The sequence below is a fragment of the Modestobacter marinus genome (assembly GCF_019799945.1).
Taxonomy (GTDB): Bacteria; Actinomycetota; Actinomycetes; order Mycobacteriales; family Geodermatophilaceae; genus Modestobacter; species Modestobacter marinus_B.
The window spans coordinates 1-220,808 of sequence record NZ_JABGCH010000005.1; the positions used below are offsets into that span (position 1 = coordinate 1).

General features: G+C 74.5%; 234 protein-coding genes, 1 tRNA gene, 2 pseudogenes and 2 riboswitches (1 of these 239 running past the window's edge). Of the genes and pseudogenes, 125 read left to right on the plus strand and 112 right to left on the minus strand.

What is annotated here, in order from left to right; translation table 11 throughout:
• Nucleotides 1-627, plus strand: a 627-nt coding sequence (locus HK417_RS06360) for a cytochrome c oxidase subunit I (RefSeq protein ID WP_222264548.1), incomplete at its 5' end; no start/stop codon positions are given.
• Between the two features lie 60 nt (nucleotides 628-687).
• Here HK417_RS06360 and HK417_RS06365 read toward each other — a convergent pair.
• A complete protein-coding gene (locus tag HK417_RS06365) occupies nucleotides 688-2,391 on the minus strand; it encodes a RecQ family ATP-dependent DNA helicase (protein WP_222264550.1) in 1,704 nt (567 codons plus the stop codon).
• Between the two features lie 152 nt (nucleotides 2,392-2,543).
• Between HK417_RS06365 and HK417_RS06370 the strand changes: the two genes are divergently transcribed.
• The 7 genes from HK417_RS06370 to HK417_RS06400 all read left to right on the plus strand — a co-directional run bounded on the left by HK417_RS06370 (nucleotide 2,544) and on the right by HK417_RS06400 (nucleotide 8,504).
• A complete protein-coding gene (locus tag HK417_RS06370) occupies nucleotides 2,544-2,936 on the plus strand; it encodes a TOBE domain-containing protein (protein ID WP_222264552.1) in 393 nt (130 codons plus the stop codon).
• A gap of 67 nt (nucleotides 2,937-3,003) precedes the next feature.
• Entirely contained in the window at nucleotides 3,004-3,783 is a 780-nt protein-coding gene (gene modA / locus HK417_RS06375) for a molybdate ABC transporter substrate-binding protein (protein ID WP_222264554.1), read from the plus strand.
• A gap of 20 nt (nucleotides 3,784-3,803) precedes the next feature.
• Entirely contained in the window at nucleotides 3,804-4,583 is a 780-nt protein-coding gene (locus tag HK417_RS06380) for an ABC transporter permease (RefSeq protein ID WP_222264556.1), read from the plus strand.
• Complete coding sequence (locus HK417_RS06385) at nucleotides 4,580-5,629, plus strand: ABC transporter ATP-binding protein (protein ID WP_222264558.1); 1,050 nt, start codon at nucleotides 4,580-4,582, stop codon at nucleotides 5,627-5,629. The genes HK417_RS06380 and HK417_RS06385 overlap by 4 nt, the downstream gene beginning before the upstream one ends.
• An 83-nt stretch (nucleotides 5,630-5,712) precedes the next feature.
• Nucleotides 5,713-6,288 (plus strand): nucleotidyltransferase family protein, encoded by a 576-nt coding sequence (locus HK417_RS06390; protein ID WP_222264560.1) that lies wholly within the window; start codon nucleotides 5,713-5,715, stop codon nucleotides 6,286-6,288.
• 39 nt (nucleotides 6,289-6,327) lie between these two features.
• Nucleotides 6,328-6,747 (plus strand): molybdenum cofactor biosynthesis protein MoaE, encoded by a 420-nt coding sequence (locus HK417_RS06395; protein ID WP_308123411.1) that lies wholly within the window; start codon nucleotides 6,328-6,330, stop codon nucleotides 6,745-6,747.
• Nucleotides 6,748-6,887: 140 nt separating this feature from the next.
• Complete coding sequence (locus HK417_RS06400) at nucleotides 6,888-8,504, plus strand: SpoIIE family protein phosphatase (RefSeq protein ID WP_222264987.1); 1,617 nt, start codon at nucleotides 6,888-6,890, stop codon at nucleotides 8,502-8,504.
• 3 nt (nucleotides 8,505-8,507) lie between these two features.
• On the opposite strand, the gene HK417_RS06405 is transcribed toward HK417_RS06400, so the two are convergent.
• The 3 genes from HK417_RS06405 to moaA all read right to left on the minus strand — a co-directional run bounded on the left by HK417_RS06405 (nucleotide 8,508) and on the right by moaA (nucleotide 10,117).
• Nucleotides 8,508-8,711, minus strand: a complete 204-nt coding sequence (locus HK417_RS06405) for a hypothetical protein (protein ID WP_222264562.1) — start codon at nucleotides 8,709-8,711, stop codon at nucleotides 8,508-8,510.
• A gap of 24 nt (nucleotides 8,712-8,735) precedes the next feature.
• Nucleotides 8,736-8,984, minus strand: a complete 249-nt coding sequence (locus HK417_RS26385) for a MoaD/ThiS family protein (RefSeq protein ID WP_222264564.1) — start codon at nucleotides 8,982-8,984, stop codon at nucleotides 8,736-8,738.
• 83 nt (nucleotides 8,985-9,067) lie between these two features.
• On the minus strand, nucleotides 9,068-10,117 hold the full coding sequence (moaA, locus tag HK417_RS06415; RefSeq protein ID WP_222264566.1) for a GTP 3',8-cyclase MoaA: 1,050 nt from the start codon (nucleotides 10,115-10,117) through the stop codon (nucleotides 9,068-9,070).
• A 162-nt stretch (nucleotides 10,118-10,279) separates the two neighbouring features.
• On the opposite strand from moaA, the gene HK417_RS06420 reads away from it, so the two are divergent.
• Nucleotides 10,280-11,509, plus strand: coding sequence for an MFS transporter (locus HK417_RS06420; protein ID WP_222264568.1), 1,230 nt, complete (start codon nucleotides 10,280-10,282; stop codon nucleotides 11,507-11,509).
• Nucleotides 11,510-11,519: 10 nt separating this feature from the next.
• Here the strand turns inward: HK417_RS06420 and HK417_RS06425 are convergent, their stop codons facing one another.
• Nucleotides 11,520-12,056, minus strand: coding sequence for a DinB family protein (locus tag HK417_RS06425; protein ID WP_308123412.1), 537 nt, complete (start codon nucleotides 12,054-12,056; stop codon nucleotides 11,520-11,522).
• Nucleotides 12,057-12,227: 171 nt separating this feature from the next.
• On the opposite strand from HK417_RS06425, the gene HK417_RS06430 reads away from it, so the two are divergent.
• Entirely contained in the window at nucleotides 12,228-13,067 is an 840-nt protein-coding gene (locus tag HK417_RS06430; RefSeq protein ID WP_222264570.1) for an aldo/keto reductase, read from the plus strand.
• Between the two features lie 24 nt (nucleotides 13,068-13,091).
• Here HK417_RS06430 and HK417_RS06435 read toward each other — a convergent pair whose 3' ends face one another.
• The 3 genes from HK417_RS06435 to HK417_RS06445 form a co-directional block, all read right to left on the minus strand.
• A complete protein-coding gene (locus HK417_RS06435; RefSeq protein ID WP_222264572.1) occupies nucleotides 13,092-13,472 on the minus strand; it encodes a GntR family transcriptional regulator in 381 nt (126 codons plus the stop codon).
• A gap of 5 nt (nucleotides 13,473-13,477) precedes the next feature.
• Nucleotides 13,478-14,356 carry a hypothetical protein gene (locus HK417_RS06440; RefSeq protein ID WP_222264574.1) on the minus strand — a complete coding sequence of 293 codons (879 nt, stop codon included), beginning with the start codon at nucleotides 14,354-14,356 and terminating at the stop codon, nucleotides 13,478-13,480.
• 136 nt (nucleotides 14,357-14,492) lie between these two features.
• The gene (locus HK417_RS06445) at nucleotides 14,493-15,302 is read right to left on the minus strand and encodes a DUF3097 domain-containing protein (protein WP_222264576.1); all 810 of its coding nucleotides are present in this window, start codon (nucleotides 15,300-15,302) and stop codon (nucleotides 14,493-14,495) included.
• Nucleotides 15,303-15,548: 246 nt separating this feature from the next.
• Between HK417_RS06445 and HK417_RS06450 the strand changes: the two genes are divergently transcribed.
• Entirely contained in the window at nucleotides 15,549-16,667 is a 1,119-nt protein-coding gene (locus tag HK417_RS06450) for a DUF2382 domain-containing protein (RefSeq protein WP_222264578.1), read from the plus strand.
• A 111-nt stretch (nucleotides 16,668-16,778) separates the two neighbouring features.
• The gene (locus HK417_RS06455; protein ID WP_222264580.1) at nucleotides 16,779-17,909 is read left to right on the plus strand and encodes an NAD(P)/FAD-dependent oxidoreductase; all 1,131 of its coding nucleotides are present in this window, start codon (nucleotides 16,779-16,781) and stop codon (nucleotides 17,907-17,909) included.
• A gap of 56 nt (nucleotides 17,910-17,965) precedes the next feature.
• Here HK417_RS06455 and ppk2 read toward each other — a convergent pair whose 3' ends face one another.
• The 6 genes from ppk2 to HK417_RS06485 form a co-directional block, all read right to left on the minus strand.
• Complete coding sequence (ppk2, locus tag HK417_RS06460) at nucleotides 17,966-18,961, minus strand: polyphosphate kinase 2 (RefSeq protein WP_222264582.1); 996 nt, start codon at nucleotides 18,959-18,961, stop codon at nucleotides 17,966-17,968.
• A 20-nt stretch (nucleotides 18,962-18,981) separates the two neighbouring features.
• Nucleotides 18,982-19,821 (minus strand): lysophospholipid acyltransferase family protein, encoded by an 840-nt coding sequence (locus HK417_RS06465; RefSeq protein ID WP_222264584.1) that lies wholly within the window; start codon nucleotides 19,819-19,821, stop codon nucleotides 18,982-18,984.
• A 147-nt stretch (nucleotides 19,822-19,968) separates the two neighbouring features.
• Nucleotides 19,969-20,613 carry a LysE family translocator gene (locus HK417_RS06470; RefSeq protein ID WP_222264586.1) on the minus strand — a complete coding sequence of 215 codons (645 nt, stop codon included), beginning with the start codon at nucleotides 20,611-20,613 and terminating at the stop codon, nucleotides 19,969-19,971.
• 54 nt (nucleotides 20,614-20,667) lie between these two features.
• The gene (locus HK417_RS06475; protein WP_222264588.1) at nucleotides 20,668-21,534 is read right to left on the minus strand and encodes a DUF881 domain-containing protein; all 867 of its coding nucleotides are present in this window, start codon (nucleotides 21,532-21,534) and stop codon (nucleotides 20,668-20,670) included.
• Between the two features lie 55 nt (nucleotides 21,535-21,589).
• Nucleotides 21,590-21,973 carry a YchJ family protein gene (locus tag HK417_RS06480; RefSeq protein ID WP_222264589.1) on the minus strand — a complete coding sequence of 128 codons (384 nt, stop codon included), beginning with the start codon at nucleotides 21,971-21,973 and terminating at the stop codon, nucleotides 21,590-21,592.
• A 41-nt stretch (nucleotides 21,974-22,014) separates the two neighbouring features.
• Nucleotides 22,015-22,347, minus strand: coding sequence for an STAS domain-containing protein (locus HK417_RS06485; RefSeq protein WP_222264591.1), 333 nt, complete (start codon nucleotides 22,345-22,347; stop codon nucleotides 22,015-22,017).
• A 184-nt stretch (nucleotides 22,348-22,531) separates the two neighbouring features.
• On the opposite strand from HK417_RS06485, the gene HK417_RS06490 reads away from it, so the two are divergent.
• Nucleotides 22,532-23,089, plus strand: coding sequence for a dihydrofolate reductase family protein (locus HK417_RS06490; RefSeq protein WP_222264593.1), 558 nt, complete (start codon nucleotides 22,532-22,534; stop codon nucleotides 23,087-23,089).
• Here HK417_RS06490 and HK417_RS06495 read toward each other — a convergent pair.
• Nucleotides 23,077-24,348, minus strand: a complete 1,272-nt coding sequence (locus tag HK417_RS06495) for a M18 family aminopeptidase (protein ID WP_222264595.1) — start codon at nucleotides 24,346-24,348, stop codon at nucleotides 23,077-23,079. The two genes, HK417_RS06490 and HK417_RS06495, sit on opposite strands and share 13 nt — an antisense overlap.
• Nucleotides 24,349-24,439: 91 nt before the next feature.
• Here HK417_RS06495 and HK417_RS06500 point away from each other — a divergent pair, with 91 nt between their 5' ends.
• The gene (locus tag HK417_RS06500; protein ID WP_306433776.1) at nucleotides 24,440-25,804 is read left to right on the plus strand and encodes a DUF222 domain-containing protein; all 1,365 of its coding nucleotides are present in this window, start codon (nucleotides 24,440-24,442) and stop codon (nucleotides 25,802-25,804) included.
• Between the two features lie 168 nt (nucleotides 25,805-25,972).
• Here the strand turns inward: HK417_RS06500 and HK417_RS06505 are convergent, their stop codons facing one another.
• Nucleotides 25,973-26,965 carry an aldo/keto reductase gene (locus tag HK417_RS06505; protein WP_308123413.1) on the minus strand — a complete coding sequence of 331 codons (993 nt, stop codon included), beginning with the start codon at nucleotides 26,963-26,965 and terminating at the stop codon, nucleotides 25,973-25,975.
• A 43-nt stretch (nucleotides 26,966-27,008) separates the two neighbouring features.
• Here HK417_RS06505 and HK417_RS06510 point away from each other — a divergent pair, with 43 nt between their 5' ends.
• From HK417_RS06510 to HK417_RS06535, 6 genes are read left to right on the plus strand one after another with little or no spacing between them, the layout of a single operon-like run.
• On the plus strand, nucleotides 27,009-27,275 hold the full coding sequence (locus tag HK417_RS06510) for a hypothetical protein (protein WP_222264599.1): 267 nt from the start codon (nucleotides 27,009-27,011) through the stop codon (nucleotides 27,273-27,275).
• A gap of 46 nt (nucleotides 27,276-27,321) precedes the next feature.
• The gene (locus HK417_RS06515) at nucleotides 27,322-28,212 is read left to right on the plus strand and encodes an AAA family ATPase (protein WP_222264601.1); all 891 of its coding nucleotides are present in this window, start codon (nucleotides 27,322-27,324) and stop codon (nucleotides 28,210-28,212) included.
• The gene (locus HK417_RS06520) at nucleotides 28,202-29,383 is read left to right on the plus strand and encodes a vWA domain-containing protein (protein WP_222264603.1); all 1,182 of its coding nucleotides are present in this window, start codon (nucleotides 28,202-28,204) and stop codon (nucleotides 29,381-29,383) included. Before HK417_RS06515 ends, HK417_RS06520 begins: the two co-directional genes overlap by 11 nt.
• Entirely contained in the window at nucleotides 29,367-30,488 is a 1,122-nt protein-coding gene (locus tag HK417_RS06525; protein ID WP_222264605.1) for an XdhC family protein, read from the plus strand. The genes HK417_RS06520 and HK417_RS06525 overlap by 17 nt, the downstream gene beginning before the upstream one ends.
• Before the next feature lie 41 nt (nucleotides 30,489-30,529).
• Entirely contained in the window at nucleotides 30,530-30,808 is a 279-nt protein-coding gene (locus HK417_RS06530) for a helix-turn-helix domain-containing protein (protein WP_222264607.1), read from the plus strand.
• Nucleotides 30,805-31,497 (plus strand): ATP-dependent Clp protease proteolytic subunit, encoded by a 693-nt coding sequence (locus HK417_RS06535; RefSeq protein WP_222264608.1) that lies wholly within the window; start codon nucleotides 30,805-30,807, stop codon nucleotides 31,495-31,497. The genes HK417_RS06530 and HK417_RS06535 overlap by 4 nt, the downstream gene beginning before the upstream one ends.
• A 7-nt stretch (nucleotides 31,498-31,504) precedes the next feature.
• Here HK417_RS06535 and HK417_RS06540 read toward each other — a convergent pair whose 3' ends face one another.
• Nucleotides 31,505-32,905, minus strand: coding sequence for a M20 family metallopeptidase (locus tag HK417_RS06540; RefSeq protein WP_222264610.1), 1,401 nt, complete (start codon nucleotides 32,903-32,905; stop codon nucleotides 31,505-31,507).
• Between the two features lie 66 nt (nucleotides 32,906-32,971).
• Here HK417_RS06540 and HK417_RS06545 point away from each other — a divergent pair, with 66 nt between their 5' ends.
• Nucleotides 32,972-33,550: an MOSC domain-containing protein gene (locus tag HK417_RS06545; RefSeq protein WP_308123414.1), complete on the plus strand. Its 579-nt coding sequence runs from the start codon at nucleotides 32,972-32,974 to the stop codon at nucleotides 33,548-33,550.
• A gap of 9 nt (nucleotides 33,551-33,559) precedes the next feature.
• Here the strand turns inward: HK417_RS06545 and HK417_RS06550 are convergent, their stop codons facing one another.
• Complete coding sequence (locus tag HK417_RS06550) at nucleotides 33,560-35,194, minus strand: GGDEF domain-containing protein (RefSeq protein WP_222264612.1); 1,635 nt, start codon at nucleotides 35,192-35,194, stop codon at nucleotides 33,560-33,562.
• A gap of 93 nt (nucleotides 35,195-35,287) precedes the next feature.
• Between HK417_RS06550 and HK417_RS06555 the strand changes: the two genes are divergently transcribed.
• Both HK417_RS06555 and HK417_RS06560 read left to right on the plus strand, forming a co-directional pair.
• A complete protein-coding gene (locus HK417_RS06555) occupies nucleotides 35,288-36,706 on the plus strand; it encodes a bifunctional 3-(3-hydroxy-phenyl)propionate/3-hydroxycinnamic acid hydroxylase (protein ID WP_222264614.1) in 1,419 nt (472 codons plus the stop codon).
• Nucleotides 36,707-36,749: 43 nt separating this feature from the next.
• Entirely contained in the window at nucleotides 36,750-37,967 is a 1,218-nt protein-coding gene (locus HK417_RS06560; RefSeq protein ID WP_222264616.1) for a cysteine desulfurase-like protein, read from the plus strand.
• Here HK417_RS06560 and HK417_RS06565 read toward each other — a convergent pair.
• On the minus strand, nucleotides 37,942-38,406 hold the full coding sequence (locus HK417_RS06565) for an SRPBCC family protein (protein WP_222264618.1): 465 nt from the start codon (nucleotides 38,404-38,406) through the stop codon (nucleotides 37,942-37,944). The two genes, HK417_RS06560 and HK417_RS06565, sit on opposite strands and share 26 nt — an antisense overlap.
• 99 nt (nucleotides 38,407-38,505) lie before the next feature.
• On the opposite strand from HK417_RS06565, the gene HK417_RS06570 reads away from it, so the two are divergent.
• A complete protein-coding gene (locus HK417_RS06570) occupies nucleotides 38,506-39,051 on the plus strand; it encodes a hypothetical protein (protein WP_222264620.1) in 546 nt (181 codons plus the stop codon).
• Between the two features lie 89 nt (nucleotides 39,052-39,140).
• The gene (locus tag HK417_RS06575) at nucleotides 39,141-40,994 is read left to right on the plus strand and encodes a putative bifunctional diguanylate cyclase/phosphodiesterase (RefSeq protein ID WP_222264622.1); all 1,854 of its coding nucleotides are present in this window, start codon (nucleotides 39,141-39,143) and stop codon (nucleotides 40,992-40,994) included.
• Between the two features lie 4 nt (nucleotides 40,995-40,998).
• Here the strand turns inward: HK417_RS06575 and HK417_RS06580 are convergent, their stop codons facing one another.
• The 4 genes from HK417_RS06580 to HK417_RS06595 all read right to left on the minus strand — a co-directional run bounded on the left by HK417_RS06580 (nucleotide 40,999) and on the right by HK417_RS06595 (nucleotide 43,502).
• Entirely contained in the window at nucleotides 40,999-41,478 is a 480-nt protein-coding gene (locus HK417_RS06580; protein WP_222264624.1) for a pyridoxamine 5'-phosphate oxidase family protein, read from the minus strand.
• Between the two features lie 73 nt (nucleotides 41,479-41,551).
• Nucleotides 41,552-42,547, minus strand: coding sequence for an ABC transporter substrate-binding protein (locus tag HK417_RS06585; protein ID WP_222264626.1), 996 nt, complete (start codon nucleotides 42,545-42,547; stop codon nucleotides 41,552-41,554).
• Between the two features lie 20 nt (nucleotides 42,548-42,567).
• On the minus strand, nucleotides 42,568-43,068 hold the full coding sequence (locus HK417_RS06590; RefSeq protein WP_222264628.1) for an ABC transporter substrate-binding protein: 501 nt from the start codon (nucleotides 43,066-43,068) through the stop codon (nucleotides 42,568-42,570).
• The gene (locus HK417_RS06595; protein WP_222264629.1) at nucleotides 43,065-43,502 is read right to left on the minus strand and encodes a hypothetical protein; all 438 of its coding nucleotides are present in this window, start codon (nucleotides 43,500-43,502) and stop codon (nucleotides 43,065-43,067) included. The genes HK417_RS06590 and HK417_RS06595 overlap by 4 nt, the downstream gene beginning before the upstream one ends.
• Nucleotides 43,503-43,594: 92 nt before the next feature.
• Between HK417_RS06595 and HK417_RS06600 the strand changes: the two genes are divergently transcribed.
• From HK417_RS06600 to HK417_RS06610, 3 genes are all read left to right on the plus strand, one after another.
• Entirely contained in the window at nucleotides 43,595-43,882 is a 288-nt protein-coding gene (locus tag HK417_RS06600) for an SDR family oxidoreductase (RefSeq protein ID WP_222264631.1), read from the plus strand.
• A gap of 63 nt (nucleotides 43,883-43,945) precedes the next feature.
• Nucleotides 43,946-44,491 carry a cysteine hydrolase family protein gene (locus HK417_RS06605; protein WP_308123415.1) on the plus strand — a complete coding sequence of 182 codons (546 nt, stop codon included), beginning with the start codon at nucleotides 43,946-43,948 and terminating at the stop codon, nucleotides 44,489-44,491.
• A 122-nt stretch (nucleotides 44,492-44,613) separates the two neighbouring features.
• Nucleotides 44,614-45,903: a multidrug effflux MFS transporter gene (locus tag HK417_RS06610; RefSeq protein ID WP_308123416.1), complete on the plus strand. Its 1,290-nt coding sequence runs from the start codon at nucleotides 44,614-44,616 to the stop codon at nucleotides 45,901-45,903.
• Nucleotides 45,904-45,911: 8 nt separating this feature from the next.
• On the opposite strand, the gene HK417_RS06615 is transcribed toward HK417_RS06610, so the two are convergent.
• Nucleotides 45,912-46,601 (minus strand): TetR/AcrR family transcriptional regulator C-terminal domain-containing protein, encoded by a 690-nt coding sequence (locus tag HK417_RS06615; RefSeq protein ID WP_222264635.1) that lies wholly within the window; start codon nucleotides 46,599-46,601, stop codon nucleotides 45,912-45,914.
• 38 nt (nucleotides 46,602-46,639) lie between these two features.
• Between HK417_RS06615 and HK417_RS06620 the strand changes: the two genes are divergently transcribed.
• Nucleotides 46,640-47,629 (plus strand): ATP-binding cassette domain-containing protein, encoded by a 990-nt coding sequence (locus tag HK417_RS06620; protein ID WP_222264637.1) that lies wholly within the window; start codon nucleotides 46,640-46,642, stop codon nucleotides 47,627-47,629.
• A gap of 4 nt (nucleotides 47,630-47,633) precedes the next feature.
• On the plus strand, nucleotides 47,634-48,503 hold the full coding sequence (locus HK417_RS06625; RefSeq protein ID WP_222264639.1) for an ABC transporter permease: 870 nt from the start codon (nucleotides 47,634-47,636) through the stop codon (nucleotides 48,501-48,503).
• A 4-nt stretch (nucleotides 48,504-48,507) separates the two neighbouring features.
• Here the strand turns inward: HK417_RS06625 and HK417_RS06630 are convergent, their stop codons facing one another.
• Nucleotides 48,508-49,308: a hypothetical protein gene (locus HK417_RS06630; RefSeq protein WP_222264641.1), complete on the minus strand. Its 801-nt coding sequence runs from the start codon at nucleotides 49,306-49,308 to the stop codon at nucleotides 48,508-48,510.
• Nucleotides 49,309-49,407: 99 nt separating this feature from the next.
• Here HK417_RS06630 and HK417_RS06635 point away from each other — a divergent pair, with 99 nt between their 5' ends.
• The 5 genes from HK417_RS06635 to HK417_RS06655 all read left to right on the plus strand — a co-directional run bounded on the left by HK417_RS06635 (nucleotide 49,408) and on the right by HK417_RS06655 (nucleotide 56,048).
• Complete coding sequence (locus tag HK417_RS06635) at nucleotides 49,408-50,637, plus strand: MFS transporter (protein ID WP_308123417.1); 1,230 nt, start codon at nucleotides 49,408-49,410, stop codon at nucleotides 50,635-50,637.
• Nucleotides 50,638-50,753: 116 nt separating this feature from the next.
• Nucleotides 50,754-51,302: a (2Fe-2S)-binding protein gene (locus HK417_RS06640; protein WP_222264643.1), complete on the plus strand. Its 549-nt coding sequence runs from the start codon at nucleotides 50,754-50,756 to the stop codon at nucleotides 51,300-51,302.
• Nucleotides 51,299-53,800, plus strand: a complete 2,502-nt coding sequence (locus tag HK417_RS06645) for a xanthine dehydrogenase family protein molybdopterin-binding subunit (RefSeq protein WP_222264645.1) — start codon at nucleotides 51,299-51,301, stop codon at nucleotides 53,798-53,800. The genes HK417_RS06640 and HK417_RS06645 overlap by 4 nt, the downstream gene beginning before the upstream one ends.
• Before the next feature lie 60 nt (nucleotides 53,801-53,860).
• Nucleotides 53,861-54,718 (plus strand): FAD binding domain-containing protein, encoded by an 858-nt coding sequence (locus tag HK417_RS26390; protein WP_222264647.1) that lies wholly within the window; start codon nucleotides 53,861-53,863, stop codon nucleotides 54,716-54,718.
• 151 nt (nucleotides 54,719-54,869) lie between these two features.
• Nucleotides 54,870-56,048: an SRPBCC family protein gene (locus HK417_RS06655; protein WP_222264649.1), complete on the plus strand. Its 1,179-nt coding sequence runs from the start codon at nucleotides 54,870-54,872 to the stop codon at nucleotides 56,046-56,048.
• 88 nt (nucleotides 56,049-56,136) lie between these two features.
• On the opposite strand, the gene HK417_RS06660 is transcribed toward HK417_RS06655, so the two are convergent.
• From HK417_RS06660 to HK417_RS06675, 4 genes are read right to left on the minus strand one after another with little or no spacing between them, the layout of a single operon-like run.
• On the minus strand, nucleotides 56,137-56,760 hold the full coding sequence (locus HK417_RS06660) for an alpha/beta hydrolase family protein (RefSeq protein WP_222264651.1): 624 nt from the start codon (nucleotides 56,758-56,760) through the stop codon (nucleotides 56,137-56,139).
• Nucleotides 56,757-57,428, minus strand: a complete 672-nt coding sequence (locus HK417_RS06665; RefSeq protein ID WP_222264653.1) for an HAD family hydrolase — start codon at nucleotides 57,426-57,428, stop codon at nucleotides 56,757-56,759. The genes HK417_RS06660 and HK417_RS06665 overlap by 4 nt, the downstream gene beginning before the upstream one ends.
• Complete coding sequence (locus tag HK417_RS06670) at nucleotides 57,425-58,111, minus strand: DedA family protein (protein ID WP_222264654.1); 687 nt, start codon at nucleotides 58,109-58,111, stop codon at nucleotides 57,425-57,427. The genes HK417_RS06665 and HK417_RS06670 overlap by 4 nt, the downstream gene beginning before the upstream one ends.
• Before the next feature lie 53 nt (nucleotides 58,112-58,164).
• Nucleotides 58,165-58,761 carry an O-methyltransferase gene (locus tag HK417_RS06675; protein ID WP_222264656.1) on the minus strand — a complete coding sequence of 199 codons (597 nt, stop codon included), beginning with the start codon at nucleotides 58,759-58,761 and terminating at the stop codon, nucleotides 58,165-58,167.
• 103 nt (nucleotides 58,762-58,864) lie between these two features.
• On the opposite strand from HK417_RS06675, the gene HK417_RS06680 reads away from it, so the two are divergent.
• Nucleotides 58,865-60,157 (plus strand): amidohydrolase family protein, encoded by a 1,293-nt coding sequence (locus tag HK417_RS06680; RefSeq protein ID WP_222264658.1) that lies wholly within the window; start codon nucleotides 58,865-58,867, stop codon nucleotides 60,155-60,157.
• Nucleotides 60,158-60,202: 45 nt separating this feature from the next.
• On the opposite strand, the gene HK417_RS06685 is transcribed toward HK417_RS06680, so the two are convergent.
• The gene (locus HK417_RS06685; RefSeq protein ID WP_222264660.1) at nucleotides 60,203-61,006 is read right to left on the minus strand and encodes an MBL fold metallo-hydrolase; all 804 of its coding nucleotides are present in this window, start codon (nucleotides 61,004-61,006) and stop codon (nucleotides 60,203-60,205) included.
• Nucleotides 61,007-61,127: 121 nt separating this feature from the next.
• On the opposite strand from HK417_RS06685, the gene HK417_RS06690 reads away from it, so the two are divergent.
• Together HK417_RS06690 and HK417_RS06695 are read left to right on the plus strand one after the other, a co-directional pair.
• Nucleotides 61,128-62,642: a TldD/PmbA family protein gene (locus HK417_RS06690; protein ID WP_222264662.1), complete on the plus strand. Its 1,515-nt coding sequence runs from the start codon at nucleotides 61,128-61,130 to the stop codon at nucleotides 62,640-62,642.
• Nucleotides 62,639-64,027, plus strand: a complete 1,389-nt coding sequence (locus tag HK417_RS06695; RefSeq protein ID WP_222264664.1) for a metallopeptidase TldD-related protein — start codon at nucleotides 62,639-62,641, stop codon at nucleotides 64,025-64,027. Before HK417_RS06690 ends, HK417_RS06695 begins: the two co-directional genes overlap by 4 nt.
• 12 nt (nucleotides 64,028-64,039) lie before the next feature.
• Here the strand turns inward: HK417_RS06695 and HK417_RS06700 are convergent, their stop codons facing one another.
• A complete protein-coding gene (locus HK417_RS06700) occupies nucleotides 64,040-64,225 on the minus strand; it encodes a hypothetical protein (protein ID WP_222264666.1) in 186 nt (61 codons plus the stop codon).
• Between the two features lie 76 nt (nucleotides 64,226-64,301).
• Nucleotides 64,302-64,384: riboswitch (ZMP/ZTP riboswitch) on the plus strand.
• 19 nt (nucleotides 64,385-64,403) lie between these two features.
• On the opposite strand from HK417_RS06700, the gene HK417_RS06705 reads away from it, so the two are divergent.
• The 4 genes from HK417_RS06705 (at nucleotide 64,404) to HK417_RS06720 (ending at nucleotide 68,124) form a co-directional block, all read left to right on the plus strand.
• On the plus strand, nucleotides 64,404-65,846 hold the full coding sequence (locus tag HK417_RS06705) for a glycine hydroxymethyltransferase (RefSeq protein WP_222264669.1): 1,443 nt from the start codon (nucleotides 64,404-64,406) through the stop codon (nucleotides 65,844-65,846).
• A 229-nt stretch (nucleotides 65,847-66,075) separates the two neighbouring features.
• Nucleotides 66,076-66,381 (plus strand): hypothetical protein, encoded by a 306-nt coding sequence (locus HK417_RS06710; RefSeq protein WP_222264671.1) that lies wholly within the window; start codon nucleotides 66,076-66,078, stop codon nucleotides 66,379-66,381.
• Between the two features lie 128 nt (nucleotides 66,382-66,509).
• Nucleotides 66,510-66,989, plus strand: a complete 480-nt coding sequence (locus HK417_RS06715; RefSeq protein ID WP_261326032.1) for a hypothetical protein — start codon at nucleotides 66,510-66,512, stop codon at nucleotides 66,987-66,989.
• A 130-nt stretch (nucleotides 66,990-67,119) separates the two neighbouring features.
• On the plus strand, nucleotides 67,120-68,124 hold the full coding sequence (locus tag HK417_RS06720; RefSeq protein ID WP_222264673.1) for a C40 family peptidase: 1,005 nt from the start codon (nucleotides 67,120-67,122) through the stop codon (nucleotides 68,122-68,124).
• 118 nt (nucleotides 68,125-68,242) lie between these two features.
• Here the strand turns inward: HK417_RS06720 and HK417_RS26105 are convergent, their stop codons facing one another.
• Nucleotides 68,243-68,821 carry a YdeI/OmpD-associated family protein gene (locus tag HK417_RS26105; RefSeq protein WP_308123418.1) on the minus strand — a complete coding sequence of 193 codons (579 nt, stop codon included), beginning with the start codon at nucleotides 68,819-68,821 and terminating at the stop codon, nucleotides 68,243-68,245.
• Between the two features lie 123 nt (nucleotides 68,822-68,944).
• Here HK417_RS26105 and HK417_RS06730 point away from each other — a divergent pair, with 123 nt between their 5' ends.
• From HK417_RS06730 to HK417_RS26395, 5 genes are all read left to right on the plus strand, one after another.
• Nucleotides 68,945-69,700: a histidine phosphatase family protein gene (locus HK417_RS06730; protein ID WP_222264677.1), complete on the plus strand. Its 756-nt coding sequence runs from the start codon at nucleotides 68,945-68,947 to the stop codon at nucleotides 69,698-69,700.
• The gene (locus HK417_RS06735) at nucleotides 69,681-70,571 is read left to right on the plus strand and encodes an NAD(P)H-hydrate dehydratase (RefSeq protein ID WP_222264679.1); all 891 of its coding nucleotides are present in this window, start codon (nucleotides 69,681-69,683) and stop codon (nucleotides 70,569-70,571) included. The genes HK417_RS06730 and HK417_RS06735 overlap by 20 nt, the downstream gene beginning before the upstream one ends.
• Nucleotides 70,572-70,688: 117 nt before the next feature.
• Nucleotides 70,689-70,871, plus strand: coding sequence for a hypothetical protein (locus HK417_RS06740; RefSeq protein ID WP_222264681.1), 183 nt, complete (start codon nucleotides 70,689-70,691; stop codon nucleotides 70,869-70,871).
• Between the two features lie 11 nt (nucleotides 70,872-70,882).
• Nucleotides 70,883-71,413, plus strand: a complete 531-nt coding sequence (locus tag HK417_RS06745; RefSeq protein WP_222264683.1) for a gamma carbonic anhydrase family protein — start codon at nucleotides 70,883-70,885, stop codon at nucleotides 71,411-71,413.
• Between the two features lie 3 nt (nucleotides 71,414-71,416).
• Nucleotides 71,417-72,034: a sigma factor-like helix-turn-helix DNA-binding protein gene (locus tag HK417_RS26395; RefSeq protein ID WP_222264685.1), complete on the plus strand. Its 618-nt coding sequence runs from the start codon at nucleotides 71,417-71,419 to the stop codon at nucleotides 72,032-72,034.
• Nucleotides 72,035-72,055: 21 nt separating this feature from the next.
• On the opposite strand, the gene HK417_RS06755 is transcribed toward HK417_RS26395, so the two are convergent.
• Complete coding sequence (locus HK417_RS06755; RefSeq protein ID WP_222264687.1) at nucleotides 72,056-73,147, minus strand: fatty acid desaturase family protein; 1,092 nt, start codon at nucleotides 73,145-73,147, stop codon at nucleotides 72,056-72,058.
• Nucleotides 73,148-73,338: 191 nt separating this feature from the next.
• On the opposite strand from HK417_RS06755, the gene HK417_RS06760 reads away from it, so the two are divergent.
• Complete coding sequence (locus HK417_RS06760) at nucleotides 73,339-74,370, plus strand: alcohol dehydrogenase catalytic domain-containing protein (RefSeq protein WP_222264689.1); 1,032 nt, start codon at nucleotides 73,339-73,341, stop codon at nucleotides 74,368-74,370.
• A gap of 30 nt (nucleotides 74,371-74,400) precedes the next feature.
• Here the strand turns inward: HK417_RS06760 and HK417_RS06765 are convergent, their stop codons facing one another.
• Both HK417_RS06765 and HK417_RS06770 read right to left on the minus strand, forming a co-directional pair.
• Nucleotides 74,401-74,904 (minus strand): SgcJ/EcaC family oxidoreductase, encoded by a 504-nt coding sequence (locus HK417_RS06765; RefSeq protein ID WP_222264691.1) that lies wholly within the window; start codon nucleotides 74,902-74,904, stop codon nucleotides 74,401-74,403.
• Complete coding sequence (locus HK417_RS06770) at nucleotides 74,904-75,437, minus strand: MarR family winged helix-turn-helix transcriptional regulator (protein ID WP_222264692.1); 534 nt, start codon at nucleotides 75,435-75,437, stop codon at nucleotides 74,904-74,906. The genes HK417_RS06765 and HK417_RS06770 overlap by 1 nt, the downstream gene beginning before the upstream one ends.
• 33 nt (nucleotides 75,438-75,470) lie before the next feature.
• Here HK417_RS06770 and HK417_RS06775 point away from each other — a divergent pair, with 33 nt between their 5' ends.
• Both HK417_RS06775 and HK417_RS06780 read left to right on the plus strand, forming a co-directional pair.
• On the plus strand, nucleotides 75,471-75,791 hold the full coding sequence (locus HK417_RS06775; RefSeq protein ID WP_261326033.1) for a hypothetical protein: 321 nt from the start codon (nucleotides 75,471-75,473) through the stop codon (nucleotides 75,789-75,791).
• A 62-nt stretch (nucleotides 75,792-75,853) separates the two neighbouring features.
• Nucleotides 75,854-76,903, plus strand: coding sequence for an adenylate/guanylate cyclase domain-containing protein (locus tag HK417_RS06780; RefSeq protein ID WP_222264694.1), 1,050 nt, complete (start codon nucleotides 75,854-75,856; stop codon nucleotides 76,901-76,903).
• 23 nt (nucleotides 76,904-76,926) lie between these two features.
• Here HK417_RS06780 and HK417_RS06785 read toward each other — a convergent pair whose 3' ends face one another.
• The gene (locus HK417_RS06785; RefSeq protein ID WP_222264696.1) at nucleotides 76,927-77,478 is read right to left on the minus strand and encodes a hypothetical protein; all 552 of its coding nucleotides are present in this window, start codon (nucleotides 77,476-77,478) and stop codon (nucleotides 76,927-76,929) included.
• Nucleotides 77,475-78,416 (minus strand): mechanosensitive ion channel family protein, encoded by a 942-nt coding sequence (locus HK417_RS06790; RefSeq protein WP_308123420.1) that lies wholly within the window; start codon nucleotides 78,414-78,416, stop codon nucleotides 77,475-77,477. Before HK417_RS06790 ends, HK417_RS06785 begins: the two co-directional genes overlap by 4 nt.
• A 275-nt stretch (nucleotides 78,417-78,691) precedes the next feature.
• Between HK417_RS06790 and HK417_RS06795 the strand changes: the two genes are divergently transcribed.
• The 3 genes from HK417_RS06795 (at nucleotide 78,692) to HK417_RS06805 (ending at nucleotide 80,582) form a co-directional block, all read left to right on the plus strand.
• A complete protein-coding gene (locus tag HK417_RS06795; RefSeq protein WP_308123421.1) occupies nucleotides 78,692-79,168 on the plus strand; it encodes a BCCT family transporter in 477 nt (158 codons plus the stop codon).
• Complete coding sequence (locus HK417_RS06800) at nucleotides 79,168-79,494, plus strand: BCCT family transporter (protein WP_222264698.1); 327 nt, start codon at nucleotides 79,168-79,170, stop codon at nucleotides 79,492-79,494. The genes HK417_RS06795 and HK417_RS06800 overlap by 1 nt, the downstream gene beginning before the upstream one ends.
• 104 nt (nucleotides 79,495-79,598) lie before the next feature.
• The gene (locus tag HK417_RS06805; protein ID WP_222264700.1) at nucleotides 79,599-80,582 is read left to right on the plus strand and encodes an acyl-CoA dehydrogenase family protein; all 984 of its coding nucleotides are present in this window, start codon (nucleotides 79,599-79,601) and stop codon (nucleotides 80,580-80,582) included.
• Between the two features lies 1 nt (nucleotide 80,583).
• Here HK417_RS06805 and HK417_RS06810 read toward each other — a convergent pair whose 3' ends face one another.
• From HK417_RS06810 to HK417_RS06825, 4 genes are all read right to left on the minus strand, one after another.
• Nucleotides 80,584-81,420, minus strand: coding sequence for an ABC transporter ATP-binding protein (locus HK417_RS06810; RefSeq protein ID WP_308123422.1), 837 nt, complete (start codon nucleotides 81,418-81,420; stop codon nucleotides 80,584-80,586).
• Nucleotides 81,417-82,508 carry a FecCD family ABC transporter permease gene (locus tag HK417_RS06815; RefSeq protein ID WP_222264702.1) on the minus strand — a complete coding sequence of 364 codons (1,092 nt, stop codon included), beginning with the start codon at nucleotides 82,506-82,508 and terminating at the stop codon, nucleotides 81,417-81,419. Before HK417_RS06815 ends, HK417_RS06810 begins: the two co-directional genes overlap by 4 nt.
• On the minus strand, nucleotides 82,505-83,569 hold the full coding sequence (locus HK417_RS06820; protein ID WP_222264704.1) for a FecCD family ABC transporter permease: 1,065 nt from the start codon (nucleotides 83,567-83,569) through the stop codon (nucleotides 82,505-82,507). Before HK417_RS06820 ends, HK417_RS06815 begins: the two co-directional genes overlap by 4 nt.
• Nucleotides 83,570-83,679: 110 nt before the next feature.
• Complete coding sequence (locus tag HK417_RS06825; protein WP_222264706.1) at nucleotides 83,680-84,267, minus strand: TetR/AcrR family transcriptional regulator; 588 nt, start codon at nucleotides 84,265-84,267, stop codon at nucleotides 83,680-83,682.
• A gap of 126 nt (nucleotides 84,268-84,393) precedes the next feature.
• Between HK417_RS06825 and HK417_RS26400 the strand changes: the two genes are divergently transcribed.
• Nucleotides 84,394-85,587, plus strand: a complete 1,194-nt coding sequence (locus tag HK417_RS26400; RefSeq protein ID WP_222264708.1) for an acyl-CoA dehydrogenase family protein — start codon at nucleotides 84,394-84,396, stop codon at nucleotides 85,585-85,587.
• A gap of 51 nt (nucleotides 85,588-85,638) precedes the next feature.
• The gene (locus tag HK417_RS06835) at nucleotides 85,639-85,905 is read left to right on the plus strand and encodes a DUF2277 domain-containing protein (RefSeq protein ID WP_222264710.1); all 267 of its coding nucleotides are present in this window, start codon (nucleotides 85,639-85,641) and stop codon (nucleotides 85,903-85,905) included.
• Nucleotides 85,906-85,911: 6 nt separating this feature from the next.
• Here HK417_RS06835 and ilvA read toward each other — a convergent pair whose 3' ends face one another.
• The gene (gene ilvA / locus HK417_RS06840) at nucleotides 85,912-87,216 is read right to left on the minus strand and encodes a threonine ammonia-lyase IlvA (protein WP_222264712.1); all 1,305 of its coding nucleotides are present in this window, start codon (nucleotides 87,214-87,216) and stop codon (nucleotides 85,912-85,914) included.
• 35 nt (nucleotides 87,217-87,251) lie between these two features.
• The gene (locus HK417_RS06845) at nucleotides 87,252-88,178 is read right to left on the minus strand and encodes an SDR family NAD(P)-dependent oxidoreductase (protein WP_222264714.1); all 927 of its coding nucleotides are present in this window, start codon (nucleotides 88,176-88,178) and stop codon (nucleotides 87,252-87,254) included.
• A gap of 162 nt (nucleotides 88,179-88,340) precedes the next feature.
• Between HK417_RS06845 and HK417_RS06850 the strand changes: the two genes are divergently transcribed.
• Nucleotides 88,341-91,715 carry a pyruvate carboxylase gene (locus HK417_RS06850; protein WP_222264716.1) on the plus strand — a complete coding sequence of 1,125 codons (3,375 nt, stop codon included), beginning with the start codon at nucleotides 88,341-88,343 and terminating at the stop codon, nucleotides 91,713-91,715.
• 61 nt (nucleotides 91,716-91,776) lie between these two features.
• Here HK417_RS06850 and HK417_RS06855 read toward each other — a convergent pair whose 3' ends face one another.
• Nucleotides 91,777-92,139 carry a globin domain-containing protein gene (locus HK417_RS06855; protein WP_222264717.1) on the minus strand — a complete coding sequence of 121 codons (363 nt, stop codon included), beginning with the start codon at nucleotides 92,137-92,139 and terminating at the stop codon, nucleotides 91,777-91,779.
• 200 nt (nucleotides 92,140-92,339) lie between these two features.
• Complete coding sequence (locus HK417_RS06860) at nucleotides 92,340-93,032, minus strand: maleylpyruvate isomerase family mycothiol-dependent enzyme (protein WP_222264719.1); 693 nt, start codon at nucleotides 93,030-93,032, stop codon at nucleotides 92,340-92,342.
• Between the two features lie 112 nt (nucleotides 93,033-93,144).
• Between HK417_RS06860 and HK417_RS06865 the strand changes: the two genes are divergently transcribed.
• Both HK417_RS06865 and nhaA read left to right on the plus strand, forming a co-directional pair.
• On the plus strand, nucleotides 93,145-94,059 hold the full coding sequence (locus HK417_RS06865; protein ID WP_222264720.1) for a GlxA family transcriptional regulator: 915 nt from the start codon (nucleotides 93,145-93,147) through the stop codon (nucleotides 94,057-94,059).
• Nucleotides 94,056-96,698, plus strand: coding sequence for a Na+/H+ antiporter NhaA (gene nhaA / locus HK417_RS06870; RefSeq protein ID WP_222264722.1), 2,643 nt, complete (start codon nucleotides 94,056-94,058; stop codon nucleotides 96,696-96,698). The genes HK417_RS06865 and nhaA overlap by 4 nt, the downstream gene beginning before the upstream one ends.
• A 33-nt stretch (nucleotides 96,699-96,731) precedes the next feature.
• On the opposite strand, the gene HK417_RS26110 is transcribed toward nhaA, so the two are convergent.
• From HK417_RS26110 to HK417_RS06890, 4 genes are all read right to left on the minus strand, one after another.
• Nucleotides 96,732-97,688, minus strand: a complete 957-nt coding sequence (locus HK417_RS26110) for a methyl-accepting chemotaxis protein (RefSeq protein WP_222264725.1) — start codon at nucleotides 97,686-97,688, stop codon at nucleotides 96,732-96,734.
• A 1-nt stretch (nucleotide 97,689) separates the two neighbouring features.
• Entirely contained in the window at nucleotides 97,690-98,268 is a 579-nt protein-coding gene (locus HK417_RS06880) for a PAS domain-containing protein (RefSeq protein WP_222264727.1), read from the minus strand.
• A gap of 65 nt (nucleotides 98,269-98,333) precedes the next feature.
• A complete protein-coding gene (locus HK417_RS06885) occupies nucleotides 98,334-99,593 on the minus strand; it encodes a glutathionylspermidine synthase family protein (RefSeq protein ID WP_222264729.1) in 1,260 nt (419 codons plus the stop codon).
• Nucleotides 99,590-100,006 carry a hypothetical protein gene (locus HK417_RS06890; protein ID WP_222264731.1) on the minus strand — a complete coding sequence of 139 codons (417 nt, stop codon included), beginning with the start codon at nucleotides 100,004-100,006 and terminating at the stop codon, nucleotides 99,590-99,592. Before HK417_RS06890 ends, HK417_RS06885 begins: the two co-directional genes overlap by 4 nt.
• Before the next feature lie 183 nt (nucleotides 100,007-100,189).
• On the opposite strand from HK417_RS06890, the gene HK417_RS06895 reads away from it, so the two are divergent.
• Nucleotides 100,190-100,585 (plus strand): VOC family protein, encoded by a 396-nt coding sequence (locus HK417_RS06895; protein ID WP_261326092.1) that lies wholly within the window; start codon nucleotides 100,190-100,192, stop codon nucleotides 100,583-100,585.
• 45 nt (nucleotides 100,586-100,630) lie between these two features.
• Nucleotides 100,631-101,581 carry an EamA family transporter gene (locus HK417_RS26405; RefSeq protein WP_222264735.1) on the plus strand — a complete coding sequence of 317 codons (951 nt, stop codon included), beginning with the start codon at nucleotides 100,631-100,633 and terminating at the stop codon, nucleotides 101,579-101,581.
• Here the strand turns inward: HK417_RS26405 and HK417_RS06905 are convergent, their stop codons facing one another.
• Both HK417_RS06905 and HK417_RS06910 read right to left on the minus strand, forming a co-directional pair.
• Nucleotides 101,582-102,076 carry a glutathione peroxidase gene (locus HK417_RS06905; RefSeq protein ID WP_222264737.1) on the minus strand — a complete coding sequence of 165 codons (495 nt, stop codon included), beginning with the start codon at nucleotides 102,074-102,076 and terminating at the stop codon, nucleotides 101,582-101,584. It abuts the gene before it with no gap.
• A 35-nt stretch (nucleotides 102,077-102,111) separates the two neighbouring features.
• Nucleotides 102,112-102,537, minus strand: a complete 426-nt coding sequence (locus HK417_RS06910; RefSeq protein ID WP_222264739.1) for a DUF2237 family protein — start codon at nucleotides 102,535-102,537, stop codon at nucleotides 102,112-102,114.
• A 78-nt stretch (nucleotides 102,538-102,615) separates the two neighbouring features.
• On the opposite strand from HK417_RS06910, the gene HK417_RS06915 reads away from it, so the two are divergent.
• From HK417_RS06915 to HK417_RS06925, 3 genes are all read left to right on the plus strand, one after another.
• Nucleotides 102,616-103,542 (plus strand): NAD(P)H-binding protein, encoded by a 927-nt coding sequence (locus HK417_RS06915; RefSeq protein WP_222264741.1) that lies wholly within the window; start codon nucleotides 102,616-102,618, stop codon nucleotides 103,540-103,542.
• A complete protein-coding gene (locus tag HK417_RS06920) occupies nucleotides 103,539-104,357 on the plus strand; it encodes a CPBP family intramembrane glutamic endopeptidase (protein WP_308123423.1) in 819 nt (272 codons plus the stop codon). The genes HK417_RS06915 and HK417_RS06920 overlap by 4 nt, the downstream gene beginning before the upstream one ends.
• 94 nt (nucleotides 104,358-104,451) lie before the next feature.
• Nucleotides 104,452-105,702, plus strand: a complete 1,251-nt coding sequence (locus HK417_RS06925; RefSeq protein ID WP_308123424.1) for an amidase — start codon at nucleotides 104,452-104,454, stop codon at nucleotides 105,700-105,702.
• 24 nt (nucleotides 105,703-105,726) lie between these two features.
• Here the strand turns inward: HK417_RS06925 and HK417_RS06930 are convergent, their stop codons facing one another.
• A complete protein-coding gene (locus tag HK417_RS06930; RefSeq protein ID WP_308123425.1) occupies nucleotides 105,727-108,393 on the minus strand; it encodes an ATP-binding protein in 2,667 nt (888 codons plus the stop codon).
• A gap of 220 nt (nucleotides 108,394-108,613) precedes the next feature.
• Here HK417_RS06930 and HK417_RS06935 point away from each other — a divergent pair, with 220 nt between their 5' ends.
• Complete coding sequence (locus HK417_RS06935; protein ID WP_308123426.1) at nucleotides 108,614-108,991, plus strand: FKBP-type peptidyl-prolyl cis-trans isomerase; 378 nt, start codon at nucleotides 108,614-108,616, stop codon at nucleotides 108,989-108,991.
• Between the two features lie 33 nt (nucleotides 108,992-109,024).
• Here HK417_RS06935 and HK417_RS06940 read toward each other — a convergent pair whose 3' ends face one another.
• Nucleotides 109,025-109,549, minus strand: coding sequence for an FBP domain-containing protein (locus HK417_RS06940; RefSeq protein ID WP_222264745.1), 525 nt, complete (start codon nucleotides 109,547-109,549; stop codon nucleotides 109,025-109,027).
• Nucleotides 109,550-109,687: 138 nt separating this feature from the next.
• On the minus strand, nucleotides 109,688-109,930 hold the full coding sequence (locus tag HK417_RS06945) for an acyl carrier protein (RefSeq protein WP_222264747.1): 243 nt from the start codon (nucleotides 109,928-109,930) through the stop codon (nucleotides 109,688-109,690).
• Between the two features lie 190 nt (nucleotides 109,931-110,120).
• Between HK417_RS06945 and HK417_RS06950 the strand changes: the two genes are divergently transcribed.
• Together HK417_RS06950 and HK417_RS06955 are read left to right on the plus strand one after the other, a co-directional pair.
• Nucleotides 110,121-110,456 carry an ArsR/SmtB family transcription factor gene (locus tag HK417_RS06950; protein ID WP_261326035.1) on the plus strand — a complete coding sequence of 112 codons (336 nt, stop codon included), beginning with the start codon at nucleotides 110,121-110,123 and terminating at the stop codon, nucleotides 110,454-110,456.
• Entirely contained in the window at nucleotides 110,453-110,962 is a 510-nt protein-coding gene (locus tag HK417_RS06955) for an SRPBCC family protein (RefSeq protein WP_222264751.1), read from the plus strand. Before HK417_RS06950 ends, HK417_RS06955 begins: the two co-directional genes overlap by 4 nt.
• Here the strand turns inward: HK417_RS06955 and HK417_RS06960 are convergent.
• On the minus strand, nucleotides 110,959-112,125 hold the full coding sequence (locus HK417_RS06960; protein ID WP_222264752.1) for an NADH:flavin oxidoreductase/NADH oxidase: 1,167 nt from the start codon (nucleotides 112,123-112,125) through the stop codon (nucleotides 110,959-110,961). The genes HK417_RS06955 and HK417_RS06960 overlap by 4 nt on opposite strands.
• 197 nt (nucleotides 112,126-112,322) lie before the next feature.
• Here HK417_RS06960 and HK417_RS06965 point away from each other — a divergent pair, with 197 nt between their 5' ends.
• From HK417_RS06965 to HK417_RS06980, 4 genes are all read left to right on the plus strand, one after another.
• Nucleotides 112,323-114,137: a phosphoenolpyruvate carboxykinase (GTP) gene (locus HK417_RS06965; RefSeq protein ID WP_222264755.1), complete on the plus strand. Its 1,815-nt coding sequence runs from the start codon at nucleotides 112,323-112,325 to the stop codon at nucleotides 114,135-114,137.
• 187 nt (nucleotides 114,138-114,324) lie between these two features.
• Nucleotides 114,325-115,539 carry an MFS transporter gene (locus HK417_RS06970; protein WP_222264757.1) on the plus strand — a complete coding sequence of 405 codons (1,215 nt, stop codon included), beginning with the start codon at nucleotides 114,325-114,327 and terminating at the stop codon, nucleotides 115,537-115,539.
• Nucleotides 115,540-115,763: 224 nt separating this feature from the next.
• On the plus strand, nucleotides 115,764-116,303 hold the full coding sequence (locus HK417_RS06975; RefSeq protein WP_222264759.1) for a cysteine dioxygenase: 540 nt from the start codon (nucleotides 115,764-115,766) through the stop codon (nucleotides 116,301-116,303).
• On the plus strand, nucleotides 116,300-116,701 hold the full coding sequence (locus HK417_RS06980; protein ID WP_308123427.1) for a rhodanese-like domain-containing protein: 402 nt from the start codon (nucleotides 116,300-116,302) through the stop codon (nucleotides 116,699-116,701). Before HK417_RS06975 ends, HK417_RS06980 begins: the two co-directional genes overlap by 4 nt.
• Before the next feature lie 270 nt (nucleotides 116,702-116,971).
• On the opposite strand, the gene HK417_RS06985 is transcribed toward HK417_RS06980, so the two are convergent.
• Complete coding sequence (locus HK417_RS06985; RefSeq protein WP_222264761.1) at nucleotides 116,972-117,745, minus strand: FadR/GntR family transcriptional regulator; 774 nt, start codon at nucleotides 117,743-117,745, stop codon at nucleotides 116,972-116,974.
• A 244-nt stretch (nucleotides 117,746-117,989) separates the two neighbouring features.
• Between HK417_RS06985 and HK417_RS06990 the strand changes: the two genes are divergently transcribed.
• Nucleotides 117,990-118,661 (plus strand): acVLRF1 family peptidyl-tRNA hydrolase, encoded by a 672-nt coding sequence (locus HK417_RS06990; protein ID WP_222264763.1) that lies wholly within the window; start codon nucleotides 117,990-117,992, stop codon nucleotides 118,659-118,661.
• Here the strand turns inward: HK417_RS06990 and HK417_RS06995 are convergent, their stop codons facing one another.
• Nucleotides 118,662-119,723 carry a nitronate monooxygenase gene (locus tag HK417_RS06995; protein WP_222264765.1) on the minus strand — a complete coding sequence of 354 codons (1,062 nt, stop codon included), beginning with the start codon at nucleotides 119,721-119,723 and terminating at the stop codon, nucleotides 118,662-118,664.
• A 72-nt stretch (nucleotides 119,724-119,795) separates the two neighbouring features.
• Between HK417_RS06995 and HK417_RS07000 the strand changes: the two genes are divergently transcribed.
• Nucleotides 119,796-120,491, plus strand: coding sequence for an alpha/beta hydrolase (locus HK417_RS07000; RefSeq protein WP_222264767.1), 696 nt, complete (start codon nucleotides 119,796-119,798; stop codon nucleotides 120,489-120,491).
• Between the two features lie 53 nt (nucleotides 120,492-120,544).
• Here HK417_RS07000 and HK417_RS07005 read toward each other — a convergent pair whose 3' ends face one another.
• Nucleotides 120,545-121,309: a DUF2382 domain-containing protein gene (locus HK417_RS07005; RefSeq protein WP_222264768.1), complete on the minus strand. Its 765-nt coding sequence runs from the start codon at nucleotides 121,307-121,309 to the stop codon at nucleotides 120,545-120,547.
• 88 nt (nucleotides 121,310-121,397) lie between these two features.
• Between HK417_RS07005 and HK417_RS07010 the strand changes: the two genes are divergently transcribed.
• The 3 genes and pseudogenes from HK417_RS07010 (at nucleotide 121,398) to HK417_RS07020 (ending at nucleotide 124,658) form a co-directional block, all read left to right on the plus strand.
• Entirely contained in the window at nucleotides 121,398-123,431 is a 2,034-nt protein-coding gene (locus HK417_RS07010; protein ID WP_222264770.1) for a HelD family protein, read from the plus strand.
• A gap of 102 nt (nucleotides 123,432-123,533) precedes the next feature.
• Nucleotides 123,534-123,784 (plus strand): annotated as a pseudogene (locus HK417_RS07015) (DUF2568 domain-containing protein).
• Nucleotides 123,785-123,803: 19 nt separating this feature from the next.
• Nucleotides 123,804-124,658 (plus strand): PPK2 family polyphosphate kinase, encoded by an 855-nt coding sequence (locus tag HK417_RS07020; RefSeq protein ID WP_222264775.1) that lies wholly within the window; start codon nucleotides 123,804-123,806, stop codon nucleotides 124,656-124,658.
• Here the strand turns inward: HK417_RS07020 and HK417_RS07025 are convergent.
• From HK417_RS07025 to HK417_RS07040, 4 genes are all read right to left on the minus strand, one after another.
• Nucleotides 124,648-125,484 carry a YhjD/YihY/BrkB family envelope integrity protein gene (locus tag HK417_RS07025; RefSeq protein ID WP_222264777.1) on the minus strand — a complete coding sequence of 279 codons (837 nt, stop codon included), beginning with the start codon at nucleotides 125,482-125,484 and terminating at the stop codon, nucleotides 124,648-124,650. The genes HK417_RS07020 and HK417_RS07025 overlap by 11 nt on opposite strands.
• Nucleotides 125,485-125,530: 46 nt before the next feature.
• Nucleotides 125,531-125,674: a hypothetical protein gene (locus HK417_RS07030; protein ID WP_222264779.1), complete on the minus strand. Its 144-nt coding sequence runs from the start codon at nucleotides 125,672-125,674 to the stop codon at nucleotides 125,531-125,533.
• A gap of 107 nt (nucleotides 125,675-125,781) precedes the next feature.
• On the minus strand, nucleotides 125,782-127,335 hold the full coding sequence (locus tag HK417_RS07035) for a phytoene desaturase family protein (RefSeq protein ID WP_222264781.1): 1,554 nt from the start codon (nucleotides 127,333-127,335) through the stop codon (nucleotides 125,782-125,784).
• Nucleotides 127,332-127,784, minus strand: coding sequence for a GNAT family N-acetyltransferase (locus tag HK417_RS07040; RefSeq protein ID WP_222264783.1), 453 nt, complete (start codon nucleotides 127,782-127,784; stop codon nucleotides 127,332-127,334). The genes HK417_RS07035 and HK417_RS07040 overlap by 4 nt, the downstream gene beginning before the upstream one ends.
• Nucleotides 127,785-128,134: 350 nt before the next feature.
• A riboswitch (cyclic di-AMP (ydaO/yuaA leader) is annotated at nucleotides 128,135-128,278 on the plus strand.
• A 16-nt stretch (nucleotides 128,279-128,294) separates the two neighbouring features.
• On the opposite strand from HK417_RS07040, the gene HK417_RS07045 reads away from it, so the two are divergent.
• The 3 genes from HK417_RS07045 to HK417_RS07055 all read left to right on the plus strand — a co-directional run bounded on the left by HK417_RS07045 (nucleotide 128,295) and on the right by HK417_RS07055 (nucleotide 131,210).
• Nucleotides 128,295-129,359: a C40 family peptidase gene (locus tag HK417_RS07045; RefSeq protein WP_222264785.1), complete on the plus strand. Its 1,065-nt coding sequence runs from the start codon at nucleotides 128,295-128,297 to the stop codon at nucleotides 129,357-129,359.
• Nucleotides 129,360-129,530: 171 nt separating this feature from the next.
• Nucleotides 129,531-129,875, plus strand: a complete 345-nt coding sequence (locus HK417_RS07050) for a DUF3817 domain-containing protein (RefSeq protein WP_222264787.1) — start codon at nucleotides 129,531-129,533, stop codon at nucleotides 129,873-129,875.
• A 9-nt stretch (nucleotides 129,876-129,884) separates the two neighbouring features.
• Nucleotides 129,885-131,210, plus strand: a complete 1,326-nt coding sequence (locus HK417_RS07055) for a serine hydrolase domain-containing protein (RefSeq protein ID WP_222264789.1) — start codon at nucleotides 129,885-129,887, stop codon at nucleotides 131,208-131,210.
• 7 nt (nucleotides 131,211-131,217) lie between these two features.
• Here the strand turns inward: HK417_RS07055 and HK417_RS07060 are convergent, their stop codons facing one another.
• Both HK417_RS07060 and HK417_RS07065 read right to left on the minus strand, forming a co-directional pair.
• Nucleotides 131,218-131,865, minus strand: coding sequence for a transposase (locus HK417_RS07060; RefSeq protein ID WP_222264791.1), 648 nt, complete (start codon nucleotides 131,863-131,865; stop codon nucleotides 131,218-131,220).
• Nucleotides 131,813-132,370, minus strand: coding sequence for a helix-turn-helix domain-containing protein (locus HK417_RS07065; RefSeq protein ID WP_222264793.1), 558 nt, complete (start codon nucleotides 132,368-132,370; stop codon nucleotides 131,813-131,815). Before HK417_RS07065 ends, HK417_RS07060 begins: the two co-directional genes overlap by 53 nt.
• Nucleotides 132,371-132,968: 598 nt before the next feature.
• On the opposite strand from HK417_RS07065, the gene pepN reads away from it, so the two are divergent.
• From pepN to HK417_RS07075, 3 genes are all read left to right on the plus strand, one after another.
• On the plus strand, nucleotides 132,969-135,569 hold the full coding sequence (gene pepN, locus HK417_RS07070; protein WP_222264795.1) for an aminopeptidase N: 2,601 nt from the start codon (nucleotides 132,969-132,971) through the stop codon (nucleotides 135,567-135,569).
• An 84-nt stretch (nucleotides 135,570-135,653) separates the two neighbouring features.
• Nucleotides 135,654-135,902, plus strand: a complete 249-nt coding sequence (locus tag HK417_RS26890) for a M14 family zinc carboxypeptidase (RefSeq protein ID WP_368858515.1) — start codon at nucleotides 135,654-135,656, stop codon at nucleotides 135,900-135,902.
• A complete protein-coding gene (locus tag HK417_RS07075) occupies nucleotides 135,842-136,444 on the plus strand; it encodes a hypothetical protein (RefSeq protein ID WP_222264797.1) in 603 nt (200 codons plus the stop codon). Before HK417_RS26890 ends, HK417_RS07075 begins: the two co-directional genes overlap by 61 nt.
• Before the next feature lie 277 nt (nucleotides 136,445-136,721).
• Here HK417_RS07075 and HK417_RS07080 read toward each other — a convergent pair whose 3' ends face one another.
• The 4 genes from HK417_RS07080 to HK417_RS07095 form a co-directional block, all read right to left on the minus strand.
• Complete coding sequence (locus HK417_RS07080; RefSeq protein ID WP_222264798.1) at nucleotides 136,722-137,066, minus strand: TfoX/Sxy family protein; 345 nt, start codon at nucleotides 137,064-137,066, stop codon at nucleotides 136,722-136,724.
• 109 nt (nucleotides 137,067-137,175) lie between these two features.
• Nucleotides 137,176-137,802 carry a maleylpyruvate isomerase family mycothiol-dependent enzyme gene (locus HK417_RS07085; RefSeq protein ID WP_222264800.1) on the minus strand — a complete coding sequence of 209 codons (627 nt, stop codon included), beginning with the start codon at nucleotides 137,800-137,802 and terminating at the stop codon, nucleotides 137,176-137,178.
• 166 nt (nucleotides 137,803-137,968) lie between these two features.
• Nucleotides 137,969-138,448, minus strand: a complete 480-nt coding sequence (locus HK417_RS07090; RefSeq protein WP_222264802.1) for a hypothetical protein — start codon at nucleotides 138,446-138,448, stop codon at nucleotides 137,969-137,971.
• A gap of 43 nt (nucleotides 138,449-138,491) precedes the next feature.
• On the minus strand, nucleotides 138,492-138,992 hold the full coding sequence (locus HK417_RS07095; protein ID WP_308123428.1) for an Lrp/AsnC family transcriptional regulator: 501 nt from the start codon (nucleotides 138,990-138,992) through the stop codon (nucleotides 138,492-138,494).
• Nucleotides 138,993-139,209: 217 nt separating this feature from the next.
• Between HK417_RS07095 and pdhA the strand changes: the two genes are divergently transcribed.
• From pdhA to HK417_RS07120, 5 genes are all read left to right on the plus strand, one after another.
• Nucleotides 139,210-140,352, plus strand: a complete 1,143-nt coding sequence (gene pdhA, locus HK417_RS07100) for a pyruvate dehydrogenase (acetyl-transferring) E1 component subunit alpha (RefSeq protein WP_222264806.1) — start codon at nucleotides 139,210-139,212, stop codon at nucleotides 140,350-140,352.
• A gap of 162 nt (nucleotides 140,353-140,514) precedes the next feature.
• Nucleotides 140,515-141,492 (plus strand): alpha-ketoacid dehydrogenase subunit beta, encoded by a 978-nt coding sequence (locus tag HK417_RS07105; protein WP_222264808.1) that lies wholly within the window; start codon nucleotides 140,515-140,517, stop codon nucleotides 141,490-141,492.
• Nucleotides 141,492-142,967 carry a dihydrolipoamide acetyltransferase family protein gene (locus tag HK417_RS07110; RefSeq protein WP_222264810.1) on the plus strand — a complete coding sequence of 492 codons (1,476 nt, stop codon included), beginning with the start codon at nucleotides 141,492-141,494 and terminating at the stop codon, nucleotides 142,965-142,967. The genes HK417_RS07105 and HK417_RS07110 overlap by 1 nt, the downstream gene beginning before the upstream one ends.
• Nucleotides 142,968-142,969: 2 nt before the next feature.
• Nucleotides 142,970-144,151 carry an AGE family epimerase/isomerase gene (locus tag HK417_RS07115; RefSeq protein ID WP_222264812.1) on the plus strand — a complete coding sequence of 394 codons (1,182 nt, stop codon included), beginning with the start codon at nucleotides 142,970-142,972 and terminating at the stop codon, nucleotides 144,149-144,151.
• 46 nt (nucleotides 144,152-144,197) lie between these two features.
• Complete coding sequence (locus HK417_RS07120; RefSeq protein ID WP_261326039.1) at nucleotides 144,198-144,356, plus strand: hypothetical protein; 159 nt, start codon at nucleotides 144,198-144,200, stop codon at nucleotides 144,354-144,356.
• A 170-nt stretch (nucleotides 144,357-144,526) separates the two neighbouring features.
• Here the strand turns inward: HK417_RS07120 and HK417_RS07125 are convergent, their stop codons facing one another.
• Genes HK417_RS07125 through HK417_RS07140 form a run of 4 tightly spaced genes read right to left on the minus strand, consistent with a single transcriptional unit; the run spans nucleotide 144,527 to nucleotide 148,786 of the window.
• On the minus strand, nucleotides 144,527-144,787 hold the full coding sequence (locus HK417_RS07125) for an HPr family phosphocarrier protein (RefSeq protein WP_222264813.1): 261 nt from the start codon (nucleotides 144,785-144,787) through the stop codon (nucleotides 144,527-144,529).
• Nucleotides 144,788-144,820: 33 nt separating this feature from the next.
• Nucleotides 144,821-146,983, minus strand: a complete 2,163-nt coding sequence (locus HK417_RS07130) for a PTS fructose transporter subunit IIABC (protein WP_222264815.1) — start codon at nucleotides 146,981-146,983, stop codon at nucleotides 144,821-144,823.
• A gap of 16 nt (nucleotides 146,984-146,999) precedes the next feature.
• Complete coding sequence (locus HK417_RS07135) at nucleotides 147,000-148,022, minus strand: 1-phosphofructokinase family hexose kinase (RefSeq protein WP_222264817.1); 1,023 nt, start codon at nucleotides 148,020-148,022, stop codon at nucleotides 147,000-147,002.
• Nucleotides 148,019-148,786 carry a DeoR/GlpR family DNA-binding transcription regulator gene (locus tag HK417_RS07140; protein ID WP_222265013.1) on the minus strand — a complete coding sequence of 256 codons (768 nt, stop codon included), beginning with the start codon at nucleotides 148,784-148,786 and terminating at the stop codon, nucleotides 148,019-148,021. Before HK417_RS07140 ends, HK417_RS07135 begins: the two co-directional genes overlap by 4 nt.
• Nucleotides 148,787-149,040: 254 nt before the next feature.
• Between HK417_RS07140 and HK417_RS07145 the strand changes: the two genes are divergently transcribed.
• Both HK417_RS07145 and HK417_RS07150 read left to right on the plus strand, forming a co-directional pair.
• Nucleotides 149,041-150,756: a phosphoenolpyruvate--protein phosphotransferase gene (locus tag HK417_RS07145; protein ID WP_222264819.1), complete on the plus strand. Its 1,716-nt coding sequence runs from the start codon at nucleotides 149,041-149,043 to the stop codon at nucleotides 150,754-150,756.
• Nucleotides 150,757-150,987: 231 nt separating this feature from the next.
• Nucleotides 150,988-151,140, plus strand: a complete 153-nt coding sequence (locus HK417_RS07150) for a hypothetical protein (protein ID WP_222264821.1) — start codon at nucleotides 150,988-150,990, stop codon at nucleotides 151,138-151,140.
• Nucleotides 151,141-151,232: 92 nt separating this feature from the next.
• Here HK417_RS07150 and HK417_RS07155 read toward each other — a convergent pair whose 3' ends face one another.
• The 8 genes from HK417_RS07155 to HK417_RS07190 all read right to left on the minus strand — a co-directional run bounded on the left by HK417_RS07155 (nucleotide 151,233) and on the right by HK417_RS07190 (nucleotide 157,660).
• A complete protein-coding gene (locus HK417_RS07155; RefSeq protein WP_222264823.1) occupies nucleotides 151,233-152,075 on the minus strand; it encodes a tyrosine-protein phosphatase in 843 nt (280 codons plus the stop codon).
• Entirely contained in the window at nucleotides 152,072-153,013 is a 942-nt protein-coding gene (locus HK417_RS07160) for a 3-methyladenine DNA glycosylase (protein WP_308123429.1), read from the minus strand. The genes HK417_RS07155 and HK417_RS07160 overlap by 4 nt, the downstream gene beginning before the upstream one ends.
• A 156-nt stretch (nucleotides 153,014-153,169) precedes the next feature.
• Nucleotides 153,170-153,925, minus strand: coding sequence for a 3-hydroxybutyrate dehydrogenase (locus tag HK417_RS07165; RefSeq protein ID WP_222264826.1), 756 nt, complete (start codon nucleotides 153,923-153,925; stop codon nucleotides 153,170-153,172).
• Nucleotides 153,926-154,084: 159 nt separating this feature from the next.
• On the minus strand, nucleotides 154,085-154,270 hold the full coding sequence (locus HK417_RS07170; RefSeq protein WP_222264827.1) for a hypothetical protein: 186 nt from the start codon (nucleotides 154,268-154,270) through the stop codon (nucleotides 154,085-154,087).
• 28 nt (nucleotides 154,271-154,298) lie between these two features.
• Nucleotides 154,299-154,514 (minus strand): hypothetical protein, encoded by a 216-nt coding sequence (locus tag HK417_RS07175; RefSeq protein ID WP_222264829.1) that lies wholly within the window; start codon nucleotides 154,512-154,514, stop codon nucleotides 154,299-154,301.
• A gap of 37 nt (nucleotides 154,515-154,551) precedes the next feature.
• Nucleotides 154,552-156,396 (minus strand): acyl-CoA dehydrogenase, encoded by a 1,845-nt coding sequence (locus HK417_RS07180; RefSeq protein WP_222264831.1) that lies wholly within the window; start codon nucleotides 156,394-156,396, stop codon nucleotides 154,552-154,554.
• 170 nt (nucleotides 156,397-156,566) lie between these two features.
• Nucleotides 156,567-156,989: a hypothetical protein gene (locus HK417_RS07185; RefSeq protein WP_222264833.1), complete on the minus strand. Its 423-nt coding sequence runs from the start codon at nucleotides 156,987-156,989 to the stop codon at nucleotides 156,567-156,569.
• Between the two features lie 50 nt (nucleotides 156,990-157,039).
• Nucleotides 157,040-157,660 carry a TetR/AcrR family transcriptional regulator gene (locus HK417_RS07190; RefSeq protein WP_222264835.1) on the minus strand — a complete coding sequence of 207 codons (621 nt, stop codon included), beginning with the start codon at nucleotides 157,658-157,660 and terminating at the stop codon, nucleotides 157,040-157,042.
• Nucleotides 157,661-157,829: 169 nt separating this feature from the next.
• Here HK417_RS07190 and HK417_RS07195 point away from each other — a divergent pair, with 169 nt between their 5' ends.
• The 5 genes from HK417_RS07195 (at nucleotide 157,830) to HK417_RS07215 (ending at nucleotide 160,905) form a co-directional block, all read left to right on the plus strand.
• The gene (locus HK417_RS07195; RefSeq protein ID WP_222264836.1) at nucleotides 157,830-157,994 is read left to right on the plus strand and encodes a hypothetical protein; all 165 of its coding nucleotides are present in this window, start codon (nucleotides 157,830-157,832) and stop codon (nucleotides 157,992-157,994) included.
• Nucleotides 157,995-158,062: 68 nt separating this feature from the next.
• Nucleotides 158,063-158,968, plus strand: a complete 906-nt coding sequence (locus HK417_RS07200) for a metal ABC transporter solute-binding protein, Zn/Mn family (RefSeq protein WP_222264838.1) — start codon at nucleotides 158,063-158,065, stop codon at nucleotides 158,966-158,968.
• A gap of 13 nt (nucleotides 158,969-158,981) precedes the next feature.
• Nucleotides 158,982-159,833, plus strand: a complete 852-nt coding sequence (locus tag HK417_RS07205; protein ID WP_222264840.1) for a metal ABC transporter ATP-binding protein — start codon at nucleotides 158,982-158,984, stop codon at nucleotides 159,831-159,833.
• A complete protein-coding gene (locus HK417_RS07210; protein ID WP_222264842.1) occupies nucleotides 159,826-160,707 on the plus strand; it encodes a metal ABC transporter permease in 882 nt (293 codons plus the stop codon). Before HK417_RS07205 ends, HK417_RS07210 begins: the two co-directional genes overlap by 8 nt.
• A 33-nt stretch (nucleotides 160,708-160,740) precedes the next feature.
• The gene (locus tag HK417_RS07215) at nucleotides 160,741-160,905 is read left to right on the plus strand and encodes a hypothetical protein (protein WP_222264844.1); all 165 of its coding nucleotides are present in this window, start codon (nucleotides 160,741-160,743) and stop codon (nucleotides 160,903-160,905) included.
• Nucleotides 160,906-160,909: 4 nt separating this feature from the next.
• On the opposite strand, the gene HK417_RS07220 is transcribed toward HK417_RS07215, so the two are convergent.
• Together HK417_RS07220 and HK417_RS07225 are read right to left on the minus strand one after the other, a co-directional pair.
• Complete coding sequence (locus tag HK417_RS07220; RefSeq protein WP_222264846.1) at nucleotides 160,910-161,083, minus strand: hypothetical protein; 174 nt, start codon at nucleotides 161,081-161,083, stop codon at nucleotides 160,910-160,912.
• A gap of 63 nt (nucleotides 161,084-161,146) precedes the next feature.
• A complete protein-coding gene (locus HK417_RS07225) occupies nucleotides 161,147-161,644 on the minus strand; it encodes a DUF6328 family protein (RefSeq protein WP_222264848.1) in 498 nt (165 codons plus the stop codon).
• A gap of 50 nt (nucleotides 161,645-161,694) precedes the next feature.
• Here HK417_RS07225 and HK417_RS07230 point away from each other — a divergent pair, with 50 nt between their 5' ends.
• Genes HK417_RS07230 through HK417_RS26410 form a run of 3 tightly spaced genes read left to right on the plus strand, consistent with a single transcriptional unit; the run spans nucleotide 161,695 to nucleotide 163,876 of the window.
• Nucleotides 161,695-162,039: a DUF3140 domain-containing protein gene (locus HK417_RS07230; protein ID WP_222264850.1), complete on the plus strand. Its 345-nt coding sequence runs from the start codon at nucleotides 161,695-161,697 to the stop codon at nucleotides 162,037-162,039.
• Between the two features lie 10 nt (nucleotides 162,040-162,049).
• Nucleotides 162,050-162,802 (plus strand): methyltransferase domain-containing protein, encoded by a 753-nt coding sequence (locus tag HK417_RS07235; RefSeq protein ID WP_222264852.1) that lies wholly within the window; start codon nucleotides 162,050-162,052, stop codon nucleotides 162,800-162,802.
• Between the two features lie 42 nt (nucleotides 162,803-162,844).
• On the plus strand, nucleotides 162,845-163,876 hold the full coding sequence (locus HK417_RS26410) for a type III polyketide synthase (protein ID WP_222264854.1): 1,032 nt from the start codon (nucleotides 162,845-162,847) through the stop codon (nucleotides 163,874-163,876).
• Between the two features lie 29 nt (nucleotides 163,877-163,905).
• Here the strand turns inward: HK417_RS26410 and dhaM are convergent, their stop codons facing one another.
• The 5 genes from dhaM to HK417_RS07265 all read right to left on the minus strand — a co-directional run bounded on the left by dhaM (nucleotide 163,906) and on the right by HK417_RS07265 (nucleotide 167,611).
• A complete protein-coding gene (gene dhaM, locus HK417_RS07245) occupies nucleotides 163,906-164,319 on the minus strand; it encodes a dihydroxyacetone kinase phosphoryl donor subunit DhaM (protein WP_222264856.1) in 414 nt (137 codons plus the stop codon).
• A gap of 5 nt (nucleotides 164,320-164,324) precedes the next feature.
• Nucleotides 164,325-164,969 carry a dihydroxyacetone kinase subunit DhaL gene (gene dhaL / locus HK417_RS07250; protein ID WP_222264858.1) on the minus strand — a complete coding sequence of 215 codons (645 nt, stop codon included), beginning with the start codon at nucleotides 164,967-164,969 and terminating at the stop codon, nucleotides 164,325-164,327.
• The gene (gene dhaK / locus HK417_RS07255; protein WP_222264860.1) at nucleotides 164,969-165,970 is read right to left on the minus strand and encodes a dihydroxyacetone kinase subunit DhaK; all 1,002 of its coding nucleotides are present in this window, start codon (nucleotides 165,968-165,970) and stop codon (nucleotides 164,969-164,971) included. Before dhaK ends, dhaL begins: the two co-directional genes overlap by 1 nt.
• A gap of 66 nt (nucleotides 165,971-166,036) precedes the next feature.
• Complete coding sequence (locus HK417_RS07260; RefSeq protein WP_222264862.1) at nucleotides 166,037-166,957, minus strand: MIP/aquaporin family protein; 921 nt, start codon at nucleotides 166,955-166,957, stop codon at nucleotides 166,037-166,039.
• Between the two features lie 105 nt (nucleotides 166,958-167,062).
• A complete protein-coding gene (locus HK417_RS07265) occupies nucleotides 167,063-167,611 on the minus strand; it encodes a GNAT family N-acetyltransferase (RefSeq protein ID WP_222264864.1) in 549 nt (182 codons plus the stop codon).
• A 77-nt stretch (nucleotides 167,612-167,688) separates the two neighbouring features.
• On the opposite strand from HK417_RS07265, the pseudogene HK417_RS07270 reads away from it, so the two are divergent.
• Together HK417_RS07270 and HK417_RS07275 are read left to right on the plus strand one after the other, a co-directional pair.
• Nucleotides 167,689-167,964: pseudogene (locus HK417_RS07270) on the plus strand (LysE family translocator); the annotation flags it as partial.
• Nucleotides 167,965-168,037: 73 nt separating this feature from the next.
• Nucleotides 168,038-168,928 carry an MOSC domain-containing protein gene (locus tag HK417_RS07275; protein ID WP_222264866.1) on the plus strand — a complete coding sequence of 297 codons (891 nt, stop codon included), beginning with the start codon at nucleotides 168,038-168,040 and terminating at the stop codon, nucleotides 168,926-168,928.
• Nucleotides 168,929-168,961: 33 nt separating this feature from the next.
• Here the strand turns inward: HK417_RS07275 and HK417_RS07280 are convergent.
• Together HK417_RS07280 and HK417_RS07285 are read right to left on the minus strand one after the other, a co-directional pair.
• A tRNA-Gly gene (locus tag HK417_RS07280) sits at nucleotides 168,962-169,032 on the minus strand.
• 186 nt (nucleotides 169,033-169,218) lie between these two features.
• Nucleotides 169,219-170,049 (minus strand): DUF899 domain-containing protein, encoded by an 831-nt coding sequence (locus tag HK417_RS07285; protein ID WP_222264868.1) that lies wholly within the window; start codon nucleotides 170,047-170,049, stop codon nucleotides 169,219-169,221.
• A gap of 171 nt (nucleotides 170,050-170,220) precedes the next feature.
• On the opposite strand from HK417_RS07285, the gene HK417_RS07290 reads away from it, so the two are divergent.
• The 3 genes from HK417_RS07290 (at nucleotide 170,221) to dcd (ending at nucleotide 172,657) form a co-directional block, all read left to right on the plus strand.
• The gene (locus HK417_RS07290) at nucleotides 170,221-170,628 is read left to right on the plus strand and encodes a YciI family protein (protein ID WP_222264870.1); all 408 of its coding nucleotides are present in this window, start codon (nucleotides 170,221-170,223) and stop codon (nucleotides 170,626-170,628) included.
• Between the two features lie 6 nt (nucleotides 170,629-170,634).
• On the plus strand, nucleotides 170,635-171,813 hold the full coding sequence (locus HK417_RS07295) for an RNA polymerase sigma factor (protein WP_222264872.1): 1,179 nt from the start codon (nucleotides 170,635-170,637) through the stop codon (nucleotides 171,811-171,813).
• A gap of 238 nt (nucleotides 171,814-172,051) precedes the next feature.
• Nucleotides 172,052-172,657 carry a dCTP deaminase gene (dcd, locus tag HK417_RS07300; protein ID WP_222264874.1) on the plus strand — a complete coding sequence of 202 codons (606 nt, stop codon included), beginning with the start codon at nucleotides 172,052-172,054 and terminating at the stop codon, nucleotides 172,655-172,657.
• Here the strand turns inward: dcd and HK417_RS26895 are convergent.
• The 3 genes from HK417_RS26895 to HK417_RS07315 are packed head-to-tail and all read right to left on the minus strand — an operon-like array spanning nucleotide 172,608 to nucleotide 173,834.
• Nucleotides 172,608-172,949 (minus strand): glycosyltransferase, encoded by a 342-nt coding sequence (locus tag HK417_RS26895; RefSeq protein ID WP_222264876.1) that lies wholly within the window; start codon nucleotides 172,947-172,949, stop codon nucleotides 172,608-172,610. The genes dcd and HK417_RS26895 overlap by 50 nt on opposite strands.
• Nucleotides 172,918-173,394: a glycosyltransferase gene (locus HK417_RS07310; protein WP_222264878.1), complete on the minus strand. Its 477-nt coding sequence runs from the start codon at nucleotides 173,392-173,394 to the stop codon at nucleotides 172,918-172,920. The genes HK417_RS26895 and HK417_RS07310 overlap by 32 nt, the downstream gene beginning before the upstream one ends.
• On the minus strand, nucleotides 173,379-173,834 hold the full coding sequence (locus HK417_RS07315; RefSeq protein ID WP_222264880.1) for a hypothetical protein: 456 nt from the start codon (nucleotides 173,832-173,834) through the stop codon (nucleotides 173,379-173,381). The genes HK417_RS07310 and HK417_RS07315 overlap by 16 nt, the downstream gene beginning before the upstream one ends.
• Nucleotides 173,835-174,019: 185 nt before the next feature.
• Between HK417_RS07315 and HK417_RS07320 the strand changes: the two genes are divergently transcribed.
• The gene (locus HK417_RS07320) at nucleotides 174,020-174,793 is read left to right on the plus strand and encodes a methylase (protein ID WP_222264882.1); all 774 of its coding nucleotides are present in this window, start codon (nucleotides 174,020-174,022) and stop codon (nucleotides 174,791-174,793) included.
• A 3-nt stretch (nucleotides 174,794-174,796) separates the two neighbouring features.
• On the opposite strand, the gene HK417_RS07325 is transcribed toward HK417_RS07320, so the two are convergent.
• From HK417_RS07325 to HK417_RS07350, 6 genes are all read right to left on the minus strand, one after another.
• A complete protein-coding gene (locus HK417_RS07325; RefSeq protein WP_222264884.1) occupies nucleotides 174,797-176,101 on the minus strand; it encodes an MFS transporter in 1,305 nt (434 codons plus the stop codon).
• A gap of 59 nt (nucleotides 176,102-176,160) precedes the next feature.
• Nucleotides 176,161-177,126 carry a DUF389 domain-containing protein gene (locus HK417_RS07330; protein ID WP_222264886.1) on the minus strand — a complete coding sequence of 322 codons (966 nt, stop codon included), beginning with the start codon at nucleotides 177,124-177,126 and terminating at the stop codon, nucleotides 176,161-176,163.
• 84 nt (nucleotides 177,127-177,210) lie between these two features.
• Nucleotides 177,211-177,774 (minus strand): hypothetical protein, encoded by a 564-nt coding sequence (locus HK417_RS07335; RefSeq protein ID WP_222264888.1) that lies wholly within the window; start codon nucleotides 177,772-177,774, stop codon nucleotides 177,211-177,213.
• Between the two features lie 74 nt (nucleotides 177,775-177,848).
• Nucleotides 177,849-180,134 (minus strand): (Fe-S)-binding protein, encoded by a 2,286-nt coding sequence (locus HK417_RS07340; protein ID WP_222264890.1) that lies wholly within the window; start codon nucleotides 180,132-180,134, stop codon nucleotides 177,849-177,851.
• Between the two features lie 72 nt (nucleotides 180,135-180,206).
• Nucleotides 180,207-180,740, minus strand: a complete 534-nt coding sequence (locus tag HK417_RS07345; protein ID WP_222264892.1) for a hypothetical protein — start codon at nucleotides 180,738-180,740, stop codon at nucleotides 180,207-180,209.
• Nucleotides 180,710-181,204, minus strand: coding sequence for a type IV toxin-antitoxin system AbiEi family antitoxin domain-containing protein (locus HK417_RS07350; RefSeq protein WP_222264894.1), 495 nt, complete (start codon nucleotides 181,202-181,204; stop codon nucleotides 180,710-180,712). The genes HK417_RS07345 and HK417_RS07350 overlap by 31 nt, the downstream gene beginning before the upstream one ends.
• A 245-nt stretch (nucleotides 181,205-181,449) precedes the next feature.
• Between HK417_RS07350 and dnaK the strand changes: the two genes are divergently transcribed.
• The 5 genes from dnaK (at nucleotide 181,450) to HK417_RS07375 (ending at nucleotide 186,398) form a co-directional block, all read left to right on the plus strand.
• Complete coding sequence (dnaK, locus tag HK417_RS07355; protein WP_222264896.1) at nucleotides 181,450-183,363, plus strand: molecular chaperone DnaK; 1,914 nt, start codon at nucleotides 181,450-181,452, stop codon at nucleotides 183,361-183,363.
• Between the two features lie 64 nt (nucleotides 183,364-183,427).
• Nucleotides 183,428-184,135: a nucleotide exchange factor GrpE gene (gene grpE, locus HK417_RS07360; RefSeq protein ID WP_222264898.1), complete on the plus strand. Its 708-nt coding sequence runs from the start codon at nucleotides 183,428-183,430 to the stop codon at nucleotides 184,133-184,135.
• A gap of 82 nt (nucleotides 184,136-184,217) precedes the next feature.
• Nucleotides 184,218-185,444 (plus strand): molecular chaperone DnaJ, encoded by a 1,227-nt coding sequence (gene dnaJ / locus HK417_RS07365; protein ID WP_222264900.1) that lies wholly within the window; start codon nucleotides 184,218-184,220, stop codon nucleotides 185,442-185,444.
• Complete coding sequence (locus HK417_RS07370; protein WP_222264902.1) at nucleotides 185,441-185,866, plus strand: heat shock protein transcriptional repressor HspR; 426 nt, start codon at nucleotides 185,441-185,443, stop codon at nucleotides 185,864-185,866. Before dnaJ ends, HK417_RS07370 begins: the two co-directional genes overlap by 4 nt.
• A gap of 43 nt (nucleotides 185,867-185,909) precedes the next feature.
• Nucleotides 185,910-186,398 carry a MarR family winged helix-turn-helix transcriptional regulator gene (locus HK417_RS07375; RefSeq protein WP_308123430.1) on the plus strand — a complete coding sequence of 163 codons (489 nt, stop codon included), beginning with the start codon at nucleotides 185,910-185,912 and terminating at the stop codon, nucleotides 186,396-186,398.
• A 74-nt stretch (nucleotides 186,399-186,472) separates the two neighbouring features.
• On the opposite strand, the gene HK417_RS07380 is transcribed toward HK417_RS07375, so the two are convergent.
• The 5 genes from HK417_RS07380 to HK417_RS07400 all read right to left on the minus strand — a co-directional run bounded on the left by HK417_RS07380 (nucleotide 186,473) and on the right by HK417_RS07400 (nucleotide 193,065).
• A complete protein-coding gene (locus HK417_RS07380; protein ID WP_222264904.1) occupies nucleotides 186,473-188,233 on the minus strand; it encodes an L-lactate permease in 1,761 nt (586 codons plus the stop codon).
• Between the two features lie 137 nt (nucleotides 188,234-188,370).
• On the minus strand, nucleotides 188,371-189,771 hold the full coding sequence (locus tag HK417_RS07385) for a (Fe-S)-binding protein (protein WP_222264906.1): 1,401 nt from the start codon (nucleotides 189,769-189,771) through the stop codon (nucleotides 188,371-188,373).
• A complete protein-coding gene (locus HK417_RS07390) occupies nucleotides 189,771-191,048 on the minus strand; it encodes an FAD-binding oxidoreductase (protein WP_222264908.1) in 1,278 nt (425 codons plus the stop codon). The genes HK417_RS07385 and HK417_RS07390 overlap by 1 nt, the downstream gene beginning before the upstream one ends.
• A gap of 10 nt (nucleotides 191,049-191,058) precedes the next feature.
• Nucleotides 191,059-192,627: an FAD-linked oxidase C-terminal domain-containing protein gene (locus HK417_RS07395; protein WP_222264910.1), complete on the minus strand. Its 1,569-nt coding sequence runs from the start codon at nucleotides 192,625-192,627 to the stop codon at nucleotides 191,059-191,061.
• Nucleotides 192,628-192,711: 84 nt separating this feature from the next.
• Complete coding sequence (locus HK417_RS07400) at nucleotides 192,712-193,065, minus strand: hypothetical protein (RefSeq protein WP_222264912.1); 354 nt, start codon at nucleotides 193,063-193,065, stop codon at nucleotides 192,712-192,714.
• A gap of 183 nt (nucleotides 193,066-193,248) precedes the next feature.
• Here HK417_RS07400 and HK417_RS07405 point away from each other — a divergent pair, with 183 nt between their 5' ends.
• Nucleotides 193,249-194,055 carry an IclR family transcriptional regulator gene (locus HK417_RS07405; protein WP_222264914.1) on the plus strand — a complete coding sequence of 269 codons (807 nt, stop codon included), beginning with the start codon at nucleotides 193,249-193,251 and terminating at the stop codon, nucleotides 194,053-194,055.
• Here HK417_RS07405 and HK417_RS07410 read toward each other — a convergent pair.
• From HK417_RS07410 to HK417_RS07420, 3 genes are all read right to left on the minus strand, one after another.
• The gene (locus HK417_RS07410; protein WP_222264916.1) at nucleotides 194,036-194,806 is read right to left on the minus strand and encodes an enoyl-CoA hydratase/isomerase family protein; all 771 of its coding nucleotides are present in this window, start codon (nucleotides 194,804-194,806) and stop codon (nucleotides 194,036-194,038) included. The two genes, HK417_RS07405 and HK417_RS07410, sit on opposite strands and share 20 nt — an antisense overlap.
• Nucleotides 194,803-196,080, minus strand: coding sequence for a CaiB/BaiF CoA transferase family protein (locus tag HK417_RS07415; protein ID WP_222264918.1), 1,278 nt, complete (start codon nucleotides 196,078-196,080; stop codon nucleotides 194,803-194,805). Before HK417_RS07415 ends, HK417_RS07410 begins: the two co-directional genes overlap by 4 nt.
• 120 nt (nucleotides 196,081-196,200) lie before the next feature.
• Nucleotides 196,201-197,706: an SLC13 family permease gene (locus HK417_RS07420; RefSeq protein ID WP_222264919.1), complete on the minus strand. Its 1,506-nt coding sequence runs from the start codon at nucleotides 197,704-197,706 to the stop codon at nucleotides 196,201-196,203.
• 230 nt (nucleotides 197,707-197,936) lie between these two features.
• On the opposite strand from HK417_RS07420, the gene HK417_RS07425 reads away from it, so the two are divergent.
• From HK417_RS07425 to HK417_RS25175, 6 genes are all read left to right on the plus strand, one after another.
• Complete coding sequence (locus HK417_RS07425; RefSeq protein WP_222264921.1) at nucleotides 197,937-199,112, plus strand: pyridoxal-phosphate-dependent aminotransferase family protein; 1,176 nt, start codon at nucleotides 197,937-197,939, stop codon at nucleotides 199,110-199,112.
• Entirely contained in the window at nucleotides 199,109-202,021 is a 2,913-nt protein-coding gene (locus HK417_RS07430) for an FAD-binding and (Fe-S)-binding domain-containing protein (protein WP_222264923.1), read from the plus strand. Before HK417_RS07425 ends, HK417_RS07430 begins: the two co-directional genes overlap by 4 nt.
• Before the next feature lie 169 nt (nucleotides 202,022-202,190).
• The gene (locus tag HK417_RS07435; RefSeq protein ID WP_222264925.1) at nucleotides 202,191-202,700 is read left to right on the plus strand and encodes a MarR family winged helix-turn-helix transcriptional regulator; all 510 of its coding nucleotides are present in this window, start codon (nucleotides 202,191-202,193) and stop codon (nucleotides 202,698-202,700) included.
• 51 nt (nucleotides 202,701-202,751) lie between these two features.
• Complete coding sequence (locus HK417_RS25165) at nucleotides 202,752-203,045, plus strand: hypothetical protein (RefSeq protein ID WP_261326043.1); 294 nt, start codon at nucleotides 202,752-202,754, stop codon at nucleotides 203,043-203,045.
• Between the two features lie 5 nt (nucleotides 203,046-203,050).
• On the plus strand, nucleotides 203,051-204,097 hold the full coding sequence (locus tag HK417_RS25170; protein WP_261326121.1) for an MFS transporter: 1,047 nt from the start codon (nucleotides 203,051-203,053) through the stop codon (nucleotides 204,095-204,097).
• The gene (locus HK417_RS25175) at nucleotides 204,058-204,402 is read left to right on the plus strand and encodes a hypothetical protein (protein ID WP_261326044.1); all 345 of its coding nucleotides are present in this window, start codon (nucleotides 204,058-204,060) and stop codon (nucleotides 204,400-204,402) included. Before HK417_RS25170 ends, HK417_RS25175 begins: the two co-directional genes overlap by 40 nt.
• A gap of 118 nt (nucleotides 204,403-204,520) precedes the next feature.
• Here the strand turns inward: HK417_RS25175 and HK417_RS07445 are convergent, their stop codons facing one another.
• A complete protein-coding gene (locus tag HK417_RS07445; protein WP_222264927.1) occupies nucleotides 204,521-204,946 on the minus strand; it encodes an OsmC family peroxiredoxin in 426 nt (141 codons plus the stop codon).
• Between the two features lie 182 nt (nucleotides 204,947-205,128).
• On the minus strand, nucleotides 205,129-205,590 hold the full coding sequence (locus HK417_RS07450) for a MarR family winged helix-turn-helix transcriptional regulator (protein ID WP_222264929.1): 462 nt from the start codon (nucleotides 205,588-205,590) through the stop codon (nucleotides 205,129-205,131).
• A gap of 212 nt (nucleotides 205,591-205,802) precedes the next feature.
• On the opposite strand from HK417_RS07450, the gene clpB reads away from it, so the two are divergent.
• The 3 genes from clpB (at nucleotide 205,803) to HK417_RS07465 (ending at nucleotide 209,973) form a co-directional block, all read left to right on the plus strand.
• Nucleotides 205,803-208,397 (plus strand): ATP-dependent chaperone ClpB, encoded by a 2,595-nt coding sequence (clpB, locus tag HK417_RS07455; protein WP_222264932.1) that lies wholly within the window; start codon nucleotides 205,803-205,805, stop codon nucleotides 208,395-208,397.
• Between the two features lie 148 nt (nucleotides 208,398-208,545).
• On the plus strand, nucleotides 208,546-209,379 hold the full coding sequence (locus tag HK417_RS07460; RefSeq protein ID WP_222264934.1) for a hypothetical protein: 834 nt from the start codon (nucleotides 208,546-208,548) through the stop codon (nucleotides 209,377-209,379).
• A gap of 84 nt (nucleotides 209,380-209,463) precedes the next feature.
• Nucleotides 209,464-209,973 carry a hypothetical protein gene (locus HK417_RS07465; RefSeq protein WP_222264936.1) on the plus strand — a complete coding sequence of 170 codons (510 nt, stop codon included), beginning with the start codon at nucleotides 209,464-209,466 and terminating at the stop codon, nucleotides 209,971-209,973.
• A 9-nt stretch (nucleotides 209,974-209,982) separates the two neighbouring features.
• Here the strand turns inward: HK417_RS07465 and HK417_RS07470 are convergent, their stop codons facing one another.
• Complete coding sequence (locus HK417_RS07470; protein ID WP_222264938.1) at nucleotides 209,983-211,560, minus strand: GMC oxidoreductase; 1,578 nt, start codon at nucleotides 211,558-211,560, stop codon at nucleotides 209,983-209,985.
• Between the two features lie 230 nt (nucleotides 211,561-211,790).
• Between HK417_RS07470 and HK417_RS07475 the strand changes: the two genes are divergently transcribed.
• The 7 genes from HK417_RS07475 (at nucleotide 211,791) to HK417_RS07505 (ending at nucleotide 216,660) form a co-directional block, all read left to right on the plus strand.
• Nucleotides 211,791-212,462 (plus strand): fasciclin domain-containing protein, encoded by a 672-nt coding sequence (locus HK417_RS07475; RefSeq protein ID WP_222264940.1) that lies wholly within the window; start codon nucleotides 211,791-211,793, stop codon nucleotides 212,460-212,462.
• Between the two features lie 43 nt (nucleotides 212,463-212,505).
• Nucleotides 212,506-213,108 carry an orotate phosphoribosyltransferase gene (gene pyrE / locus HK417_RS07480; protein WP_222264942.1) on the plus strand — a complete coding sequence of 201 codons (603 nt, stop codon included), beginning with the start codon at nucleotides 212,506-212,508 and terminating at the stop codon, nucleotides 213,106-213,108.
• A gap of 114 nt (nucleotides 213,109-213,222) precedes the next feature.
• A complete protein-coding gene (locus HK417_RS07485) occupies nucleotides 213,223-213,513 on the plus strand; it encodes a hypothetical protein (RefSeq protein WP_222264944.1) in 291 nt (96 codons plus the stop codon).
• A gap of 12 nt (nucleotides 213,514-213,525) precedes the next feature.
• Entirely contained in the window at nucleotides 213,526-214,884 is a 1,359-nt protein-coding gene (locus HK417_RS07490; RefSeq protein WP_222264946.1) for an FAD-dependent oxidoreductase, read from the plus strand.
• 90 nt (nucleotides 214,885-214,974) lie between these two features.
• Complete coding sequence (gene fbaA, locus HK417_RS07495; RefSeq protein WP_222264948.1) at nucleotides 214,975-216,009, plus strand: class II fructose-bisphosphate aldolase; 1,035 nt, start codon at nucleotides 214,975-214,977, stop codon at nucleotides 216,007-216,009.
• The gene (locus HK417_RS07500) at nucleotides 216,009-216,413 is read left to right on the plus strand and encodes a DUF3151 domain-containing protein (RefSeq protein WP_222264950.1); all 405 of its coding nucleotides are present in this window, start codon (nucleotides 216,009-216,011) and stop codon (nucleotides 216,411-216,413) included. Before fbaA ends, HK417_RS07500 begins: the two co-directional genes overlap by 1 nt.
• 103 nt (nucleotides 216,414-216,516) lie before the next feature.
• Nucleotides 216,517-216,660, plus strand: a complete 144-nt coding sequence (locus HK417_RS07505) for a GPGG-motif small membrane protein (RefSeq protein WP_222264952.1) — start codon at nucleotides 216,517-216,519, stop codon at nucleotides 216,658-216,660.
• A 47-nt stretch (nucleotides 216,661-216,707) separates the two neighbouring features.
• Here HK417_RS07505 and HK417_RS07510 read toward each other — a convergent pair whose 3' ends face one another.
• From HK417_RS07510 to HK417_RS07520, 3 genes are read right to left on the minus strand one after another with little or no spacing between them, the layout of a single operon-like run.
• Nucleotides 216,708-217,733 (minus strand): NAD(P)-dependent alcohol dehydrogenase, encoded by a 1,026-nt coding sequence (locus HK417_RS07510; protein ID WP_222264954.1) that lies wholly within the window; start codon nucleotides 217,731-217,733, stop codon nucleotides 216,708-216,710.
• Entirely contained in the window at nucleotides 217,730-218,518 is a 789-nt protein-coding gene (locus HK417_RS07515) for an iron-sulfur cluster assembly protein (RefSeq protein WP_222264956.1), read from the minus strand. The genes HK417_RS07510 and HK417_RS07515 overlap by 4 nt, the downstream gene beginning before the upstream one ends.
• Entirely contained in the window at nucleotides 218,515-219,561 is a 1,047-nt protein-coding gene (locus HK417_RS07520; RefSeq protein WP_222264958.1) for an amidohydrolase family protein, read from the minus strand. Before HK417_RS07520 ends, HK417_RS07515 begins: the two co-directional genes overlap by 4 nt.
• 182 nt (nucleotides 219,562-219,743) lie before the next feature.
• On the opposite strand from HK417_RS07520, the gene HK417_RS07525 reads away from it, so the two are divergent.
• Nucleotides 219,744-220,808, plus strand: partial view of a helix-turn-helix domain-containing protein gene (locus HK417_RS07525; protein ID WP_222264960.1) — the 5' portion only. It continues 414 nt past the right edge of the window; 1,065 of the gene's 1,479 nt are visible here — the first part of the coding sequence; the start codon lies at nucleotides 219,744-219,746; its stop codon lies off the right edge, out of view.

Below are 220,808 nucleotides of genomic sequence, written 5' to 3' on the forward strand. Positions count from 1 at the left end.
CCGCTGGACTGGCACGTCAACGACAGCTACTTCGTCGTCGCGCACTTCCACTACGTGGTCTTCGGCACCGTGGTGTTCTCCGCCTACGCCGGTCTGTACTTCTGGTTCCCGAAGATGTGCGGCCGGATGATGGACGAGAGGCTGGGCCGGCTGCACTTCTGGCTGACCTTCCTCGGGTTCCACGCCACGTTCCTCATCCAGCACTGGCTGGGCAACGAGGGCATGCCGCGCCGGTACGCCGACTACCTGCAGTCCGACGCCGGCGGCACCTTCACGCTCATGCACACGATCTCGACGATCGGCTCGTTCATCCTGGGCGCCTCGGTGATCCCGTTCGTCTACAACGTGGTGCACTCGTGGAAGCACGGCCGGCTCGCCCTGGTCGACGACCCGTGGGGTCACGGCAACTCGCTGGAGTGGGCGACGTCCTCGCCGCCGCCGCGGCACAACTTCACCGAGATCCCGCGGATCCGCTCCGAGCGCCCGGCGTTCGAGCTGCACCACCCGGAGCTGCTCGAGCGGCTGCAGATGGAGGCGCACGCCGGCAAGCGGCACGAGCCCTACACCGAGGAGGCCGGGCTGACCGGCGGCCAGCGGCAGGGTCCGAACGACCCCGACTTCACCTGAAGGGCCCCGCTGCCCGCCGTTCGCAGGCTCGCGGCGGGCCCTGCAGCGGGGCCGAGCCCGTCAGGCGGTGCGCTCGGTGAGCAGGTCGTTGGCGAGCACCGGCTCGATCGCCAGCGTCTTGTAGCCGACCTCCTCGAACAGCACCACCACCCGGTCCCCCTCGTGACGCATCACCACGCCCGGGCCCCACTCGGCGTGCTCGACCGCCGTGTCCACCGGGAAGGGGTGGTCCCGGTCGGCCGTGCTCTGCTGCTGGACGAGCCCGTCGCTGCAGTTGTCGCAGTTGCCGCAGGGCTCGTCGAGCTGCTCGCCGAAGTACCCGAGCAGGAACTGGCGGCGGCACCCGGTGGTCTCCGCGTAGCCGCGCATCATCTCGATCCGGCTCTCGTCGACCCGGATGCGGTGCTCGGCCAGCGCCCGGGCCGCGGCGGCTGCCTCGCCGGGGGAGGGCGCGCCCGGCGCCGGGGACGCCGTCCCGTCGTCGTCCAGGACGACGGCGCCCGCCTGCTCGAGCAGGTTGAGGTCGCGCACCAGCGGGGTGGCGGCGCGGCCGGTCTCCTCCCGCAGGTCCGTGACGTCGACCCCGTCCATGCCGGCCTCGACGCCGGCCCGCACCAGTCCGGCGACCTCCTGCAGCTCATCCTCGGCGGGCGCCCCGGCGGCGAAGAACTTCCGGATGCCGAGGTCCTCCTGGCGGTAGACCAGTAGCGCCGTGGCCGGCTCGCCGTCCCGGCCGGCCCGGCCGATCTCCTGGTAGTAGCTGTCGAGCGAGTCCGCGGGCTCCGCGTGCACCACGAAGCGGGTCTCCGGTCGGTCGATGCCCATGCCGAACGCGGTGGTGGCGACGACGACGTCCAACTCGCCGTCCATGAACGCCCGCTGCACCTCCTCGCGGTCGCCCTTCCGCAGCCCCGCGTGGTACGCCGCGGCCCGCAGGCCCCGCTCGACCAGCGCCTCGGCGAACTCCTCGGTGCCCCGCCGCGTCGCGCTGTAGAGGATCCCGGTGCCCTGCCCGGCGAGCTCGGTGACCCGGTCGAGGACGGCGGTGTGCTTGGCGTGCGCGTCGGCGTGCTGCTCGACCTCCAGCCGGATCTCCGGGCGGTCGAACCCGGCGACCACGATCTCCGGCTCCCGCATCTCCAGCCGCTCCACGATCTCCGCGCGCACCGGCGGCGCGGCGGTGGCGGTCAGCGCGAGGACCGTCGGGTGGCCCAGCTGCTCGACGACGCCGCCCAGGCGCAGGTAGTCGGGCCGGAAGTCGTGGCCCCACGCGGACACGCAGTGCGCCTCGTCGACGACGAACAGCGCCGGCCCGGCCTCGCGGATCGCCTCGACGACCTCGGGCTTGGCCAGCTGCTCGGGGGCGAGGAAGCAGAAGCGGACCGTTCCGTTCCGGAGCTCGTCGAGCACCGCCTGCTGGGCGCCGTCGGACAGGCCCGAGTTGAGGACCGCCGCGCGACCCACCTGCTCCTGGCCCAGGTCCTCGAGCCGCTGCACCTGGTCCCGCTGCAGGGCGATGAGCGGGGAGACGACGAGCACCGGGCCGTCGAGCAGCGTGCCGACCACGGTGTAGACGGCAGACTTGCCCGCGCCCGAGGGCAGGACGGCGAGGGTGTCCCGGCCCGCGGCGACCGCCTGCATGGCGGCCTCCTGACCGGGCCGGAACTCGGTGTACCCGAGCACCGCCTCGGCGGTCTGCCGGATGCGCCGGGTGCGCGCCGACGGGGAGGCGCCGACGGGGTTGTCCTGGGAGGTGCTCGTCACCGGCCGTGTCTCCCCGCCGTCCCCGATCGCCAAACGACCCGCCGCCGTCCGACCCCCGACCGGCCATGTCGGCCACCATGGCCGGACGGGGACCGCATCTGCGGGAGATGGCGTGCCTTTGCATCCGCAGGTGCGGAGGTAGGGTGTGCCGCGTGCCGACCACCTACCGGATCGCCGAGGCCGCTGCGCTGCTCGGCGTGAGCGATGACACCGTCCGCCGCTGGATCGACAGCGACCGGCTGGCCGCGAGCCGGGAGGCGGGCCCGGCGCAGGTCGACGGTGCCGACCTGGCCCGGGTCGCCACCGAGCTGCACGCGGCGCCCGCGCCGGGCGCCACGCGCTCCTCCTCGGCGCGCAACCGGTTCACCGGCATCGTCACCCGCGTCGTCCGGGACACCGTGATGGCCCAGGTCGAGATCCAGGCCGGGCCGTTCCGGATCGTCTCGCTGATGTCGCGGGAGGCAGCCGACGAGCTCGGGCTGGAGACCGGCGTCCGCGCGGTGGCGACGGTGAAGGCCACCCAGGTCAGCGTGGACGTGCCGTGAGTGGGCATCGCAGCGAGCGCCAGCGAGCGAGGAGCGGAGCGAACGTGCACTGCCAGGACATGGTGCCGTGAGGCGGCTCCTGGCCGCCGGACTCGCCGTCCTCGTCCTGGCGGGGTGCGGCACGGCCGGCGGGACGACGGCGCCCTCGACCGCGACGGCGGACGGCGGCCCCACGGGCACGGTCACCGTGTTCGCCGCCGCCTCGCTGACCGACGTCTTCACCGACCTCGGCGCGGCGCTGGAGGACCAGCAGCCGGGCCTGCGCGTCCAGTTCAGCTTCGCCGGCAGCTCCGCGCTGGCCGCCCAGCTCGCCCAGGGCGCGCCCGCGGACGTCTTCGCCTCGGCCGACCAGGCGCAGATGGCCGTGGTCACCGGCGCGGGACTGACCGAGGGGGAGCCGGCGGTGTTCGCCCGGAACGAGCTGGAGATCGCCGTCCCGGCGGGCAACCCCGGCGGGGTGACCGGCCTGGCCGACTTCGCCGACCCCGACCTCACCCTCGCCGTCTGCGCCCCCAGCGTGCCCTGCGGCGCGGCCGCCGGGGCGGTGTTCGCCGCCGCCGGGATCACCGCCCGGCCGGACACCGAGGAGGAGGACGTCCGGGCGGCGCTGACCAAGGTCCAGCTGGGCGAGGTCGACGCCGCGCTGGTCTACGCCACCGACGTCCGGGCCGCCGGGGACGCGGTCGAGGGCATCCCGTTCCCCGAGTCGGCGCGCAAGCTCAACGAGTACCCGATCTGCACCCTCGCGGCCGCGCCGAACCCGGCGGGTGCGCAGGCGTTCGTGGACCTGGTGCGGTCCGCGGCCGGGCAGCGGGCGCTGGCCGACGCGGGCTTCCGCACCCCGTGAGGAGGCCGGGCGACGGCGGTGTGCCCGCGCCGCTGCTCGTGCCCGCCGTCCTCGCGGTCGCGTTCCTGGTGCTGCCGCTGGTCGGGCTGGTCGTGCGGGCGCCGTGGTCGGACCTCGGCAGCCGGCTCGTCGAGCCCGCGGTGGGCCAGGCGCTGCGGCTGTCCCTGGTCGCCGCGACCCTCGCCACGCTGCTCTCCCTGGTGCTCGGCGTGCCGCTGGCGTGGGTGCTCGCCCGCTCCCGGATGCCCGGCCGGTCGGTGCTGCGGGCGCTGGTCACCGTGCCGCTCGTGCTGCCGCCCGTCGTCGGCGGCGTCGCGCTGTTCCTGGTGCTCGGCCGGCAGGGGATCGTCGGGAGCTGGCTGTACGAGACCACCGGGTACGCGCTGCCCTTCACCACCGCCGCCGTCGTCGTCGCCGAGACGTTCGTGGCCATGCCGTTCCTCGTCATCAGCGTCGAGGGCGCGCTGCGCGCCGCCGACGCCCGGTTCGAGGACGCCGCCGCCACGCTCGGCGCCGACCGCTGGACGACGTTCCGCCGGGTCACCCTGCCGCTGGTGGCCCCCGGCATCGCCGCTGGCGCGGTGCTGAGCTGGGCCCGGGCGCTCGGCGAGTTCGGCGCGACGATCACCTTCGCCGGCAACTTCCCGGGGACGACGCAGACCATGCCGCTGGCGGTCTACCTGGCGCTGCAGTCCGACCCCGAGGCGGCGATCGTGCTGTCCCTGGTGCTGCTCGCCGTCTCGCTGGCCACGCTGCTGCTGCTCCGCGATCGCTGGCTGGGCCGGGCGGTGACGACGTGACCCTGGACGCGCGGCTCACGGTGCAGCGGGGCGGGCTGACCGTCGCGGTGGAGCTGGCGGTGGCCGACGGGGAGGTGCTCGCCGTCCTCGGGCCGAACGGCGCCGGCAAGTCCACCGTGCTGCGGGTGCTCGCCGGCCTGCTCCGGCCCGACGCCGGCCGGGTCGTCGTGGACGGCGACCAGCTCTGGGACGCGGCCGGGGTGCACGTGCCCGCCCACCGGCGCTCGCTGGGCATGGTCTTCCAGGACCACCTGCTCTTCCCGCACCTGTCGGCGACCGAGAACGTGGCCTTCGGGCTGCGGGCCCGCGGCATGCCCCGGGCGCGGGCCCGGGCCGCGGCGGCCGGCTGGCTGGACCGGGTGGGGCTCGGCGACCTGGGCGAGCGCCGTCCCGGCCAGCTCTCCGGCGGCCAGGCGCAGCGGGCCGCGCTCGCCCGCGCGCTGGTGGGCGACCCGCGCGTGCTCCTCCTGGACGAGCCGCTGTCCTCGCTGGACGCCCGCACCCGGCTCACCGTCCGCGCCGAGCTGCACCGCCACCTCGCCGAGTACCGCGGCAGCGCCGTCCTGGTCACCCACGACCCGGTCGACGCGATGGCCCTCGCCGGGCGGGTGCTCGTCGTCGAGGACGGCCGCATCGTGCAGGCCGGCACGCCGGCGGAGGTGGCCCGCCGGCCCCGGACCGACTACGTCGCCCGGCTGGTCGGGTTGGTGCTGCTGCCGGGGACCGGGTCCGGGACGAGCGTCGCGCTCGAGGGCGGCGGCACCGTAGCGGTCGCCGAGGAGGTGACCGGGCCGGTGTTCGCGGTCATCCGCCCCGAGTCGGTGGCCCTCTACCTGGAGCGCCCGGCCGGCAGCCCGCGGAACGTCTGGCCGCTGCGGCTGGTCAGCGCCACCCCGCACGGGTCGGTCGTGCGCTGCGACCTGGCGGGGGAGGTGCCGCTGACCGCGGACGTCACGGCCACCTCCTTCGCCGAGCTGGGCCTGGCTCCGGGGGCGGCGGTCTGGGCGTCGGTGAAGGCCAGCGAGGTCGCCGTCCACACCCGCTGACCCGCGTCCCGCACTTCTTCGGGCTCAAGTACCGGTACTTGAGCCCGAAGAAGTCCGCCGCGGGGGTCTGGGAGGGTGGGGGAGTGACGTCGGACCGGCCGGTGGCGGGACTGGTGCTGGCCGCCGGGGGCGGCCGGCGGTACGGCATGCCGAAGGCTCTGGTCGAGTACGAGGGCAGCCTGCTGGTCGAGCGGGCGGTGCGGACGGCGTCGGCGGTGTGCGACCCGGTGCTCGTCGTCCTCGGCGCCGCGGCCGTCGAGGTCTGGCAGCGCGCCGACCTCACCGGCGCGACGGTGCTGGCCAACCGCGACTGGGAGAGCGGGATGGCGTCCAGCCTGCGCACCGGGCTGGACGGGCTGCGCGGCTGGCCCGGCCGGGTCGACGCCGCGCTCGTCACGCTGGTGGACATGCCGGGCATCACGCCGGCGGCCCTGGCCCGGCTGGCCGGGCACGCCGCGCCGGACGCCCTGGCCGTGGCCACCTACGACGGGGTCCGCGGGCATCCGGTGCTGCTCGGCCGGGAGCACTGGGCGGGGGTGGCCGAGACCGCGACCGGCGACGAGGGTGCGCGGCGGTACCTGGCCGCCGCCGACGTCGTCGAGGTCGACTGCACCGGCCTGGCCGATCCGACCGACCTCGACGTCCCGCCGCAGGGCTGAGCGCCCGCCCGAGCCCGGCCAACTAGTACCTTCGCGCCCGTGGAGACGCTGTACGCGCGGGTCACCGAGGAACCCCTGTCGGTCGCCGAGCACGAGGCCGCGGTCGGCGACAAGGCGGCCGGCGCGGTGGTCTCGTTCGCCGGCGTCGTCCGGGACCACGACGGCGGCCGGTCGGTCACCGAGCTCGAGTACGTCGGGCACCCGACGGCGACGGACCTGATCGCCGAGATCGCCGCCGAGTTCGCGGCCCGTCCCGAGGTGCACGGGGTCGCGGTGTCGCACCGGGTCGGCCTGCTGGGGATCGGCGACGTCGCGCTGGCGTGCGCGGTCAGCGCTGCCCACCGCGGGCAGGCGTTCGCCGCGTGCGCGGAACTGGTCGACGAGGTGAAGGCCCGGCTGCCGATCTGGAAACGGCAGGTCTTCACCGACGGCGCCGAGGAGTGGGTCGCGTGTCCGTGACCGGAGCCCGGGGTGTCCCGCGCGCGTCCTTGCGTCGCCTGCCCGCGACATGACATAACAAGGGCAATCCGACCCCAGCGCAGGGGCGGGGCTGCTCCGGCGTGGCCGCGGAGGCGGCCGACCGGGGAAGGGCCGTGACCATGGAGGACGTGCTCAGCGCCGACACCCAGCTCGAGTTGATGCCGCTGGGCTACCTGCACGTCGACTCCGACTGGCGGGTGACCTACCTGAACGCGGCCGGCGCGGCCGTCGTCGGGTACACGGCCGAGGAGCTCGTCGGGCGGGACTACTGGGAGGCCTTCCCGGCCAACGTCGACAACGAGTTCGGGCGCGCCTACCGCGAGGCGGTCGCGGCCGGCCGGCCGGCCACCGTCGAGGCGTTCTACCCGCACCCCCTCAACGCCTGGTTCGAGGTGCAGGCGATCCCGACGGCCGACGGGCTGGCGATGTACTTCGCCGAGGTCACCGCACGGCGGTTCGCCCAGGACCGGCTGGCGATGCTGGCCCGGGTGACCGCGGAGCTCGCCTCCACCCTCGACGTCGACCTCGCCGCCGCCCGGATCCCGAGGCTGATCGTGCCGGTGATGGCCGACTGGTGCGTGCTCTCGGTGCTGGAGGACGACGGCCGCCCGCGGGACGTCGGCTGGTGGCACCCCGACCCGGCCCGGCGCGCGCTGGTGGAGCGCTACGCCGAGGTGCGACTGACGGCGATGCCGATCACCAGCCCGGTCATCCGGTCCCTGCTGGGCGAGACCGTCCTCGCCGAGGCCAGGGACGTGGCCGCCGGGATGCCCCAGGGCGAGGCGCGTCGCCTGCTGGAGACCCTGGCCCCCTCGTGCGGGGTGACCATGCCGCTGCGGGCGCGCGGGCGGACGCTCGGCGCGCTCACCCTGTACTTCGAGGGAGGGCGCCGGCCGAGCGAGGCGGAGCTGGTCACGGCCCAGGAGATCGCGGACCGGGCCGGGCTCGCACTGGACAACGCCCGGTTGTTCGACCAGCAGCGGCAGCTGGCCGAGGAGCTGCAGCGCAGCCTGCTCACCGACGTCCTGCAGAGCGACCGCACCGAGGTCGTCGTCCGCTACACCCCCGCCGCGGAGGCGGCCCGGGTCGGCGGCGACTGGTACGACGCCTTCGTCCAGCCCTCGGGCGCGACGATGCTGGTCATCGGCGACGTCGTCGGTCACGACACGGCCGCCGCCGCGGCCATGGGCCAGCTGCGGGCGATGCTGCGCGGCATCGCCGCCTACAGCGACGCCGGGCCGGGCGAGGTGCTGCGCGGCGTGGACGCCGCGATGGCCCAGCTGCACGTGGACACCTACGCGACCGCGGCGGTCGCGCGGTTCGAGCAGACCCCCGACGAGCGGGCCCGCGGACTCACCCGGATGCGGTGGAGCAACGCCGGGCACCTGCCGCCGCTGGTGATCAACGGCGACGGCTCCCTCGCGGAGCTGGCCGACTGGCGGGGCGAGCTGCTGCTCGGGGTCGACGCCGGGTTCCGCCGCGGGGAGTCGGTGGTCACGCTGGACTGCGGGACGACGGTGCTGCTGTACACCGACGGTCTCATCGAGCGGCGGGGTGCCGACCTCGACGAGGGCATGGCACGGCTGCGCGCGGCCGCGACCGAGCTGGCCGCCCTGCCGCTGGACGAGCTCTGCGACCAGCTGCTCGACCAGCTCGTGCACGGCAAGCCGGAGGACGACGTCGCGCTGGTCGCGATCCGGCTGCGTCCCGCCGGCCAGGTCGCGCCCGCGCGCTGAGGGTCAGCGCGCGCCTGCGCCGGCCAGCCCGTCGTCGTCCGGCCGGTCGGTGGCGCGCCGTGTCTGCTCCTCCTCGGCCTCCGCCTCCAGCCGGTGCGCCTCGCCGTCGAGGGTCGCCGCGGCGTCGCCGTGCGACTCGCCGTAGAGCTGCTCCGCGCGGCCGAACAGCGCTTCCGCCTTGGCCTTCGCCTTCCCGAACACGCCCATCGGTCTCTCCCTCGCGCGCTGCCGTCAGCCTCCGGCGAACGGCGGCAGGACGTCCACCACCGCCCCGGGTGCCAGCACCAACGCCCGGTCCCGGGTCTGGGTTCCGTCGACCAGGAACGAGCAGGCGGTGAGCACCCGCTCCAGCCGTTCGCCGTGGTCGTCGACGATCTGGCCGACGAGCTCCGCGAGGCTGCCGGCCTCCCGGGTCTCGGTGTCCACCCCGGCCGCGGCCCGGGCGCCGGCGAAGTAGCGGACCGTCACCGTCGATGTCACGGCTCGCCTCCGCGCTCGTTCCGCTCCTCGCTCGCCGAGCTCGCTGCGATGCTCGCTCGCTGCCGGCTCACGGTGGTCACGGGTCAGCCTCCGATGGCCGACATCGGCCGGGAGGGCTGCAGGAACGACGGGTCGTCGATGCCGTGGCCGGGGAGCTTGGACAGCGTCGCGATCCGCCAGCGGTCGGCCAGCTCGGCGTCGTCCGCGCCGGCGCGCATCGCGGTGCGCAGGTCGGACTCCTCGCGGGCGAACAGGCAGTTGCGCACCTGCCCGTCGGCGGTCAGCCGGGTGCGGTCGCAGGCGCCGCAGAACGAGCGGGTGACCGAGGCGATGACGCCGACCGTCGCGGGGCCGCCGTCCACCAGCCACCGCTCGGCGGGGGCCGACCCGCGCTCCTCGGCGTCCGGGGTGAGCGCGTGGGCCGCCGAGAGCCGGGCCAGGATGTCCTCGGCGGTGACCATCCGGCCGCGGGTCCAGGCGTGGTGGGCGTCCAGCGGCATCTGCTCGATGAACCGCAGCTCGTAGCCGTGCTCGAGGCAGAAGTCCAGCAGCGGGACGGCGTCGACGTCGTTGAGCCCGTGCAGCAGGACGGCGTTCACCTTGACCGGCGTCAACCCGGCGTCCTGCGCGGCCCGCAACCCGGCGAGCACGTCGTCGAGCCGGTCGCGGTAGGTGAGCTGCTTGAACCGCTCGCGGTCGAGGGTGTCCAGGCTGACGTTGATCCGGTCCAACCCCGCCGCGGCGAGCGCCGGGGCCATCCGGGACAGCCCGATCGCGTTGGTGGTGAGGCTGACCTCCGGGCGCGGGGTGAGCGCCGTGGCCGCCGCGACGATGCCCGGCAGGCCGGGGCGCAGCAGCGGCTCGCCGCCGGTGAAGCGCACCTCCCGGATGCCCAGCTGCTCGACCCCGATCCGCACCAGCCGGGCGACCTCGTCGTCGGTGAGCTGCTCCACCTTGGGCAGCCACTGCAGCCCCTCCGGGGGCATGCAGTAGGTGCAGCGCAGGTTGCAGCGGTCGGTCAGGGAGACGCGCAGGTCGGTGGCGACCCGGCCGTGCCGGTCGACCAGCCCGCCGGCGCCCGCGACCAGCTGCGGCCGCACCCGCGGGTCGGGCAGGGACTGGGACGTCGTCACGCAACCGAATGTAGTGGGCGATCGACCCGTTGGGTCCAGGAACGGTGGCCGGCGGCGAGCTCGACCGCGCGAACAGCCGGCCGCTGCTAGGTTCGGGCCGCCACCCGAGCGTCCGGCGGGCATCCCCGCACTCGCCTGTGGCCAGGAAGCGCGAGAACGACTGTGTCACCCCGCACCCTCTTCTCCCCGTACGCACGCCTGTTCGCCGTTCCGGGTGCCCGGGCCTTCTCCCTGGCAGGCTGGCTCGGCCGGGTGCCGATGGCCACGGTCGGCCTCGGCTCCGTCCTGCTGGTCGCCGGTGAGACCGGCAGCTACGGCCTCGCCGGGCTGGTGTCCGGCACCCTCGCCCTCTCCTTCGCGCTGGTCAGCCCGCAGTGGGCGCGCGTCATGGACCGGGTCGGTCAGGGCCCCGTGCTGCGCTGGACGGCCGTGGCCTCGCTCGTGCTGGGCCTGGCCTTCGTCGGCGTCGTGATCGCCGACGCGCCGCTGTGGACCTGGTTCGTCCTCGCCGCGGCCGCCGGCGGCAGCGGCGCGAACGTGGGCTCGGTCGTGCGCAGCCGATGGGCGCACGCGCTGCCCGACGCCGCGCAGCGGCAGACGGCCTTCGCCTTCGAGTCGGTCGCCGACGAGGTCGTGTTCGTGACGATGCCGCCGCTGGTCACCTTCCTGGCCGCGGCGATCAGCCCGCCCGCCGGCTTCCTCACCGGGCTGGTGGTGGGTGTGGCCGGCGGGCTGTGGCTGTCCCGTCAGCAGGCCACCGCGCCGGAGGTCGCCGACCGCTCCGCCGGGCAGGCGCACGTCCGCGCCCGGGTCCTGGGGCCCGGCCTGCTCGCCATCGCGGTCACCTACGTGGCGATCGGGCTGGTGTTCGGTGCCGTGGACGTCGTGGTGGTGGGCTTCGCGGACGAGCAGGGCCGGCCCGCGGTGGCCGGCGCCGCGCTGGCCTTCTTCGCCGGGGGTAGCCTGGTCGCCGGGCTGGTCTACGGCGTGCTCCGGCTGCCCGGCTCGCTGACCGCCCGGTTCCTGGGGTGCGCCCTGCTGTTCGCCGCCGCCGTCCAGACGCTGTTCCTGGTCGACTCGCTGCCGGTGCTGATGGTGCTGGCCTTCCTCGCCGGGCTGACGATCGCGCCGGTGCTGGTGGCGGGGATGTCGCTGGTGGAGTCGCGGGTCCCGCGGTCGGCGCTGACCGAGGGGCTCACCTGGGTCACCACCGGGCTGACCGTGGGCGTCACGGTCGGCTCCGCGCTGGCCGGGCGGGCGATCGACGTGTGGGGCGCGGAGGACGCGTTCGCCGTCCCGGCGTTCGGGGCCCTGGCGGCGGGGGTGCTGGCGGTGGGGGCGTGGGCCGTGCTGCGCCGCCGGGCCCCGGTGGCCGAGCTGACCTCCGCCTGAGTCCGGCCGGCTACCGCTGGACCGCGTGCCCCACCCGGCGCACGTCGGCGAGGTGGTGCCGGCCCTCGTGGGCGGTCTGGCGGACCAGCCACCGCGCGGTGCGCGCCTCGCCGGGCTGCCGGACGACGGGACGGTCCCAGCCGTCGGGAGCCACCCGGCGGACCTCGTCGGCGAACCCGGCCGCGGCGGCGGCCAGCTCGCCGAGCACCGCCGGCACGTCGCACTCGGCGTAGCGGAAGCGGCGGGCCCGCAGGTCGTTGAGCATCGGCTCGAGCACCGGCCGGTCCTCGGTGCGGGCCCGGTGCAGCCGGATCGTGTAGGCGACGTGGACGTCGCGGAGGTGGCACAGGTACTCGGCGACCGACCAGCGGTCCGCCGACGGGCGCCGGCGCAGCGCCGCGTCGGGCAGCTCGGCGACCGCCTCCCGGGTCAGCGCCGGCAGCGCGGCGACCATCGCGACCGCGTCGGGCACCGGCAGGTCGGGATAGGACAGCGCGCAGTCCGAGCAGGCGAAGTCCTCGCCCGGCCAGGGCAGGAGGGCGGACACCGCACCATGCTGCGTCGGCCCGCCGGTCCGGTCCAGCGCCCATTCCCGGCGGCCGGGTGAGATCTCTCGCGGGTAGCCCCGGAGGAGCCCGGGTAGGCGCAGAGCCGGGCCGGTCGCGAGCCGGATGCCGCGGCCCCTGCCCTTCTGACCGGACGCCCCTGGAGGCAACCCATGGCCACCGTGCCCACGATCACCCTGAACAACGGTGTCGAGATCCCGCAGCTCGGTTTCGGCGTCTTCCAGATCCCGCCGGAGGACACCGTCGAGGCGACCCTGACCGCCCTCGAGGTCGGCTATCGGCACATCGACACCGCCGAGATGTACGGCAACGAGGCCGAGGTCGGCGAGGCCGTCCGCCAGTCCGGCATCCCGCGCGAGGAGGTATTCGTGACCTCCAAGCTGAACAACGGCTTCCACGCCCGCGAGGACGCCCTCCGCGCGTTCGACGGGACCCTGGACGCGCTGAAGTTCGACCACCTGGACCTCTTCCTCGTCCACTGGCCGCTGCCGGGCATCGACGTCGACTACGTCGAGACGTGGAAGGCGATGGAGGAGATCCACCGGTCCGGCCGGGTGAAGGCGATCGGCGTCTCCAACTTCCAGCCGCACCACCTGCGCAGGCTGTTCAGCGACACCGAGGTGACCCCGGTCGTCAACCAGATCGAGGTGCACCCGTACCTGTCCCAGGACGACGTCCGGGCGTTCAACGCCGACCACGAGATCGTCACCGAGGCCTGGGCGCCGATCGCCAAGGGCAAGGTCGCCGGCGACGCGACGATCAACCGGATCGCCGAGAAGCACGGCAGGACGGCGGCCCAGGTCACCCTGCGCTGGCACGTGCAGCGCGGTGACGTCGTCTTCCCGAAGTCGGTGACCCGGAGCCGGGTCGAGGAGAACTTCGCCATCTTCGACTTCGAGCTCGACGGCGCCGACATGGGCGCCATCGGCGGCCTTGACCGCGGCGAGCGCACCGGCCCGGACCCGGACACGTTCAACTACATCCCCGGCTGAGCTGAGCCGGGAGGGGCGGCTGGATCAGCCGGTGGGCACCCCGGCCAGGGCGGCGCGGACGACGGCCAGCACGGCGTCGTCGTCCACGCCGTCCTCGCGCGCGGTCCGGACCAGCGCGTCCGCGGCGGCCCGCACCCGGTCCCCGGCCGGCGGCCGGGCCGGCTGCCCGGTCACCACCGTGCCGGTCCGCCGCCGGCTGGTGACCAGGCCGCCGGCCTCCAGCTCGCCGTACGCCCGGGCCACCGTCCCGACGGCCACGCCGAGGTCGGCGGCGAGCGCCCGCATGGTCGGCAGCCGGTCACCGGGGGCCAGCAGCCCGCCGCGCACGTAGCCGGCGATCTGGCTGCGGATCTGCTCGAAGGGCGGCGTCGGGCTGGCGACGTCGACCGTGATGTCCAGTGCCATGCCGCTCAGGCGGGCACCGGCTGGTCGGCGGGGACGCCGGGGGCGCGGCGGCAGAGGACCACCAGGCCGGCCGCGACGCAGGCCAGCCCGAGCACGGCGACCGCCGCGCCCACCGGCCCCAGCGGCGACGGCGTCGGGCCGCTGCCCAGCGAGTGGGCCGCCGTGCCGGCGACGCCCAGCAGCCCTCCGGCGAGCAGCAGGACCGCGGCGGTCGCGCCGCGGAGCACGCGGTGCGCGGAGGCGCTGCGCAGCGCCGCCTCGATCCGGTCGTCCGCGGTGAGCACGGCAGCGCGGGTGGCCACCACCCACAGGGCCGCGCCGACCAGCGCCACCAGCAGGGCCAGCCCGGCGAGGGCGGGCCCGCCGTAGAACCAGCCGGGGAACGGCCCCGACGAGCGGGCCCAGAGCTCCCCGGAGCGCGAGATGCCGCGCCCGTCGCCGTCCGCGACGAGCGCCCCGACGACGACGGTCAGCACCGCCAGGACGACGGCCGCCCCCGCTGACCGGACCAGCCCGGCCGGTGCCGCGTCCAGCGGCCCCCGGCGGACCAGCCGTGCCCGGCGCACCTGCCCGGCGGGGCGGGGCCAGGTGAGCTCGCCGACGGTGAGGACGACGGTGTGCGCGATCCCGAAGGCGAGCGGCACGAGCATGAGCTCCCGGCCGCCGCTGGCCGGCTCCCCGGTACCCCAGGACCCGTCGCTGAACGGGACGACGAGCGCCGCCAGCACACCCGCCGCCACGGCTCCCACCGACGCGGTGGTGGCGTGCCGGCGGGCGGCGGCGACCGACCCCTCCCTGCTCGGCGGCGAGCGGCGGACCACGGCCACCCCGATGCCGACCAGGGCGGTCACCGCCAACACGAGGAGCAGCGGCAACCCGGCCATGGTGTCCGTCCCGTCACTGAGTCATTAAACCAAGTGATTGACACAATGACGGACGACGAACGTCGGCGCAAGCCCCCGACGGCCCTCCTGGAGGGTCCCGCCGCGAGCTCGCGAGCGACGGGGGGCAGGAGGGTCCTTACTCCGTGGTGACGAAGTCGATGAGCTCCTCGACCCGGCCGATCAGGGCCGGCTCCAGGTCGGTCCAGGTACGCACCCGGGCGAGGATGCGCTGCGCCCACACGTAGCCGGTGTCGTCCTCCCACCCCAGCCGGCGGCAGACGCCGTCCTTCCAGGACTCCCCCTTGGGAACCGTCGGCCACTCCCGGATGCCGACGACCTGCGGCTTGACCGCCTGCCAGATGTCGATGAACGGGTGCCCGACGACGAGGGCGTGGTCGCCGGTCACCTGTGCGGCGATCCGGGTCTCCTTGGAGCCGGTCACCAGGTGGTCGACCAGCACGCCCAGCCGGCGTCCCGACGACGGGCGGAACTCGCGCACGATGCCGGGCAGGTCGTCCACGCCGTGCAGCGGCTCGACGACGACGCCCTCGATGCGCAGGTCGTGGCCCCACACCTTCTCGACGAGCTCGGCGTCGTGCTTGCCCTCGACGTAGATGCGCCCCTCGCGGGCCACCCGCGCCCGGGCGCCGGCCACGTACGTCGACCCGGACGCGCTGCGGGTGGGGGCCACCGGCCCCTTGGGCTTCGGCCGGACGAGGACGACGGGCCGGCCGTCGACCCAGAACCCCGGGCCCAGCGGATAGGCGCGGACGCGCCCGTTGCGGTTCTCGAGGTGGACGACGTCCTTCTCGCAGCGCACCACGGCGCCGACGAACCCGCTGCTGGGGTCCTCGACCACCAGGTCGGGCTCGGCCTCGACCTGCGGTGTCGGCTTCTTCTGGGTGCGCGGGTGGACCAGGTCGTCGTACGGCGAGCGGGGAGGCACCCGTCCATGCTCGGCTCGACCGCGCCGGAGACCGGTCTACGACACGCCCGAACGGACCGTTCCGCCCGGCGCCCGGCGCGTCGACGGGGTCGGATCGCGCGGCCGACGAGCCGCTGACCTGCCCCAACCGTCGGCGTCGCCGACAACGGGGAGTGAGGTCGATCATGAACTCCCCGTTTCCTGATCTTCACTCCGGGCAGTGGGTCAGTAGACAGAGCACGTCCCCGAGCAGAGGAGAGCGGCCCCATGATCGGCACCGACACCCTCGACCGCGTGATCGGCGCAGACGTCTACGACGCCGACGGCGACAAGATCGGCACGGCTTCGGAGGTCTACCTCGACGACCAGTCCGGCAACCCGGAGTGGGTCACCGTGAAGACCGGGCTCTTCGGCACCAAGCAGTCCTTCGTCCCCATCCGGGACGCCGACCTGACCGGCGACGGACTGCGCGTCCCGGTGAGCAAGGCGCAGGTCAAGGACGCTCCCAAGATCGACACCGACGGCCACCTGTCGCCCGACGAGGAGCAGGAGCTCTACCGCTACTACGGCATGGGCAGTGGCGGCACGGACACGATCACCTCCGGCCAGGCGGGGACCGCCGGGACCGCCGGGACGGCCGGCCTGGCCGGGACCCGCGAGACGGAGGGCGCGCCGACCGGGCGGTCGACGGACACCGACTTCACCCGGGCCGGGGCCGCGCAGACCTCCGCCAACACCGGCATGGGCGCGGGCATGACCGACCCGGTGGGTGACACGCAGGCGACCACCAACGCCGGGTACGACGACACCACGAGCACCACCGGCACGGCGGGCCTGGGCACGTCCGGCTCCGGCACGACCACCGCCGGCACGGCAGGCGCCGACCTCGACGACCGCAACCGGCACGGCACCCGGGGCCACGACACCTCCGGCCCGACGACCGACGACGCCATGACCCTCTCCGAGGAGCGGGTGAACGTCGGCACCGAGCAGGTGGAGGCCGGCCGCGCGCGGCTGCGCAAGTACGTCGTCACCGAGAACGTGACCAGGACCGTCCCCGTCTCGCACGAGGAGGTCCGCGTCGAGCGCGAGCCCATCACCGAGGCCAACATCGGCAACGCGACGGACGGGCCCGCGATCAGCGAGGAGGAGCACGAGGTGACGCTGACCGCGGAGCGTCCCGTCGTGGAGAAGGAGGCCGTACCGGTCGAGCGCGTCCGCCTCGACACCGACACGGTCACCGAGCAGCAGCAGGTGAGCGAGACCGTCCGCAAGGAGCACGTCGACACCGACGGCGTCCGTGGCGACGCCACCACCAGGGACGACCGCAGCCTGAAGGACAAGGCCAAGGACGTGCTCGACCGCGACCGGGACGGCCGCCGGTAAAGAGGGACCTCCCTCGAGAGGTCGCCAGGCCCGCCAGCGCCCGTCCCGGCTGTTCGGGGCGGGCGCTGTGCTGTCCGGGGCCGGGCGGCGCGGCCGTGGCAGATTGACGCCATGGGTGCCGCAGCGCGCGTGGTCGTCGTGGGCGCCGGGATCGTCGGGGCGACCGCGGCCTGGCAGCTGGCCCGGCGCAGGGTGGACGTCGTCCTCGTGGAGGCCGGTGAGACCGGGCCGGCGACCTCGGCCGGCGCCGGCATCGTGCAGCCGTGGCGGCCGGCCGCGACCGGCGCGTGGGGCGCCTACAGCGACCTGGCCGGGCAGAGCTGGCCGCAGCTGGCCGCCGACCTGGCGGCCGACGCGGGCCAGGACCCGAGCTACGCCACGGTGGGCGGGCTCACCGTCAGCCGCGACCGGGCGGCCCTGCAGGCGATGGCCGAGGACCTGGAGTCAGCCCGCGGCACCCGCGGCTGGACCGGCCTCGGCGACGTGGAGCTGCTGGAGCCGGGCCGGGCGCGCGCCCGCTTCCCGGTCCTGCACGAGCAGCTCGCCGCACTGTGGACCGGCGGCGTGGGCCGGGTCGACGGGCGGCTGTTCCGCGACGCCGCCGTGGCCGCCACCGGTCACACCGGCGGTTCCTGGCGGGCCGGGCGAGCCACGCTGGTCGCGTCGGGCGGCCGGGTGCGCGGCGTCCGGGTGGACGGCGAGGAGCTGGCCGCCGATGTCGTCGTCCTCGCCGCCGGCGCATGGTCGGCGCAGCTGCTCGCACCGCTCGGCGTCGCGCTCGGGGTCGGGCCGATGCGTGGGCAGATCCTGCACGTCCAGGTGTCCGGTCCCGACACCGCGGCCTGGCCGACGGTGATGACCCTCGGCGAGGAGCACGGGCGCCACTACCTGCTGGCGTTCCCGGGTGGCCGGGTCGTCGTCGGGGCGACCCGCGAGGCCGGCGCGGGCTTCGACCACCGGGTGACCGCAGCCGGGCAGCGGCAGGTGCTCGACGCCGCCCTCACCCTGGCCCCGGGCCTGGCCGACGCCACCGTGCTGGAGACGCGGCTGGGGTTCCGGCCGGTCACGCCGGATGGGTTCCCGCTGCTGGGCGCCGTCCCGGGGCTCGGCGGCATCGTCGTCGCCACCGGCCTGGGCGCCAACGGGCTGACCTACGGACCGCTCATGGGCGTGCTCGCGGCCGGGGCGGCCCTCGGTGAACCGCCGCCGTTCGACCTGACCCCCTTCCGCCCCGACCGTTAGCAGGACCCCGGCCTCCCCACCCCTCGCAGGCTCGGGGTGGTGCCCTGGACGGGGCCTCAGCTGCCGGTGGGCTCGAGGGGCAGCTCGTCGCCGGGGCGGGGCATCGTCGGCGGCCCGGAGTCCTCCTCGAGCACGTCGGCGGCTGAGCCGACGATCTGCGGGTCGGGCGTGCCGACGGCGTCGGCGTCCTTCTCGTCGTAGTCGAACACGCTCAGCACGTGCCGCATGGCGGCCAGGCGGGCGCGCTTCTTGTCGTTGCTCTTGATCACCGTCCACGGGGCGTGCTCCGTGTCGGTGTGCAGGAACATCGCCTCCTTTGCCTCGGTGTAGGCGTCCCACTTGTCCAGCGAGGCGAGGTCGGTGGGGGAGAGCTTCCACTGCCGCACCGGGTCGATCTGCCGCACGATGAACCGGCTGCGCTGCTCGCCGCGGGTCACCGAGAACCAGAACTTGACCAGGTGGATCCCGCTGTCGACGAGCATCCGCTCGAACTCCGGGCACTGGCGCATGAAGAGCAGGTACTCGTCGGCGGTGCAGTAGCCGAAGACCCGCTCCACGCCGGCGCGGTTGTACCAGGACCGGTCGAACAGCACGAACTCCCCGGCGGCCGGCAGATGCTTCACGTAGCGCTGGAAGTACCACTGGGTCTGCTCGCGCTCGCTCGGCTTGTCCAGCGCGACCACCTGGGCGCCGCGGGGGTTCAGGTGCTCGGTGAAGCGCTTGATCGTGCCGCCCTTCCCGGCCGCGTCGCGGCCCTCGAAGACGAGCACGACCTTCTGCCCGGTGTCCTTGACCCAGCCCTGCAGCTTCAGCAGCTCGATCTGCAGCTGCCGCTTCAGGATCTCGTACTCGCGCCGCTCCATCCGTTCGGCGTAGGGATATCCCTCCCGCCAGGTGTCGACCCGGCGCCCGTCGGGGTCGAACAGCTCGCGGTCGTCGTCCCAGTCCTCGTCGGAGTTCTCGTCGGGCAGGGCGTTGAGGCGCCACTTCGACAGGTCGATCACCGGCGAGGGGACGTCGTCCGGAGCGGAGTGCTGGAGTTCCTGGGTCACGGCTCCTCCGGGGGACGCGGTCAGCGGACTGCCGGGTCCGATCCTGCCTCGGCGCGACCGCCCCCGCTGGTTCCACGTGGAACTCGCCGCGCGCCGGCCGGAGCGGCCAGGCGCCGGTCCGGCCACTCGAGCACCGCGGCCACCGCGTACTCGGCCAGCACCGCGAGCTCCCGGCGGCTGGTGCCGGACGGCTCGAGGGCGGGCAGCAGGTGGACCTCCACCACCAGCCCGCGGGTGGCCACGACCTGGGCGACGCTGCGCCACAGCGGTCCGTCGGCGAGCGGGCCGGCGGGTGCGCCGCCGTCCGCCCGGTACCGGACGGCGACCGGGCACACCGGCGCCCCGGTGTCGACGGCGGCCTGGAGGAACGCGGGACGGAACCGCCCCAGCCGCGCCCCGTGCGGGTCCTCGGGGCGGACGGTGACCGTCGTCCCGCCGCGGAGCGCTCCGGCAACCGCGCCGACGGCCGCAGGCAGGGCCCGGGGACGGCGCCGGTCGAGCAGCACGGCGCCGGCGCGCCGGGCCGGGCCGCCGCAGAGCAACCGGTCCGGCTCGGCCACCGGCACCCCCCGGACGACGGTGAGCAGCGCGAGGTCGTCGACCCAGCACACCCGGTTGGCGACCACCAGGTGCCCGCCGGCCGCGATCGGCCAGGCGACCGGCGAGGCGTGCACCTCGACCCGGACGCCTGCGGCGGTGAGGACCTCGGCCGCCGCGCGGACGACGATGCGCTGCCGTCCCCGCACGGAGGTCAACGGCGCCCGGAGGGCGGCCGGCGCGGTGCGGGCGAGTGTGCCGGCCAGCCGCAGCCACCGGCGTCGCCGAAGGGCGGGTTCGGCGGAGGGCGAGAGTGTGGTCACGCGACACCTCGGGTGCCGGGAGGCCCCTGGGCGGGGCCCGGACACCCGCCAGGGTCGGGGCGGCGGGTGGCGGTCCGGTGACCGGCGGCCGGCACGCCGGGGTCGGGACGGCGAAGGTGCCGGAACGGCGGCCCCCGGTCGGCTCACTCAGCCGACGGCGCGGCGGGTGGAGCGCAGCGCGACGACGGCGAGCAGCGCCATGGTCACGCCGCCGATCCGGTCCAGGACGCGCATCCGCAGGTCCGGCAGCAGCCGGCGCAGACCGCCGCCGAACAGCGCCCACTGGGCGTCGACCACGGTGGCCAGCGCGATGAACGTAACCCCCAGGACGACCAGCTGCAGCCAGGCCGGCCCGGCGTCCGGGCGAACGAACTGCGGCAGGAAGGCCAGGTAGAAGATCGCCGTCTTCGGGTTGAGGACGCCGATCGGCAGCGCGCGCAGGAAGGCCGAGCGGCCGCTGGGAGGGTCAGCCGTGGACGTCCCCAGCTCGGCGAGGGTGCCGGGGGTGCGGGCGCGCCATGCCCGCACCGCCAGCCACAGCAGGTACGCGGCGCCGGCGATCTTCAACACGGTGAACGCCTGCGCGCTGGCCGCGATGATCGCGGAGACACCGAGCACCGTGCCGGCGACGTGTGCGAGGTAGCCGGTCTCGATGCCCAGCGTGGCGGCCAGGCCGACCGCGCGGCCGTGCCGCAGCGTGGTGGTTAGGATGTAGGCCACCGACGGGCCGGGGACGGCGATGAGCACCAGGCTGGCGGCGGCGAAGGCGGCGAGTGTCCCGGGGGAGACCACGGGACGACGCTAGTCCGGGAGGCCGCCATCCCGCCTCCCCTTTCCGGCGGCGTCTCAGTCGAGCGCCGGGTTCCCCACGAGCGCGTCCACGAGAACCGTGTCCTGCGTGGTCACGCCCGCCGTCGCCCCCGCGCGCTCGGCGTCCCGCAGCACACCGCCGGGCACGCTCAGGGCCTCGTCCATGTCCTCCGGCGGGCCGATCCCCAGGACCGTGTACGGCTCGGTGAGGATCGCCCCCTCGACCTGGATGCCCGCCGTGGTGTCGACGAAGGCGCTGGAGACCACCACTCGGACGTCGTTGACCTCGATCGCCTCGGCGCCGGCCCCGCGCAGCTCCTGCACCGCCTCCAGCAGCAGCGAGGCGTCGATCTGCTGGTCGGGGTCGGAGATCGACAGCCGGATGCCGGGACCCTCGGCCGCCAGTTGCCCGGTCAGGATGCCGATGGCCTCCGCGCGCTGCTCGGCCTGGTCCAGGGCGCTGTCGGACTCGGACCGGTCGTCGCTGAGCTGCTCGAGCGCCTCCCGGCTGTCGGCGATCTGCTCGCGCAGCCGCTCCTCGTTGCCCTCCACGTCGTTGAGGACCGCGACGAGGTCCTCCTCGCTGGCGCCGCTGTACGGCTCGTCGGCGTTGCTGGCGCGGATCTGGACGGTCAGCCCGAGGCCGAGGGCGAGGGCCAGCACCCCGGTGACGGCGGTGAGCACCGCGCGCCGGCTCGCCCGACGGCCCGGCGCAGCGGCGGTCTCGGGCTGGCCGACGGTCGCGGTCTCGGGATCGTCGGCGGTCCCGCCGACCGCCGCGGTCTCGCCGGGCGCCGCGGTCTCGCCGGGCGCCGCGGGCGCGTCGGCCGCGGGCGCGCTGAAGGCAGGCTCGGGCTCTCCGGGTGCGGGGGCCGCGGCTGCGTGCTCGGCGTCGGCGCTCATCGGCTGCCAGGGTAGGTCGGGGCGGGGGCCCGCGGCGCCGGGCACGCGCCGTCGGTCAGGGCAGCGCGACCCCGTCGACGTAGTACCAGCGGCCGCCCTCGCGGACGAAGCGGCTGTCCTCGTGCTGGCTGCCGGCCATGCCGTGGACGACGGAGTGGGCGCGGAACTCGACGGTCCCCTCCGCGGCCAGCAGCGCCCCGCCGGTGGTGGCGAGGACCTCCAGGCCCACCCAGCGCACCGCCGGGTCGAGGGCCAGCGACCGCGGGCGGGTGGTGGGGTGCCAGGTGGCGAGCAGGTAGGCCGGGTCAGCCACGGCGAAGGCGCTGTAGCGGGAGCGCATCAGCTGTTCGGCGGTGGCGGCCGCCGTCCCGTCGTGCAACCGGCCGCAGCACTCGGCGTAGGGCAGGCCGGAGCCGCACGGGCAGGGACGCGGACGCACGGCCCTAGTCTCCCCGAGCGGGCCGGCGGAACCGCCGCCGGTCAGGCGGCGATGACGGCGAGGGTGAGCTGCCGGCCGGCCAGGAAACGCTCGACCGGGCGGGGCAGCCCCCGCACGTCGAACCCGGCCGCGCGGGTGCGGGCCTCGTCCCCCGCGCGGAAGAGCACCGCCAGTGACGAGGCGTTCACGAAGCTGACCGCCGACAGGTCCACCAGCAGGGACGCCGGCGCGCCGGCCCACGCCGCGGTCAGCGTGCGCTCGAGTTGCGGCCCGGTGAGGGCGTCCACCTCGCCGTGCACCACGACGGTGGTAGCGGAGGTCGTGGCGGAGCGCACGGTGGTGGAGAAGGGGGGCGGGGTCGTCGGCAGGTCCATGGCCGTCCTCGGACTCGTGAGGGACCAAGGTTCTGGGCGGCCTCGCCGGGACGGCGCGACTCAACACTCGCTCGGCCCAGGGTACGCGGCTGACCCGAGGGAGGACAGAGCCCGCCCACGTCGATGAGTTCCGGCTGCGGCCAGGGTCACAGGACCGTCGGGGTGGCCGTGGAGGGGAGGTCCGGTGCGCGAGCTCGTGACGTACCACCTGGTGTCGCTGGACGGCGTCGCCGAGGAGCCGGGGAACTGGGTGTTCGACGTCGACGAGGAGGTCTTCGCCCACCTCGGCGCGGTCATCGCCCGCCAGGACACCGTCCTGCTGGGGCGCGGCACCTACGACTACTGGGCGGGGTACTGGCCGGGCTCGGACGTGGAGCCGTTCGCGACCTTCATCAACGGCACGCCGAAGCACGTGGTCACCTCCCGGCCGCTCGCCCCGCCGTGGGCGAACAGCGTCGTGGTCGACCGGTCGGTCGTCGAGCACGTCCGGGCGCTCAAGCAAGGCGAGGGTGGGGATATCGGCGTCCACGGCAGCATCACCCTGACCCGCTCGCTGCTCCGGGCCGGTCTGGTCGACGAGCTGCGCCTGGTGGTCGCCCCGACGATCGCCGGCACCGGCCGACGCCTGTTCGACGACGGTGAGCTGCGCAGGCTGGACCTGATCGCGGTCTCCGGCACCCGGAGCGGCGCGCTCCTGCTGGCCTACCGCACCCGGGCCGGGGGCGGCGGTCAGTCGGAGTAGCAGGCGGTGAGGGCATCGACGACGAGCGGGACGTCGAGGGCCGAGGCCAGCTCCCGGCACGAGTGCATCGCGAGCATCGGGGCGCCGATGTCGACCGTCGGCAGGCCCAGCCGGGTCGCGGTGAGCGGGCCGATCGTGCTGCCGCACGGCAGGTCGGCCCGGGTCACGAAGTGCTGCACCGGCACACCGGCCTCGGCGCATCGCTCGGTGAACCAGCCACCGCTGGCCGCGTCGGTGGCGTAGGCCTGGTTGGCGTTCAGCTTCAGCACCGGTCCGCCACCGAGCTGCGGCTGGTGCGCGGGCTCGTGCCGGTCGGACCGGGTGGGGTGGACGGCGTGCGCCATGTCCGCCGACACCAGCCGGGAGCGGGCGAGGGCACGGGCCAGCGCCTGCGGATCGGCCGGGTCGGTGACCGCGACCAGCCGGCGGACGACGTCCTCCAGGAAGCTGCCGCGCGCCCCGGACATCGAGCCGCTGCCCACCTCCTCGTGGTCGTTGCACACCAGCAGCTGCGTGCGCTCCCCAGCTGCCGCGGCGACCAGCGCGGTGACCCCGGCGTGGCAGCTTGCCAGGTTGTCCAGCCGCGGCGCCGCCACCCACGTGCCGTCCGCGCCGGTGGTGCCCGCGGGCTGCGTGTCGGCCAGCACCAGGTCGTGCCCGACGACGTCCCCGACCGCGACGCCGGCGGCGTCGGCGACCGCCTCGGTGAGGCCCGGCTCGGTTCCCAGCTCACGCGACCACACCGGCACCAGGTGCCGCTGCGGGTCCAGCGTCAGCGCCTCGCGCACCGAGCGGTCCAGGTGGATGGCCAGCGAGGGCAGTCGCAGCGGCGCCCCGGGCAGCCGGACCAGCGCCTGGCCGCCCCCGCGCAGCACGAGCCGTCCGGCGACGGTGAGCTCGCGGTCCAGCCAGGTGTGCCACAGGCCGCCGCCGTAGGGCTCCACGCCGACCAGCCGGTAGCCGGCCTGCCGGACGTCCGAGCGCGGCCGGACCTTGAACGTCGGGGAGTCGGTGTGCGCCCCCACCAGCCGCATCCCGGCCTCGGCGAGGGGTGCGCTGCCCACGCGGAAGGCGATCAGGCTGCCGTGCCGGACCACGAAGTGCCCCGCGCCCGGGGCCGGTGACCAGGCGTCGGCCTCGGCGAGCTCGGTGAACCCGGCGACGCGGAGCCGCCGGGCCAGCTCGGCCACCGCGTGCGACGGCGAGGGGCAGACGTCGACGAAGGCGCGCAGGTCGTCGCCCAGGGAGAGGTCCGGCATGGGGCCATCGTCGCCGGTGGGACGGGATGGGGATCAGCCGGGGGCCGGACGGGAGGCCGCGAAGCTGTCAGTGGCCGAACATGTTCGGTCTGTGCACGGGAGCGCGGGTGAGCTGCAGATCGACCTGGTGTGGGAGTCTCGGGTCCCTGCCCCGCGCCTACCCGTGTCCTGGCTGACCGACGAGGAGAAGGCCGTCGAGCTGCAGCGGGTGCAGGAGCGACGGGCCGTGGACGCCGCCTACGAGGCGGAGCTGATCCTGGCCCTGGCCGCCGAACGGCCGGCGTCGGTGGACCCGCCGCCGGACCATCCCGGTGCCCGCCGGCCGGGCTGGACACCCGACACCGCCTCCGCTCCCCGGGTGAGCGAGTTCTTCACCGCCGAGTTGTCGGCGATCCTGAATCTGGGCAGAGGCACCGCAGCGATCAAGCTGACCCGGGCGCTGACCTGGCGGGACAAGCTGCCGGCCACGCTCGCCGCCCTGGCGGCCGGCGAGCTGGACGAGCGGCGAGCCTGCGCGCTGGCCGACGTGTTGGTGGACGCCACCCCCGAGGTCGCCGGCCAGGTGGAGGCGGCGCTGCTCGGGCAGGCCGGTGACCTGTCGGTGTACCGGCTGCGGGACGGCGCCACCGCCCTCCTGCTGCAGATGGACACCGCCGCGGCCGAGGTGCATCGCAAGGAGGCCGAGAAGGCCGCCGATGTGCGGGTGCACCCCTCGCCGACCGACGGGCGGGCGACGCTGGCCGCGGACCTGCCCGTGGACGAGGCGGTCGAGTGCTTCGACGTGGTCGACCAGCTGGCCCGGATGCTCAAGTCCGACGGCGACGGCCGCGCGATCGGGACACTGCGGGTGCACGTGCTGTCGACGCTGATCCGCCGCCCCGCCGGCTCCGGCCTACCGACCGTCTGCGCGAACGTGACCGTGAGCGCCGTCGTCACCGCACTGGACGGCACCAGGAACGTGCCTGGCGAGGTCGGCGGGCTGCCGATCACCGCCGCCCACCTGCGCGATCTCCTCGCCCGCATCGGCGTGCTGGGGGCTCACCGCCCCCGACGGCGGCACGCTGAGCTACGCGATCACCGGCCCCGATGGGGAACTGCTGGCCACCCTCACGCCCGCCGAACTCACCCGGCTGGCCCGCCGCGGCTGGCCACGACACCCCGACGGCGACGGCGACCCGTGCGACTGCCCGGTGGCCGGGCTGCCCCCGCCGACCGACGTCTACGAACCGACCGCCCGTCAGCGGGCCTTCGTGACCACCCGCGACCGGCGCTGCCGCTTCCCCGACTGCGGCCAGCGCGTCGGTTGGGCCGACCTCGATCACGTGATCGCCCACTCCTGTGGCGGCGCAACGGACTGCACCAACCTCTGCTGCCTGTGCCGCTCCCACCACCGGCTCAAGACCTTCGCTCCCGGCTGGCACTTTCCGGATGGACACCGACGGCACCCTGCACGTGACCACCCCGTCGGGCGTCACCCGCACCACCCGACCACCCGGCCTGCGGCCCCGACCACCCGAGACCGAACCGCTACCGCGCGAACTCGGACCGGCGGCAGGCAGCGACGACGTACCGCCCTTCTGAGCGGGGCGGCGGGGCGGTCCGGGCTGCGGCACGAACTGGGCGGTCAGACCTGCAGCCAGCGCATCCCGGACGGCGAGTACCGCTCCCCGGCCGTGACGCCGACCGGCGCGACCTCCTCGATCGCGGCGAGGTCCGCGGGCGTCAGCTCGACGTCGAGCGCGGAGACGTTCTCCTCGAGGTTGGCGATCCGCCGGGTGCCGGGGATGGGCACGACGTCGTCCCCCTGGGCGAGCACCCACGCCAGGGCCAGCTGCGCGGGCGTGACGCCCTTGGCCTCGGCGATCGCGACCACCCGGTCGAGGACCGCCAGGTTCTTCCGGAAGTTCTCGCCCTGGAAGCGCGGGGAGGCGCGGCGGAAGTCGTCGTCGGCGAAGTCGTCGACGCTGCGGATCTTCCCGGAGAGGAACCCGCGGCCCAGCGGCGAGTACGGCACGAACCCGATGCCCAGCTCGCGGACGGTGGCCAGCACGCCGTTGTCCTCGACGTCCCGGGTGAACAGCGACCACTCGGTCTGCACCGCCGTCAGCGGGGCGGTGGCGTGCGCGCGGCGGATGGTCCCCGGCCAGGCCTCGCTGATGCCGAGGTACCGGATCTTGCCCTCGGCGACCAGCTCGCCCAGCGCCCCGAAGGTCTCCTCCAGCGGCGTCGCCGGGTCGACCCGGTGCTGGTAGTACAGGTCGATCACGTCGATGCCGAGCCGCTGCAGCGACCCGTCGACGGACCTCCGGACGTACTCCGGGGTGCCGTTGACCCGGCCGGTGCGCCGGCCGGAGTCGTCGAGCTCGTTGCCGAACTTGGTCGCCAGCACCACCTCGTCCCGGCGGGTGGCCAGCACCTGCCCGAGCAGCCGCTCGTTGGTCCACGGGCCGTAGACGTCGGCGGTGTCGAGGAGCGTGACGCCCAGGTCGAGCGCGCGGTGCAGGGTCGCCAGGTTCTCGGCGTCGTCGAAGGCGCCGTAGTAGGAGCTCATCCCCATGCAGCCGAGCCCCTCGGCCGAGACGGTCAGCCCCTGGGCGCCCAGCACGCGGATCTGCACGCGCCGATCGTGCACCGGACGGCGCGGAGTAGAAACGGTCGGCATGGCGGACGACATGGAGATCCAGGCCCAGGGCGAGCACGAGTTCGTCGTCGTGCAGCACACCGAGGTCGACGACGTCACGACCTGGTTCCGGCTGAGCCCGGAGGTCCTGGACCGGCTCGGCACCGACGACGAGGAGGACGTCGTCCGCCGGACGGTGCTCTTCCTGCGCCGTCACCAGGACGTCGCGGACTTCCCCGACCTGGTCGAGCTGGAGGACGTCATCGCCGGCTACGAGGACTACCTCCCGGCGATGGCCGAGGACTGAGCGGCGCAACACGCCGTCCTACCGGCCCGGATGGGATGCTGCCGACGTGAGCCAGCCTCCGCTCCCCGCCGACCCGGCCGCGCTCGCCGACGCCCTGGAGGCCACCGGCTACCTCCCCGACGAGGGGCTGGCGACGGCGGCGTACCTGGCGCTGGTCATGCACCGCCCGCTGTTCCTGGAGGGCGAGGCCGGCGTCGGCAAGACCGCGCTGGCCCAGGCGCTGGCCGAGGTCACCGGGCGGCCGCTGTACCGGCTGCAGTGCTACGAGGGCCTGGAGGCCAGTCACGCGCTCTACGACTGGGACTTCGGCCGGCAACTGCTGCACCTGCGCGCCGCCGAGGCCGCGCACGCCACCGGGGACACCGCGGAGCTGGAGGCGGGGCTCTACGACCGGCGGTTCCTGCTGGCCCGGCCGCTGCTGCAGGCGCTGGAGGACGCCCCGTCGGTCCTGCTGGTCGACGAGGTGGACCGCGCCGACGACGAGTTCGAGGCCTTCCTGCTCGAGGTGCTCAGCGACTTCACCATCTCGATCCCGGAGCTGGGCACGATCCGCGCGGAGACGCCGCCGCTCGTCGTCCTCACCTCCAACCGGACCCGGGAGGTGCACGACGCGCTCAAGCGGCGCTGCCTCTACCACTGGCTGGAGCACCCGGACTTCGAGCGCGAGGTGGCGATCCTGCGCCGCCGGCTGCCCGAGGTCACCGAGTCCCTCGCCCGCCAGGTCGCCGGGGCGACCGCCCGGCTGCGCGGGCTGGACCTGCTCAAGCCGCCGGGTGTGGCCGAGGCGATGGACTGGGCCACGGCGCTGCACGCGCTGGGCGCCCGGGAGCTGGACCCCGACACCGCCGCCCGCACCCTCGGGGCGGTGCTGAAGTACCGGGAGGACACCGACCGCGTGCACGAGCTGGCCCGGGGGGCGCTGTTCGGTGCCCGGTGACGTCGTCGGGACGGTCCTCGGCTTCGCCCGCACGCTGCGGCACGCCGGGGTGACCGCCTCGCCCGACCGGGTCGAGGCGATGCTCAGCGCCGTCGCGCACCTCGACGTCCTGGACCCCACCGCCGTCTACTGGGCCGGCCGGCTGACGCTCTGCGGCGGCCCCGACGACCTGGACCGCTACGACGCCGCGTTCGCCGCGTACTTCGGCGGCGAGGCCCCCCGACCGCGCCGGGGCGGCGCGACCGAGCCGCCGCGGCTGGCCCGGGTGGCGCCGCTGCAGGCCGGCGAGGGGAGCCGGGACGGCGACGAGCCGGCGGACCTCGCCACCCGGGCCAGCGGCGAGGAGGTGCTGCGGCACCGGGACGTCGCCGAGCTGACCCCGGCCGAGCGGGAGCACCTGCGCCGGCTGTTCGCCCTGCTGGCCCCCGCGGCCCCGATGCGGACCTCGCGGCGGCGCACCCCCTCACCCGCCGGCGCGGTCCACCAGGCGCGGACGGTACGCCGGGCGTTGCGGGACGGCGGCGAGGTCACCCGGCTGCTGCACCACCGCGCCCGCCCGCGCCCCCGCCGGGTCGTGCTGCTGATCGACGTGTCCGGGTCGATGAGCCCCTACGCCGACGCGCTGCTGCGGTTCGCGCACGCCGCCGTCCGCGCCCGCCCGGCCAGCACCGAGGTGTTCACCATCGGCACCCGGCTGACCCGGGTCACCCGGGAGCTGCGGCTGCGCGACCCCGACCGGGCGCTGGCCGCGAGCGGCTCGGCCATCCCGGACTGGTCCGGGGGCACCCGGATCGGCGAGGTGCTCAAGGCGTTCCTGGACCGCTGGGGGCAGCGCGGCACCGCTCGCGGCGCGGTGGTGGTGCTCTGCAGCGACGGCTGGGAGCGCGGCGGCGCCGAGCTGCTCGGTGAGCAGATGGCCCGGCTGCACCGGCTCGCGCACGCCGTGGTCTGGGTGAACCCGCACAAGGGCCGGGCCGGCTACGAGCCGCTGACCGCGGGGATGGTCGCCGCGCTGCCGTCGGTCGACGCCTTCGTGGCGGGGCACAGCCTCGCGGCGTTCGAGGAGCTCGCCCGGGTCATCGAGAGGACCCCGTGCTCCTCCTTCCTCGCACGCTCGGGACGAGCCTCGGGACGGGGCCTCAGGGAGGAACGCGATGCGCGACGTACTTGACGACCTGGTCGGGTGGTGGCAGGCCGGGGAGACGGTGGGGATGGGCACCGTCGTCGGCACCTGGCGTTCCGCGCCGCGACCCCCGGGCGCCTCGATGCTGGTCGGCCCGGACGGCACCGCGGTGGGCAGCGTCTCCGGCGGCTGCGTCGAGGGCGCGGTCTACGAGGAGGCCCGGGACGCCGTGGACACCGGCGTCCCCACCCTGCAGCGCTACGGCGTCAGCGACGACGACGCCTTCGCCGTGGGGTTGACCTGCGGCGGGATCCTGGACGTCTTCGTGGAGGCGATCTCCCGGGAGTCCTTCCCCGAGCTCGGCGAGGTGGCCGAGTCGGTGGCCGCGCACGAGCCGGTCGCCGTCGTCACCTGCGTGCAGGGTCCGGACGACCGGCTCGGCCGGCGGATGGTCATCTGGCCGGACCGGGTGTCGGGCACGTTCGGCCTGCAGCGGCTGGACGACGCCGTCGGCGACGACGCCCGGGGCATGCTCGTCGCCGGCCGCACCGGGCTGCTCCACTTCGGCCACGACGGGGAGCGGCGCGGCGACGACCTGACCGTGTTCGTCTCCTCCTTCGCCCCGCCGGCCCGGATGGTCGTCTTCGGTGCGATCGACTTCGCCGCCGCGGTGGCCCGGGTGGGCGGCTTCCTCGGGTACCGGGTGACCGTCTGCGACGCCCGCCCGGTGTTCGCCACCGCCCGGCGCTTCCCCGACGCGGACGAGGTCGTCGTCGAGTGGCCGCACCGCTACCTGCAGGCCGAGGTCGACGCCGGGCGGATCGACGAGCGGACCGTGCTCTGCGTGCTCACCCACGACCCCAAGTTCGACGTGCCGCTGCTGGAGGTGGCGCTGCGGCTGCGGGTGGCCTACGTCGGGGCGATGGGCTCGCGGCGCACGCACGAGGAGCGGCTCGCCCGGCTGCGGGAGGCCGGCCTGCAGGACCACGAGCTCGCGCGGCTCTCCTCACCGATCGGGCTGGACCTGGGCGCCCGCACCCCCGAGGAGACGGCCGTCTCGATCGCGGCGGAGATCGTCGCCGGGCGCTGGGGCGGTTCGGGGGAGCGGCTGACCGGCCTCGGCGGCCCGATCCACCGCACCGCCGACCGCTAGAAGGGCTTGCAACATAGCGGAAGAGGTATACCGTTTGTGCTATGCCGCCGTCGCGCCGCACCCGCTTCCCCGGCCTGCAGGCCCACGCCGACCAGGTCGAGGAAGGGCGGCGCGCGCTCGTCGCACAGCTCGTCGGTGCCCGGGTGCAGAGCGGGCTCAGCCAGACCGAGGTCGCCGCGCGGATGGGCACGTCCCAGTCGGCGGTCGCCCGGCTCGAGAGCGGTGAGCTCGACGCGCGGCTGTCCACGGTGGAGCGGTACGCGGCCGCGCTGGGGCGTGCCGTCTCCTGGCAGGTCACAGCACCGGAGGAACCGTCATGAACCCGCCGCAGGACACCTGGCCGCCGCGTCCCGAGCCGCCCTGGCGGCCGCCGGAGCCCGAGCCGCCCTTCCCGCCGCGCACGCCGTGGCACCCGGGCTGGACCGTGCCGACGCCCGGTCCGGTGTCGGCGTCGGCCTCGCTGCTGGTGCCGCCGACGGACTGGCTCGCCGAGCGGTTGCTCGACCAGCGGGTGATCGCCCTCGCCGGTGAGGTCGACGCCGAGACGGCCAACCGGACGGTCGCCGAGCTCGCCCTGCTGGACGCCTCCGGCGACGAGCCGGTGCAGCTGCGGCTGAGCGGCGTGCGCGCCGACGTCGACACCGTGCTCACCCTCGTGGACGCACTCGACCTGATGGGCGTCCCGGTGCACGCCACCTGCCTGGGGCACCTGACCGGCGCGGCGGTCGCCGTGCTCGCGGTGGCCGACCACCGGGTGGCCGGGGCGCACGCCGTCCTGGAGCTGCGCGAGCCCTCCCCGGGGCGCGGCGTCCACGGGCTCGACGTCGAGGGGCGCGCCGCCGAGCACGCCCGCCAGGTGCGCCGGCTGCAGGAACGCCTGGCCGAGGCCTGCGGGCGGCCGGTCGAGGAGGTCGCCGCGGACATGCGCGCCGGCCGGGCACTCACCGCGACCGAGGCGCAGGAGTACGGGCTGGTGGACGTCGCCGAGGCGCGGCGCGGCGCGGGCTGACCCCGGCTCAGCGGGTGCGGGGCGGCCAGTCGCTGCCGAGCTCGCCGAGGTCCCACCACAGGCCGGCCATCACCTGCAGCGCCTCGCGGACCAGCGGTGCGGGCAGGTGCTCGTCGGGGGCGTGCTGGGCGCAGCCGGGGTAGGAGTGCGGCACCCAGACGGTGGGCAGGCCGAGCACGTGCGCGAAGGCCTCGTTGGGCAGCGAGCCGCCCAGGTTGGGCAGCAGCGCGGGGGCGCGGCCGGTGCTGCGCTCCAGGGAGCCGAGGGTCCAGCCGACCCACGGGTCCTCGGGGTGCAGCCGGGTCGCGGCCATGACGTGCTCGACGTCGATCTCCACCATGCCAAAGCCGTGCCGGTCGAAGTGCTCGCGCAGCCGCTCCTCGATCGACTCCCAGTCGGTGCCCACCACGAAGCGCAGCTGGCAGTGCACCCGGGCGTCGGCGGGGATGGCGTTCACCGGGCCGTCCGGGTCCCCGGAGGTCATGGCCAGCACCTCCAGGGTGTTCCAGCCGAAGAGCCGCTCGCTGGGCGTGAGACCCGGCTCGCCCCAGTCCGCGTCGAGGACGGGGCTGTCCGGCCCCTGGTCGACGGTGATCTCGGCCAGCGCCCGGCGCACGGGCTCGGGGACGGCGGGCGGCCGCAGCGCGTCGAGGAGCAGCCGACCCCGGCCGTCCACCAGGCTGGCCACGGCGTTGAGCAGCACGGTCGCCGGGTTGGCCAGCACACCGCCCCAGTTGCCCGAGTGGTGGGACGCCGCGCGGGCGCGGGCGCGGAAGGTGACGTTCATCGAGCCGCGGGAGCCGAGGAAGACCGTCGGGCGGTCCGCGGCCACCCGGGGGCCGTCGGAGCCGATGAGCAGGTCGGCGGCCAGCTCGCCGCGCAGTTGGGCGCACAGCTCCGACAACCCGGGGGAGCCGGACTCCTCGCCCATGTCCAGCAGCAGCGTGACGTTGTAGCCCAACCGCTGCCCGCGCTCGGCGAGGACCTGCTCGAGGGCGGCGAGGTTGATGCTGTGCTGGCCCTTGTTGTCCGCCACGCCGCGGCCGTACCAGCGGTCGCCCTCCACGACGACCCGCCAGGGGTCCAGCCCTGCCCGCCACTGCTCGGGGTGGGCCGGCTGCACGTCCCCGTGGCCGTAGGTGAGCACCGTGGGGAGCGCGGGGTCCTCGACCCGGCGCGCGACCAGGAAGGGGTGCCGCGCCGAGACCGGGTTCTCGACGATCCGCGCGGCGAAGCCCAGCCGCTCGACCGCGGGGACCATCTCGGCCGTCAGGTACTCGCGCAGCGGCGGCTCCCGGGCGGGGAACGCGCTCTCGGTCGGGTGCGCGACCCGGCGCTCCAGGTCGGCGAGGAAGGCCCCGGAGTCGAAGTGCGCGGCCGCGCGGGCGAGGGCGTGCTGGCGGTCCATGGGCCCACGGTGTCAGCGCCTGAGACCGCCGGCCACCGACGACGCCCGCTTCGCGATGATCGACCGGTGAGCGAGGCCGAGCTGCCGTACCGGTACGCGGTCGAGGTCGTGGGGCTGCTCGCCTCGCCTCGGCACCGCTGCGACGGCCGGCCGGACGGCGCGGTCGCCGCCCTCCCGGTCGAGCGGCGGGACCGGATCGAGGTCCGGGCGGGCCTCGGCGTCGTCGGCGACCGGTACGCCGGGCGGCCCGCGCACCGGGACGCCTCGGTCACCGTCCTCGCCGTCGAGGCGCTGGAGCAGCTCGCGGCCGAGCTGGGCAGCGGGCCGCTGGACCCGCTGGCTCCCCGCCGGAACGTGGTGCTGCGCGGCGCGGAGGTCGAGGCGCTGCGCGGAGAGCCGTTCAGCCTGGACTGCGGGGCGGGCGAGGTGCTCCTCGCCGGTGGGCGCCCGGCCAACCCGTGCGCCTGGATGGACACGGTCCTCGCCCCGGGTGCGCACCGCGGGCTGCGCGGCCGGGGTGGGGTGCGCTGCGCGCCGCGGTCGGACGGCGTCCTGCGGTTGGGGACCGCGGTGCTGCGCTCCGCGGTCCCCCTGGACCCGGCGCGGGCGGGGGACCCGGTCCGCCCGGCGCTCCGGCCGCGCTGAGGGCGCCGGTCAGCCGGGGTCGCTGACCACGCGGTCGCGGCCGGTGCGCTTGGCCCGGTACAGGTGCGTGTCGGCGCGGCGGAGCGCGGCGGCGGGGTCGCAGGGGCCCAGCGCTCCGGTGTGCGTGGCGCCGATGCTGACGGTGACCGGGACGTCGGCGGTGACCGCCGCCCAGGGGTGCGACCGGATCGTCCGGCGGACCTGCTCCAGCCGGTCCCGCGCCACGGCCGGCTCCGGTCCGGGCAGCACCAGCAGGAACTCCTCACCGCCGAGGCGCGCGGCGAAGGCGCCGTCCACCTGGTCGGCCGCGGCCTCCAGCAGCTCGGCCACGGTGGCCAGCACCCGGTCGCCGACGTCGTGGGACAGCGTGTCGTTGACCCGCTTGAAGTGGTCGAGGTCCAGCAGGGCGACCGTCACCGGGGTGCCGCGCCCGGCGCCCACCCGGAGCAGCCGGGGGAGCTCCTCGTCGACGTAGCGGCGGTTGTACAGCCCGGTCAGCGGGTCGCGCAGCGACAGCTCCCGGTACCGCCGGCTCTGCCGCCGCGCCTCGCCGGTCTCGTACATGGCCTGGATCGCCCGGGCGCGGGCGTCCCGCTGGTCCGACTGCAGCTGCAGGACGTCGTGGGTGTAGCCCTTGTGCTCCTCGAAGGCCTCCCGGAAGCGCCCGGCCGCGGCGTGGATCTCGGCCTGCTCGCGGCGGGCGTGCACCCGGACGGTGCCCAGCCCCAGCTCCTCGCAGATCCGCACGCAGGTGTCCAGGGCCGCCTGCGCCTCCTCCAGCCGGCCGCGCCGGCGCCGCACCTCGGCGAGGGTGAGCAGCGAGTCGGCCCCGGCGTCGCCGTCGGGGGAGGCCCGCCGGAACTCCGGCTCCAGGACCGGCAGCAGGACCTCCTCGGCCTCGGCCAGCCGCCCGAGCCCCAGCAGGGTGCGCGCGACGGTGTCCAGCCGGCCGACGTGCAGCGTGCGCCCGTGCTCGGAGGCGAGCTCCCGCATGCGGGTGCAGAACCGCAGCGAGACGTCGAGGTCGCCGTGCAGCGCCTCCACGTAGGCCCGGTTGTTCAAGGCGACGAGCTGGCGGTCGACGTCGCCGAGCTCCTCGGCGAGCCGCAGCACCTGAGGATGGCGCTCGCGGGCGGCCGCGATGTCGCCGTTGAGGCCCAGGCAGTCGGCCAGCCGGCCCAGGTGGTCGAAGCGCAGCGGCGCCGGGGTGTCGGCGTCCATCAGCTCCACGGCCCGCACCGAGTGCTCGAGGGCCAGCGAGAGGTCGCCGAGGTCGAGGAAGACGTTCTGCAGCACGTAGTGGCTGCGGGCGAGCAGGTGCCGCGCGTCGTGGTCGGAGGCCCACTGCTGCACCTCCTGGGCGAGCCGGCCACCGGCGGCCAGCTCCCCCCGGCGCTGGAAGACCTCGGCGCGCACGAGCTGCGCGCGCAGCTCCAGCTCGGGGAGGCCCAGCTCGCGGGCCCGGGCCGCCACGCGCTGCGCCCGCTCGCCGGCGGCGTCGCGGTCGAACCGCGGCAGGGACTCCAGCTCCGCGACCTCCACGAGCAGCTCGACGACCTCGGCGGGCGGTGCGGTTCCGGCGACGTCCACGTCGCGCACCTCCTCCTCGTCGGTCGCCAGCACTGTGCTCGCGTCCTCCTCCATCGGCCGCGCCCGCGGGGTTGCCGAGCGTCGGAGGGGTTGTCTACTCCACGGGGGTGACGAGATGGCGGGTCCGGGACGCGGCAGACTCGCGGCGTGACGGTGGTCGTGGTGGGCGCCGGGCCGGTGGGCCTGACCGTGGCGCTGCTCCTGGCCCGCCGGGGCCTCGACGTCCTCGCGGTGGACCGGCATCCCGCGCCGTACCCGCAGCCGCGCGCGGTCCACCTCGACGACGAGGCGCTGCGGGTGCTGCAGGCTGCGGGCGTCGCCGACGCGTTCGTCCGGGTGAGCCGGCCGATGGCCGGGCTGCGCCTGCTGGACGACGCCGGTCGCACGCTCGCCGAGTTCCCGCGCGGGGACGGCGTGCACGGCTGGCCGCAGGCGTCGATGTTCAGCCAGCCCGACCTGGAGGCGGTGCTGCAGGCCGCGGTGGACGCCGAGCCGGGGGTCGAGGTGCGGCGGGGGACCGAGCTCACCGCCCTCTCGCAGGGGGACGGACCGGTCCTTCTCACCCTGCGCGACCGGCGCACCGGGGCGGAGGCGGGGACGACGGCGGAGGCGGTCCTCGGCTGCGACGGGGCGCACAGCACCGTCCGCCGGCTGATCGGCGGCTGGATGCAGGACCTCGGCCCCGCGGAGCGGTGGCTGGTCGTCGACCTGGCCTCGCGCGGACCGCTGCCGGTGTGGCCCGGGGTGCAGCAGGTCTGCGACCCCGCGCGCCCGGCCACCTTCATGCCGGTCGCCGGGGACCGCTACCGGGCCGAGTTCCGGCTGGCCGACGGCGAGGACCCGGCCGGTCTGGCCCTCCCCGCGCTGCTGGCCCGGTTCGGCGCCGAGGAGTGCGCCGTCGTCCGCGCCGCCGAGTACACGTTCGCCGCGCGGGTTGCCGACCGGTGGCGCGACCGCCGGGTGCTGCTGTGCGGCGACGCTGCCCACCTGACCCCGCCGTTCATCGGGCAGGGCCTGGCCCTGGGGCTGCGGGACGCCCACCAGCTCGCCTGGAAGCTGGCCGCGGTCCTGGCCGGCGCGGACGACGCGCTGCTGGACACCCACCAGGCGGAACGGGCGCCGCACGCGCGGGCGCTGGTGCGCCTCGCGGTGCTGCTCGGCCGGCTGATGACCGGAGGCGGGGCGCCGGCCGCGGTCACTCGCCGCGCCGTCCTCGCCGGCGTCCGCCGGACCCCGGCGCTCGCCGCGTTCGCCGCCGGGAGCAGCTCCCCGCCACTGCGCCCGGGACCGCTGGTCCGCCGCGCCCGGGTCGCGCCCGGCTCGCCGGTGGGTGTGCTGGTGCCCCAGCCGACGGTCCGGGTGGACGGCGCGGCCACCCGGCTCGACGACGTCCTCGGGCCGGACTGGGCGGTGCTCACCGCCGGCGGGCGGGTGCCGGCGGACTGGCCGGGCCGGGTGCTGCGGGTCGGGTCGGGCGGGCTGGGGTCGCCGGAGCTGACCCGGTGGCTGCGCGGCCGGTCGGTGCTGGTCCGGCCGGACCGGATCGTGGCCGCCGTCGCCCGCTGACCGGCCACCCGGCATGCTGGCAGGACCCCTTCGAGAGGACGAGATGAGCTTCGACGTCGCCGCGGTCCGCGCCCACTTCCCGGCCCTGCAGGCGGGGGTGGCCCACTTCGACGGCCCGGGCGGCTCGCAGACCCCCGACGTGGTCGCGCAGGCGGTGGCCGCCACCCTGACCAGCCCCATCGCCAACCGCGGGCGGGTCACCGCGGCCGAGCGCGCGGCGGACGACGTCGTCCTCGCCGCCCGGCAGGCGGTCGCCGACCTGACCGGCGGGGTGCCCGGCGGCGTGGTCTTCGGCCGCAGCGCCACGGCCCTGACCTACGAGTTCTCCCGGGTGCTCGCCGCCGGCTGGGGACCGGGGGACGAGGTCGTGGTGACCCGGCTGGACCACGACGCCAACGTGCGCCCGTGGGTGCAGGCCGCCGCGGCGCGCGGCGCGGCCGTGCGCTGGGCGGACTTCGACCCGGCGACCGGCGAGCTGGACCCCGCCACGGTCGGGGCGCTGCTGTCCCCGCGCACCCGGCTGGTCGCCGTCACCGGCGCCTCCAACCTGATCGGCACCCGCCCCGACCTGCCCGCGATCACCGCGCTCGCGCACGCCGCCGGCGCGCTGACCTGGGTCGACGGCGTGCACCTGACCGCGCACGTGCCGGTGGACGTCGCCGCGCTGGGGGCGGACTTCTTCACCTGCTCGCCGTACAAGTTCCTCGGCCCGCACTGCGGCTGCCTGGTGGTGTCCCCCGACCTGCTCGGGACGCTGCACCCGGACAAGCTGGCGCCCTCGACCGACGCCGTGCCGGAGCGGTTCGAGCTGGGCACCCTGCCGTACGAGCTGCTCGCCGGCACGACCGCGGCGGTCGACTTCCTCGCCGGCATCGCCGGTCCCGAGGGCGACCGGCGCGGCCGCCTGGCGGCGGCGCTGGCGCAGGTGGAGGAGCACGAGGACCGGCTGCGGGAGCGGATCGAGGATGGTGTCCGCGCGCTGCCCGGCCTCACGCTGTGGTCCCGCGCGGCCCGGCGCACCCCGACCCTGCTGTTCACCTTCGACGGCCGGGACGCCGCCGACGCGTACCGGTTCCTCGCCGAGCGCGGCGTCAACGCCCCCGCGGGCAACTTCTACGCCCTCGAGGCCTCCCGGCACCTCGGTCTCGGGGACACCGGTGGCCTGCGGGCCGGGCTCGCCCCCTACAGCGACGAGTCGGACGTCGACCGGCTGGTCGCCGGGCTCACCGCGTTCCTCACCGCGCCTCGGCGATCCGCTTGATGGCCGCCAGGGTCGCCGGGATCCCCTCGTGGGCGGCGCGGATGCGCTCCTCGACCTGCCGCGGCGCGTCCGCGCCGTACTTCTCCCGGAAGAAGGCCTGACCGGCGGGGAGGAACTCCCAGGACTCGGTGAGCCGGGTCCCGCCGTCCACCGGTTCCAGCGTGTAGCCCCACCGGGTGTTGCGGCCGCCGACCAGCCAGGCGAACTCCCGCCCCCGGTCCGCGGCGACCACCTGGCTGCGGGTCTCCCACGTCCGGTCGGGCAGCTCGTTGCGCCCGGTGAACCAGTCCCCGACCTGCCCCGACGCGCCCTCGTCCCACCAGCAGCCCCGGCAGACCGGGCTCCACTCCCCGGTGCGCGTCACGTCGGAGACCAGGTCGTAGACCTCCTCGGGGGAGGCCCGCACGACGATCGAGTCGCGGTGGCTGAGGTTGCTCACCGGGGCAGTCTGCCCTCCCGCCGGGGCGACGGCGCGTGGATGTGGAACGGCGGGGTAGGGGGTCCCTGGCCGCTGACCCCCAGGAGCAAGGAGCACTCCATGGCACGCAACACCCTGTCCCGATCGCTGCACGACGTCGGACTGGCGGCCTGGTTCGGGGGCACGCTGGCCAACGCCGTCGCCCTCAACCCCGCCTCGGCCGAGGCCGGCTCGGCCTCCGCGACCGGCGCCGTCGCCAACGCCGGCTGGGACCGGTGGACGCCGGTCAACGCCGTCGCCATCGGCGCGCACCTGATCGGCAGCGTCGGGCAGCTGATCGGCAACCGGACGCGGGTCACCCAGCAGCAGGGCGTCGGCGGCATGTCGCTGGCCAAGACCGCGCTCACCGCGGCCGCCCTCGGGGTGACCGCCTACAGCCGGGCGCTGGGCAAGATCGTCTCCCAGGAGGGCGCCACCCCGTCCTGGCGGGCGACGAGGCCGTCCAAGCGGGCCCGGGCGGAGGTCGCCGCCGCGCAGCTGCGGCTTGACCAGCTGCAGTGGGTCGTGCCTGCGCTCACCGGCGCGCTGGTGGTCGTGAGCTCCTACGCGGGTGAGCAGCAGCGGCCGGGCGAGGTCGCCCGCGGGCTGGCCGAGAAGACCGGCTGAGCTGTTCCGCGGGGCGGGCTCTCCCCCCGGAGGGGGGACCCGGCCCGTGGCGACTACAGCCCGGTGGCCGGGTCGCCGATGCCCCCGAGGTGATCGCCCACGCCCGGAGCCGACTGGTCGCCGCCCTCCCCCGGGGGCGGCGGCTCCCGGACGCCGTCTGGCAGCGCCGGCACGAGGTCATCGTCGGGCTGGGTCTGGCGTCGGCCGGGGCGCTCCTCGTGCTGTGCTGGGCCTGGGGTGAGAGCCAGCTGACCGCCGCCGTGGTGTTCTCGGTGGTTGCGGCCCCGCTGCTGGTGGCGCGGATCCCGGCGCTGGGGCGCGTGCCCCGCGCGGCGGCGGCCACCGCCGGCCTGATGGCGGCCTCGGTCGCGCTCGTCCACCTGTGGACGGGGGTCACCGAGGCGCACTTCGTCTTCTTCGTGATGGTCGGCGTGATCTCCCTGTACCAGGACTGGGTGCCCTTCGGGATCGCCCTGCTCGTGGTCATCGCGCACCACGGGATCCTCGGCACGCTCCACCCGCACGCCGTCTTCGGTCACGACGCCGCGCACGACCCGTGGCTGTGGGCGGGGATCCACGGGGCGTTCGTGCTCGCGGCGAGCCTGGCGCACCTGGCCGCCTGGCGGCTCAGCGAGGCCCAGGGGCTCAGCGACCCGCTGACCGGGCTGGCCAACCGGGCCAGGCTCGAGGAGGCCGCCGGCCGCCTGCTGCGCGCCGACGAGCCGGCCAGCATCGTGTTCGTCGACCTGGACGGCTTCAAGGAGGTCAACGACAGCCGGGGCCACGCCAGCGGGGACGTCGTGCTGCTCGAGGTCGCCGCCCGGCTGACCCGCAGCGTGCGCCCGCAGGACCTCGTGGCCCGGATCGGCGGTGACGAGTTCGCGCTGCTGGTCCCCGACGGGCCGGCGACGGCCCGCACGGTGGCCGAGCGGGTGCTGCAGGCCCTCGGCCTCCCGGTCCAGCTCGAGGAGGGCACGGCGACCGTGCACGCCAGCGCCGGCCTGGCCACCGCCACCGACGAGGACGCCCCCTCGGTCGAGTCCCTCCTGCGGAACGCCGACCTGGCGATGTACCTGGCCAAGTCCCAGGGCGGAAACCGGGTGGTCGCCTACGCCGACGGCATGGCCGAGGCCGCCGCGCGGCGCGCCGGGCTGATGCAGGACCTGGCCGCGGCCACCGCCGCCGACCAGCTCGAGGTCTACTACCAGCCGACCATCAGGCTCAGCGACGGCGCCACCACGGGCTTCGAGGCGCTGGTCCGCTGGCACCACCCGGTGCGCGGGCTGGTGCCGCCGGCGGAGTTCATCCCGCTCGCCGAGCAGAGCGGCGTGATCACCGAGATCGGCGCCTGGGTGCTGCGGGAGGCCCTCGTCCAGGGTGCGGCCTGGTCCGCGGCGTCGGGCACCTCGCTGCGGATGGCGGTCAACCTCTCGCCCCGGCAGCTGATGGACGGCGACGTCCCCGCGCAGGTCGAGGCCGCGCTGCAGGCGACCGGTTTCCCCGCCGGGCAGCTCACGCTCGAGGTGACCGAGGGCATGCTCGTGCAGGACGTCGACCGCGTGGTCGCGCAGCTGGAGCAGCTCCGGGCCCTGGGCATCGCCGTCGCGATCGACGACTTCGGCACCGGCTTCGCCGGCCTGTCCTACCTGCACCGGCTCCCCGCCGACGTGCTGAAGATCGACCGGAGCTTCGTCGGCGACCTGCCGCGGGGCGCGTCGTCGGCGACGCTGATCGCCTCGGTCATCCAGCTGGCCGGCACGCTGGGCCTCGAGGTCGTCGCCGAGGGAGTCGAGACCGAGGAGCAACGCCAGGCCCTGGCCGAGCTGAACTGCGGCCACGCCCAGGGTTACCTCTTCGCCCGCCCCCAGCCGGCGGACCAGGTCCTGGTCCCCGAGGCCGCCGGGCGCCGTCCCCTCGCGGTGGGCCCCGCGCCGGTGGGCTGACCGGCTAGAGCCGGACGGTCTCGTTCTCCCCGCCGGAGAACCGCTGCCCGGTCACCTTGGCCTTGGCGAAGCTGAGGACGGTGGCGATCCGCCCGCCGGGGGTGTCCCAGTACTCGGCCGAGGTGGCCTCGACCCGCAGCAGCGCGACGCTGTCGTCGTCCGGGCCCTGGGGGAGCCACGCCTCCGTGGCGCTGTTCCACAGCTCCCGCTTCCTCGCCGCGTCGTCGACCACGGCGGCGCGGCCGGTGAGCGACACCCAGGTCGCGCCCGAGCCGACCGTGACGTTGACCTCCGGGTGGCCGTCGAGGTGTCCCACCTTCCGGGAGGCGCGCTCGGCGAAGAACCACAGGTCGCCGTCGAACTCCACCTCCTGCAGGGCCATCGGCCGGCTGGTCAGCGTGCCCTGCGGGGCGATGGTGGTGAGCATGCCGATCCGCTGACCGCGCAGCAGCTCGGCGACCTTGCGGCTGTCGTCGCTGGTCATCGTCGTCCTCTCCGTCGGTGTCCTCCCCGCCTGCCCAGGACGCGCCGGACCGACACCTGGCCGGTCGCGACGCTCAGCCGAGCGCGCCGGCGAACAGCGGGACGGCGTTCTCCAGCGCGTACTCGATGCCCAGGACCGAGCCGCTGGAGAAGGCGCTGACCAGCGTCGGGTCCTCCAGCACCACGCCGTGCCCCGCCTGCACCGACGGGACCGCCTGCCACAGCGGGTTGCCGGTGATCAGGCCGGCGTCGACGAAGATCGGGAAGGCGATGGTCAGGTCGGCGTGCAGCAGCGGCAGCTGCTCCTCGCTGATCGAGACGTAGAAGTTGTCCGCCGCCTGCTCCTGGACCGCCGGGGCGTTGGTGAAGCCGAGCTGCTCGAGGAAGTCGACCCGGCTGTCCCCGCGCACGTAGGCGCCCCAGCCGGCGGAGGTGTAGGCGGCGACGGCCACCGTCCTCCCGGCGAACTCCGGGTGGGCCGCGGCGGCGTCGGCGAACTGCCGGCCGACCTCCTCCTCCAGGGTCCGGGCCTCCTCCGCCCTGCCCAACGCCTGGCCGACCAGGTCCAGCTGCTGCTGCCAGGTGGTCTGGTACGGCCCCGCGCCCTCGGGCTGGTCGATCGTCGGCGCGATCGCGCTGAGCGCGTCGTACCGCTCCTGGGTGGCGGCGGAGCGGGTGTCGAGGATCAGGTCCGGCTGCAGCGCGGCGATCTGCTCGTAGCTGGGCTCGAGGGTCTCGACGAGCTCCGGCGCCTCGTCGTAGCGGCCCTCGGCCCACGGGCCGACGCCCTCCCCGCCGAAGCCGAGCCAGTCGCTCGCGCCGACCGGCTGGACGCCGAGTGCCAGGGCGGTCTCGGCGTCGGACCAGCCGAGCGCGACCACCCGGACCGGCTCCTCCTCGACGGTGACGTCGCCGAAGGCGGTGCTGACGCTGACCGGAAAGGCCCCCGAGGTGCCCGCGTCGGACGCCGCGCCGTCGCCGGGATCCGGTTCGCCGGAGCCGGAGCCGCAGCTCGTGACGACCAGGGCGGCCGCCAGCAGGGCGGTGCCGCGGAGGGCGAGTCGGGACATGGGGGTGCTCCTCGGTTCGGTCAGGCGGCCGCGGACAGCGCGTCCAGGTAGGCGTCCAGGCCCCAGGTCAGGGACAGGACGGTCGGCGGGGAGACGGCGGCGATGAGCTCGTCGCCGACCAGCGTGGCGTGGTGCCCGCCGGTGACCTGCGCCATGGTCTGCGCGTAGGGCTGGGCGGCGAAGGCGTCGGCCTCCTCCTGCGTGGAGGCGTAGCTGAGCAGGATGTCGCTGGTCAGCTCGGAGACCCGCTCGTAGCTGAGCGTGTAGTAGAAGGTCGACTCGCCGGTGGACAGCTCCCCCACGCTGGGCGCGACGGTCAGCCCCAGGTCGGTGAGGAACTCGACGCGGGAGTCGGCCTCCTCGTACACGTAGAAGGTGCCGGCGGTGTCCCAGACCGCGGCCACGGTCTTCCCCTGCAGCTCGGGGTGCGCGGCGGCGGCGTCGGCGATGGTCCGGTCCGTCTCGGCGACCAGGTCCGCGGCCTCCTCCGCCCTGCCCAGGGCCTGGCCGACCGTCGTCACGACGTCGTGCCAGGGGGTGGTCCACGCCTCGCCAGGATCACGTCCGGCTGCGCGGCGGCGACGGCCTCGAACGGCGCCTCGTCGCCGTCGGGCAGCACGGTCGGGGTCTCCGCGCCGAGCGCGTCGAGCTCCTCGGCGATCCACGGGAGGACGCCGTCCTCGTCGCCGCCGTACTCCTGGAACGGGATCGCGACGGGGACGACGCCGAGGGCGAGCGCCGCGTCGGTGCTGCCGAAGCCCCAGGTGACGACGTCCTGCGGCTGCTCCTCGATCGTCGTCTCGCCGAAGGTGTGCTCGATGGTGGTCGGGAAGGCGCCGGTGGCCTCGCTGGCGGCGGCGGCGTCGGCCGGGGCCTCGGACCCGGAGCCGCAGCTGGTCCCGACGAGCGCGGCGGCCAGCAGCGCGGCGCCGCGCAGGGCGGGGCGGGGGGACATCGGATCTCCTCGGTCAGTCAGGGAAGGCTCACCTAACCATCGCGAGGCCACGGTCCGGTCACCGGGGCGTGCCGGCCGACGCAGGATGGGGCATGGCCACTCCCCGTCCCGTCACGGTCGTCACCGGTGCCGGCCCCGGCATCGGTGCCGCCACCGCCGTCCACCTGGGCATCCGGGTGATCGGGGTGGCCCCGGGCACGGTGCGCACCGGCATCCACGCCGCCGCCGGCGACCCCGGCCGGCCCGACCGGGCGGCGGACCGGGTGCCGATGGGGCGCGCCGGGGAGCCGGTGGACGTCGCCCCGGCGATCGCCTGGCTGCTCGGGCCCGAGGCCGGCTACGTGACCGGGGCGACCCTCCGCATCGCCGGCGGCCTGTGACCCGGCCCGCGTGCGTGGCCGCCACTAGGGTCCGCGAGGAGCGGACCGTCGGAGGAGGCGCCTGTGACCGGGGTGGATGACTGCCGGCTGGTCGTCGTCGACGCGCAGCGCGTCTTCGCCGACCCGGCCTCGCCGTGGGGCGCCCCACGGTTCGCCGAGGCGCACGCGAACGTCCGCCGGCTGGTCGACGCGCACCACGGCACGGTCGTGCACACCCGCTTCATCGCGCCCGCGGAGCCCACCGGCGCGTGGGTGGCCTACTACGAGCAGTTCCCCTTCGCGTTGCAACCGCCGGACTCCCCGCTCTACGAGCTGGTCGACGACCCCGGCGACGCCCCGGTCGTCGTCGCCACCACCTTCGGCAAGTGGGGGCCGGACCTCGCCGCGCTGATCGGCCAGGGGCCGGTGCTGCTGACCGGCGTCTCCACCGACTGCTGCGTGCTCTCCACCGCGCTCGGCGCGGCGGACGCCGGGGTCGAGGTGCGGGTGGTCGCGGACGCCTGCGCGGGCGCGACCGACGCCGACCACGAGCGGGCCCTGGCGGTCATGGCGCTCTACGCGCCGCTGATCACGATCACCACGACCGAGGCGGTCCTCGCCTCCGTGTGACCGCCCGGTGAACTCTCGCGGCGGGCGGAATGTGGTTGGCCCGTGCGGACTTGTCGTCGGTAGCCAGGTCCTGGCCAGTGCAGCTCCGGGACGACGACGCCGCTCAGTCCCCGGGGGACCCCGTGACCACCACCCAGCAGCGACCGGCCGCACCGGCCGGGGTCGCCACCGCCCATCGCCCGCCGGCACCTCGACCGCCCGGTCAGGCGCGCACCGCGCTCACCCTCGGCGCGTTCGTGGCGCTCGGGCCGCTGACCATCGACATGTACCTGCCGGCGCTGCCGACGATCACCGACGAGCTGCGGACGACGTCGGCCATGGTGCAGCTCACCCTCACCGGCACGCTGGTCGGCCTGGCGCTGGGGCAGCTCGTGCTCGGCCCGTTATCCGACGCGCTGGGCCGCCGCCGGCCGCTGATCGCCGGGACCGTGCTGCACGTGCTCGCCTCGCTGCTGGTGCTGATCGCGCCGAACATCCACGTGCTCGGCGCGCTGCGGTTCCTGCAGGGCATCGGGACGGCGGCCGGCGCGGTGATCGCCATCGCCGTCGTCCGGGACCTCTACGACGGCCGGGCCGCGGCGACCATGCTGTCCCGGCTGTTCCTGGTCATCGGCGCCGCTCCGGTGCTCGCGCCCACCATCGGCGGCGAGCTGCTGCGGTTCACCTCCTGGCGCGGGGTCTTCGTGCTGCTCGCGCTCTACGGGGCGCTGCTGCTGGTGGTGGGGCTGACCTCGCTGCGGGAGACGCTGCCGCCCGAGCGGCGGAGCAGCAACGGCGTCGGCGGGACGCTGCGCGCCTACCGCGGGCTGTTCCGCGACCGCGCCTACGTCGGGCTGGTGCTGGTCGCCGGGCTGACCATGGCCGCGCTGTTCGCCTACGTCTCCGGCTCGTCGTTCGTCTACCAGGAGCAGTTCGGCCTGGACGAGCAGCAGTTCGGCCTGCTCTTCGGCGCCGGGGCCTTCTGGCTGATCGCCGCCACCCAGCTCAACCCGGTCGTGCTGCGGCGCTGGTCACCGGCCCGGGTGTTGGTCGCCGCCACGGTGGCCGGCACGCTCGCCGGAGTCGTGCTGCTCGTCCTGGCCGGCACCGGCACCGGTGGGCTTTTCGGCGTCGCCGTGCCCCTGTGGGCGGTGCTCGCCGCCGCCGGGTTGGCGCTGCCGAACGCGCCGGCGCTCGCGCTGTCCCGGCACGGCGAGGCGGCGGGGACGGCGGCCGCGCTGCTGGGCGCGGTGCAGTTCGGCGTCGGCGCGGCGGTCTCCCCGCTGGTGGGCCTGCTGGGCAACGACGCGGTGGCGATGGGCGTGGTGATCGTCGGTGCGCTGGTGCTCGCCGTCGTCGTCCTGGTCGTCGTCGTCCGGCCCTGGCAGCTGCCCGAGCCGGACGAGGAGGCAGCGCCGGTCGCGGCGCACTGACCGGGCGGTCAGTCCTCGCGGGTGTACCGGGCGCGCAGGCCGGCGACCAGCAGGTCCAGGCCGAACTCGAAGACCGCCGTGTCCGGGCCGGCCAGCCGCTCGGTGATCGCGGCCAGCAGCAGTGGCTGCCCGGCCAGCAGCTCGGCCCCCAGCGCGTCCAGCCCGGCGTCGTCCGGGTCCGGCAGCGGCTGGGTGGCCGCCCGCTCGGCCTCGGCCTGCCACTCGGTGGCGCTGCCGATCACGTAGGCGCCGATCGCGAAGAGCGTCTGCTGCGCCTCGCCCGGGGTCATCCCGACGCCGGTCAGCACCCCGAGGGCCCGCTCGATCCCGACGAACGTCTCCGGGCTGGGCCGGTTCCCGGCCAGCACCCGCGGCGCGTCCCGGGTCGCGGTGAGCGCCGCGAACATCCGCCGGGCGTCCGCCCGCAGCCACTCCCACCAGGCCTGGTCCTCGTCGGGGCCGGCGTAGGCCGGGCCGGCCCGGCGGAGGAGCTCCTCGGCCATCAGGTCCATCAGCTGGCGCTTGTTCTCCACGTGCCAGTAGAGGGTCGGCGCCGACACCTCCAGCCGGGCGGCGATCCGGCGGAACGACACGGCCTCCAGCCCGCCCTCGGCGAGCAGCTCGAGCGCGACCCGCACGATTGCATCCCGGCTCACCGGCGCGCGGGCCGGGGCGTCGGTCACCTCGTCGGAGAACACGCTTGACACCCTAACGGTGGTAGAGAACGGTGTGCGCTGTGTCTAACGCCGTTAGAGAACTCGCGATCGACGTCCGCGGCCTGCGGAAGACGTACAAGGGCGGCGACGCCGCCGTCGAGGCCGTGCGCGGCATCGACCTGCAGGTGGAGACCGGGCAGACCTACGGCTTCCTCGGCCCTAACGGCGCGGGCAAGTCCACGACGATCGAGATGCTCTGCACCATCCGGAACCCGACCGCGGGCACCGCGCGGGTCGCCGGGTTCGACGTCGTCCGCGAACGCGACCAGGTCCGCCGGCGGATCGGCCTGGTCTTCCAGCAGCAGACGCTGGACCAGCAGCTCACCGCCGAGCAGAACCTGCGGTTCCACGCCGACCTCTACGGGCTGTCGCGCGCCGAGGGAGCCCGGCGGATCGCCGAGGTGCTGGAGATGGTGGCCCTCGCCGACCGCCGCAAGGACCCGGTGACCCGGTTCTCCGGCGGCATGAAGCGCCGGCTGGAGATCGCCCGCGGACTGGTGCACTCGCCTCAGGTGCTCTTCCTCGACGAGCCGACCATCGGCCTGGACCCGCAGACCCGGGCCGCGATCTGGGACTACCTGCACGACCTGCGCCGCCGCACGCAGATCACCGTCTTCGTGACCACGCACTACATGGACGAGGCCGAGCACTGCGACCGGATCGCGATCATGGACCACGGCGAGGTGGTCGTCGAGGACACCCCGGAGGCGCTGAAGTCCAGCGTCGGCACCGACCGGATCGCGGTGCGCACCGACGACGACGAGCTGGCCATCGCCCGCGTGCGGCAGCGCCTGGGCGTGGAGGCCGCGATGCGCGAGGGGCAGGTCACGCTCGCCGTCCCGGACGGCGCCTCCGTCGTCCCCCGGCTGTTCACCGAGCTCGACGTCGGCATCCGGGCGGTGACCGTGACCCGGCCCAGCCTGGACGACGTCTTCCTGACCTACACCGGCCGCACCATCCGTGACTCCGAGGGACCGCAGGCGATGGCCCCGTTCGCCGGGAGGCGATGACCGCATGACCACGCAGGAGACCGCGCGTCCCACCGCGGAGCCGATCGCCGAGGTGCGCAACGACCTCGCCCACCAGGTGCGGGCGGCGTGGGTCGTGACCCGGCGGGAGCTGCTGCGCTTCCGGCAGGACCGGGCGCGGATGGTGACGATGCTGCTGCAGCCGCTGCTGTTCGTGTTCGTGATGGGCACGGGGCTGGGCAGCATCGTGGAGACCGGCGGCAGCACCAGCTTCCCGACGTTCCTGTTCCCCGGCGTGCTGGCCACGTCGGTGCTGTTCACCGCCGCCTTCGCGGGCATCTCGCTGGTCTGGGACCGGGAGTTCGGGTTCCTCCGCGAGATGATGGTCGCGCCCATCTCCCGGGCGTCGATCATCTGGGGCAAGTGCCTGGGCGGCGCCATCGTCGCGACCGGGCAGAGCCTGGTCCTGCTGGCGATCGTGGGGACCGTCGGCATCCCCTACGACCCGGTGCTGCTGCTCCAGCTCGCGGGCTGCCTGTTCCTGGGGTCGCTGCTGCTGACCGCGCTGGGCGTCCTGCTGTCGACCCGGATCAAGACGATCCAGGCGGCCATGCCGGTCAGCCAGCTGCTGATCATGCCGATGATGTTCCTGTCGGGGGCGCTGTTCCCGGTCAGCGGCCTGCCGGACTGGCTGTCGGTGCTCACCCGGCTCAACCCGCTGACCTACGTGGTGCAGCCCATGCGGCACCTGGTGCTCGCGCACCTGGACCTGACCGCGGCCGAGCGGGAGCGGCTCGTCCCGGTGCTCAGCTGGTTCGGGTGGGAGGTGCCGGTCGGCGTCCAGCTGCTGGCCGTCGCCGTCCTCACCCTCGGCCTGGTCGGCCTGGCCGCCCGCACCTTCCGGACGACGGAGTGAGGGCTCAGCGGATCAGCACCGGCGCCGAGGTGCCCACCTGCTCGAGCCGGGTCACCCCGGTCGCCGGGCTGGTGATCGACTCCTCCAGCCAGAACACGTAGTACGTGCCCCGGGTCAGCCCGGGCAGGCTCGCCGTGACCTGCTGGCAGCCCTCGGGCTGGGCGACGGTCACCGCCACCGGGGCGGGCTGCCGGCCGGCCACCGCGTCCTGGCTGACCGCCGCGACCCGGTAGCCCTGCACCTCGCCCCGGTTGTCCGAGGGGAAGGTGACGGTCGCCGAGCCCACCCCGGCGGTGACGCCCGGGCTGACCCGGCGCGGGGAGCCGGTGCCGCCGCAGGCCGGCTCGCGCGGGGTGAGCACCGGGGCGACGCCGTGCGCCGCCCAGGGCCGGATCGAGACGCCGGCCGGGCGCGGGGGCTGCGGGACCACCAGGCCCCCGGAGCTCGTGCTGCTGTCGCCCACCGTCTCGCCGCCGGAGTCGCCGGCGATCGTCCCGTGCTCGAAGGAGAGCCCGCCCGACAGCGCGGTGCTGCCCACCCCGGAACTGACGGTGACCCCGCCGTTCGGGATGGCCCGGCTCGTCGCGGCCGCGGCCACGTCGAGCACGGCGGGGGCCAGCTGGGAGGCGGCCACCAGGCCGCCGGCGGCCACGCCCACCACGGGGGTGAGCCAGCGGGCGAGGCGCCAGCGGGTCCGCGCTGGGCGGCGCAACCGCGCTGGGCGGGTGCCGCGGACCGGGGTCCGGGTGGTCGTCCGGGCGGTCGCGCCGGTGCGCGCCGCCGTGCCTCGCCTGTCGTCCGCCACGACACCCCTCTCCAGGTCCTCGGGTGCTCATCGGCACCGCGGCACCCCGGCTTGAGCCCAGGTGGGAATGCCGGCGGCGCCGGCCGTCTTGGGCCCGACGTGAGCACCACCCCGGTCCAGACGTCGACGATCGACTCGGGTCCGGGTGCCGGCCCACGCACCGCGCGCCGGGCGGCGCCGGCCATCGCCGCGCTGGCGCTGGGCGCCTTCGCCATCGGCACCACCGAGTTCGTGACCATGGGCCTGCTGCCCGACATCGCCCAGGGCACGGGCGTCTCCATCCCCGCCGCCGGGCACTTCATCTCCGCCTACGCGCTGGGCGTCGTGGTCGGCGCCCCGGTGATCGCCGCGCTCGGCGCCCGGCTGCCCCGCCGTGGCCTGGCCGTCGGGCTCATGGCCGCCTTCCTGCTCGGCAACGCGCTCACCGCGGTCGCCTCCGGCTCCGGGGCCCTGCTGGTGGCCCGGTTCGTCGCCGGCCTGCCGCACGGCGCCTACTTCGGCGTCGCCTCGCTGATCGCGGCCGCGCTCGTGCCCCAGCACCAGCGCGGCCGGGCGGTCAGCTCGGTGATGCTCGGGCTGGCCGTGGCCAACGTCGCCGGGGTGCCGGCCGGCACCTGGCTGGGGCAGCACCTGGGCTGGCGGTCCGCGTACTGGGCGGTCGTCGTCATCGCCGCGCTGACCATCCTGTCCGTGCTCGCCGTCGTGCCCGCGGTGGCCGGGAAGGCCGAGGCCACGCTGCGCACCGAGCTGGGCGCCCTCCGCCGTCCGCAGGTGGTGCTCACCGTGCTGGTGGCCACCGTGGGGTTCGGCGGGCTGTTCGCGATGTACAGCTACATCGCGCCGATCGTGACCGACGAGGCCGGGATGCCCGCGGGGTTCGTCCCGGTGGTGCTGCTGGCGTTCGGCGTCGGCGGCGTGGTGGGCATCTCGCTGGGCGGCAGGCTCGCCGACCGGGCGCTGTTCCCCTCCCTGGTCGGCGCGACCGTGAGCACCGGCGTGCTGCTGGCCCTCACGGCGCTCGCGGCCGGGCACGCGGCGACCCTCACCGCGGCGGTCTTCCTCGTCTCGGTGTCCGCCTCGACCATGGTCGTGCTCCTCCAGATGCGGCTGATGGAGGTCGCCGGCGAGGCGCAGATGCTCGGCGCGGCGCTGAACCACTCGGCGCTCAACGCGGCCAACGCCCTGGGTGCCTGGCTCGGCGGCCTCGTGATCGCGGCCGGCTGGGGGTACCGCGCCCCGAGCTGGGTCGGCGCGGGGCTCGCCGTCCTCGGGCTGGGGTTCCTCGTCGTCTCCGCCGTCCTCCGCCGGCGGGAGCGCGCCACCTCCTGAACCCGCAGCTGAGCGCGCCGCCCGGGTGGCATTCGGAACGTGTCGGCTGACACACTCCGATCACGACCGGGGCGTGACCCCGGTCACACCTGCCCAGCAACGGAGCGGAGGAGCCGGTGACGCGGATCGACGTGCGTGTCGACGGGGTGTCGTACCAGGACGAGGTGGAGCCCAGGACCCTGCTGGTCCACTACCTACGAGAGCAAGTCGGCAAGGTCGGCACCGTCGTCGGCTGCGACACCAGCAACTGCGGCGCGTGCACCGTGCACCTGGACGGCCAGGCGGTGAAGTCGTGCACCGTGCTCGCGGTGCAGGCCGACGGCTGCCAGGTGACGACGATCGAGGGCATCGCCGACGGCGCCACCCTGCACCCGGTGCAGCGGGCGTTCCACGAGATGCACGGCCTGCAGTGCGGCTTCTGCACCCCGGGCATGATCATGGCCTCGATCGACCTGCTCCAGGAGAACCCCGACCCCAGCGACACCGAGGTCCGCGAGGGGATCGAGGGCAACCTCTGCCGGTGTACCGGCTACCAGAACATCGTCCGGGCGGTGCAGCACGCGGCCGCGGAGATGCGCGGTGACCAGGGTGCCGCCGGCAACGGGCCCGCCGAGCCGGCCGAGGCCCACACCGTCGCCGCGCCGCACGTGGCGGTGCAGGCATGACGGCCGTCGAGGACCGCCCCGGCATCGAGTCACCCGCGCCCGCCCGCGAGGTGGGCCAGGCCCGCCGGCGCAAGGAGGACGCCCGGCTGATCACCGGCCGGACGACGTGGACCGACAACCTGGTGCTGCCCGGGATGCTCCACCTGTCGGTGGTCCGCAGCCCTGTCGCCCACGCGAAGATCAGCGCGATCGACGTCAGCGCGGCCCAGCAGGCGCCCGGTGTGATCGCCGTCTTCACCGGCCGTGACTTCGCCGACGAGCAGGGCTCGATCCCCTGCGCCTGGCCGGTCACCCCGGACATGGTCAACCCCGGGCACCCGTCGCTGGCCGTCGACGAGGTCAACCACGTCGGCGAGGCGGTCGCCGTCATCGTCGCCCGCAGCAAGGCGGCGGCGGCCGACGCCGTGGAGCTCGTGGACGTCGACTACGACTCGCTGCCGGTGGTGCTGGACATGGAGGAGGCGCTCGGCGAGCAGCCCGTCCTCACCCACGACCACCTGCAGTCCAACGAGAGCTTCCACTTCGTGTTCGACGGCGGTGAGAACGGCGTGGCCGACGACACCGACCGGGCGTTCGCCGACGCCGAGGTCGTGGTCAGCCGCCGGTTCGTGCAGCAGCGCCTCATCCCCGCGTTCATGGAGCCGCGCGCGGTCGCGGTCCAGCCGCAGGGCGACAACTACACGATGTGGTCCTCCACGCAGGTGCCGCACATCCTGCGGCTGATGCTGGCCATGGTCACCGGCGTCCCCGAGCACAAGCTGCGGGTCATCGCCCCGGACGTGGGCGGCGGGTTCGGCGGCAAGCTGCAGGTCACCCCCGAGGAGGTCATCGCCCTCCTGGTCGCCCGGCGGCTCGGCAAGCCGGTCAAGTGGGCCGAGAGCCGCAGCGAGTCGCTGATGAGCGCCCACCACGGCCGGGACCAGGTCCAGTACATCGACATCGCCGCCGACCGCGAGGGCAACGTCAAGGGCCTGCGCTGCCGGATCCTCGCCGACATGGGCGCCTACCTGCGCCTGGTCAGCCCCGGCGTGCCGATCCTGGGCGCGTTCATGTTCAACGGGATCTACAAGTTCCCGGCCTACCGGTTCGAGTGCCGGGGCGTGTTCACCAACAAGACGCCCACCGACGCCTACCGCGGCGCCGGCCGGCCGGAGGCCACCTTCGCCGTCGAGCGGATCATGGACGAGCTCGCCGTCGAGCTGGACATGGACCCGCTGGAGCTGCGGCGGAAGAACTGGATCAAGGCCGAGGAGTTCCCGTTCACCACGTGCGCCGGGATGACCTACGACAGCGGCGACTACGACGCCGCGACCGAGCAGGCGCTGCAGCTCATCGGCTACGACGAGCTGCGCGCCGAGCAGGCGCGCCGCCGGGAGGCGGGCGACCCGGTGCAGCTGGGCATCGGCTTCTCCACCTTCACCGAGATGTGCGGGCTGGCGCCCAGCCGGGTGCTCGGCTCGCTGTCCTACGGCGCGGGTGGCTGGGAGCACGCCTCGATCCGGATGCTGCCCTCCGGCAAGGTGGAGGTGGTCACCGGGTCCAGCGCCCACGGGCAGGGCCACGAGACGGCGTGGAGCCAGCTGGTCGCCGACCGGCTCGGCGTGCCGTTCGAGGACGTCGAGGTGCTGCACGGCGACACGTCGATCGCCCCGCGCGGCCTGGACACCTACGGCTCCCGCTCACTGGTGGTCGGCGGGGTCGCGGTGGTCAACGCCGCGGACAAGGTGGTCGCCAAGGCCCGCCGCGTCGCGGCGCACATGCTCGAGGCGGACGAGGACGACCTGGAGTTCGCCGGCGGGAAGTTCTCCGTCCGCGGCACGCCGGGCAGCGACATCGGCATCCAGGAGATCGCGCTGGCCACCTTCGCGGCGCACGACTTCCCTGAGGGGGTCGAGCCCTCCATCGACGCCGACGCCACCTACGACCCGGAGAACTTCTCCTTCCCGCACGGCACGCACATCTGCGCGATGGAGGTCGACACCGAGACCGGGTTCGTGAAGATCCGGAAGTACGCGTGCGTCGACGACGTCGGCACGATCGTCAACCCGCTGATCGTCGAGGGCCAGGTGCACGGCGGCCTGGCCCAGGGCATCGCCCAGGCGCTCTACGAGGAGGCGGTCTACGACGCCGACGGCAACCTCACCACCGGCACGTTCGTCGACTACCTGGTGCCCTCGGCGGCCGACCTGCCGCACTTCGACACCGGCAACACGGTGCACGCGGCGCCCGGCAACCCGATCGGGGCCAAGGGCGTGGGGGAGGCGGGGTGCATCGCGAGCACCCCGGCGGTGGTCAACGCGGCCCTTGACGCCGTCCGGCACCTGAGCGTCCGGGACATCCGGATGCCCCTGACACCCGAACGCGTGTGGCGGGCACTCCACGACGGCGGGGACGGCGGCGACCGCGCCACCGCGGGCACCAACGCCTACGGCGGGGCGCAGACCGAGACCACCGCCGGCGTCTCCACCCCCCAGTCCGCCCTCGGAGGCGACCGGTGATCCGCCGAGTCGACGAAGGAGCCGAGCAGTGATCCGCCGAGTCGACGAAGGAGCCGAGCAGTGATCCCCGCCCAGTTCGACTACGTCCGTCCCACCACGGTCGAGGAGGCCCTCCAGGCCATCGCCGACGGCGGTGAGGACGTGAAGGTCCTCGCCGGCGGGCAGTCGCTCATCCCAGTCATGCGGTTGCGGCTGGCCGCACCCGAGACGGTGGTCGACCTCGGCCGGGTGGCGGAGCTGCGCGGGGTCCGCGAGGAGGGCGACTCCCTCGTCGTGGGTGCGATGACGACGCACGCCGACGTCCTCACCGACCCGTTGCTCGCCCGCTACGGCCGGCTGGTCGTGCAGGCCACCGAGACCGTCGCCGACCGCCAGGTGCGGCGGCGCGGCACCTTCGGCGGAGCCCTGGTGCACGCCGACCCGGCCGGGGACCTGCCGGCGGTGGCCCTGGCACTGGACGCGGAGTTCGTGCTCGCCGGCCCGGGCGGGCGCCGCACGGTGCCGGCGACGGAGTTCTTCGTCGACTACCTGACCACCGCGCTGGAGGAGGGGGAGCTGCTGGTCGAAGTCCGGCTGCCCAAGCTCGGCGAGGACTGGGGGGTTCGGTACGAGAAGTTCAACCGGGTGGCCCAGGCCTGGTCGATCGTCGCGGTGGCCGCGGCCGTGCGGCGGGAGGGCGGCCGGATCGCCGAGGCCCGGATCGGGCTGACGAACATGGGGTCCACGCCGTTGCGGGCGCGGGCGACCGAGGCGGCACTGGTCGGCGTCGACGTCAGCATGGAGACGGTGACCGCGGCGGCCGCTCAGGCCGCGGAGGGCACCAACCCCAGCAGCGACCTCAACGCCCAGGCCGACTACCGCCAGCACCTCGCCCAGGTGCTGACCCGGCGGGCGGTGGCCGCGGCCGTCGGCCTCTGACCCAGGCCGGTGCCGGACCGGTCCGTCCCGTTCGCGGGGCGCCGGTCCGGCGCGCCCGGTCCCGGTCCACCTGCACGACCGTCGCGGTCGTGGTCGGATGACAGGTGCGCGGGTGCGAGCGCCCGGGCCGCACACACTCGGAGGTCCTGCAGTGCAGCTGGAGAACTCGTTCACCGTCCCGGTGCCGATCGACGATGCCTGGCGGGTGCTGCTGGACATCGAGCGGATCGCCCCCTGCATGCCCGGTGCGGTCCTGGACTCGGTGACCGGCGACGAGTTCACCGGCCGGGTCAAGGTCAAGCTCGGGCCGATCAACCTGACCTACCAGGGCAGGGCCTCGTTCGTGGAGAAGGACGGCACCGCCCATCGGGCCGTGATCGACGCCAAGGGCAAGGACCAGCGGGGCAACGGCACCGCCGCGGCCACCATCACCGCGACCCTCGCCGCCCAGGGCAGCACGACCCGGGTCGACGTCCTCACCGACCTCAACATCACCGGCCGGCCGGCCCAGTTCGGCCGGGGCGTGATGACCGACGTGGGCAACAAGCTGCTCGGCCAGTTCGCCGACAAGCTCGCTGCCCAGCTGGGCAGCGCCGGCGGCGACGTGCAGGTCGACCAGGAGGCGGCCGCCACCTCGCAGGAGCCGACCGTGGCGAAGGCGACCGCCGCCGCGGCCGCCAAGGCCGCGGCGACGACGGCCGGCGTGGTCGAGGAGGTCGCGGCCTCCGCAGAGACCTCCGCCGGCGAGGCCCCGGCCGGCGACGCGGTCACGAAGGTCGCGGCCGCGGCCAGGAAGACCGCCGCTGCGGCCGCGGACGCCGCTGCCTCGGCGGAGGAGACCGCCGCCGAGGCCCCGGCCACGGCGGCCACGGCCCCCGCGAAGGCGGCGAAGGCCGCCCCGGCCAAGGCGGCTAAGGCGGCGAGGTCCACGGTCGCCCCCGCGGCGGAGACCCCGGCGGCCACCGAGGGCGCCGCACGGGGCGCGGTGCCCGACCCCACGGCGGTTCCGGCGAAGAAGGCGCCCAGCGCGCCGCCGTCGGGCACCACCGCGCCGCCGAACCGGCCGGCCGGTGCCGGCCCGGCCAGGAGCACCCCGGTCCGCAGCACGCCCGCCAAGGCCACCACGGCCGCCGCGTCCAGCGCGCCGTCAACCACCGCGCCGGTCACCCCGCCGGCCCCGCGCCGGCTGAGCACCGCCGAGCCCGAGCCGATCGACCTGCTCGAGGTGGCCGGCACCGCGGCGTTCACCCGCTACGCCGGGCCCGCGGCCGGTCTGGGCGTCCTGCTGCTGCTCATCGCGCTGCTCGTGCGCCGGCGCCGCCACAGCTGACGTCGCGGAGCGCGGTCCCCGCCGCTCGGCCGAGGCGTTCCCCCGCATTCCTGTGCTCTGCATACCCCTGGCATGCAGAGCACAGGAATCAGGAAGACAACTCCCGGAGCCAGCCCACCGTCGCGGCGGCGACCGCCTCGGGGTCCTTCTTCAGCGCGTGGTCCCCGGGGACGGCGACCACCCGACCGGCGTGCCCGGCCAGCGCGGCCGCCACCTCGGCGGGCCGGCCGAACGCGTCGGTCTCGCCCTGCACCACCAGCAGCGGGACGGCGACCCCCAGCAGCTCGGCGGCCCGGCTCTTCTCCGGCTTCCCGGGCGGGTACAGCGGGAACGCCAACGCCAGCACACCCGCCGCGCCCTCGGTCGATGCGGTCCGGCAGGCCACCCGGGCGCCGGCGCTGCGGCCGGCGAGCACGAGGGGTCCCGCGAGATCACCGGTCGCGCGGAGGTCCGCCAGCACCGCCGTCCAGGCCTCGTCCAGCCGCGGTGGCGCGGGCGCGATCCGCTTACCGGCCACCCGCCACGGCTGCTCCACCCGCAGCACGCGCCAGCCCGCGCCCGCCGCGGCCTGCGCGACGGCGGTCAGGTCGGCCGAGTCGACGCCGCCGCCTGCTCCGTGGCCGAGGAGGAGCGTGCCGGCGACGTCCCCGGCCGGACCCTCGAACCGCACCCGGGCCGGGCCGAGCAGGGTGGCGACGTCACGGGTGGTCACGCGTCGGGGAGGTCGAGCAGGCCCGCGACGACGTCCGGCAGCGACTCCCCGGACACGTGCGGCTCACCGAACACCGGCGGGAAGACGCGCTCGGCACGGGCCGCCCAACCCCCGGTGAGGCCGGCCTGCTGGGCCCCGTACACGTCCCAGGAGTGGACGGCGACCAGGGCGAGCTGCGCGGGCGGCACGTCGCACACGCCCGCGGCCCACAGGTACGCCTCCCGGCTGGGCTTCCAGGCTCGGATCGTCTCGGTGCTGAGCGTCCGCTCCACCAGCGCACCCAGCCCGCCGCGGGTCAGCCCGGCCTCGGCCACCCCGGGCGACCCGTGGGTGAGCGTCACCACCCGCACCCCGGCCTCGGTCAGGCGGCGCAGCGCCGGCTCGACGTCCGGGTACGGCACCAGCTCCAGGAACCGGTCGGCGACGTCGGCCCGCTGGGCCGCGGACAACCCGGTCAGCTGGGCCAGCGAGGCCTCGAAGGCGTCCCGGAACCGGCACCAGGCTCCGGCCACGGTGGCCGCGAAACCGGTGCCCAGGGTCCGGGCGAACACGGTCGGCAGCAGCTCGGCCGGCTCGCCGTGCTCCACCAGCGCCGCCCGGACCGGGGCGAGGTCGAGCAACGTCTCGTTGACGTCGAACGCGACCACCCGGGGGCGGGTGCGGGTCACGCGGTGCGGTCCTTCTTCGCCGCCTTGCGCTGCGCGGTGGCGCTGTCGGGGTGCTTGCGGGCGTACAGGTCCGTGGCCCGGCGGTAGACCATCCACGCCACACCCAGCACGACGGCGGCGACCACCGCGTAGTCCAGGTAGTGCAGGTTCTCCTGCACGAAGTCCCCGGCCGCCACGCCCAGGCCGATGAGCACGCTGTTCCAGATCAGGCTGCCGCCGGCGGTGAACAGCAGGAACTGCGGCCACGGCATCCGCACGACCCCGGCGGGCACCGAGATGAAGCTGCGCACGATCGGCACCATCCGGCCGAAGAAGACCGCCGACCGGCCGTGCCGCTCGAACCACTCGAAGGTGCGGTCGACGTCCTCGGTCTCCACCAGGGGGAGGCGGTCGAGGAACGCGTGCGAGCGCTGCGGTCCGAGCGCCCGGCCCACCAGGTAGAGCACCACGGCGCCCAGGACCGAACCGATGGTGGCGGCGATGATCGTCGGCACGATGGACATCCGGCCGTCGTTGATCAGCACCCCGGCGGCGCCCAGCACGGCCTCGCTGGGGATCGGCGGGATCACCGTCTCGATGAGGATCGTGAGCCCGACCCCCACCACGCCCAGCTTCTCGACGAGGTCGAGGAGGAAGCCGGTGATGCCTCCCTGGTCGGAGGAGGCCGCGGCGAGGAGGGACATGGCCTCCACGGTATCCGCGGGTCCTGGCGGGCACCGGCCGACGGCCGGGACCCTCACCCCGCTGTGTGGCTCCTCACAGCCAGCAGCTGCCCGTTGTCGGTGCGGCTGAGGGCCACCTGCAGGGCCGGCTCGGCGTCCACCAGCGCGAGGAACGGGGCGACGTCCTCCGGGTGGGAGAGCACGTTGTCGACCACGAGCAGGCCGCCCGGGCGCAGCACCCGGACCGGGTGCGGCCACCACCCGGGGTAGGCCGGCCGGTGGGCGTCGAGGAGGACGACGTCCTGGCTGCCGTCCGGCAGCCCGGCCAGCACCTCGCCGCCGTCGGCGCAGCGCAGCTCGACCCACCGGTCCAGGCCCACCGCAGCCAGGTTCGCCGCGGCGGCCCGCTGCGCGTCGGCGTCCGGGTCCACGGTGAGGACCCGGCCGTCGACCGGTCGCACCGCGTCGGCCAGCCAGAGCGTCGAGTACCCGTTGGAGGTGCCGATCTCCAGCACGCGGGCGGCGCCCATCGCCTGCAGCACCACCGCGAGCAGCGCCGCGGCCTCCGGGCCGATGTTGCGCCGGCGCAGCTCACGGTCGGGCTGAGCCGCGTCGTGGCGCAGGCCCTCGGCGTACAGCTCGTCGACGAAGCGGCGGACCTCGGCGTCCATACCGGCCCCTCCCGATGGTCGATCCGGGCGCCCATCCTGACGCGCCGCCCCGCGGGGGCCGTCGGCGGGCCGGGGCGGGAGGGCCACAGTAGGTTCAGCAGCCATGGTGCAGCGCTTCACAGCCCGGGCCGTCGTCGTCGGGGACCGCGCCGGCACCGTCGTCCCCGATGCCGTGCTCGACGTCGAGGACGGGCTGATCCGCTGGGTCGGCCCCGCCGCGGACGCCCCGCCGGCCGAGGGTGCCGAGGTGATCCGGCTGCCGGGGGTGCTGACCCCCGGCATGGTCAACACGCACGCCCACTCGCCGATGGTGCTGTTCCGCGGGCAGGGCGAGGGGCTGCCGCTGGACCGCTGGCTGCGGGAGGTCATGTGGCCGCGGGAGGCGCGGCTGACGCCGGAGGACGTCGAGGTCGCGATGACCGCCGCCTCGGCTGAGATGCTCCGCCACGGGGCGACGACCAGCGTCGAGATGTACTTCCACCCGGAGCGGATCGCCGCCGCGGTGCGGGTCACCGGCGCCCGGGCGGTCGTCGCCAACCCGCTGATCGGGCTGCCCGGCTTCGGCACCTTCGACGAGCAGCTGGCCACCGCCGTCCGGCTGGCCGCCGACGGCGACGACCAGGTCGAGTACGGCATCGGCCCGCACGCGGCGTACACGGTGCCGCTCCCGGTCCTCGCCCAGGCCGCCGCGGCCGCCCGCGAGCAGGACCTGCTGCTGACCGTGCACGTCGCCGAGACCGCGACCGAGGGTGACGAGCTGCTCGCCACGCACGGCGTCAGCGTCCCCCGGCTGCTCGCGGCGCACGACGTGCTGGGCGGCCGGGTGCTCGGGGCGCACTGCGTGCACATGGACGACGGCGACCTCGAGGTGTGGCGGGAGTACGACGTCGCCGTGGCGCACTGCCCGAGCAGCAACGCCAAGCTGGCCAGCGGCACCGCCCGGCTGCGGGACATGCTCGACCTCGGCATCCGGGTGGGGATGGGCACCGACGGGCCGGCGTCCAACGACAACCTGGACCTGTTCGAGGACGTCCGGCTGGCCGCCCAGCTGGCCCGCCTGCGCGAGCGGGACGCCACCGCGCTCACCGCCGCCGAGGCGTTCTGGCTGGCCACCGGGGGAGCGGCCGCGGCGATCGGCCGCGCCGACCTCGGCCAGCTGACCGCTGGGCGCCGGGCGGACCTGGTGCACGTGGACACCGAGGACATCGCGTTCGTGCCGGTCGGCGACGAGACCGACCTGCTCACCCACCTGGTGTGGTCGGTGGGCAGCCGGCACGTGCGGGACACCTGGGTGGCCGGCCGCCGGGTGGTCGCCGACGGGACGTCGACGACGGTGGACGAGGCCGCGCTGCGCGCCGACGTCCAGACCCGGGCCCTGCGCCTCGCCGGCCGCTGACTGCCGCACCGAGGGCAGAAGTGGCCACTTCTGCCCTCTCCGCGGTCAGGCGCGGAGGGAGACGGTCTGGCCGCGGGTGACCGTGCGCACCTCACCCGGCGCGCGCCGCTTCGCGACCTCGGCGACGAAGTCCCCCAGCGGGCTGGTGAAGACCGAGTAGTCGTCGAAGTGCACCGGCACGGTGACCGGCGGCTTCAGCAGCTCCACCAGGTCGGCGCCCTGCCGGCCGTCCATGGTGAGCAGGACGCCGGCGATCCGGGTGCCGCCCAGGTGCGGGATGAGCACGTCCAGCGGACCGCACCGCTGCAGCAGCTCGCCGAGGAACGGCCGGTAGAGGGTGTCGCCGCTGATGAACCCCCGCCAGGTGACCTCCCCGCGGTGAACCAGCTCGAGCACGCTGCCCATCACCTGGGGGAGCAGCTTGTCCAGGAAGCCCGGGCCGTGCACCCCCGGGACGCTGGTGACCCGGAGGGTGTCCTCGCCCCGGCTGATCGCGTGGGTCTGCCACGGGCGCAGGTCCGCGGTCGCGGTGAAACCCCGCCGGTCGAGGCAGCGCGCGGCCTCCGGCGTGGTCACCACCGGGGTCTCCTTGGGCAGGGAGCGGGTGGCGACGCGGTCCCAGTGGTCGCCGTGCATGTGGCTGAGCAGGACGGCGTCCAGCTCCGGCAGCAGCGCGGGCACCAGGGCCGGGTCGGTGAGCCGCTTGCTGCGCAGCCCGTACCCGAGGTGGGCCCGCTGCCCGCGGTGCAGGAAGTTCGGATCGGTCAGGAGGGTGAAGGGCCCGAGCCGCAGCAGGGTCGTCGCGTTGCCGCCGAAGGTCAGGGTGACGTCGTCCCGCGGTCCGGTCATGGTCGCCCGCCTACCCGGCCGCCGCTCCGTCATGCGCGGGGGCCGGCCGGCGGGCGCCGGTCGGTAGCCGTGCTCACCATTCCCGTCGTTCGCGTCGGTCCGGCCTGGTAGACACGGACCCGTGCCACCACCCCGCTCGGTCGACGAGTCCTTCCTCGCGCTGCCGCTGTCCGCGCTCACCGAGGCCGCGCTCACCCGCGCCGTCGACCTCGGCTGCGAGCACGCCGACCTGCGGGTCGAGCGCATCCGCACGCAGTCGCTGAGCCTGCGCGACGCCCGCCTGGAGTCGCTGGTCGACGGGGAGGACCTCGGCCTCGCGGTCCGGGTCGTCCTCCAGGGCACCTGGGGGTTCGCCGCGGGCGTGGTCCTCACCGCGGCCGAGGCGGTGCGCCTGGCCGAGGAGGCGGTCGCCGTCGCGACGGTGTCCGCGGCGATCAACACCGACCGGGTCGAGCTCGCGCCCGAGCCGGTGTACGCCGACGGCGAGTGGGTCTCGGCCTACGAGGTGGACCCCTTCGCCGTCCCGGACGCCGAGAAGACCGCGCTGATGACCGAGATGTCCGAGCGGCTGCTGGCCGCCGACGGCGTCGAGCACGTGCAGAGCAGCGTGCTGCAGGTCAAGGAGCAGAAGTACTACGCGGACACCGCCGGCACCCGCACCCGGCAGCAGCGGGTGCGCATCCACCCGGAGTTCACCGCGCTCACCGTCGACCGGGCCACCGGGGCGTTCGAGTCGATGCGCACGCTTGCCCCGCCGGTGGGCCGCGGCTGGGAGTTCCTCACCGGCGACCACTGGGACTGGCGCGGGGAGCTCGCCGAGATCCCGGAGCTGCTGCGGGAGAAGACCAAGGCGCCGTCGGTCGAGCCCGGCCGGCACGACCTGGTCGTCGACCCCTCCAACCTGTGGCTGACCATCCACGAGTCGATCGGCCACGCCACCGAGCTCGACCGGGCGCTGGGCTACGAGGCCGCCTACGCCGGCACCTCGTTCGCCACGCCCGACAAGCTCGGCACCCTGCAGTACGGCTCGCCGCTGCTGAACGTCACCGGTGACCGCACCGCCGAGCACGGCCTGTCGACCGTCGGCTGGGACGACGAGGGCGTCGCCGGCCAGCAGTGGGACCTGATCCGCGACGGCGTGCTGGTCGGCTACCAGGTGGACCGCAACACGGCCGCCAAGGTTGGGTCACCCCGGTCCAACGGCTGCGCGTTCGCCGACTCGGCATCGCACGTGCCGGTGCAGCGGATGGCCAACGTCTCCCTGCAGCCGGCGCCCGACGGGCCGTCCACGGAGGAGCTGATCGCCGGGGTCGAGCGGGGCATCTACGTCGTCGGCGACAAGAGCTGGTCGATCGACATGCAGCGCTACAACTTCCAGTTCACCGGTCAGCGGTTCTACCGGATCGAGGGCGGCAGGCTCGCCGGGCAGCTGCGGGACGTCGCCTACCAGGCGACGACCACGGACTTCTGGGGCTCGATGCGCGTCGTCGGCGGACCGTCGACCTACGTGCTCGGCGGCGCCTTCAACTGCGGCAAGGCCCAGCCCGGCCAGGTCGCGCCGGTCAGCCACGGCTGCCCGAGCGCGCTGTTCGAGAACATCACCATCCTCAACACGACCCAGGAGTCCGGCCGATGACCCGCATGGTGGCTCAGGAGGTCGTGGAGGCCGCCCTCGACGCGTCGACGGCGGACGGGCAGGTCACGTTCGTCGTCGAGAGCTCCGAGGCCAACCTGCGCTGGGCGAGCAACAGCCTCACCACCAACGGGGCGATGCGGTCCCGGCAGGTGGTGGTCATCTCGTTCGTCGACGGCGGCACGGGGATGGCCACCGGCACCGTCGCCCGCACCGGCTCCCCGGACATCACCGAGCTGGTCGCCGCCAGCGAACAGGCCGCCCGGGACGCCGGTCCGGCCGAGGACGCGATGCCCCTGATCAGCGAGGCGCCCGAGGGGTCCGGCGGCTGGGACGCCGAACCCGCCGACACCTCCATCGGGGTGTTCGCCGACTTCGCCCCCGCGCTCGGCGAGGCGTTCGGCGAGGCGCGCGACCGGGACGAGCTGCTGTTCGGGTTCGCCGAGCACTCGATGGCCACCACCTACCTGGGCAGCTCCACCGGCCTGCGGTTGCGGCACGACCAGCCCGCCGGCCGCGTCGAGCTCAACGGGAAGAGCTCCGACTTCGCCCGCTCGGTGTGGTCGGGGGTCGGCACCCGGGACTTCACCGACGTCTCGGTCGCCGACCTCGCCGCCGAGGTGCGCCAGCGGATGGCCTGGTCGCAGCGCCGGGTGGAGCTGCCGGCCGGGCGGTACGAGACGCTGCTGCCGCCGTCCGCGGTCAGCGACCTGATGATCTACGCCTACTGGACGATGGAGGCGCGGGACGCCGACGAGGGCCGCAACGTCTACGCCAAGGCCGGCGGCGGGAACCGGATCGGCGAGCGGCTGGCCCAGCTGCCGCTCACCCTGCGCAGCGACCCGTACGCCAAGGGCCTGGAGACCACCCCGTTCCAGGTGGTCGGCTCCTCCTCCGGGTCGGCGTCGGTGTTCGACAACGGCATGGCCACCCCGGCGGTGGACTGGATCCGCGACGGCGTCCTCACCAACCTGATCCGGCCGCGGGCCTGGGCGCTGAAGCAGACCGCGCCGCCCACCGCCGCCGTCGGCAACCTCATCCTCGAGGACCCGGACGCCACCGCGTCGCAGGCGGAGATGATCGCGGGCACCGAGCGCGGGCTGCTGCTCACCACGCTCTGGTACATCCGCGAGGTCGACCCGCAGACCCTGCTGCTCACCGGTCTCACCCGGGACGGCGTCTTCCTCGTGGAGGACGGCGAGGTCACCGGCGCGGTGAACAACTTCCGGTTCAACGAGTCCCCGGTCGACCTGCTCGGCCGGGTCACCCAGGCCAGCCGCACCGAGCGGACCCTGCCGCGGGAGTGGAACGACTGGTTCACCCGGGCGGCGATGCCCACGCTGCGGGTGCCGGACTTCAACATGAGCTCGGTGTCCCGCGCGAGCTGACGCGCGGGCGGGTCAGCGCTCGCCGCGGCCGGTCTGCTCCGGGTCGGGGACCGACGTGGCCACGGCCGGGTCGACCGGGTCGCCGGTGGGCTCGGGGTCCAGCGTCGCGGGGTCCCGGGTGGGGATCGGGGCATCCGACGGGGTGTCGGTCTCGCCGCGGCCGGGCGAGGAGGGGGCTGACTCAGGAGTCGTGGACATGCCGGCTGCGTACCCGCCCGGCGGGCGCCCCTCACCTGGGGCCCCTGGTGGACGGCGGGGCCACCTGGCTACCCTCGTCGCGGGCCGTGACTGGCGCAGACAGGTGGACCACCACCGGGGAGCGGCCCCGTGGACGTGCCGCGCGCCTGGGCTCCCCGAACGTCGACGAGGAGAGCCCGTGACCAGCACCGACACCCGCGAGACCGCCGCCTTCGCCAGTGCCCTGGACGTCATCGCGCAGGTCGAGCCGCGCATCGCCGCGGCGATCGGCCAGGAGCTCGCCGACCAGCGCGACAGCCTCAAGCTGATCGCCAGCGAGAACTACGCCTCCCCGGCCGTCCTGCTGGCGATGGGCAACTGGTTCAGCGACAAGTACGCCGAGGGCACCCCGGGACGGCGTTTCTACGCCGCCTGCCAGAACGTGGACACCGTCGAGCGGCTGGCTGCCGAGCACGCCCGGGAGCTGTTCGGCGCCGAGCACGCCTACGTCCAGCCGCACTCGGGCATCGACGCCAACCTGGTCGCGTTCTGGTCGATCCTCGCCCACCGCGTGGAGAGCCCCGCCCTGGCCGAGGCCGGGGTGAAGAACGTCGACGCGCTGACGGAGGCGGACTGGCAGCAGCTGCGCCGCGCGCTGGGCAACCAGCGGATGCTCGGTATGTCCCTGGACGCCGGCGGGCACCTCACGCACGGCTTCCGGCCGAACATCTCCGGCAAGATGTTCGAGCAGTCCAGCTACGGCACCGACCCGTCCACCGGGCTGATCGACTACGCCGCGCTGCGCGAGCGGGCCCGGGAGTTCCGGCCGCTGGTCCTCGTCGCCGGCTACTCCGCCTATCCGCGGCTGGTCGACTTCGCCGCGATGCGGGAGATCGCCGACGAGGTGGGCGCCACGCTGATGGTCGACATGGCCCACTTCGCCGGGCTCGTCGCCGGCAAGGTGCTCACCGGGGACTTCGACCCGGTGCCGCACGCCGGCGTGGTCACCACCACGACGCACAAGTCGCTGCGCGGCCCCCGCGGCGGCATGGTGCTGTGCACCGAGGAGTTCGCGCCCTCGGTCGACCGCGGGTGCCCGATGGTGCTCGGCGGGCCGCTGCCGCACGTGATGGCCGCCAAGGCGGTGGCGCTGGCCGAGGCACGCCGGCCCGAGTTCGCCGGCTACGCGCAGCAGATCGTCGCCAACGCCCGGGCACTGGCCGAGGGGCTGCTGCGCCGCGGCGTCCGGCTGGTCACCGGCGGCACCGACAACCACCTGGTGCTCGCCGACGTCGGCGCGGGCGGGCTGACCGGCCGGCAGGCCGAGGCGGCCCTCCTGGACGCCGGGCTGGTCACCAACCGCAACGCCGTCCCGGCCGACCCGAACGGGCCCTGGTACACCAGCGGCATCCGGCTGGGCACCCCGGCGCTGACCACCCGCGGGCTGCGGGAGGACGAGCTGGCGGAGGTCGGGGACCTCATCGCCGACGTCCTGGCCGCCACCGAGCCCGACGGGGACTCGAAGGTCCGCTACCGGCTGGACCCGCAGGTCGCCGAGCGGGTGCGCGCCCGGGCGGCGGAGCTGCTCGCCGTCCACCCGCTCTACCCCGAGGTGCAGCTGGACCTCGCGACCCGCGGGTGACCACCCCGGCGCCGGACGTGGACGTCCCGCGCCGTCGGTGACCAGGAGGAGGGCTCCGGGCGCGGGGCTGCCGGGGTGCGCGGGGCGGGTGTGGCAGGAGCTCAGTCGCGGACGACAGAAGCGGCGCGGGTTCCCGGGTGTCGCCGTCCTCAAACCTCGAGCGCGGCTACTTTTTTCCTGACGCCGACGACGACCACCTGCCCCCGGCAGGACGGCGAGGGGAGCCTCCATGACACACCGCCAGAAGCCCTCGATCTTCCAGCTGGGCAAGGTCCACGACAACGGCCCGGCCGTGGTCGTCTCCGGCTGGGGGCTGGGCATGTGCGCCTCCAGCTGCCGGTGTCACCGCAACCCCGAGGACGGCCAGCTGGCGCTCGCCGAGGACCAGGCCGCCGGTCAGCTGGGCCTGCGCAGCTTCGCCGACGCCGGCGACTGCGACTGCTGCGAGCCGTGGACCTCCAGCGAGCTCTCGGCGATCCTGCGCGACGTCGCGGTGCTCGAGGCACTGCAGGCCCAGGAGCCCTCGATCGGCTGATCAGCCGCACGAAATCCCCGGCGGCAGGCCGGGACCGCATCGGACGAGCCGTCCGCCGGGGAACCGGCGGGCGGCTCGTCGTCGTCCGCGTCCGGTTCCCCCGGCGCCGGGTCGGGTAGCCCGCCGGCATGTGGGCACGGGCAGCGCTGCGCGGCGCAGTGGCCGGACTGGTCGGCGTCGCGGCGATGACGGCGGGCGAGAAGGTGGAGCAGGCGGTCACCGGGCGGCCGGACTCCTACGTGCCGGCCCGGACGCTCACGGCGCTGACCACCGGACGGCGGCTGCCGGAGTCGGCGCGGCCGCCGGTGCGCAACCACCTCATGCACTGGGGCACCGGCGCGGCGGTCGGGGCGCTGCGCGGGATCTGGTCCGCGGCCGGGCTGCGCGGGTGGCGGGCCTCGGCCTGGCACACCGCCGTCCGGCTGGCCGTCGACCAGACCCTGGAGAACGTCACCGGGGTCGGCGCCCCGCCGTGGACCTGGTCGCGTCAGGACCAAGTGGTCGACGTCGGGCACAAGGCGGTCTACTCGTTCGCCACCGGAGCGGTCGCCGACCGGATCGTGCCGTCGGCGCGCAACGGGAGGGGCAGGCGGGGCCTGTGGGACTGAGGACGACGCTGGACTGATCGGTCCCGGCGCGTTCGGCGGAGCCCAGAGCAGCGGTCTCCTTACGGTCCGTTCCGACGCGCGCAGTTCCCTGCCCCCTCTCCGGGTGCGACAGTGCGCACCTGGAGGCCCGGTGACCCGCTCGACCACCCGCCGGTGGACCCGCGGCGCGGCGCTGGCGCTGAGCGCGGGTGCCGCGGCGATCGTCCTCGTCCCCGTGTCGGCCTCGGCCGCGCCGACGACGATCGAGGAGGCCCGCCAGTCCGTCACCCAGGCGGCCCAGGAGCTGGAGGCGATCGGGGAGCAGGTCAACGAGGCCGCCACCGCCGCGCAGCAGCAGCAGTCCGTGGCGACCGAGGCCGCCACCGCCGCCGCCACCGCCCAGGCCCAGCTCGGCCAGCTCCAGCCGGCGCTGGCGGCCATCGCCCAGGCCGGGTACATCGGGACGACGCATGGCCAGCTCGCGGCCTTCCTCACCAGCGGCTCCGTCGACGACCTGGTGCAGCAGCTGACCACGCTCGACGAGCTCGCCGACCACGCCGACGACGTCGTGGCCGCCGCGGCCGCCGCCCGCACGACGGCCGAGCAGGCCCAGCAGGCCGCCACCGACGCCGCCGTGGCCGCGGAGACCGCCGCCGCCGAGCTGGCCGCCCGGCAGGAGCAGCTCGAGGACGACCTCGCCGGATACCAGGCGGACCTCGCCCGGCTCTCGGCCGCCGACCAGGCCCGCGTGCAGCTGGCGGTCGCCGGCCCGGCGGTCGTGGCCAGCGCCGCCCCGGCGCCCACCGCGGCGGCCGGGTCCGCCGTGCAGACGGCGCTGGCCCAGCTGGGCGACGCCTACCGGCACGCCGCCACCGGTCCGGACGCCTTCGACTGCTCCGGGCTGACGATGTACGCCTACGCCGCCGCCGGGATCACGCTGCCGCACTCCAGCGCCGCGCAGTCCCGGGTGGGGGTCCCCGTCGCGCGCGCCGACCTGCAGCCCGGTGACCTGGTCTTCTTCTACAACCCGATCAGCCACGTGGGCATCTACATCGGCAACGGCCAGATGGTGCACGCCAGCGTGCCCGGCCGCCCGGTCGCGGTGACCAGCGTGGACAAGGGCGGCTACGTCGGCGCCCGCCGCGTCACCGGCTGAGCCGTCCGCCCGTCGCGGTGATCAGGTGACCTGAGCACCGACTGTCCTCCCGCACCAGCGTCGCTGCGGGAGGACGGCGTTCGACCAGGTCACCTGATCCACGCTGGGCACCTCGCCGTCAGTGCAGGCGGCGGCCCTCCGCGAGGAGCTGCACGCAGGCCGCGATCCGCCGGGCCCGCGTCTGTGGTGTCGCCGCGGTGTGCACCCGCCACAGCACGGCGTACCGGTTGGCGCCGTCCAGCCCGGCGAACGCCTCCTGCGCGGCCGGCTCGGCGGCCAGGGCGGCGGCCAGGTCGTCGGGGACGGTGATCGTCGCCGGCCCCGCGTAGGCGCGGTCCCACCGCCCGTCGGCCTGCGCCGCCTCCACCGCCGCGAGCCCGGCCGGCCGCATCCGGCCCTCCTCGAGCAGGCGGGCGACGGTCTCCACGTTCCGCTGCGACCACACGCTCCGAGGCCGGCGAGGGGTGAAGCGGACGGTGTACCAGTCGTCGTCCACCCGGTTGGACCGCCCGTCGATCCAGCCGAAGCAGAGGGCCACCTCCACGGCCTCGGCCATCGTCACCGACGGCACCCCGGCCGAGCGCTTGGCCAGCCGCAGGAACAGGCCCGGCGCGCGGTCGTGCTCGGCGGCCAGCCACTCCTCGAGGTCCGCGGCGGTCGGGAAGGCGCGGGTGGGGAACTGGCTGTCGTTGGGCACCCGGTCATGGTGGTGAGCCGGGCCGGGCCCGTCCAGGTCCGCCGGCGCCGGTTTCACCGGCGGCATGCCCGGCTACGGGGGACCGGACGACGCCGAGGACCGGCGGCGGGATCGGGGAGGCACATGGCGCGGGAACCAGGCCCGGCGGCGTTGTGGCTGGTGCGCCACGCGGAGAGCATGGGGAACGTCGCGGACGCGGCCGCGCACGACAGCGGCGCGGGCCGCCTGGAGCTCGACGTCCGTGACCCGGACGTCCCGCTGTCCCCGACCGGGGAGTCGCAGGCGGACGCGCTGGGCCGCTGGCTGGCAGGCATGCCCGAGGACGAGCGCCCCACCACGGTCCTGAGCTCACCGTTCACCCGCGCCGCCACGACCGCGCAGCGGGCCCTCGCCGCGGGCGGGCTGGACCTGACGATCCGGTACGACGAGCGGCTGCGGGAGCGGGACTTCGGCGCCTTCGACGGCATGACCGGAGCCGGGATCCGGGCGGAGTACCCGGACGAGGCCCGCCGCCGCGGGCTGCTCGGCAAGTTCTACTACCGCCCGCCGGGCGGGGAGAGCTGGGCCGACGTCGCGCTGCGGATCCGCAGCCTGCTCGCCACCGAGGCGCTGCGGCACGACGGCGAGCGGCTGCTGTGCGTCTCCCACCAGGCGGTGCTCATGGTCTTCCGGTACGTCCTGGAGGAGCTGTCCGAGGCGGCGCTGCTCGAGATCGACCGGGGGGAGCCGGTCGCCAACACGTCGGTGACCCGCTACGTCCGCGGGGACGGCGGGTCCTTCGGGCTGGTCGAGTACAACGCCGTCACCCACCTGGCGGCCGACGAGCACGACGCCGGCGCCCCGGTCACCGAGGAGAACGATGTCCCGTCCCCGGCGTGAGTCGACGCTGGTCACCGCCAAGGTGCTCCGCGGCTGGCGGCTGCCCGAGCCGACGGGGGGCAAGGACTCGCGCGGGTCGGTCCTCGTGGTCGGCGCGAGCACGGAGACCCTGGGCGCGGTGCTGCTCGCCGCCGAGGCGGCGCTGCGTTCCGGCGCGGGGAAGCTGCAGGTCGCCGTCCCGTCGAAGGTGGCGCCGCACGTGTCCATCTCGCTGCCGGAGGCGCTGGTGCGGGGGCTGCCGTCGACCGAGGAGGGGGCCATCCGCGCCTCGTCGGCCGAGCTGGTGCTCGACCTGGCGCAGAAGGCGTCGGCGGTGCTGATCGGCCCGGGCATGGCCGACGAGGCGGAGACGCGGGGGCTGGTGGAGGCGCTGCTGCCCCAGCTCGAGGGTCCGGTCGTCCTGGACGCGCTCGGCCTCGCCGCCGTCACCGCCGACCCCAGCTGCGGGCATCACCTGCAGGGCCGCGCCGTCCTCACCCCGAACCCCACCGAGCTCGGGATCGCGTTGCACGTGGAACACGACGACCTCGCCGACGACCCGGCCGGCGCCGCCCTGGAGCTCGCGGACAAGGCGCGGGCCGTCGTGGGCCTGGGTGGGGAGACGAGCTGGATCGCCGCCCCCGACGGCCGGCTGTGGGAGGACGAGACCGGCGGAGCCGGGCTGGGGGTGTCCGGGTCGGGTGACGTCCGGGCGGGCATCGTCGCCGGGATGCTGGCCCGTGGCGCCGAGCCTGCGCAGGCCGCCGTCTGGGCGGCCTACGTGCACGGCCGGGCGGGGGAGCGGCTGGCCGCGCGGGTCGGTCGGCTGGGGTTCCTCGCCCGCGAGCTGCCGCCGGAGGTGCCGCGGGTGCTCGCCGAGGTCGATCTCTGACCGCCGCCCGGTATCCGGTCACTGTCGCCGTGCAGCTGTTCACGGGTGCCGTGGCCGGGCCCCCGCTGAGCGACGTCGTCGTCAACCGCCGGGACGACGGCACCGAGGGTGCTCCGGGTGCCGGCCGGCGACCCCACCACCGTGCCCGGCTACATGCTGCGCCTGGTGCAGCGGCAGCTGGAGGAGCTCGACCTCGCCACCTTCCACGCCGAGTGGGCACCCGAGGCCCGCGACCGAGTGCCCGAGGGGCGTGCGGTAGACACGACCTCTCGCCGTGGGACCGGCCCGCGGAACGCGTGAGGAGCAGCAGGGTGGCTGACCACTACATCGGCGGACTGGACTTCGGGGCCCCGGAGATCGACGAGCAGGCGTTCGTGGCGCCGACCGCGGTCGTGGTCGGCAAGGTGACCATGGGTCCGCGGTCGAGCATCTGGTACGGGGCCGTGGCCCGGGCCGACGCGGAGGTCATCGAGATCGGCGCGGACTCCAACGTGCAGGACGGCTCCACGCTGCACAGCGACCCCGGGTTCCCGCTGGTGCTCGGCGATCGGGTCACCGTCGGGCACGGCGTGGTGCTGCACGGCTGCCGGGTGGACGACGAGGTGCTGGTCGGGATGGGCAGCACCGTGCTCAACGGCGCGCACATCGGCACCGGGTCGATCATCGCGGCCGGCGCCGTGGTCACCCAGGGCACCGAGATCCCGCCGAACTCCCTGGTCGCCGGGGTGCCGGCGAAGGTGCGCCGGCAGACGACCGAGGACGACGTCGCCGCCATCAAGGCGAACGCGGTCAGCTACACCGACCGGCTCGACCGGCACCGCGCCGTCCGCCGGCTGTCCTGACCCGTGTCCGGCGACGGCCCGGACGCGGGCGGGCAGGTGACCGGGCTGCTGCGCGCGGCGTACCTGCTCACCGGCGACCGGGCCGCCGCCGAGGACCTGCTGCTGGCCGTGCTGGTGGCCGCGGGTCCGGGAACGGGCGACCGCCGCCGGCTCGTCGCCGAGCACCTGCGCCGCAGCCGGCGCCAGGTGGTCGGGGAGGCCACCGCGGCGTTCAGCTGGCCCGGTGCGACGCAGCCGGCGGCACCCGGCCCCGGCCCGGTGGCCGCGGCCCTCGCCCGCCTGCCACCGCGGACGCGGGCGGTGCTCGTCCTCCGGTACGGCGAGGACCTGCCCGATGAGGTGGTCGGTCCGGCGGTCGGCCGGCCGGCGGCGGCCGTGGCCGGGCTGACCGACCAGGGCCTGACCCGGCTCGGGGAGCTGCTCGGGGAGCCGGACGTCGAGGCGGCGCTGCGCCGGGACCTGTCGCGCCGGGCCGCCGAGGTCGACGGGGCGGCACCGGCCGGGCTGCTCGACCGCGTGGCGGCCGACCGCCGGGCGCAGCGGAGCCACCGCGCCGGCCTGGTGGCGCTCGCGGTCCTCGGCGCCGCCGTCGTCCTCCTCGTGCTGCTCACGGTGGGCTGAGGCGCGTGCGCCGGCCGGCGGTCAGACGCGGTACTGGCGCACCAGGGGGCAGCTGAACGGGTCGCGCTCGGCCAGCCCGACCTGGTTGAGGTACTTGACCACGGTGGCGTAGGAGCCCAGCAGCGACGTCTCCGTGTAGACCACTCCGGAGCGGGCGCAGAAGTCCCGGACCAGCGGCTGGGCGCGCTTCAGGTTGGGGCGCGGCATGCTCGGGAACAGGTGGTGCTCCACCTGGTAGTTCAGGCCACCCATGAACAGGTCGGTGAACCGGCCGCCGCGGATGTTGCGCGACATCAGCACCTGGCGGCGGAGGAAGTCGATCTTGGCCTGCTCCGGCACCAGCGGCATGCCCTTGTGGTTGGGCGCGAACGACCCGCCGAGCAGCACACCGAAGACCGCGAGCTGGACCCCGATGAAGGCGGCGGCGATGCCGGCCGGCAGCAGCAGGAAGACGATCGCCACGAACGCCGCCAGCCGGACGCCGATGATCCCGAGCTCCAGCCACCGGTGCGGCATGTCCTTGCGCTGCCACAGCGTCTGGATGCTGGCCACGTGCAGGGCCACGCCCTCCAGGGTGAGCAGCGGGAAGAACGCCCAGCCCTGACGGCGGGTGAACCACGCGGCCACCCCGGTGCGCCCCCGGGCGGCCTCGGGGTGGAAGGCCAGCGGGCCGGGGCCGATGTCGGGGTCCTTGCCGACCTGGTTGGGCGCGTTGTGGTGCTTGTTGTGCTTGCCCATCCACCAGCCGTAGCTCAGCCCGGCGAAGCCGCAGGACAGCACCCGGGCGGCCCAGGCGTTGCCCGCGTGGGAGGCGAAGACCTGCCGGTGGGCGGTGTCGTGTCCGAGGAAGCCGAACTGGGTGCAGACGACGGCCAGGACGGCGGCCAGCGCCAGCTGCCACCAGGTGTCCCCGAGCAGGACGACGGCCACCCAGGTGCCCGCGAAGGCGGCGACGGTCAGGGCGATGACCCCGAGGTACCAGCCCCGCCGGCGGTTCAGCAGCCCGGCGTCACGCACCTGCCGGGAGAGCTCGGCGTACTCGCTGACCTGGCGGTCGCGGGCGCGGCGGACGGTGGCCGCTCGAGGGGACGCCTCGAGTGCAGATGAGGTCATGGGTGCTCTCTGGGAGGGGGCCCCGCTGGACAGGGCGGTGCCGGTCGATCCGGCTGGATGGGTCCGCGCTACCGCCTGGTTTGAGCACCGCGTGCCCCTGACGGTAGGTGGCACACGACCGGTCCGCCACGCGGGCGGCGGATCGCCGACCAGGTGGCCGGGAGCCGGTTCCCACCGGGCAGGCTGTCGGTGTGCGCGCGCTCGTGTTCGAGGAGTTCGGCGGTCCGCTGACGGTGCAGGAGGTCCCCGACCCGCGGCCGGGCCCGGACGGCGTGGTCGTGCGGGTCGGGGCGAGCGGGATCTGCCGCAGTGACTGGCATGCCTGGTCGGGGCACGACCCGGACGTCGACCTGCCGCACGTGCCCGGTCACGAGCTGGCCGGCACGGTGGCCGCGGTCGGTGCGCGGGTGCGGTCCTGGGCGGTGGGCGACCGGGTCACGGTCCCGTTCGTGTGTGCCTGCGGGCGGTGCGGCCCGTGCCGGGACGGCGACGGGCAGGTGTGCCTGCGCCAGACCCAGCCCGGGTTCACGCACTGGGGCTCGCTGGCCGAGTACGTCGCGCTCGACGCCGCCGACGTGAACCTGGTCGCGCTGCCCGCGGACCTGCCGTTCAGCACCGCCGCGAGCCTGGGCTGCCGGTTCGCGACCGCGTTCCGTGCCGTCACCGGGGTCGGCCGGGTGCGGCCGGGGGAGTGGGTGGCGGTGCACGGCTGCGGCGGGGTGGGGCTCTCGGCGGTCCAGGTCGCGGTCGCCGCCGGAGCCCGGGTGGTCGCCGTCGACGTGGCGCCGGGCGCGCGGGAGCTGGCGGCCGCGTTCGGCGCGGAGCACGTCGTCGACGGGACGGCGGCCGACGTGCCCACGGCGGTCGTCGAGCTCACCGGCGGCGGCGCCCACGTCTCCCTCGACGCGCTGGGTGCCGCGGTCACCTGCGTCAACTCGATCCGCAGCCTGCGCCGGCGCGGGCGGCACGTGCAGGTGGGCCTGCTGCCCCCGGTGCTGGGCCGCCCGGAGGTCCCGATGGACGCGGTGGTGGCCGGGGAGCTCGCCGTGCTGGGCAGCCACGGGATGGCCGCCGCCGACTACCCGGCGATGCTGTCCCTCATCTCCGCCGGGCGGCTGCGCCCGGAGCTGCTGGTCACCCGGGAGCTCGCGCTGGCCGACGCCGGGCCGGCGCTGGCGGGGGTGGGCGGCGAGCCGGGCATCGCCGTCGTCACCGCGTTCTGAGCACGGCTGACAGGGGTGGTGGAGCCGTGCTCAACGCCCGCCCAGGGAGTGACCGATCCCGAGCGCGCGGGCCATCGCCGTCATCGCCCGGGACATCCGGGAGGGCATGGACGCCGGCTCCGGGATGGTGACCGGCCGGACCCGCCCGTTGTGCAGCGCGGCGATCCGCCACGCGCCGTCCTCTCGCACGGCGACGAGCGTCTGCCGCGAGAGCCGCCGCTTCGGCAGGCTGGCCCGCCAGGGCATGAGCACGGAGCCGGTCGCGTGCAGGACGGCGACGTCGGGGCGCAGGTGGCGGATCGACTCGACGCGGCCGACGAGCGCGGAGCCGGTCAGCACGCCCCGGAACAGCCGGTCGTGGTTCTCGACCATGGCCTGTCGACCTCGCGCGTGGGTGCCGTCGTAGGACACGTAGTCGCTGTCCTCGGTGAAGCACGCCCCGTAGGCGGCCGCGTCGCCGGCCGTCCAGGCCGCGCACATCCGGTCGAACAGCTCGGTCAGCGTCGCATCTGCAGCCCTTGCCACGATCGTCATCAGACATCCTCCTTCGCTCGCCTCGGACGAGAGGGCCGGCGTCCGGCGGCGCGGCCCGCTCCACTGAGGAGCGCGCGGCCGCGGAGCCGGGTGGTGCGCTCCTGGAGCTCATCGGTTGCGCGGACCAGGAAGGTCAGCACCGCGGCGACCTGGTCCGGGGTCATCCCGACGATGAGGCGGTCGAGTGCCGGACCGTTCTCCTCGAAGACGGCGGCGACCTCCCCGACCCGCTCCGGGACGGGTTCCAGCAGTTGCCTCCGTCCGTCGGTCGGGTCCGGACGGCGACGCAGGAAGTTGGCCGACTCCAGTCGGTTGACGACTCCGGTGACGGCGCCCGTGGTGAGCCCGGTCATCGCGGCGAGCCGGCTGCCGGTGAGCTCGCCGTGCTGTAGCAGCAGGTCGAGGCACTTGTGGTCGGAGGGCCCGAGCCCGAGCCGCTCGGCGATGGCGTGGTGGTAGAGCACCGTGGCCGTGCTGTGCCGGCGCGTCACCTCTGCCAGGCGCTCCACCTCCACGTCGGTCTGTCGAGCCATCCGCCTCACCATCTCGCTTAGAATCTAAGCGAGATGGTGACACAGATCGCCATGGTCCTGTCAACCCTCGGAATCGGCGCGCTGACCCGCGGGCGGCACGTGCAGGTGGGCCTGCTGCCCCGGTGCTGGGCCGCCCGGAGGTCCCGACGGACGCGGTGGCCGCCCGGGGAGCTCGCCGTGCTGGGCAGCCACGGGATGGCCGCCGCCGACTACCCGGCGATGCTGTCCCTCATCTCCGCCGGGCGGCTGCGCCCGGAGCTGCAGGTCACCCGGGAGCTCGCGCTGGCCGACGCCGGGCCGGCGCTGGCGGGCGTGGGCGGCGAGCCGGGCATCGCCGTCGTCAGCGCGTTCTGAGCCGCCGCGCCCGGCGCGGCGACTCGCGGGACGACCCCTGCGCGTGCCCCACACTCGGGAGGGTGCAGGACGAGGGCGAGGCGCGCCCCACCCCGACCGCCGCCGCGGTGGACCGGCTGTTGCTCGGGGGTGGTCGCCGGTACACCCGGGCGCAGGTGGCCGAGCTATCCGGCATGCCGCCGGACCGCTTCCAGCGGCTGTGGCACGCCCTGGGGTTCGCCGAGGCCGCCGAGCGCGACGTGGTGTTCACCGACAACGACGTCACCGCGCTGCGCACCCTCGCCGATCTCGTCGACGCCGGGTTCGTGGCCCCGGGCACCGAGGCGTCGTTCGCCCGGGCGCTGGCGCAGCCGCTCGCGCGGCTGGCCGACTGGCAGACGGCCCTGCTCACCGGCGCCCTGGCGCGTGACCGCGCCGGGCGGCCGGACGGGCCGGACCCCGCGCCCGGGGACGTGCCGCCCGCGGCCGAGGCGTTGATGACGCTGCTGGGCGGGGTGCAGGACTACGTGTGGCGCCGGCACCTGGCGGCCGCGGTCGAGCGGGCGCCGACCGCGCCGGCCGCCGGCGAAGTGCGCGTGCTGGCGGTCGGCTTCGCCGACCTGGTCGGCTACACCACCCGCACGCGCGGCATGAGCGGCGCCGAGCTGGGCGACATGGTGGAGGACTTCGAGGCGACCGCCGCCGAGGTGGTCGCGCGCGGTGCTGGCCAGGTGGTGAAGAACGTCGGGGACGGCGTGCTGTTCACCGCCGCCGACCCGGCCGCCGCGGCGGAGATCGGGCTGTCGCTGCCCGAGCGGTGGGCGGCCGGGGACCGGCCGCCGCTGCGGGTCGGCCTGGCGCACGGCCGGGTGCTCACCCGGCTCGGGGACGTCTACTCGTCGGTGGTGAACCTGGCCAGCCGGCTGACCACGGTGGCCCGCGCCGGCAGCGTGCTCGTCGACCGGGAGCTGGCTGCCCGGCTGCAGCGGCACCCCCGCTACCGGGTCGTGCCGCTGCAGCGCCGCTCGGTGCGCGGCTTCGAGGACCTGCAACCGTGGCTGGTCAGCCGCCGCAGTGGCGACGACGAGCCGCCGGACGGGGACCCCGGCCCCACCGCGGACCTGCCCGGCTGAGCCCGGTCCCCCCGGCGGCCGGGTCAGCCGGTCGGCTCCGCGGGGGCGTCGTCGGTGGGGGCCGGCGCCTGGCTGGTGGTGGCCGGCGCGCGGGACGTCGTCGGCGCCGAGGTCGTCGGCTCCTCCTCGTCGTCCGTCGGCGGAGCCGAGGTGGAGGTCTGCCGGCCGGTGGTCGCCGGGGCGGTCGGGTCCGCGTCGGTGGTGTCCGCCGGGTCGCTGGTCGGCGCCTCCGGGTCGGCGGTCTCCGCCGGCGTCGACTCCGGGGCCGGGACCGGGCTGGTGGGCGGCGGCAGCACGTCCGAGGCGGGCACACGCAGGGTCTGACCCGTGGTGGTGGTCACCGTCGTGTACTCCACGGGGTCCGGCCGCACCGCGACGTACAGGGCGAAGAGCAGCAGGAACAGGGAGCCGAGCACCAGGGTCGACGTGCGCGCGCGGCCGATCCGGGCGGGCAGCTTCCCGCCCGGCCACAGCCGCGAGCGGCGGGTGGCCGGCATCGTGGTGACGGCCGGCTGCACCCCGGTCTGCTGCTGCACCGTGGTCGGTCGGTCGTCCGGCGAGTGCCGAGGGCTCATGCCGCACCTCCACTGCGTGCCCGGTCCTCGGCCAGGGCCTCCTCCTGCACGCTGCGGGCGTCGCCGTCCTCGGCGGAGGTGGCGCGCAGCGCCACGCCCTCCCGGGAGAGTGCCAGCGCCACGCGGGCCCGGAGGTCACGCCCCACCTCGAACTGCTTGCCCGGCAGGGTCCGGGCCACCATCCGCAGGTTGACCTCGTCGAGGGCCAGGCTCTCCACGCCCATGACGCTGGGCGCGTCGAGCAGCAGCCGGTGCAGGCGGGGGTCGTCGAACGCCTTCTTTCCGACGTCGCGGAGCACCTCCTGCACCCGGGTGACGTCGGTGGTGGCCGGGACGGGGACGTCGACCACCGCCCGCGCCCAGTCGCGGGAGAGGTTGACCACCTTGACGATCTGACCGTTCGAGATCGTCACCACCTCGCCGTCGGGCGAGCGCAGCCGGGTGATCCGCAGCGTGACGTCCTCGACGGTCCCGTTGGCCGACTCGGCGCTGCCGGTCACCGCGATGGAGACGACGTCGCCGAAGCCGTACTGCCGCTCGGTGATCAGGAAGAAGCCGGCCAGCACGTCGCCGACGACCCGCTGCGCGCCGAACCCGAGCCCGACGCCCAGCACGGTCGCCGGCGCGACCAGCCCGGTGACCGGGACGCCGAGGGTCTCCAGCACGAAGAACACGGCGATGCACCAGATCAGCACGATGCCGACCCAGGTGATCACCTGGGTCAGCGAGTGCCGGTGCTTCGCCGCCTCCGAGCGCACCAGGGCGTCGGAGCCGGTGTAGTTGGCGTCGATCCGGTCGGTGATCCGGTTCCCGGCCCAGCTCACGAACCGGGCCAGCAGCGTGGCCCCGATCAGGATCAGCAGGGCCTCGAGACCGGGCCCGCGGAACCAGTTCCAGACGTCCTCTAGCGCTTCGATCGGTGCACCTCCATCCCGCACCCATCTTGGCCCGTCGCCTCCGTCACATGCGCCTCGGGGGGCCTTCCTGTGGCCTGCGTGTGTCGCCGATGTGCGTGCTGACGATGACTCACAGTGATGGGTTTGAGATCAACTCGGTGTGCAGCCCCTCCGCATCCAGCGCACGGTGGGGCGACTGTCCCCAGCCCAGGGCCGCCATCCCTGTCGTAACCACCTGAGTAAGGGAGAGGCGCCCGACCCGAGCGCCGTATCCAGCTGTGAGCACATCCCCCGCACGACATGGTGACGAGCGCGCAGTGTTCATCACGGACAGTGATCAATCGATGGCGGACGCGCACCCGGCGTTGGCCGAGCCGCCGGCCCCGGAGGCCGATCGGGGTGGGCTGGACACCGTCGTCTTCGGCGTGGCCGCCGCCGTCGCGCTGGCCTTCGTCGTCTGGGGGTTCGCCTCTCCGACCGGCCTCGGCAGTGTGAGCTCCACCGCGCTGGTCTGGATCGAGGAGAACCTGGGCTGGCTGTTCGTCACGCTGGCCTCGGCGTTCGTCGTCTTCGTCCTGTGGCTGGCGGCCAGCCGGTACGGCCGGATCCCGCTGGGCCGCGACGACGAGGCGCCGGAGTTCCGCACCGTCTCCTGGATCGCGATGATGTTCAGCGCCGGCATGGGGATCGGGCTGATGTTCTACGGCGTCGCCGAGCCGCTGGCGCACTACGTCTCCCCGCCGCCGGGTACCGCGGAGGGGGAGAGCAGATCGTCGTCTTCTGGGGCGTCGTGATGGGCGCGGTCGCGGCGATCATGCTGCTGGTCGGCGGGGACGACGCCCTCACCGGGCTGCAGAACCTGACGATCATCGCGGCGCTGCCGTTCGCGCTGGTCATGATCGGCATGGCGGTCGCGCTGGCCAAGGACCTGCGCTCCTATCCGCTGATGCTGCGGCGGGCGTATGCCACGGGCGCCGTCGAGCAGGCCGTCGTCGAGGGGATCACCCGGCACGGCGACGACTTCGTGCTCGTGGTCGAGCCCGCCCCGTGCGCGGACGACACGCCCAACACGGTCGCCTTCCTGCCCGCGGACGTGCCGGCCGGCCGCCCGCGGGACTGAGGTCGAGCCGTCCCGTCGACCGGTGGACCGGGACCCAGCCCGGCTCGACGGTCGCTCCGGAGGCTCACCCCCCGCCGACCGCCGGCTCCCGGCACGATGACGGGGTGACCGACGTCGTCGCCCGTGCCCGTGCCCTCGCCGACGACGTGCTGTTCCCCGCCGCCGGGGCGGTCGAGACGGCCGGTGCCGTGCCGGCCGACCACCTGGACGCGCTCGCCGCGGCCGGCCTGTACGGCCTGACCGGCCCCGCCGACGCCGGCGGGCTGGACGCGGACCGCGCCACGGTCGCCGCCGTCGTGGAGGAACTGGCCGCCGGCGACCTGACCACGACGTTCATCTGGCTCCAGCACCTCGGCGTCGCGGGCATGCTCGGGAACGGCCCGGCGGAGCTGCGGCAGACGTTCCTCGCCGACCTGTGCGCCGGTCGCCGCCGGGCGGGCATCGCGTTGCAGGCCGCCGTCCGCCCCGGGCCGCCGGCGATCCGGGCGCGCCGCGAGGGGGAGCACCTCGTGCTGGACGGCGCCGTCCCCTGGGTGACCGGCTGGGGCCACATCGACCTGCTCCTGGTGGCGGCCCGGGACGGGGACCAGGTGTGCTTCGTGCTCGTCGACGCGGTGGCCGGGCCCACCCTGGGCGTGACCCCGCAGCGGATGGTCGCGGTGGAGGCCAGCGCCACCGTGGAGCTCGCGCTCACCGGCCACCGGGTGCCCGCGGGCCGGCTGCTGGTCGTCGTCCCCCTGGCCGATCTGGTCGCCGGCGACCCGGCGGGGCTGCGGCTCAACGGGTCGCTCGCGCTCGGCGTCGTCGCGCGCTGCGCCCGGCTCATCGGCCCCTCACCGCTGGACGGCGACCTCGCCGCCGCCCGCGCCCGGCTCGACGCGGCCGGCCCGGAGGAGCTGCCCGCGGCCCGGGCGCACGCCGCCGCCCTCGCCCACCGCGCCGCCGGGCTGCTGGTAGCGGTCACCGGCAGCCGGGCAGTGCTGGCGGGTGCGCACGCGCAGCGGCTGGCCCGGGAGGCGCTGTTCCTGCTGGTGTTCGGCTCGCGGCCGGCGATCAGGCAGGCACTGGTCGCCGAGCTGGGCGGCTGAGCTACCGCAGCCGGCGGACCGGCACCACCATCGGTGTGCCGGACACCGGATCGGGCACCACCCGCGCCTCCAGCTCGAAGACGTCGGCGAGCAGCTGCTCGGTGAGCACCTCGCCGGGCGTGCCGGAGGCCACCAGCACGCCGTCCTTCATCGCGACGAGCCGCTCGGCGTAGCGGGCGGCGAGGTTGAGGTCGTGCAGCACGACGACGACGGTGCGGCCCCGCTCGGTGTGCAGCCGGCCGATGAGCTCCAGGACGTCGACCTGGTGGGCGAGGTCGAGATAGGTCGTGGGCTCGTCCAGCAGCAGCAGGTCGGTGCCCTGGGCCAGCGCCATCGAGATCCAGGCGCGCTGCCGCTGCCCGCCGGAGAGGGCGTCGACCGGGGCGTCGGCGTGCTCGGCCATGTCGGTCCAGGTGAGCGCCTCGGTGACGATCGCCTCGTCGTCCGACGACCACTGGCGCAGCCAGCTCTGGTGCGGGTGCCGGCCCCGGGCCACCAGGTCGGCGACGGTCAGCCCCTCGGGCGCGAGCGGGGTCTGCGGCAGCAGGCCCAGGACCTTGGCGACCTCGCGGGTCGGGGTGGCGGTGATCGCCCGGCCGTCGAGCAGCACGGTGCCCTCGGTGGGCCGCAGCAGCCGGCCCAGCGCGCGGAGCAGGGTGGACTTGCCGCAGCCGTTGGGCCCGACGATCGCGGTGAACGACCCGTCGGTGAGCGCCAGGTCCAGATCCGCGACGACGACCTTCTCGCCGTAGGCGAGCCGGACGCCGTCCGCCGCGAGCCGGACGGCGGGTGCCGCGCCGGTGGAGGTCCCGGCGGAGGGGGAGGTCAGGGCAGTCACAGGGTCGATCGCCGCCTTCCGCGGACGAGGAGCCAGAGCAGGTAGGGCGCGCCGACCACGGCGATGACCACACCGACCGGGAACGTCTCGGGGAACGCGGTCCGGGCGACCAGGTCGCTCAGCACCAGGAGCAGCGCGCCGAGCAGCGCGGAGGCGACCAGCGGCGGCCGGGAGCCGCCGGTCAGCCGGACGGCGATCTGCGGGACCACCAGCGCGACGAACTGGATCGGCCCGGCCGCGGAGACCGCGAACGCCGCCAGGCAGACCGCGACCAGCACGACGGTGCCCTGGGCGAGCGGCACCCGGATCCCGAGGCCGCGCGCGGTCTCGTCACCGAACTGCAGCACCCCCAGCACCCGGGTCAGTGCCAGGGCGGCGGGGAACAGGACCAGCAGCGCCACGGCCAGCGGCAGCGCCTGTCCCCAGCCGCGGCCGTGCAGCGACCCGGAGATCCACACGTTGGCGGCCGCCGCGTCGGTGATCTCGCTGCGGGTGAGCAGGTAGGAGACCAGCGCCTGGGTGAACGCCGACAGGCCGACGCCGACCAGCACCAGCCGGTACCCGTCGATGCCCCTCCGCCACGCCAGGCCGAAGATGAGCGCCGCCACGGCCAGCGCGCCGAGCAGCGCCGTGGCCGGCGTCCCGAGCCCGCCCAGGACGGCGCCGGCCCCGGCGGCCCCGCCGAGCACGATGACCGCGACCGCGCCCACGGCCGCGCCACCGGTGACGCCGAGGATGTCCGGGCTGGCCAGCGGGTTGCGGGCGAAGGTCTGGATGAGCGCGCCGGAGACGCCCAGGGCCAGGCCGACCAGCAGGCCGACGACGATCCGCGGGGCGCGCAGCTCCAGCACGATGAACCGCTGGGTGTCGTCCCCGGCGCCGACGAGGGCACCGAGCACCTCTAGCACGCTGATCGGGAAGTCGCCGCGGCCCAGGCTGACCGCGCAGGCGAGCACCAGGGCGGCCAGCACGGCCAGCGGGACGACGAGCGGGCGGAGCCGGTAGGCGCCGGAGACGGGACCGACCCGCAGCGCGCGCCGCGGCCGGGCATGGGTACCCGGCGTCCGGGTGGGGGCGGCGAGCGTCACAGCTGGACCAGCCGGCGGCGGCGGACCAGGGCGACGAAGAACGGCGTGCCGACCACCGCGAGCACGATCCCGACCTGCAGCTCGCCGGGGCGGGCCACGACCCGGCCCAGCACGTCGGCGACCAGCAGGGACACCGCACCCAGCAGGCCCGCGTAGGGGACCAGCCACCGGTGGTCGGGGCCGGTGATCGCCCGGGCGACGTGCGGGACGACCAGGCCGACGAACGCGATCGGCCCGCAGGCGGCGGTGGCGGCGCCGGTGAGCAGTGTGGTCGCGGCCAGCCCGGTGCCGCGGGCCAGCCAGATCCGCTGGCCCAGGCCGCGGGCGACGTCCTCGCCGAGGCGGAGCGTGTTGAGCGCCGGCGCGTTGACCACCGCGAGCACCACGCCCAGGACGATGAACGGCGCGACCTGCGTGGCGATCGAGAGGTCCCGGCCGGACAGGGCCCCGACGATCCAGAAGCGGTAGGCGTCGAGGGTGGTCCGTTCCCGGATGGTCAGCGCCTGCACCAGCGCGAACAGCAGCGCGGTGAGCGCGGCGCCGGCGAGGGCCAGGCTGACCGGGGTCGCGCCGCCCCGGCCCGAGCCGCCGATCGCGAAGACCGCCACGCTGCCCAGCAGCGCGCCGGCGAAGGCGAACCAGACGTAGCCGCTGGGCGCGGTGATGCCGAGCAGCGAGACGGCCAGCACCACGGCGAACGCGGCTCCGGCGGTGACGCCGAGCAGCCCGGGGTCGCCGAGCGGGTTGCGGGTGTGGCCCTGCATGAGCGCGCCGGAGATCCCGAGGGCGGTCCCGGCGAGCAGGCCGAGCAGCGTGCGGGGCACCCGCAGCTCCCGGACGATGATCGCGTCGTCCCCGGGCACCGAGGAGTCGGTGAGCGCCTGCCAGACGGTGCCGAGCCCGATGGAGCGGGTGCCGACGGCGATGCTCAGCGCGCACGCGGCGAGGACCAGGAGGACGAGCAGCCAGAGCCCGGCCGTGCGGGACACCCCGCCGCGCAGCAGGCCCCCGCGGGGTCGGTCCGCCGCCGGGACGGGCCGGGTGGCCGTGCGCTGCGCCACGTGCGGCTCCTGGGGGACGGCGGGCAGGCCGGACGTCGGGCCGGCACGGTTAGGCTCACCTTACCCAGGGATCCCGGGCGGCACGCCCCCCGGGTGCGGGACGGGGTTCTTCAGCGGGGGGCGATCCCGGCGACGACGAGGTCGGCGAGCTCCCGGTAGGCCGCGGCGTCGTCCATCCCGGTGGCGGCGAGGACGTCGCCGCGGTGGATCGCCGCCATCACCTGGGCGACCGCGACGCCGACGAACGAGGCGTGCACCGGCCGGACCGTGCCGGCCGCGACGCCCTCGCCGACCAGCTGCTGCACCCGGGCGGCGGCCGCGCGGGTGTTGCGCTCGTAGATCTCCCGGGCCGGCGCGAACGCGGCGACGTCGGCGAAGAACGCCGGGGAGGCCGGCTGCAGCTGCTCGGCGACGGCGAGCAGGTAGGCGCTGATCCGCTCGCGGTGGTCGCCGGTCGAGGCGATCCGCGACTCCACGGCGGCGGTGGCGGTCTGGAAGAACCGCTTCACCGCGGCCACCACGAGCTGTTCCTTGCTGGCCGCGATGCCGTACAGCGTGCTCTTGGAGCAGTGCAGCCGGCGGGCGAGGTCGTCGAGCGTGAACGTGGCGAAGCCCTCGGCCAGCACGAGGGCCACCAGCTCGTCGAGCAGCTCCGCGCGCCGGCGGGTGCGGGCGGTACGCGTGTCCAACGACGTCATGGCGGCCTCCTCGGGGCTGCCGGAGGGTAGCAACGGGAAGCGGTTGAGTACGCGCGTCAGTACTGCGTATCGTTCTGCAGTACTGAAGGCCGGACGACGTCGTCCGGTCGCTGCCGGAGGTGTGCCGTGCCCGTCCGTCGTCTCGTGCCCTCGCAAGAGGCCGCCGACCTCCTCGACCTGACCCGGCAGCTGGCCCGCGAGGAGCTCGCGCCGCGGGCGGCCGCCGCCGAGGCCGCCGAGGCGTTCCCCCGCGACGTCTTCCGGACCCTCGGCCGCGCCGGGCTGCTCGGCCTGCCCTTCGCCGAGGAGCACGGCGGCGGGGGGCAGCCGTACGAGGTCTACCTGCAGGTGCTCGAGGAGCTGGCCGCGGCCTGGGCGAGCGTCGCGGTCGGCGTCAGCGTGCACGGGCTGTCCTGCGTCGCGCTGGCCACCGCCGGCACGCCCGAGCAGCAGCAGCGGCTGCCGGAGCTCCTCGGCGGCGAGCTGCTGGGCGCCTACTGCCTCTCCGAGCCGCACGCCGGCTCCGATCCCGCCGCCATGCGCACCCGCGCGGTCCGCGACGGCGACGGCTACGTGCTCACCGGCGACAAGGCGTGGACGACGCACGGCGGGGTGGCCGACTTCTACACGGTGATGGCGCGGACCTCCGAGGACCGCTCCCGCGGCATCTCCTGCTTCCTGGTGCCCGGCGACGCCCCCGGCTTGTCCGCCGACGCCCCGGAACGGAAGATGGGCCTGACCGGCTCCACCACGGCGACCATGCGGCTGGACGGCGTGCGGGTGTCCGCCGACCGGCTGATCGGAGCCGAGGGGCAGGGGCTGTCGCTCGCGCTGGGCGCGCTGGACGCGGGGCGGCTGGGCATCGCCGCCGTCGCGACCGGCCTGGCGCAGCGCGCGCTGGACGACGCGGTGGCCTACGCCCGGGAGCGGGAGACCTTCGGCGTCCCGATCATCGAGCACCAGGGCCTGGCCTTCCTGCTCGCGGACATGGCCGCCGCCGTCGAGACCTCCCGCGCCATGTACCTCGCCGCCGCCCGGCTGCGCGACGCCGGGCAGCCGTACGGCCAGCAGGCGGCGATCGCCAAGCTGGTGGCGACCGACAACGCGATGAAGGTGACCACCGACGCCGTCCAGGTGCTCGGCGGCTACGGCTACACCCGCGACTTCCCGGTCGAGCGGTACATGCGGGAGGCGAAGGTCATGCAGATCTTCGAGGGCACCAACCAGATCCAGCGGCTGGTGATCAGCCGGGCGCTGGCCCGGGACGACGTCCGGACCACGACCGTCACCCCCGGCACCCCGCTCGCCCTCGCCCGCTAGGGACGCTCGCCGAGGGGCGGAGATGGCCATTTCCGCCCGTAGGGTGGCCGCATGTGTCGGAACATCCACGTCCTGCACAACCTGGAACCCGCGACGACGTCGGACGAGGTCCGCGCCGCTGCGCTGCAGTACGTGCGCAAGGTGAGCGGCTACGCCAAGCCCTCGCAGGCCAACCAGGCCGCGTTCGACCGGGCCGTCGCGGAGATCGCCCACGCCACCGAGCACCTGCTCGCGGACCTGGTCACCAACGCGGCGCCGCGGGACCGCGAGGTGCTCGCCGCCCAGGCCCGCGAACGCTCCGCCGCCCGCTACGGGTAGGGGCCGCTACAGCGAGGGGCCGGAGACCAGGTAGCGGTAGGCGGTGCTGCCGGGCTCCAGGTGCTGGATCCGCAGCGGCCCGGCCTCGATCCGGGCCAGCAGCGGCGCCAGGCCGGCCGGGCTGCCCAGCTCGATCCCGGTCAGCGCCGCGCCGGTCTCCCGGTTGTCCCGCTTGACGTACTCGAACAGCACGATGTCGTCGTCGGGGCCGAGCACCTCGTCCAGGAAGCGCCGCAGCGCACCGGGCTCCTGTGGGAACTCGACCAGGAAGTAGTGTTTGAGCCCCTGGTGCACCAGGGACCGCTCGACCACCTCGGCGTACCGGCTGACGTCGTTGTTGCCGCCGGAGAGCAGGCAGACGACGGTCTGCCCCGGCTCGACGGTCACCTGCCCGCCGGTCAGCGCCGCCGTGGCCAGCGCCCCGGCGGGCTCGGCGATCAGCCCGTCGACCTGGTACAGCTCCAGCATCTCGGTGCAGACGTGTCCCTCGGGCACGGTCACGAGCTCCGCGCCGCTGGCCCACACCAGCGGGAAGGTGACCGCGCCGGCGCGGCGCACCGCGGCCCCGTCCACGAAGGTGTCGATCGCGGGCAGCTCCACCGGCCGGCCGGCCGCCAGGGCCGCCGCCATGCTCGCCGCACCCGCCGGCTCCACCCCCACCAGCCGAGTGCCCGGGCTGCGCTGCCGCAGCCAGGTGGCGCAGCCGGCCAGCAGCCCGCCGCCCCCGACCGGGACCACCAGCACGTCCGGTGGCGCACCGAGCTGGTCCAGCACCTCCACCGCGACGGTGGCCTGCCCGGCCACCGTGGGCAGCGCGTCGAACGCGGGCACCAGCGTCGCCCCGGTCGTCGCGGCGGAGGCGGCCGCGGCCGCGGCGGCGTCGTCGTAGGTGTCTCCGGTGACGACCAGCTGGACGGCGTCCCCGCCCAGGGCCGCGATCCGCTGCCGCTTCTGCCGCGGCGTCGTCCCCGGGACGAACACCCGGCCCTGCACGCCCAGCACCCGGCACGCGTACGCCACGCCCTGGCCGTGGTTGCCCGCGCTCGCGCACACCGCGCCGGCCGCGCGGCCGGCCGCGTCGAGCTGGCTGATCGTGTTGTACGCGCCGCGCACCTTGTACGACCGGCCGACCTGCAGGTCCTCGCGCTTGACCCAGACCTGCGCGCCGGTCAGCTCGGACAACCGCGCATTGCGCTGCAGCGGGGTGCGCTCGGCGACGCCGGCCAGCCGCCGCACGGCCGCGTCGACCTCGGCGGTGAAGGCCACGCCGGCGGAGGGCCGGCCGGCCGTGGGCAGGAAGGCGTCGGGCATGCCCCGATCCTCACCGATCGGGCCGACCCCGGCGATCAGATGCCGCGGAACGGCCCGCGCGTCGCCTCCTTCTCCGGCACCGGCGCGAAGACGTTGCCGACCGTCGGCGGGGCGAAGTCCCGGGCGTGCGCGAAGATCCGCAGCAGCGGGCTGACGAGCGCGTCGTACACCGGCGGGAACAGCCGGAACCCGGCGATGATCAGCGGGTTGGCGAAGCCGGACTGCTTGAGCCGACGCGGGGCGGCGATCCGGTCGACGACCGCCCGGGCCACCCGCTCCGGGGTGTAGACCGGCGGCGGCGGGTGGCCGGTGTTGCCGAGAACGGTCGCTGCCTGCTTGTAGATCGGCGTCGTCGTCCCGCCGGGCGCGACGGCGGAGACGTGCACGTCGGGCAGGTCGCGGAGCTCCTGCTGCAGCGTGCGGAGCAGGCCGAGCTGGCCCCACTTGGCGGTGACGTAGGCGCCCATCGTCGGCGTCGTCACCGAGGCGAGCAGCGAGCTGACGACGACGAGCGACCCGCGCCGCTGCTCCCGGAACACCGGCAGCACCGCCCGGATGACGTGGAACGTGCCCTGGATGGCGGTGTCCACGACCCGCTCGAACACCTCGGGGTCGAGGTCCTCCAGCTTCCCGTAGGCCATCACCGTCGCGGAGTGGACGACGACGTCCAGCCGCCCGAACGTCCCGGTGGCCCGCTCGACCGCGGCCTGCACGGCGGCCCGGTCCAGGACGTCGCCGGCCACGCACTCGACCGCCCGCGCACCGGCGGCCCGGCACTCCTGGGCGGCGTCCGCGAGGGTCGAGGGGCTGCGGGAGAACAGCACCAGCGAGGCGCCGCGCCGCGCGAACGCCTGCGCGCTGGCGCGGCCGATGCCGCTGGAACCGCCGAAGACGACGACGACCTCGCCGTCGGCCGGAGGGGGTTGCGGGGTGGACCGGGATGCCGTCTGCTCAGCACTCACCGCCCGGCCGTACCCCCACCAGAGCAGCGGCACGCGCGCCGCTGCCGGACGCTCCGGACAGTGACGCGGGTCACTGCCGCCGCCCCGGGGCTCCGCCGCTACCGTCTGCGCACACGAGGAGGGCCGGCGCCGGCCGACCCCCCTGACCGAGAGGACACCCCCGTGTTCGAAAAGGTCCTGGTCGCCAACCGTGGAGAGATCGCCGTCCGCGCCTTCCGGGCCGCGTACGAGCTGGGTGCCGGCACGGTCGCCGTCTTCCCCCACGAGGACCGCAACTCCGTGCACCGGCTCAAGGCCGACGAGAGCTATGAGATCGGGGAGCCCGGGCACCCGGTGCGGGCCTACCTGGACGTGCAGGGGATCGTCCGGGCCGCCCGCCGGGCCGGGGCCGACGCCGTCTACCCCGGCTACGGGTTCCTGTCGGAGAACCCCGACCTCGCCGAGGCGTGCGCGGCCGCGGGCATCACCTTCGTCGGGCCGTCGGCGGAGGTGCTGGAGCTCACCGGCAACAAGGCGCGGGCCATCGCGGCCGCCCGGGAGGCCGGCCTGCCGGTGCTGGGCTCGTCGGAGCCGACCGACGACGTGGACGCGCTGCTGGCGGCGGCGGAGTCGATGGAGTACCCGGTGTTCGTCAAGGCCGTCGCCGGCGGTGGCGGACGGGGCATGCGCAAGGTCGACGAGGCCGGGGCGCTGCGCGGCTCGATCGAGGCGGCGATGCGCGAGGCCGAGTCCGCGTTCGGCGACGCGACCGTCTTCCTGGAGCAGGCGGTCGTCGACCCGCGGCACATCGAGGTGCAGATCCTGGCCGACGGCGCCGGCAACGTGATCCACCTGTACGAGCGGGACTGCTCGGTCCAGCGGCGCCACCAGAAGGTCATCGAGCTCGCGCCCGCCCCGAACCTGGACCCGGCGCTGCGGGAGCGGATCTGCGCCGACGCCGTCGCGTTCGCCCGGGCGATCGGCTACAGCTGCGCCGGCACCGTCGAGTTCCTGGTCGACCCGCAGGGCCGGCACGTGTTCATCGAGATGAACCCGCGGATCCAGGTCGAGCACACGGTGACCGAGGAGGTCACCGACGTCGACCTGGTGCAGTCCCAGCTGCGGATCGCGTCGGGGGAGACCCTCGAGGAGCTGGGGCTCACCCAGGACGCCGTCCAGCTGCGCGGGGCCGCGCTGCAGTGCCGGATCACCACCGAGGACCCGGCCAACGGGTTCCGCCCGGACACCGGACGGATCACCGCCTACCGCTCGCCGGGCGGCGCGGGGGTCCGGCTGGACGGCGCGGCGTCGCTCGGCGCGGAGGTCGGCGCGCACTTCGACTCGATGCTGGTGAAGCTCACCTGCCGGGGCCGCACCTTCGACCTCGCCGTCGCCCGGGCCCGCCGGGCCGTCGCCGAGTTCCGGATCCGCGGCGTGTCCACCAACATCCCGTTCCTGCAGGCGGTGCTCGACGACCCGGACTTCCGGGCCGGCCGGGTGACGACGTCGTTCATCGAGGAGCGGCCGCACCTGCTCACCTCCCGGTCCTCGGCGGACCGCGGCACCAAGCTGCTCACCTACCTGGCCGACGTGACGGTCAACCGGCCGCACGGCGAGCGCCCGCACCTCGTCGACCCGGTGGAGAAGTTGCCGCGCGTCGACCTCGACGCCACCCCGGCGGGAGGGTCCCGGAACCGGCTGCGGGACGTCGGCCCCGAGCGGTTCGCCGCCGACCTGCGGGCGCAGACGGCGCTGGCGGTCACCGACACCACCTTCCGCGACGCGCACCAGTCGCTGCTGGCGACCCGGCTGCGCAGCAGGGACCTGCTCGCCGTCGCCGGGCACCAGGCCCGGCTGCTGCCCGGCCTGCTGTCGATCGAGGCGTGGGGCGGCGCCACCTACGACGTCGCGCTCCGGTTCCTGCACGAGGACCCGTGGGACCGGCTGGCCGCGCTGCGGGAGGCGGTGCCGAACGTCTGCCTGCAGATGCTGCTGCGCGGCCGCAACACCGTCGGCTACACGCCCTATCCGGAGCAGGTGACGACGGCGTTCGTGCAGGAGGCGGCGAGCACCGGCATCGACGTCTTCCGGGTGTTCGACGCCCTCAACGACGTCAGCCAGATGCGGCCGGCGATCGAGGCCGTCCGGGAGACCGGGACGGCGGTCGCCGAGGTCGCGCTCTGCTACACCGGCGACCTGTCCGACCCGGCCGAGAAGCTGTACACCCTCGACTACTACCTGCGGCTCGCCGAGCAGATCGTCGATGCCGGCGCCCACGTGCTGGCGATCAAGGACATGGCCGGCCTGCTGCGCGCCCCCGCCGCGGCGACGCTCGTCCCGGCGCTGCGGGAGCGGTTCGACCTGCCGCTGCACCTGCACACCCACGACACCCCCGGCGGGCAGCTGGCCACGCTGCTCGCGGCCTGGCAGGCCGGCGTCGACGCGGTGGACGGCGCCAGCGCCGCGCTGGCCGGCACCACCAGCCAGCCCGCGCTGTCGAGCATCGTCGCGGCCACCGACCACACCGACCGGGCGACCGGCCTGGACCTGCGGGCGGTCAACGACCTGGAGCCCTACTGGGAGGCGGTGCGGCGGGTCTACGCGCCGTTCGAGTCCGGGCTGCCCGCCCCCACGGGGCGCGTGTACACCCACGAGATCCCCGGCGGGCAGCTGTCCAACCTGCGCCAGCAGGCGATCGCCCTCGGGCTGGGCCAGCGGTTCGAGGAGGTCGAGGGGATGTACGCCGCCGCCGACCGGCTGCTCGGCCACCTGGTGAAGGTCACCCCGTCGTCCAAGGTCGTCGGCGACCTGGCGCTGCAGCTGGTCGGCGCCGGGGTGCCGGTGGACGACTTCGCCGCCGACCCGGGGAAGTTCGACCTGCCCGACTCGGTCGTCGGCTTCCTGCGCGGCGAGCTCGGCGACCCGCCCGGCGGCTGGCCCGAGCCGTTCCGCTCCAAGGCGCTGGAGGGGCGGCGCCCCGCCTCGCCGCCGGCCGAGCTGACCGACGAGGACCTCGACGGGCTGGCGAAGGAGCCGCGGCGCACGCTCAACCGGCTGCTGTTCCCCGGGCCGACCAAGGAGTACGAGCAGCACCGCGAGACCTACGGCGACACCTCCGTGCTCCCGAGCAAGGAATTCCTCTTCGGGCTGCGGCAGGGGGTCGAGCACCCGGTCGATCTCGAGCCCGGTGTCCGGCTGCTCATCAGCATCGAGGCGATCTCCGACGCCGACGAGCGCGGCATGCGCACGGTCATGTGCAGCATGAACGGGCAGCTGCGGCCCGTGTCGGTGCGGGACCGGTCCGTCACGTCCGACGTCCAGCCCACCGAGAAGGCCGACCGGAGCGACCCCGACCACGTCGCGGCCCCCTTCGCCGGCGTCGTCACGGTCTCGGTGTCCGAGGGCGACGACGTCGAGGCCGGGGCGCCGATCGGCACCATCGAGGCGATGAAGATGGAGGCGGCGATCACCGCTCCGCGCGCCGGCAGCATCAAGCGGGTGGCGATCAGCCCGGTGCAGCAGGTGGAGGGCGGCGACCTGCTCGTCGTCCTCGGGTAGGAGGCCCCGTCCCGAGGCTCGCCCCGAGCTTGGCGAGGGGTGAGGAGGACGGGGCCCTTGATCAGCCGTCCCAGCGCGGCACCTCCTGGCAGGGGTGCAGGCCGTCGCCGTCGGTCGCGTACGAGTTCTGGACGGCGACGCGGGTGCCGAACTCCAGGTAGCTGGTGAGCGCGTCCCGGCTCCGCGCGTCGGCCGGGAACCCGGTGGCGTCGGCGGCCGCCACGAACAGGTCGACGAACCGCTGCCGCTGGTCCTCCCGGATCTGCCTGCCCTGGTGCGGCGCGAGCAGCGCCGGGAAGCCGCCCAGGTCGGCGGTGTAGCGGGGCGGCCCCCCGAACACCTCGGCGAGGAACGCGGTGAGGTGGTCGACGTGGCCGTCGTGCCCGTCGCCGAACAGCGGGTGCAGCAGCGGGTCGGCCAGCACGGTGGGGTACCAGGCGGTGCAGGGCCGGTTCGCCGCCGACGTGCGCGTAGAGGGTCGTCGCGGGTGCTGACCGGGGCATGACGTCTCCTCGGATGGGGTGATTACACCGTTGCACTCGCAGGTCCTGCAGGGGAAGGCAGCTCAGCGCGCCGCCCACGCCGCGTCGCCCGTTCGGGAGCGCGGGGTGACCGGTCGCGCGCTCACGGGGTCAGCCGGTCGGCCAGCAGTGCGGTCGCGGCGGCCCGGTCGCCGGTGACGGACAGCCGCGGGTCGGCCGGCGTCGTGCGGCGCCACACGAGCTGGGCCAGAGCCCGCTCGGGACCGGCCACCTCGGCCACCGGGCGGCCGCCGAGCACCCACGACCCGGACGGCGAGGTGAGCCGCACGCCGGCCACCGGGGGTGGCATGCGGCCCAGCCGCACCTGCCGGGGCTGCATCGTGTCGACCACCTCGGCGATGCAGTCCGCGGCCACCGCCGGGTCGACCTCGGCGGCCACCCCGAGCGCGGCGGCCAGGTCGAGCCGGTGCACGAACGTCTCGTGCAACTGGCGGCGGGCCCACCACGCGGCCGTGCCCGGGCCGACGAGGGTGGGACACGGCCGCGCGGCCTCGCCCAGTGCGGCGCGCAGCTCGGCCGCTGCCGCCGGGTAGTCCGCGACCGCGGCGGCTGCCTCGAACGGCGCGTCGTCGGGAAGGGCGGCGTGGGCATCGAGCGCGGTGCACGCCGCCGCCCACCGGTGGATGGCGGTCAGGTGCCTGACCAGGTCCCCGACCGTCCACGGGGCGCAGTCCGGCACCGGCCGGTCGAGGTCCGCGTCGGCGGCGAGCCGGGCGAACTCCTCCTGCTCGGCGGACAGGGCATCGAGGTGCACGAGGGTGCGCGACGGCGTCACGGCGACAGGCTGCCGCGCCGCCGGGCGCCCCGGGAGTGGCAGTCGTGCCGGTGTTCGCCCAGTTCCTGCCACCGCCGCTGGACGGCGGGCGGGCGGGTGCCACCATGCCGTCGTGCACCAGCTCCGGGACGTGGCCGTCGTGGTCGGTGAGGGCGTCAGCGCCTTCGAGTCCTCCATCGCGTGCGAGGTCTTCGGCGTCGACCGCACCGAGGACGGGGTGCCGGCCTTCGACGTCGCGGTCTGCTCCGCCGATCCGGGGCCGGTCCGCAGCCGGCAGGGCTTCTCACTCATCGCCGACCACCGGCTGGACCGGCTGGCCACCGCCGACCTGGTCCTCGTCACACCGTCCAAGGTGGACCTGGGGCCGGGCGGCGACGAGCTCGACGCGCAGCTCTGGGCCGCCGTGGAGCGCGGCGCCCGGGTGGCCAGCCTGTGCAGCGCCGCCTTCACCCTCGCCCGCGCCGGGCTGCTCGACGGACGGCGGGCCACCACCCACCACATGTTCACCGCCCGGCTGGCCGCCGAGTTCCCGCAGGTCACCGTCGTTCCGGACGTCCTGTACGTCGAGGTTCGGCCGGTCCCCACCAGCGCCGGGACGGCCGCCGGGGTGGATCTGTGCCTGCACCTGCCCCGACCGCCCCACGACGGTCGCTGCAGACGGCGATGGCCTGGGCGGGGGAGCGCCTGGACGAGGAGATCGACGTGGCCGGGCTGGTCCCGGCAGGCCGTCATGTCGCCCCGCTCGTTCGCCCGGCGGTTCCGCGCGGAGACCGGTGTGACGCCCTACCAGTGGCTGCTCGAGCAGCGGGTGGCGCTGGCCCGGGTCCTGCTCGAGGAGGGGGACGACTTGATCGACCAGGTGGCCCGCCGGTGCGGGTTCGGGTCGGGGGCCGCGTTCCGACAGCACTTCTCCCGGCTGGTCGGGACCACGCCGACGGCCTACCGGCGGGCGTTCCGCGGTGCCCGGCCGGGACGTCGGACCGATGACTCCCGGCCGTCATGCGCGCGCGGTAGGAAGACCGCGTGACGTCCGCACCCCGCACCGTGAGCCGATCGTCGGGCTCCGGGCACCTGCTCGCCCAGCTGTCGGCGCCCGCGCGCCGGTTCCTGCAGACGGAGGCGTCCAGCGCGGCCCTGCTCGTCCTCGGCACGGTGCTCGCGCTGGCGTGGGCCAACTCGCCGTGGAGCGGCTCCTACGACGGGTTCTGGCACATCGAGCTCACCCTGCGGCTGGGATCGGCGCAGGTCAGCGAGGACCTGCGGCACTGGGTCAACGACGGCCTGATGTGTTTCTTCTTCTTCCTGATCGGCATGGAGGTCCGCCGCGAGCTGAGCATGGGGGAGCTCACCCAGCGTAGCCGGCTGTCGGTGCCCACCCTCGCGGCGATCGCCGGGCTGGTGCTGCCCGCGCTCATCTACCTCGCGATCAACGCCGGCGGCCCGGGCGCGCACGGCTGGGGCATCCCGATGGCCACCGACACCGCGTTCGTGCTCGGCGCCCTCGCCCTGGTCGGTCAGCACACCCCCACCCAGCTGCGGGTCTTCCTGCTGTCGCTGTCGGTGGTCGACGACATCGGCGCGCTCACCGCCATCGCGGTCTTCTACTCCGCGGACATCGACCTGCTCGCGCTGGCGATCGCGGCCCTGTGCATCGTGGCGTTCCAGCTGCTCACCCGGCTGCGGGTGTGGCGCGGACCGGCCTACTTCGCGGTCGGCGTGGTGATGTGGCTGGCGATGCACGCCTCCGGGGTGCACGCCACGATCGGCGCGGTCGTCCTGGGCCTGCTGGTCAGCGCCTACCCACCCCGCCGGGACGAGGTGGAGTCCGCCGGCAGCCTGGCCCGCGCGTTCCGGCAGTCCCCGGACGTCGCCCTGGCCCGGCGGGCGAAGCTGTCGGTGGAGCGGGCCATCTCACCGAACGAGCGGATCGGCGCGCAGCTGGTGCCGTGGAGCAGCTACGTCGTCGTCCCGGTGTTCGCGCTGGCCAACGCCGGGGTGCAGCTGAACACCGAGCTGCTGGGGCGCGCCGTCACCTCACCGATCACGATCGGGGTCTTCCTGGGGCTCGTCGTCGGCAAGCTGCTGGGCATCGGGCTGGCCTCGACGCTCGCGGTCCGGACCGGGATGGGGCAACTGCCGCCGGGGGTCTCGCTGGCCAGCGTGTGGGGCGGCGCCGCGCTCTCCGGCCTCGGCTTCACCGTCTCGCTGTTCGTCACCGACCTGGCCTTCGCGGACCCGGTGCTGCGCGAGGAGGCGATGGTCGGGGTGCTCTCGGCCGCCGTCGTGGCCGCGGCGCTGGGTTCGGTGTGGTTCTGGCAGCTGGGACGCCGGGCGCCCCGGCCGGACACCACCGGGCCGCACCGGCTGGTCCCGCCGGTCGACCCGGCCGTCGACCACGTGCGCGGCCCGGTCGACGCGCCGCTGGACCTGGTCGAGTACGGCGACGTGGAGTGCCCGTTCTGCGGCCGGGCCACCGGCGTGGTCGAGGAGCTGCGGCGGCGGTTCGGCGACGACCTGCGCTACGTCTTCCGGCACCTGCCGCTGCCCGATGTCCACCCGCACGCCGTGCTCGCCGCCGAGGCCACCGAGGCCGCGGGCGCGCAGGGCGCGTTCTGGGCGATGCACGACCGGCTGTTCGCCCACCAGGACCAGCTGGAGGCCGACCAGTTGCTCGACCACGCCGCCGCGCTCGGGCTCGACCTGGGCCGCTTCGCCGAGGAGCTCGGGAAGGGCACCCACGCCGGACGGGTCCGCGCGGACGTGGCCCGCGCCGAGGCCAGCGGCGTGCGGGGCACGCCGACCTTCTTCGTCAACGGCATCCGGCACGACGGCCCGACGACGACGGAGGCGCTGGCCGCCGCACTGCTGGCCACCGACCCCCGGGGGCCGGACCACCGCCCGCTGCCCGAGCCGGAGCCCGCGGGGCCGTTCCGCGCGGCGGTGCTGGTCTCCCCGGCGGTGGCCCTGCCCAGCGTCGAGGGCTTCGAGGAGACCCCCGGGGACAACGCCTCCCCGCGGCTGTCCGAGGAGCACCTCGCGGCGCTGCGCCGGGTCGGCCGGCGGATGAGCACGACCAAGGGGCAGGTGCTGCTGCGCTCGGGCCAGGCGGAGTTCGACTTCTTCGTCGTCCTCTCCGGCCGGGTGGCCGTGGTCGAGGGCCCGCTGGAGGGCCTCCCCGACGGCCAGCGCCCGCACGTCACCAGCATCAACGGGCCGGGGCGCTTCTTCGGCGGGCTCAACATGCTGGCCGGGCAGCGGCCGGTCCGCTCGCTGGTCGTCGCGGAGCCCGGGGAGGTCCTGGTGATCACCCTCGAGCAGCTGCGGGCGGTCTTCGCGCGCAACCGGGAGCTGGGCGAGCTGATCACCCGCTCGTTCCTGCTGCGCCGCGCCATGCTGATCGGCCAGGCCAGCGGCCTGCGGGTGGTCGGTGACCGGCGTTGGCCGGCCAGCGCCGAGCTGCGGCAGGTCCTCACCGACGAGGGGATCGCCCACCAGTGGCTCGACCCGGCCGACGACCCGGCCGCGCGCCGGATCCTGGCCGAGACCGACCAGGACGGCGGGACGGTGCCGGTCGTGCTGAGCCCCGACGGCCGCGTGCTGGTCGAGCCGACCCGCGAGGACCTGGTGCGGTTCGCCAGCGCCTCCCGGGACCTGACGACGACCTGACCACGGCCTGACGCCGGCCGGGAGGTGCGCCGGTCAGCTGCGCATCTCGGCGAGGAAGCCGGTCATCTCCGAGCGCAGCGTCTCGGCCATCTGCGACAGGCCCGGCGACGTCGCGGCGGCGGCGCCCGTGCCGTCCACCGCGGCGGTGATCCCGTCGGCGACCCCGGTCATGTCCGCGACCGTCGTCCCCACCGTGTCCATCACCTCGGCGACGTCGTCGCAGGCGGTGCGCACCGACTCGACCTGCGCGGTGACCCGCTCGGTGGCCCGCGCGGTCTGGTCGGCGAGGTCCTTGACCTCGGAGGCGACCACCGCGAAGCCCCTGCCGGCCTCCCCGGCGCGGGCGGCCTCGATCGTGGCGTTGAGCGCCAGCAGCCGGGTCTGCGCGGCCACCGCGTCGATCAGCGCGATGACCTCCTTGATCTCGCTGGAGGACCGGTTCAGCGAGGCGATCGTCTCCCCGGCGCGGGCCACCTCGGTGCTGGCCGTCGCGGCGGCACCGGTCAGCCCGGCGGCGGACGCGCTCAGCTCGGTGGCCGCCGTCGCGACCTGCTCGGACATCGAGAGCACCACCGACTCGAACTCGTCGGCGAGCGTCAACCGGGTGCTCTGCGCCTCGGCGACCCGGGTCGTCGAGGAGTGCATGACGTCACCGGCGGCGTTGAGGACCCCCGCGCCGCGACGGAACGCCCCGCGCAGACCGCGCTGCAGCACCCGGCGGTGGAACCGGCCGTGCGCCGCCGAGGTGAGCGCCGCGCCGGCCTCCCGGACGAAGGTGTCGGAGACGTCGAGCAGCTGGTTGACGCCGTCCTGCAGCTCGCGCAGCTCGGGCACCTCCCGCGAGCCGGCCACCGCGCGGCTGCGCGCCTCCAGGTCACCGGCCGCCGCGGCCCGGCACACCCGGCTCAGCTCGCGCACGAACGCCCGGTAGAGCTCCAGCTCCTCGGTCGCCGACGGGAACCCCGCCGACCGGGTGGACCGCAGCCCCATCTCAGAACCCTCCCCGGGCGATCAGCGACCAGACGAACTCGTCGTAGGTCAGGCCCTGCTCGGCGAGCACCGAGCAGAGCAGGGCGGCGCCGGCCGCGGCCGCCGCCGGGCCCGAGGTGTGGCGCCGCTCCTCGGCCAGCAGCCGCTGGTACAGCGGGCGCACCGCGGCCAGGGCGCCCGGCGAGGGGGCGCGGCGGCTGGAGTGGTAGCCGACCACCTTCCCCGCCGCGTCGTAGGAGGGGGTCACGTTGGCGAGCACCCAGTAGGTGGCGCCGTCCGCGGCCAGGTTGGCGATGTAGGCGAAGACCTCCTCCCCGCGGGCGAGGGTGTCCCAGAGCAGCGAGAAGACGGCCCGGGGCATCGCCGGGTGGCGGACCAGGTTGTGCGGTCGGCCGATGACCTCCTCCTCGGCGTAGGCGGAGCACCGGAGGAACGACTCGTTGGCGTAGGTGATGACGCCGCGCAGGTCGGTCTTGGAGACGATCAGGTCGTCCGGCGCGAGCAGCCGCTCCTCGCCCGTCGGGCGCAGGGTCCGCCGCTGGTCCCGCGCCGTCCTGGTCGCCGTTGCCGCCGAAGTCACCGGTGGTCCCCCTCTGCCGAGCCCTGCCACGGCTCCTCATCGGCAGGACGCGGGAGGATCGGGACCTAGCGGCCGGGCTCCTCCCAGGCGGCCCGGTGGTCGATGGTGTGCGGGACGAAGAAGGACAGGTCGTCGGTGATCAGCCCGTCCGACTCGCGGATGCCCAGCCCGGCCGCCTCGCCGTCGACCACCCAGGCGCCGAGCACGGGGTGGTGCGGACCGTCCGGCCCGGCGAAGTCCGGCAGCGGGCACAGCTGCTGCAGCACCCAGCCCTCCGCCCCGTAGCGGCCGCCCTGCCGGGCGAGCACGTCCCCGCCCGGGCCGACGAGCTCGACGTTGTTGCCCTCGCGGCCGAGCAGCGGCTTGCGGGCGAAGCCGGTCGCGCTGAGCTCGGCGGCGCGCGGGTCGTCGCCGAAGAACGCCGGCAGCAGGTGCCGGGAGACCACCGGGTCGTTCTCGTAGCGCTGCCACAGCACCGGCAGCAGGCCCTTGGTGGACCACAGCGTCTTCCAGACCGGCTCGATCCAGGCGGTGTCGCCCCACCGCAGGTCGGCGACGACCGAGGGGCCGTACTCGTCGGCCAGCAGCCACTCCCAGGGGTACAGCTTGAAGACGACCTCGAGCCGGTTGCCCCGGGGGTCGTAGAACCGGGCGTCCCCGGTGTCCAGCCCGATCTCCTCGGTGGTCATCACCACCGCCTCGTAGCCGGCCCGCTGCACGCAGTCGGCCATGTAGGCGACGGTCATCCAGTCCTCGCCGCTGGGGTCCCCCTCGGTCCACACCAGGTGCACCCGGCGGGGACGGCGGCCGAAGTGCGCCTCCCAGCGCGACAGGTTCCGCCGCCACGCCGCGACCAGCCGGTCGTCGAGCTGGTTCCACTGGTCGCGGCCCTGCCCGGTCTCCAGGTGCCAGGCCCACTGCACCACCGCGGCCTCCACCAGCGAGGTGGGGGTGTCGGCGTTGAACTCCAGCAGCTTCGGCTCGCCCGCGCCGTCCCACCACAGGTCGAACCGGCCGTAGATGCTCGGCGGCTCGGCGTCCCAGCTGGCGCGGACCACGTCGCGGGCGTCGCGGGGGATCCGCAGCCGGTCCAGCAGCCGCTCGTCGCCGAGGATCACGTCCCCGGCCTCGACGCAGGCGGCGAACAGCAGCTCGGTCGCGTCGGCCAGCCGGTCGATCTCGGCGGCGGAGAAGTCGTAGAAGACGTCCTCCCGCCAGTAGGAACGGACGTCGCCGTCGGGCAGCGAGGTCTTGTTGTAGACCAGGCCCTGCGACTCGATCTCGGCCTCCCAGCCGATCCGGGCCTTGCCGTACAGGCGCCTCACGAGCCGCCGCCACCCCCACCGGAGCCGATGCCGCCGGAGATGCGGGTGCCCGAGGAGACCCGGCCGGAGCTGGGCATGCCGTTCCGGCTGCGGGCCGAGGAGTCCGACGGGTTGATCCGCGTCGCCGCCCCCGTGTACTGCTGGGGGATCGTCTGCCCGACCGAGTACCGGTTGCCGCCGAACCCGCCGAGCAGGAAGAAGAACGGGAGGCCGCCGACGTAGCCGCCGTTGCGCTCGGCCTCCTCGCACTGCTCCTCGTCGACGACCCGGTCCTGCTCGTCGACGCAGTAGACGGTCCGCGCCTCCTGCTCGTCCTCGCCCGTGCCGCAGGCAGCCAGGAAGCCCATGGCGGCGCCGGTCAGGCTGACCGTGCCGATGGCCGCCTTCACCCGGTTGCTCCTCGACGTGCTCACGTCCGCGCTCCTCGTCTGGGGCCCGCCATCCTGTCGTACTGCCGCCCATCCTCACAGCACCGTCCCCAGCGGCCGACCGATGAGTCCGGACGGAGCCGCCGGTCTCAGGGGTGACGGGGCCCGGACGGCGGCCCCCCACGCCGGCCGCTGTGCCGCGCCCGACCCGAGGAGCACTCCGTGCGCATGATCTTCGTCAACCTGCCGGTCACCGACCTCGACCGCGCCAAGGCCTTCTACGCCGCGCTCGGCTTCGAGAACAACGCCCAGTTCACCGACGAGACCGCGGCGGCCATGGTCATCGAGGAGAACATCGTGGTGATGCTGCTGACCCGGGAGAAGTTCAGCAGCTTCCTCGCCGGGCCGGCCGGTGACCCGGCGGAGGCGACCGCCGTGCTCAACGCGATCTCCGCCGCCAGCCGGGAGGAGGCCGACGCCCTGCTGAGCCGGGCGCTGGACAACGGCGGCAAGCCGTGGCGGCCGGCGCAGGACCACGGGTTCATGTACGGCACGAGCTGGGCCGACCCCGACGGCAACGTCTGGGAGGCGGTCTGGATGGACCCCGCCGCGGTCGAGGGCTGACCGTCGGCCGGCGGACCGGCGCGGGGCACCCGTTACCTTCCCCCGGTGCCCCGCGCCCGTCCTGCAGTCGGCTACGCCCTCACCGTCGGCGCCGCCGGCCTGTTCGCGGTCAACGGCACCGTCTCCACGCTCGCCCTCCAGGCCGGGATCCCGGCGACCCGGCTGACCGCGCTGCGGTGCACGGGGGCGGCGGTCGCGCTGGTGGTCGCCCTCGCCGTCGTCTCCCCGCGCCGGCTGCGGATCGGCTGGGCCGAGGTGCCCTTCGTCGCCGCGTTCGGCGTGATCGGGGTGGCCCTCACCCAGTTCCTGTACTACGTCGCGATCGGCCGGCTGCCGGTCGGCATCGCGCTGGTGTTCGAGATGACCGCCCCGGTGTTCATCGCGCTGTACGTGCGGCTGGTGCGCCGCGAGCAGGTGCGCAACCGGATGTGGGTTGCGCTGCTGCTGTCCCTGTCCGGGCTCGTGCTGGTCGCGCAGGTCTGGCAGGACGGCGGCTCGTCGGACCCCCTGGGCGTCGCGGCCGGGCTGACCGCCGCGCTGTGCCTGGCCACCTACTACCTCATGGGCGAGCGGGGCACCGCCGACCGCGATCCGGTCGCCCTGACGGCCTGGAGCTTCGTGGCCGCCGCGGTGTTCTGGGCCGTCGCCGCACCGTGGTGGGACTTCTCCCCGTCGGTCCTCACCGAGGCGGTGCCGATCTCCCTCGGGGACCTGCGCCTGCCGGTGACCGCGCTCGTGTCGTGGATCGTGCTGCTGGGCGCCGTCGTCCCGTTCTGGCTGTCCCTCGCGGCGCTGCGGCACCTGCCCCCGACCACCGCCGGCCTGGTCGCGACCGTCGAGCCGGTGCTCGCCTCGGGAGTCGCCTGGCTGTGGGTGGAGCAGGTGCTCACGGGCTGGCAGATCGCCGGGGGAGTCGTCGTCCTCACCGGTATCGCGCTGGCGCAGACCGCGCGCACCGCACCGCCCACGGTCGTGCCGGAGGCGGTGCCCAGCTGATCAGCGGGGCAGCGCCGCCTCGATCGCCGTGCGCACCTCGGCGGAGGCCGGTTCGGTGCGCGGGCGGAAGCGGCCCAGGACGGCGCCGTCCGGGGCGACCAGGAACTTCTCGAAGTTCCACTGCACCGGGCCGGCCTCGCCCGCGGCGTCCGGCACCGAGGTGAGCAGCCGGTAGAGCGGAGCAGCGTCGTCCCCGTTGACCTCGACCTTCTCGGTCATCGGGAAGGTGACGCCGTACGTGGCCGAGCAGAAGGTGCTGATCTCCTCGGCGGTGCCCGGCTCCTGACCGGCGAACTGGTTGCACGGCACGCCGACGACGGTGAACCCCCGGTCGCCGTACTCCCGCTGGAGGTCCTCGAGCTGCGCGTACTGCGGGGTGAGCCCGCACCGGCTGGCCACGTTCACCACCAGCGCGGCGCGGCCGGCGGCGAGGGCGCCGAGGGTGGTGGGCTCTCCGTCGAGCGTGGTCACGGGCAGGTCCAGCAGGTCGCTCAACGGGTCTCCTCGGCGCGCGGTGTCAGTTGTGTCGGTCAACCCTCGCCGTCGGGCGGGTGTTCCCCGAGCGAGGACAGGTCGTCGGGGACGTCGACCGCCTGTGACCGCAGCGCCTCGAGCGGCACGACCTCCAGGGCTCGGGCGTTCGTGGCCGCCAGCACCACGCCGGCCGGGGCCCCTGCCTGCAGCGCCTGCAGCCAGCGCGCCGCGACCACGCACCAGCGGTCCCCGGGGCGCAGCCCGGGGAAGTCCCACTCCGGGCGCGGGGTGACGAGGTCGTTGCCCAGCCGGCGCTGCAGCTCGAGGAACTCGGCGGAGACGACCGCGCAGACGGTGTGACTGCCGGCGTCCGCGGGGCCGCTGCGGCACGAGCCGTCCCGGGTGAAGCCGGTCATCGGGTCGGTGCTGCAGGGCTCCAGTGGTCCGCCCAGGACGTTGCGTGCCTCGTCGGAGGGCTCCATGCACCGATCATCGCGCCGCCGCCGCTCGTCGTGCACCTCTGAGTCGCGCGCCGCTGATCGGGCCCGCAGGCTGGACGGGTGCGGGTACTGGTGACCGGGGCGTCCGGGTTCGTGGGCAGCAGGCTGGCGACGGCCCTGGACGACGTCGGCCACGAGGTGCTCGCGATGACCCGGAACCCCGACCGCTACCGCGGCGCCGGCCGCCCGGTGCGCGGCGACGTGGCCGACGAGGACTCCCTGCGGACGGCGCTCGAGGGCTGCGCGGCGGCCTACTACCTGGTGCACTCGCTCGCCGTCGCCGACTTCGCCGCCCGGGACGCCGCCGCCGCGCGGGCCTTCGCCCGGGCCGCGGCGGCGGCCGGGGTCGGCCGGATCGTCTACCTCGGCGGGCTGGGCAACGATGCCGACCAGCTCTCGCCGCACCTGCGCAGCCGCCGCGAGGTGGAGGGCCTGCTGGCCGAGGGCGGGGTGCCGGTCACCACGCTGCGCGCGGGGATCGTGATCGGCCACGGCGGCATCTCCTGGGAGATGACCCGCCAGCTCGTCGCCCACCTCCCGGCCATGGTCACCCCGCGCTGGGTGCACACCCGGACCCAGCCGATCGCGATCGCGGACGTCGTCCGCTACCTGGTCGGCGTGCTGGAGGCCCCCGAGGCGGAGGGGCGGGTCTTCGACGTCGGCGGGCCGGAGGTGCTGGAGTACGTCGAGATGCTCAAGCGACTGGCGGAGATCCAGGGCCGGCGGCTGGTGATCGTCCCGGTCCCGCTGCTGAGCCCGCAGCTGTCGTCCCGGTGGCTGTCGCTGGTGACCGACGTGGACGTGCAGACCGGCCGGTCGCTGATCGACTCGATGACCAACGAGGTCGTGGTGCGCGACGACGCCATCCGGCGGGTCGTGCCGTTCGAGCCGATGGACTACGACCAGGCGGTGCTCACGGCGCTCGGCGAGCGGGCCCGCGCCCGGCGCGAGGCGCGGGCCGCCGCGGGTGCCGGGAGCGCCCGGTGACCCGGGGTGGGGTCGGGCGGACGGCGCGGCGGTGGGCCCGCCGCAACCAAGCCGCCGTCCCCGAGCAGGTGCGCAACGCCCTCGCCGGCCGGCTGCCCGGCTGGCTGGTGGACAAGGTGCCGCGCGACCACCGGGAGTCCGACGCCGCCTTCCGCCGCCGGCGGCGGGTGACCGCCGGGGTGTCGCTGGCCGGGGCGACCCTGCTGGGCGTCTCGCTGTCCCAGGAGCCGGACTCCCCGGCGTTCTACGGGCTCACGCTCGGGGTGGCCGGGACCTGGATCGCCGGGGGTGTCGCCTCCGGCCCGCTGCACCTGGGCTGGATGCAGTCGCCGACCGACACGCTGCGCCGGCCGCTGCTCACCCCGGTGCTCGCCGGCGTCGGCGCCTTCGGGCTGTTCTACGGCGCCGCGCTGGTGGCCCGGCGCATCGCGCCGCTGGACGCCGCGATCACCCGGGTGCTGCGGTACGCCCACCAGGGGAAGCCGGGCCTGGTGCTCACCACCGCGCTGGCCAACGGGGTGGCGGAGGAGGTGTTCTTCCGCGGCGCGCTCTACGCCGCCGTGGGCGCGCAGGCGCCGGTGGCGAAGTCGACGGCGGTCTACGCGCTGGCCACCGTGGCCACGCGCAACCCCGCCCTGGTGCTCGCCTCGCTTCCCATGGGCCTGCTGTTCGCCCTGCAGCGGCGGGCCAGCGGCGGCATCCAGGCACCGGTGCTCACCCACCTGACCTGGTCGGTGCTCATGCTGCGGCACCTCCCCCCGCTGTTCCGTGACCGCCCGTCGATCGCGGTGCCGGCGCCGGCCGAGGGCACCTGAGCGGGCGGGCTGACGCGCAGGGCCGCCAGATGGCATGCTCACGCACTGTGACCACGAACCGCCCCCTCACCCCACCGTGCGTCACGCCCACGCGGTGAAGCACGACCCGGGCATCGGCCCAGAGCGGGAAGCAGCAGTGCGGGCGGCCACCAACGCCGTCGTCACCACCATCGACCCGCCCCTGCCGCATGCCGCCGACGGGCCGCTGGCCGGTGTCCGGGTCGGCGTGAAGGACAACATCGACACCGCCGGGGTGCTCACCACCTGCGGGTCCCGGTTCTTCGCCGACCGGGTGCCCGGCGCCGACGCGGTCGTGGTCACCCGGCTGGTGGAGGCCGGGGCGGAGATCGTCGCCAAGCTCAACCTGTCGGAGTTCGCCGTCGGCGTCACGTCGCAGAACTCCGCGTCCGGGCCGGTCCGCAACCCCTGGGACGTCAGCCGGGTGCCCGGCGGGTCGAGCGGCGGATCGGGGGCCGCGGTGGCCGCCGGCCTGGTCGACCTGGCGCTGGGCACGGACACCGGCGGATCGGTGCGGCTCCCCGCGGCCGCCTGCGGGGTGACCGGGCTGCGCCCGGGGTTCGCCGTGGTCCCCGACGCCGGGATCTTCCCGATGTGCGACCTCGTCGACACGATCGGTCCCCTCGCCCGGACCGTCGAGCTGGTCGCCCGGGGCTTCTACGTGCTCGCCGGGCGCCCGGTGCGCGACCTGTGGCCGACGCTGCCGGCCCGGATCGGCGTGCCGGTGCCCTGGTTCGACGACCTCGACCCGGGCGTCGAGGCGGTGGTCGCGGCCGCGGCCCGGGTGTTCGCCGACGGCGGTGCCGAGCTCGTGCCGGTCGAGGTGCCCGGGATCAGCGCGGCGCAGGACGTCCTCTACACGATCGTCTACTCGGGCCTGGCCGACCTGCACGGGGAGCGGCTGGCGCGACCGGAGCTGTTCCAGGCCGACACCCTCACCCGGATGCGGGTGGGCTGCCGGGTCAGCGAGGGCGACCGGGTGGCGGCGCTGGAGGCGCGGGCGGAGTACCAGCGCGCGGTCGACGAGGTCTTCGAGGACGTCGACGTCCTGCTGACGCCCACGCTGCCGGTCGACGTCCCCCGCGCCGCCGACGGTGACGACGTGCTGGCCACCACCCGCCGGCTGATCCAGCTGACCGCCCCCTGGTCGCTGCACGCCGGCCCGACGCTCGCTCTGCCGGTCGGCCGGCACCCCGGCTCCGGCATGCCGGTGGGCGCCCAGCTGACCGCGCCGGTCGGCGGGGAGGACCTGCTGCTCGACGCCGGCGCCTGGTTCCAGCAGCGCACCGACTGGCACACCGCCCTCCCGCCCTGCCGGGTGGACTGACCCGCCCGCCGACGGGTGGGCCGGTCAGTCCTGGTCGCCGGTACGGGGGGCGCGGATGGTCACCGTCGTCCCCTCGGGGCTCGGCACGGCGACGACGTCGGCGAACGCGCTCATCAGCGTCGAGCCGCGGCCACGGTCCATGCTGGGCACACGCTCCCGCCACTGCCCGAAGTCCCGGACCGTGATGAGCACCGAGCCACCGCCGGCCTCCGTGGTCACCTCGACGAAGGGCTCGGTCGGCTCCTGCGCGTGCTCGACGGCGTTGGTCACCGCCTCGCACGCAGCCAGCAGCAGGTCGTAGGCGAGGTCCTCGTCCAGCTCCACCTCGGCGAACAGCCGGCGCAGGGCCCGGCGCAGCGCCGCGACCGACTGGGGCACCGCCGGGAATCGCCAGCGCTCGTGGCGCACCTCCGGCGACGGCGGTGGTGCGGGCACCGCGGGCGGTCGGCTGGCCGGGACCAGCGTGCGCACGTCGGCGGCCGGCAGGAGGACCGGGGCGGACGGCGCCACCACCTCGGGGTCCGGTGCCGGCGCCGGCTCGCGGCCGTGCGTGGCGCGCTCGACGGCGACCCGCACCCGGGCGATGAGCTCGGCCGCCTGGAAGGGCTTGGCCAGGTAGTCGTCGACGCCGGCGGCGAAGCCCTCCACCGCGGCCTCTTGCCCGGCGCGGGCGGTCAGCATGATCACCGGGATCGAACGGGTCGCGGGGTCCGCGCGCAACCGGCGGAGCAGTTCGAAGCCGTCGACCCGCGGCATCATCACGTCGGTCAGCACGACGTCGGGGAGCTCCTCGGCGAGGCTCGCCATCGCCTGCTCGCCGTCCGCGCAGACGCGGATCCGCCAGATCGGGGACAGCAGCCGGGTGACGTAGTCGCGCATGTCCGCGTTGTCGTCGACGACGAGCACGGTCGCGGTCGCCCCGGCCGGCGTCGCCGGCTGCTCCGGCGGGACGACGTCGTGCTCCCACACCTCGGCGGTGCCACGGGCGGCCTCGGACGGCACGGCGGGGGCGTCACCGGCGGCGTCCGGCCGGCCGTACGGCAGGGCGACGGCGAAGGTGCTCCCCGCGCCCGGCGCACTGGTCACCGAGACGGTCCCGCCGTGCAGCGCGACCAGCTCACGCACCAGGGCCAGCCCGATGCCGGTGCCCTCCCGGGTGCGGGCCAGCGACCCCGGCACCCGGTGGAAGCGGTCGAACACCAGCGGCAGCTCCTCGGCCGGGATGCCGATGCCGGTGTCGGTCACGGTGAGCACGAACCCGTCGTCCGTGCCGCGCAGCAGCACCTCGATGGTGCCGACGAAGGTGTACTTCACCGCGTTGGACAGCAGGTTGAGGACGATCTTCTCCCACATCCGCGGGTCGACGGCGGCCGGCCGCGGCAGCGGCGGGCAGTCGACGGTCAGCCGGAGCCCGGCCCGTTCGGCGGCGGACCGCAGCACCCCGGCCAGCTCGGCGGTGAAGTCCGCGACGTCGGTCTCCACCCGGACGGCGGCCGCCCGGCCGGCCTCGATGCTGGCGAAGTCCATGAGGTCGTTGACCAGCCGCTGCAGCCGCTGCCCGTTGCGCATCGCCAGGGCCAGCTGGTCGCGGACCCCGGGGGCCAGCGGCTGCGCGGTGTCGGCGAGCACGTCGCTGAGCGGGCCGAGCAGCAGGGTGAGCGGGGTGCGGAGCTCGTGGCTGACGTCGGAGAAGAACGCCGTCTTGGCCCGGTCCAGCTCGGCGAGCGCCTCGGCCCGCCGCCGCTCGGTCTCGAAGGCCCGGGCGTTGACCACCGCGGTCGCGACCTGGCCGGCCACGAGCTCCAGGAAGGTCCGGTACTCCTCGTCGAGCCGGCGGTTGGGGCTGATCCCGGTGACCAGCAGCCCCACCCGCTCGCCGGCCGGCCCGGTCAGCGGCAGCACCAGGGCGTCGGTCACCGGGTCCTGCCAGAACCCGCCGACGAGGCCGAGGTCGGCGACCGGCCCGGGCAGCTCGGCCGCGCCCGCGACGCCGGCCGGCAGCAGCTCGGGGCGCACCCCGGCGGTCGCGGAGCGCTGCAGCCGGCCGGTCCCGGGATCGTCGAGGTAGACCGCGGCGAACGGGACGTCGAGCGGGTCCTGGCCCAGCACCCGGCCGAGCCCGGTGAGGGTGGCCGCCTCGTCGCCCAGGGCGGAGCCGGCGCCGGCCAGGTCCCGCAGCAGCCGCTGCCGGCGCTCGCCGAGCACCTCGCCGGTGACCTCGGTGCAGACGCCGAGCATGCCGCCGACCGCGCCGTCGTCGGCGAAGGCGGGCGCGTGCGAGACGGTGAAGTAGGTCTCCTCGCGGTAGCCGGCGCGCTCGAGCAGCAACGGCAGGCGCGGGAGCCAGGAGGCCTCGCGGGTGGTGATCGCGCGGTCGACCGGCTCGGCCAGCGCGACCCACCCCTCGGCGAGGGTCACCCGGATGTCCTCGCCGATCGCGGGGTGCTTGGCGCCGATGAACGGCGCGTACGCGTCGTTGTAGAACTGCGTGTACTGCGGTCCCCACGTCAGCACCATGGGGTACCGCGAGGCCAGCACGGTGCGGACGGCGTAGCGCAGGCCGGGGGACCACGACCCCACCGGCCCGACGGGGGTGGCCGCCCAGTCCAGCGCCGCCATCAGCCGCCCGGCGTCGCCGCCCCCGGCGAACAGGTCCCCGGCCGGCGGAGCCGACGGCGGATCGAGGGCCACGCACACCTCCAGCAGGTATCGACAGCACGCAGCGAGCCCCCAGGCGACCCCACGACGAGACGCGCGGGAGCCGCGGCCCGCGACCGGACCCGCGGGGTGCAAGGTACCTGGCCGTCCTGAGCCGCGGGTCGGCCACCGGTTGGCCCGGACCGGGTCGGGGCGGGTTGGATGGGCTCCGGCCCGCCGGGAGAGCCCTGGCGCCGTTCCAAGGAGATCCCCCGTGGCAGAGCTGACCCGCCCCGACGTCGAGCCGCCGACCGGCCCCGCCCCGTCCGACCTGGTGATCGAGGACCTCGTCGCGGGGGACGGCCCCGAGGCCACCGCGGGCAGCCTGGTCAGCGCCCACTACGTCGGCGTCACCCACGACGGCGGCGAGCAGTTCGACGCCTCCTGGGACCGGGGTGACCCGCTGGAGTTCCGGCTCGGGGCCGGCATGGTCATCCAGGGCTGGGACGAGGGCATCCAGGGCATGCGCGTGGGCGGCCGGCGCCGGCTCACCATCCCGCCGCACAAGGCCTACGGCGACCGCGGGGCCGGCGGCGTGATCAAGCCGGGCGCGACGCTCGTCTTCGTGGTGGACCTCGTCGGCGTCCGCTGATCGGGGCCTCGCGCCTTCTTCGTCGCTGCGGCGCTAGCGGAAGGACCCCGTCCAGGCCCGTTCGAGCAGGACGTCGGAGGTGAACGCCTGCAGGCGCTGCCGCAGGCCGGCCACCCGCTCCTCGACCGCGAGGGACTGCAGCTCCTCGTCGAGGTGCAGGGCCGTCGGCGGGACGTCGAGCACCCGGTGCGCACAGTCGAGGTCGGCGCAGATGTAGGTGCCCACCGTGTTGCCGTTGCGCCCGGCCTCGCCGACCCGGCGGGCGGTGAACAGCGAGATCGCCGCGGCGCTCTGCACGCTGTGGCACAGCAGGCACATGGCCGAGCGGCGGCTGGACATCGTCGTGTCGGCGGCGCGCAGCGCGAGCCCCACCGCCCGGCCCCCGTGCTCGTGCACCAGGTAGCCGCGCAGTTCCGCCTTCGGGTCCCGCCAGCCGAGCACGTCGATGGCCGCCCAGTCGAGCGCGTCGAGGTCCCGGGGCAGCGTCATCGCCGCCACCTCGCTGCGCGAGCAGTTGACCAGCGAGCGGCGGATCGCAGCCTCGGTCAGGGCGAGCACGGGGGACCTCCGGGAACGGCGGGCAGGGGCCGCCGGAGGTTACGGAACGCAGCCGGAGTGCCGCCACGGAGTTTTCCTGGGATCCCTGTGCTCTGCATGCCCGGCGCATGCAGAGCACAGGAATCCGCAGACAGGGTGTTACTGGGTGGCGGGCCCACCGTGCTCGGTGCCGGCGAGCTTGGCGAGGAACTCGTGGCAGCGCTTGGCCCGCGCCGAGTCCTGTTCCATCACATCGCGGAAGAACTGCGCCAGGTCGTCCAAGTTCGCGTTCTCGGCGTCCCGGACGTACTGGCCGTAGTCGTGGCCGCCTTTCAGCGCGTGGTACTGCACGGAGATCAGGTCGTAGGTGACGTCGGCGAAACCGGTCTCGCCAGTGGCCATGGCTGCCTCCTCGGAGCGGACGTGACCCGGGTCACACTAGTGCCCGGACTCGTTCCGGGAGGAAGTCGGCTCGTCCTCTCCGCTGGTGGCGGTGTCGTCCCCGGCCCAGGCCAGGTCCTCGCCCTGGCCGAGCGCGCCCGGGTCGGGCTCATGTGTAACTGGACCTTCACGTAAGTCGTCTGTTACACAGATGCGGGTGGACGCCCTGGCCGCGCTCGCCGACCCGATCCGGCGGGAGATCGTGACCCTGCTCGCCGCCGGCGAGCAGGGGGCCGGGGAGCTGGCCGGTCATTTTGCGGTGAGCCGGCCGGCGGTCAGCCGGCACCTGCGGGTGCTCCGGGAGGCGGGCCTGGTGCGGGTCCGGGTGGAGGGGCAGCGACGGATCTACGCACTCGACCCCGGGCCGCTGTCCGAGCTGGACGCCTGGCTGGCCCCCTACCGGCGGCTGTGGGCGCAGCGCCTGGACGCGCTGGACACCGAGATGGCCCGCGGCCGGCGGGCCCCGATGGAGGAGGACGGTCGATGACCGCGCACGACGCACCGCAGGACGAGCGGCTGGGCCGGGTCACCGAGGTGCCCGAGGGGGTGCAGGTGCAGTTCCGGCGCAGCTGGCCGGACCCGATCGAGGACGTGTGGGCCGCACTGACCGAGGGCGACCGGACGGCGCGCTGGATCGGCACCTACGAGGGCGAGCGGCGGGTCGGCGGCTCCGGCACCCTCACGATGACCCACGAGGGGCAGTCGGCCGGCGAGCCGATGCGGATCGTCGAGTGCGATCCGCCCCGCCGGCTCGTCGTCCAGTGGGAGTCCGAGCAGGCGTGGCGGATCCAGCTGGACCTGGCCGAGGAGGAGGGCCGCACGGTCCTGCTGTTCACGCAGGTCTTCCCCCCGGGCACCGACGCCGGCGACTACGTCCTGGGCTGGCACTGGTACCTCGACGCGTTCGGCGCGGAGGTGTCCGGCGGGCCGGCGCCGGCGGCGTGGGACGACTTCGTCGCCGCCACCGGCCCGGCCTACGGGCGCAGTTCCTAGCTGGCGGGCTCCTCCACGAGCACCGGGTCCGGGCCGGTCCACGGTCCGAGGCGCTGCAGCAGCCGGTCCCGGGAGGCCAGCCGCGGGCCGGCCTGCACCGGATAGGTCTCGTAGGACCCGCCGGTCAGCGCCCGCGCCGCGTGGACGGCGAAGTTCGGGTCGTCCTGCGCCTGCCGGGCGAGCGCGACGAGGTCCGCCTGGCCGCCGGCCACGACGGCCTCGGCCTGCTGGGGGTCGACGAGCAGGCCCACGGCCATCGTCGGGATCCCGGCCTGCGCGCGGATCGCCGCGGCGAACGGCACCTGGTAGCCGTAGCCGATCGGGTGCTCCCAGCCGGTGCCGATGCCGCCGCCGGACACGTCGACGGCGTCCACGCCGCGGGCCCGCAGCTCGCGGGCGAATGCGATGGTGTCCGCCAGCGTCGTCCCGTCACGGGACGCGTCGACCGCGGAGACGCGCACGATCAGCGGCAGCTCCTCGGGCCACACGGCGCGGACGGCGTCGACCACCTCGAGCGGGAAGCGCATCCGGTTCTCCAGCGAACCGCCGTACTCGTCGTCCCGGCGGTTGGTCAGCGGCGAGAGGAACTGGTTGAGCAGGTAGCCGTGCGCGGCGTGCACCTCGACCACCTCGAAGCCGGCGGTCAGCGACCGCTCCGTGGCGGCCACGAACGCCTCGCGCACGCCGGCCATCTCCTCGACGGTCAGCGGGTGCGGCGCCGGCCAGCCCTCGCCCATCGGCACGCCGCTGGGGGAGACCGCGGTCCACGGCACGTCGCCCGGCCGGGCGTTCTCGGCGGTCACCGGGCCGTTGCCGTCCCACGGGCGCAGCGTGCTCGCCTTGCCGCCGGCGTGCGCCAGCTGGATGGCGGGCACGCTGCCGTGCTCGCGGAGGAACGCGGCGATCCGGGCCAGTCCGGGCAGCTGCGCGTCGGTCCAGAGGCCGACGTCCCCGGGGCTGATCCGGCCCTCCGCGGTGACGCCGGTGGCCTCCACCATCACGAGGCCGAAGCCGCCCAGGGCGAAGCGGCCGAGGTGCACCAGGTGGTAGTCACCGACCAGGCCGTCGGTGACGTTGTACTGGCACATCGGGGCGACGGCGAGGCGGTTGGGCAGCGTCACGCCGCGGAGGGTCAGGGGCTCCAGGAGTCGTCGTGTGGTCACGGTCGGCGACAACCACCGGGCCGTCGGGTGACATCCCCCAGGGACGTAGCTCACACTCCGGGTAGACGTCCTAGACGTAAGCGTCCCACCCTCCTAACCTGGCCCGATCCCCCCGGCTCCAGTGTCGTGGCCGGGGGTGATGCATTCCCGGCGCCGCTGCGAGCGCCGCACCGACGGTCCCCCCAGGAGGAGACGCCGTGACTTCCGTGGCCATCCCAGGTCTCGACAACGCCCCGACGACCCACGCCCGCCTCCTCGCCTGGGTGCGGGAGATGGCCGAGCTGGCGACGCCGGACCAGGTGGTGTGGGTCGACGGCACCGAGGCGGAGTGGGAGCGGCTCACCCAGCGGCTCGTCGACGCCGGCACGTTCACCCGCCTGGAGAAGAAGCCCAACTCCTTCTGGTGCGCCTCCGACCCCAGTGACGTCGCCCGGGTCGAGGACCGCACCTTCATCTGCTCGGTCGACGAGGCCGACGCCGGTCCCACCAACAACTGGATGGACCCGGCCGAGATGAAGTCGCTCATGACCGAGCTGTACCGGGGGTGCATGCGCGGCCGGACGATGTACGTCATCCCGTTCTGCATGGGCCCGGTCGAGGCTGAGAACCCGATGTTCGGCGTCGAGCTCACCGACTCCGAGTACGTCGTCGTCTCGATGCGGGTGATGGCCCGGATCGGCAGCCGGATCCTCGAGGCGATGGGCACCGACCGGCCCTTCGTGCCGGCCATGCACTCCCTCGGCGCCCCGCTGGAGCCCGGGCAGACCGACGTCCCGTGGCCGTGCAGCGACACCAAGTACATCGTGCACTTCCCCGAGGAGCGGGCCATCTGGTCCTACGGCTCCGGCTACGGCGGCAACGCGCTGCTGGGCAAGAAGTGCTACTCCCTGCGGATCGCCTCGGTGATGGCCCGCGACGAGGGCTGGCTCGCCGAGCACATGCTGATCCTGAAGCTGACCAGCCCGCAGCAGAAGAGCTACTACGTGGCCGCGGCCTTCCCGTCGGCCTGCGGCAAGACGAACCTCGCGATGCTCGAGCCGACCATCCCCGGCTGGAAGGTCGAGACCCTCGGCGACGACATCGCCTGGATGCGCTTCGGCGAGGACGGGCGCCTCTACGCCCTCAACCCCGAGTACGGCCTGTTCGGCGTGGCCCCGGGCACCGGGTGGGACACCAACCCCAACGCGATGCGGACCATCGACCAGGGCAACTCGGTGTTCACCAACGTCGCCCTCACCGACGACGGCGACATCTGGTGGGAGGGGATGACCGAGGAGCCGCCGGCCCACCTGACCAGCTGGAAGGGCAACGACTGGACGCCGGATTCCGACGCGCCCTCCAGCCACCCGAACAGCCGGTTCTGCACCCCGATCACGCAGTGCCCGATCCTCGCGCCCGAGTACGAGGACCCGAAGGGCGTGCCGATCTCGGCGATCCTGTTCGGCGGTCGGCGCAAGACCACGATCCCGCTGGTCACCGAGGCGCGGGACTGGAACCACGGCGTGTTCATGGGCGCCACGCTCTCCTCGGAGACCACCGCCGCGGCCACCGGCGCGGTCGGTGTCGTCCGGCGCGACCCGTTCGCGATGCTGCCCTTCATCGGCTACCACGCCGGTGACTACATGGGCCACTGGGTGCAGACCGGGAAGATGCACGACTCCACCAAGCTGCCGCGCATCTTCTACGTGAACTGGTTCCGCCGGGACGCCGACGGCGGCTTCCTGTGGCCGGGCTTCGGCGAGAACAGCCGCGTCCTCAAGTGGGTCGTCGAGCGGATCGAGGGCACCGCGGCCGCCGAGGAGACCGCGGTCGGGCACGTGCCCGCGGCCGGCTCCCTGGACGTCTCCGGCCTCGACATGACGCCCGACCAGGTGCGGCAGGCGCTGGCCGTCGAGAAGGACGAGTGGCGCGCCGAGGTCCCGCAGATCACCGAGTGGTTCGGGAAGTTCGGCGACAAGCTGCCCAGCACCATGTGGGACGAGCTGGAGATCCTCAAGAGCCGGCTCGCCTGAGGACCCGAGCGGGCCCAGGACAGCGCAGCCGAGGGTCCGGCTCGAGGACGAGGTCCCGCTCCCCGACAGTGCCGTCGGGGGCGGGATCTCGTGCTTCCCGGGCCTGCGCGCTCGGACCGCGGGCCACCGGCTCCTCGATTAGCGTGGCTGGGGCACGCCCCCACTCCTGACGGAGGCCCTCCCCCTCGTGCCCAACCCGTACCTGCACGTGCTGCGCACCCCGCACGCGGTGCCGATGGTGGTCGCGGCCTTCATCGGCCGGCTGCCGCTGTCGATGATCGGGTTGGGCAGCGTGCTCCTGGTGCAGTCCGAGACGGGCTCGTACGGACTGGGCGGGGCGGTGGCCGCGTTCGGCGCGATCACCACGGCGATCGCCGGGCCGCTGATCGGCCGCCTGGCCGACACCCACGCCCAGCGCCGGGTCCTGCTGTCGGTCCTCGTGGTGTTCGTGCTCTCCGGGGTGACGTTCCTCTTCGCGGTACGCGACGGGTGGCCGCTGTGGACGGTGTTCCTCGCCGCCGGCGTCGCCGGGGCCAGCATCCCGCCGGTCGCCTCGATGATCCGGGTCCGCTGGACCCACCTGCTGCGCGGCACGCCCCGGCTCCCCACGGCCCTGGCCATGGAGTCCGTGGTCGACGAGTTCGTGTTCATCGTCGGGCCGGTGCTGGTCACCTTCCTGTCCACCACCGGGCACACCACCTCCGGCCTGGTCACCGCCTTCACGCTGGCCGCGGTGGGCAGCCTGCTCTTCGCCGCGCAGCGGCACACCGAGCCGCCGCCGGCCGAGCACGAGCACCGGCGGGGGCCCTCGGCCATGCGGGTGCAGGGCCTGCGGGTGCTCTTCGTCGTGGGGGCGGCGATCGGCGCGGTGCTGGGCACCCTGGAGATCGCGCTGGTGGCCTTCGCCGACGAGCGGGGGGCGCGGTCCTTCTCCGGCCTGCTCATCGCCGGCCTGGCCGCCGGGTCGATGCTGTCGGGCATCGGCTGGGGGAGCGTGCACTGGACGCTCCCGCTGCGGCGCCGGCTGGTCGGCGTCCTGGTGGTGCTGACCGCGCTGACCGTGCCGCTGGTGCTCGTCGGGTCCTACTGGCTGATGCTGCTGCTGGTCGTGGTCACCGGGGTGGCCGTCTCCCCGGCGCTGATCAGCTCCTTCACCCTCGCGGAGCTGCTCGTGCCCCGGGCCGCGGTCACCGAGGCGTTCACCTGGATCGGGACCGCGCTGGCCCTCGGCGTCGCGATCGGCACCTCGCTCGCCGGCAAGATCGTCGACACCGCCGGGGCCAACACCAGCTTCCTGGTGGCGACCGTGGCCGCCGGCCTCGCCGCGGTGGTGGTGGCCGCCGGGCAGCGGCTGCTGCGGGTCCCCGCCGAGCACGCCGCCGTTCCGGCGTTCGCCCGCTGAGCCGTCCGGTCGCGACACAAAGCTCATCAAACCGATGGACTTGACGGGGATTGGCTGAGCTGGTCTGCTCCTCGCGTGTCGTACTCGCTGGAGCTGCACCGCCGGTGCGCCGTCGACCTGCTGCGCGTGGCGAGCGCGCTGTGTCCGGTGTCCTGACGCCCAGCCGACCCGACACACCCGCGTAGGCCCCTGAGTGCGGCCGCGCCCAGCTCCGAGGAAGCCCGATGACCCGCACCGTGCCCACCCCTGCCCTCTCGCCGTCCCGCCGGCCGAGCGCCGCCGCCGCGCTCGCCGCCGCACTCAGCCTCCGCACCGACCTGTGGTCGCCGCTCGTCGAGTTCCGCACCGACAGCCGCTGGACCCACCTGCTCGACCCGGCTGCCGCGGCCGCCGTCCTCGACCCCGAGCTGCACCAGGACCTGGCCGGCGCCCAGGTGTGGCTGCTGTCCTGGCTGCCCGGCCAGGGCACCGACCTGCACGACCACGGCAGCTCGGCCGGCGCGTTCGCCGTGGCCCGCGGCACGCTCTCCGAGCGGGTGGTCGCCGCCCGCCCGGGGCGGGTGCTCGAGAGCACCGTCGACCTGACCGGTGGCCGCGTGCGCTTCTTCGGTGCCCACCACGTGCACCAGGTGACCAACCCGCTGTCCGAGCCCGCGGTGAGCGTGCACGTCTACACACCGGGCCTGCAGTGGATGAACACCTACCGGGTGGACGGGAACGGACTGGTCCGTACCGGCACCGAGCGCGCCGGGGTGAACTGGTGAGCGCCCCGACCCGTCCCGGCGGCGCCCGCAGCGTCGACGAGCTGCTCGCCGACGCCCGGTCCCGGCTCCGGCGGATCGGCCCGCTCGAGGCGGCCGCCCGGATGGCGGCCGGCGCGGTGCTGGTCGACATCCGGCCGGCGGCCCAGCGGGCCGCGGAGGGCGGGGTGCCCGGCGCGCTCGTCATCGAGCGGAACGTGCTGGAGTGGCGGTTCGACCCGGCCGGCGACGCGCGGCTGCCGCTGGTCGACGGCTACGACCTGGACGTCGTCGTCCTGTGCTCCGAGGGGTACACGTCCAGCCTGGCCGCGGACGCGCTCCGCTCGCTGGGGCTGCACCGGGCCACCGACGTCGTCGGCGGGTTCCACGCGTGGGTGGCGGTGGGCCTCCCCGTCGCCTGACGGGTCGCGCACCGGGGCGGGGGCCGGTCGGCGATGGAGGACCCGTGCTCGAGGACCTGCTCAGCGGACTCGTGCAGGTGGTCCAACCCGTGCCGCTGATGCTGAACCGCCGGGGCCAACACCAGCTTCCTGATCGCCACCGTGGCTCCCGGCCTCGCCGCCGTGCTGGTGGCCGCCGGGCAGCGGCTGCTGCGGGTCCCCGCCGAGCACGTTGCCGTCCCCGCGCTCGCCCGCAGACCTCCTCGGGTCGGACGCGATTCCCGCGTGCGGTCAGAGCGCCGCGTCGTCCGCCTTGCCGACCCGCTCGGCCGACCGGTTCAGGTGCGTGCGCATGAGCTCGGTGGCCTGCTCGAGGTCCCGCTCGGTGATCGCGTCGACCAGTGCCCGGTGCTCGTCGACGCCGTGCCCGTCGGGTGAGGGTGCCGCCGCCCGCGCGCGTTCCAGGGACCGGAGCAGCGGGTCGTGCAGTGAGTCCACGAACATCGCGACGGCCCGGTTGTGCGCCGATTGCGCGTAGCGGATGTGCCAGGCGGCCGACAGCTCCAGCGGGTACTCGTCCGCCTGGACGGCGGCGTCGCTCTGGTCGCAGATCCCGTAGAGCGCCGCGACGTCCTCATCGGTGGCCCGCTCGCACACCAGTGGCATGATGCCCAGCTCGAACACCATCCGGGTCTCGGTCACCTCCCGGGCGCTGATCGACGCCAGGGAGATGAGGTCGACGATGCCCTCACCGACGAGCCGGCTGCTCGGTGCGGTGACGAAGGCCCCGCCCCGGGCCCCGACGCGGATCTCGATCAGGCCGTTGGCCTCCAGGACCCGCAGCGCCTCGCGGACGGTCACCCGGCTGACGCCGAACCGCTCGCACAGCTCCCGCTCCGAGGGCAACCGGTCGCCGGCGACGAGCCGCCCTTGGCGGATGAGCAGGCGGATCTGTTCGACGATGACCTCGGAGATGCGCCCGATGCTGACCCGGCTGAGCAGGTCACCGGTGCCCGCCGGGTGGGCGGCAGTCGGCGCGGCGGCGCCGGGTTCGGACGTCGTCATCCAGTCAGTCTAGGGGGCACGGCAGCCCCCTCGGGTCCAGTCCGTCACGGCCAGAACACCCGTGATGCCTCAGTGTGGTGTGGGCGGCCACTGGCCCACGAGGAGGGCCACCGGCGCCACCACGTCGACCTGCGCGGGAACACACGCGGGAGGTCCCGTTCGCGGGTTGGCCGAGGAGGAACAGCACAGGGGCGGCCGAGTTGGCCCCGTGCCAGCAGTCGACGCCACCTGGCACGATCGCCCGATGACCTCTCCCCGGCCGGCTGCCGGTGGTGGCCGGGTGCTCGGGGTGGCCCCCGAGCGGCTGGGTCGGTGGCTGGACGGCGTCGCCGAGCGGCACGGCGCGTTCGCCGACGTCCGGGTCGCGGACGACGGGAGCCTCGCGGTCACCTGCGCTGACACGACGACGCTGCGGCTGACCGCCCCCTACGGCTGGACCCCGGGCCCCGCCGCGCTGACCACGTTCACCGCCGCCGCCCGGGAGCCCCGGCGCACCGCCGTCCTGCTGGTCCGCCGCGGCCGCTGGGCGGTGGGCGTCTTCGACGGGCCGGAGCTGGTCGTCTCCAAGGTCGACGCCCGCCAGGTCCAGGGGCGCACCGCCGCCGGAGGCTGGTCGCAGCAGCGCTTCGCGCGGCGGCGGGGCCACCAGACCGACGCCGTCGTGGGGGCGACCGCGGACACCGCCGCCCGTGTGCTGCTGCCGCACGTCCCCGGGCTCGTCGCGCTGGCTCCCGGCGGGGACCGCGGGCTGGTCAGCGAGGTGCTCGCCGACCCGCGGCTGCGCCCGCTGGCCGAGCTGCCGCGGCTCGGGCCGCTGGACGTCGGCGAGCCGACGAAGGCGGTGCTGCTGACGACCCCGGCCCAGTTCCGTGCGGTGCGGGTGCACATCGTCGAGCCGGGGGAGCGGGCGCCCTAGCTAGGCGAGCAGCTCCGCCGCGGCGGTGAGGGCCGTCCGCGCGTCGGCGGCCAGGCGCCGCACCAGCTCCCCGGCCGGCACGGCCTCGGCCAGCCCGTGCGCCTGGCCGGCCCACAGGTGCAGCCCCTCCGCGTCCCCGGCGGCGCGGGCCGCCGCGCGCACCGGGGCGGTCATCAGGTGCACCTCCGGGTACGCGGCCGGGGCGTCGTCGCCGAGCTCGACGGTGGCCCGGTTGACCAGCGCCCGGGCCCGCCGCCCAGTGAACGCCCGGGTGACCGTGGTCGGCCGCCCCGCCGGAGCCGGGCCGTCGACCAGCGCGGCGGCGTGCGCCGGGTTCGTGCCCGCCTCGGGGGTCCGGAGGAACGCCGTGCCCAGCGCGGCCAGCGAGGCGCCGGCGGCCAGGACGGCGGCGACCCCCGCGCCGTCGGCGATGCCCCCGGCGGCGACCAGCGGCAGGTTGGTGACCCGCCGCACCAGCCGGAGGAGCGGCAGCAGCCCGAGCTGTCCCGGCTCCTCGTCCGACCCGCCACCGCGGTGCGCGCCGGCCTCCCACCCCTGGACGACCAGCGCGTCGGCTCCCGCAGCGGCTGCGGCGCGCGCCCCCTCGGGGTCGGTGACGGTCACCCACACCGCGGACCCGGCGGCGTGCAGCCGGTCGACCGCGCCGTCCGGGGGCAGCCCGAAGGCGAAGGAGACGACGGCGGGGGCCAGCTCCACCAGCCGGTCCACCTTGGCGGCCAGGTCGTCGTCGCTGTGCTCGGGAGTACCCGGCGTGACGCCGTACCGCTGCGCCCAGGCGGTGACCCGCTCGGCGTGCGCGGTCAGGACGGCGGGGTCCGCGGCGGGACCGGCGGCGAAGACGTTGACCCCGAACGGGGCGTCGCTCGCCGCCCGCAGCTCGGCGACCTGCGCGGCCAGCTGCTCCGCCGTCCGGTAGCCGGCGGCCAGGAAGCCCAGGCCGCCCGCCTCGCCGACGGCGGTCACCAGCGCCACCGTGGAGGGCCCTCCCGCCATCGGGGCGGCGACGACGCGGGCGGGGACGGGCGGGAGCGGCCGGGTCATCCCGGCAGACCACCACCCCGCCGGCGTTCCGGCAAGGGTCCACCGCGGCGCCCGCCGGGTAGGGGAGCGCGGGTGAGCTCCCCCGCGCGCGCCGCCGACGGGCGCCTGCACAGCCGCCCGACGCCCGCGCCCGCCGGCCCGCCGCTGCCCGCGGGGACCACCGCGCTGCGGTTGCCGGGCGCGGAGGTGTTCGTCGCGGTGCCGGACGGGGTGGCCGCCGGCCCCCGCCCGCTGCTGGTCTTCCTGCACGGGGCCGGCGGCTCGGCGGGCCACGCGGTGGCCGCCGTGGCCGGGCAGGCCACCGCCCGCGGGGTGGTCGTCCTGGCCCCCACCTCGCTCGCGAGGACCTGGGACCTGATCGCCGGCGGCCTGGGCCGGGACGTCGCCGTCCTGGACGCCGCGCTGGCCGAGGTGTTCGGCCGCTGCGCGGTCGACCGGGTGGCGTTCGGCGGGTTCTCCGACGGCGCGTCCTACGCGCTGTCCCTCGGCGTCGCCAACGGCGACCTGGCCGGTGCCCTGCTGGGCTTCTCGCCCGGCTTCCTCGCTGCTCCGGCACGGCACGGCAGCCCGCGGGTGTGGATCTGCCACGGCACCGACGACCGGGTGCTGCCGGTCGCCCGGTGCGGCCGGCGGGTCGCCGCCGACTTGGCCGCCGCCGGGTACGGCGTCACCTACGACGAGTTCGGCGGCGGCCACGTGCTGACCCCGCACCTGGTCGCCGCGGGGCTCGACTGGTGGCTGAGCGCCCCCGCCCCGCCCACCCCGTGATCATCGGGGAATGGCTGCCCGACACGCCGGCGGGGCCTGCCAGATGCCGATGATCAACGGGCCTCGGGGGCAGGGGGTGCGGTGGGGCCGGCATCGGTGGTGCTCAGCTCGATCTGCTCGCGGCGCACCTGGTCGCCGTGCTGCTGCTCCTCCGTCGTCCACGAGGTCGCGAGGCGGACCTTCTCCAGCGGCACCCGCTCCAGGGTGACCCGGGGCTGCTCGCCCCAGAGCGTCACCCACTCCGTGGTGCTGGTGGGCCGCTGCGCGCCGGGCTCGCCCGGGGTGGGGTCCGTGCGGTCGGTGCTCCCGGGGGCGAGCGGGCGGTACTCGATCCGGGCGCGCTGCCGGGTGATGGTGACCGGCACCATCACCTCCTCGGTCACCTCCTCGACGTGCAGCACCGCGCGGCTCCACGGCTCGACCACGGTGCGCACCCGCACCTGCTCCTCCGACCGGGTCATGGCCGTGTCGGTGCCCGCGCCGGCGTCGGTCGGGTCCCCCCGGTAGTGGGCGCGCAGCGTCGACTCCTCCTCCGGGCTGAGCCGGTCCGGGGAGGCGGGGTGGGGGGCGGACCGGACCGCGGCCGCCGGCACGGTCAGCCGCAACCGGCCGTCGGTGAAGACGGCGTCGGTGATCGGCGCGACCACCGCCACGTCGTCCGGGTCGGCCGTGGCGTGCAGCCCGGAGGTGAGCCCGACCCAGGTGGGCCGCTCGGTCGCGTCGTCCACGAAGACGGCGGTGACGGTGCCCAGGGCGTTGCCGTCCCGGTCCTCGGCGATCGCCCCGATGACGGGCGGCAGTGCGGAGTCGCTGGCCATGGGCGGTGGATGATCCGGCACCGCGCGGTCTACACATCGCCGCGCGCTGCTTGAGCGGAGCGGTCGCCGCGCGTAACGTCCTCCGACGGTGTCTCATCCTCCCGCCCTCTCCGAGACCGCCCCCGATCCCGTCCTCACCGCCGAGCGCGCGCACCTCGCGCACGCGGCCGACTGCCTGACCCGGATGCGCGCCTCCGCGGTCGCGGTCGCCGACGCCGGCGTCGACTCCTGGGCCTCCGAGCGGCTCGGCGCCGCCCGGGCTGAGCGGCTGCGGTCGCTGGCGTCCCACCCCGGCGTGCCCGCGTTCTTCGGCCGCACCGACGGGGAGTCCGAGACCTTCCACATCGGCCGCCGGCACGTCCGGGACGCGGCCGGCGACCCGGTGGTCATCGACTGGCGCGCGCCGATGAGCCGACCGTTCTACCAGGCCAGCGCCGCGGACCCGCAGGGCGTCGCCCGCCGCCGCCGGTTCGGGTTCGCCGGCGGGCAGCTGACCAGCTACGACGACGAGCTCCTCGGCGCCGGGGACGAGCACGAGAGCGACGTGTTGAGGCAGGAGATCGAGCGACCCCGCAGCGGCCCGATGCGGGACATCGTGGCCACCATCCAGCCCGACCAGGACGACATCGTCCGGGCTCCGCTGGGCGAGTCGATCTGCGTGCAGGGCGCCCCCGGCACGGGCAAGACAGCGGTGGGGCTGCACCGCGCCGCCTACCTGCTCTACACGCACGGCGGGCAGCTGGCCCGCAGCGGCGTGCTGGTGGTGGGGCCGAACCGGGCGTTCCTGCGCTACATCGAGCAGGTGCTGCCCGCGCTCGGAGAGGTCGACGTCGACCAGGCCACGGTGGCCGACCTGACCGCGCGGGTGACCGTCCGCGCGGAGGACCCCGCGGAGGTCGCCGTCCTCAAGGGCGACGCCCGGATGGCGCGGGTGCTGCACCGGGCGCTGTGGGGGCTGATCGGCAAGCCCACCGACTCCGTGCAGGTGCCGCTGGCCGGGCGGCGGTACCGGGTCGGACCGGACCGGCTCAAGCGGCTCGTCGACGACCTGCGCCGCGCCGGCACCGCCGCCGACGACCAGCAGCTGGTCCACTACGCCGCCGGCCGGGAGCGGCTGGGCATGGCGCTGGCCGAGTACGCGCGGCGGCTCAAGGAGGCCGGCGGTGGCAGCCCGAGCGACGCCGAGACCCGCAGCGCCGCCCGCAGCGCCGAGGTACGGGCGTTCCTGGGCGCGCACTGGCCGGCCGTGGACGCCGCCGCCCTGGTCGCCGCGCTGTTCACCGAGCCCGACCGGCTGGCCCGCGCGGCCCGCGGCGTCCTCACCGAGGAGGAGCAGGCCCTGCTGCACTGGCCCCGGGCGCCGCGCCCGGTGCGGACCGCGCCGTGGACCGCCGCCGACGCGGTGCTGGTGGACGAGGTCGCCGGGATGCTCGAGCGCACCGCCGGCTACGGCCACGTGGTGGTCGATGAGGCCCAGGACCTCTCGCCGATGCAGTGCCGGGCGGTCGCCCGCCGGCTGGCCGCCGGGTCGCTCACCGTGCTGGGCGACCTCGCCCAGGCCACCAGCCCGTGGTCGGCGGCGGACTGGGCCGTCACGCTCGGCGCGCTGGGCCGGCCCGGGACGACGGTGCGTCCGCTGACCCGCGGCTACCGGGTGCCCGGCGAGGTGCTCGACTTCGCCAACCGGCTGCTGCCGCTGATCGCCCCGGCGCTGCCCGCGGCCACCGCCGCCCGGTCCGAGCCGGGGTCCCTGCGGCTGCGGCCGGTGTCGGCGCTGGCCGGGCCGCTGACCGAGGTGGTCGCCGAGCTCGTGGCCGCCGAGGGCTCCACGGGGGTGGTCTGCGCGGACGCCGCGGTCGGTGAGGTGGTGGCGATGCTGGCCGCGGCCGGGCTGGAGGTGGCCGCGGTGGCCGACGACGGCGCCGCGCCCGCCCGGGTCGCCGTGGTCCCGGCGACGCTGGTCAAGGGGCTGGAGTTCGACCACGTCGTGGTGGTGGAGCCGGCCGCGATCGTGGCCGCGGAGCCGCGCGGGCTGCACCGGCTCTACGTCGTCCTCACCCGGGCGGTCAGCAGCATGGTGGTGCTGCACCGCGGTGAGCTGCCGGAGGTCCTGACCGGTTGACGAGAGCACTGCTCTCGACAACTGCTGCCTGGTCGCCTTGGGGCTGCTCGGCTGGGGCGGCTGGCTGCTCGGTGGGGCGGCTGGCTGCTCGGTGGGGCCGGAGTGCTCCGCGTCGTCCTCGCGGTCACGCTGCCGGCCGCGGCCGCCGTCCTGTGGGGCCTGTTCGCGGCCCGCAGGCGACGTTCCCGTCGACCGGCGGCCGGCTCGCCGTCCAGCTGCTGGTCTTCGGCGGGGCGGCCGTGGTGCTCGCGCTGGCCGCCTCCCCGCGCTGGGGCGCGGCGTTCGCGGTGTTCGTGGCCGCGAACCTGGTCGGAGCGGCGCTGGCACCGGCGGTGGAGACCGTCGCGGCCTGACGGTCCCTAGGCTCCCGGCATGGCCGCCTCGCTGCGCCAGGCGCTGCGCGCACCCGCCGCCCCCGTCGTCCTGGCCGACCTCGACCCGCGGGCCATCCCGCAGGCGCCCGGGCACAAGGAGGCGACGAAGGAGGCGACGCGCGCCGACGCCGCCCACCTGGCCGAGCTGCAGCGGCGCCTGTACGCCGAGGCCACCGGCGGCAGCCGGCGCCGCGTGCTGCTGGTGCTGCAGGGCATGGACACCAGCGGCAAGGGTGGCGTGGTGGAGCACGTCCTCGGCGCGGTGGAGCCGCACGGCGTGCACGCGGTCACCTTCGGCCGGCCGACGCCGGAGGAGCTGCGGCACTCCTTCCTCTGGCGGGTCCGCCGTGCGGTGCCCGCCCCCGGCATGATCGGCGTCTTCAACCGGTCTCACTACGAGGACGTGCTGGTCAGCTGGGTGCGTCAGCTGGCCGAGCCCGAGGTGGTGGAGCGCCGCTACCGCGAGATCGTCCGGTTCGAGCGCCGGCTCGCCGACGACGGCGTCACCGTCCTCAAGGTCTTCCTGCACGTGTCGCCGTGGGAGCAGAAGGAACGGCTGCTGGCCCGGCTCGACGACTCGGGCGCACGGTGGAAGTTCGACCCCTCCGACGTGGACGACCGGGCGCTGTGGCCGGAGTACCAGCGCGCCTACGCGGTCGCGCTCGAGCGCACCGACTCCGACGCGGCGCCGTGGTACGTCGTCCCGGCCGACCGCAAGTGGTACCGCAACTGGGCGGTGGGGCGGCTGCTGCGCGAGACGCTCACCGAGCTGCAGCCGCGGCTGCCCGAACCGTCCTGGGACGTCGACGAGCAGCGCGACCGGCTGCTGGAGGAGCCGCCCCTCACCGGCTGAGCGCCGGCGTGCCGCGGCGGATCCGCTCGTCCAGCGCCTGGGTGCCCAGCCAGCCGGCCAGCAGCACCAGGTGCAGCAGGAACAGCCAGAAGCCGACGGCGACCACCCCGCCGACCACGGTCAGCCCGCCGAACGGGGCGCCCAGGTCGATCGGCAGGGCCAGGAACAGCACGAACCCCTGCAGGAAGCCGGACAGGCAGGCCGCGGTGAACAGGGCGCCGACGGCGACGGCGGACCACCGCAGCCGCTCGGCAGCCACCACCCGGAACACCCAGATCAGCGGCACGGTGAGCGCGGCGAGGACCGAGTAGTAGCCGACGGCGAACGCGGCGAGGCCCGAGCTGACCCCCGGCTCCTCCGCGAGCCGCGCCAGGGCCGCGCCGGCCACCAGCAGCGGGTACATCAGCAGCGGCGCCAGCAGCAGCAGGGGGAGGGACAGCGCGCGGCCGCGCCAGGCGGTGAACCGGTCCTGCGTGCTGCTGAACCGCAGCAGCGCCCGGCGCAGCCCCTCGCCGTAGAGGGAGATCGGCAGCAGGGTCAGCAGCGCCTCGACCGCGCTCAGCCCGGTGCCGGCCTCGGCCAGCCGGCCGAGCGCCCGGGGGGCGCCCAGTTCGGCCGGGAGCACCCCGGCGAGCTGGTCGGTCAGCTCCCGCACGGTGCCCGGGCTGGTCACCCAGCTGGTCAGGCCGAGGGCCAGCACCAGCCCCGGGACGACGGCGATCCCCGCGTAGAAGGTGAGCCCCGCGGCGATGAGCGCGGTGTCCCGCCCGCGCAGCCGGACCCGGACGGTGGCCAGCAGGCCGCGCACCTCTCTCGCCACCTGCACCGGGCCATGTCACCAGGTCGCGGGGCGTCGTGCCCGTCGAGGGGGGTCAGCCGAGGGCGGACACGAGAATCATGTAGCCGAACGCGACGACGATGATCAACGCGATCGTGACGAGGATGAGCGTGCGTGCCCGGCTCCGTGGCAGCTTCTCCCCACCGTCGTCGGCGGGGCGCTTCGGTGCGGTGCTCATGCGGTCTCCCGAGTGGCGTCGGAGGGAGCCGGCCGGGGGATGACCGGCTCTGTCTGGGTTCCCCGTGACCTGCCGCCCACGCATCGCCGCCCGCGTCAGCGGGTCGGTCACCGCCCCAGCAGGTGCTGGGCGGCGGCGAAGCCGCCCAGCCCGCTCACCGCGCCCCCGCGGACGGTCCCGCCCGACGACGCCGCGACCACCCGGGGGTGCACGGTCGCCACGCCCCAGCTGCCCGCCTCGGTGGGCTCGGCGGCCAGCGGCCAGGACAGGTCGCCGTGGAAGATGTGCCCGCCGGGCATGGCCAGCGAGGCCTCCACGTCCAGCGGGGACGCCGCCTGCAGGCACGGCCGGCCGTCGGCGTCCCGGGCCAGGCAGTCCAGCAGCGGCTCGGCCAGGTACGCGTCCAGCTGGCCCACCACCCGGGCGACCGCCTCGTCGCGGGTGCCGGCGGGGTAGGCGGAGAACAGCTCCGCGGGGGTGTGCAGCCCGAAGAGCGTGAGCGTGTGCAGGCCGGTGCCCCCGACGATCGTCGGGTCGGTCAGCGAGTGGCAGTAGACCTCGAACGGGATCACGTCGGGCAGCCGGCCGGCCGCGGCCTGCGCGTACGCCGCGTCGATCTGCGAGGCGGCCTCGTCGACGTGGAACGTGCCGCTGAACGCCCGGTGCGGGTCGTCGCCCGAGCGGAGCCGGGGCAGCCGGGCGAGCACCATGTTGACCTTGAGCTGCGAGCCCGACGGCCGGGGAGCGGGGGCGGCGTCCAGCAGCTCGTCCAGCACGGCCGGCGCCGCCCCGGAGACGGCGAACCCCGCGTCGGCAGCGCGCGCCGTCCCGTCGTCGTCGGTCCAGTGCACGGTGACGCCGTCCGCCCGGGTCTCGATCGCGGTGACCGTCGCCCCGGTGACCAGCTCGGCTCCCGCGGCGCGCGCGGCCGTGGCGATCGCGCCGCTCACCGCGCCCATCCCGCCGGCCGGCACCCGCCACCGCCCGGTGCCGTTGCCGATCAGGTGGTACAGGAAGCACCGGCCGGCCAGGCCGTCGGCGGCGTGGACGTCGGCGAACGTGCCGATCAGCCCGTCGGTGAGCGCGATCCCGCGGACGACGTCGTCGGACAGGTGCGCAGCGACCACGTCGGCCAGCGGGCGTTCCCGCAGGTCTTGCCACAGCTCCCGGTCCCGGAGCCGGCCGGCGAGCTCCGCCTCGCCGAGCAGCGGCTCGGTGAGGGTCGGCGCGAGGTCCTCGGCGAGGGTCGCCAGCCGGCCGTAGAACCGCTGCCAGCCGGCGAACTCCGCGTCCCCGCCGGTGAGGGCGTGGAAGGAGGCGGCCGTCGCCGGGCCCTCCTCCCGCTCGATCAGCAGCCCACCGTGAGCGCCGTCACGCACCAGGGGGGTGTAGGAGGCGACCGCGCGGTCCAGCAGCGTCACCGACAGGTCGAGGTCGGTGACGATCCGGTCGGGCAGGAGGCTGACCAGGTAGGAGTACGCCGACAGTCGGACGTCGACCCCCTCGAACACCTGCTGGCTGATCGCGGCCCCGCCGAGCACGGGCCGCCGCTCCAGCACCAGCACCGACCACCCGGCGCGGGCCAGGTAGGCAGCGGCGACCAGGCCGTTGTGCCCGCCGCCGACGACGACGGCGTCGTAGCGGGCAGCCGGGCCGGTCACGTGAGGCCCCGCGCGAGGAAGAGGGAGTCCTGGTCGTCCCCGTGGTGGCCGAACGCGGCGGCCGGCTCGTACCCGGCCCGGGTGTGGAGGCCGACGGCCTCGGGCTGCCGGGGACCGGTCTGGAGGCGGCGGGTGGTCCAGCCGCGGCTGAGCGCCTCGACCTCCAGGCCGGCGAGCAGCAGCTTGGACACCCCGCGCCGCCGGGCGGCCGGGACGACGTAGATCCGCTTCAGCTCGGCCTCCCCGTCGCCGAGGGGGCGCAGCGCCCCGCAGCCGATGGGCGTGCCGGCGTCGTCCCGCGCCAGCAGGACCACGGCGACGTCGGAGGCGGACGGCGGCCGGCCGGACTCGCCGGCGCCGTCGTAGCGGGCGCGCAGCTCCGCCTGCTGCTCGGTGGTCAGCCGGGCGACCTCCGGGTCGTCCCAGGCGGCGGAGGAGATCGTCGGCACCGGCTCATCCTGGTGGGTCGGTGTGCGCGTGGTGCAACAGGCCCCACACGAACTGGGCGCGGACCCCGCCGGGCAGGTGCTTCTCCCAGCGGTGCGACCTGGTCGGGCCGCGTGTCGGCCATCCGGCGGAACGGGACGAGGCAGAACTTCTGCCGGGCCAGGCCCTGGACACCGCGGGCCTGTCACGCTCCGTCAGCGTGTCGAAGCACACGCTCGGACTTTTTGCACAGATTGACCGAAGCCGTTTGTCACGACCACATAACGCCCCCTATGGTCGAGCGCGGTTCGGACGGGCACCTACGCCACCTCCCGGGTGACGACCGGCCGGACCGCCGCCGAACCACGCGGCCCGTGCACGACCGGCGGACCGCAGGACCGGGGACCCACCGCAGTACTGGGGTGAAGCACTCCGCGGCCCGTCTCGGGCCGCCGGTGCCGGGCGCCTTCCCGCCCGAACCCGTCAGCTAACTCGGTAGGCGGCACGTGGAAGAAGGGACACACCCGCCAGACATGGCGCGTTCGCACAGCCCTGCCCGTCGGCGGGCGACCCCTCGTCGGGTCCTCCTCACGCTCCTCGTCGCCGGCGGCGTCGCGCTCACCCCGCTGCCGGCCCTGGCCGACCCCACCACCTCGGGTGAGGCCGCGACCCTGGTCGCCGAGAAGGCGCACGAGCTCGAGGTCGTCACCGAGCAGTTCAACGACGCCCGTGAGGAACTGAAGGCCAAGCAGGCCGCGGCCGACGAGGCCGCCGCCCAGGCCGAGGCCGCCGAGACCGCGCTGACCACTGCCCGGGACTCCGTCCGCGAGGTGGCCCGCAGCGCCTACACCGGCGAGCGGCTGAGCACCCTCGAGGCGATGCTCAGCAGCTCCTCGTCCGACGAGCTGATGGACCGCGTCGGCACCCTCGACGTCATCGCCGCGCACAACACCGAGGTCCTCGCGGCGGCCCAGGCCGCCGACGACACCGCCAAGCAGGCGCAGGACGCCGCCGCCCGGGCCGCGGCCGACGCGCGGGGACAGGTCGACCGGGTCGCCGCCCAGCAGAGCGACCTGAACGCGCAGATCGCCGACTACCAGGCCCAGTACGAGCGGCTGACCGCCGCGGAGCAGGCGGCCTCCCGCGCCGATGCGGAGCGGTCGCACTCGAACACCTCGGCCCTGCCGCCGGGTGCGGTGCCCGCCCCCGCGGCTCCGCCGGCCGGCCCGGTCGTCGGCGGCAGCGGTGCCGCGCAGGCCGCCGTCAGCACCGCCATGGCGCAGGTGGGCGACCCGTACGTCTGGGCCGCCGCGGGGCCGAACTCCTTCGACTGCTCCGGCCTGGTGCAGTACGCCTACGCCGCCGCGGGCATCTCCCTGCCCCACTCCAGCAAGGGCCAGGCCTCGACGGGCCGCGCGGTCAGCCGCGGCGACCTCCAACCCGGCGACGTCCTGGCCTTCTACAGCCCGGTCAGCCATGTCGGCATCTACATCGGCAACGGGCAGATGGTGCACGCGCCGACGTCCGGCAGCACCGTCAAGGTCGTCCCGGTCGACTACATGGGGCAGATCACCGCGATGCGCCGTCTCGCCGGCTGAGCACGGACCCGGTCCTCCTCCCCGCTCGCAGGCTCGCGGCGAGCCTCTGGACCGGGCCGCTCCGCGGCACGTTCCGCCCCGGTCGCCCTCGGCGACCGGGGCTCCGTGCCGTCCGGGGGACGTCCGTCACATCCGGGAGCCCGCGCGCCCGGTCGCGCGTTGACCCCGGTCGTGGCTCCCCGACTCCTCGATCCCCCGACCGTCGCCCGCGCCTTCCGCGCCGTCGCCATCGCCGAGGCGGTGTCCTGGGTGCTGTTGCTCGCCGGCATGTTCGTGAAGTGGGTGCTGGGCACCTCGGAGCTCGGCGTCCAGCTGGCCGGGCCGGTGCACGGCGCGGTCTTCGTGCTCTACGTCGGGCTCGCCCTCCTCGCCTGGCGGGTGCTTCGCTGGACCCCGCGCACGGCGCTGCTGGCCCTCGCCGCGTCGGTCCCCCCGTTGGTCACCGTCTGGTTCGAGCGGTGGGCGCAGCGTGCCGGGCACCTGCCGTCCGGGGCGGCGACGGCGACGGCTGACTAGCCTCCGCCCATGGTCGAACCCGTCCTGCCCACCACCGCCCACCGGCTGCTCGCTCGCACCGCCCGCGTGCAGCGGGACGGCCGGGCGCCGAGCCTGGTGGCCGGGGTGGTCCGGGACGGCGGGCTGGCCTGGTCGGGGGGTCGAGGGGACGTCGCCGAGCCGCACACCGACGTCCAGTACCGGCTCGGCTCGATCAGCAAGACGATCACCGCCGTCGTGGTCATGCGGCTGCGCGACCAGGGCCGGCTGGGCCTCGACGACCCGCTCGAGGAGCACGTGCCCGGCACGCCGCTCGGCGACCGGACGGTCGGCCAGCTGCTCTCCCACCTCGCCGGCGTGACCTCGGAGAGCCCCGGCGGCTGGTGGGAGCGGGTCCCCGGCGGCTCGCTGGCGGACCTGCAGCTCACCGCGGACGACGTCGTGCTCGGCACCTCCCGGCGGTTCCACTACTCCAACCTGGGGTTCGGGCTGCTCGGGGAGCTGGTCGCCCGGCAGCGCGGGCGGTCCTGGGAGGACGTCGTCCGGGACGAGGTGCTCGCCCCGCTGGACATGACCCGCACGACTGCCCGGCCCAGCGGCCGGGCGGCCGCGGGAACGGCCGTGCACCCGTGGGCCGACGTCGTCCTCCCCGAGCCCGAGCACGACGCCGGGGTGATGGCGGCGGCCGGCCAGCTGTGGGCGACGCTGGCCGACCTCGGCCGGTTCGCCGCGTTCCTGCTCGGCGACACCGGGGAGGTGCTCTCCCCGGCGACCCTCGAGGAGATGACGGTGCCGGCGGGCGTGGACCCCTCGGTGCCGGGCTGGTCGGCCTACGGGCTCGGGCTGCAGGTGCTACGGGTGGACGGGCAGACCCTGGTCGGGCACGGCGGCTCCATGCCCGGTTTCCTCGCCGGCGTCTTCGTCGACCGGGTGGAGGAGGCCGGCGCGGTCGTGCTGGCCAACACGACCAGCGGGCTGGACCCCCTGGTGCCCGGGCTGCTCGGCGACCTGCGCGAGGCCGAACCGCGGATCGTCGCCGCCTGGGCGCCGCAGCCCCCGCCGGTGCCGCTGGAGCAGCTCGGCGTCTGGTTCTGGGGGCCGGCGCCGCACGTGCTGCGGGCGCAGGGCGGCGGGCTGCTGCACCTCGGGCCGATGCCCGGGCGCGCGGGCCGGGCCAGCCGGTTCGCCCCGCGACCGGACGGCACCTGGGTGGGGCTGGACGGCTACTACGCCGGCGAGACGCTGCGCATCGCGCCGGACCACCTGGACCTGGCGACCTTCGTCCTCACCCGGACGCCCTACGACCCCGAAGCCCCGGTGCCCGGCGGGGTCGACGAGCGCGGCTGGACGGCCTAGTGCCGGGTCAGGCAACCTTCGCCCTCTTGATGGTCTCGGCTCGTCGGATGACCTTGCGGAGCCTGGGATCGGAGACATGCCGGTTTCGCCAGGCGATGTAGCGGCGGATCATGCTCGCCTGCTCGCGGTGGGACTCGTGGTCGGTGCCGTCGATGGCGAAGTAGCGCAGCGCAGTGAACTGGGCCTCGATGCGGTTGAGCCAGGAGCCGTAGAACGGCACGTAGGCCAGCTCGATGTTGTTGGCCGCAGCCCACTCGCCGACTCGGGGGTCGGTTCTGGTGGAGAGGTGCGGGCTGAAGTTGTCCAGCACGATCGCGATCCGCGCGTTGGCCGGATGTAGCGAGCGCAGGTAGCGGCAGAAGGCGAGGAACTCGGTGCGGCCCTTGCGGGCTTTGACGTGACCGTAGAGCCGATCGGTGGACAGGTCGTAGCCGGCGATCAGGTGCCTCACGCCGTTCGGTCGGGTGTAGGTGGCCCGCCGGCGCCGTCGCCGGGGCCGCTCCTGCTCGCCCTTCCCGGTCACCACCGGGGCCCACTGCTTGCCCGGGTGGGGCTGAAGGTTCAGCGGCCCGAACTCGTCCACGCAGATGACGACGGTCGGGTCACCGGGGCCGGGACGGCGGTGCCCGTCGGCGATCGCGTAGAGCTCCAGCACCCGGTTCTTCTTGGTCTCGTAGTCCGGGTCGGTGCTGGTCTTCCAGGTCTTGACGGCCTGGAAAGGAGACGCCCTCCTCGCGCAGCAGCGTGCGCAGGCCCTCGTGGGAGATGTCGTCGACCACCCCCTCGGCGACCAGGAAGTCGGCCAGCTTGGACAGGCTCCAGGTGCTGAACGGCAGCCCGTGATCGGTCGGCCGACTCAGCGCGGCCTTCTTGATCTCCTGCCGCTGTTCGAGGCTGAACTTCGGTGGTCGCCCACCGGCGTACTTCGGTTTCAGTGAGTCGAAGCCGTCGGCGTTGAAGTTGTGCAGCACGTCCCGAACCCGGTCGGGGCTGGTGAAGGTCACCTCGGCGATCTGCGGCACGGCCATGCCTTGCGCCGACAGCAGCACCATCTGGGCTCGTCGCCAGGTCACCACCGACCCGCTGGACCGGCGGACGATGCGCAGCAACCTGTTGCCCTCGTCGTTGCTGATCGGGCGGACCTGCACGCGATGGACCATCTCGCATCTCCTGCGGGGAAAACAGGATCAGACGAGCGCGACGGTCCACCCGCTCAGGACCTCGGTCAGGAACGCCGGCCGGTGTGTCGCGAAGCGGGGCCAAGGTTGGCAGCCGCAGCACTAGTAGTCGGCGGCGGCGTCGAAGTCGGGCCGCGGTGTCCCGCGCCGATGCATGGGCTTCTGTAGATCCAGGTCTTCACCGGTCCACGGCTGTAGGTCAACGGTGCCTTCACTCGGTGGCTGTTCGGGGTCCAGTCCGTCGGCGGATCGACGGTGCGTGGCACTCGGGCGGCTGGTGACGCAGGAGTGACATCGAGGTGACGCGTCATGCGCGAGCATCTGGGTTGTCGAGTTCGTCGGCCGCCGCGTGAGGTCGCGTCGATGAGGTCGCGTCGACCGGCCAAGGCGCGCGGTGGCGTCGACCAGACATGCTGCGGCGCAAAGATGCCCGATCGAACTGCCTCGTACCGGTTCGCGATGCCGTGGCGTACGTCAACAGCCGACCAGGTCCCGCACGTGGTGCTGCGCATCAGCCGACATCCGAAGGACGTGCGTCGGCTCGGGACGGATCGCGGAAGAGAAGGGATGTGGAAACGCTATGGCATCGCCGAATCTGACTCGAATTCAGGCCGAACGGCGGGCCGCGTTGCTGGACGTGGCCGATTACGCGATCGAGGTCGACCTGACCGACGGCAGCGGTGCGCCCGGCGAGGCAACCTACGCCACCACCACGACAGTCCGCTTCGCCTGTCGAGAACCCGGTGCCGGCTGCTGGATCGACTTCGTGGGCGCGGGCGTGCGGTCGGCGGTGCTCAACGGGACAGAGCTGGATGTCTCCGGCTACCGCGAGGACGACGGCATCGCCCTACCCGAGCTTGCCGCGGACAACGAGCTGATTGTGGTCGCCACGGGTCGCTACACGAACACCGGCCAGGGCCTGCACCGCTTCGTCGACCCGGCCGACGGGAGCGTCTATCTGTACACGCAGTTCGAGACGGCCGACGCCAAGCGGTTGTTCGCCTGCTTCGACCAGCCCGACCTCAAGGCCCGCTACACGCTCACGGTGCACGCGCCCCGCGAATGGCAGGTCGTGTCCAACACGGTGGCCGAACGCACCACCGACGGCCCCAGCGGGGCCGTCACCCACCATTTCGCCGCCAGTGAGATCATGAGCACCTACCTGGTTGCGCTCGTGGCCGGGCCGTACGCACACTGGCACGACGAGTACGTCGACGACGACCGTACCGACGGTGCCGCGGCAACCGTTCCGCTGGGGCTGTACTGCCGCGCTTCGCTGGCTCAGTACATGGACGCCGACCGGCTGTTCGCCGAGACCAAGCAGGGCTTCGGCTTCTTTCCGCCCAACTTCGGGGTTCGGTATCCGTTCGGCAAGTACGACCAGCTGTTCGTTCCCCAGTTCAACGCCGGCGCGATGGAGAATGCCGGCGCGGTGACCTTCCTCGAGGACTACGTCTTCCGCTCCCGGGTCACCCGCGCGAGATATGAGCGCCGCGCCGAGACCGTGCTGCACGAGATGGCGCACATGTGGTTCGGCGATCTGGTGACCATGCGCTGGTGGGACGATCTGTGGCTGAACGAATCGTTCGCCACCTGGGCGAGCATCTTCTGCCAGACCGAGGCCACCGAGTACACCCAGGCCTGGACGACGTTCGCGAACATCAAGAAGAGCCGCGCCTACCGCCAAGATCAGTTGCCCTCCACCCACCCCATCGCGGCCGACATCCCCGATCTGGAAGCCGTGCGGGTCAACTTCGACAGCATCACCTACGACAAGGGCGCGAGCGTGCTCAAGCAGCTCGTCGCCTACGTCGGGCGCGAGCCGTTCCTGGCCGGACTGCGCGCCTACCTGACCGCGCACGCCTGGAGCAATGCCACCTTCGCCGACCTGCTCGCCGCCCTCCAGGCGGCGTCCGGGCGGGACCTGTCCGGCTGGGGCGCGCAGTGGCTGAAGACCACCGGGCTGAACATGCTCCGTCCGTCGTTCGAGCTCGACACCCAGGGCCGGTTCACGCGATTCGAGGTGATGCAGGGCGGAGCCCGGCCCGGCGCGGGCGAGCTGCGCACCCACCGGATCGCGGTCGGCCTCTACGACGAGCGCGACGGCCGGATCGTGCGCACCCACCGCGTCGAGGTCGACGTCACCGGCGAGCGCACCTCGGTAGCGGCCCTGGTCGGAGTCCCGCGCGGCAAGCTCGTGCTGGTCAACGACGACGACCTGACCTATTGCGCGCTGCGCTTCGACCCGGCCTCACTGGCCACTGTGCTGGACCGGATCGGCGACATCGCGGATTCTCTTCCCCGCAGCCTGTGCTGGTCGGCGGTGTGGGAGATGACCCGCGAGGCCGAGCTCAGAGCGCGTGACTTCACCGCTTTCATCGCCGCTGAGTTCGGCACGGAGACCGACATCGGTGTGCTGCAGCGGCTGCTACAGCAGGCGCAGATCGCGGCCAGCTCCTACGCCGATGAGCCCTGGGCGGCCGAACACGGCTGGCCGCTGCTGATCGACGCCCTGCTCTCCACCCTCGACACCGCGCCTGCCGGCTCCGACATCCAGCTCGCCGTGGTCAACGCGCTCACCGCAAGCCTGCTGCCGCCGCCGATCCTGGAGCGGATGCGCGGCTGGCTGGCCGGAGTCGACGTGCCCGACGGCCTGACCGTCGACACCGACCTGCGGTGGCGGCTGCTGCATGCCCTGATCGCGCACGCCGCGGCCACCGGAGCCGACATCGACGCCGAGCTGAAGCGCGACCCCACCGACAGCGGCCGGCGGAGCGCGGAGCAAGCCCGCGCCCTGATCCCGACCCCCGAGGCCAAACAGCAAGCCTGGCAGCGCGCCGTCCACGACGACGACCTGCCGCGAGCCATCACCGTGGCCATCGTCAACGGGTTCAACCACCCCGCCCAGCGCTCCCTGCTCACCCCTTACGTCGAGAAGTACTTCGCCGAGATCGCCAACCTGTGGGGCCGACGCACCAGCGAGCAGGCCCAACCCGTGGTGACGGGCCTGTTTCCCTCCTGGGCGGTCGACAAGACCACCGTCGACGCCGCCGACGCCTGGCTCGCCGACCAGTCACACCCCTGCGACGCACCGCAGTGGAAACCGCTGTGCCGACTGGTGTCGGAAGGCCGAGCAGACCTCATGCGTGCCCTGACCGCACGGGAGTTCGACCGCAGCTGACCACACCGAGCGACCCCCCCACCTGGTCTGCCCGTACGGCCGGAGCAGACGCCCACTGCGCGCAAGCGGTGCGCGGCGGGCGGGATGTGGCGCAAGAACCGCCGCTTCGCGGAGCCTGGGCAGCCGGCGTGCCCCACCGGCGGCGGGAACGGCCCCGGCGTCGACCTCAACCGCAACTACGACTTCCTGTGGGACTTTCCCACCGCGTTCCGCCCGCAGGCGCCCGTTGCCACCTCCACGAACCCTGCGAAGAGATCTACCGCGGACCGGGCGTGGTCTCCGAACCGAAGACCGCCAACGTCACCTGGCTGCTCGACCAGATCCCGTCGGTGACCCACTTCATCGACGTCCACTTCTTCGGCGAGCTGATCCTCGACAACTGGGGCGACGACGACCAGACCACCGATCCGTCCATGAACATCCACAACCCGACTACGACGGCCAGCGCGGCATTCCGGACAGCTCTCCCGGTGCGGACCCGCACAAGTAGCGGGAGCACCTGCCGGCTGCCGATCTGGGCGAGGCGTCCCTCTGGGCACCGTCATGCGCGACGCCATCCAGACGGCACCCGGCCGGACGTACACCGTAAGGAGCGCCGTCGGGCTCCAACTGACTCCACCACGGGCATGGTGCTCGGCTACACGATCGAGTGGGGGCCGCGACGGAAATCGATCCCCAGGAGCTTCCACCCCGGCTGCTCGGACATGGTGCCCATCATCGAGGAGATCACCGCCGCGCTCCTGGCCTTCTGCTCCGCCGTGGCCAGCCGCATCGGCGAGCTCCAGCAGAACGACCACGCCGCAGCAGTGCCCGGACAGAGGTCTCCAGCGAACAAGGTGGCGCATATCGCAAGCGGGCGTGGTCAGCCGCAATGACCGCACCTCACGGAGCCGCCTGCCCTCAAGGCGCGCGGCTCCCCGGCCGCTCCAGACACGCCCTGCCCACGACCTCCAGGTCGCCCTCGGCCTGCGACAGGTCAAGGTGACGGTCAGGACGCGTCTAGCCCGATACCTCTCAGGGGCAAGTCCGCACGGATCGCGATGAGCTCCTTCTGCCGCGCTCTCGTCGAGCTAGGCGCATCTTCTCAATGAGTGGCGGATGCTGCGGGGGTCCCGCTCGATCGGCCTCGCGCGGTCGCTCGGTCCGTCCCGGTCAACGCTCTGCTGCCTTCTCGGCGTTGTACTCCAGGACGGCGTCGATCCAGAAGTGCAAATCCCTGTCTTCGGTGAGCGCATCCCCATCGACGGTGATCCAGCCCTCGCCCATCGACCGGCCCTTGCCCATCTCTGCCCGGCGGGCCCCGTCCAACTCCAGGTACTCGGCATCGCGACTGCGCGACACGCGCACGAGCAGGGCGCCCCCGCCGCCCGAGACGCAGGCCACCATCTTGTCGTCGACCATGAACGCGAGGCCACCGAACATCTTCACCTCACGGACATTCCCGACATCAGAAACTGCACCGCGAACGCGGTCAGCGAGCTCGGCATCGTAGGTCACCCGCTGTCCCCTTCCTGGCGAGCTGCGAAGCGTAGGTCCTCCGGTCGCTGAGAGACCCGTCCACACTCATGCCGGATTGGGTCTCTACCCGTTCTCGATGCGGACCGGGTCAGGCCAGTCGGCCACGCAACGTCGACACGCCGTCGCCACTGAGATGGCCGAGTGCGGTCGTGCGGCCGGTGATCGACAGCAGGAGCGCCTCGGCGTCGCCGCTCACGGTGGGACCGCTGCCGTGAGCCCAGTCGATGTCGTTCGCCTCGAATCGCAACCCACCCAGCGTGCCCTTGGGGACGATGCCACCGACGGGAGCGGCCGTCAGGAAGGTCAGCGACTTGTGCAGGCGCTCCTCGGGGACGTCGCGGGGCAGCCCCAGCGGCCAGCGGATGTCCAGGCCGTGCACCAGGAGGTCGGTGAGGGGCGCCTCAGGACCTGAACCGGGAGGGGTGAACCGCGAGTCGGCCTTCCGAGCCAACACCTCGGTGAGCTCGCCGAAGGGCCGACGTGCCTGCTCGCGGGTCAGCCGGACGTTCGCTCGGTCGAAGTTCCCGCGGCACGCCAGCATGGCCAGCACGAACTTCGGGGTGCTCACTTCCAGGGGCACGACCAGGTGCGCCACCACGTCGTGCACGCTCCATTCGTCGCACAGGCTCTGCGTTGCCTGCTGCTCACCCGTCAGTCCCGACATCAGGGCAGCCAGACCGCGACGCTCGTCGGCGATCTCCGCGAATGTGTCCACAAGATGATGCTGGCATGTGGACCAGGGCCTGTCCTTCACGTGCGGGCGCGACCAGGTTCGATCGCCGCCCACTGCTCATCGGTCAGCACGCACGCCCACCGGTCCGAGATCCCCGTACCGGGCGCCCCGTGCTCGGGAGACACGCCCTCGTCGACGGCCGTCGTCCTCAGCCGAAGGCGTCCATCGTCGCCTTGACCACCGCCGCGTAGACCACGTGCGGGACGACGTCGCTGACCCAGTCGGTGGTCGACCAGGTGCGCGGGTCGGTGATGCCCAGCGCGGTCATCGGGCCGTTGGCGGCGACCAGGACGCCGGCGCTGATCAGCCCGGTGCCCACCAGCGGCCGGGACCGGAAGCCGGTCGCGCGGACCAGGCCGGTGAGGACGCCGACCCCGATGCCGGCGGCCAGGCCGGTCAGCGGGCCGAGGCCCTCCACCCGGTTCGAGCGGGTCTGCCCGTCCCCGGGAATGGGCACGTGCGCCTTCTCCGCGAGTGCCTCCACCGTCCGTTCGGGCGTGGAGCTGCTCGCGCGCCCACGGACGACCATGTCGAGGTAGGTGACGGCGTTCAGCGCGCTCGTCCCGGCCGCGCCGGCCGCCGCGCCGCGCAGAACCCACCCCAGCGTGCCGATCCTCCGACTGCTCATGATCACGCGGCTACCCGGTCCGGCGGCGTGGCGAAACCGGCGGTCAGCCCTCCTCGGCGCGGGCCGGGCCGGCCGCGCGCTCGAGCAGCGGGATCATCCGGGGACCGACGAACCTCCGCAGCGCCAGGTTGGTGTCCGTGCGCTGGACGCCGGGGATGGCGAGCACCTGCTCGGTGATCCGCCACAGGTCGTCCGCGTCGACGGCGACCACCCGCACGAGCAGGTCGACGACGCCGGACAGGCCGATGACCTCGAGCACCTCCGGGATCCCGGCCAGCGCGGCACCGACGTCGGCCAGGCTGGTCTGCACGACCTGCACCGTCACGTAGGCGGTCAACCGGTAGCCCAGCGACTCCGGCCGCACCCGCAGGTCGAACGGGTCGAGCACGCCGCCGGCCTCCAGCCGGGCCAGCCGCGCCTGCACGGTGTTGCGGGCCAGCCCGAGCCGCTGCGCGAGGCCGAGCACGGTGGCGCGCGGGTCCTCCGTCAGGGCGAGCAGCAGCCGCGCGTCGGTGAGGTCCAGCCGGTCGGGACTCGCGGGCACGGTGTGCAGTCTGGCATGCGAGGACGTCCTAGCAGTACCCATCGTGCGCAGTCGCGCGCCCGACGGTTGCGCAGATCGGCACCTGGGTGATCTATTGCGCGGAGCCCCCGGCATGCCACCATGTGTGAGCGGTGCCACATCCCGGGCGCCGCGAGAGCACGTCCAGCGACGGTTGTCCGGCGACCCCGGGCTCCGCGAGACGGCGAGGAGGACACGCGTGACCGCGTTGTCGCACACCACCGAGGTGGTCGATCCGGTGCCCGGTGCCGGTGCCCCGCACCTCCCCGGGCAGCCCCCGCTGGTGCAGCTGCTCACCCCGGAGGGTGAGCGGGTGGAGCACCCGGACTACTCCGTGGACGTCGGCGACCAGGAGCTGCGCGCCCTCTACCGCGACCTGGTGCTGGTCCGGCGCTGGGACGTCGAGGCCACCGCCCTGCAGCGCCAGGGCGAGCTGGGGATCTGGGCCTCGCTGCTCGGCCAGGAGGCCGCCCAGGTCGGCGCCGGGCACGCGCTGGCCGCGGACGACATGGCCTTCCCCACCTACCGGGAGCACGGCGTCGCCTGGGTCCGGGGGGTGGACCCGCTGCAGGTGATCAGCCTGTTCCGCGGGGTCGACGCGGGCGGCTGGGACCCGGTGGCGACCGGCTTCAACCTCTACACCGTCGTCATCGGCGCGCAGACGCTGCACGCCACCGGTTATGCCATGGGCGTGCAGCGCGACTGCGCCGAGTCCGCGGTGCTGGCCTTCCTGGGTGACGGCGCGACCAGCCAGGGCGAGGTCAACGAGGCGATGATCTGGGCCTCGTCCCTGTCCGCGCCGGTGGTCTTCTTCTGCCAGAACAACCAGTACGCGATCAGCGTGCCGATCGAGCGGCAGTCCCGGGTACCGCTGTACCAGCGGGCCGCCGGGTTCGGTTTCCCCGGCGTCCGGGTCGACGGCAACGACGTCCTCGCCGTGCTGGCGGTCACCCGGGCCGCGCTGGCCGCCGCCCGTGACGGGCAGGGCCCGACCTTCATCGAGGCGTTCACCTACCGGATGGGTGCGCACACCACCTCCGACGACCCGACCCGCTACCGGCTGGCCAGCGAGCTGGAGGAGTGGAAGCTGCGTGACCCCATCGCCCGGGTGAAGGCGTACCTGGCGCGCAGCGGCATCGCCGACGCCGACTTCTTCGCCGCCATCGAAGCCGAGGGCGACGAGCTGGCCGCCCGGATCCGGAAGGGCACCCTCGACATGCCCGACCCGGCCGGGACGGAGATCTTCGACCACGTCTACGCCGAGATGCCGCCACCCCTGGCCGCCCAGCGCGCCGAGTTCGTCGAGTACCACGCGGGCTTCGAGGGCGGGGTCGAGCGATGACGACCCCGATGACGACGCCCGAGCGAGCATCGCAGGGAGCGCCAGCGACCGAGGAGCGGAACGCGGGCGGAGTCGAGCGATGACGACCCCGATGACGACGCCCGAGCGAGCATCGCAGGGAGCGCCAGCGACCGAGGAGTGGAACGCGGGCGGAGTCGAGCGATGACGGAGACGCTGACCATCGGCAAGGCGCTCAACCTCGGCCTGCGCCGGGCCCTCGAGGACGACCCGAAGGTCGTGCTCATGGGCGAGGACATCGGTCGGCTGGGCGGGGTCTTCCGGATCACCGACGGCCTGCAGAAGGACTTCGGCGACGACCGCGTCGTCGACACCCCGCTGGCCGAGGCGGGGATCGTCGGCACCGCCGTCGGCCTGGCCATGCGCGGCTACCGGCCGGTCTGCGAGATCCAGTTCGACGGGTTCGTCTTCCCCGCGTACAACCAGCTCGTCACCCAGGTGGCCAAGATCCACGCCCGGTCGCGGGGCCGGCTGGCGATGCCGATCGTCATCCGGATCCCCTTCGGCGGGGGCATCGGCGCGGTCGAGCACCACAGCGAGAGCCCCGAGGCTTACTTCGCCCACACCGCGGGGCTCAAGGTGGTCGCCGTCAGCACCCCGGCCGACGCCTACTGGGGCATCCAGCAGGCGATCGCCCATCCCGACCCGATCGTCTTCCTCGAGCCCAAGCGCCGGTACTGGGAGAAGGCCGCGGTCGACCTCGACGGCACGCCGTCCCCGCTGTTCGCCTCCCGGGTGGTGCGCGGGGGGGACGACGTCACCGTGCTCGCCTACGGCCCGATGGTGAAGACGGCGCTGCAGGCCGCGGAGGCCGCCGCCGAGGAGGGCCGCTCCCTGGAGGTCATCGACCTGCGCACGATCTCCCCGCTGGACCTCGACCCGGTGTTCGCGTCGGTGCGGCGCACCGGCCGGTGCGTCGTCGTCCACGAGGCCCCGGTCACCCTCGGCCTGGGCGCCGAGATCGCCGCCCGGGTCACCGAGACCTGCTTCCACTCCCTGGAGGCACCGGTGCTGCGGGTGGGCGGTTACGACACGCCCTACCCGCCGTCGAAGCTCGAGGAGGAGTACCTCCCCGACCTCGACCGCGTGCTCGACGCCGTCGACCGCTCGATGGGGTTCTGATGGCCGACCTGCGCCAGTTCAAGCTGCCCGACGTCGGCGAGGGGCTCACCGAGGGGGAGATCCTGTCCTGGCTGGTCGCCGTCGGCGACACGGTGACGGTGAACCAGCCGCTGTGCGAGGTGGAGACGGCGAAGGCCGCCGTCGAGCTGCCCTCGCCCTACGCCGGCACGGTCACCGAGCTGCTGTACGAGGCCGGGACGACGGTCGACGTGGGGTCGCCGATCATCACCATCGACGTCGGTGGGGAGGGCAGCGGGAGCCCGGCCGCCCAGTCCACCGGGTCGGGGCTGATCGGGGAGACGAACCCCAACGGCCGCACCGCGGTGCTCGTCGGCTACGGGCCGCGCACCACCGAGGCCCGCCGTCGTCCGCGCCGCACCGGCACGTCGGCCGCCGCCCGGGCCGCTACCCCGCAGGTGCCGGCCGAGGCCGACTACGACAGCGGGCAGGACCGCCCGCCGCTGCTGGCCACCGCGCCGGACGTCACCGTGAAGCCGGTCCGCCACGGGGGGCTGGAGACCGGGCGGGCCGCGGAGGCGCACAGCACGCCCGACGTGGCCGCGGCGCCGTCCAGCGCTGCCGCGCCCGGCCAGGGTGCGCTGCGCCCGCTGGCCAAGCCCCCGGTGCGCAAGTACGCCAAGGACCTCGGCATCGACCTCGCCACGGTCCCCGGCACCGGGCCCGGCGGCGTGATCACCCGGGCCGACGTCGACGCCGCCCGCGGCGCCACCCCGACCCCCGCGGCCCTCGCCGGCCCGGGCCCGGCGGCTCCGTCGGGCGGGGAGCAGCGGATCCCGATCAAGGGCGTGCGCAAGCACACCGCCGCCGCCATGGTGTCCAGCGCCTTCACCGCGCCGCACGTCACCGAGTTCCTCACCGTCGACGTGACCCGGGCGATGAAGCTGCGGGACCGGCTGGCCGCCCGGCCGGAGTTCGCCGGCGTGAAGGTGAGCCCGCTGCTGCTGGTCGCCAAGGCGGTGCTGCTCGCGGCCCAGCGGCACCCGATGGTCAACAGCTCCTGGGACGAGGCGGCGCAGGAGATCGTCGTCCACGGGCAGGTGAACCTCGGGATCGCCGCCGCGACGCCGCGGGGTCTCGTCGTCCCCAACGTCAAGGACGCCGGCCGCCTGTCCCTCCCCGAGCTGGCCACCGCGCTCGCCGAGCTGACCGCCACCGCCCGGGCGGGGAAGACCGCGCCCGCGGACATGACCGGCGGCACGATCACCATCACCAACGTCGGCGTCTTCGGTGTCGACACCGGCACCCCGATCCTCAACCCCGGGGAGTCGGCGATCCTCGCCTTCGGCGCCGTCCGCGCGATGCCGTGGGTGCACAAGGGCAAGGTCGTGCCGCGCCAGGTCACCACCCTGGGCCTGTCCTTCGACCACCGGATCGTCGACGGCGAGCTCGGGTCCCGGTTCCTGGCCGACGTGGGCGCCCTGCTGCACGACCCGGGCGTCGCGCTGGCCTTCTGACCATGCGGACCGCCCTGCAGCAGGTGCTGGCCTTCGCCGCGGGCTCCCGGGTGCCCGAGGGGTTCGGCTACCTCGGCGCCGACGGCCGGGTCGTCACCGGCCGGCCGGTCGAGACGTGGATCAGCGCGCGGATGACCCACGTGTTCGGGCTGGCCACCCTGCTGGGGCGCCCGGCCGCCGAGGAGCTCGCGGCGCACGGGGTGGCGGCGCTGCGCGGCGGGCCGCTGCACGACGGCGAGCACGGCGGCTGGCGCGCGGCCACCGACGACGACACGAAGGCCGCCTACGTGCACGCCTTCGCCGTCCTCGCCGGGGCGACCGCCACGGCCGCCGGCATCGACGGCGGCCGCCCCCTGCTCGACGAGGGCCTGGCCGTCTGGGAGCAGCGGTTCTGGGACGACGACGAGGGGCTGGCCGCGGAGTCCTTCGACCGGGCCTGGACGACGAGCGAGGACTACCGCGGCGCCAACGCGAACATGCACGGCGTGGAGGCGGCGCTGGCCGCGGCCGACGCGCTCGCGCCCAGCGATCCCGGGACCGCCGCCCGGCTGCGCACGCACGCGCTGCGGGCCACCGAGCGGCTCGTGCACGGCTGGGCCCGGGAGCGGAACTGGCGGCTCCCCGAGCACTTCACGGCCGGCTGGGAGCCGCTGCCGGAGTTCAACCGCGACCGCCCGGCCGACCCCTTCCGGCCCTACGGCGTGACCATCGGGCACCAGTTCGAGTGGGCGCGGCTGTGCCTGCACCTGGCGGCGGCGCTGGACGAGCACGCCCCCGGGTGGCTGCGCACCGACGCCGACGGGCTGTTCCTCGCCGCGGCCGAGCGCGGCTGGGCCGCCGACGGGCAGGAGGGCTTCCCGTACACGCTGGACTGGGAGGACCGGCCGGTGGTCGGCGCCCGCATGCACTGGGTGGTCTGCGAGGCCGTCGCGGCGGCCGCCGTCCGGTACGCCGTCACCGGCGACCCCCGGGCGGCCACCCTGCAGCAGCGCTGGGGGGAGCTGGGCGACCGGCTGTTCCTCGACCCGGCCGCGGGGAGCTGGCACCACGAGCTGACGCCGGAGGGCGCCGTCGGCTCCGGGACGTGGGAGGGCAAGCCGGACGCCTACCACCTGGTGCAGATGCTGCTGCTGCCCGGCCGCCCGGTCCGCGGCAGCGTGGCCGCCGCCGTCCTCGCCTCCTGAGCGGTCAGGAGGGACCGGTCCGTCACGTGACACCGGGCGATCGGCGGTGACTACCGGGGAGCCCGAGGGCGTCGTGGAGAAGGTCGGCGCGGCCGTCGGGGTCGACGACCGGCAGATCAACGCCGACGTGAAGCGCTTCAAGGAGTTCATCGAGAGCCGCGGCACCGAGACCGGTGCCTGGCGCGGCGACATCCCGCGCGAATAGGAGGACCGTCCTGCCCCCACCCCTCGCATGCTTGGGGTGGGCCCCTGCCGGACGGCCGAACGACGAGCGCCCGCCCCCGTGAGGAGGGCGGGCGCTGTCGCAACGGCCTGGAGCGGCCCGGTCCAGAGGCTCGCCGCGAGCTTTCCCAGCGGTGAGGAGAACCGGGTCCTCTATTCGGCGTCGAGGTCGCGCTCGACCATCTCGGCGATGTGTGCGAGGGCCGCCTCGTCATCGCTGGTGACCTCGACGTCGGTGCCCTTCTTCGCACCGAGCGTCATGATCATCAGCGGTGAGCCGGCGTCCACCGGGTTGCCGCCGGGGGTGGCCAGCGTGACCGACGCGCCGGACTTGGCGACCGCCTCGGCGATCAGGGCGGCCGGTCGGGCGTGCAGGCCGACGGCGGAGCCGACGGTGACGGTCTTGGAGGGCATCGGTGCCTCTTCTCGGATCGACGGTGGGTGGGATCAGCTTGCCTGCTGCGCGACGGCGGCACCCGCCGGGGCAGCAGGAGCGTGGGTGGGCGTGTGCGCGTGCTGGAGGTCGACGGCGTCCTCGGGGACGTCCTCGGCCTTGGGCCGGCCGATGCTCTTGGCGATGGTCACGGCGGCGGCGCCGACGACCGCACCGATGAGCACGGCGATCAGGAACAGCAGGGCGTTGCTCATCGCGAAGAACACGAAGATGCCGCCGTGCGGGGCGCGCAGCTCGACGCCGCTGGACGCGACGATCGCGCCGGTCGTCGCACCGCCGAGCATCATCGACGGGATCACCCGCAGCGGGTCGGCCGCGGCGAACGGGATCGCACCCTCGGAGATGAACGAGGCGCCCAGCAGCCAGGCTGCCTTGCCGTTGTCCCGCTCGGCCGGGGTGTACAGCTTCGGCCGGATCGCGGTGGACATCGCCATGGCGATCGGCGGGACCATGCCGGCCGCCATGACGGTCGCCATGATCACCAGCGGTGCGCCGCCGGTGGTCGCCGCGGCGGCCAGCCCGGTGGTGGCGAAGACGTAGGCCGCCTTGTTGACCGGTCCGCCGAGGTCGAAGCACATCATCAGGCCGAGGATGATCCCGAGCAGGATCGCCGACGTGCCGGTCAGGCCGTTGAGGAAGTTCCCCAGCCCGGTGAGGGCGGCGGCCAGCGGGCGGCCGAGGAGGACGACCATCAGGCCGCTGGAGATCAGCGTCGCGATCAGCGGGATGATCACGACGGGCTGCAGACCGCGGGCCCAGGTGGGGAGCTTCCAGCGGCTGATCCACAGTGCGACGAAGCCGGCCAGGATGCCGCCGACCACGCCACCCAGGAAGCCGGCGCCCACGGTCAGCGAGACCGCGCCGACGACGAAGCCCGGGACGATGCCGGGCCGGTCGGCGATGGCGTAGGCGATGTAGCCGGCCAGCGCGGGGACGAGGAAGCCGAAGGCCGCCTGGCCGAGCACGGTGAAGACTGCGCCGAGGTAGCCCAGGAAGCCCCCGCGGAGGTAGTCGACACCGGGGTCGGCGGGCAGGTTGAAGAAGGTGTTGTTGAGCGCCCAGTTCTGCGCGAAGCTCAGGCCGTCGGTGCTGGGGTCGGTGGTGACGATCGGGTACCCGCCGAACAGGAAGCCGAGCGCGATGAGCAGACCGCCGGCCGCCACGAACGGGATCATGTAGCTGACGCCGGTGAGCAGCCAGCGGCGGACCTCGCCGCCGAGCGACGGCTTCCCGCCGCCGCCGTCCCCGGCCGGAGCCGCTCCGCCCGCGCCGGCGGTACCGGGCACCCGGCGGCCGTTGGGGTCGTCGGCGGCGGCCAGGGCCTCGCGGATCATCACGTCGGGCTCGTTCATCGCGCGCTTGGTGCCCGACTGCACCAGCGGCTTGCCGGCGAAGCGGTCCCGGTCCTTGACCCCCACGTCCACCGCGAAGATCACCGCGTCGGCGCGGCTGATCACCGAGGGGTCCAGCGGGGTGGACCCGGAGGAGCCCTGGGTCTCCACGTGCAGCTCGACGCCCATCTCCTTGGCTGCCGCGGTCAGCTTGTCCGCCGCCATGTAGGTGTGCGCGATGCCGGTCGGGCAGGCGCTGACCGCGATGACGGTGCGGGACGACGTCCCGGCCGGCGCGGCAGCGGGCGCGGCGGCCGGCGGGGCGCTCGCGGTGGTGGCGCCGCCGGCGGCCGCGGGGGCGGCGGCCGCGGGCGCGGGGGAGACGACGTCCTGCACCAGGGCGACGATCTCCTCCGAGCTGCTCGCCGCGCGCAGCGAGGCGACGAACTCCGGCCGCACCAGCGCGCGGGCCAGTGCGGTGAGCAGGGTCAGGTGGTCGGCGTCGCCGTGCTCGGGCGCGGCGATGAGGAAGGCCAGGTCGGCGGGGCCGTCGGGCGCGCCGAAGTCGACCTTCGGGGAGAGCCGGGCGAAGGCCAGCGACGCCTGGGTGACCGCCGACGACCGGCAGTGCGGGATCGCGATCCCGCCGGGCAGGCCGGTGGCGGCCTTCGCCTCGCGCGCCATCGCGTCGGCGTGCAGCGAGTCGCCGGTGGTCGCTCGGCCGGCCCCGGCGACCAGCTCGGCGAGCCGGCGCACCACGGTGCCCTTGTCGGACCCGAGATCGGCGTCGAGCGCCACCAACTCGGGCGTGATCAGTGCGGACATGGTCTCTCCTGCGTGTCTAACGGGCGTCGGTACCGGCGGCCGGGACGGCCTCGGCGGGAGCTGGGTGGCCGGGCAGGCCGGCGGCGACGGCGACCCCGGCCGGGTCGACCTGCGCGGCGGTCGGCACGGCCGACCCGGGGAGCGAGGCGCTGGCCGAGCCGTAGGCGACCGCGGTGCGCAGCCGCTCGGCCGGGTCCCCGCCGGCGAGGTCGGCCAGCACGTAGCCGGCCAGGCTGCAGTCGCCGGCGCCCACGGTGCTGCGCACGGTGATCCGCGGCGGCCGGGCCGACCACAGCCCGCCGTCGGCGGTGGAGAGCAGGGCGCCCTCGGCGCCGAGGGTGAGCAGCACCTCGGCGACCCCGCGCTCGTGCAGCGTGGCGACGGCGGCGAGCGCAGCGTGCAGGTCGGTCGCGACCGACTCCTCCGGCACCCCGGCCAGCTGGGCGAGCTCCTCGATGTTGGGCTTGAGCAGGTCGGGGGCGGCGTCCGGTCCCGCGCCGAGCAGGGCCAGCAGCGGCGCCTCGGAGGTGTCGACGGCGATCCGCGCGCCGGTGTCCCGCAGCCCCCGGACCAGCGTGGCGTACCAGTCCAGCGGGGCCCCCGGCGGCAGCGACCCGGAGAGGACGACCCACCGGGCGCCGGTGGCGTGCTCGTGGACCGCCGCCTCCAGCGCGGCCAGCGCGGTGTCGTCGAGCCGGGCACCGGGCTCGTTCAGCTTGGTGGTGGTGCCGTCCGGCTCGGTGAGCGTGTAGTTGGTCCGCACCGGGGTGGCCAACGGCACCGTGGCCAGCCGCAGGCCCAGCTCGTGCAGCGCCCGGACGATCGGGTCGTCGTCGGCGGCGGGCAGCACCGAGACGACGTCCGCCCCGGCCGCGGCCACCGCCCGCGACACGTTGACGCCCTTGCCGCCGGGTTCGGTGCTGCTCGGGCCCAGCCGGGCGACCGCGCCGCGCTCCAGCGGACCCGGCAGCGCGAGCGTCCGGTCCAGGCTCGGGTTGGCGGTCAGCGTGACCACCCGCCCGGTCGACTCCGTCCTCATCCGACGAGCACCTCGATCCCCTGTTGCTCCAGTTCGGCGACGACGGCCGGGTCGGCCTCGTCATCGGTGACCAGGACGTCGACGTCCTCGACGGCCGCGAAGCGCACCAGGTGCTCGCGGCCGATCTTGCTGCTGTCACCGAGCACCACCACCCGCTGCCCGGCGGAGGCCATCGCCCGCTTGACACCGGCCTCCGCCTCGTCGGGGGTGGAGAAACCGTGGGTGGCGCTGATCCCGTTGGTGCCGATGAAGACGACGTCGGCCCGCAGGTCGGCCAGTGCGGCGACGGTCGACAGCCCGACGGCGGCCTGGGTGATCCCGCGGACCCGGCCGCCGAGCAGGTGCAGGGAGATGCCGGGGGAGGGGGCCAGCCGGGCGGCGATCGGCACGGAGTTGGTGGCGACGGTCAGCGACCGGTCGCCGGGCAGCAGCTCGGCCAGCGCCGCGGTGGTGCTGCCACCGTCGAGGACGACGCTGCCGTGCGGACCGGGCAGGAGGGCGAGCGCGGCTTTCGCGATCCGCCGCTTGGCCTCGGTGCGGGTGCCCCGCCGTTCACCGAAGGCGGACTCGACGACGGTGAGCGCGCCGACGGGCACCGCGCCGCCGTGCACGCGGCGCAGCATCCCGGCGCGCTCGAGGGTGGCGAGGTCCCGACGGACGGTCTCGGTCGTGACCCCGAAGTGCTCGGCGACGGCGGTGACGGCGACCCGGCCGCGCTGGCTGACGAGCCCGGTGATGGCCTGCTGACGCTCCTCGGCGTACATGGCGGTCACCTCCTGGCAGCTGCGGCGCTGAGGCGCTGTGCGCCAGAGCGTGCCCGAACATGTGGGTTCGGGCTTGTGTTTCTGTTGTTCTACGTGGGACCAGTTGACAAGTCAAGACCATTTCGTGACTCTGGTCACCGGACGCCCCATCGTCGTTGCGCCGGTCCCCGTTGCGCCACTCCATGCCGCCGTGAGGACGAGCGTCCGTCACCGGACGTACTCCCGCTGGACCCGAAGAGACAGTGAGGCCATCGATGTCCACCACTCCGACCCGCGCCGGGCTCGACTCGGCGGACCTCTCCCGGCCGGTCGTGCTCACCGGCACCCCCGTGGTGCCCGGCGTCGCCGTGGGGCCCGTGATCCGCCCGGTCGGCGCCGTGGAGCTGCCCTCCACCGAGGGTCCGTGGATCGCCGACGACGAGCGCGCGGCCGAGAAGGAACGGTTCGGCGCGGCCGCGGAGGCGGTGGCCCAGCGTCTGGCCGACCGCGCCGCGGCCGCCACCGGCGTCAGCGCCGAGGTGCTCGCCACCACCGCGCAGCTCGCCCGCGACCGGGGGCTGCTCTCGGCGGTGGAGCAGCGGATCGGCGAGGGCTCCTCCGCGCCCGTGGCCACGGTCGCGGCGGCCGCGCAGTTCGTCGACCTGTTCACCAGCCTGGGCGGGGTGATGGCCGAGCGGGCCACCGACGTCCGCGACGTCCGGGACCGGATCGTCGCCGAGCTCACCGGGCAGGGGGAGCCCGGCGTGCCGACGCCGGGGACGCCGTCGGTGCTGCTCGCCGACGACCTCGCCCCGGCCGACACGGCCGGCCTGGACCCCGCGCGGATCATCGCCCTGGCCACGCGGCTGGGCGGGGCCACCAGCCACACCGCGATCATCGCCCGCCAACTGGGCCTCCCCTGCGTCGTGGCGGTCGGCGGGCTCGACGACGTTCCCGAAGGGGCGGTCGTCCTGGTCGACGGCGAGGCGGGCACGGTCACCGTCGACCCCGACCTGCAGGACGCCGGAGCCCGGGTGGCCGCGTCGCGGGAGGCGGCTGCCGCGCTGGCCCAGTACCGCGGACCGGGCAGCACGCGCGACGGCCACGCGGTGCAGGTGCTCGCGAACGTGCAGGACGGCGCCGGGGCGCGGGCGGCCGCCGCGGCCCACGCCGAGGGGGTCGGGCTGCTCCGCACCGAGCTGGCCTTCTTCGGCCGCACCGAGGAGCCGCCGGTCGAGGAGCAGGCGCGGATCTACGCCGACGTCCTCGCGGCCTTCCCCGGCGGCAAGGTCGTGCTCCGCACGCTGGACGCCGGCTCGGACAAGCCGCTGCCGTTCGCCACGGCGCCGGACGAGGCCAACCCGGCCCTCGGCGTCCGCGGCCTGCGCACCGCCCGCCGCGACCCCGGCCTGCTCACCCGCCAGCTCGACGCGGTCGCCCAGGCCGCGCGGGAGACCGGCTCCTCGCCGTGGGTGATGGCGCCGATGGTCGCCACCGTGTCCGAGGCCGCCGACTTCGCCGCCCACGTGCGGGAGCGTGGTCTGGTGCCCGGGGTGATGGTCGAGGTGCCCTCGGTCGCGGTGCTCGCCGACCGGTTCCTCGAGCACCTGGACTTCCTGTCCATCGGGACCAACGACCTGTCGCAGTACACGCTGGCCGCCGACCGGCTCTCCGGTGACCTGGCCGACCTGACCGACCCGTGGCAGCCGGCCCTGCTCGCGTTGGTGGCGCAGACCGCCACCGCCGGGCAGCAGGTGGGCAAGCCGGTGGGGGTGTGCGGCGAGGCCGCTGCCGATCCGATGCTGGCCTGCGTGCTGGTCGGCATGGGGATCACCTCGCTGTCCTGCGCGGCGTCCTCGATCGCCGGGGTCGGCGCCCGGCTGGCCACGGTCGACCTGGCCACCTGCCGGGAGGCCGCGGACGTCGCGCTCGCGGCCGAGGACCCGCAGTCCGCGCGCGCCGCCGTCCGTGAGTTGCTCGCGAAGGCCTGAGGCGCACCGCAGGCGAGCCCGCCGGTCCCCGACCGGCGGGGCTCGCTCGCGGCCGGGCGCCAGAGGCGAAGGGGCCTCCGGGGTGAGGTTTCCAAGGTCATCACCCGCAGGAGTGACCCAGATCATCGGCGGCTTAGGGACTCGCCCTTCAAACCGATGGAATATGTGCACGTCCACCTGTATTACTACGGGTGTAACACACACCAGGCACGACCGAGAGAAGGCAGTGACATGAGCAGCGTGACCTCCACCTGGCGTCAGCGTCGGATGGCGGCGCGTACGCGCCAGGCCCTCGCCGCCGCGATGGCCCGCTCCAGCAGCCCCGCCCTGCGCGACGAGCTGCTGACCCTGGCGAACAGCGCGCCGTACACCAACCTGCGCTAACCGCCCTCCCGCCGACGGCGGGCAGGACCAGCGCAGCACATGCCCGACCCCGGACTTCCTCGCGAAGCCGGGGTCGTCCGCATTCCGGGTGGTCAGTCCCGGAGGCGGGCGCGCAGGGCGGCCTGCTCGTCGGCGCTGAAGCCGTGCGCGGCCAGCCAGTCCAGCGGTCCGCCCCAGCGCTCGTCGAGCAGGTCGAGCACGCGGCGCATCGACTCGGCGCGGGGCGTGTGGTGGGCGACGCCCCGGGTGGTCATGTCCTCGGCGTAGGTCGGGCTGGCCGCCAGCTTGGCCACCAGTGCGTCGATGACTTCGGCGGTCTGCGCGTAGTCCGCGACGATCGCCTCGGTCTCCGCGCCCGCGACCGCCAGCGCGAGGGCGACCACGACGCCGGTGCGGTCCTTGCCGGCGGCGCAGTGCACCACGGCGGCGCCGGGGCCGCCGGAGGCCAGCGAGCGCAGCGCGGCGACCACGTTCTCCGACCCGTCGGTCAGGTAGCCGAGGTAGGAGCGGACGGCGGGCAGCTCGCCCTCGTGACCCGGCGTGACCTGGCGGGGCAGCAGCGACTCCGCCCAGTCGGCGGGCAGCTCGGCGCGGACCAGCTCGGTGTCGTCCTCCTCTGCGGCGAAGACGTCGGTGCGCCGACCGCGCTCGGGCAGCAGGGTGAAGTGCCGGTGGGTGATCACGTCGACGTCCCGCAGCGGGCCGCGGCCCTCCAGCAGGATCTCCGCGGTGGTGCGCAGGTCGACGACCTCGGTCAGCCCGACCTCCTCGACGAGCCGGCGGACGTCATCCCGGCTGAGGGTCTGCAGGTTGTCGCTGCGGAGGATGCGCCCGCACACCGTCTCGCCGCCGTCCCCCGTGGGCAGACCCCCGAGGTCCCGGGTGTTCGTCGTCCCGTCGAGGTGGATCCAGCGGTCGGTGCGGGTGGAGGTCACCACCCGACGGTAGAGGCTCCGTCCGTTCCGAGCAGGTCGCGGCAGACCGTCAGCAGGCGCTGCCGCAGGTCTCCGCCGCGGGTGGCGAATCCGCGCTGCGCGGCGACGTACTGCGCCTTCCCCGCGGGCGTCTCGATCGCGACCGGCTCGTAGCCGGCGGCGCTCAGGTCGTAGGGCGACGCGCGCATGTCCAGCTCACGGACGTCCGACGCGAGGGCGAAGCAGTCGGCGAGCAGCTCGCCGGGCACCGCGGGGCTGAGCTTGTAGGCCCACTTGTAGAGGTCCATGGTCGCGTGCAGGCAGCCGGGCTGCTCCAGCTGCGGCTGGGTCTCCCGGGTGGGCGTGAGCGTGTTCCGGGGCCGCGCGGCCTGCGTGAAGAAGCGGAACGCGTCGATGTGGCTGCACTGCACGCGGTGCTGCTCGACGACGGCGTCGGTGCCGTCCTGGCCCAGGCGCAGTGGCAGCTGCTCGTGCCGTACCTCGCCGGCCCCCGGGCGGTAGAGCATCGCCCACTCGTGCAGGCCGAAGCAGCCGAACTGCGCCGGCCGCCCGGCGGTCGCGGCCAGCAGTCCCTCGATCCACGCGGCGGCGTCCCGGCGCTTGGCCAGGAACGCGGGGCGGTCCAGGCCGACGGCGGGCACCGGGTCCCCGTCGGGGGTGGTTGCCGCCACCTCGGCGTACATCGGCCAGTCCAGCCGCTCGCGGGCCGCCGTGCCGGCGAGCGCCGTGCCGAGGCCGGGGTGCCAGCGGCGCAGCCGCCCCGGGGTCTCGGAGTAGTAGGTGAACAGGAAGTCGAGCACCGGGTGGGCCACGCCGTCCCGGCGGCGCTGCCGGTGGGGCTCCAGCCAGCTGTCCATCCGGCGCTGGTACGCGGCCTCGCGCGCACGCCACTCGTCGACGGCGAGCGCCGTGGGACGGGTGTCGAGCAGTGGCGGCACCCGACCAGCGTAGGTCGCGCCGCGCTCGGGTCTCCGCCCGTGCCGACGGTGTGCGCCGAGGCGGGGTTCCTGCAGGAGGAACCCCGCCTCAGCGCACGGCGTCAGTCGCCGAGGCTGCCGGAGCGGTCGCGGCCGGCCTCCCCGCCGGACGGACGGTCAGTGCGCGGTCCACCCGCCGTCCATGACCAGCGAACTGCCGGTCACCGAGGTGGCCGACGGCGAGCAGAGCCAGGCGATCGCGTCGGCGACCTCCTCGGGCTCGATCAGCCGCTTGAGGGCAGCCGGCGCGAGCATGACCTGCTCGAGGACCTGGTCCTCGGTCAGCCCGTGGGCCCGGGCCTGGTCGGCGATCTGGCCTTCGACCAGCGGGGTGCGCACGTAGGCCGGGTTGACGCAGTTCGAGGTGACGCCGTGCTCCGCGCCCTCCAGGGCGATCACCTTCGACAACCCCTCGAGCCCGTGCTTCGCCGTCACGTAGGCGGACTTGTACGGCGAGGCCCGCAGCCCGTGCACCGAGCTGACGTTCACGATCCGGCCCCACCCGCGCTCGTACATGGACGGGAGCGCCCCGCGCACCAGGCGGAAGGGCGCCTCCAGCATCAGCCGGAGGATGAGGCTGAACCGGTCGACCGGGAACTCGTGGACCGGGGCGACGTGCTGCAGGCCCGCGTTGTTGACCAGCACGTCGACGTCGAGGTCCAGGGCGTCTACCGCGTCGAGGTCGCTGAGGTCGACGGTCACCGCCGTGCCGCCCACCTCCGTGGCCACCCGCTCCGCCGCCGCGGCGTCGCGGTCCACGACCACCACCGCGGCGCCCGCCTCGGCGAGGCGGACCGCACACGCCCGCCCGATCCCCGACGCACCGCCGGTGATCATCGCCCGTCGTCCGGCCAAGAAGTCGTTGTGCGCCATGGCGGCACCGTAGAGCGGTGCCCGGGTCTGGGCGACATGTGGGGGGTTCCACGTGCGCGAGCCGGCCCGCGCGGCGCTGCCGGGCGCTTCCCCGAGCCGCGTGTCCGACGCGGGTCCCGGCCTCGGCACCCCAACGGGTGCCGAGGCCGGGACCCGTGCTCAGCCGGCGGCGTTGCCCGGGCGGGTCTGGTCGTCGTCGCGCTGCGCCTCGTCGTCGGTGAGCAGGACCGTGTCCTGCTCACCGCGGTCGCTGGCGTTGTCGCCGGTCTGCCCGTCGATCAGGTTGCTGTCGGCGTCGGCGGTGTCCGGCGACTCGTTGTAGCCGGTGTTGTCGCTCTCGGTCATGCGGTCCTCCAGAGGTCGGTGCGGGGGGTCAGTCGGCCGGGTTCTCCGCGCGTTCGGCGAGCTCGGGCTGACCGGTGACCCGGGCGGACTGGTCGCCGCCGGTGGCCTGGTCACGCTCGACCGCCTCGTCCCGGGTGAGGGGGACGTCGCCGAACGAGTCGGTGCCGGTGTCGCTGTCGTCCCCGGTCCCCGACGCCGTGGGGACGTCCTGCTGGATCCGGTCGCTGCCGCCGGTCTCACTCATGGCACCCAGATGCCCACGTGCCGGGCGGAGAAACGGCTCAGAAGGCGGCCTCGTCGACCGTCATCAGCGCGTCGTCGGTGTCCTCGACGATCGACCGGTCGGCGGTGAGCCGGGGCAGCACCTGGGTGGAGAAGAAGCGGGTCGCCGCCAGCTTGCCCTCGTAGAAGTGCCGGTCCCGCTCGCTCACCTCACCGGCCAGCGCGGCCAGGGCCACCTCGGACTGGCGCACCAGCAGCCAGGCGGTGACCAGGTCGCCGACGGCCAGCAGCAGCCGGGAGGTGTTCTGGCCGATCTGGTACAGCTTCAAAGGGTCCTGCTGGGCGGCGGCCAGCCGGCCGAGCAGGGCGGCGAGCACGGCCTGGACGTCGCCGAGCGCGGTCGCCAGCAGCGCCCGCTCCTCCTTGAGCCGGCCGTTGCCCGACTCGGCGGTGATCGTGGCCTGAACCTGCTCGGCGAGCCAGGTCAGCGCGACGCCGCCGTCCCGGACGATCTTCCGGAAGAAGAGGTCCTGCCCCTGGATCGCCGTCGTGCCCTCGTAGAGGGTGTCGATCTTGGAGTCGCGGACGTACTGCTCGAGCGGGTGGTCCTGCAGGTAGCCCGAGCCGCCGAGGGTCTGCAGCGACTCGCTGGTCAGCAGCTCGGTGGCCCGCTCGGACCCGAAGCCCTTCACGATCGGCAGCAGCAGGTCGTTCACCCGGGCGGCGAGCACCGCGTCCTCGCTGTCGGCGGCCCCGGCCGCCTCGGCCGCCAGCACCTGGTCCCGGAAGGAGGCGGCGTAGAGGTACAGCGCGCGCATGCCCTCCGTGTAGGCCTTCTGCAGCATCAGCGAGCGGCGCACGTCGGGGTGGTGGGTGATCGTCACCCGCGGGGCGTCCTTGCTGGTCGCGGTCAGGTCGGCCCCCTGCACCCGCACCTTGGCGTAGGCCAGCGCCTGCCGGTAGCCCGCGGAGAGCGTGGCGATCGCCTTGGTGCCGACGAACATCCGGGCGTACTCGATGACCTTGAACATCTGGGCGATGCCGTCGTGCACGTCGCCGACCAGCCAGCCCGTCGCCGGCACCGGTCCGTCGCCGAAGGTGAGCTCGCAGGTCGTGGAGACCTTGAGGCCCATCTTCTTCTCCACGTTGGTCACCCAGACGCCGTTGCGCTCGCCGAGCGCGCCGGTGGCGAGGTCGACGTGGAACTTCGGGACGACGAACAGCGACAGCCCCTTGGTCCCCGGTCCCGCGCCCTCCGGGCGGGCCAGCACCAGGTGGACGATGTTGTCGGTCAGGTCGTGCTCGGCCGAGGTGATGAACCGCTTGACGCCGCTGATGTGCCAGGACCCGTCGTCCTGCCGGACCGCCCGGGTGCGTCCGGCGCCCACGTCGGACCCCGCGTCGGGCTCGGTGAGCACCATGGTGGCGCCCCAGCCGCGCTCGATCATCAGCTCGGCCAGGCGCTGCTGCTCCGGGGTGCCCAGCGAGTGCAGGATCGCGGCGAAGGTCGCGCCCGAGCCGTACATGAAGACGGCGGGGTTCGCGCCCAGCACCATCTCGAACGCCGCCCAGCGGAGCGCGACCGGCGCGCCGAAGCCACCGAGCTCCTCGGGCAGGTCCAGGCGGAACCACTCGCCGGCGGCCAGCGCCTCGTAGGAGCGCTTGAACGACTCGGGGAGCGTCACCGAGTGCGTGACCGGGTCGAACACCGGCGGGTTGCGGTCGGCGTCGGTGAAGGACGCGGCCAGCGGCCCCTCGGCCAGCCGGCGGACCTCCGCCAGCACCCCGCGCGCCGTCTCGGCGTCCATCTGCTCGAACGGGCCGGTGCCGAACAGGCTCCTGGTGCTCTGGAACTCAAAGAGGTTGAACTCGAGGTCGCGCAGGTCAGCCGTGTAGTGGCTCATGGACGGTGCTCCGTGCTCGGGCCGGTGGGAGCGTGCGTACTCCCCGGTAACAAACGCTATTACCGACCGGTAATCAGGAGCAAGCACTCTCACCCCGCGCCGTCCTCCGGGCACCGCACGTCGGGCCAGATGCACTGCGCGCCGTCCTGATGCAGTGCACGAGCCGGCGGTCAGCCGTCGAGGGCCGGGCCCGCCTCGTGCCGCGGGTGGCCGGAGGTGCGCTCGCGCTGCTTCATCCGGGCCTCGAACACGTGCCGGTCGCCGTCGGCGAGCTCGGTGCGGGCCCGCTCGTCGAAGGCGCGGAACGTCGACCAGTAGGTCGCGTCGTAGTCCTCCACGACCTGGAAGGTCCAGCGGTCGGCGATGACGTTGCGGCCGACGAGGTCGCGGTCGAGATCGTCGGCGAGCTCGGTGTGGCCGGCGTCCCGGAGCTGCTGGACGGCGTCCTGCAGCAGCAGGTCGGCCTTGCCGGTGAGCTGGTGGAAGCCGTACAGCAGCCCGCGGGCCTGTTCCACGGTCTCCAGGGCCTCGGAGAGCTTGCCGAGGGCGGTGACGGTGTCGTCGTCGAGGTCGGGGCGGCTGCGGTCGGGCACGGGGTCATCCTGCGGGCAGCTCCGCCGCCCCGCCGTGCGAGCCGCCGGGATCAGGCGGTCGCCGCGTCGATCAGCCGCTCGGCCAGCTGCCGGCCGTGGGAGGCGGGCCCGTCGGGCCCGAGCAGCCCGCCGGAGAGGTACATGCCGTCGATGATCAGGTGGATCTGGGCGGCGAGGTCCTCGCCGCCGCCCGGGACCAGCTCGTCGGCCAGCCGCTCGAGCCGCAGGTGCAGCTCGAACTTGTAGTCGGCGGCGGCGCTGCGGGCCGGGTGCTGCGGGTCGTCGTACTCGCTGCTCACGTTGGTGAAGGGGCAGCCGCGGAAGCCGGTACGGGTGACGTCCCGCTCCACGACGTCCACCACCGCGAGCAGGGCCGCCCGCGGGTCACCCTCCAGCCGGGCGAGCTCCGCGTCCAGGTAGGCGAGCACGGTCGCGGCCTTGCGCGCCAGGTACGCGCCGACGAGGTCGTCCTTGCTCTTGAAGAGCCGGTACACCGTCATCTTGCCCAGGCCGGTCTCGCGGACCAGCTCATCCATCCCCACGCTGCGCGAGCTGCGCGCCGCGAAGAGGCGCTCGGCGGTGTCCAGGACGATCTCCTGGCGCTCGGCGCGGGAACGACGGGCCGGCGCACCGTCGTCGGTCGTGTGCAGGGGGAGTGCTGCTGCGGTCACGCGGCCGATGGTGCAGGACGGCGTGACGGAGCGGTTCGCGGCACGCCGACGGGCCCGGGCGTCGTCACGCACCGCCGTGGCGCATGGCGAACCCCGGGACGACGGGGGTCGGTGGTGCCGCTGTGACGAGCCCGGAGGGCTGGTTCAGGCCCGGCGGATCCGGCGGAGGTTGGCCAGCAAACGGACGACGGGAGCGCTCGGCGACCCCGAGGTCGACGACGGGCTGCGGGTGTCCTCCTGGCGCTCCGGGCGGTTCTCGGCCATGGCGGCCAGTCTTGCTGCGGGAGCGGACCCCGACGGCCCGGGTCGCGTGAACCGGTGCCGGATCGGGTGAGACGCCGCTCACCTGCCGTCCTGCGTTACGCTACTGACAATCATTCTCATTCCCGTACCGGAGGTCCGATGCGCTCCCCGCTCCGCCGTGCAGCTCTGCTCGCGGCGTCGTCCCTGGCCCTCGTCGCCACCGCCGCCTGTGGCTCGGGGGAGGACGCGGGCGCGGACGACGGCGTGCGCGCGGTCGCCTCGACCGACGTCTACGGCGACGTGGTGGCGGCCATCGGCGGCGACCGCGTCGAGGTCACCTCGGTGCTCGACGACCCGTCGGCCGACCCGCACTCCTTCGAGGCCAACACCCGCACCCAGCTGGCGGTGTCCCGGGCCGACCTGGTGGTCGCGAACGGCGGGGGCTACGACGACTTCATGCAGACCCTGGTCGCCGCCGACGGCTCGGGCGCCGTCGTCCTCGACGCGGTCGAGGTGTCCGGGCTCGACGCCGAGGCGGAGGGCTTCAACGAGCACGTCTGGTACGACCTCGCCGCGATGGACGCCCTCGCCGAGGAGGTGGTCACCGCCCTCGGCGAGATCGACCCGGCCGGGGCGGGCGACTACGAGGCCAACGGCGCGCAGTTCCGCGCGGGCCTGCAGGAGCTGATCGCCGCCGGGGAGCAGGCGCGGGCCACCACGCAGGGTGCGGGCGTCGCGGTGACCGAGCCGGTCCCCGGCCACCTGCTCGATGCGCTCGGCGCGGAGGACCTCACCCCCGCGGAGTTCGCCGAGGCGGTCGAGGAGGGCGGCGACGTCTCACCCGCCGTCCTGCAGGAGACCCTCGACCTCATCGGCAGCGGGCAGGTGCGCGCCCTGGTCTACAACGACCAGACCAGCGGCCCGGAGACCGAGCGGTTGCTGGAGGCGGCGCGGGCCGCCGGCGTCGACGTCGTCCCGGTGACCGAGACGCTGCCCGAGGGGCAGGACTACCTCAGCTGGATGCGGGGCAACCTCGACGCGGTCGTCGCCGCCCTCTCCGCGTGAGATCGTCGAAGCGATGACCACCGTCTCGGGACCAGCCCTCAGCCTGCGCGATGCCCGGATGTCGTTCGGGGACCGCGTGCTGTGGAGCGGGCTGGACCTCGAGCTGCAGCCCGGGGAGTTCCTCGCCGTCCTCGGCCCGAACGGGGTCGGCAAGTCCACCCTGCTCAAGGCGGTCCTCGGCCAGCTGCCGCTGGCCGCCGGCCAGCTGCTCGTCGGCGGGCGGCCGCCCGGCCGGGGCAGCGCGACGGTCGGGTACGTGCCCCAGCAGAAGTCGATGGACGCCGCGACCCCGCTGCGCGCCCGGGACCTGGTCGCCCTCGGGCTCGACGGGCACCGCTGGGGCGTGCGGCGGCGCTCGGCCGAGGCCCGCCGGCGGGTCGACGAGGCGCTCGAGGCGGTGGGGGCCACCGGCTACGCCGACGCCCCGATCGGGCTGCTCTCCGGCGGTGAGCAGCAGCGGGTGCGGATCGCCCAGGCACTGGCCACCGATCCCGCGCTGCTGCTCTGCGACGAGCCGCTGCTCTCCCTGGACCTGCGCCACCAGCGGGCGGTCTCGGCGATGATCGACCGGCGGCGGCGCGAGCACGACACCGCGGTCGTCTTCGTCACCCACGAGATCAACCCCGTGCTCGACCTGGTCGACCGCGTCCTCTACATCGCCGGGGGCCGGCACCGGGTGGGGACGCCGGCCGACGTGCTCACCTCCGCGACGCTGAGCGAGCTGTACCGCACCCCGGTCGACGTGCTCGACGTCCGCGGCCGGATCGTGGTGGTCGGGACGCAGGAGGAGCCCGGCGGCTGCGAGCACCACGAGCAGCACGGCGACACCAGCGCCGAACCCGCCACGAGCGTGCGCCGTGGGTGACCTCTTCGACTACAGCGACTACGGCCAGCTGCTCGCGCTGGTGCACAACTCGCTCATCGCCGCCGCGCTGCTCGGCCTGGTCGGCGGGCTGGTCGGCGTCTTCGTGCAGCTGCGCGACATGCAGTTCGCGGTGCACGGGATCAGCGAGCTGTCCTTCGCCGGTGCGGCGGCCGCCCTGCTGCTCGGCGCGAACGTGGCGCTGGGCTCGGTGGTCGGCTCGCTGCTGGCCGCGGCGCTGATCGGCGGCCTCGGCGTCCGGGCCCGCGACCGCAACTCGGTGATCGGTGTCCTCATGCCCTTCGGGCTGGGTCTCGGCGTGCTGTTCCTGGCGCTCTACGAGGGGCGGGCGGCCAACAAGTTCGGCCTGCTCACCGGGCAGGTGGTGGCGGTCGACACCGTGCGGCTGAACTGGCTGGTCGGCGTCTCGATCGTGGTGCTCGCCGGCATGGCGCTGATCTGGCGGCCGTTGCTGTTCGTCAGCGCCGACCCCGAGGTCGCCGTCGCCCGGGGGCTGCCCGCCGGCCTGCTGTCGGTGGGGTTCACGCTGCTGCTCGGCCTCGCCGTGTCGATGGCCGTGCAGGTGGTGGGCGCGCTGCTCGTGCTGTCGCTGCTGGTCACCCCGGCTGCCGCGGCGTTCCGGGTCACGGCCTCGCCGGTGCTCGCACCGGTGCTCAGCGTGGTGTTCGCGGTGGTCTCCGCCGTCGGCGGGATCCTGCTGGCGCTGGGCGGGAGCATCCCGATCAGCCCGTTCGTCACCACGATCTCGTTCGTCATCTACCTGGTCTGCCGGGCGGTCTCGGTCCGGCGGGTCCGCGGCGGGTGGGGGCACCGCCTCCCCGCGGCCGCGGCGCCCACGCCGGTCTCGATCCCCTGACCCCGTCCCGATCCCCTGACCCCGGGAGCGCCGATGCCCGTCCAGCCCGGCCGCACGTCCTACCGCCGGCCCACGGCACCGCCCCGCCGGCCGCGGCGCGACGCCGAGCCGGTGGCCTCCGACGAGGTGCCGCCCGCCAGGACGGCGCCCGAGGAGCCGGTCGACCCGGAACGTCCCGACGCGGCCGAGCAGGACTGACGGATCAGACGCCGGTGACCCGGTTCTCCGGGTCGACGCCGGGCTGCTCGCCGGTCTCCGCGCCCTCGGCCGGCTCCTCCGAGTGCGGGGTCTGGCCGCCGCCCTGCTGGTCGGGGCCGTCGGTGCCGCCCTCGGCGGGCTCGTCGGGGTGGGGCGTCCGTCCTGCGCTGTCGCTCATGCCGCTGCGGTGCCCCGGCCGCGCGCCCGGAAACCCGGCGCGAGCCGGAGCGGGAATCCGCCCTCAGCGGTCCGACCGGCCCCGGCGCAGCGCCGGCAGCGCGAACCACAGCGCCAGGGCCAGCAGGGTGACCAGCGTGCACCCGGTGACGGCCCAGCCCCGCCCCAGGACGACGTCGAGGACCAGCAGCACCGCGCTGGCGATCCCGATGAGCAGCAGCACCAGGCCGACCAGCAGCGCCCGGTCGGCGAAGGCGACGACGGCCTGTTTCTCGTGCTGACGGAACAGCACCCGGTGGAAGGCGACCGGCGCGATGAACACGATGGCCGCGCACGTCGCGCTGATCAGGGTGAGCGGGTACAGGTCGCGCTGGAAGCCCGTGAGATCGGCGAACCGCTGGGTGAACGGCAGGGTGAGCAGGAACGCGAACAGGAACTGCACCCCGGCCGTGGCGACCCGCGTCTCCTGCAGCAGCTCGTCGACGTTGCGGTCCAGGGTCTGCTGTGGCGACTCACCGCGCCGGCGCGCGGAGTCCTCGACGTCCGTTCGTTTCCTGGCCACGGGCCTGCGGTACCGCACGGACCGATCGCCGACACGTAGAGGGGACGACGATGGCCGAGGACGACGCCGACACGATCCGCCGCGAGTTCGGCGAGGTGGTCAACATGACCGCGGCGGAGCTCGAGCGGTGGCTGGCGACCGAGGAGTCGCAGTCGGTGGGGCAGAAGACCGACGGCTCGGACGAGTCGACCGGGCACGCGTCCGGACGGCGGATCGTCGAGCTGCTGCACACGAAGAAGGCCGACCTCACCGACGACGACCTCGCCCACATGCGGAAGGTGCACGGGTACGTGCAGCGCCACCTCGCCCAGGAGCCGGCGAAGGAGGACGTCGAGACCTCGCGGTGGCGGTACTCGCTGATGAACTGGGGTCACGACCCGCTGAAGAGCAAGTAGCGTCGCCCGGGTGCGCCGCAACGACCCGGCCCAGTACGACGAGCTGGCCGACCAGTGGTGGGAGCCGTCCGGCGGCTTCGCGATGCTGCACTGGCTGGCGGCGTCCCGGGCCGGGCACGTGCCGCCGGCGGCCGGCCCCGACGCGGTGCTGGTCGACCTGGCCTGCGGCGGGGGCCTGATGGCGCCGCACGTGTCCCGGCTGGGCTACCGGCACGTCGGCGTCGACCTGGGGCTGGCCGGACTGCGCGTGGCACGCGAGCACGGGGTCGCGCCGGTGCGGGGGTCGGTGCTGGCGGTGCCCCTGGCTGACGGCTGCGCCGACGTCGTCCTGGCCGGGGAGGTGCTCGAGCACGTCGACGACGACGAGCAGGTGATCGCCGAGTGCGCCCGGCTGCTGCGGCCCGGCGGCACCCTGGTGATCGACGCGATCGCCCGCACCCGGCTGGCCGACCTGATCGCGGTGCGGATCGCCGAGCGGGTCCCCGGCGGCCCGCCCCCCGGCATCCACGACCCCGCCCTCTTCGTCGACCGCCGGCGGCTGCTCGCGGCCGCGGAGCGGGTGGGCCTCGACCTGCGGCTGGTCGGACTGCGGCCCTCGGTGCGCGACGTCGTCGCCTGGCGCCTCGGACGCCGTCCCGGCGTGCGGATGCGCGAGATGCGCCTCACCTCGGTGTTGTTCGCCGGCTACGGAACGCGACGCGAGGAACCGTGGCGGGCGGCCGAGCGGCGTGCCACCGAGTCCGCACGTACGGTCGGGTCATGACCGGAACGGGGCGGTGCAGGGGAACGTGCTGGTGACGGCTCCGTGAGCGCTGCGGTGGTCACGGGGTCCGGGCGCGCGCTGCCGGCGACCTACGAGCAGGACGCCGTCTGGGAGGGCTTCTTCGCCCGGCACTACGCGGGGCTGCGGTCGGCCGAGCGGATCTTCAAGAACACGGGGGTGCGCACCCGGCACGCCGTCGCCGACCCGGTCACCGAGGACCTCTCCGGCTGGGGCACCGCGGCCCGGATGACCCGGTACGTCACCGAGGCGCTGCCGCTGGGCAAGCAGGCGGTCGCCGGAGCACTGGACGCCGCAGGTCTCGCCCCGGGGGACGTCGGCCTCTTCGCCGTCGCCACCTGCACCGGCTACGCCACCCCGGGGCTGGACATCCGGCTCGCCCAGGACCTCGGCATGCCGGCCGGGCTGCAGCGCCTGCTGGTCGGCCACATGGGCTGCTACGCCGCCCTGCCCGGGCTGGCCGCGGTCAGCGACTTCGTGGCCGCCCGTGCCCGGCCGGCGGTGCTGCTGTGCTGCGAGCTGACGAGCCTGCACGTGCAGCCGGCCCAGCGGGACCTGGAGCAGGTGGTCGCGCACGCGCTGTTCAGCGACGCGGCGGCCGCCGTCGTCGTGGAGCCCGGCGCGCGGCGCGGCCGGCGGGTGGCCGGGATGGTGGCCCGCACCGACTACGCCACCGCCGACCACATGACCTGGGACGTCACCGACCTCGGTTTCCGGATGGGGTTGTCGCCGCGGGTGCCCGACGTGCTCGCCCGGCATGTCGGCGGGGTCGTCGACGAGCTGCTGGCCGGGGCGGGGATGCGGCGGGAGGACGTCGCGGGCTGGGCGGTGCACCCCGGCGGACCGCGCATCCTCGACGTCGTCCGCGACGAGCTCGGCCTGACCGAGGAGCAGATCGGCGCCTCCCGCCGGGTGCTCGCCGAGCACGGCAACTGCTCGTCGGCGACCGTGCTGCTCGTCCTCGACGAGCTGCGGGACGTCGACGGCCCGGTGGTCGCGATGGCGTTCGGCCCCGGGCTCACCCTCTACGCGACGCTGCTGCTCCCGTCCTCCTGACCCGCTGCCGGCGGGGTGGTGCGGGGCGCTCAGCCGCCGAGGTGGGCCTGCTTGGGGGCCAGCCCGCGGAGCGCCTCGGCGGCGACCCGGTCCCGGTCGGCGCCGCCGGCCGCGACCACCACCGCGCCGATCAGGCCCTCCACCAGCGGCCCGGCGCTCAGCAGCACCCGGTCCCGGACGTCGTCGGCGAGCAGCTCGAGCGCCGTCTCGGCGGAGAGCACGGCGCTGCCGAGGTCCATGAGCACCACGACGCCGTCGCCGGAGTCGGCGGCGGCGATCGCCTCGGAGATCGCGAACGCGTCGGTGCCCAGGCCGCCGTCGTCGGTGCCGGCGGCGACCTCGACGGCCACGTCCGCGCCGGTGAGCATCTGCCGGGCCAGGGTGACCGCGGCCTCGGCGAGCGGGCGGCTGTGCGAGACGACGACCAGGCCGACCCGGGGCACGCCGGTCAGCCCTGCGCCGGGACCAGCGCCGTGGCCGCGGCCTCCACCAGCAGCGCCGCGGAGGTGGCGCCCGGGTCGACGTGCCCGATGCTGCGCTCGCCCAGGTAGCTCGCCCGGCCCTTGCGGGCCTGCAGCGGCTTCGTCGCGTCCCGGCCCTCCACCGCGGCGGTCGCGGCGGCGCCCAGGGCGTCGGCGAGCGGCTGACCGGCGGCCAGCGCGGCCTCCAGCGCGTCGCAGGCGGGCAGGAGCGCGTCGAGCATCGTCTTGTCGCCGGGCTCGGCCTTGCCGCGGGCCACGACGCCCTCGACCCCGGCCCGCAGCGCCTTCGCGACCGTGCCGGCGTCCCAGGGCCCGGACCCGCCGGCACCGGCGAGGCGCAGGAAGAAGGTGCCGTAGAGCGGGCCGCTCGCCCCGCCGACCTTGCTCACCAGCGTGGCGCCGACCAGCTTGAACAGCGCTGCGCCGTCGGCCGGCGGCCCGCCGTCGAGGGCGGCGACGACCGCGGCCATGCCCCGGTCCATGTTGGTCCCGTGGTCGGCGTCGCCGATGGCCGAGTCGAGCGTGGTCAGCTCGTCCCGGTGCTCGGCGACGGCCGCGGCGAACGCCCGGATCCAGCCCTCGAACTCGGGGATGCCCAGCTCCTGGGCCATCAGACCCCCCACCGCAGCGCGGGCGTCCGCACCGGGGCGTCCCACAGCCGCAACAGGTCGTCGTCCATCCGCACGAGGGTGACCGAGCAGCCGGCCATCTCCAGGCTGGTCATGTAGGAGCCGACCAGTGACCGGGCCACGGTCACCCCGGCCTTCTCCAGGACGCCGACCACCTCGGCGTACATGAGGTACAGCTCGATCAGCGGTGTGCCGCCCATGCCGTTGACGAAGGCCAGCACGCCGTCGCCGCCGGTGAAGTCGAGGTCGCCGAGCACCGGTTCGACCAGCATCTCGGCGATCTCCCGGGCGGGGGCGACCGGGACGCGGCGCCGTCCGGGCTCGCCGTGGATCCCGATGCCGACCTCCATCTCGTTCTCCGGGAGGTCGAAGGTCGGCTTGCCGGCGGCCGGCACGGTGCAGGAGGTCAGGGCGAGGCCCATGCTGCGGGCCCGGGCGTTCACCGTGCGGGCGACCTCGGTGACCCCGGCGAGCGGGCGGCCCTGCTCCGCCGCGGCACCGGCCATCTTCTCCAGGAGCACCGTGGCGCCCACCCCGCGCCGTCCGGCGGTGTACAGGCTGTCCTGCACCGCGACGTCGTCGTCGACGACGACCGCGTTCACCTCGGTGCCGGACTCGGCGGCCACCAGCTCCGCCGCCATCTCGAAATTCATCACGTCGCCGGTGTAGTTCTTCACGATGTGCAGGACGCCCGCACCGCCGTCGACGGCGGTCGTCGCGGCGACCACCTGGTCGGGGACCGGGGAGGTGAACACCTCGCCGGCGCAGGCCGCGTCGAGCATCCCCGGGCCGACGAACCCGGCGTGCATGGGCTCGTGGCCGGAGCCCCCACCGGAGACCAGGCCGACCTTGCCCCGCACCGGGGCGTCGCCCCGGACCACCACGCGGTTGTCCACGTCGACCCGCAGCTCGGGGTGGGCGGCGGCCATGCCGCGCAGCGCTTCGGGGACGACTTCGGCCGCCGCGTTGATGAGCTTCTTCACCGGTGCTCCTGTCTCTGAGAGCGGAGGGGAGGCCCGCCCACGAGGAACGGGCCTCCCCGGGGGGGGTCAGGTGCCGTCGGGTGCGGTCGGCCGCCCACGGGTGTCGGACCGGACCTCGTCGTGCGCGCCGGCGCGCGGGGACGGCGGTGCGTTGGTGCCGCTGCTGACGTCGGGTGACGTCTCGGTGGGCGCGCGGCTGGCCTCAGGCTCGTCCTCCACCGGCAGGAAGCGGCCCACGAGCAGGTCGTACAGCAGGGCGCCGACGAGTGCGCCCACCAGCGGCCCGACTATCGGGACCCACCAGTAGAAGTCCCCGTTCTGATCCCGCCAGGCTCCGCCGTACCCGGTGAAGTACGACATCAGCCGGGGCCCGAAGTCGCGGGCCGGGTTGATCGCGTACCCGGCGTTGGTGCCCCACGCCATCCCGATCGCCACCACGATCAGCCCGATGACGAACGGGCCGAGGTTGGCGCCGGGGGCCGTGTTGCGCACGTCGACGACGGCCAGGACCAGGAACATCAGGATCGCCGTGCCGATCACCTGGTCCCGCAGTGCCCCCCAGGTGCCGACCGGCAGCGTCCCGTTGCCGGGCAGGGTCGAGAAGATGCCCTGCGTGGCGATGGTGTGATCCGGGTCCATCGCCGCGATGACCTCGCTGTAGTTCCAGCGCACGATCAGCGCGGCGAGGAAGGCGCCGAGGGTCTGGGCGAGGGCGTAGGGGGCCACCTTGCGCCAGGGGAAGCCGCGGAAGGCCGCGAGCGCGACGGTCACCGCGGGGTTGATGTGCGCGCCGCTGATCCGGGCGGCGGTGTAGACGCCGAGCACGACGCCCAGGCCCCACGCCCAGGCGATGCTGTCGTGGTCGCCGATGCCGCCGGCCACCACCTGGGCCACGACGCCGACGCCGAACAGGATGAGGATGAAGGTGCCGGCGAACTCGGCGGCGAGCTCACCGGCCAGGGTGCGTGGCTTCAAGCGATCGACCACGGGAACCTCCGGGGGAGGGGTGCCGGGACGCCGATGTCCTGGCGAGCAGACCCTAGGAGCGGCCCCGGTCGGCGGGCAATGGACTGCTGCGCGGATCCTGGCGCGTCACCACAGGTCACCACGGCGCCAGTCGCAGACCAGCCGACCGGTGGGGTCCAACGGCGCCGGCGTGGCCGGGGTGGGCAGCACGAAGACCGCTTCGTCCGGCGTCTCCACCGGGCCGTCCGGGGTGAGTGCCGCGGTCGGTCCGGTCCAGGCCAGCCAGCCGCGCGCCCGGTAGAAGTCGACGGCGGCCGCGCTGGACGCCAGTGCCCCGAGCTCGGCTCCGCCGGCGATCAGCCGCTCGACCTCGGCCATGACCGCGGCGCCGACCCCGCGGCGGCGCATCCGCGCGGCGGTGGCGACCGCCTCGACGTAGCCGGTGCGCAGGGTGCGGCCGTCGGCGATCAGCTGCCGGCCGACGAGGGACGCGTGGCCGGCCAGCTCCCCGTCCGTGGTGGCGAGCACGTGCAGCCCGCCGAGGGCGTGCGCCCAGTCCTCGTCGTCGAACCGGCCGGTGAACGCGGCGTCGAGGAAGCCGCGCACGGCGGCGAGCTCGCGGGGGGAGAGGTCGGCCGTGGGGGCGGTGCGCAGCCGGAGTCCAGGAGCGGGCACCGGCCCAGTCAAGCGCAGGTGGGGGCTCCGTACGCTGGCCGGCGTGACCCTGCAGGGCGCGGCGATCGGCCCCCGCCGGCCTGCTGACCAACCTGCTCAACCCCAAGGTGGGCGCGTTCCACGTGTCCGTCCTGCCGCAGTTCCTGCCGCCGGACACCTCGGCCCTCGGCATGGGCGCGCTGCTGGCCGCCGGGCACGCGGGCCTGAGCGTGCTGTGGTTCACCCTGCTGATCGTCGGGGCGGTCGTGGTGCGGCGGTGGCTGCAGCGGCCGCGGGTCGACCGGGCCATCGAGGGCACGACGGGGCTCGTCCTGATCGGCTTGGGCCTCCGGCCGGCCCGGCCGAGCCGCTGACCAGCGTGCTCCCCAGCGTGGCCCGTAGCCTGGCCCCGTCGACCGGTGGACCGGAACTGCCCAGGAGGTGCCCGTGATCGACGTCGAGCTCCCGCCCGGACCGGCGACGGGTGCGCTGACCCGGGGGTTCGCCGCCTGCCTGGCGTCGGTCACCGAGGTCCCGGTGACGGACCTGCCGCTGGCCGGCGACGACCTGGCGCACGCGCTGGGCGCCTGGCGGACCTGGCTGGCCGGGCACGGATCGGGGCTGGTGCCCATCGCCGATCCGCAGCGCTTCCAGTGGGCCGGCTGGTGGATCGCCGTCGTCGAGGACCCGGCGGGCGGGGCGACCGGCCCGGCGGAGGTCGCCGTGCTGGCCTTCGGCACGCCGCCGGGGGTGGTGCTCAGCCCGCAGGCGCCCGCCCTGCTGGGCCGGGCCACGTCGGACCTCCGCATCCGGCAGGCCCATGCCGTCGCGTCCCTCGATCCCGTGCTGCACCGGCGGTGGGCCGAGCCGGACCTGTGCGGCACGGTCGAGGGCCTCGCCGTGGCGCCCGCGGCGGAGGCCCCGATGCAGTTGCTCGAGGTCGCGCAGGCGCGCTCCGGTCGTGGTCTCGACGGCGACCGCTATGCCGTCGGCGCCGGCACGTTCAGCCCGCGCGCGGACCGGCGACCCGGGTACGACCTCACGCTGGTGGCCGGCGAGGTCCTCGACGAGCTGGCCGCCGCCGGGCACGCCCTGGACTTCGCCGGCACCCGGCGGAACGTCCTCACCCGCGGCATCGACGTCAACGCCCTGGTGGGACGGACGTTCCGGATCGGGGACGTCGTGTGCGCGGGGCGCCGGCTGTGCGAGCCGTGCTCACATCTGGAGCGGCTCAGCGGCCCGGGGGTCCTGCGACCGCTCATCCACCGGGGCGGGCTGCGCGCCGACGTCCTCGGGGACGGGGAGATCCGCGTGGGAGCGACGATCCGGCTGGCCTGACCCGGTCGGTCGGCGGCGATCGGCTCCGCGGAGAGCGGGTGACGAGAATCGAACTCGCACTGTCAGCTTGGGAAGCTGATGTTCTGCCATTGAACTACACCCGCGGAGGCTCTCCGCCCTGCGTGGCTGCGAAGCCCGCCGGTCGGTGAACGCTCTCGGAGATCGTACACGGGTCGTTCCGGCCGTCGAGCCATCCCCGGACAGCGCGCGCTCGGGCGACCGCGGACGTAGCCGCAGCCTCGCAGGTGAGGAGTCGAGGGTCCGCGTGCGGGGCAGGGTGATCGCTGCGCTCAGTGAGCGTGGGCGTACTCGTCGTGGAGCCGCCACCAGACGTACGGTTCACCCTGCGGGCGACCGGCCGGGGAGTCCTCCCAGGTCTCTTGGCGACCGAGCGGTGTGAGATCGAGCAAGGTGAACGTGGGTCCGACTGCCTCCACGCCGCGGCCGTTGACGAAGTAGGTGCGGAACACCTCATCACCGTCTCGGATGAACACGTTCAGGCCGAACAATTCCTCCACGCCGAAGTCACGGGAGAAGTCGTCACCGATGAGCGTGTACCAGGGCACGCTCCATCCCATCCGCTCGCGGTAGGTCGCGATCCGTTCCTGAGGCGCGGCCGACACGAAGGCGAGGGTGGTGTCGCGCGCGTTCAGGTGCGCGGGATGTGTGACGCCGTCAGCGAACATGGAGCAGCCAGAGCACGCTCCCTCCGGCCAGCCCTCGACATCGGGCGCGTAGAAGAAGCGGTAGACGATGAGTTGCCGGCGGCCCTCGAAGAGTCCCAGCAGGCCCACCTCGCCCTGGGGCCCCACGAAGCGGTAGTCGGTGTCGACGCGCACCATCGGCATCCGCCGCCGCTCGGCGGACAACTTGTCGCGGGCAGCCGTGAGCGCCTTCTCCTTGGCCAACAGCGCCTCGAACGACGCGCGCCATTCAGCCGGAGAGACCACCTCCGGAAGCCCGACGTCGTCGTGATCGGTCGACGGAGCATCCACCATGCCGGTACGCCCTTCCTCTCGATCGTGCTGCTGGTCCCGCCCGCCCGGTGCGCGAACCAGCTGCCGGTTAAATGCCGTCAGCCTGTCCTGGAACCAGCGACTCGGAAGCACTGAGGAACTCATCGGTCGCGTCGTCGTCTCGCACGAGGAACCCGGTGCCGCATCGCCGCAGGTCCGGTCAACCACGGGGCACGGGGACGAGGAATCCGCGGGTGGGATGTCGAGAACCCCGGCGCGGCTCCGTCCCAGGGGTGCACACGGCCACACTGGGCCGTACCCACCGAGGAGAACACGATGGCCAAGTACCTGCTGCTCAAGCACTACCGGGGCGCGCCGGCGGCGGTCAACGACGTGCCGATGGACCAGTGGACGCCGGAGGAGGTCGCGGCCCACGTGCAGTACATGGAAGACTTCGCCGCCCGGCTCGAGGGCACCGGTGAGTTCGTCGACAGCCAGGCGCTCTCCCCGGAGGGCACCTTCGTCCGCTACGACGGCGAGGGGCGCCCGCCGGTCACCGACGGCCCGTTCGCGGAGACCAAGGACCTGATCGCCGGGTGGATGGTCATCGACGTCGACACCCCCGAGCGGGCGCTGGAGCTGGCCGGCGAGCTGTCGGCGGCTCCGGGTGCGGGTGGCAGGCCGATCCACGAGTGGCTCGAGGTGCGTCCCTTCCTGGGCGCGCCGCCGACCATCACGGAGTGACGCGCGGTGGACGAGTCCCTGCTTCGGGCGCTCATCCCCACCGTGATCGGGATCCTCGGCCGCCGCGGAGCCGACTTCGCGGCGGCCGAGGATGCCGTCCAGGACGCCCTGGTCGAAGCCGTGCGCGTCTGGCCGGACGACCCGCCGCGGGACCCTAGGGCATGGTTGGTGGCGGTGGCCTGGCGCAGGTTCCTCGACGCCGTCCGCGCCGACACCTCCCGGCAGCGGCGCGAGGTCCGCGTCGATCTCGAGCCGCCGCCCGGGCCGGGCGCCGAGGTGGACGACACCCTCCAGCTGTACTTCCTGTGCGCCCACCCGTCCCTGACGCCGGCCTCGGCGGTCGCCCTCACCCTGCGCGCGGTCGGCGGGCTCACCACGCGTCAGATCGCGCAGGCCTACCTCGTGCCGGAGGCGACCATGGCCCAGCGGATCAGCCGGGCCAAGCGGACCGTCTCGGGCGTCCGGTTCGACCAGCCCGGGGACGTCGGCACGGTGTTGCGCGTGCTCTACCTGGTCTTCAACGAGGGCTACTCGGGCGACGTCGACCTCGCCGCGGAGGCCATCCGGCTCGCCCGCCAGCTGGCGGCGAGGATCGAGCACGAGGAGGTGGCGGGCCTGCTCGCGCTCATGCTGCTGCACCACGCGCGGCGCCCCGCGCGGACCCGCCCCGACGGCAGTCTCGTGCCCCTCGCCGAGCAGGACCGCAGCCGGTGGGACACCCAGCTGATCGCTGAGGGGGTCGACGTGCTCCAGGCCGCTCTGGCCCGCGACCGGCTGGGAGAGTTCCAGGCCCAGGCCGCCATCGCCGCCCTGCACGCCGACGCGCGCACGGCCGAGGAGACCGACTGGGTGCAGATCGTCGAGTGGTACGACGAGCTGGTGCGGCTGACCGGCAGCCCGGTCGCGCGCCTCAACCGGGCCGTCGCGGTCGGCGAGGCGGACGGCGCGCGGGCCGGCCTAGCCGCCCTGGCGCAGCTCGACCCCGCCCTGCCCCGCCACGCCGCGGTCGCGGCGTACCTGCACGAGCGGGACGGGGACCCGGTGACCGCGGCACGGCTCTACGCCGACGCCGCCCGAGCAGCGCCCAACCTCCCCGAACGCGACCACCTCACGCGACAGGCCGCCCGGCTCAACGCGGAACGACGCGGCCGGGCCGAGGGTCGTCGGGACGGTCGACAGCCGTGAGCCTCACGCGCGAGGAGCCCGACCTCCACACCGCGCAGCGATGCGGGAGACGAACTCCTGCGCTTGCCGGGGAAGGGCGTCCTCGCTCGGCCGTGGCGCCGGCCGCATCGTCCGGGCACCTGCCGACCTCGCCGCCGCCCGCTCCACGCCGTCACGGTGCGCCTCGCGGTCCACGTCGGCAGCTGACCGCCCGGAGCCGTGGACCGGCGTCCGGCCGTGGTCCCTAGACTCCGCAGCCATGCTGCTGTCCGACCGCGACATCCGGGCCGCGCTGGCCACCGGCCGGCTCGGGATCGAGCCCTTCGACGAGGCGATGGTGCAGCCCTCGAGCATCGACGTCCGGCTCGACCGCTTCTTCCGGGTGTTCAACAACGCCCGGTACACCCACATCGACCCGGCGCAGCAGCAGGACGACCTCACCACACTGGTCGAACCCGACGGCGACGACCCGTTCGTCCTGCACCCCGGGGAGTTCGTGCTGGGCTCGACGCTGGAGGTCTACAGCATCCCCGACGACCTCGCCGCAAGGCTCGAGGGCAAGTCGTCGCTGGGCCGGCTCGGTCTGCTCACGCACTCCACCGCGGGGTTCGTCGACCCCGGGTTCAGCGGCCACATCACACTGGAGCTGTCCAACGTGGCCAACCTGCCGATCACCCTGTGGCCGGGGATGAAGATCGGGCAACTGTGCCTGTTCCGGTTGACCTCGGCCGCCGAGCACCCCTACGGCTCGTCGCTGTACGGGTCCCGGTACCAGGACCAGCGCGGCCCGACGCCCTCGCGCTCGTTCCGGAACTTCAGCCGGGCCGAGACCCGCCGTCCGGACCCGGCGAGTCCGCTGGCCTGACCCCGGCCGGAGCGGGCGGCCGATCAAGTGACTCATCCGGCGTCCAGCACACCGCGGACGAGCCCGCTGAAGGTGCGGCCGAGGTCCTCGACCCGGTAGTGCGCCGGACGAGCCGGGCCCCGGCCGCGCCCATGGCCGCGCGGTCGGCGGGGGACATCGCGGTCAGCTCGGCGATCCGCTCCCGGATGGAGGTCGGCTCCTCGCTGCGGGCCAGCAGCCCGTCCCGGCCCTCCTCGAACACCGGCGGTCGGCCCGAGCAGTCAGTGAAGACGGTGGGGCAGCCGGCGGCCATGGCCTCCAGGACCGAGAGCGGCAGCGCGGGGCCCTCCCCAGCGGGCGGTGGGCACGTAGCCGTCGGCCGCCGCCAGCAACCGGGGGACGTCATCCCGCCAGCCCAGGAAGCTGACCCTGCGCTCCAGGCCCAGACGCTGGACCTGCCGGTGGAGGAGCGTCGCGTGGTCCGCCGTCCGCCGCGCCGCGACGGCGTCCCCGACGAGAGCGACGTGGACCGGCGAGGGGACGCCGTCGAGGGCCGCGAGCAGCAGGTCCTGTCCCTTCTGCGGGTCCAGCCGGCCCGCGTTGAGCAGCAGGAGGTCGCCCTCGCCGGCGGCCATCTCCTCCCGCAGGCGAGCCCGCTCGGCCCCGGTCAGCGCGAGCGGGACCGTCACGGAGATGCCGTTGGGCAGGACGACGGAGCGCTCGGCCGGCACGCCGAAGGCGGTCATCTCGTCGCGCACCACCGTGGACGTGCAGACGGCGAGGGTGGTGTGCCGGGCGACGACGGCCCGGTGGCTGCGCCGCTTCCCGGCGGCCAGCGGGCGCGGCCGTAGAAGCGGTGCTGGTTCTGCACCATGAGCACCCCGGGCACGCCGGCGCGGGCAGCGGCCAGCAGGGCCGGCGCGCGGTCGCTCTGGTTGACCCCGATGACGCAGCGGCCGCCGTCGCGGCGCACCCGCTCGGCCAGGGCGCGGATCAGCCGGGGGTCCCACGGCCGCTCCAGCCGTGGCTCCAGGACGGCCCGGACACCGAGGCCGGCGACGTCGGGCAGGATGCTCGGCCCGGTCCGGGGGAGGGGGCCGTGCACGAGGGTCAGGTCGAGTCCGTCGGCGCGCAGCGCCCGCGCGAACTCCGGCGCCATCCGGGGCGCGCCGGTGCGGTCGGGCCGTCGCAGGGTCATGAACATGCGTCCGTCCGGCACCGTCATCGCGGCTGGTCGCCTTCCGCTCGGGGTCCCGGCACGGTAGGCGACCGGACGCCGTCGCGCGGCGATCCACCGTGGCGACGACCGGCGCCGACGCACGGTCGGGTGAACTCACAACCCGGTACGGGGTGACGAGGCGTGTTACTGGGCAACAGTCCGTCATGGACCCCCGGGACACCGCCGTTCTGTTGCCACCGCGCTCCGGAGACCACGTCGTCGACGGCTTCTTCGACTGCGCGGAGGAGTCCGCGCACTACGCCTTCGGCGTCCAGCTCCTGCTCACCCAGTACGCGTCGGTGCTGCCCTGGGAGACCGAGGGGGTGGCGGAGCTCGGCAGCGGCGACGCCCGGGCCATCGCCCACGTGGTCCGCGCCGTCCCGGGGCTGCGGGTGCACGGCACGGACATCAGCGCCACCTCCGTCGAGCGGGCCCGGCGGACCATCGCCGGCCTGGGCGTGGGGGACCGCTACACCGTCGAGCACGGCGACTTCTTCGCCTGGGCGGCGGGCGCGGGCGCGGATCGGACCCGCACCGTCATCGCCAACCCGCCGTACATCCCGGCTCCCGACGGCGACCTGCTCATGCCCGAGCTGTGGGGCGGCTGGTACGGCAACGACCTGGCGCTGCGGCTCGTGCGGGCCGGGTTCGACCACGTCCTCATGGCGCTGCCCAGCTACTCCGACCCCGCGGCGACCCTGGCCTGCGCCGGGGCGCTGGGCTACCGGACGGCGAACTTCCTCGCCATGGGCCTGGAGTTCGGCGCCTACAGCCGGGAGCCGAAGGTGCGCGAGCACATCGCGCGGCTTACCGCCGAGGGCCGCGGCTGGGCGGGGGAGGACGAGTACGTCGTCGCCGTCGCCCTGCTCACCCGGTCGCCGCAGATCACCCGGGACCGCACGGTGCAGCTGCTGCGGGCGCTGCAGCTGGCCGGCTGAACGTCACCGCCGTGGCGGGAGGACGGTGACCGGCGGCTCCGTCCCGGCGACCCCCACCTCCGCCGCCGGCTGCGGCCCGGCCGCACCGGTCAGCCCGGGCACCTCGTCGTCGACGTACCGCTCCCGGCAGGTCACCCAGCCGGTGACGAACAGCAGGGCGACGCCGGCGTAGACGAGCACGAACATGCCGGTGTAGCCGCCGGTGAGACCCCGCAGCAGGCCGACCAGCAGCGGGCCGATCCCGGCGACGGCGTACCCCAGCCCCTGGGCGACCGTGGACAGCGCCGCCACGGACTCCGGGGTGCGGCCGCGCAGGCCGAACAGGGTCAGCGCCATGGCGAACGTGCCCATGCCCAGACCCAGCAGGGTCACCCACAGCCAGCTCAGCGTCAGCGGCGCGAGCAGCAGGCCGGTCCAGCCGGCGAGGTAGCAGGCCATGAAGCCGGCGAGCATCGGGCGCTGCAGGTGCGCCCGGACGGTGACCATCGGGACGACGGCGTTCAGCGGGATGGCGATCAGCGCGTTGACCCCGACCAGCACGCCCGCCGCGGCCGCCGACATGCCCTGGTCGCGCAGGTACTGCGCCGTCCACCCGATGATCACGTAGGCCTGCATGGCCTGCAGGCCGAAGAACGCAGCCATGGCCAGGGTGAGCCGGCTGCTGGCGAGCGCCCGCAGCCGGACGGCGGTGTGTCCGCCCTGCGTCGCCCGCGGGTGCCGCGGGACGAGCAGCCACGGCAGCGCGGCGAGCAGCGCGAACACCGCCCAGATCCCCAGCCCCCAGCGCCAGCCGTCCGCGCCCGTCGCCGCGGCGATCGGCGCCGTGGAGACGCCGGCGACCGCGCCGCCCACGGCCATGGCGGTGCCGTAGGCGCCGACCAGCAGGCCCGTCCGGTGCGGGAACCACTTCTTCACCAGCCCCGGCAGCAGCACGTTGCCCAGCGCACCGCCGGCCATCGTGGCCACCGTGCCGAGCAGGAACAGCCACACCGAGGTCGTCGCCACGCGGCCGACCAGGCCCGCCGTCATGACCAGCAGCGCCGCGGCGAGCACGTGCCCGTCCCGGTAGCGGGCGGCCAGCGGCGGTCCGGCGAAGCCGATCACCGCGAAGCAGAGCACCGGCATGCTGGTGATCAGCCCAGCCAGGCCGGAGGAGATGCCCAGGCCGAGCTCGACCTCCTCGAGCACCGGACCGACGCTGTTCACCGAGGTGCGCAGGTTGAAACCGGTCAGGACGATCGCCGTCCCCACCACGAGGAGCCCGCGTCGGGTGGCGGCGGGCGGTGCGGGAGCAGTGGTACGGGTCACGTGCCCGGATTGTCCTCCAGGTGTCGCCGGCGTCCCGGAGCCACCCCGTGGCGACCGGTTCAGGCGACGGCGGAGCCCGCCCTCCCGCCCCGCGGCCGGGTGCAGGGGGCGCGGCGCCACAGGGCCTGCAACGTGCGCACGGTGAGGAGCGCGGCGAGCAGGATGCCCAGCACGTTGATCCCCAGTTGCAGCGCCGACCGGACCGCGTCGATCCAGTCGCCGAAGGCGACGCCCAGGGCGAAGGCGGCGGCCGCCGGCACGGTGGTGACCGAGATGAAGACGCCGACCAGGCTGCTGGACTTGGCCGAGGTCAGCGCCAGCATCCCGGCCGCGCCGGCGACGAAGGCAACGGGGAAGGACCAGCGGTCCGGGCGGGTGATGAAGCCGGTCTCGGGTCGCTCGGCCAGCAGGTCGGCGACGCTCGCCCAACCCGCCAGCCGCATCGCCACCGCGGCCACGATGGTCAGCGCGGTGGCGATGGCGAACCCGAGCACGAGCGTGCGGGTGGACTGGCGGACCAGCCGCCGGCTCCGGTGGCTGATGCCGAGCGCGATGCCGGCCAGCGGGCTGAACTCCGGGCCCATCACCATGCCGCCGATCAGCAGCACGGCCGAGTCGGTGACGATGGCCATCGCGGCGAGCAGGGACGCGATGGTCAGGAAGGTCACGAAGGTGACCGTCAGCTTCGACTCGGCGTCCGCGGCCTCGATGACCTGGTCCCAGACGACGGCGTCGGCACCGGAGCCGGGCGCCCGCCGGACCGCCTCGTCGCTGGTGTGCGACAGCGTGGAGTCCACCGACTCGATCGAGATGCCGCCGTGCTCCTCCACGCCCGCCGCCTGCAGGGCGTCGACCAGGCCGTCCACCGACTCCCGGGCGACGTCGCACAGGAGGAGGTCGCCGGCGGGACGGCGGACCACCCCGGGCAGGTGCACGAGGTGGACCACGCCGACGTGCCGGTCGAGCAGGTCGAGGACCTCGTCGACCCGGTCGGGTGGCGCGGTGATGCGCAGGTGGAGGAGCACGAGGATGTCTACCCGATCAGTCCGTGGCCGCCCTGCAGGCGCCCACCGCGGGGTCCTTCCCGGGGGGGCAGGGTGGTTCTTCTACTACCGGGTCCCCTCGACGGTCACCGTCACCGCCGTCAGCTGCTCGGTCGTGCCGTCCCCGGCCACGCGCAGCAGGGCGAGCTCGTGCGGCCCGTCCCCGGCCGGGGCGGCCAGCGCCAGGGTCGGGCTCAGGCACTGCCGCAGCCGCAGCGCCGGGCCGGCGGGCGTGGCGGTGTAGGTGACGGTGCTGCCGGCGTCCCCGCGGACCGCCTCGCCGTCCAGGGTGACCACGTAGGAGGCGTCGTCCGGGCCGGTGAGCCGGTACCGCAGCACGGTGCCGGCCGTGACGACGCTGCTCGAGACCCCGATCGCCGAAGTGTCGCAGTCCGCGGCCAGCGGGACCTCGTCGCCGTCCCGGCTGCCGGCCACCGCCAGCACCGCCAGGACGACGACCAGGACGGCGAGCAGCGTCCAGTGCCCGCCGCGGCGGACGGGCGGCCGGTCCTCGAAGGCCAGCGCCCGCTCGTCGTTGACGTCGCGGGCGTAGTGCATGCGCGTGCGGCGGTTGCCCGCGGCCAGCTGAGGGTCGACCCGGCCGCGGTCCCCGCCGAAGAAGGCCGTCACCGGGCCAGTGTCCTATGGCCACCCTTCAGGGGCCCGCGCCGAGCTCGCGAGGCGTGGGGGGAAGGGTGGTCCTTTCACTGGGTGGCGGCGGACCCGGTGCCCGCCGGGTCGTCGGGCTCGGTGCCGACACCCGGGCCGGACTCGGTGCCCGGCGCCCCGACCGGGGCCAGCGAGCGCAACAGGATCTGGCTGACGTCGAGCACCTCGACGTGCTCCTTGGCCTCGCCGGCCTGCTGCTTGCTGGTGACCGCGTCGGACAGCATGGTGATGCAGAACGGGCACGCGGTGGAGATGACGTCGGGATCAAGCTCGAGCGCCTCCTCGGTGCGCTCGACGTTGATCCGCTTGCCGATCTTCTCCTCCATCCACATCCGTGCGCCGCCGGCGCCGCAGCAGAAGCCGCGGTCCTTGCAGCGGTGCATCTCCTGGGTGCGCAGGCCCTGCACGGAGTCGAGGATCTCCCGGGGCGGTGTGTAGACCTTGTTGTGCCGGCCCAGGAAGCACGGGTCGTGGTAGGTGACCTTGCGGTCGACCGGCGTGACGGGGGTGAGCCGGCCCTCCTCGACGAGCCTGCCGAGCAGCTGGGTGTGGTGGACCACCTCGTAGTCGCCGCCCAGCTGCGGGTACTCGCGGCCGAGGGAGTTGAAGCAGTGCGGGCAGGTGGCGACGATCTTCCGCCGTCCGGCCCGCCGTTCCTCGAAGGCCGCGTTGAGCGTCTCCACGTTCTCCATCGCCAGCTGCTGGAAGAGGAACTCGTTGCCCATCCGGCGGGCCGGGTCACCGGAGCAGGTCTCGCCCGAGCCGAGGACGGCGAAGTCCACGCCGGCGATGTGCAGCAGCTCGGCGACAGCCTTGGTGACCTTCTTCGCGCGGTCGTCGATCGCGCCGGCGCAACCGACCCAGAACAGGTACTCGACGTCGTCCTCGATCTGCCCGTCGACCTGCCGGACCTCGAAGTCGAGGTCCTTCATCCATGCCTCGCGGACGTTGCCGCCCACGCCCCACGGGTTCCCGCGGTTCTCCAGGTTGCGCATCATGACGCCGGCCTCGCTCGGGAAGCTGGACTCGACGAGCACCTGGTAGCGACGCATGTCGTTGATGTGGTCCACGTGCTCGATGTCGACCGGGCACTGCTCGACGCAGGCGCCGCAGTTGGTGCAGCTCCACAGCACGTCGGGGTCGATCACCCCGCCCTCCTCGAGGGTGCCGACCAGCGGGCGGTGCGCCTGGGCGTCGTTGGTGCCCTCGATCCGGGCGTAGCCGGACGCCCACACCTGCTGGTCGCTGGGCTCCAGGGTGGTGAAGTCGGCGAAGTCCGGCGCCTCGTCGGAGGCCTTGGTCGCGCCGGTGAGGTACGGGGCCTTGGCGTACAGGTGGTCCCGCAGGTCCATCACCACCATCTTCGGCGACAGCGGCTTGCCGGTGTTCCAGGCCGGGCACTGGCTCTGGCACCGCCCGCACTCGGTGCAGGTGGTGAAGTCCAGCATCCCCTTCCAGGTGAAGTCCTCGATCTTGCCGCGGCCGAAGACGTCGTCGTCGCCGGGGTCCTCGAAGTCGATCGGCTTGCCGTTGCTCATCATCGGCGGCAGCGGGCCGAGCGCCGGGGCGCCGTCGGGGTCGCGCTTGAGGTAGATGTTGAAGAAGGCGCTGAACCGGTGCCAGGCGACGCCGAAGTTCAGGATCCGGGAGATCACGATCAGCCAGACCAGGCTGACGACGACCTTGACGAAGGCGACCACCGACAGCAGGTCCGGGTTGGCCGGGACGAGGGTGGCGAGGGCGCCGGAGACCGGGTGCGACCAGGCCGGCGCGTCGGTGAGCCCGGCGGCGACCTTGATGGCGCGGATGGTCAGGATGCAGACGCCGATGACCAGGACGACGGCCTCGACGAAGTACCCGCGGCCCTCGTTGGACCCGGCGAAGCGGCTGCTGCGGCCCTGCCGGCGGGGGTGGTCGAGCTGCCGCCGGACGATGAGGTACAGGATGCCCAGGGTCGTGCCGGTGCCGATGACGTCGACGAAGAGGTTCCACAGGCTCCACTCGCCGATCAGCGGCAGGTGGAACGCCGGGTTCCACACCTCGCCGAACGCCTCGACCAGGGTGAGGAACAGGCCGTAGAACCCGACGAAGACGAACCAGTGGGCGACGCCGATGGCCGACCACTTGAGCATCCGGGTGTGCCCCAGCGACTCGATGACCAGCGTCTTCAGGCGCTTGCCCACTGGCTTGGTGCGGCCGGGGTCGGGCTGGCCGGTCCGCATGATCCGCAGCATCGCCCGCACGGCCTTGGTCGCGTAGACCACCGACACGATGAGCAGGAGCACGGTCAGCGTGCCGAGGACGATCTGAAGCGGGCCCATGGGCTCCCTCTCGAGCGCGGGTGCGGGGCGACGTCGCCCACCCGGCACGGACGATATCCGGGCGGCCACAGGCTACTCGTCGGTAACACGGATTCCCGCCGTCCGGCCGCGACGGGGGTGCGTCCGCGTCGCCGGACTCGCGCCCGAGGGCGGGTCCCCCAGCGCCGGCGCAGCCGGTCCTGCTGGGCTCCCCAGCGCGACCCCAGGTCCACGGCGGCCAGGCGCAGGAACCGGATGCCCAGCGCGCAGCTCGTCCTCCCGTCGCTTCTCGTCCCACACCACCTGCGCCGGAGTGCGGTCCCGCCAGGGGGCCGTGCACTTCAGCTGCCCGTCGAACTCGACCGCGAGGGCGGCGTCGTCGTACCAGCCGTCGACCACGGCCAGGAGCTGCCGACCGGCCCGGATCTCCACCTGCGGCTGGAAGACCGGAAGCCCCGACCCGACCACGCGCAGCCGTCCCCGGGTCTCCAGCGGTGACTCGGCCCGCCCGTCGGCCAGGGTCACCGCGCGCACGGCCCGGGAGGCGCCGGGCCAGCGCTGCGCCGCCGCGGCCGCGCGCACCAGCGCCCCGGTGGTCACGTGCTCGAACAGCAGGGCCGCGTCCATGGCCCCGACCGCGTCCTCCAGGTGCCACTCGCGGGCGCAGTCGACGAGCGTCCGTGCCGGTGCGGTGATCGGCAGCCGGTGGCGGACGGCGCGGTCTCCGGACGACAGCCGTCGCCCCGCCGCCACTGCCGGGGGTCGATCAGCCGGACGGTGCGGTCCAGGTCCTGGTGGGTCGGCCAGCCCCACAGCTGCGCCGCCGAGCCGTGGCTGACCACGGTGTCCGGACGACCGAGGAACGCCAGCGACGCGGAGCAGTCGAGGGCATGGCGCCCGCCCCGGCTCTCGACGCGGGTCACGTCGGACACGGTCGCGTAGACCCCACGGCGCAGCCGCACCCACCGGCCGGAGGAGCAGGCGTTCCGGAGATCTCGTCCCGCCGGTAGCCGGTAGCCGGTGGCGAGGGCCTCGGGGGCGGTGAAGACGCCGAGTCGCTGCTCGGCGCGGGCGCGGAGGGCGCGGTGCACGCGGCGAGTGTGGCCTCGCGCGAAGATCGCCGGGCTCCCGCTGGACGCCGAGTACGGCAGCGCCGGCGCGAGCCCGGTGCTCCACGCGCCGCGAGCAGGTGAGAAATTCGGACCCCCGGGGAACACCCCGTCCGGGCCTGCCGTTACGGTGGGCAGGAAAGTTGAGCGGACCCGGCGCAAGGCGACTCGTGGTCCCTCGGCCCTAGACCAGCATCACCCCACCCGCAACAGAGGAGAGGCATTCCATGACTCGAGCGGTCGGAATCGACCTGGGCACCACCAACTCCGTCGTCGCGGTCCTCGAGGGCGGTGAGCCCACCGTCATCGCGAACTCCGAGGGCTCGCGCACCACCCCGTCGGTCGTCGCCTTCGCCAAGAACGGCGAGGTCCTGGTCGGCCAGTCGGCCAAGAACCAGGCCGTCACCAACGTCGACCGCACCATCCGCAGCGTCAAGCGCCACATGGGCACGACGTGGAGGACCGGCGACATCGACGGCAAGCAGTACACCCCGCAGGAGATCAGCGCCCGCGTCCTGCAGAAGCTGAAGCGGGATGCCGAGACCTACCTGGGCGAGCCGATCACCGACGCCGTCATCACCGTCCCGGCCTACTTCGAGGACGCGCAGCGGCAGGCGACCAAGGAGGCCGGTGAGATCGCGGGCCTGAACGTCCTGCGCATCGTCAACGAGCCGACCGCGGCCGCGCTGGCCTACGGCCTGGACAAGGGCGAGACCGAGCAGACGATCCTCGTCTTCGACCTCGGTGGTGGCACGTTCGACGTGTCGCTGCTGGAGATCGGTGACGGCGTCATCGAGGTCAAGGCCACCGCCGGTGACAACCGGCTCGGTGGCGACGACTGGGACGAGCGGGTCGTCAAGCACCTGGTGCAGACCTTCAACGCTCAGTCCGGCATCGACCTGTCCAAGGACAAGCTGGCCATGCAGCGGCTCCGGGAGGCCGCCGAGAAGGCCAAGATCGAGCTGTCCGGCGCGCAGTCGACCAACGTCAACCTGCCCTACATCACCGCCGGCGCCGAGGGCCCGCTGCACCTGGACGTCACGATCACCCGCGCGGAGTTCCAGCGGATGACCCAGGACCTCCTGGACCGCACCAAGGCCCCGTTCAACCAGGCGATCCGGGACGCGGGTGTCAAGCTCGGCGACATCCACCACGTCGTCCTCGTCGGTGGCTCGACCCGCATGCCGGCCGTCACCGAGCTCGTGCGCGAGCTGACCGGGGGCAAGGAGCCCAACAAGGGCGTCAACCCCGACGAGGTCGTCGCCGTCGGCGCCGCGCTGCAGGCCGGTGTCCTCCGCGGTGAGGTCAAGGACGTCCTGCTGCTCGACGTCACCCCGCTGTCCCTGGGCATCGAGACCAAGGGCGGGATCATGACCAAGCTCATCGAGCGCAACACCACGATCCCGACCAAGCGCTCGGAGATCTTCACCACGGCCGACGACAACCAGCCGTCCGTGCAGATCCAGGTGTTCCAGGGCGAGCGCGAGATGGCCGCCTACAACAAGAAGCTCGGCATGTTCGAGCTGACCGGCCTGCCGCCGGCGCCGCGCGGCGTGCCGCAGATCGAGGTCGCCTTCGACATCGACGCCAACGGCATCGTGCACGTCCACGCCAAGGACCTCGGCACGGGCAAGGAGCAGTCGATGACGATCACCGGCGGGTCCGCCCTGCCCAAGGACGACATCGAGCGCATGATGCGGGACGCCGAGGCGCACGCCGAGGAGGACAAGCGCCGCCGCGAGGAGGCCGAGACCCGCAACCTGGCCGAGTCGCTGCAGTACCAGACGGAGAAGTTCCTGGCGGAGAACGGCGACAAGATCCCGGCCGACAAGAAGGAGGAGCTGGGCGAGGCCCTCACCGAGCTGCGCTCCTCGCTGGGCGGTTCCGACATCGCCGCGATCAAGGCGGCGCAGGAGAAGGTCGCCCGGGTCTCCCAGGAGGTCGGTGGCGCGCTCTACGCGCAGGCCCAGGCCGACGGCGCCGGTGCCGGTGCCGGTGCCGCGGGCGAGCCGGGTGGCGCGGGCTTCGGCGGCGCGACCGGCGGAGCGGCCGGCGGAGCCGGCGCCACCGGTGCGACGACGTCCTCGGACGACGACGTCGTCGACGCCGAGATCGTCGACGAGGACACCGACAAGCGGTGACGACGCCGCTGGGTTCCATGACCGCCGGCCCGGGGTCCCGGGCCGGCGGTCCCGGGGGTGAGCGATGAGCCAGCAGGACGAGCAGGCGCCGCGGGTCGTGATCCGCGACAAGCGGCGCATCGACCCGACCGGCGCCCGGGTGGCGCAGGGAGAGCAGATGAGCGAGCACGACATGGGGGCGGCCTCGGTCGCCGAGCAGGCCCCGCCGGTGGACGAGGAGCTCGCCCGCCAGCTGGCCGAGCGGACCGAGGACCTGCAGCGGGTCACCGCCGAGTACGCCAACTACCGGCGCCGGGTGGACCGCGACCGCGTCCTGGTCGTCGACCAGGCCGCCGAGCGCTTCGCCGGGCAGCTGTTCCCGATCGTCGACGACATCGAGCGGGCCCGTGACCACGGTGACCTGACCGGTGCCTTCAAGGTCGTCGCCGACCGGGTGCTGGGGCTGCTCGACGGACTCGGCGTCGAGTCCTTCGGGAAGCCCGGTGACCCGTTCGACCCCTCACTGCACGAGGCGGTGCTGCACGACACCTCCACGGAGGTGACGGTGCCGACCGCCACGACGGTGCTGCGCCCGGGCTTCCGCCGGGGCGACCGGGTGCTGCGCACGGCGATGGTCGGGGTCACCGACCCCGAGCAGGCGGCCGCCCCGGCGGCGGAGCCGGTCGCGACGGCGGAGCCGGTCGGGACGGAAGAGCCGGTCGCGACGGCGGAGGCGGCAGGGACCGCGGAGCCGGCCGACGGGCAGCCGGGCGAGGACCCGGCGACCCGCTGAGCCCAGCGCTCCACCCGGCCCGGTCCCCGCACGGCGGGGACCGGGCCGGCACCCCGTCAGCACTGCAGAGAGGAGGCGCCCGATGAGCAGCACCCGGGACTTCATCGAGAAGGACTACTACGCCGCCCTGGGCGTCCCCAAGGACGCCGACGCGGCGGCCATCAAGAAGGCATACCGGCAGCTCGCCCGCGAGCTCCACCCGGACAAGAACCCCGGGAACACGCAGGCCGAGACCCGCTTCAAGGAGGTGTCGGAGGCCTACGACGTGCTCTCCGACACCAAGCGGCGGGCCGAGTACGACGAGGCCCGGCGGCTGTTCGGCGCCGGTGGGTTCCGCCCCGGTGCCGGCGCGCCCGGCGCCGGCTTCCCCGGCGGGTTCCCCGGTGGTGCCGGGGGCACCACGTTCGACTTCGGTGACCTGCTCAACGGCGCCGGCGCGGGCGCGGGGCGTGCCGGAGGGCTGGGCGACCTGTTCGGTGGCCTGTTCGGTGGCGCCGCGGGCCCCGGCGCGAGCGCCCGCACGCGCAGCCAGGCGGCGTCCGGCCCGGCCCGCGGCCAGGACGTCGAGACCGAGGCGACCCTCGCCTTCGACGAGGCCGTGCTGGGCGTGACCGTGCCGCTGCGGATGCAGAGCCCGGGTACCTGCCCGACCTGCGCCGGCACCGGCGCGCGGCCGGGGACGAGCCCGCACACCTGCCCGGTGTGCAACGGCGCCGGGGTCACCAGTCGCAGCCAGGGTGCGTTCGCCTTCTCCGAGCCGTGCCGGGAGTGCCGCGGCACCGGCTCGGTCGTCGACGACCCCTGCGCCGAGTGCCGGGGCAGCGGCGTCACCACCCAGGTCCGCACGATCACCGTGCGCATCCCGGCGGGTGTGAAGGACGGTCAGCGAATCCGGCTGCCCGGCAAGGGTGCGCCCGGGCGCCGCGGCGGCCCGGCCGGTGACCTGTTCGTCGTCGTCCACGTGAGCGGCCACGACCTGTTCGGCCGCAGCGGCGAGGACCTGACGCTCACCGTGCCGATCTCGTTCGCCGAGGCCGCCCTCGGCACGACGCTCACCGTCCCCACCCTCGAGGGCTCGGTGTCACTCAAGGTGCCGGCCGGCACGTCCAGCGGCCGCACCTTCCGCGTGCGGGGCCGCGGCGTGCACGGCAAGGGCCACTCCGGGGACCTGCTGGTCACCGTCGAGGTGGCCGTGCCCACCCGGCTCACGCCCGGCGCCCGTGAGGCGGTCGAGAAGCTCGCCGCCGAGCTGCCCGACGACCCGCGCCCGGAGATCACCGCAGCCCTGCGTGAGGGAGGTTCCCGATGACCACGTCAGACACCGGCCGCGGCTTCGCCGAGGACGCCCCGGTGTTCGTCATCTCGGTGGCCGCCGAGCTGGCCGGCATGCACGCGCAGACCCTCCGCCAGTACGACCGGCTCGGCCTGGTGAGCCCCGGGCGGACCCCCGGCGGCGGTCGCCGGTACAGCCCGCGCGACGTCGAGCTGCTGCGCGAGGTGCAGCGGCTGAGCCAGGAGGACGGCGTCAACCTGGCCGGGATCAAGCGGATCATCGACCTCGAGTCGCGGGTCGAGGCGCTGCAGACCCGGGTCACCGAGCTGCTGCACGAGCTCGAGGTCTCCGAGACCCGGCGGATCGCGGCCGAGTCGGCGGTCGCGGCGACGTACCGGCGAGACCTGGTGCCGCGCTCGTCGGGCTCGGCGCTGGTGGTCTGGCGCCCGTCGTCCTGACCGGGCCGGGAACGATGCGTCCCGGTCGCACGTCGGAACGGGCGTGAGCGTGAGCACTGAGCTGGACAGCCACGCGGCCTTCGTCGCCCTGGAGCGGGAGGTCGCCCTGTTGCTGCGCCGGTCGCGGGCGATCAGCGGCCGGCTGGGTGGGGAGCTCCACCGCGGCCTGGACGGCGCGGCGTACGGCCTGCTGGTCCTGCTGGACGACGCCGGGGCCCTGCGCGCCAGCGACGTCGTGACCCGCCTCGGCCTGGACAAGAGCACGGTGAGCCGCCAGGTGGCCTCGCTGGTCGACCTCGGGCTCGTCGACCGCGCGGCGGACCCGGCCGACGGCCGCGCGCAGGTGCTCTCCATCTCCGCCGAGGGTCACCGGCGGCTGGCCCAGCTGCGCGACGCCCGCCGGGCCCGCTGGGAGGCCGACCTCTCCGACTGGGAACCCCGCGACGTCGCCACCCTGGCCGAGCTGCTCGGCCGGCTCAACCGACTGGGTGAGGAGCGCGAGGCCGAGGTCGGCGGGCACCCGGAGGTCTAGCGACCGACCCGGAACGCAGACGGGCCCGGCCCCCCCACGGGGGACCGGGCCCGTCTGCGCCGGGTTCCTTCGGCTCAGCCGGGGATCATCCAGCCGAGCACCGCCGTCGATTGCAGCACCACGAGCACGCACATGAAGAACAGCAGGACGAGGCTCCAGCCGAACACCTTCCGGAAGATCTCGCCCTCCCGGCCGGCCATCCCCACCGCCGCGGCGGCGATCGCGAGGTTCTGCGGGCTGACCATCTTGCCCAGCACTCCACCGGAGGTGTTGGCGGCCGCGAGGAGCACCGGGTCCAGGCCCGCCCGGGCGGCGGTCTGCACCTGCAGGGCGCCGAACAGGGCGTTCGCGGACGTGTCGGACCCGGTCACCGCCACCCCGATCCAGCCCAGGATCGGGGACAGGAAGGTGAAGAAGGCGCCCGTCTGCGCCAGGAAGGCGCCGAGCGTGGTGGTCTGCCCCGACTGGTTCATCACGTAGGCCAGCGCCAGCACCGCCATCACCGTGACGATGGCCCACTTGAGCTCCGCGTACGTCCGGCCGTAAGCCTTCAGCCCGCGGGCCGGGGAGATCTTCAGCACCAGCATGGTTAGGATGCCGGCGAAGATCATCAGGGTGCCGGCGGACGAGAACCAGTTGAGGTTGTAGTTGGTGGAGGACAGCTCCGTGTCCGAGCCGGGGCCGAACACGTTGAGCCCCGGCCAGGCGAGCAGGTAGGTCCACGGCTGCTCGGCGAAGAACGCCTTCACCGGAGCGAGGCTGAACACGGAGAAGATCACGATGATGATCAGGTAGGGCGAGTAGGCCTTGAAGACCTCGGACCCGCTGTCGCGGACCGCTCCCCCCGCATCGAACCCGCCGCCGGCACGTCGTCCGCTGCCCGGTGCGTGGTCGTCCCGCGCGTCCTGCTCGCCGGGGCGCCCGCCCAGCGTCTCGTCGGCCGTCACCCCGGCCGACCCGCCACCGACCGGCGCGTCGTGGCGGGCCAGGTCGGGGGACTCCACCGGGCTCCACACCCGCAGCAGGGCGACGACGGCGGCGGCGGACACCAGCGCGGCGATGATGTCGGTCAGCGGGACCGAGATGTAGTTGGCCGCGATGAACTGGGCGATCGCGAAGGCGATGCCGGACACGATCGCCGGCAGCCAGGTCTGGCGCAGCCCGCGCTTGCCGTCGACGACGAAGACCAGCAGCAGCGGCACGAACACGGCCAGGATCGGCGTCTGCCGGCCGACCATCGCGCCGAGGACCTCCGTCGTCAGACGGGGGTCGTCGTTGACCCCGGAGGTCACGGTCGCCAGGGTGATGATCGGGGTGGCCAGCGCGCCGAACGCGACCGGTGCGGTGTTGGCGATGAGGGCGACCACGGCGGCCTTGAGCGGCGCGAAGCCCAGCGCCATCAGCATGACCACGGAGATCGCCACCGGCGTGCCGAAGCCGGCCAACGCCTCGAGCAGGGCGCCGAAGCAGAAGGCGATGATGATGGCCTGGATCCGCTGGTCCGGGCTCACCTTCTCGAACGAGCGGCGCAGCACGTCGAAGTGGCCGGTCTCGACCGTCAGGTTGTAGACCCAGATCGCGTTGATCACGATCCAGAGGATCGGGAAGAAGCCGAACGCGGCACCTTCGGTCGCGCTCAGCACGACCTGGTCGACCGGCATCGAGTAGAAGACGACCGCCACCAGCATGGCGACCAGCAGGGACACCAGGCCGGCGATCCACGCCTTGACCTTCAGCGCCCCCAGGAGGACGAACAGGGTGATCAACGGCAGGGTGGCGCAGAGGGCGGAGAGCCCGAGCGACCCGCCGACCGGGTCGAGGACCTGTTCGAACAACGTCTCACCTCGTCGTGAGCAGGGACAGGCGTGCCGGGTGGAGCGTGGCGGTCCGGTTGACCGGGTGCAACTGGAGGCGCGTTCGTGCTGGTCGGCCTCCCGCAGGGGGTCGGCGCGAGCGGTGGGGCGGGGCCCTTCTACTGGGGACCGAGGGTGCTGAGCGGCAGCCCGCGGATGGAGGCGTCGAGGACCTCGATGGTGTGCGCGAGCCCCATCCGAGTGCCCTGCCGCTCCAGCGACGAGGAGACCTGCATCAGGCAGCCCGGGTTCGCCGTCACCAGCAGCGTCGCGCCGGTGGAGGCGATGTTCCGGGCCTTGCGGTCGCCCAGCTCGCGGGCCGGCTCGGGGTTGAGGACGTTCCAGATGCCGGCCGACCCGCAGCAGATCTCCGCCTCGGGGATCTCCTTGAGCTGGAGTCCGGGGATCTCCCGGAGCAGGGCCCGCGGCTGCTGGCGGATGCCCTGCGCGTGCCCGAGGTGGCAGGCGTCGTGGTAGGCGATGGTCACCTCGAGCGGGTGCCGGGGGGCGACGCTGCCCAGCTCGGCGAGGTACTCGGAGACGTCGCGCACCTTCGCGACGAAAGCCCGAGCCCGCTCGGCGTAGGCCGGGTCGTCGGCGAGGACCTCCGCGTACTCCTTCATGCTCGACCCGCACCCCGCCGCGTTGACCACGACGGTGTCCACGCCGGCCGCCTCGAAGGAGTCGATGGTGCTGCGGGCGAAGCGCTCGGCCTCCTCCTGGCGGCCGTTGTGCACCGACAGCGCCCCGCAGCAGCCCTGCCGGCGGGGGATGACGACGTCGCAGCCCTCCGCGGCGAGGACCCGGGCGGTCGCGGCGTTCACGCCGGGGAAGAACTCACCCTGCACGCAGCCGGTGAGCATGCCGACGACGGCCCGCCGCTGCCCGACGGCCGGCACCCGCTCCGGCAGCTTCTCCCGCTTCTCCAGGACCGGGGCGAGCCCCTCCATGGCGGCCAGCTTCGGGGCCAGCCGGTCGAGCAGGCCGCTGCGCCGGACCACCTTCGGCAGGCCGCTGGCCTGGTAGGCGCGCAGCGGACCGCGCAGCGCCCGCAGCCGGCGCTTGTAGGGGAACAGCGCGAAGATCGCGGCCCGCATCGCGCGGTCGCCGGGGCTGCGGGTGTGGTGCCGCTCGACCTGCACCCGGGTCGCCTCGATGAGCTTGTCGTACTGGACGCCGGAGGGGCAGGCGGTCACGCAGGCCATGCAGCCCAGGCAGGCGTCGAAGTGCTGGACCATCGAGTCGGTCATCGGCGCGCCCTGCAGCCCGGCCTTCATCAGGTCGATCCGGCCGCGCGGGGAGTCCATCTCCTCGCCCCACAGCGTGTACGTGGGGCAGGTCGGCAGGCAGAAGCCGCAGTGCACGCAGTCGCTGATGAGCTCGGCCGACGGTGGGTGCTCGTCGTCGAAGGCGGGCCGCGCGGTGGGCGACCCGATCGGCACGGGGCCGTGCGCCTGCGCGCCGGCCTTCCGCGGATCGGACTGCGGCTCGTCGGACTGGACTCGGGTGGGTTGTGCCATCAGATGCCTCCGACGAACCGGCCGGGCGCCAGCCGGCGCTCCGGGTCGAACTGCTCCTTGACGCGGCGCATCAGGTCGATGGCCGGGACCGGCCCCCAGGTGTCGACGCCGGCCTTGGTCTCCGGGCTGCCGTCGAGGACGACGAGCGACCCTCCGTGCTCGGTGCACACGGCCCGCGCCTGGGTGACCACCGTGGCGACGGCGTCGACCGGGGCGCTGCCGGGCAGCGTCGCGTACTGGACGCCGGCGCCCCCCGAGCCGCGCAGCGCGACCGGGACCCCGGCCCCGGTGGCGGCCCGGCGCAGCGACCCCAGCACGGGGCCCAGCCCGGACAGGGCGCAGGTGAGCTTCAGCGCGGTGGGGCGCGGACCGTCGGGAGCGTCGTCGTCCCAGGGCGGGACGCCCCAGCCGTGCGGGGGCTGTCCCGCGGCCTCCGCCCCGGTGCCCAGCAGCCGCACGGCGGCCGCCGTGCGGCCCTCGACACCGGCCGGGGTGCCCTCCAGCAGCACGCCGAACGTGCCGGCGCCGTCGGCCCGCCAGTCGACCTCGACCGCGGCGGGCACCAGTTGGGCGTTCATCACGGTCTGCACCAGCCGGGAGGCCTCCTCGGCCGTGCCGAACGGCACGGTGACGAACCCACGGGCGGTCGGCTCCGGGTGCAGCCGGAACACCGCCTCGGTGACCACCACGAGGGTGCCGAACGACCCGATGACCAGCTTGCCGAGGTCGTAGCCCGCGACGTTCTTCACCACCCGGCCGCCGGCCTTGGCGACGACGCCGTCCGCGCGCACCACGGTGACCCCGATGAGCAGGTCGCGGGCGGTGCCCACGGCCACCCGGCCGGGGCCGCTGGCGTTGGTGGCGAGCATCCCGCCCACCGAGGAGCCGGGGACCGGCTCGTCCAGCGCCAGCCGCTGGCCGGCGCTGCCCACGGTCGTCTGCACGTCGGACAGCAGTGCGCCGGCCTGGGTGTCGACGATGAGGTCGCCGGCGGCGTGGTCGAGCACCTGCGACATCCGGCTGGTGTCCAGCACGAGGTCGGCGGACTCCGGCGGCCGGCCCCAGGTGAGCTTCGTGCCGCGGCCGCGGGGGACGACGGTCAGCTGGTGGGCCGCGGCGGCGCGCAGCACCTCGGCGGTCTCGGCCGTGGACGCGGGCCGGGCGACCAGCGCGGCGGGCACGCCGTCGACGGCGTCGGCGGGGGTGGCGTCGGCGACGTCCCCGCAGGCGGAGCGGAGCGCCTCGCGTGCGGCGTCCAGGCGGGTGAGCGTGGTCATCGCGGCCCTCTCAGAACGCGTCGGCGAGTCCGGCCTCGACCAGCGGGTGGGGCTTCTTCCGCTTGCCGGGGACCTCGCCGCACAGCCGGGGGGTGGGGAACACCTTGCCCGGGTTGGAGATGTTGTCCGGGTCGAACGCGCAGCGGACCAGCTGCATGGTGTCCAGGTCCTCGTCGGTGAACATCCTCGGCATGTAGGCGGCCTTGTCGGTGCCGACGCCGTGCTCACCGGTGATCGAGCCGCCGTGGCTGATGCACAGGTCGAGGATCGCGCCGCTGACCTCCTCGGCGGCCTCGCCGGCGCCCTCCTTCTCCCCGTCGAAGAGCACGAGCGGGTGGAGGTTGCCGTCGCCGGCGTGGAAGACGTTGGCCACCCGCACGCCCGAGGACGACGAGAGGTCGGCGATCGCCCGCAGCACCTCGGGCAGCGCGGTCCGCGGGATGACGCCGTCCTGCACGATGTAGTCGGGGCTGATCCGGCCGACGGCGGCGAAGGCCGACTTGCGGCCCTTCCAGATCAGCGCGCGCTCGGCGGCGTCGATGGCCAGCCGCTGCTCGAACGACCCGTGCTCCCGGCACAGCCGCTCGACCTGCTCGTACTCGTGCTCGACCTCGACGGCGGCACCGTCGAGCTCGATGACCAGCACCGCACCGGCCCCGTCGGGGTAGTTGCAGTGCACGGCCGCCTCGGCGGCCTCGATGGCCAGCGCGTCCATCATCTCGATCGCGGCCGGGACGATGCCGGCGCTGATGATCGCCGAGGTCGCGGCGCCGGCGTCGTCGGTGGAGCGGAAGCCGACCAGCAGCGTGCGGACCTCCTCGGGCAGCCGCACCAGCCGGACGATCGCCGTGGTGGCGATGCCGAGCGTGCCCTCCGAGCCGACGACGGTGCCCAGCAGGTCGTAGCCGGGGGCGTCGGGGGCCAGCCCGCCCAGCTGCACGACGTCGCCCTGCGGGGTGACCAGGTCGGTGCCGAGCACGTGGTTGCTGGTGAAGCCGTACTTGAGGCAGTGGGCGCCGCCGGAGTTCTCGGCCAGGTTGCCGCCGACCGAGCAGATCTGCTGGCTGCTGGGGTCGGGGGCGTAGTAGTAGCCCTCGGGGGTGGCGGCGCGGGTGACGTCGAGGTTGATGACGCCGGGCTCGACCACCGCCCGCTGGTCGGCGGCCCGGACCTCCCGGATGGCCCGCATCCGCGAGGTGACGACGAGGATCCCGTCGGCCCGAGGGAGGGCGCCGCCGGACAACCCGGTGCCCGAGCCGCGGGCGACGAAGGGGACGCCGTGCTCGGCGCAGGCCCGGACCACGGCGGCGACCTGCTCGGTGGTCTCGGGGAGGACCACGAGGGCGGGGGTGACCCGGTAGTGGGCCAGCCCGTCGCACTCGTAGGTGCGCAGCTCCGTCGGGTCGGTGATCAGGCCGTTGGCCGGCAGGGCCGCGCGGGCCACCCGGGTGACCGCCGCGATCGCGTCGGCCTTGTCACCGGGTGTGCCGGTGGCGCTGGTGGCCTCCGGGGGGACGGTGTCGGTCGAGGTACCGAGCACCGGGCCGGCCGTCTTCTCCGTGCCGTGCGTGCCGCTCATGAGGTTCCGCCTTCGTCGCCGGACCTGCAGTGGTGGAGCGCCCGAGGGGCCGGAGCGTGGACTCCGACCCCTCGGGGACGTACGTCAGGGCATGCGCTCGTACGCCGGGACGGTCAAGGAGTCCGGGTACTCATCCGCCAGGACCATCTCGGTGAACAGCGCCTGGGCATCGTCCCACCGGCCGGCGGCGAAGGCATCTCCACGGCCGTCGCGGATCGTGCCCATCTCCTCGTCGATCACGCGCTGCACCAGGTCGGTGCTGACCTGCTGGCCGTCGGCGAGGGTCCCGCCGTTGTGCAGCCACTGCAGCAGCTCGAGCCGCCGGCCGTTGAGCTCGCGGTGCAGGGTCGCGATGAGGCCGAGCCCCCGAGGGGTGAGTACCTCCTCGTACCGCGGACCCATCGGGCCGGTGATGTCCACCCCGTCGACCGTGCTCATGACTCACCTCGACCGTCGTCTCACCGGTGCCGCCGCGCGGCCCCGAGGGCCGACTACTGGGACCATACTTCCACGAAATGGAAGGTTCCATCTACCTGGTGGAAAACGTATCCTCTGTACCCAGTCGGGTCAAGGCGGCGGGAATGCCCCGCACGGTCCGGCGGAGAACGGAGAGTGGCGGGTATGGCCGCGATCAAGGGTGCCGTGGGCAGCGCGGGGGACGGCGGTGTGCAGTCCCTCGAGCGCGCGTTCCTGATCCTCGAGCTGATGGCCGACGACGGCGGCGAGGTGGCGCTCTCGCGGCTGGCCGTGGAGAGCGGCCTGCCGCTGTCCACCATCCACCGTCTGGTGCGCACGCTGGTCGCCCGTGGCTACGTGCGCCAGCTCCCGTCGCGCCGGTACGTGCTCGGCCCCCGGCTCATCCACCTCGGCGAGAGCTCGTCGCGGACCATGGGCAGCTGGGCCCGCCCGCACCTGAGCGCCCTGGTCGACAGCACCGGCGAGACGGCCAACCTGGCGATGCTGGACGGCGACAAGGTCGTCTACGTGGCCCAGGTGCCCTCGCGCCACTCGATGCGCATGTTTACCGAGGTGGGCCGCCGGGTGCACCTGCACTGCACCGGGGTGGGCAAGGCGCTGCTGGCCCAGCTGCCGGAGGACACCGCCCGCGAGCTGCTGGAGCGGGGCGGGATGCCCCCGCGCACCGTCAAGACGGTCACCGACGTCGACGAGCTGCTCGCCCAGCTGCCGCAGATCGCCGCGCAGGGCTACGCCCTCGACGACGGGGAGCAGGAGATCGGCGTCCGGTGCATCGCCGTGGCCGTCCCGGGTGGGCCGGCGGCCACGGCGATCTCGGTCTCCGGGCCCGAGGGGCGCGTGCCGATGGACAGCGTCCCGGGCATCGTCGCCGAGCTGCGGGCCACCGCCGTCGCGCTCGCGGGCGAGCTCGACGAGGATGGCCCGCGGGCGCTCAGCGGCCGGTCCAGCTGACCTGCTCCCGGGCCACGAAGGCGGCGACGCCGGCCCGGAAGTCGGCGCTGCCGAACACTTCCCGCACCAGGTCGTCGCCGTCGGGCAGGCTCGCCCGCCGGAGCCGGGCGACCGCCCGGCCGGCGGCCTTCATGCTCAGCGGGGCGTGGCTGAGGAGCACCTCGACCAGCGCGGTCAGCGCGGGCTGCAGCTCACCGTCGGGCACCACCTGGCTGACGAACCCGGCGCCGCCGGCGTCCTCGGCCGAGAGCAGGCGAGCCCGCAGCAGCATGTCCAGCGTCCGCGCCGGCCCCAGGTGGTGCACGAGCAGCGAGTAGCTGTTCATTGACAGGCAGTTACCGAGGGTCCGGGCGATCGGCACCCCGAAGCGCGAGGACGCGGTCGCGATCCGCAGGTGGCAGGCGGCCGCGATGGCCAGCCCGCCGCCGACGCAGGCGCCCTCGACCGCGGCGATCGTCGGGACGCCGACGTCCTCGAGCCGGTTCACCACCCGGCTGATGCGCTCCTCGTAGGCGATGCCGTCCTCGCCGCTGGTGAACTCCTGGAACTGGCTGATGTCGGTGCCGGCCACGAAGGCCCGGCCGCCGGCACCGCGCAGCACCATCACGCGCACGGAGTCGTCCTCGTCCGCGCGGTCGCATGCCTCCACCAGCCCCTCGTACATCGCGAACGTCATCGCGTTGCGCGCCTCGGGCCGGTTGAAGAGCACGTGCAGGACGGCGCCGTCCTGGGTGACCTCGAGCTCGCTCATGCGCCTTCACCCGGAACCGCGGGCTGCGGCCGCTTGGGGGCGGCGACCTCGGAGTCGAGCGGCGGGGGACCGGGCGGGGCGACCGCGTCGACGACGTCGGCCGGCACACCGGATCGGGTCAGCACCGTCCGGGTGTCGGCGCCCAGCGGCGGCCCGGCGACCCCGCGGACGGCGGGGGTGCGCGACATCCGCATCGGCGAGCCGATCTGGCGCACCGGCCCCAGCGCGGGGTGCTGCGCGTCCCAGAAGAAGTCCCGGGTGTTCAGGTGCTCGTCGGTGAAGACCTGGCCGTAGTCGTTGATCGGCGCGGACGGCACGCCGGCCTCGTTGAGCGCCGCCAGCAGGCCCGCGGTCGTGCGGGTGCGCGTCCGGGACTCGATGACGTCCAGCAGCTCGCCGCGGCGGGCGTGCCGGCGGGAGGGGTCGGAGTACCCCTCGTCGGCCAGCTGCTCGGCCATGTCCAGCGTGTTGCACAGGCCGGCCCACGTGTTGGGCGTGTTCGCCCCGATGGTGATCCAGCCGTCGGCGGTCTGGAAGGCCTGGTACGGGGCCTGGCTCTGGTGGGCCGAGCCCAGCGGGCCGCCCACCTCTCCGGTGGCGAAGTACTTGCCGGCCTCCCACACGGCCAGGCTCACCCCGGCCTCGAACAGGGAGACGTCGATCGCCTGACCCTGCCCGGTGCGGTCGCGCTCACGCAGCGCCGCGGTGACGCCCAGGGCGAGGTAGAGGCCGCACACCAGGTCGCAGACCGGGACGCCGACCTTGACCGGCTCGCCGCCGGGGGTGCCGGTGATGCTCATGATCCCGCTGCGCGCCTGGGCCATGATGTCCAGCCCGGGCAGCGGCGCCAGCGGCCCGTCCTGGCCCCAGCCGGAGCCGGAGGCGTAGACCACCCGCGGGTTGACCTCCCAGATGTCGGCGGCGCCGAGCCCGAGCCGCTTCATCGCCCCGGGCCGCAGGTTCTCGATGACGACGTCCGCGGTGCGGACGAGGGCGAGGAACGCCTCCTTGCCCGCCGCGGACTTCAGGTCCAGCGCGATGGACTCCTTGTTCCGGTTCAGCCGCAGGTACGGGGAGCTCTCCCCGTCGAGGAAGGGGCCGCTGGCCCGGACCGGGTCGCCGGCCCGGGGGTCCTCGACCTTGATCACCTGCGCGCCGAGGTCGGCGAGCTGCATGGCCGCGTAGGGGGCGGCCATGAAGACGCCCACCTCCAGCACGGTGATCCCGGTGAGGGGCGGGCGTGGGGTGTCTTCCGTCGGTGCGGGTGTGCTCATGGACTTGCCTCCGCGTGTGGTTGCCGTGGGTGGATCGTGGCCTGCACATGACTGCGCCCCGGCAGGCGGGTCGGCCGGCCGGGGCGCAGTGCGTCGATCAGGGCAGCGCTGCTGCCGTCCTCACAGCCAGCCGGGGACGACCAGGACCAGCCAGGTGACCGGCGGGATGATCGCGACCATCGAGAAGCCCCAGATCATCAGGGTCTTGAAGGTCTTGTCGCGCTCGGCCTCGGTGCTGTTGGCCACCACCAGGGCACCGCTGGTGGAGAACGGGCTGGAGTCGACGATGGACGACGACAGCGCGAGGGCGGTGATCAGACCGACCGCCCCGATCGCGTTGTCACCCTGCAGGAACGGCACGGCCAGCGGGATGAGCGCACCGAGGATGCCGGTGGTCGAGGCGAAGGCCGAGACGACGGCGCCGATGTAGAGGAGCAGCAGCGCGGAGAGCAGCGGGACGCCGAGCGCGGCGACGTTGTCACCGAGCCAGCCGGGGACGTCCTGGTCCTGCATGAGGCCGACATACGTGACGATGCCGCAGATCAGCAGCACGGTCGGCCAGGCGATCTGGCCCACGGCGCCCTTCGCGCCGCGCGGGGCGACGATCGAGAGGAGCACGCCGACGGTGATGGCCATCAGGCCGATGTCCAGGTCGAAGACCAGCGCGCCGAGGACCAGGAGCACCAGGCCGCCCAGGGTGAGCGCCCGGTCCCGGTCCAGCGTGGTGACCGTGTCCTCGTGCGGCTCCTCGGCCAGCGCGGTGGTCTGCACGGCCTTGGTGTCGGCGCGCTCGCCGGCGGTGGGGTGGTGGTGTCCGGACTCGCCGTGCCGCGGCTCGGTGACCTGCCCGCCGGAGATCGCGGCACCGCCGGTGCTGGTGCTGCCCACGGCGGTGCGCCGGGCGGGCCCGCCGGGGATGTCCGCGCCGGTGTCCTCGGTGGCGTCGCCGGCGACGGTGGCCGCGACGAAGTCGTCGTCACCCCGGTCGGTCACGTCCACCCGGCCGCCGCCCAGCAGCTTGCGCCCGCCGAAGAGGAAGAACACGACGATCGACAGCAGGATGTTGATGACGATCGAGGCGCCCCACAGGAACAGCGGGCTGCCCGGCAGGTCGTTGTCCGCGACGACCGTGTTGGTGATGACACCGAAGATCGACAGCGGCGAGAAGCCGCCGGCGGTCGCGCCGTTGATGATGAACAGACCCATCAGCACCGGGTTGATCCCGTACCGGCGGGCGAAGGACATGCCGACCGGGGCGATGATGGCCACCACGGCCGGCACCACGCCGCCGATCGCGGTCAGCGCGCCGGTGACGGCGAACATGGCCCACGGGATGGCCACCAGCTTGCCACCGGAGGCCTTGACCGCGGCGTGGACGAGCCAGTCGACCGTCCCGTTGTTCTTGGCGATGGCGAACAGGTAGGTGACACCGACCAGGACGACGAACAGTGACCCGGGGAAGAACCCGAAGACCATGTCGTCGTAGCCCTCTTCACCCCCGGCGTAGATGAAGTACGCGGCGATGAACGCCGCGGTGAACCCGAGGGCCCCCATGTGCACGGGGAGCACTGTGGCGATCAGGAAGATCGCCAGGAGTATGAGGATCAGGACTAGCTGTACGGACACCGGCGTCCCCAGGCTCAGTTCGGAGCGGGCGTCACCGCCCGCTGGTTGAGCTTCCGCGATGCGGAAGTGCGTTTTCGCTAGCGGGGAAGTCAAGACGACATACACCCGCGTGTCAAGCGTCACACGTCACTGGGCGGCACGCTTCGGGTGTCCGCTAGACGGTAGTAGTCTCCCGCATGGTGGACTTCGGGCACGTAGTCCGAGGTCCCGTTGACCGAGAGGCCGGAGGCATGTCAGTGACGACGAGCACGGGTGGACGCCACTTCCTGCAGATCCCGGGGCCGACCAACGTCCCCGACCGGGTGCTGCGGGCGATGGACTTCCCGACGATCGACCACCGGGGGCCGGAGTTCGCCGCACTGGGCAAGGAGGTGCTGGAGGCCGTCAAGGCGCCGTTCGGCACCACCCAGCCGGTGATCATCTACCCCGCCTCCGGCACCGGCGCCTGGGAGGCTGCGCTCACCAACACGCTGTCCCCCGGCGACCGGGTGCTGTGCTTCGAGACCGGCCACTTCGCGACCCTGTGGCAGAAGATGGCGACCGAGATGGGCCTCGAGGTCGACTTCGTGCCGGGCGACTGGCGGCACGGGGTCCAGCCGGAGGCGGTGCAGGAGAAGCTCGCCGCGGACACCGGGCACGCCATCAAGGCCGTCATGGTGGTGCACAACGAGACCTCCACCGGTGTGACCAGCCGGGTCGGCGAGGTGCGCCAGGCCATCGACGCCGCCGGCCACCCGGCACTGCTGCTGGTGGACACGATCTCGTCGCTGGGCAGCATCGACTACCGGCATGACGAGTGGGGCGTCGACGTCACGATCTCCGGGTCGCAGAAGGGGCTCATGCTCCCGCCGGGGATCAGCTTCAACGCCGTCAGCGAGAAGGCCCTCGAGGCGTCGCGGACGGCGAAGCTGCCGAAGTCCTACTGGAACTGGGAGCCGATCCTCGCCGCCAACGCCAACGGCTTCTGGCCCTACACGCCGGCCACCAACATCCTCTACGGCCTCAAGGAGGCCCTGAAGATGCTGGCCGAGGAGGGGCTGCCGAACGTCTACGCCCGGCACGCCCGGCACGCGGAGGCCACCCGCGCCGCGGTGCGGGGCTGGGGCCTGGAGGTGCTCGCCCTCGACGAGCGCGAGTACTCCGGCTCGCTCACCGCGGTGCTGCTCTCCGACGAGTACGACGCCGACGCCGTGCGCGAGCTGATCCTGCGTGAGTACGACATGTCCCTGGGCGCCGGGCTGACCAAGCTGGCGGGCAAGGTCTTCCGCATCGGCCACCTCGGCCACTTCAACGACCTGACGCTGGCCGGCACGCTCGCCGGCGTGCAGATGGGTCTGGTCCGCAGCGGCGTGAAGATCGACCCCACCGGTCTGCAGTCCGCCCTCGACCGGCTCCAGCAGCCGTGACCTCCGCACCCGAGCGCACCGCGGTCGGTGCGGAAGAGCTGGAGCGGGAACTGACCCGCGCCCTGGACGGCGAGGTCGCCTTCGACGACTACACCCGGCACCTGTTCAGCCAGGACGCGTCGATGTACACGATGATGCCGATCGGCGTCGCCTACCCGGCGCACGCCGCGGACGTCGCGGCCGCGGTCCGGCTGGCGAGCGAGGCCGGGGTCCCGGTGCTCGCCCGCGGGGCGGGCACCAGCCTGGCCGGGCAGACCGTGGGCCCGGGTCTGGTGCTGGACCTCTCCCGGCACATGCACCGGATCACCGAGATCGACCCGCAGGCACGCACGGCCCGGGTCGAGCCGGGGGTGGTGCAGGACGACCTGAACCGGGCCGCCGCGCCGCACAAGCTGATGTTCGGGCCGGACACGTCGACGTCCAACCGCGCCACGATCGGCGGGATGATCGGCAACAACTCCGCCGGCAGCGGCTCGGTGCGCTTCGGCATGACGATCGACCACGTCGAGGAGGTCGACGTCGTCCTGGCCGACGGGTCGACGGCCACCTTCGGCGTCGTCGACGAGGCCGAGCGGGCCCGCCGCGCGCAGGGCGACACGCTCGAGGCGGAGATCTACCGCCGGCTGCCCGAGCTCGTCGCCGCGAACAGTGCGGCGATCGCGTCCGGGTTCCCGCAGTTCTGGCGGCGGGCCGGTGGCTACCGGCTGGACCGGCTCGCCGACGGCGCGCCGTTCGACCTGGCGAAGTTCCTCGTCGGGTCGGAGGGAACCCTGGCGATCGTCACCTCGGCGCGCGTGGGCCTGGTGCCCAAGCCGTCGAAGCAGGTGTTCGCGGTCGGTCACTTCGAGACCGTGCAGCAGGCGATCAACGCCACGGAGGACGCGCTCACCTTCGAGCCCGCCGGTGTGGAGCTGCTGGACCGCACGATCCTCGACCTGTCCCGGCAGAAGATCGAGTACGCCGGCCTGGGTAAGATCCTGGTCGGCGACCCGGACGCGCTGCTGTTCGTCTCCTTCACCGGGGACGACGAGGCCGCGCTGGTGCACTCGATGGACCGGCTGACCGAGCTCTGGGAGCGCAACGGGCACGGCTACCACACGCTGCGGGCGGTCACCCCGGCCCAGCAGGGTGCCCTGATGAAGGTGCGCAAGTCCGCCCTCGGGCTGCTGATGGCCAACTCCGTCGGCGCCCGCCGGCCGCTGGCCTTCGTCGAGGACACCGCCGTCGACCCGAAGCACCTGGCCGAGTACACCGCCCGGTTCAAGGACGTGCTCGACCGGTACGGCCTGGAGGCCGGCTTCTACGGCCACTGCTCGGTGGGCTGTCTGCACATCCGGCCCTTCGTCGACCTGACCAAGCCGGGTCAGGTCGAGGTGATGCGCTCGGTGGCCGTGGAGATCAAGGACCTGGTCCGCGAGTACGGCGGGGTCAACTCCAGCGAGCACGGCGACGGCCTGGCCCGCAGCGAGTTCAACCGCGAGCTGTTCGGCGACGAGCTGTACGAGGCCATGCGCGAGGTCAAGCACATCTTCGACCCGCAGAACCGGCTCAACCCGGGCAAGATCGTCGACTCGCCGTCGATGACCGAGCACCTGCGGGACGCCAACCCGCCCCAGCCGGGCCCGCTGCGCACGCGGCTGCAGTTCGACGTCGTCGGCGGCATGTTCGGCGCCGCCGACCGGTGCATGAACATCGGGCTGTGCCGGAAGTCGACCACCGGCGCGATGTGCCCGTCCTACATCGCCACCCGGTTGGAGGAGCACTCCACCCGGGGTCGGGCCGGTGCCCTGGTCAAGGCGCTGAGCGAGGGCGACCCGCACACCGCGCTGGCCGACGAGCGGCTGCACGAGGTGCTCGACCTGTGCCTCATGTGCAAGGCGTGCAAGAGCGAGTGCCCGCTGGGCGTCGACGTCGCGGCGATGAAGACCGAGGCGCTGGCGGCCAAGCACGACGTGCACGGGACGCCGCTGCGCTCCCGGGCCTTCGGCGCCATCCGCACGCTGAACAAGCTCGGCTCGGCGACGGCGCCGCTGTCGAACCTGCCGCTGAGGATCAAGCCGCTGCGCGCACTGATGGACTCCACGCTCGGCATCGCCCGCCAGCGGGAGCTCCCGGTGTTCCACCGGCAGACCCTGATGCGCTGGTTCAAGAAGCACCAGGCGCCGGCGAACGCGACCCAGCAGCCGGTCACCATGCTGGCCGACTCCTTCACCAGCTACACCGAGCCCGGTATCGGCCAGGCCGTGGTGAAGCTGCTGGAGGCCGCCGGGCACCCGGTGCGGCTGGAGAGCAAGGGCTGCTGCGGTCGCGCGAGCATCTCCAAGGGCATGCTCGACGACGCCCGCGGGAAGGCGCAGAAGCTGGCGGCGAACCTGTGCGAGGGCACCGAGCCTGGCTCGCCGATCGTGGGCTGCGAGCCCAGCTGCATCCTCACGCTGCGGGCCGAGCACGTCGACCTGCTGCCCGACGACCCGAATGTGCGCGACGTCGCCGGCCGGGTGCGGCTGCCGGAGGAGCTGCTCGTCGAGGCGATCGACGACGGGCGCCTGCGGCTGCGTGAGGACAGCTGGCTGGCCGGGCGGACGGTCGTCTTCCACGGCCACTGCCACCAGAAGGCCGAGGCGGGCACCGCGGCGACCGTCGCACTGCTGCAGCGGATCCCCGGCGTCACGGTGCAGGAGCTGGACGCCGGCTGCTGCGGCATGGCGGGGTCGTTCGGCTTCGAGTCCGAGCACTACGACGTCTCGCTGCAGGTGGGGGAGGACCGGCTGTTCCCGGCGGTCCGCTCGGCTCCGGCGGACGCGGTGATCGCGGCGACCGGTGTCTCCTGCCGGCAGCAGATCTTCCACGGCACCCAGCGGAACGCCTGGCACCCGGCGGAGCTGGTCCTGGAGGCGCTCGCCTCGTAGCAGCAGGCCGCACGACGCAAGGCCCGTCCCCGGAGACCCCGGGGGCGGGCCTTCGTCGTCGTGGGAACCGTCACATCAATGAAGTTGCTTCGAGCAACCAATTGGCGCACGATGTGTGCTGTCTACATGTAGCGGGGGTTCCTCCGCGGACGGCGAACAGGACGGCGACGTGCACCTCACCCCGGAGACCTCCGAGCGGCTGACCGCCGGCGTGGCCCGGCTGACGCGCACCGCCCGCCAGCTCGGCCACCGGGTGGCCGCCGCCCTGCACGGCGACCTGCCCTCCTACGGCTGGGCGATGCTCGTGCCGCTGGAGCAGGGCGGCCCGCAGCGGTGCAGCGCGCTCGCGGCCGCCGCCGGGGTCGACGTCTCCGTCGCCAGCCGCCAGGTGGCGGCGCTGGAGCGGGCCGGCTACGTGGCGCGGCAGCCCGACCCGCGGGACGGGCGGGCCAGCCTGGTCAGCCTCAGCGCCGTCGGCGTCGTCGCGCTCGCCCGCACCCGCGCGGTCCGTGGCCAGTGGGCCGTCGCCGCGCTCGACGACTGGACCGAGGGCGAGGCGCAGCGGCTCGCCGCGATGCTGGAGAAGCTGGCCGACGGGCTGGACCGGGCCGGCCGCCGTCCCGTCGTGCCGCCGTCCCGACCACCGGCCGATGCGCCGCCGACCGCCGCCGTCCGGTGATCCCCGCCGTCGTCCCCCCGCCGCCCCGAACGCGTCACCAGGAGAACCCGCATGAGCACCCCCGCCGTCCTCCGGACCGCCGCCGGACCCGCTGCACCACCGGCTGAGCAGCAGGGCCGGATGAGCCACCGGCGAATCCTGGAGGCGCTCTCCGGGATGTTGCTGGCGATGTTCGTGGCCTTCCTGTCCTCGACGGTCGTCTCCAACGCCCTGCCGACGATCATCACCGACCTGCGCGGCACGCAGAGCCAGTACACCTGGGTGGTCACCGCCACCCTGCTGGCCTCACGGGGTCCACGCCGATCTGGGGCAAGCTCGCCGACCTGTTCAGCAAGAAGCTGCTGATCCAGCTGTCGATCGTCATCTTCATCGTCGGCTCGATGCTGGCCGGGCTCTCCCAGTCGGTGGACACGCTGATCGGCTGGCGGGTCCTGCAGGGCCTCGGCCTGGGCGGGCTGCAGGCGCTGGTGCAGATCGCGATGGCGGCGATGATCAGCCCGCGGGAGCGTGGCCGGTACTCCGGGCTGCTCGGCTCGGTGATGGCGGTGGCCACGGTGGGTGGCCCGCTCCTCGGTGGCCTGCTGGTCGACACGAGCTGGCTGGGCTGGCGCTGGTGCTTCTACGTCGGCGTCCCCTTCGCCGTCGTCGCCCTGGTGCTGCTGCAGCGCACGCTGCACCTGCCGGTCACCAAACGGGAGGTCACGATCGACTACCTCGGTGCCGGGTTCCTCGCCGCCGGTGTCTCCGCGCTGCTGATCTGGGTGACCCTGGCCGGCAGCAGGTTCGCCTGGGCCTCGGTCGAGACCGCGCTGTTCCTCACCGGCGGCGTGCTGGCGATCATCGCCTTCGTCGTCACCGAGCTGCGGGCGACGGAGCCGATCGTGCCGCTGCGGCTGTTCAAGGACCGGACGACGACGCTCGCGATCGTCGCCAGCGTGGCGATCGGTGTCGCGATGTTCGGCTCGACCGTCTTCCTCGGTCAGTACCTGCAGATCTCGCGGGGCTACTCGCCGACCGCGGCCGGCCTGCTCACCATCCCGATGGTCGGCGGCCTCCTGGTGTCCTCGACCGTCTCCGGGATCCTGATCACCCGCCACGGCACGTGGAAGCGGTACCTCGTCGCCGGGTCGCTGCTGGTGGCCGGCGGGTTCGGGCTGCTGGCCACGATCGACCACGCCACGGACATGGTGCTGCTGGGCGTCTTCCTGGCGGTCCTCGGCATCGGGATCGGGATGACGATGCAGAACCTGGTGCTGGCGGTGCAGAACACCGTCGCGGCCACCGACCTGGGGGCGGCGAGCGCCGCGGTCGCCTTCTTCCGCAGCCTGGGCGGCACCATCGGTGTCTCGGTGTCTCGGTGCTCGGCGCGGTGCTGTCCAACCGGGTGGGCGACCTGATCCAGCAGGGCCTCGCGTCCATCCCCGGTGCGGCGGAGGCCGCGGCCGGCGGCTCCGGGGACATCGGCCTGGCCTCGCTGGCCGACGCGCCGGCGCCGATCCGCGAGCTGATCCAGGTCTCCTACGGGGACGCTACCGGCCGGATCTTCCTGATCTCCGCGTGCCTCTCGGTCATCACGATCGTTGCCATCCTGTTCATCCGGGAGGTGGCGCTGCGGACCGAGACCGGTGACGAGCGGATGCGGACGGAGACCGACACCACCGCCGCCGTGGACGGGGAGCTCGCCGGCCACCCCCGCGGCTGAGCCACGACGACGAGAGGCCCGCCCCCGGCATCCGGGAGCGGGCCTCTCGTCGTAGCGATGGCCCCCCTGCAGGGGTCCGCCGCGAGCGTGCGAGCGGCGGGGGGCAGGGGGTCCTGCTTCACACCAGTGCCGCGTCGAGCGTGATCTCGTCGACCGCGGCGAGCGCCTTGCTGACCGGGCAGCCCACCTTGGCGGCCTGGGCGGCCTTCTCGAAGCCGTCGGCGTCCAGGCCGGTGACCTCACCGCGGACGGTGAGTGCGATCTTGGTGATGGCCCCCGCGCCGAGGGTCACCTCGGCGGTCACCTCGAGGGACTCCGTCGTCCCGCCGGCCTTGCCGATCTCGCTGGACAGGGCCATGGAGAAGCACGACGAGTGCGCGGCGGCGATGAGCTCCTCGGGGCTGGTGGTGCCCTCGGCCTCCTCTGCGGTGCGCTTCGGGAAGCTGACATCGAAGGTGCCGACCTTCGAGCTGGTGAGCTCCACCTGGCCGGAACCCTCCTGCAGGGAGCCGTTCCAGGCGGTGCGGGCGGTACGGGTGGGCATCGGACCTCCTTGCGGCTGCGTCCACGGCGCGGGATGCGCCGGGGACGATCACCGTGTCGTGTCGGGCACAACCCTGGCCACCCGACGGTGTTCCCGCCACCCCTGAAGGACCCGTCCCCCGCACGCTCGGGGTGCGCCTCCGGACGGGGCCGATCGAGGCTCGCGGCGGAAGGCAGGGATTCCTAGACGGCGGCGTCCTGCCGGGGCTGGCCGACGCGCTCGGTGAGCAGCCGGAGCTGGCCCTTCAGGTCGGCGAACTGCTGCCTGTCCAGCGCGAGCACGTCGATCATCTCGGCGGAGATGGAGCAGGCCGGGCCCTGGAGCGCGCGGCCGGCGTCGGTCAGGCGCACCGACACCGAGCGCTCGTCGTCGGCCCGGCGGTGCCGGGTGACCAGGCCGGCGGTGGTCAGTCGCTTGAGCAGTGGGGAGAGGGTGCCGGAGTCCAGCGCCAGGCGGTTGCCCAGTTGGCCGACCGTCTGCCCGTCCTGCTCCCACAGGAGCATGAGCACGAGGTACTGCGGATACGTCACGCCCAGCTCGTCGAGCAGCGGACGATAGCGCGCCGTGACGGCGCGCGAGGCCGCGTAGAGCGCGAAGCACAATTGGTCGTCGAGAGCCACGCTCGGCGACGGGGTGTCCGTCATGGGCCAAGCGTAGGGCGCGACCCGGCGGCAGGCGGTCATGTCGTCCGTCTCGCCGGTCGGCCGGGCTTCTGCCACCGTTCCCGGGGGCGGGCCGCGCGGCGGCTGGACGGGCAGGGTTGAGTGGAACAGACTCAACTCCTTAGTCGTTGAGCCGTTCGACAAGCTGGGACCCCACGTCGCACCCCCCGTTCGAGAGGAAGCACCCCCCGACCATGGCGCAGAGCAAGCTCACCACCCGCTCGCAGGAGGCGATCGCGGCCGCGCAGCGGCTGGCCGTCGACCGCGGTCAGGCGTCCCTGGAGCCCCTGCACCTGCTGGTCGCCCTGCTCGAGCAGACCGACGGCATCGCCGGGCCGCTGCTCCGGGCGACCGGCGCCGACCCCGCCGACGTCCGGGTCAAGGCCGACGCGGCGCTTCGCCGGATGCCGAGCGTCAGCGGGGCCACGGTCGCCGCCCCGCAGCCCTCACGCGAGCTGCTCCGGGCGATGAACGCCGCCGGGGAGCAGGCCAGCGCGCTGGGCGACGAGTTCGTCTCGACCGAGCACCTGCTGGTCGGCCTGGCCACCACCGAGGGGGAGGCCCGTGCCGTCCTCGCCGGCTCCGGCGCCACCCGGGACGCGCTGCTGGCCGCCTTCCGCACCGTCCGGGGCAACCGGAAGGTCACCACGGCCGACCCGGAGAACACCTTCCAGGCGCTGGAGAAGTACGCGGTCGACCTGACCGAGCGCGCCCGGGACGGCAAGGTCGACCCGGTCATCGGGCGGGACACCGAGATCCGCCGGGTGGTCCAGGTGCTCTCCCGGCGCACCAAGAACAACCCCGTGCTCATCGGTGAGCCCGGCGTCGGGAAGACCGCGATCGTCGAGGGCCTCGCCCAGCGGATCGTGGCCGGCGACGTCCCCGAGAGCCTCAAGGGCAAGCGCCTGATGGCGCTGGACCTCAGCGCGATGGTCGCCGGGGCCAAGTACCGGGGCGAGTTCGAGGAGCGGCTCAAGGCCGTGCTGCAGGAGATCACCGAGGCCGAGGGCCAGGTGATCACCTTCATCGACGAGCTGCACACCATCGTGGGCGCCGGGGCCACCGGTGACTCCGCGATGGACGCGGGCAACATGATCAAGCCGATGCTCGCCCGCGGCGAGCTGCGGATGGTCGGCGCCACCACGCTGGACGAGTACCGCGAGCACATCGAGAAGGACCCCGCGCTGGAGCGCCGGTTCCAGCAGGTGTTCGTCGGCGAGCCCTCGGTCGAGGACACGATCGGCATCCTTCGCGGGCTCAAGGAGCGCTACGAGGTGCACCACGGGGTGCGGATCACCGACGCCGCCATCGTCGCCGCCGCGACGCTCTCCGACCGGTACGTCACCGCCCGGTTCTTGCCGGACAAGGCGATCGACCTGGTCGACGAGGCGGCCAGCCGGCTGCGCATGGAGATCGACAGCCGCCCCGTCGAGGTCGACGAGGTGGAGCGGATCGTGCGCCGGCTGGAGATCGAGGAGATGGCGCTCGCCAAGGAGGAGGACGCGTCGTCGCTCGAGCGGCTGGCGGCGCTGCGCAGCGAGCTGGCCGACCGCCGGCAGGAGCTCGACGAGCTGACCGCCCGCTGGCAGCAGGACAAGACCGCGATCGACCGCATCCAGCACACCAAGGAGGAGCTGGAGGCGGCGCGTCTCGACGCCGAGCGGGCCGAGCGGAACGGGGACCTGGCGCACGTCGCCGAGCTCCGGTACGGCCGGATGCCGCAGCTGCAGCGGGCGCTGGACGAGGCGGAGGCCCAGGCGGCGTCCCGGGAGTCGATGCTCAAGGAGGAGGTCGGCCCCGACGACATCGCCGAGGTGGTCCAGGCCTGGACCGGCATCCCCGCCGGCCGGCTGCTCGAGGGCGAGACGCAGAAGCTGCTGCGGATGGAGGACGAGCTCGGCAAGCGCGTCGTCGGCCAGCCCTACGCGGTCCGCGCCGTCGCCGACGCCGTCCGCCGGGCGCGCTCCGGCGTCTCCGACCCCGACCGGCCCACCGGGTCCTTCCTGTTCCTCGGACCCACCGGGGTCGGCAAGACCGAGCTGGCCAAGGCGCTGGCGGAGTTCCTCTTCGACGACGAGCGGGCGATGGTCCGCATCGACATGAGCGAGTACTCCGAGAAGCACTCGGTGGCCCGGCTGGTCGGTGCCCCGCCCGGCTACGTCGGGTACGAGGCCGGTGGCCAGCTCACCGAGGCCGTGCGGCGGCGCCCGTACACCGTCGTCCTGATGGACGAGGTGGAGAAGGCGCACCCGGACGTCTTCGACGTGCTCCTGCAGGTGCTCGACGACGGCCGGCTGACCGACGGCCAGGGCCGGACGGTGGACTTCCGGAACACCATCCTGATCCTGACGTCGAACCTCGGCTCGCAGGTGATCGCCGACCAGTCGATCACCGACGAGCAGAAGCAGAAGGCCGTGATGGACGTCGTCCGGGCGCACTTCAAGCCGGAGTTCCTCAACCGGCTCGACGACGTGGTGATGTTCCGGGCCCTCGGGTCGGAGGAGCTCGCCGGCATCGTCGACATCCAGGTGGGGGTGCTCGCCCGCCGGCTCGCGGCGCGCCGGCTGACCCTGCGGGTCACCGACGCCGCCCGCGAGTGGCTCGCGCTCAACGGCTTCGACCCGGTCTACGGGGCGCGGCCGCTGCGCCGGCTGGTCCAGTCGGCCATCGGTGACCAGCTGGCCAAGGCGCTGCTGTCCGGCGAGATCCGGGACGGCGACCAGGTCGTCGTCGACTGGCCGGTCGACGTGGCCGACGACTCCATCGGGCTGCAGGTGACCCGCGCCTGAGCTGAGCCCGGGTCGGAGCCCGTCACCTCCCGCGGGGGTGGCGGGCTCCGTCGCGTCCGGACCTGGAATCGCCGCGTCGCCGGACGCGCCGTCGGGCCCCGGATGGCCGATGATCATCAACGTCGGCAACGGAGAGGGCAGGAGCGTCATGACGTCAGGACCGCAGGACCCGCAGCAGGGCGGCGGGTACGGGCAGCCGCCGTTCGGCCAGTCCCCGTCCGGCCAGCCGCAGTACGGCCAGTCCCCGTCCGGCCAGGCCCCGTACGGCGGACCGCAGTACGGCCAGCCCCCGTCCGGCCAGGCCCCGTACGGCGGACCGCAGTACGGCCAGCCCCCGTCCGGCCAGGCCCCGTACGGCGGACCGCAGTACGGCCAGCCCCCGTCCGGCCAGGCCCCGTACGGCGGACCGCAGTACGGCCAGCCCCCGTCCGGCCAGGCCCCGTACGGCGGACCGCAGTACGGCCAGCCCGGCTACGGGCAGCAGGGCTTCGGCGCCCATCCGGACGCCCCCGCCGGCTGGCAGGGCGGCGGCGCGCCCGGCGCGCCCACCGAGCGGCCCAGCACCGTGAAGCTCGGCATCGGCGCGTTCCTGCTGAGCACCGTCCTGGGCCTGCTCAGCTCGGTGCTCACCTTCTCCGACCTCAGCCGGGTGGCGGCCCAGCTGGCCCGCGACTCGGGGCTCAGTGAGAGCGACGCCTCCGCGGTGGTGACGACGGGAGTGGTCATCAGCCTGCTCTTCGTCGCCGCCTACCTGCTGGTGATCTGGTTCGCCTGGCAGGGCCGGAACTGGGCGCGGATCGTGCTGTGGGCGCTCGGCGGCCTCAGCCTGGCGTCCGCGTTCGGAGCACCGGGGGCCGAGACCGGGATCCTGGGCTTCCTACAGCTGCTGCTGGTCCTCGTCGGCATCGTCGCCCTCGCCCTGAAGCCGTCCAACCACTGGTACGTGGCCGAGCGCGATCGGCGGCGGGCGTACCGCGGCTGACCGGAGCGGCGAGCGTCAGTCCTCGACGCTCCCCTGGAGGCACTGCTCGTACCGGGCCTGGTCGCCGGTCTGGTCGACTCGGTGATGCAGTTCCCGGTGGTCCGCACGATGAAGCCGGGCCCGTTCGACAGCACTCCCATGCCGCGCCCGACGACGGCCACCGCCGGCCTCGGTGCCTTCCTGGCCAGCACCGTGGTCAGCGTCATCGCCTCGATCATCACGTTCGCCAACCTGGACACCGTGCTGGACGTCGCGGCCCGGGACGCCGGGGTGGACCCCGATGCCTTCTCCGGTCTCGAGCGAACCAGCACCTTGGTGGCGACCACCTTCGGGCTGCTGTGGACCGCCTTCGCCCTGGTTGTCCTCTGGTTCGCCTGGCGGGGACACAACTGGGCGCGGATCGTCCTCTGGGTCATCGGCGGGCTGGGCCTGCTCTCGGTGATCGGCGGACCCGCCAACCCGATCCCCGCACTGGACGTGCTCACCGTGCTGCAGTGGCTGCTGCTCGCCACCGGCATCGTGCTGCTGGCGCTGAGGCCGTCGAACGGGTGGTTCCGGGACGAGGGCCGGCGCCGGCAGGCGGTCCGCGGCTGACCGGCGACCTCAGACGTCCGCGCCGGGACCCGACGTCGCCGTGTGGCGGTCCTCGGCGAGGGAGGCCGCGAGCCGCAGCGCCAGCGCCACGATGGTGAGCGTCGGGTTCGCCACGCCGGAGGACGGGAAGACCGAGCCGCCGACGACGTAGAGGCCGGGGGAGCCGTACACCGCGCAGTCCGGGTCGACGACCCCCTCCGCGGGGTCGGCCGCCATCCGGGTGGTGCCGGCGTGGTGGTTGTAGTCGGCGGCGGCGGCCCGGAAGGCGGACAGGTCCGCCAGCCAGTCGACCAGCCGCACCCGAGCCAGCCCGCTGGCCTCCGCCTGCGCGGCGAACCGGCGGGCCGTCTCGGTCGCGGTGGCGTGCTCCGCGGCGCCGACCGTCCAGTGGACCTCCGGGGTGCGGACGCCGAGCGCGTCGCGGACCGGGGACAGCCGGATCCGGCTGTCCCCGAGCGGGGGCTGCTCGGTCTGCACGCGCAGGAGCAGCCGGCTGTGGTCGTCCGGCGGTGCCGCGATGCCCCGGCGGCGGTGCCGGACCTCGCGGACCAGGGGGGCGGGCCGCGCCAGGACCTGGGCCACGTCGTGCCCCAGCGCCGGCGGCCGGCGACGCTGCCCGAGCGCGTCGGCCATCCGCTTGACCGCACCCACCGGTGAGTGCGGACCGTGCACGACCTGGACGTCGGCGAACGCCCCGAGCAGGCCCTGCTCCCGCTGCGCCGCGGAGCCCAGCACGAGCTTGGGACGGACCCTGTGGTCGCCGACGCGGCGGGCCCGGAAGAAGGCCCCCATGCGGGCGGAGGGCGGGAGGACCTCGCCGAGGTACCAGTGGGGGTGGTCCTGCAGCCCGGCGCCGAGCAGCCCGGCGTGGTTCCCCAGTCCGCCCGGCGCGGCACCGCTGCCCAGCAGCAGCCGGGCGTTCTCGAGGGCGCCGCAGGCCAGCACCGTGGCCCGCGCGCGGAGGACACGCTCGGTGCCGGAGAGGTCCCGGGCGCGCACGCCCGTCACGCGGTCGCCGTCCTCGAGCACCTCGACGGCGGTGCCGCCGAGGACGACCGTGATGCCCGGGTCGTTCGCGACCGTCGTCCGGAGGACGTCGCCGACCCGGAACCGGGGGCTGAGGTGCAGGACCCGGACCTCCATGCCCGAGCCGTCGAAGCAGGTCGGGACCTCGCCCTCGAGGTCTGCGGCGCCGAACGTGGCGCCAGGGATGGAGAAGAAGTGGGCGGCGCAGTCCTGCCAGCGGCGCAGCTCCTCCAGCGGCACCGGCCAGGTGCTGCTGGGCACCCAGGGGCGGCCGGTCACGTCGGTGTCCTCCAGCGGCATGCACCCACCCGCCCAGAGCTGGCCCGTGCCGCCGAAGCCGCGGGCCCGCCCGGTCCCGCCGCCGGGGAACGGCAGCCCGGTGGTGAGGACCTCGTTCAGGGGGTGCAGTGCCGAGCGGCGCCCGCCGCTCTCCAGCAGCAGGACCTCCGCGCCCCGCCGCCGCAGATCGGTCGCGAGCGCCAGACCCCCCGGCCCGCTGCCCACGACGAGGACGTCCGCCTCGACCGGCCGCTCGTCCAGGTGCCGCAGGGAGGTGAACATGTGGAGGAGCGCCGCTCCTTGTCGGGGTCGAGAAGAGTCAGGGCCCGCGCGCCGGGAGGGTACGACAGGACCGTCCGGTTCGGGGGCGTCGTCGCGCCGGGCGACCGGGCCGGTGGTGGGCGTTCTCCGTGGTGGCGACGACGGCGCCGGGGTCGGGGATGCCATGCTCAGCGGCCAGTGCACCGGCCGCCCGGTCCCCGGGGAGCCCGACCACCCAGGAGGAGCAGACCGTGAAGGCCCCTCGGCGGTCCCGAGCCGCCGCCCTGACCGCCGTCCCCGGGCTGGTCCTCGTCCTGGCCCTGACCGCGTGCGGCGGGAGCGCCGGCGGCGACGCGGCCGCGTCGAGCGCCGCCACGTCGGCCGCCGACCCCGCGGAGACCACCGCTGCGGCCACCCCGGCGGCCGCGGGGCCGATCGGGGCCGGCTGCGACGTCCTGCCGACCGAGGGGCCGGGGAGCCTCGCGGCACTGGCCTCCACGCCGGCCGGCACGGCGGTGAACACGAACCCGCAGCTGACCACCCTGGCCCAGGCCGTGCTGGCCGCCAACCTGGTCGACGTCGTGAACACCCGGGCGGACATCACCGTGCTGGCTCCGACCAACGCGGCGTTCGACGCGCTCGGCCCGGACGCCGTCCCGGCGCTGGTCGCCGACGTCCCCCGGTTGACCACCGTGCTGACCCACCACGTGCTCAGTGGCCGGCTCGGCCCCGAGGAGCTCGCCGGCGAGCACCGGACCCTGCAGGGCGACACGGTCACCGTCACCGGCTCCGGCGGGTCCTTCAGCGTCGCCGCCGACCGGACGCTGGCCGCCGCGGCGCCGGCCACGGTCGTCTGCGGCAACGTGCCGACGGCCAATGCCACGGTGTACTTCATCGACCAGGTGCTGGCCCCGGCCGGCTGAGCACGCGGCGGACCCGTGCGCACCGCTCAGTAGGGTCGGGGTCATGGAAGACGACCCCGTTCCCCCCCACCCCTCGTCCCCTGGGGCGGGCCCTTGGAACGGGACCGCCCACCCCGACCGCGACCGGCTGCTCGAGCTCATCGTCGAGCTCGCCGTGGTGCACGGGAAGGTGACGCTGTCCTCCGGGCGGGAGGCGGACTGGTACATCGACCTGCGGCGGCTGACCCTGCACCACGAGGGCGCCCCCCTGGTCGGCCGGGTGATGCGGCAGCTGACCCGGGACCTGGCCTACGAGGCGGTCGGCGGGCTCACGCTCGGTGCCGACCCGGTGGCCACCGCGATGCTGCACGCCGCGGCCGACGGGGAGGGGTTCCTCGACGCCTTCGTCGTCCGCAAGCAGGGCAAGGCGCACGGGCTGCAGCGGCGGATCGAGGGCCCGGACGTCGCCGGCCGGCCGGTGCTCGCCGTCGAGGACACGTCCACCACCGGCGACAGCGTGCTGCAGGCGGTGGAGGCGCTGCACGAGGCGGGTGCCGAGGTGGTCGCCGTCGCGGTGATCGTCGACCGTGGCGCCCGGGCCGCCGTCGAGGCGGCCGGCCTGGAGTACCGGGCGGCGTTCGAGCTGTCCGACCTCGGCCTCGGCTGAGCCGCCGGTCCCGCCCGCCGTTGTGCGCTGATGGTCCCCTGCGGCACCCGGAAGCGACATCGAGTGCACAACGGCTGATGACGGCAGGGGCCTCCTCCGTCCTACCGTTCCCGGATGACCAGCCCACCCAGGCGGCGCGACCGGTGGACGTCGTTCGTCGCCGACCCCGATCACCCGCGCGTCCTCCACGAGGAGGGCAACCCGGCCCACCGCGCTCGCGTGGAGCACGACCGCGCCGTCCTGCTGGTGCACCTCTCCGACGAGGACGGCGACGGGTGGACCACGCTCGCGGTCGACCGCGCCACCCGCCGCTACGCGGTCGGCCAGGCCCCCACCCAGCTCGCCGCCGCCCGCCAGGCCGTGGAGTCGTTGCGCGCGGAGGTGCCCGCCGGGCCGCAGAGGTGACAACCTGGGCCCATGAGCACGTCGCGGGAACGACTGCTGGTCATCGGCGGCGACGCCGCCGGGATGTCCGCCGCCGCCCAGGCCCGGCGGTTGCGGGACGCGGACGACCTGGAGATCGTCGTCCTCGAGCAAGGGCGGGACGTCTCCTACTCCGCCTGCGGCATCCCCTACTGGGTCGGCGGGCTGGTGACTGACCGCGACGACCTGATCGCCCGCACGCCGGCCCAGTTCGCCGCGCGAGACATCACCGTGCACACCGGCACGCCGGCGATCGCGATCGACCTGGACGCCGGGGAGGTCGTCACCGGGGGCGGCGAGCGGCTGGGGTACGACCGGCTGGTGGTGGCCACCGGCGGCCGGCCGGCGCGCCCGCCGATCCCGGGCCTGGATGCCCCCGGTGTCTTCGGCGTGCACCGGCTGGACGACGGCGCGGCGATCCGGGCGGCGATCGACGACGGGGCGCGCACCGGGCTGGTGCTCGGCGGCGGGTACATCGGGCTGGAGATGGCCGAGGTGCTGCAGCGGCGCGGGCTGGACGTCACGGTGGTCCTCGCCGACCCGCTGCCGATGCAGCTGCTGGACGACGACATGGGGGAACGGGTCTGCGCGGCGATGGGGAAGATGGGCATCGCCGTCCACACCGACCAGGCGGTGCGCGAGGTGCTCGTCGACGCCGCGGGCCGCGCCTGCGGGGTGCGCACCGACGCCGGCACGTACGACGCCGACCTCGTCGTCCTCGGCCTGGGCATGCGCCCGGAGGTGCAGCTGGCCGCCGACGCCGGGCTGGCCCTGGGCCCCACCGGCGCGATCGACGTCGACCGCAGCCAGCGCTGCCGGGAGCACCCGGAGGTGTTCGCCGCCGGGGACTGCGCCCAGACCCACCACCGGGTCACCGGCGAGGTGGCCCACGTGCCGCTGGGCACGCACGCCAACAAGCAGGGGCGGGTGGCCGGCTCGGTGATCGGCGGGCGGCCGGCCCGCTTCGCCGGCGTGCTCGGCACCGCGCTCACCCGGGTCGGGGACCTGGAGGTGGCCCGCACCGGCTTGTGCACCACGCAGGCCGAGCAGGCGGGCTTCGCGTTCCGCACCGAGGTCATCGAGGCGACCACCCGGGCCGGCTACTTCCCCGGGGCGGAGGAGATCGCGATCAAGCTGATCAGCGAGGCGGGCTCGGACCAGCTGCTCGGCGCCCAGGTCGTCGGCGGGCCGGGCTCGGGGAAGCGCATCGACGTGCTGGCCACCGCGATCTGGGCCGGGCTGACCGCCGAGGAGCTCGCCGGCACCGACCTGTCCTACGCCCCGCCGTTCTCGCCCACCTACGACCCGGTCGTGGTGGCCGCCCGGGTGCTCAGCCGGACCGAACAGGGCTGAGCGGCAGGCCCGGCTGCGCCACGGGCGATCAGCCGGTGGGATGCTGACGTCCAGCAGAGCCGCTGGTCCCCGACATCAGGAGAGCACCGCATGCCCATCGCGACCCCCGAGGTCTACGCCGACATGATCACCCGGGCGAAGGAGGGCGGCTTCGCCTACCCGGCGATCAACTGCACGTCGTCCGAGACGATCAACGCCGCGCTGCGTGGCTTCGCCGACGCCGGCAGTGACGGGATCATCCAGTTCTCCACCGGCGGCGCGGAGTTCGGCTCGGGCACGCGGGTGAAGGACATGGTGACCGGTGCCGTCGCGCTCGCCGAGTTCGCCCACGTCGTCGCCGAGAAGTACCCGGTGCAGGTGGCGCTGCACACCGACCACTGCCCGAAGGACAAGCTCGACAGCTACGTCCGGCCGCTGATCGCAATCTCCCAGGACCGGGTCGACGCCGGCCAGGCGCCGCTGTTCCAGTCGCACATGTGGGACGGCTCGGCGGTCGAGCTGACCGAGAACCTGGAGATCGGCCAGGAGCTGATCGCCAAGTGCGCGTCGGCGAAGATCGTCCTCGAGGTCGAGATCGGCGTCGTGGGCGGCGAGGAGGACGGCGTCGCGCACGAGATCAACGAGAAGCTGTACACCGCCGACGGCGACTTCGTGCGGACGGCGGAGGCCCTCGGCCTCGGCGAGAAGGGCGTGTACCTGCTGGCCGCGACCTTCGGCAACGTGCACGGCGTCTACAAGCCCGGCAACGTGAAGCTGCGCCCGGAGGTGCTCGAGCGCGGCCAGGCCGTCGTCGCCGAGCAGTTCGGCCTCGGGGACGGCGCCAAGCCGTTCAACCTGGTCTTCCACGGCGGCTCCGGGTCGGACCTGTCCGACATCCGCGAGGCCATCTCCTACGGCGTCGTGAAGATGAACGTCGACACCGACACCCAGTACGCCTTCACCCGGCCGATCGTCGGCCACATGTTCAGCAACTACGACGGCGTGCTCAAGGTCGACGGTGAGGTCGGGCTCAAGAAGGCTTACGACCCGCGCACCTACATGAAGCTCGCCGAGACCGGCATGGCCCAGCGGATCGTGCAGGCCTGCGAGGACCTGCTGTCGGCCGGGCAGTCCCAGGCCGGCTGATGACGCACGCGCACCACAACCTGCTCGGCGAGCCGCCGGCGACCCTGCTGCCGGCCGATCCCGGGGCCGAGCTCCTGGTGGGCGGCACCGACCCGGCGGAGGTCGCCGCGGCGCACCCGACGTCCCGGGCGGCGTGGGCCGCGCTGGCGGACCAGGCACTGGCCGACGGCGCCACCATCCAGGCCTACGCCTACGCCCGCACCGGCTACCACCGGGGGCTCGACGCGCTGCGCCGCAACGGCTGGAAGGGCCACGGCCCGGTGCCGTGGTCGCACGAGCCGAACCGCGGGTTCCTGCGCTGCGTCACCGTGCTCGCGGCGGCCGCGGAGCGGATCGGCGAGGTCGACGAGCAGGAGCGCTGCACTGAGCTGTTGCGCGACTGCGACCCGTCACTGACTGGTTGACCTGCCAAATCGTAGATCGACTCGCGCTGCGGAGAGGACCGCCAGGACCTACCCTTCGCTCTCCTGACCACCGTCCGGTGGCCCTGAAAAGAGGGAGGTGCCCATGGTCACGCTGCTGTGGATCCTGGCGGTCGTGTTGGTGATCGCGGGGATCGTGGCGATCGTCCGAGGGCAGATGCTGTGGGGGATCGTGCTCATCGTCGTCGGGCTCCTGGTCGGACCCGGCGGGGTGAGCGTCTTCGCCTGAACGGCGGGGCCGCTCTCCGCGAGGAGAGCGGCCCCGCTCGCCACGCCTCAGGGCACGAGGATCGCGCGCCCGCGGACCCGGCCGGCGTCCAGGTCGTCGATCGCCGACTGGAAGTCGTCCAGCGCGTACTTCGCCGTGTGCAGCATGACCTTCTGCTGCGCGGCCAGCGCCATCAGGTCGACCAGGTCGTTGTACGAGCCGACCAGGTTGCCCAGCACGTTGATCTCGGCCGAGATCAGGTCGATCGTCGGGACGTCGACGTTCTCCCCGTACCCGACCACCAGGTAGTCACCGGCCCGCCGGGTCATCGCCAGGCCCTCCTTGGTCGAGCCGCCCTCACCGACGAAGTCGATGACCACCTCGGCCCCGTGCCCGCCGGTGAGCTGCTGCACCCGCTCCACCTGGCCGCCGTCGGCCACCACGCCGTGGTCGGCGCCGATCGACTCGGCCAGCTGCAGCGCATCGGCGTTGCGGTCGACGACGATCAGCTCGGCGGGGGAGAGCGCCTTGAGCACCTGGATCCCGATGTGCCCGAGGCCGCCCGCGCCAATCATCACGCAGCGGAAGCCGGGGCGCAGGCGCCGGGCCGCCTTGGCCACCGCGTGGTAGGCGGTGAGCCCCGCGTCGGCCAGCGCCGCGACGTCGGCCGGCTCCAGCGACTCGTCGATCCGCACCACGCTGCGTGCCGAGGTCTTGAGGTACTCCGCGTACCCGCCGTCGGTGTCGATGCCGGGGAACTGCGAGTTCTCGCAGTGCACGTCGTCCCCGGAGCGACAGGCACGGCAGAGCCCGCAGGTGACCAGCGGGTGCAGGATCACCTTGTCGCCCTCGGCCACGTGGGTCACCGCGCTGCCCACCGCGGCGACCCAGCCCGCGTTCTCGTGCCCGATCGTGTACGGCAGCTGGACCTGCGACTTCTCGGCCCACTGGCCCTCCAGGATGTGCAGGTCGGTGCGGCAGACACCGGCCCCGCCGATCTTCACGACCACGTCGTGCGGACCGGTGACCTCGGGCTGCGGTACGTCCTCCATCTGCAGCGGCTGGTGGTACCCGGTGACGCGGACGGCTCTCATGACAGGACCTCCAGGGGGAGCAACGGGTGGGTGTCCGGGTCGGGGTGCACGGGGTCGGGATCGGGCCGCGGTGCCTGGTCGGCCTCCGCGCCGGGGTAGCGGGTGGCCAGCAGGCCGCGGCAGAAGTGGGCGTTGCCGTCCACGGAGATGCGCACCGAGCGGGCCCTGCGCAGCAGCAGCGATGACTGCTGCGGGGAGGGGCGGGTGCCGTCGTCGGTGACGAGCACGGGGGCGTCGCCGTGCGTCGGGAGCCCGAGGGTGGCCCGCCGGCGCAGCAGCGCATCGGTGGTCGGCTCGTCCGCCGGCAGGTCCCTGAGCCGGACCTCGGGCAGGTCGGCCTCGGTCCGCGACCGGTCGGCACGGAGCAGCGCGGTGAGGGCCCGCTCCATCGCTGCGGTGTGCGCCTTCCGGTGGAAGGTCGCCCGCAGCTCGTCGAGGGACTCCTCGGCCTCGTGCCCGAACGTCCCGCGGTAGCCGGCCGCCGCGGCCAGCCCACGGTTGATCAGGTCCGAGTCGGAGTGGTCGTCGAGCTCCACGACCACCCGCTCGACGCCGGGGACGGCGGCCACGGCCTCCTGGGCGTCCGACGCCATGAGCCACGCGAAGTTCTGCGCGCAGAACGACGTCGGCAGCCGCAGGTGCACCTCGACCGTGGCCCCCTCGACGCTCACCGAGCGGACGAACCCGAGGTCGGTGATCGGCTCGTCGAGCTCCGGGTCGACGACGGTGCCCAGCGCGGCGCGGACCTCGGTGTCGGTCAGCCCCGGCAGCAGGGTCGCCGTCATCGGGCCATCGCCAGGTCGGCCGCGCCCGGCTCGCGCGGGCCGGTGGCGGTCTCGGCGGCGGCGGGCAGCTGCAGGCGCTCGGGCACGGGGATGTGGTACAGCGTCGCCGCGTTGAGGCCCAGCACCTTCTTCTTCACCGCGGTGGTCAGCGGCGCGTACTCGGTCATGTCCTCGGGGATCTGGAAGTCCACGAAGCGCTCCACCAGCCACTTCGGCGTCCAGAGCGCGTAGTCGCTGGAGAAGGAGATCCGGTCCTCGCCGAGCCAGTAGACGAGCTCGCCCATGATCTGGGCGAAGTAGCGGGGCCGGGTGTGGATGAACGGCATCGCGACCGCGAGACCGGCGTGCACGTTCGGTTCCTGGGTGGCGATCCAGCAGAAGTCCTCCAACCGGGGCAGCCCGCAGTGCTCCACCACGAAGTTCAGGTCGGTGAAGTCGCTGGCCGCGTGGTCGACGTCGGCGACGTCGAAGGCGTCCCGGTCCAGCGGCCGGATCGTCGGGCCCTTGTGGATGTGGATGTTCCTGATCCCCAGCTCGCGGCACACCTCGAGGTACCGGTAGGACCACGGGTCGCTGAGCTTCCAGCCGCGGGAGTCCCCGTGCCAGTCGGCGGTGTAGAGCTTCACGCCCTTGAGGCCGAACCGCTCGGCGTCGGCGCGCAACTGGTCCAGCCCCGCCTCGCCGTCGCGCGGGTCGAAGTAGTGGTTGTAGGTCAGCTTGTCGGGGTGCTGCTGGGTCAGCGCCCAGGCCTCCTCGGTCTGCCCGAACCCCCGCTCGTAGAACTCGGCCAGCCGGGCCGGCTGGAAGACGGCGTGGTCGACGATGCCGTCGGCGAAGACGTCCCGCATCAGCCGCTCGCCGCCCTGGTACAGGTACTCCTCGTACGACCACACCTCCGGTTCCGGGCTGAGGTTGCGGTGGTAGTCGTAGAAGCAGTCGATGAACTGCTTGCCGTGCACGTTGCGCTGGTTCTCCGGCCGCGCGTCCCACAGGGCGATGTGCGCGTCGACGATGAAGTAGTCCTCGCCGTCCTTGCTGTACATGGCGTCCTCCTCGGCTGCCCCGGCCCGCTGCGAGCTGGGTCACATCGGGACCGACGCTAAGGAGGGCGCGTGATGCCGGGGACGGGTGAGCTGTCTCACTTTGAGACACCTCGGCCGCCGGTGCGGCCCCGGGAGACCGCCTACATTCGCGGGCACGCATCGGAGCGTCCCCGGGAGTCGCCGTGCCCGCTCGACCCGCCGTCCCACCGGAGCCGGCTTCGCGGCCGGCCGGGCCCGGCAGGCTGCTCGCCCGGCCGAGCAGCCCGGCGCGGGTGCGGGCCTCCTGGCAGCGCAGCGAGCGCTACGGCGTCACTCCGGAGGAGGTCGTGCCGGTCTACGTCGACGGGCTGCCCACCGACTCGTTGTTCTACGAGTGCGGCTCCGAGGTGGTGCGCGGCCTGCACGGCACGCTCGCCGGGGAGCCGGTGGGCTTCATACTCACCGATCCGCAGGGACTCGTGCTGGCCCGCTGGTGCGAGGACACGACGATCAACCGTTCCCTGGACCGGGTGCACCTGGCCCCGGGCTTCTACTTCGGCGAGCAGACCGCCGGCACCAACGGGCTGGCGCTCGCCCTCGCCGACCGGGTGCCCACCCTGGTCCGCGGCGACGAGCACTACGTCGCGCCGCTGCGCCGGTACACGTGCGCGGCGGTGCCCGTGCTGGACCCGCGCGGCGGGGAGCTGGTGGGCAGCATCAACCTGACCACCTGGTCCGAGGCGTCCTCGGAGCTGCTCCTCGCGCTGGCCCAGGCCGCCGCCGGCAACACCACCGCGCTCATGCAGGTGCGGGCCGGCGGCCGGCTGCCGCGCCCGGCCCCGCGCGGGGAGGTGTTCCACGTCCTCGCCGGCCGGCTCCCCGGCGCCGACCCGTGCACGTCCGGTGCCTGGCGGGCAGCGGTGGACGCCACCCGCGCCGCGGTCACCGCCGGGCGGGCGGTCGCCGTCGTCGGCGAGCAGGGGGCCGGGCGGACGACGGCGGCCGCGCTGGCCCGGCTGGCCACCGGGCTCCGCGAACGGGTGCTGGTCGCCCGTCCGCCGGACCCGGCCGACGTCGACGGCTGGCTGACCCTCTGGTCCCCGGAGCTGCGGGCGCCGGACACCTGCGTCGTGCTCTCCGACGCCGACGCGCTGCCGGCCTGGGCGGCCGAGCACCTCGTCACCGAGGTCACCGCCGCCGGTCGTCCGGCCGGGGCGCCGCAACCCCTGGCACTCACCGCGACCTCGTTCACCGACGTCCCCGAGCCG

Bases quoted from the DNA above. Each gene is read 5' to 3' on its own strand.
- HK417_RS06400 (WP_222264987.1), top strand. From the start codon at position 6,888: ATGGAGGACGTGCTCAGCGCCGACACCCAGCTCGAGTTGATGCCGCTG.
- HK417_RS06405 (WP_222264562.1), bottom strand. From the start codon at position 8,711: ATGGGCGTGTTCGGGAAGGCGAAGGCCAAGGCGGAAGCGCTGTTCGGC.
- HK417_RS06430 (WP_222264570.1), top strand. From the start codon at position 12,228: ATGGCCACCGTGCCCACGATCACCCTGAACAACGGTGTCGAGATCCCG.
- HK417_RS06435 (WP_222264572.1), bottom strand. From the start codon at position 13,472: ATGGCACTGGACATCACGGTCGACGTCGCCAGCCCGACGCCGCCCTTC.
- HK417_RS06440 (WP_222264574.1), bottom strand. From the start codon at position 14,356: ATGGCCGGGTTGCCGCTGCTCCTCGTGTTGGCGGTGACCGCCCTGGTC.
- HK417_RS06450 (WP_222264578.1), top strand. From the start codon at position 15,549: ATGATCGGCACCGACACCCTCGACCGCGTGATCGGCGCAGACGTCTAC.
- HK417_RS06455 (WP_222264580.1), top strand. From the start codon at position 16,779: ATGGGTGCCGCAGCGCGCGTGGTCGTCGTGGGCGCCGGGATCGTCGGG.
- HK417_RS06475 (WP_222264588.1), bottom strand. From the start codon at position 21,534: ATGAGCGCCGACGCCGAGCACGCAGCCGCGGCCCCCGCACCCGGAGAG.
- HK417_RS06485 (WP_222264591.1), bottom strand. From the start codon at position 22,347: ATGGACCTGCCGACGACCCCGCCCCCCTTCTCCACCACCGTGCGCTCC.
- HK417_RS06495 (WP_222264595.1), bottom strand. From the start codon at position 24,348: ATGCCGGACCTCTCCCTGGGCGACGACCTGCGCGCCTTCGTCGACGTC.
- HK417_RS06510 (WP_222264599.1), top strand. From the start codon at position 27,009: ATGGCGGACGACATGGAGATCCAGGCCCAGGGCGAGCACGAGTTCGTC.
- HK417_RS06525 (WP_222264605.1), top strand. From the start codon at position 29,367: ATGCGCGACGTACTTGACGACCTGGTCGGGTGGTGGCAGGCCGGGGAG.
- HK417_RS06530 (WP_222264607.1), top strand. From the start codon at position 30,530: ATGCCGCCGTCGCGCCGCACCCGCTTCCCCGGCCTGCAGGCCCACGCC.
- HK417_RS06535 (WP_222264608.1), top strand. From the start codon at position 30,805: ATGAACCCGCCGCAGGACACCTGGCCGCCGCGTCCCGAGCCGCCCTGG.
- HK417_RS06540 (WP_222264610.1), bottom strand. From the start codon at position 32,905: ATGGACCGCCAGCACGCCCTCGCCCGCGCGGCCGCGCACTTCGACTCC.
- HK417_RS06550 (WP_222264612.1), bottom strand. From the start codon at position 35,194: ATGGAGGAGGACGCGAGCACAGTGCTGGCGACCGACGAGGAGGAGGTG.
- HK417_RS06560 (WP_222264616.1), top strand. From the start codon at position 36,750: ATGAGCTTCGACGTCGCCGCGGTCCGCGCCCACTTCCCGGCCCTGCAG.
- HK417_RS06570 (WP_222264620.1), top strand. From the start codon at position 38,506: ATGGCACGCAACACCCTGTCCCGATCGCTGCACGACGTCGGACTGGCG.
- HK417_RS06580 (WP_222264624.1), bottom strand. From the start codon at position 41,478: ATGACCAGCGACGACAGCCGCAAGGTCGCCGAGCTGCTGCGCGGTCAG.
- HK417_RS06585 (WP_222264626.1), bottom strand. From the start codon at position 42,547: ATGTCCCGACTCGCCCTCCGCGGCACCGCCCTGCTGGCGGCCGCCCTG.
- HK417_RS06595 (WP_222264629.1), bottom strand. From the start codon at position 43,502: ATGTCCCCCCGCCCCGCCCTGCGCGGCGCCGCGCTGCTGGCCGCCGCG.
- HK417_RS06600 (WP_222264631.1), top strand. From the start codon at position 43,595: ATGGCCACTCCCCGTCCCGTCACGGTCGTCACCGGTGCCGGCCCCGGC.
- HK417_RS06625 (WP_222264639.1), top strand. From the start codon at position 47,634: ATGACCACGCAGGAGACCGCGCGTCCCACCGCGGAGCCGATCGCCGAG.
- HK417_RS06645 (WP_222264645.1), top strand. From the start codon at position 51,299: ATGACGGCCGTCGAGGACCGCCCCGGCATCGAGTCACCCGCGCCCGCC.
- HK417_RS06670 (WP_222264654.1), bottom strand. From the start codon at position 58,111: ATGTCCCTCCTCGCCGCGGCCTCCTCCGACCAGGGAGGCATCACCGGC.
- HK417_RS06675 (WP_222264656.1), bottom strand. From the start codon at position 58,761: ATGGACGCCGAGGTCCGCCGCTTCGTCGACGAGCTGTACGCCGAGGGC.
- HK417_RS06680 (WP_222264658.1), top strand. From the start codon at position 58,865: ATGGTGCAGCGCTTCACAGCCCGGGCCGTCGTCGTCGGGGACCGCGCC.
- HK417_RS06685 (WP_222264660.1), bottom strand. From the start codon at position 61,006: ATGACCGGACCGCGGGACGACGTCACCCTGACCTTCGGCGGCAACGCG.
- HK417_RS06695 (WP_222264664.1), top strand. From the start codon at position 62,639: ATGACCCGCATGGTGGCTCAGGAGGTCGTGGAGGCCGCCCTCGACGCG.
- HK417_RS06700 (WP_222264666.1), bottom strand. From the start codon at position 64,225: ATGTCCACGACTCCTGAGTCAGCCCCCTCCTCGCCCGGCCGCGGCGAG.
- HK417_RS06710 (WP_222264671.1), top strand. From the start codon at position 66,076: ATGACACACCGCCAGAAGCCCTCGATCTTCCAGCTGGGCAAGGTCCAC.
- HK417_RS06715 (WP_261326032.1), top strand. From the start codon at position 66,510: ATGTGGGCACGGGCAGCGCTGCGCGGCGCAGTGGCCGGACTGGTCGGC.
- HK417_RS06730 (WP_222264677.1), top strand. From the start codon at position 68,945: ATGGCGCGGGAACCAGGCCCGGCGGCGTTGTGGCTGGTGCGCCACGCG.
- HK417_RS06735 (WP_222264679.1), top strand. From the start codon at position 69,681: ATGTCCCGTCCCCGGCGTGAGTCGACGCTGGTCACCGCCAAGGTGCTC.
- HK417_RS06755 (WP_222264687.1), bottom strand. From the start codon at position 73,147: ATGACCTCATCTGCACTCGAGGCGTCCCCTCGAGCGGCCACCGTCCGC.
- HK417_RS06765 (WP_222264691.1), bottom strand. From the start codon at position 74,904: ATGACGATCGTGGCAAGGGCTGCAGATGCGACGCTGACCGAGCTGTTC.
- HK417_RS06770 (WP_222264692.1), bottom strand. From the start codon at position 75,437: ATGGCTCGACAGACCGACGTGGAGGTGGAGCGCCTGGCAGAGGTGACG.
- HK417_RS06775 (WP_261326033.1), top strand. From the start codon at position 75,471: ATGGTGACACAGATCGCCATGGTCCTGTCAACCCTCGGAATCGGCGCG.
- HK417_RS06785 (WP_222264696.1), bottom strand. From the start codon at position 77,478: ATGAGCCCTCGGCACTCGCCGGACGACCGACCGACCACGGTGCAGCAG.
- HK417_RS06800 (WP_222264698.1), top strand. From the start codon at position 79,168: ATGGGCGCGGTCGCGGCGATCATGCTGCTGGTCGGCGGGGACGACGCC.
- HK417_RS06825 (WP_222264706.1), bottom strand. From the start codon at position 84,267: ATGACGTCGTTGGACACGCGTACCGCCCGCACCCGCCGGCGCGCGGAG.
- HK417_RS06835 (WP_222264710.1), top strand. From the start codon at position 85,639: ATGTGTCGGAACATCCACGTCCTGCACAACCTGGAACCCGCGACGACG.
- ilvA (WP_222264712.1), bottom strand. From the start codon at position 87,216: ATGCCCGACGCCTTCCTGCCCACGGCCGGCCGGCCCTCCGCCGGCGTG.
- HK417_RS26110 (WP_222264725.1), bottom strand. From the start codon at position 97,688: ATGGGGCTGCGGTCCACCCGGTCGGCGGGGTTCCCGTCGGCGACCGAG.
- HK417_RS06895 (WP_261326092.1), top strand. From the start codon at position 100,190: ATGATCTTCGTCAACCTGCCGGTCACCGACCTCGACCGCGCCAAGGCC.
- HK417_RS06910 (WP_222264739.1), bottom strand. From the start codon at position 102,537: ATGGAGCCCTCCGACGAGGCACGCAACGTCCTGGGCGGACCACTGGAG.
- HK417_RS06945 (WP_222264747.1), bottom strand. From the start codon at position 109,930: ATGGCCACTGGCGAGACCGGTTTCGCCGACGTCACCTACGACCTGATC.
- HK417_RS06950 (WP_261326035.1), top strand. From the start codon at position 110,121: ATGCGGGTGGACGCCCTGGCCGCGCTCGCCGACCCGATCCGGCGGGAG.
- HK417_RS06955 (WP_222264751.1), top strand. From the start codon at position 110,453: ATGACCGCGCACGACGCACCGCAGGACGAGCGGCTGGGCCGGGTCACC.
- HK417_RS06975 (WP_222264759.1), top strand. From the start codon at position 115,764: ATGACCCGCACCGTGCCCACCCCTGCCCTCTCGCCGTCCCGCCGGCCG.
- HK417_RS06985 (WP_222264761.1), bottom strand. From the start codon at position 117,745: ATGACGACGTCCGAACCCGGCGCCGCCGCGCCGACTGCCGCCCACCCG.
- HK417_RS06990 (WP_222264763.1), top strand. From the start codon at position 117,990: ATGACCTCTCCCCGGCCGGCTGCCGGTGGTGGCCGGGTGCTCGGGGTG.
- HK417_RS06995 (WP_222264765.1), bottom strand. From the start codon at position 119,723: ATGACCCGGCCGCTCCCGCCCGTCCCCGCCCGCGTCGTCGCCGCCCCG.
- HK417_RS07005 (WP_222264768.1), bottom strand. From the start codon at position 121,309: ATGGCCAGCGACTCCGCACTGCCGCCCGTCATCGGGGCGATCGCCGAG.
- HK417_RS07020 (WP_222264775.1), top strand. From the start codon at position 123,804: ATGGCCGCCTCGCTGCGCCAGGCGCTGCGCGCACCCGCCGCCCCCGTC.
- HK417_RS07030 (WP_222264779.1), bottom strand. From the start codon at position 125,674: ATGAGCACCGCACCGAAGCGCCCCGCCGACGACGGTGGGGAGAAGCTG.
- HK417_RS07045 (WP_222264785.1), top strand. From the start codon at position 128,295: ATGGCGCGTTCGCACAGCCCTGCCCGTCGGCGGGCGACCCCTCGTCGG.
- HK417_RS07055 (WP_222264789.1), top strand. From the start codon at position 129,885: ATGGTCGAACCCGTCCTGCCCACCACCGCCCACCGGCTGCTCGCTCGC.
- HK417_RS07065 (WP_222264793.1), bottom strand. From the start codon at position 132,370: ATGGTCCATCGCGTGCAGGTCCGCCCGATCAGCAACGACGAGGGCAAC.
- pepN (WP_222264795.1), top strand. From the start codon at position 132,969: ATGGCATCGCCGAATCTGACTCGAATTCAGGCCGAACGGCGGGCCGCG.
- HK417_RS26890 (WP_368858515.1), top strand. From the start codon at position 135,654: ATGTGGCGCAAGAACCGCCGCTTCGCGGAGCCTGGGCAGCCGGCGTGC.
- HK417_RS07090 (WP_222264802.1), bottom strand. From the start codon at position 138,448: ATGAGCAGTCGGAGGATCGGCACGCTGGGGTGGGTTCTGCGCGGCGCG.
- HK417_RS07105 (WP_222264808.1), top strand. From the start codon at position 140,515: ATGACGGAGACGCTGACCATCGGCAAGGCGCTCAACCTCGGCCTGCGC.
- HK417_RS07110 (WP_222264810.1), top strand. From the start codon at position 141,492: ATGGCCGACCTGCGCCAGTTCAAGCTGCCCGACGTCGGCGAGGGGCTC.
- HK417_RS07115 (WP_222264812.1), top strand. From the start codon at position 142,970: ATGCGGACCGCCCTGCAGCAGGTGCTGGCCTTCGCCGCGGGCTCCCGG.
- HK417_RS07125 (WP_222264813.1), bottom strand. From the start codon at position 144,787: ATGCCCTCCAAGACCGTCACCGTCGGCTCCGCCGTCGGCCTGCACGCC.
- HK417_RS07130 (WP_222264815.1), bottom strand. From the start codon at position 146,983: ATGTCCGCACTGATCACGCCCGAGTTGGTGGCGCTCGACGCCGATCTC.
- HK417_RS07135 (WP_222264817.1), bottom strand. From the start codon at position 148,022: ATGAGGACGGAGTCGACCGGGCGGGTGGTCACGCTGACCGCCAACCCG.
- HK417_RS07140 (WP_222265013.1), bottom strand. From the start codon at position 148,786: ATGTACGCCGAGGAGCGTCAGCAGGCCATCACCGGGCTCGTCAGCCAG.
- HK417_RS07145 (WP_222264819.1), top strand. From the start codon at position 149,041: ATGTCCACCACTCCGACCCGCGCCGGGCTCGACTCGGCGGACCTCTCC.
- HK417_RS07150 (WP_222264821.1), top strand. From the start codon at position 150,988: ATGAGCAGCGTGACCTCCACCTGGCGTCAGCGTCGGATGGCGGCGCGT.
- HK417_RS07165 (WP_222264826.1), bottom strand. From the start codon at position 153,925: ATGGCGCACAACGACTTCTTGGCCGGACGACGGGCGATGATCACCGGC.
- HK417_RS07170 (WP_222264827.1), bottom strand. From the start codon at position 154,270: ATGACCGAGAGCGACAACACCGGCTACAACGAGTCGCCGGACACCGCC.
- HK417_RS07175 (WP_222264829.1), bottom strand. From the start codon at position 154,514: ATGAGTGAGACCGGCGGCAGCGACCGGATCCAGCAGGACGTCCCCACG.
- HK417_RS07180 (WP_222264831.1), bottom strand. From the start codon at position 156,396: ATGAGCCACTACACGGCTGACCTGCGCGACCTCGAGTTCAACCTCTTT.
- HK417_RS07200 (WP_222264838.1), top strand. From the start codon at position 158,063: ATGCGCTCCCCGCTCCGCCGTGCAGCTCTGCTCGCGGCGTCGTCCCTG.
- HK417_RS07205 (WP_222264840.1), top strand. From the start codon at position 158,982: ATGACCACCGTCTCGGGACCAGCCCTCAGCCTGCGCGATGCCCGGATG.
- HK417_RS07215 (WP_222264844.1), top strand. From the start codon at position 160,741: ATGCCCGTCCAGCCCGGCCGCACGTCCTACCGCCGGCCCACGGCACCG.
- HK417_RS07220 (WP_222264846.1), bottom strand. From the start codon at position 161,083: ATGAGCGACAGCGCAGGACGGACGCCCCACCCCGACGAGCCCGCCGAG.
- HK417_RS07230 (WP_222264850.1), top strand. From the start codon at position 161,695: ATGGCCGAGGACGACGCCGACACGATCCGCCGCGAGTTCGGCGAGGTG.
- dhaL (WP_222264858.1), bottom strand. From the start codon at position 164,969: ATGGCCCAGGAGCTGGGCATCCCCGAGTTCGAGGGCTGGATCCGGGCG.
- HK417_RS07285 (WP_222264868.1), bottom strand. From the start codon at position 170,049: ATGAGTTCCTCAGTGCTTCCGAGTCGCTGGTTCCAGGACAGGCTGACG.
- HK417_RS07290 (WP_222264870.1), top strand. From the start codon at position 170,221: ATGGCCAAGTACCTGCTGCTCAAGCACTACCGGGGCGCGCCGGCGGCG.
- dcd (WP_222264874.1), top strand. From the start codon at position 172,052: ATGCTGCTGTCCGACCGCGACATCCGGGCCGCGCTGGCCACCGGCCGG.
- HK417_RS26895 (WP_222264876.1), bottom strand. From the start codon at position 172,949: ATGGCCGCCGGCTGCCCCACCGTCTTCACTGACTGCTCGGGCCGACCG.
- HK417_RS07315 (WP_222264880.1), bottom strand. From the start codon at position 173,834: ATGACCCTGCGACGGCCCGACCGCACCGGCGCGCCCCGGATGGCGCCG.
- HK417_RS07320 (WP_222264882.1), top strand. From the start codon at position 174,020: ATGGACCCCCGGGACACCGCCGTTCTGTTGCCACCGCGCTCCGGAGAC.
- HK417_RS07340 (WP_222264890.1), bottom strand. From the start codon at position 180,134: ATGGGCCCGCTTCAGATCGTCCTCGGCACGCTGACCGTGCTCCTGCTC.
- HK417_RS07345 (WP_222264892.1), bottom strand. From the start codon at position 180,740: ATGGACGCGGCCCTGCTGTTCGAGCACGTGACCACCGGGGCGCTGGTG.
- dnaK (WP_222264896.1), top strand. From the start codon at position 181,450: ATGACTCGAGCGGTCGGAATCGACCTGGGCACCACCAACTCCGTCGTC.
- grpE (WP_222264898.1), top strand. From the start codon at position 183,428: ATGAGCCAGCAGGACGAGCAGGCGCCGCGGGTCGTGATCCGCGACAAG.
- dnaJ (WP_222264900.1), top strand. From the start codon at position 184,218: ATGAGCAGCACCCGGGACTTCATCGAGAAGGACTACTACGCCGCCCTG.
- HK417_RS07370 (WP_222264902.1), top strand. From the start codon at position 185,441: ATGACCACGTCAGACACCGGCCGCGGCTTCGCCGAGGACGCCCCGGTG.
- HK417_RS07385 (WP_222264906.1), bottom strand. From the start codon at position 189,771: ATGGCACAACCCACCCGAGTCCAGTCCGACGAGCCGCAGTCCGATCCG.
- HK417_RS07390 (WP_222264908.1), bottom strand. From the start codon at position 191,048: ATGACCACGCTCACCCGCCTGGACGCCGCACGCGAGGCGCTCCGCTCC.
- HK417_RS07395 (WP_222264910.1), bottom strand. From the start codon at position 192,627: ATGAGCGGCACGCACGGCACGGAGAAGACGGCCGGCCCGGTGCTCGGT.
- HK417_RS07400 (WP_222264912.1), bottom strand. From the start codon at position 193,065: ATGAGCACGGTCGACGGGGTGGACATCACCGGCCCGATGGGTCCGCGG.
- HK417_RS07405 (WP_222264914.1), top strand. From the start codon at position 193,249: ATGGCCGCGATCAAGGGTGCCGTGGGCAGCGCGGGGGACGGCGGTGTG.
- HK417_RS07410 (WP_222264916.1), bottom strand. From the start codon at position 194,806: ATGAGCGAGCTCGAGGTCACCCAGGACGGCGCCGTCCTGCACGTGCTC.
- HK417_RS07415 (WP_222264918.1), bottom strand. From the start codon at position 196,080: ATGAGCACACCCGCACCGACGGAAGACACCCCACGCCCGCCCCTCACC.
- HK417_RS07425 (WP_222264921.1), top strand. From the start codon at position 197,937: ATGTCAGTGACGACGAGCACGGGTGGACGCCACTTCCTGCAGATCCCG.
- HK417_RS25165 (WP_261326043.1), top strand. From the start codon at position 202,752: ATGAGCACCCCCGCCGTCCTCCGGACCGCCGCCGGACCCGCTGCACCA.
- HK417_RS07445 (WP_222264927.1), bottom strand. From the start codon at position 204,946: ATGCCCACCCGTACCGCCCGCACCGCCTGGAACGGCTCCCTGCAGGAG.
- HK417_RS07450 (WP_222264929.1), bottom strand. From the start codon at position 205,590: ATGACGGACACCCCGTCGCCGAGCGTGGCTCTCGACGACCAATTGTGC.
- clpB (WP_222264932.1), top strand. From the start codon at position 205,803: ATGGCGCAGAGCAAGCTCACCACCCGCTCGCAGGAGGCGATCGCGGCC.
- HK417_RS07460 (WP_222264934.1), top strand. From the start codon at position 208,546: ATGACGTCAGGACCGCAGGACCCGCAGCAGGGCGGCGGGTACGGGCAG.
- HK417_RS07465 (WP_222264936.1), top strand. From the start codon at position 209,464: ATGCAGTTCCCGGTGGTCCGCACGATGAAGCCGGGCCCGTTCGACAGC.
- HK417_RS07470 (WP_222264938.1), bottom strand. From the start codon at position 211,560: ATGTTCACCTCCCTGCGGCACCTGGACGAGCGGCCGGTCGAGGCGGAC.
- pyrE (WP_222264942.1), top strand. From the start codon at position 212,506: ATGGAAGACGACCCCGTTCCCCCCCACCCCTCGTCCCCTGGGGCGGGC.
- HK417_RS07485 (WP_222264944.1), top strand. From the start codon at position 213,223: ATGACCAGCCCACCCAGGCGGCGCGACCGGTGGACGTCGTTCGTCGCC.
- HK417_RS07490 (WP_222264946.1), top strand. From the start codon at position 213,526: ATGAGCACGTCGCGGGAACGACTGCTGGTCATCGGCGGCGACGCCGCC.
- fbaA (WP_222264948.1), top strand. From the start codon at position 214,975: ATGCCCATCGCGACCCCCGAGGTCTACGCCGACATGATCACCCGGGCG.
- HK417_RS07500 (WP_222264950.1), top strand. From the start codon at position 216,009: ATGACGCACGCGCACCACAACCTGCTCGGCGAGCCGCCGGCGACCCTG.
- HK417_RS07505 (WP_222264952.1), top strand. From the start codon at position 216,517: ATGGTCACGCTGCTGTGGATCCTGGCGGTCGTGTTGGTGATCGCGGGG.
- HK417_RS07510 (WP_222264954.1), bottom strand. From the start codon at position 217,733: ATGAGAGCCGTCCGCGTCACCGGGTACCACCAGCCGCTGCAGATGGAG.
- HK417_RS07515 (WP_222264956.1), bottom strand. From the start codon at position 218,518: ATGACGGCGACCCTGCTGCCGGGGCTGACCGACACCGAGGTCCGCGCC.
- HK417_RS07520 (WP_222264958.1), bottom strand. From the start codon at position 219,561: ATGTACAGCAAGGACGGCGAGGACTACTTCATCGTCGACGCGCACATC.